The sequence below is a fragment of the Acinetobacter junii genome, from assembly GCF_018336855.1.
GTDB classification, from domain to species: Bacteria; Pseudomonadota; Gammaproteobacteria; order Pseudomonadales; family Moraxellaceae; genus Acinetobacter; species Acinetobacter junii.
In genome coordinates this window covers 1960827-2191512 of the sequence record NZ_CP059558.1, presented here as the reverse complement: position 1 = coordinate 2191512, position 230686 = coordinate 1960827, and the positions used below count along the sequence as shown (strand labels likewise).

The following is a 230686-nucleotide window of genomic DNA, read 5'->3' as shown; positions in this document are numbered from 1 at the left end:
TTGATGTTTTAACTTATCGAAGTTTAGCTAACCAGTCACCAAAAGATTGAACGAATTGAACTAAAAGCAATAGCACGATCACGGTTAAGATGACCACGCTAGTATCAAAGCGTTGATAACCGTATGAAATCGCTAAATCACCAATACCGCCCGCACCAACTGCACCTGCCATCGCCGTTGCGCCAATTAAAGAAATTGTGCCAGTGGTTAAGTTAAGAATAAGGGAGCTACGTGCTTCAGGAATGATAAACTTGAAAATAATTTGCCAAGGTGAAGCTCCCATTGCTTGTGCAGATTCAACAATCCCTTCGTTCACTTCAAGCAAAGATGTTTCGATGAGACGACCTAAATATGGTCCTACATAAATCGTTAGAGGTACGATCGCAGCCCATGTCCCAATTGATGTGCCGACTAACAGTTTAGTCAATGGGATAACAGCAATCAGTAAAATAATAAAGGGCAAAGAGCGGAGTGCGTTTACGATGGGGTTTATGGCATAGTAAATTGCTTTATTCTGCAAAATACCACCTGTACGCGTAACAACAAAAGTTATGCCTTGAATGAATCCCCAAATGCAGCCAAACAATAGGGCGAAGAAAACCATTTGAAATGTTTCTTGCAAAGCTGTAACAAACTGGTCGATTGTTAAAGCACTTTTCCAAAAAGGAGCTGTCACTTCAGTGAGCCACTGAACAATTAAATCTCTCATTGACTGACTCCTGATTGCTCAACTTTTACACCTTGACCCTCAAGAAATTTGATTGCTTCCTGAATGATGAGTTGATCGCCCAAAAGTTGAATAAACATTTGTCCGATTACAGTGCCATTAATTTCAGTCATGTTTGCAAAAAGAATATTTAAGCTGATATCGAATTTTTTAATGACGGCTTGAATAACAGTTTCTTGGGCTGATGTGCCGAGAAATTGCAAGCTATAGATACTATTGTGATTTTGATGTTCTAAATTATCTAAAATATTAATCGGCAATTGCTGTTGTAAAACAGTCTGAATAAAGGTTTTGGTTGTGGGATGTTGAGGCTGACTGAAAATATCTAAAGTTGGACCAGTTTCAATCACTTTGCCCGCTTCCATGACCGCAACATAATCGCAAACAGATTCAATTACATCCATTTCATGGGTCACCATAACAATCGTAATATTCTGCTCTTTATTAATCTTCTTTAATAATGCTAGTACTGATTTTGTGGTTTGAGGATCTAGAGCGGAAGTTGCCTCATCGCAAAGCAGGATTTTAGGATGATTGGCAAGTGCACGTGCAATACCCACGCGTTGCTTTTGACCGCCAGACAACTCATCTGGATATGCATCTTTCTTATGTTTTAGATCAATAAAGTCTAACAGCTCATTCAAACGCTTTTCACGTTCAACTTTGCTATGACCCAGTAATTTTAGTGGCATCTCAATATTTTCAGATACTGTCTTGGTCTGTAACAAATTGAAATGCTGGAAGATCATGCCAATATTTGCACGTTCTTGACGAAGGCTACGGGCATCTAAAGCCGTAAAATCAGTCTGATTGATAATGACTTGACCTTGAGTAGGGCGTTCAAGCAGATTAATCAAACGTATTAGCGTACTTTTCCCCGCACCACTATACCCAATAATGCCAAATATACTGCCTTCTGGAATCTCTAAATTAATTTGATCCAGAGCGTTGATCGTTTGACCTTTTAGCTGGTAATGCTTTGAAATATTTTTAAATTGGATCATATCGTCAATACTAAGCAAAAATGAAAAAAACAGGCAAAGTGATTTGCCTGTTTCCTATACAGATTATATTACGAATTTGTTTCTGTGAGATAACTAATAGGTTTATTCACGTCAACTTTCGTACCAGCAAAATGTTCTTGAACATATTTTTTCACCGCTTCAGTGTGATAAAGAGTTCCAAGCTTTTGTAATACAGGATCATTTTTTCTTGAATCAGCTACAGCTAAAATGTTGACATTCAGCTTCGTGCTTTGGTCAATTGGTTCATAAAAGATAGAATCTTTTAGAACATTTAAACCACCTTCCATTGCAAGGGTATTCCCCAATACAATCGCATCAACTTCATCTTTAACGCGTACAGCAGTTGCCATTTGAATTGGTTTAATATCGAGTTTTTTCGTATTTTCGATAATATCGCTTGGTGTGCCTTTTGCTGGATCAAAGTCAGCTTTTAATTTGATCAAACCAGCACTTTGTAATAACAATAACGCACGAGCTTCGTTTGCAGCATCGTTTGGAATTGCGATTGAAGCACCTTCAGCAAACTCTTCAACTTTTTTGACTTTGCTTGAATAGATGCCCATAGGTTCTAAGTACGTCGTTGATACTGGTGCAATCTTATCTTGATTTGAAGCATTAAAAGCAACAAGGTAAGCATATGATTGGAATGCATTCACATCGACTTCTTTATTTGCTACAGCTGTATTCATAGCTACATAGTCTGTAAAGTTTTTCACTTCAAGCTTGATACCAGCAGCTTTAGTTTCTGGCAAGGTCGCAATAAAACGCCAAATATCAGCATCTGAACCTGTTGATGCCATTACAACGGTTTGTAATCCACCCGCTTCATTTTTTTGTTCTGCTTTGGTGTCAGGTTGTTTACTGCACGCTGCAAGTAATAACACAGACACACTTAAAAAAAGACTAATTAGCTTTTTCATGTGTAAATCCTAATCGGAATAATGCTTAGTAAATAATCCGCTAATGCATTACTTAAGAGCTATAGGGTTCTTGTTACAAAGAGGTGAGTCGGTTCAAAATTTAGTGTTATGAACAGGCGACTGATCGGATTATTTGCAACAACAGAAAATCAAGAACGTTGATCTTAAGGATTTGACTTAAGCATACTGGTTCAATAATTTTCATATCAAATCGAGATTAGCTGATACTTTTCGAGTTAAATTTCATATTCTTATTCATATATAAAAGAATATGTATAAAACTAAAAGTACTCGCCGAAAATTTTGGCAATCATAACAATAATTTGGGTTCTGTTATAGTGTTCTATTTTGTACTTGTGGGTATAAATATATGATTATTAGAAAAATAGTTTAATTTTGGTAAAAGTAAATAAATGATACTTTTGTAGTTTTTTCTAATGGTGGAAATGTCAGATTTTATTGAATTAGTGATATATATTTTTCTGAATTTAATATTTAAATAATGAATAAGGAAATGATTTTTATGCTCATTAAAGAATAAAAAAGCCTTCCGAAGAAGGCTTTTGTTAATTAACCAAAGCTTATTCTGCTTTTTCACGTGCAATTGCGCGATAACCAATATCACTACGATACTGCATACCTGTAAATGTCACTTGACCACATACTTCTAGTGCATTGATTTGAGCTTCTAGAACGGTGTCTCCAAGCGCAGTTACGCAAAGCACACGACCACCTGCAGTAATCACATGACCATCTTCAGTTGTTGCAGTACCTGCATGGAAAATTTTTGTATCTTCTGGAGATTGACCAATACCTGATATCACATCACCTTTGCGTACAGTTTCAGGATATCCTTCAGCTGCAAGTACAATGCCGATTGATTTACGATCATCCCATTCGGCTTCACTTGGCAAGTTACCAGCAATACCAGCTTCTACTAAATCAACTAAAGATGATTTTAAACGCATCATGATTGGTTGAGTTTCAGGATCACCAAAACGACAGTTAAACTCGATCACACGTGGTTGACCTTGTTCATCAATCATCAAACCAGCATACAAGAAACCAGTATAAACATGACCATCTGCTGCCATACCATCAACAGTAGGACGCATAACTTCGTTCATTACGCGTTCAAATACTTCCGGTGTAACAACTGGAGCAGGAGAATACGCACCCATACCACCCGTATTTGGACCTTGGTCACCTTCAAAAATACGCTTATGGTCTTGTGAAGTTGCCATCGGTAAAATGTTTTTACCGTCGATCATGCAAATGAAGCTTGCTTCTTCACCTTCGAGGAATTGCTCAATCACAACACGCGATCCAGCATCACCGAATTTGTTGCCCGCTAACATATCATCAATGGCATCAAAAGCTTCTTGGTTAGTCATCGCAACGATAACGCCTTTACCTGCAGCTAAACCATCAGCTTTAATTACAATAGGGGCGCCATTCTGCTCGACATAAGCCTTAGCAGCATCCACTTCAGTAAATACATCATAAAAAGCAGTTGGAATGTTATGACGTTTTAAGAAATGTTTAGCGAATGCTTTTGAACCTTCAAGCTGAGCTGCGTATTGAGTTGGACCCCAAATTTTTAGACCAGCTTCGCGTGCTGCATCCACAACACCGTTTACTAATGGAGCTTCAGGTCCTACGATCACTAAAGCAACATCATTTGCTTTGGCAAAAGCAATAATTGCTGGATTATCTAAAATATCAAGTTCAACGTTTTCACATTTGTCTTCAGTTGCAGTACCGGCATTGCCTGGCGCAACAAAAACTTTAGTCACTTGTGCATCTTGTGCGATTTTCCATGCAAGTGCATGTTCACGGCCACCGCTACCCAAAACTAAAATATTCATTATTAATTTATTTCCTTTTTAAGTATCTCAAGTACATCCACTAAAAATAGAAAATTCCCCCTTGAGATGCAACTAAAACATCGCAAGAGGGATTTTTTAAATCTATTAGTGACGGAAGTGGCGCATACCAGTGAAGACCATTGCAATACCAGCTTCATCTGCTGCAGCAATCGTTTCTTCGTCGCGCATAGAACCACCTGGTTGGATGATACATTTGATACCAGCTTTTGCAGCGTTATCAATACCATCACGGAATGGGAAGAATGCATCAGATGCCATAACTGCACCTTCAACCACTAAACCAGCATGTTCAGCTTTGATCGCAGCAATACGAGCAGAGTTCACGCGGCTCATTTGACCTGCACCTACACCAATGGTTTGACGGTTTTTGGCATAAACAATTGCGTTTGATTTCACATATTTTGCAACTTTCCAAGCAAAAATCATGTCATCAATTTCTTGTTCAGTTGGCGCTCGTTTAGTCACAACTTTAAGATCATCTTTAGTGATCATGCCTAAGTCTTGATCTTGAACTAACAAACCACCATTGACACGTTTATAATCAAGTTGCGGCGCACGTGCATCAATCGCTGGAAGCTCACCGCAAACCATGACACGGACATTTTTCTTCGCACCAGTGACTTCAAGTACACCTTCTGCGATGCTTGGAGCAATAATCACTTCAACAAACTGACGATCAACAATCGCTTGAGCAGTCTCTACATCTAATTCACGGTTAAATGCGATGATGCCACCGAATGCTGATTCTGGATCTGTAGCATATGCAAGGTCATAAGCTGCTTTAATGCCATCTAAAGAAACAGCAACACCACATGGGTTTGCATGTTTAACGATGACACAAGCTGGTTTAGCGAATGATTTTACGCATTCAAGTGCAGCATCAGTATCAGCGATGTTGTTATAAGAAAGTTCTTTACCTTGTAATTGCTTTGCAGTTGAAACTGATGCTTCTTGAGCATTTGCTTCAACATAGAACGCTGCATTTTGGTGTGGATTTTCACCATAACGTAAATCTTGTGCTTTATTTAACTGCGTATTGAATGTGCGAGGGAATAAATCTGCTTCACCCTCAGCTTTACCAACACGTGCTCCTAAATAAGATGCGATCATGCCATCATATTGAGCAGTATGTTCAAATGCTTTAACTGCTAAATCAAAACGAGTCTCGTAAGAAAGAGCTCCATTTGTCTTTAACTCTTCAATTACAGCATCATAGTCAGATGCATTCACAATGATACCAACTGAAGCATGGTTTTTCGCAGCGGCGCGAACCATAGTTGGACCGCCGATATCGATATTTTCAATCGCATCTGCAAGAGAGCAGTTTGGTTTTGCAACTGTAGCTGCAAATGGATAAAGGTTTACAATCACCAAATCAATCGGATCGATGTTGTGTTCTTGCATTACAGCTTCGTCCAGACCACGACGAGCTAAAATACCACCATGAATTTTAGGATGTAGTGTTTTTACACGACCATCCATCATTTCAGGGAAACCTGTATGCTCAGAAACTTCTACGACAGCGATGTTGTTGTCTTTAAGCAACTTATAAGTACCGCCAGTAGATAAGATCTCTACCCCTAGAGCAGCAAGGTTTTGAGCGAATTCAACGATTCCAGTTTTGTCGGAAACAGAGATTAAAGCACGTTTGATAGTCATGATTTTGGTCAACAGTTTGAAGTCTACAGATTAAAACAATTAAGCATAAAAAAATGCCCACGAGAACGTGAGCATTTTATCAATTATTCACTCATTAAACCGTGAGCTTTTAACTTTTTACGCAAAGTACCACGGTTAAGGCCTAAAATCTCGGCAGCACGAGTTTGATTGCCACGAGTATATTCTAAGACCACAGATAAAAGAGGTTTCTCCATTTCTGCTAAAACCATGTCATATACTTGAGATGGTTGCTCACCTTGCAACTGTGCAAAATAATGACGAACTGCGCGATCTACATGGATGCGAAGAGCGACATCAGATTGAGCCGTAAAAATAGGAGATTTGCTATTCATGCGTGTTAATCCGAAAAATCAAATATCACTTGGGTAAAGTGATATATAAATGTGGTCTAAATTACTGAGCCCTGTTTTAGATCCTAAAACAGTGACTCTAAAACAAAAGGACTATTAGCTTGCCACAAATCCTCGAATTGTGTAAAAAATAAGCGTAACAATAGTTAAATATTTGTTACAGCCTACTTTCAAAAACAAAAAAACCAACAATGCGCTTATAGAATTAAAGCACAGTTCGTTTAACGATTTTATTGTTTATAAATAACGAGGAGTAAGTAGGTCAAAGCATTCGTGGCGCGTATCATACCACTGTCTGCGAAAAAGTGAGCAAATTAACTGCACTTTTTTTTATTTTTTTGTCACTTTTTTATGCTTTTAGGGCTGTACAATTTCTAAACTATAGTTGTCGAAGCTATTTTTACTTTGTTCAACGGTAAATTCGAATTTAAATGGGCTGTTTGAAGGGATGCGTTGAATCGGTTTTAGACTGTCTACTAAATAGTCTTGGGGTTTGAGTGTGATATCCGTAACTGTCTCACCTTTGTCTTTAAGGATGAGTCTAATCGAAGGAATCAAGACACTATCTTTATGATGATTGATCAGCACACCCGAAAACATTGTTTCGTTTTTACTGTAGCGTTTAACTTTAACTTTCTCAAAACTTAGATATTTATATTGTTCATCAAGTGTTTTGCAAGTCAAAACACCACATGCATAGTTAAAGATACGGTTTAAAGCAGGGCTTTCATGCATAAGCTTTGGGTTAAACCATAAGATTTGGAAAGCGAATACCAAAATGAGGACAATATTACCGATTCCCCAAAGACTGTAATATAGCCAACCGTGTTGTTTTGATGTTGGTTCATGATCAACCAATAAAGCATCTTCGGATAAATTTAAATTTGGTAATGCTGTGACTGGCTCAGTATTAAAATAATTTAAATTGTTTAGATAGGTCAAAAGATCGATATTTGAGTTTTCAATTTTTTGATCGAAAATACTTAAAATCTGCATTTGCTTTTCAGCAAAGCTGCTATCAGGTTGGATAGAGGAGAATAGTGAACGATTGGTTTGTGTAGGAATCGTTTCGTTTGTCTCTGTATTTAAAAGATTGGTCAGTGCATTAAAGTTAATAACGCACTTAGGACAACAAACCATGCCCTGAGCAACACTGAGTTGTGAAGGGGTCACTTTATACACGGTTGAGCATTTAGGGCAGCGGGTTTGTTTTTCACTCATGAGGAACAATATTCTCAAATTGTTGTTTTGCGTTTTCCTGAAATGCGACACCAGTTCTCTTCGCGCTTTTCGATCTCTAATATATCAAAAAACTCAGAGTAAACACTAGAAACATCAGCAACTTGCTCTTCGATTACACCGGCAAGTGCGAACTCTCCCTCATTTTTAATTAAAGTTGAGAATTCAGGCGCTAAAGCCATTAGAGGTGCAGCTAGAATATTTGCAACTAGTATGTCCGATTGTTGACCTTTAAACTCGTTATTGAATTCTTCTGGTAAGCCAACGTACAGACGCTCAAGTACACCATTCAACTCTGCATTTTGTTTTGTTGCTAGAACAGCCTGTGGATCAATGTCTGTGGCATATACTTTTTTAGCACCTAATAGAAGAGCAGCAACACCCAAGATGCCTGACCCACAGCCGTAATCAATCACGATTTTATCTTTTACATCAGTCTTACCTAGCCATTGTAAGCATAGGAATGTACTGGCATGGTTACCTGTACCGAATGCTAAGCCTGGATCCAGTTTAATGTTGGTTGCATCTGCTTCAGGTGGCTCTAACCATTCTGGTACGATCCAATATTTTTCACTAATTTGAATTGGTTCGTAATAATCCATCCATGCGCGTTCCCAAACTTGGTTTTCTAAATACTCATGGCGCATTGGAACATCAGGGAGTTGTGCTTTTAAAAATGCTTCTAAAGTATCAACATCAATTGGGTCATCTTCTTCTTGTTGATAAATGCCCGTTACAATGACTTTATTCCAAAGAGGGGTTTCACCTGGTAATGGCTCAAGCAGTGCTTGATCTTCGGCATCATCTAGCGTAACGCTTACAGCACCCAAAGAAAGGAGCAAAGTTTCAGTTAGTTCAACTTGTTCTTGATCGACAGTAATATGAATTTGTAGCCAGTTCACAGGAAAACCTAAGTTAATGTATTTTGGTTATTGTAATAGATTCAGACCATGCAGAGGGATTATAAAATAGACTGATTACAATTTTAAGATGTTTTTCCAAACATAATTCTTTTGATATAGCCTGAACAAAAAATAAGGATGCTGAACAGCATCCTTATATAACTATATATAGGTGTCCAATTTCTTATGGAGCTGTTTGTTCAATTTGTGGAGCTGATTGTTCCATTGGAGGAGGTGTCATTTCCATAGGCTGAACAGGCGCACTCACTGGTCGAGGTTCTGATTGTGTTTCTGAAATCTTAGTTTGAGTTTCAGGCATTGCATTATTCGCAGGCATTGGAGGTTGGAATGCTAATTTACCAGCTTCATTTGGCTCACATGTACCATTAAAGACAACACCTTTGTAGGCAAATGAAATCATATCACCTTGTTTTTTGCCCTTACATACTTGTTGATACTTTTGAGTTTGTGCATCAACTGTGGTTTTTGCATTGGTTTGTGCTGTTACAGCAAAACACAGGCTACAAATAAGCGTCGAAAATAAAAGCTTAGTGTTCATATCATTTTCCTAAAGTATTTGTTATGCACTAATAATGATAAGAATTTTTTGAATCGGAACAGTGGATATCAGGTTAATAGTTATAAGTCCATGTGTTAACAATGCATGAAAAGTGCAACATTAAGTTTTATTTTGTATATATTTAAATCAAGCTAAGCAGATGGGGATTACAAGAATATTGACGGATTTTGTCAACTTAATAGAAAACTTCTGTATAATACTCTGTCATTTTTTAAATACACATTACCACTATGCACTATCCTAAAGTTTACGACGTTATCGTAATTGGTGGCGGTCACGCTGGTACGGAAGCTGCGCTTGCGGCGGCTCGTATGGGAAGACAAACATTATTGTTGACGCATAATATTGAGACTTTGGGGCAGATGAGCTGTAACCCAGCGATTGGTGGTATTGGTAAATCGCACTTAGTTCGTGAGATAGATGCGCTTGGCGGTGCAATGGCGCTTGCTGCTGATAAGGGCGGTATTCAATTCCGTATTTTAAACTCGCGCAAAGGTGCTGCTGTGCGTGCGACGCGTGCTCAAGCAGATCGTGTTCGTTATAAAGCTGCCATTCGTCATACTTTAGAAAACCAAGCGAACTTGGATATTTTCCAACAAGCTGCTGATGATTTAATTGTTGAAGGCGATACCGTTAAAGGTGTTGTGACCCAAATGGGTATTCGTTTTGATACCAAAACCGTTGTACTCACTACGGGTACTTTCTTAGGTGGTGTCATTCATATCGGGTTGCAAAATTCTAGTGGTGGTCGTGCAGGTGATCCTCCTTCGATTGCTTTGGCGCATCGTTTACGTGAGTTAAAACTTCCAGTAGGTCGTTTAAAAACGGGTACACCACCGCGTATTGACGCACGTACTGTTGATTTCTCTGTGATGACACCACAACCGGGTGATTTTCCATCTCCAGTGATGTCATTTATGGGTGATGTATCGATGCACCCTGAACAAGTGAACTGCTACATCACTCATACCAGTGAAAAAACCCATGAGATTATTCGTGGTGGTTTAGATCGTTCACCTATGTATACAGGTGTGATTGAAGGGGTAGGTCCTCGTTACTGTCCTTCGATTGAAGATAAAATTCATCGTTTTGCTGATAAAGATTCGCATCAGGTATTTCTAGAGCCTGAAGGTTTAGATACGCATGAGCTTTATCCAAATGGTATCTCAACCTCATTGCCATTTGACGTTCAGTTCAATCTTGTACGTTCGATTCGCGGTATGGAAAATGCTCATATCTTGCGTCCAGGTTATGCAATTGAATATGACTATTTCAACCCGCAAGCATTGAAATTTACTCTTGAAACTAAAGCAATTCAAAACTTGTATTTTGCTGGTCAGATTAATGGTACCACTGGTTATGAAGAAGCAGGTGCTCAAGGTTTACTTGCTGGTTTGAATGCAGCACGTCGTGCTTGGGAACAAGAAGAGTGGACACCAAAACGTGATCAAGCATATATGGGCGTACTGGTAGATGACCTGATTACATTAGGGACTAAAGAACCATATCGTATGTTTACCTCACGTGCAGAATATCGTTTGATGCTTCGTGAAGATAATGCAGATCAACGTTTAACTCCAATTGGTCGTGAACTCGGTTTAGTTGATGACGAACGTTGGGCTGCATATAGCGAAAAAATGGAAGCTGTTGAGCGCGAGACATCACGTTTACAACACTTATGGGCAGCACCGAATAACCCAATGGGTAAAAAGTTTGTTGAAATGACTGGTGCGGACCTAAGTAAAGAGTGCAGCGCGATTGATTTATTGAAACGTCCAAATATTAATTTTGGTCAAATTGCTGAACTTACAGGCTCAGAGGTTTCTGAACAGGTCGGTGAGCAAATTGAAATTGCTGTGAAATATGAAGGTTATATCAACCGTCAACATGATGATGTTGCTCAGATGAAACGCCTTGAAGAAACGAAGATTCCAGCTGACTTTGAATATGATGGTGTTTCAGGTTTATCTCGCGAGATCACTCAAAAGCTTAAAACAGTTCGCCCTGAAACTTTAGCGCAAGCAAGCCGTATCCCAGGTGTGACTCCTGCAGCAGTTCAGTTGGTGATGATTACGATTCGTAAAAATAATATGGCGAAGAAATCTGCTTAAATATTATTAATAGATTCTTGATCTTAGAACTAGAAAACACCCTTTTTATTAAAGGGTGTTTTTTTATGATTGAATTAATAGATGTGAAATGTTTGTTTGGATAGAGCAGGTGTGGTAAATGAAAAGTTGGATATTTTTATTTGTAGCGATCACAGCAGAAGTGATTGCGACATCTGCACTGAAAAGTAGCGAAGGGTTTACAAAGCCATTTGCTTCGATCATTGTGATTTTAGGTTACATCATTGCATTTTATTGCTTATCTTTGACCCTGAAAACAATTCCAGTTGGTATTGCTTATGCGATATGGTCTGGGGTAGGAATTGTATTCATCACGACCTTTGCTTGGTTTTTCTATGATCAAAAATTGGATCTATGGGGAATTATCGGCATAGCATTAATTATGTGTGGTGTGTTGATTCTAAACCTTTTATCAAAATCTAGTCCGCATTGATTTATTTCCGAATAATAATTAAAACCGAACGAAGCGTTCGATTTTAATTTAATGTTTAATCATTTTTATAAAGTAACTTCGATACCTAGACGCAGATTTTTCTGATCAGATTGAGTATTTGCATCAATTTCCGCATAAGCTTTTGGCAATAAACGACGAGCTAATTTATTGACCCTGTTTTCCATCCATTTAGGCATGCTGATTGCCAAAAGATTGGTCTCTGTTTTAGAAGCATCAGTCATCACTCGTGTACCCATAATGTAATCAAACCAAGGTTTAGTCACACACCAATTCGCGTTTTGATTGCTGGTCATGTGATGATCATAATGCCAAGGGATACGTTTCTTTGCATACTCAGGATCGAGATGGGATTTGGCGTGGACTTTCCAATAATTCCAAATTCCATAATACAAACCTGCCGTAAAAAATGGAGCAACAGGTAGAAAAACCGTTGCTGCGGCTGTTAAACCAAACAATGCCGTTTTCTCATTATAGATTTCAGCATTTTTAAACATCGATTCAGCGTAACCCTCATCGTGAAAAGCATTTAAACGTGCACGTTTATGGTGAGCAATATGTGTGAAAAAAGGGCTATTTCTGTTTTTACTTGGAAATTCATGTAGCCAAACTTTGTGAAAATACCATTCCATCCCATTTGCTACAAAAACACCGACAGGAAAACCGATCATGTTAGATTACCTCTAAAAGCAATGATCGAAGTGTATAAATATAAATATTAAATATTTTGACTGCACTGACAGTATTTTTATGCCTGATCAATCAAATCCATTTCTCTTACGTTGTCGATATGCAGTCGGGGTTTCCTTAGTCCAGCGTTTAAATGCTCTCGAAAAAGCAGAAGGTTCTGAAAAACCTGTTAGGTAGACAATTTGATCAATCGACTCATCGGTTTGGGAAAGTAGGCGTCGTGCTAATCTTTCGCGATATTGAGCAATCACTTTTTCATAGGTGGTATTCAGTAATTGTAAATCTGCTCTTAAACTACGTGCGCTTTTGTTGAGATGCTCAGCCACAACATTCTGATCAAATTTTCCTGATTCTAATAAACCATTAGCAAGAATTTTCTCAATTTCTCCAATCAGTTGATGCTTATTCAATAGATCAAGTTGAGATTCTGCATGATGTTCATGCATTTTTAATAGTTCGGGTTCATGTGCAGGCGAAGGATAATTAAGAATTTTAGATTCAAATAAAATAGCACCATGTCTTTGACCAACTAAAACATCGCAATTCCAAACTTTTTTATATTCTTCTTGATCAGCAGCATTTTCATATGGAAGTAAAACTTGAAATGGAATGAATGCATCATTCGTAATGTATTTGAAAAAATTAAGTAAAATACCAATCGCACATTCTAGATAATGTCGTACAGGATGCTCTAATCCATATAATCCAACAGTATTCTGATCAACTACTTCTAACTGAAAAGACATCGCATTGGTGAGAAGAGCTTGGTATCGTAGCGTTCGTTTTAATCCCTCGCCAAAGGTAGGACTACTAAGAAAAAGATATTCTATGACTTGACCGCGAAATGGAGGTACATTACCTCCGACATGAAGTCCGATATCTGAATCTTCACTAATTTTCTCAGCAGCATCCCAGAAACGTCTTTGTGTAGAATTATCACGTCGTACTGACTTGTCAGGAGGTTGATCAGGTAAATGAACACTTGCAAAAATGTTTGCGGCATCTAAATCCATTTTTTGCATGGTTTGATACACCATCCATAAAAAAATGCCAGCATCGCTTGCTTTATTTGTGATCATGTTTGAAGGTTAAATAAACTTTTAAAACAATATACTATGTTCTTTTATCATAGAAATGAAATGTTTGTTAGAAGCTTCTTACAGGCTTCTATTAAATAAACTTTATATCTCATTAAAAATTTTTCTCTGTCATACAATCAAAGAAATAGCCATCAACTGGAATAAAAAAGCCAGTTGTGATAACTGGCTTTCTTGAATATTAAAACTTCTTTTCAAGACTAAATTGAAGAGAGGGGATAGATTCATTAATTCGTGCTTGAAATAAGCGCCCATCAGATTGATTAGTTAATCTTTCTTTATAATTTGTTCCTAAAATATTGTTAGCATTTACACTAGCAGACCAACCATTTTTGAATCGTTTAGTTGCACTGAGGTCTAAACTGATACGAGCATTTGTTGTTCGATCATAAGGTTGATTATTTAAAGCACGAGTATATTCAGGGGTGTAACTGATATTTGCACTTGTAGAAAGTTGCCAAGGTTTAAAACTATATGAAACACCAGTGCTTGCATTGTATGGTGCAACGTCACTGACCAGTCGCTCAGATTTTTGCTCATCCTGAATTTTTGCACGGACAGTTGAGATCTGACCATTTAGCATGAATGAATGTCCAGCATTAGTTTGTTTTAATGCATAGCGACCACTTAGTTCAACTCCATACGTTGTCGCCTTATTTTGGTTTTGAGGGCGTTCAACATAGCGTTCGCCTTCGAGCATAATGACTTTTTCGATATAATCTTTAATTTCTCTATGGTACGCGGTTAGGCTCATACCACCGCTCGCAGAATCATAAGCAAGCGTGGACTCAGCGGCACGAATCTTTTCAGGTTTTAAATTTGGATTCCCACCACCGTCAGGATTATTTAAGCTACCTGCATCACTGTCAGTGGAGATAGTCACATTAGAAATTAGGCGGTCTGCATTCGGATTCCGAAATGCTTGGCTGATATTGGTTTGTAGTGACCATTGATCAGTTAAATCATACCGATATGCAAAAACAGGACTCAGGTGCTGGTCTTGATAATCGACTAAACCCGAACGTTTTAACCATTCTTGGCGAGCGCCTAAAGTAAACGTGTGTCGATCAATAAAGCGCCAACTTCCTTCGCCATAAACGGCATATCGCTGTTCATCTAGACTTTTACTAATATTGCTATCTAATTGATTATTTCGTGCATCAAACCCAAATTTAATTTGACGATCTTGATCTAACTTTCTTGTTCCATCGTATGCAAGACCATACTCATCAATGGTTTCATCTGTGTATGTCTTCGTTTCAGGTGTAAGGGTAAGTTGGCTTTCCGTTTGATATTCTACCGACAGTCGTAACTTATCACTTAGATCTTGATCTTTACGTTCGTAACGAGTGTTGAGTTTGATACTGTCATTTTTATCATCTTGAATTTGATTTCCTGAAGTGCCTTCCATCTTGATATTGCGATAAAATAATTCAGCGATTAATTTTTGTTGATCATCAAGTTCGTATTGTAAGCGTGGAGCAAACATTTGCATGTTGCGATTTACGGTACGTGACTGTTGTCGCGTTCCGATTAAATTTTCAGTTTTAGTCACAGACGTATTGTCAAACCACATTTGGTTAGCTGAAAGGCTGTATGACCATTGGTTTTCACGACCATCTGCTTGAACATTAATTTGTTTACGTTCAGCTTCTTGTTGCTCACTTTCTCTCAAGCCATAGCCGATTTTTACTGATCCATTTATACGTGTATCCAATGGTTCTTTTAGAATGATATTAATGACAGCTGAGGATGCAACAGAACTCTGAGCGACACTCGGTTGTTTAGTTACTTCGATTCTTTCAATCATTTCAGGGCTAATGGTATCTATGACAGACATCCCACCACGTGGGCCACTTTGAATAGGTTCACCATTTACGAGAAAAGTTGGTGCACCTCCACCACGAAAACGCATGCCTGAAGCACCACCTCCACCACGAGGTCCTTGTCCAAATACTGGAATTTGAAATCCTGCGGCACGGCGTAAAGCATCCATGACTGTTTGATCACCGTATTGAAGCATTTCTTCTCGTGTAATAATTGTTTTTGCAACTGCGCTGATATCTTGGTCTTTTTGTTTTTGAGTCTCAGATGTGGCTTTGAAAGAAAGCGTTGGCAGGACTTGAGTAGGTAACTCTGCGACTGCTGACGAATTTGTATTAGTTAGTGTATCAGTCGCAAATAGTGAGCTACTTATACTCAGTAGAGTAGAGCTGAGTACACTTAATTTTCCATAATTATGCGAGATTTGCATTGAAAATGCCCCAAAAGAAAGATCAAATTTTTATGGGCTTAGATTAATGTAAAATCATGAAGAAAAATCGAATTTACGCATGAACAGAATTAGAAATGGAAAAAATAATCTTTAATTTTGAGAATCATATTGTTATGAATAAGTAGTGTGTTTAATAAATAGACGTTAGTGTCGTATTGTTGCGAAATATGATGAAAATGAGAATTGTTTTTATTAAAATTGTATCGTTTTAATATTTTATGTTTCTCCTATTTTTGTCTTTCGGAACGTTATGATTTATCCATCTTTGAAATCAAATTCTAAGCCTGTATTTAGGTTTAGTATGCTTAGTTTAATGCTTATACAAGTTCAGTATGCAGTTGCAAATCAAGATAGTCTGCAAACAGCAGTTATGCCGACTATTAAAATTGAAGCAATGAGCGAGTTAGATCCAATCAAAAGTTATATTGATTATGATCAAGCAAATGTGACACGTAATGGTCTCAAGAAAAAAGATATCCCTCAGACTATCGACACAATCGATGTACAAAAATATAAGATTTATGGGGCAAATGATTTAAGCGTTATGCTTCAAGGAACCCCAGGTGTATCAACAAATTACGATACTCGTGGTGATGGAATTTCGCTTCGTGGGTTCAAAGCAGACGAGGGTGATATCTATCGTGATGGCGTCCGAGAAAGTGGTCAACTACGCCGTAGCACTGCAAATGTTGAGCGAATTGAAATATTAAAAGGTCCTGCTTCAGTACTTTATGGACGTGGTGCGGGTGGTGGTGTCATCAACATGGTGACTAAGTTTGCCAACTTTGATTCTAAAAGCTCAATAGGTATGTATGCTGGTTCATATGAAAATATTGGTGCAACTTTAGATCTTAATCAAATCATCAACGATAACTGGGCTATACGCTTAACTGGTGAAAAAGCAGATTCCAATAGTTTTCGTAAGGGGATTGGTTCGCAGATCGAAATGCTTTCTCCAAGCATAAGCTATCGCAGTGACGATGAAAAAATACTTTGGACTACCCAATACACCTACGATAAATTGGAACGTACTCCAGATCGTGGTCCATCGTATCAAAATCTTCCAAACAATGTTTCTATCAAAAATGCATTTGCTCGTAGTAGCGATTTTATTGATGATGAATTGCAAACTGTGCGAACTGATTTGAAATATGAGTTTGCATCAAATTGGAATTTTCATTGGGCTGCAAGTTATCGTCAAGCTTATCAAAATTTTGATAATTTCTTTGGCGGAACATATTGTGAAAATGATTTAACTTTAGAGGCTAAGCCAAAAAGTTGTGATTGGAATGGTTATTTGCGCCAAAGTTACGCATGGCAAGAAACCATGAATAAAACCGTTATGAATACATTTGATATCACTGGGAAATTTGATACAGGGATATTTGAACACAATTTTATGATTGGAGCTGATTGGTCACACGAAAATCGTGATCCTAAGTTAGGTAACTATTCAAGTGGTCAATTTGCTGGAAAATATTATGGTTATATGAACCCATACCATCCAAATGATCATTATGAATCTTTTGATTTAGCAGATGGTCGTCCGCCAATGACATCTTATAGTCAACATAAATCTGAAAATAAAGCTATTTTTATTCAAGATTTAATTAGTTTGCTGCCTAGTTTAAAGATGATGTTGGGTGCTCGATATGATCACTTCGAATTCAAAACGCAAAATATGCTAACTGACAAAAAGCAATCTTATGATGGCGAAAGTTTTAGTCCAAATATAGGATTTGTATGGCAACCAAATGAGAGTCACAGTTTCTATACATCATATAGTAAGAGTTTTGCTCCATATGGTGGGCGAGGGATGATTAGTATTGATCCGACTTTGAACCCAAGTGTTTATGATGCTGAACCTCAATACAACGAACAATATGAAATAGGTGTTAAGAGTGATTGGTTGGATAACCGTTTAAACACTCAGATTTCTGTTTATGATATTCGAAAAAATAACATTCGTTATCAACCTGATGCACAAAATAATCCTGATGAATGGGTAGTCGGTGGTCAACATCGATCGAAAGGACTTGAATTTAGCTTTATCGGTAAAGCTTTAGAAAATGTTTTTGTTCGTGGTGGATATGGTTATACAGATGCAACGGTTACCCGTGATGATGTAACGCCTCAAAATATTGGCAAACCGCTCAACAATACACCTATGCATACAGGAAATTTGTTTATTCGATATCTGCCGACAGATCAAATCTATACTGAGCTAGGTGCTACATATGTGGGTGATGCAAAAGTTTATCCAAATGGTAATCTCAATAGCACATCCACTGATTTAAAAGGTTTTACACGACTTGATGCTGCGATTGGTTATAGTGCAAATCCTTGGAATATTACGCTTGCCGTGAATAATTTAACCAACAAAGAATATTGGCGTTCGGACTCTATGCTTGGAACACCACGTAACTTCTTAGTAAGAGTTAACTATCAGTTCTAAAAGCGATTTTTAGCAATATCAAATAGTACCTTTAAGCGATAAAGGTACTATTTAAGCTTAATTTATTACTGATTTAATAAATATTAATTAATCAATTGGTAAAATATTAAAATTATCTAATTGAATTTATGCAAAAGTTGTTGATTAAAATACTTTATTATTCTAGTATTTAAGTGTGTAAAAAATGTTCAAATTCAGCTTTTATCGGAAAAAATTATTGTGACATTACATTTGTTTTTGATTTAAAAGTGTTAATTGATATACATTTTTGTACACATTTGTTAGTATTTAAGAAAAGCATACATTAGAGATAATAATAATGAAGATAGTACTTTCAATACTTATTCTCTGTTCTGTTTTTATTTTGGGTTATGCGGTTTATGTTGATTCGCAGAACAAAAAAAGACAAGAGCTGATGAAGATTGTGAACGATGCAGAACATAGCCTAAATTCGATTCAACACAATCCAAATTATGTGAAGCATTCTCGATTAGCGACCTACCGAAGCGAATAATTAAGTTCTCAGGTGAAATGTCACAGGATTTAGCTTTTTTTATCGGGTTGTGTCCAAGTTTTTATTAGAATCTGTTAAAATATTTACCATTAAATAAAAAAGCTGCATCTTGTTATGCGGCTTTTTACATTTTGAAATCGGAACCAAATTTATACATCTCCTCTGTATAGCAAGCGTGAAACTGGCATGTAGATTGCTTTTAGCCTTGTATACCATTTTGTGTACATTCAAAAAATTATTTGAAACACAAGCGTATAGATTTCATATTCTACGATCTTAGATTTTAACAGGTGCTATATGACAACGCCTAATGCTTCAGTTGGACTGTTAGAACGCTTATTTAAATTAAGTGATAACAAAACCAACTTTAGAACAGAAGTTCTAGCAGGTGTAACCACATTTTTGACCATGTGTTACATCATCATTGTAAATCCACTCATTCTTTCTGAAACCGGAATGGATCATGGTGCTGTGTTTGTTGCAACCTGTTTGGCTGCTGCAATCGGGTGTTTGGTCATGGGGATTGTGGCGAATTATCCGATCGCACTCGCACCAGGTATGGGTTTAAATGCATATTTTACCTATTCTGTGTGTTTGGGTATGGGGGTGCCTTGGCAAACTGCTCTAGCAGCGGTATTTGTCTCAGGTCTTGTTTTCCTTGCTATCAGTTTCTTTAAAATTCGTGAGGCAATCGTCAATGCGATTCCGATGTCTTTAAAGTTTGCGATTGGTGGGGGAATTGGTCTTTTCCTTGCATTGATTGCGCTTAAAAATGCAGGAATTATTGTAGATAATCCAGCGACATTGGTTGGATTGGGTGATATTAAACAGCCAACAGTATTGTTAGCATTATTCGGATTTTTAATGATTGTTGTTTTGCATCAATTAAAAGTTCGTGGTGCAATCATCATCAGTATTTTAGTGGTCACTGCAATAGCGACTGTTCTGGGGTTGAATGAATTCAAAGGTGTTGTAGGACATATCCCATCAATCGCACCTACTTTTATGCAAATGGATTTTGAAGGTCTATTTACTGCAAGTATGGTCGGGGTTATTTTTGTATTCTTTATCGTTGACTTGTTTGATAGTACCGGGACTTTGGTTGGTGTTTCACATCGCGCTGGATTGCTTCAAGATGGTAAATTACCACGATTAAAGAAAGCCCTATTTGCTGACTCAACTGCAATTGTAGCGGGAGCTGCATTGGGTACATCATCTACCACCCCGTATATTGAATCAGCTTCTGGTGTAGCAGCTGGTGGTCGCACAGGTTTAACTGCGGTTGTGGTTGCTTTACTTTTCATCGGCTGCTTATTCTTGGCTCCTTTGGCACAATCCGTACCAGGTTTTGCAACTGCACCAGCACTATTATTTATCGGTGTGTTAATGATTCAAGGAATTACGCACATTGATTGGGATGATATTACTGAAGCTGTACCTGCATTTTTAACGATCGTATTTATGCCATTTACCTATTCAATTGCCGATGGTATTGCAATGGGTTTCATTAGTTATGCATTGGTTAAGCTGTTTACGGGTAAGGCAAAAACAGTACCTTATATGGTGTGGATTATTGCTGCACTTTGGGTATTTAAATTTGTTGCATTTGGTGGCTAAGCCACTTAAAACTAAGTGATAAAACCTTTAAAGGGTGTACCGTGTTAGGCAGCACCCTTTTTTATTTAGACGTGGAGTTTATATGGATCAAATCGAGCTGATTCGTGCTTTGCCCAAAGCCGAATTACATGTGCATATTGAAGGGACATTTGAGCCAGAGTTGATGTTCGCTATTGCACAGCGTAATCAGATTCAAATTCCTTATCAATCTGTTGAAGAAGTGAAACAGGCTTATAACTTTCATAACCTTCAATCTTTTTTAGATATTTATTATGCTGGCGCCAATGTGTTAGTGCATGAGCAGGACTTCTACGATTTAGCTTGGGCATACTTTGAAAAATGCGCAGAAGATCGAGTGGTACATACAGAAATGTTCTTTGATCCACAAACACATACTGAGCGTGGTGTTGAGTTTGTTACCGTTTTAAATGGTTTAAAGCGTGCATGCACCGATGCAAAAGAAAAGTTGAGTATTAGCTCTCAATTGATTATGTGTTTCTTGCGCCATTTAAGTGAAGAAAAAGCGTTTGAAACGTTAGAACAAGCCTTGCCATTCAAAGATGACATTATTGCGATAGGTTTGGATTCGAGTGAAGTTGGGCACCCACCATCAAAATTTGAACGTGTTTTTGCCAAAGCACGAGAAGCTGGTTTCTTGATCGTCGCACATGCTGGAGAAGAAGGTCCTCCTGAGTATATATGGGAAGCTTTAGATTTACTTAAGGTGAATCGTATTGATCACGGTGTTCGTTCAGAAGAAGACGAGCAACTGATGACGCGCCTAATTGCAGAGAAAATGCCATTAACAGTGTGCCCGTTAAGTAACTTAAAGCTCTGTGTCGTGAAAGATATGACTGAGCATAACATTCGTCGTTTGCTACAAAAAGGTGTGCATGTCACTGTAAACTCGGATGATCCTTCATATTTCGGTGGATATATGAATGATAATTTTATTGCGATTCAACAAGCTTTGAATTTATCAAATGAAGAATTAAAGCAGCTTGCGATTAACTCTTTTGAAGCTTCGTTTATTTCTGATGATGATAAGCAGAAATGGATTACCGAAGTTAGAAAAATCTAATGCATAAAAAAACCGCGATAAGCGGTTTTTTTATATCAATTTTTATTTGGGTTGTCTTAGCATGCTGAGCAATACATTATCTTTGTCGATGAGATGATGTTTAATCGCTGCGAGAATATGACCTGCAATGAGTAAGCCCGCAAACCACGATATATAAATATGTAGGGGTTTAACGATTGCTAATAGATCTGGATTGTCTTGAACTAGACGGGGGATTTCAAATAAGTATAAAACAGGGGCAGGGTGACCAGCGCTCCAACTGAATAAACAGCCTGTAATTGGTAGAGCTAATAACATTAAATATAATAGAAAATGACCAATATGTGCCAAGGTTTTCATCATTGGTGACATGGTATTTGGTAGTTGTGGAGCTGGATGGGTATAACGCCAAAAAATTCTTATAACGACTAAAAAGATAATGGTTGTCGCAATATTCTTATGAAGTGTAATAACAGTGCCTTTAAACGTTCCATCAACTTCATAACTTAAAAAATTTCCACTGTAAAATCCAATAAGCCATGCAACGATAAAAATAACGGCCATGAGCCAATGTAAAACTTGTGCTGTGCGAGTGTAGTACTGTGCTGAGGTTGACATCGCAACATCCTAGCTGTGATATGATTTTGTAGATTTTAAATAGCGTTATTTATTCCTCATACGGTGTATATGTAACAGAGCGTCTTGTCCTTGCAACGATTATTAATCGAAATCGATATGTTTAAATATGTAATAAGTCTGCACGGTCAATTGCTTAATAAAAAGCTTTGTGCAAAATACGCCTGCAATTAAGTCGCTATAAGGTTAAAAGTTGTGAAAAAATTATTGTTGGCTCTGCCAGTATTATTTGTTTTAAATGGATGTGTTGCACCAAATACAAATACTTCTACAACACCATCTACATCTCAGCAGTTAGGTGTAACGGCATTAAAGGTTGCGGTTAATGCTAAATGTATGAGTGAAATCAATACATTACCTGCATGGAAAACAGCAACACGTTTGATGACCACTGAACAGCGTGAAAATATTCAGATGGATGTTTGTGGGTGTGTAAGTGAAAAAGCGCCCAATAGTGTAACGACTTTGGAGTTGGCTACAGCTGCAATTGATCCAACTGCAAGAGCAACAATTGTGAATCAAGTGGTTGCTGAAACTGTTAATGCCTGCGTGTCTGAAGCATTAAAGAAATAAAAGTAAGATACATAAGCAAAGCTGAATGATTTTCGGCTTTGTTTCTTAGCAAAATAATTTTATATATTCTTGTAATTTTAGATCGTTTTCAGATGCTTAAAACGTTAAATTAATCATGATATTATTCAACTAAAATGGTAATTACATGTATAAGAATAAATTTGTTTTGGCAATTTCAACGGTGTTTGCTTTGGTGGCTTGTGGTACTGTGCAAAGTGGCGAGCAAAGTAATTTAAAATTAGGAACATCTGCAATTCAGTTTGCTGCACAGACCAAGTGTAATCATGATATTGATGACTTTGCAGCTTGGAAAATTGCAAGTAAATTAATGACAAAGACCCAGAAGCAAGAGAAGAAAACCCAAATTTGTAAATGCGTTGGCAAAAATGCACCTACTGTTTTATCACCTTCAGAATTGGCACTTGCTGCAGTGGATTCTAAAGCGCGAACAGCTTTAACAGGAGTAGCAGTAGCTAAAACTATGAATGCTTGTGTATCGGAAGTGGTAAAATAGTTCTGTATTCAATTGACTTTGATTGGCTGCTAAAATGCAGCCAATTTTTTGCGAGTAAATTATGTTTGTTGCTGGTGTAGATGAAGCAGGGCGCGGTCCTCTAGTGGGTTCAGTTGTTGCAGCTGCGGTGATCCTAGATCCTAATAATCCAATCGAAGGATTAAATGATTCTAAGAAATTAACTGAAAAGAAACGCGAAAAGTTGTTTATAGAGATTAAAGAAAAGGCATTAGCTTGGTCGATAGCTGAAGCAACACACACTGAAATTGATGAAATGAATATTCTGCAAGCCACATTTCTTGCAATGCGCCGTGCGGTCGAAAATTTAAAAACCACGCCACACAAAGTAATTGTAGATGGTAATCAAATTCCAAAAGGGATTGATATTGTATGTGAAGCAATTGTGGGAGGTGATGCGACTCATGCTGAGATAAGTGCAGCAAGTATTCTAGCTAAAGTTACACGTGATCATCAAATGAAGACCTTAGATGAATTATATCCTGATTATGGGTTCGCAAAGCACAAAGGTTATCCTACAAAAGCGCATTTTGAAGCTATTGCAGCACACGGCGTAATTGATCAACATCGTCGTAGTTACGCACCTGTAAAAAAAGCTTTAGGTTTATAATTTCTTATAAATTGAGGTTTTAAATACAATTAAAGCGACCATCTTGTGTCGCTTTAATTATGTGGGGAGAATTCTGAAAATTAACGATTAAAGTTATTATGTCGCGGAAAATCGCTATTATCTTCTTCATACGAAAGTTGATAATCCTGATCAAGATGTTGTAAATGCTCATGCATGGCACGTTCATGTTGGATACGTTGGTAAATTTCCTCACGATGCACAGAAACTTCTTTTGGAGCATTAACACCAATACGCACCTGATTGCCTTTTACGCCAAGCACAGTAACACTGACTTGATCCCCAATCATTAATGTTTCTCCGACACGACGGGTCAGAATCAGCATGTTTATCTCCTTGCTAAACGCTTAAACTTGCGACAGGGAATTCATTGTTCGAAAGCACAGCCTTAATATACAGAAAATTCCAACAGAAATATGTAAAAAACATTATTTTTCGTACGTTCTGTTGAGAATCACTGAAAAACCTCAAAGGTTAATATAACAGAGCCACTGTAGTAAAAACTATAGTGGCTCTGTTTTTTTTGCTATTTACTTGAAAGTAAATATGTTTAACAAGCTATTAATTAAGCACGTGCACTGCTTTCGCCGTGTTCACGATCTAGACCAAAAGCTGTGTGTAAACAACGTACGGCAAGTTCTAAATAGTTTTCTTCGATAAGTACAGAAATTTTGATTTCTGATGTTGAAATCATCAAAATATTAATGCTTTCATCAGCTAATGCAGTAAACATTTTGCTTGCAACACCTGCATGTGAACGCATACCCACACCTACGATTGATACTTTAACGATATCATCACGAGTAACAACTTCACATCCTTCAATGCTGCTTGCTGTTTGCTCTAAAATCGCCTTAGCTTTTGCTAAATCATTGCGATTTACAGTGAATGTGAAATCAGTTGTACCATCTTCTTCAACGTTTTGGATAATCATATCCACTTCGATGTTGGCATTGCTGATAGGTGACAAGATTTTAGATGCAATACCTGGTTCATCAGGAACACCTAAGATCGTTAATTTTGCTTCGTCACGGTTAAATGCAATACCTGCGATGATTGGTTGTTCCATATCGTCTTCAGCCTCAGTCGTAATTAGTGTGCCTACATTTTGTTTGAATTCTTCATCGAATGCGCCGTCATCGTCATTATCAAAACTTGATAATACGCGCAATGGAACTTGATATTTACCTGCGAATTCAACAGAGCGAATTTGTAAAACTTTTGAACCCAAAGATGCCATTTCTAGCATTTCTTCAAAAGAAATACGATCAACCTTTTTCGCTTTAGGTGCGACACGTGGATCAGTTGTATAAACGCCATCAACATCAGTGTAAATCTGACATTCATCAGCTTTTAATGCAGCTGCAATTGCAACACCAGAGGTATCAGAACCACCACGACCTAAAGTTGTGGTATTTCCTTCGGCATCAAAGCCTTGGAAACCTGCAACAACGAGAACACGACCTGCATCTAAATCTTTGGTCATGACATCAGTATCAATAGATTCAATACGCGCTTTGGTAAAAGCACTGTCCGTTTTGATACCAACTTGACGACCAGTATATGACTTAGCTTCTACACCAATTGAATTCAGTGCCATAGCTAACATGGAAATCGTTACTTGTTCACCCGTTGACACCATTTGATCTAATTCACGTGGGTCAGGGGTGCTGGTAATGGCTTTTGCAAGCGCAAGTAAGCGGTTCGTTTCACCACTCATTGCAGACACAACAACGACCACTTTGTGACCGTGATCATGCCAGCGCTTGACACGACGAGCAACATTTAAAATGCGCTCAGGAGTACCCATAGAAGTACCGCCATATTTTTGAACGATTAATGCCATATTACCTAAACCCTTGTAATAAAACAGGTAAAGTTTATTCTTGCTTCCTGAAATTTACTTTATGTACACTCTTATGTACACAACTGAAATGACTGAGTTCTTAGCAAGCTGCGTTTGAGCGCACAAGTATATAGTAACGTAAATATGCTAACAATCATTGATTCTCATTAAGAACCATTGAGTTTCTTGATTTTCATCATTCATACTATTTATACAGCTTTTTGCGCAACATCTAAATTAGTGCACTGTTGTTCCCATTTCATTACATCTTCTGCAAGATATCGCTTCATTGTTCCTCCATCAGATTTTAAAACTGGGGCAGGGAATGGAATACCCCAAGGGCTTTTCACTTCCCAACGATTAAGTGTGCGTTTGGTAATATGAAACAACTCACACACATAATTAGAAGTTACATATTTATCCATTCACACCACCTTTATAGTTAGCCTCTTTAAATTTTGCATTCACGATTAGATCTTCGATTTCACCAGCGCTGACATTTTCATAAATGTGAGTCATCTTGCTCCCGAACACTTCAAGTGTTCGGGTGAGAGTTGAGTATTTGAATTTCATGGCAGATCCTCGTCATTTATTGCAACTGACAAAGCTTTTTCTAGTTCTAATCGACGTGTTCTTACATGACGCATCATTTCAGGTTGAATAACTGGATCTAAACTTGAGACATCTATTTCAAGTGCATCAAGAACAGTTAGGTCAGGTGCATTCTGAATACGAACCATTAGTGATGGTTGCTCAGCAGCTTTATTCTGTTGAAGTACTTCTAAGCGTTTATGCATATATTTTAAAAGTGGTGAAAGTTGTTCAGTGGTCCAGCCAGTCGTATATTTAACAACGGCATTTACCTCTGTAACTGTTTTTGACTCATCAACACGTTGTTTTAAAGTGGCAAGTTTCTCCTGGTATTCAGATTCATCATTAGCTAACTTCTTAGAGTTATTTTCTAAAGTAACTTCATCAATTTCTTTAGCTTTATTAACGACTGCTGTAGCAACAGCATCAAATGAAGTTGGACTATTCTGAATGTCTGATTGTGTTGGTATCTCATCCAATGTTTTTTTTTCAACATCATTTGAGGTAGGTTTTTGATTACCAACTGGACTGATGATGTCATCCAATGAAACTTCATCGTTAGCAGCATGAGTAGATTGCTGAACAACACTACTAGAATCATTCTGTTTTTTTGATGCTCGCTTTTTTTTCGATTGCTCCACTATTTCTAAATTAACCTGAATGGGCGTGCCACCAACAGCCTCACAAAATGCTTTGTATTGTAGTTGAGCATTTTCAAAATCACGTTGAGCAAATCCAGCATGAATCCCATCAACTAATTCATCAATGTTTTCATTGAATTTATATTGCTGAATTACAGCATGTGGTTGAATTAAAAACACGTCTTGACCTTGTTCGATTTCTTCAATCGTTAAAGGCTTAGTAAAAGTAATACCTGCTAACTCAAGCATTTCAACTTGAATGCAAAATTCATAATTAGGCAAAGCAAAAACTGTTGCTGGCATCTGATCCAGTGTGCTGAAATCTTTATCAGCATGAAGAGAGCCGTTACCTGCATAGCGACATAGAACGGTTTTGCCTTTTTGTAGTGCTGCAAATGCTTCTTGAGCGTTTAAAATATTAGTCATCTTCTTATCCTTTTAATGCATTGCGTAAATATGGATCTAAGTCATCTTGTTTAAGTAACCAGGTAACATAATCGGCAGGAATGTCTTTAATAGCCGTGCCTTTGTATTTGCCAAAGGTCAGATGCGTAGGGATGCGAGCTTGTTCAGAAAACAAGAAAAGGGATTGCATGTCTTTTACACCAAGCACTTTGCAAATATTCTTTAATAGAGCTGCTGTAAGCAAAACATCCTGTTTAGCGTTATGTGCATTTCGAATGCTTTGACGTGCTTTTTCAGATCCATTAGTAAATTTGTAGATCAATGCTGATAAGTTATGTGCATCATCTGGCCAAACCATACGCGCCAAAGCTAAAGTACAAATCGCCTTAACATTAATAGTCTTATCAGCCAGTTTAATTGCCTCAATATCGTAATCAACATTGTGGCCAATAATGTATTGCACAACTTCAGGCAATCTGAATGTTTCATAACTTGGCTTTCCAGCTATGTCAGATTCAAGAATGTGATGCACAGCCATAGCGCCGTAACTAATCGGTTCAGGACATGAAAAATACTCATCAAAACAAGCATCTTTATTAACGACCAATTCACCGTTTTCAAAGTAGACAGGAACATGGGCTATCTCGATTGGATAGCCGTTCATGTCATGAGTTTCAGTGTCTAAAATTATTGCGCTCATGCATGTAATTCCTGTTTAGCTAGGTTGTCGATTTCCTGTTTTACAGCTGCAAGTTTTGAAGCTTCAATTTGAGTTAATGCATCAATTCCTAAATGCTCACATACTGTTTTTACATCCAAACCGCGCTCATCAATGAATGCTTGTAATGAGTCGCGTTGAACTACATCAATAAAAGAAGGGGAACTATCTGGCTCCAACCAACGCTTTGTATCAGTGTTAAAAGCTAACCCGTGATTTGAGGCAATTTCTTTCATGTATTCCCACATTGATTTGTGGTAAGGGTGTTCTCTATTAAGGCTTTCAAATAAAGCATTGAACTCGCTTGCATATTGAGACTCATCACAAGATTTAATCCACTGATCCCAATCTTGTTGAAGCTGCATAGCTTGTTTTTGTTCTGGTGTTAGTGTGTTTAGATGGTTCTTGGTTTGTTGAATTAGCGAAGCTAAAAAGTTTCTGTTTTCTGATTTTGTTAAATCAGGAACAATGACATTTCCTAAATTTCCAGAATCTTTTGTATGAAAACCCTCGCCAGCTCTAAATTTCAGTACTTTATTAGAATTTCCTCGGGAGTCAGTTTCTTCAGCCAAATAAGCCATGGCATCTGCAAGACGGTAGATCTCTTGTCGATTTTTACCACCAAGATCGGGACGTACTAAAGTTAAAGTATCGTTTTTATCCTCAGTAGCATGGGCAATAAAAACAACATCTTTGCCATAACTAATTAACTTATTAACAAACAAGCTAAACATATTATTGGCTACACCTTGGACGTTTAATTTCAAAGAACCATCGCTTTTAATGTTTTTACTATTATTTGCCAAATGAGTTTTGATGAGATCCAAAACACGCCCAATAGTGTCAAATACAACTGTGTTATAAGGTGCTAGATCTTCTTCAGTAATATTTGAAATATCCAACCAAGTTTTTGCAACAACAACATCACCACGACGATTACCACCAGTACGATACGCACCTTGATCAGCGTCAATTACTAAAGGTTTATCTGCTGTCATACCTAAAGTTGTTTTGTACATACCTGGATCGCCGTAGTAGTAAACTTTAATAGCATTTACAGGAATGACCTGAGATGGAGAAATTATATTTAGAGCCATGATTACAACCCCTTATTAGATTTAGCGTTGTTATAAGACATGCGTTGATTTGCGCTGTAAGGCGTACGTTGAAAGCATTCTTTAGAAAACATTTCCGCACGTTCTTTTTTGCGTCGAAACTCTACTTCTTGTTGTAAGTTGCGAAGTATCCAAGGCTTAGCTTTCAACAAATCAGGATCTACAGGTGTACCGCCGTTTTCAGTCTCAAGACGAATATCTGTAAGGCGATAATTTGTAGAAAATGTTTGTGGTCCGAGGCGGACGTGATAGCGACCATTATCATCACGAGTAATGAACTCGCGGAATGGGGTGGTAAAGCGTTGCTTGTTCATGACTTCACCTCTACTTTTGGAGCTTCATAAATCCAAAGTTTTGGGCGGTTATCACATTTCATCGAGTAAACACCCGTACCTTTTGTACGAATAATCACACCAAGATCATAAGAACATTGCTTCTCAGTTATTTCATATCCTTTAGCTGACATTCGTTTAACGATGTGCCAGGTATAAGGGTGAATACCATCAAGGCTTGCGTCCATTACACACTGCAAAACCTGTTGCTGACGGGTAGTTAAATTTAGTTTAGAGAGCTTTCCGCTATTAACTAACTCACGCAACTCAATTATGGTTATGTTAGCTTGATCTTCACCTGTAATAGGAAAGTCTGTATAAACCGCACCATCTTTAGAAGTAGCAATTAAACAAGGTGGTGTGAATGTCATCTCTACACCTAAGTACAAACCAGCTTGTTGAAGCAATTCACAAATAGCGGCTTTTTCAATTTCATTACCAGCCAAAACCTGCAATAACTTAAAATTGTTAGTGGTAGTCATCAGATCGCCTCCACCAATTTATTCTTTTCAATGTATGCAGCTAGTTGAGCATTGATGTTTCTGTGATCGTCGTAGATCGTGAAGTCTTTATAGTTGTTGCCGTTAGCGTCAGTGATTTGACCAATTTCAAGATTGATAATGTCTACAGCGGTGAATTCAGAACCAGGAACACCATAGCTATCGGGATGTGTATCAAATACGAATTTCACTGGTACACGGAAGCCGTCAAGATTGATAACAGCTTCACCAGTAATGTCAGAAGTAAGTTTGAGCGTGATAACACCGTAGTAGCTAGGAGTTACGTTCGCAATTGAAGGTTGGCTTGAATGTGCTGTTTGATAGTCACAAGATGAAACAGCCCATGCTATTCCAAATATCAATAAGCTTGAAGCTGCCCATGTACCAATTACAACCCTACCGAATGGCAATGCTGAATTGCTTTGAATTGTGTTTTGTTCCATAATCTACCTCATGTGTAGTGAGAAGCCCTGTTTGATGTGAGAGTCGGCAGGGCTTTTTGCTGTTCATGAGAAAATAGTAAGCTAACTTACTTTTATGGTCAATAGTTTTGGTAATAAAAATTACTATTTATTAATTTAACTTACCTTGTTTGTGATTGATAAAAGAAAACCCATCATTAAGATGGGTTAATTTATTTTAGGAATTTATGTTAAAGGTTTTAGTCCTTTTCTTTTTTGAAGATAGGTTTACCTAATTTGCCTTCATCACATAACTTTATTAATTGTTCATTGGTTAAAATAGGTACAAAGTATTGATCACCGAAATCTTCCGAAACTATTTTCACCTCATCTGCAGTAAGGTAGAGTGCCTCATTCTTTTTTGCTGGTTCATTGATTTTTCTTATTATTTTATTAATTGGGATATTATCATTGTTTAAATTCATGTCATTAACCTAGTTGTGATAAAAAAAATTATGGCTTTACTAGAGCCGATTCAAGTCGACCTACAAAGCTCAATTCATTGAGCTGTTCTTTAGTGATAACTTCATCAGGGAATTTGTTTTTGTCAGGATTATCGCTCTGAAGACGAACAGTCTTTTCATTTCCATAACTGATAAAGATCCGTTTCATTCTAAGGAATCCATTGTGCAGGAAAACATATACATCACCATTTATAATACTAGACGTATCAACAGGTGAAATATCTACAAATAACGGGCTGTCTGGTGCAACTGTTGGCCACATACTATATTCAGCTGAATAAATAATTCTCAAATTACTTGGGTTTGCTTTTATACCAAGTAATTTCAATATATTTGGATCAATATCTAAATAGTCTGTAATATCTTCTAGGAAATTTGTTACACCGTTGCCACACGAGGCTTTTACATCTTTATGCACTGGGATCCTTACAGTATTTTTATTTTCATAAGCTTGTTTAAATTTTAGAGGTGAGAAGTAAACCTCATCTTTTGAAGTTGTCGTATTCGTACTGTTTTTTGAATCACCGTTTAATATCCAATTTGGAGATGTATCCAAAACATCAGCGAGTAACATTAAACTCTCATGTTTCGGAATATTTTCATCTTTTTCCCAGTAGATAACAGAAGTTTTGGAAACGCCAACCCGATCAGCTAAATGTTGCTGAGTCATATTTTTGTCTTTTCTTAATTTCTTGAGACGTATTCCTAGAGTTTCCATTAAAAAAACACCATTAAGATATGTAAGTTATCTTACCAATTGACAAGGTAAGTTTTATGTTATTTAATTTGGTAAGTTAAATTACCTATTGGAAAGTTAAATGACTAAATCAGAGGCTTTAAAACTACTTCAATGCAACGTAACGCAGTTAGCTGAAAAATTAGGTATTTCGCATAATGCGATAAGTCAATGGGATGAATGCAAAATTCCATTAGCCCGTGAATATCAAATCAGGGATCTTGCAGCAGGAAAGGTTCCATTAAAACACCCTCAATTAACCAGCACTTTGCAAATATCCAATTAATTAAGAATTTTGTAAACGTGAATAAAAACAAGGATTCACATATGAGTGAACTAACACTAAGCAGAGAAGCCAAGATTGCGCTTAATGCGATGATCAATCAATCGCGTGGAATTGAGCCTAAAGAAATTGCCCTGGTACTAGGCGTTTCACATAAAACAGTTTTGAACTACGCAAATCCAAATATGGACCAGCACTTACCGAGCCTAAAAGCAGTTGAAGCAATTATGGCTTATACGGGTAATACCGCTTTAATCAAAGCTTGGGCGCACAAGTTCGGTTTGATTTGCATACCAGCAAAGTCTGATGAGAACGAGCATCAAATGTCAGTACTCGAGTCATTGCTAAGTATGAACATCAGCAACGGCCAGATGAACCAGTCGATTCATAACATCATGTCAGACGGTGTGGTTTCGCCAGATGAGCTAAACGTTTCGGATCTGATCTTAGAAGAACTTGAAAGCAATATTAAATCTATTCGCTCAGCCCTGAAAAATGAATGTGCGAAATATTTATCAGCTCTACAAACTGAAAAAGCCTGATGGATTAGATCAGGCTTAGGCATTCGAATCTATAGCGAGATTGAACATGACGAATATATCAAAACACCCATGTGCTAACAAGTGCAGTGAATTTAAAGAAGAGCAATGCAAAACATGCCTAATCATTGGTGATGATCAATACATTGAGAATCACATATCACCCAATTGTAGAAACATCTCAAATGATGAGCATATCCATTTGAGCAATGCATTGGCAGCTCAAAAGGAGGTTTCATGAACTCGAATTATTCGTCAGTTGGAGAAGCGTGGTCTGGTGAAACTAAAGGCGGTGAAGTAGATGTATAAATACCTACACCATATAAGTGATTTTATGGTCGATACAGCACACCTTTCACCTCTGGAAGAGTGTTTCTATCGCCGTGCAATCGACTTTTACTATTTAAATGAAAAGCCATTACCCAAAGAAACCCAGTCGGTTTTTCGTCGGTTACGCGCAATAACCCAAGAAGAAAGAGATGCGGTTTTAAATGTGCTTCAAGATTTCTTTTTTGAATTAGAAGATGGTTTCCACAATAAACGCTGTGATGCAGAAATTGCTGAATACCATCTGAACGCTAATAAAAATCGTGAAAATGGTAAAAAAGGTGGTCGTCCACCTAAAAATAAACCTAAAGTAAATCCAATTGAAAGCGAATTGGTTAATCAAGAAAACCCAAAAGAAACCCAGTCGGTTATTTTAGGTTCTGAAAGTGAAACCCAAAAAAACCTTAACCGTAAACCGTTAACCGATAACCATAAACCAAATATTAATACACACACACTAAGCGAAAACGAAAATTTTGATCAGAGCGATTCTTGGAAACCTGAATCTGAAATTTTGTTGAACGTAATTCGACAAAGTGTAGGTGTTCAAGCTGAACAGGTTATCGCTATGGCTGAATACGAATTTCACTTAGGTAATTTCAATGCCCATTGGGAAAACAAAATTGATCTCACTGAAAACCAAAAAACGAGAAAGTTTGCTCAATGGTTAATTCTTGAGTTCAAAAAACAGGCTGTATCAAACAACAAATCCGAACCAGAGAAAGCAATTCAAACAAGTCTTAACGTCAACGAAGCTTGGAGCAAGCCACAAGAGCTAGTTGTGTACAACGAAGCACAGTTACCTGAATTGACTGAGCAAGATGTGGAGGAATGGATGTGATGAATAAGCAAGAATTTACTCAAACACAGATTGCTCAAGCACAGCAGTTTTGTCAAAAGCACAATCGCAAGATGGTTATTTCATTGGGTACTGGTCATCCAATGTGTCCTGATTGTTGTTATGAAAAAACAAACGCTGAACACAGCAAAGAGCTGAGAAAGTCTATACATGACAAGCACTTTTCAGGTGCAAGAATTCCACAACGACATGTACTGAGTGGATTTAAAAATTACTCAACAAACATTGGGGCCCAAAAAACAGCGAAGCAAAAGACTCATGGTTTTGCAAAGACCATACTTGCTGGCCAAATAACAAATTTAGTTATGGTGGGCAATACAGGCACGGGTAAAACTCATTTGGGCTGTGCTGTAGCAAACAACTTACTCAGCAAGGGTATGTACGCACGATATGTCACCAGTGAATACATGGCGAATGATATTGCTGAAGCATATGCACGTACTGATGACAATGAGCGTAATTCAATCTTTCGTTATGTCGATACTGATTTATTAATTTTAGATGAATACGGTTTGCATGATCGACATGAAAAACGACCACGCTTACTTGAAATGGTGCACAAAGTTCTATACGCACGTTATGACGCTATGAAGCCAACGATGTTGATTTCAAATATGTCCTTAGCTGAGTTGAAAAATGACCTAGGTGATCGACTATGGTCTCGATTTCAAGATGGTGGTTTGACCGTAGTTGAGTGTAACTGGACTGATGCTCGGGTGAACTCATGACATCAATGAGCATCGACCAGTATCGCCGTGAAATTTTAAAGCAGTCAGATAAGCCTAAGACAGCTAAACGCAATAAGTTTAATGCCCAGAAAATTGAACTAGATGGAATGACATTCGACAGCAAGAAAGAACACAAGCGGTACATCGAGCTTAAAGCAATGCAGCAAAGGGGAGAGATCTTCGGTTTGGAACATCACACTAAATTTGAACTCGCACCCAAAACCAAACTTGAGGGAGAGAAAAGGGCAAAACCTGCATTACGTTATTTTGCAGATTTCACTTTTTACACCAGCACAGGTGAATACATTGTCGAAGATGTGAAGTCAGCAGCGACGAGAAAGTTAGCGAGCTATCGCACCAAGAAACATCTCATGAGCACAGTTCATGGGATCAGCATCACAGAAGTATAGGAAGATAGATATGTTAATTGAAAAGTTTGATTTTTTAGAATTGTTGCGACTCGCTATAGCTCAGAGTAACGGTAAAGGGAAAATAACAAAAGATGTGGTGTTGGGTGAAATAGCTTTGATGCCAGTTCAAGCTAAGAAATGGGCTGAGTTGCTTTTAGAGCGTGTTGATTTCGAAAGGATCGCAGTTGTCACTGATGCAAAGAAAATCTATGAAACAAATATTATTAACGGGAAGGAAGTAAAAAAACGAATTGAAGATATACCAGGGAAAGTTGAATTTAAAAAAGGTGAAATTAATTCTGCAGATTTTTTCCGAGTTCGAAATGTTTTAGCAGGTAAGATCCATAAAGAAATGATCAAAAAAAATTTCAAGCCTAACAATTCTCAAGGTGATTTAATCAATATTGCTAAAGGAATTGCAGAGGTGGTTTTACGTGGACGTTTATTCACTAAAGCGATGTGTAGTCATTGCCAAGGTATAGGTAAGCTTGAGCTTTATAACGAAAAGGGTCATCCAAATAATTCTAAATTTTGTGAAAAGTGTAAAGGAACTGGAAAACGCCCTTATACATTGCATGAAAAGATCACTATCGCAAATTTAAAGGTTTCTAAGTCTGGTTACTCTGAACGGTATGAATCATATGAGTTAGTGGCAGAAGGCTGTATTGAGAATTGGGAAAATAGCATTAGAAATTGTTTAGCACGATCTTTTCATTTTGAACCTGAAGCAATTTTACTAGCTTGACATAAACAGAACGGTTCAGTATAAGTATTTCTAAAATGGGCGTTTTATGAATTGGTCGCCCTGAAAGAATTTGAAAGCTCGCATTTGCGGGCTTTTTGTTTGCCAAAATTATTTTTTTATAGATTGGGTTGAATTTTATTCGATCGCATCCATAGATAATTTTTTATACAGAAGAATTTTTTATGGAAAATCAAAACCCAATCAATCAAACGCATCTTATAATCGCTGCTATATCTGCAAGTTTTGCTAAAGCATTAGATAAACATAATCCAGGAGTTAAAGAAGAATTCTTGAAAGAACTTGGTGAGCGATATCATGAAATCCGTGAATACTCTCATCCACATATTGAAGCTTTGGAGACATTAACCTGGACTAGGGATTTTTTGAATAAAGATTAATAAATACCCATTATATTTGGTTGTAATAAATAATAGGAACAATCCCAAATGGACAAAATTTCAAAATTCTACCAAGTTGGTAAATCTCACTACAATTTGGATCAAATTGTAAAAATAACCTCAAGTTTTGACTGGACATCCGTTCTTGTCAATTTCTCAGATGGCTCAGAGGTGGAGTTCACGTTTAATACTGAAACTGAACATAATGATTTTATTAGAACTATTAGAAGCGTTAATTTTTAACCTCTTTCACAATAACCTGTAGCGAGTCAACTTGCCGAACGGATTACGGCACACGAAGCCCTGCCAACACACTAATTATTGGCGGGGCTTTTTATTTACTAAATCAATATGCAAATGCATATAATCAGAAAAGCTTAATTATTAGCCATAAATGTTAAATAAAACTAATTAGAGCTAATGATTATTTATATCTGTTAATTACAATTCATTTGCTGGATGTGCATAAGCATCCAGTATTTCAGACTTTAGTGTAAATCACTAGACCTACATTATTTTGATGTAGGTTTTTTTTATTGAGATTTATGGGATTAGCTTTTCACTAACTTTAAATTAATTTGTTAAACAGGTGATTCAGACTTAAGGATATTTTTTTCCGACAAAAATCTATATACGAAAGCAACGTGTTTGATAGTATTCGTTTCTGTTTAATTTTCCCTATAGTAACTTGTTGATTAATCATGGTTAGCTTTATTTCAAATTTTGCAAATAAATTCAATAAACAACCATCAGCTCATGTAAATGACGTATGGATTGCGTATAAAAGTCTAAAAAAAGTCTCGATGGAATTAATGGTTTCAAAATTAGTTAGCAATTTTGCTCCGTATTTTTTGTCATTAAATCCAAAAGTTGAAAGGTTAGATGAAGACATTTGTATTGCTTCTATCTCTAAAAGTAAGGTAGGAGAACACAATGGAACAATTCAAGCGATTGCTATCTGTCATGGATTAGAGTTTGTTACGAGAGAGCTAGCAGAGGCTTCAATTCCTAAAAATCTGAGTTGGAAAACAAAGGGAATGCAAGTTAATTATTTAGCAATTGCAGACTCAGATATAAAACTGATTGCGATTAGTGAAGATGAGTGGAGGGTAGGTGATGTGAGAGTAAAAATTCAGGCTCAAAAAATGAATGGAGCCGCTGTGGTGAATGGAACAATCACATTAGAAGTATCAGAAATTTAATTAGGATTAAATTAATTTTAATTTCTATGATTTTTATATTATTCAATAATCTATAGAATATTAAAAATACAATAAATAAAATTTCTACAAAACTTGGTGTTGACTTTATTGTGTTCCAGAAGATGAATTCGGTCGAGAGGCTTGAGGTTGAAAAAACAAGCTACCGTAAGGTGGCTTTTTAAATGGGTGAAACTTATGAATGAAGTCGGATTTGTTATTCAGCAACGCCCATATCCTCCAGAATGGATTTTTGCATTAGGCACACCAAACTTTGCACCTGCACCAGAATTGTGGAGATGGATAAAGTCTATCTTTCTTAATCCCGAACATAAGCTTTTTAATCCTGATCACTCACATCTTGGCTCGTTCTACTATCCGCAGATCGCCGTGATGTGGGCTAAAGGTGGATATCAGAAACAAGGTCGGTTTGTAGTTGGTCAAGCTGAAAAAGTAATGATAAATGCAGGTGGTTGGAAGAAAGAACGTCAGGAAGAGCAGTTTTATCAATGGTTCAATGATTTGCCTGATTACTTAATTACGATCGATGCAACCTATGCTCAACATGCTAATGATGTTGATTTTTGTGCTTTGATCGAACATGAGCTATACCACATTGCACATAAGAAAGATGAATGGGGAATCCCATCGTATAACCGTGAAACGGGTAAACCTAAGTTGACAATACAAGGGCATGATGTTGAAGAGTTCACGGGCGTTGTTCGCCGTTATGGAGCAAACAAGGAAGTACAAGATATGGTGAATGCGGCAAATCAGCGTCCAACTGTAGCAAAGGCTGATATCTATCATGCCTGTGGAACTTGCTTTCTAAGAGTGGTTTAAATTTTTTTGCCATTCTTCTTAGATGTACTTAGATGGAATGGTGGAAATGGCACGTATTACCAAAAAGGTGAAACTATTCATCGTTAGGATGCTTGCTGAGTTTGAAACACCAACCCAAACATCCCGTTCAGTTAAAGAAGTTTTTAATATTGATGTTACCCCACAACAATGTGAGGCCTACGATCCAACTAAAAGAATTGGTCAAGATTTAAGTCAGGAATTACGAGATAAATTCTTTGAGTATCGTCGTATAGCAAACCAAGAACTTGAAGCTATTCCTATTGCGAACATGCGCTATCGACTTCAGCTACTTCAAGGTTTAGTTGATAAATATCCTGACAATCCAGTTTTGATTCCGAAGTGGGCTGAACAGGCAGCCAAAGAAATGGGCGGGCTTTATACCAATACAAGTAAAACGCAATTAACTGGCGCAGATGGTCAGCCTCTTAACCCTGAGCATGTTACTCATGTTGTAGCTACGCCTGAACAGGTAAGGCAGGCATTGGATGAACTCGAAAGTAAATACTAGTCTGCTTGAAATGCAATTAGAGCGAGAACGCTGTGAGAGAGAACACTTATTCTTTACACGCCGTTTTTTCTTACCTCGAATGGGCTTTAAGTTCTCGGTCAATTGGCATCATGAATACATAGCTTGGGCAATTGATGAGGTAATCGCAGGACGAATAAAGAACCTTGTTATTAATGTTCCACCTGGATCAGGTAAAACAGAACTATTAACAAATCTCATTGCGCGAGGAATGGCACGAGTAGCGCGGTCTCGATTTTTATATCTATCGTTTTCCCAGTCATTGGTTGAAGATGTTGCAGCCACAGCACGGAATATTGTGAAGTCTGAAGATTTCCAAAGCCTATGGCCAGTCAAGATTTCAAAAAGCACCGACTCAAAATCTAACTGGAAGACTACTGTTGATGGATTTGATGCTGGGCAGGTTTATGCTGCTTCAATGGGTGGGCAGGTTACTGGTCGCCGTGCAGGTACATTAGCAAATGTGGGCTTTACTGGTGCAATCATTCTTGATGACCCATTAAAGCCTGAGGACGCATTTAGTAAGTCAGCACGAAAGAAAGCCAATCGTAAGATCCTGAATACGGTCAACTCTCGTAAGGCGAAGTCAGACACACCAATTATTTTGATCATGCAGCGATTACACGTTGAGGATCCAACTAATTTTGTGATGACAGGCAACGTACCAGGGGAATGGGAACAGATCAGCATTCCTGCTTTGATCGATGATGATTATATTGATCAATTGCCTGAGCATATCCGTTGTAAAGTTCCACGAGATGTAGAGCGTGATCAATATGGTCGTCAAAGTTATTGGCCACTTAAAGAATCACTAGAATCTTTACTGCAGCTTGAGAAAGGCGGTGAAGATAAAGATGGTGCAACAGTATCTCGATATACATTTGCAAGCCAGTACATGCAGAACCCTAAAAAGCTTGGCGGTGATCTTGTTAAGGCTGAATGGTTCCCACGCTATGTGGAATTACCAATTCTTAAATGGCGTGCGATCTGGGCTGATACAGCACAAAAGATCAAAAAACATAATGACTTCTCGGTGTTCTTATGTGCTGGACTTGGGTATGACAATAACCTTTACATCATTGACGTGAAGCGTGGCAAATGGGAAGCACCACAATTATTAAAAGAGGCTAAGTCCTTTATTAATAAACATAAGGAAAGCAATACCAAAATAGGCAAGCTTCGATATATGGCGGTAGAGGATAAAGCCAGTGGTACTGGATTAATCCAGACAATCGTGAAAGAAACGACGTTACCTATCAGAGCAATCCAGCGTGATGAGGATAAGCTTTCGCGGACAATGGATGTGATTCTCTATGTTGAAGATCGCCGTGTCTTTCTACCAGCCAAAGCGCCTTGGCTTTTGAATTATATAGAAGAAATTGAAGGGCTCACGGCCGATTGGACACATGACCATGATGACCAGTGGGATCCGACCATTGATGCAATTAATGATTCATTAGCAAGCAAGCCAACTGTATTTGATTAGGAAAAATTATGGCTGAAACTAAAAAGCCCGATGCTATTGGTGATGCAGGGGCGTATACAAATTTTGTCTCAAATATTGGTACGGAACGCGATAAAGCATCACATGGACATTTTGTAAAGAAAATTATTCCAGATGATCAGCTTGAAGCGGTTTATCAACATTGGCTGGCAAAGCGTATCGTCAATCGCCCAGCAAGTGACATGCTCCGAGCTGGTTGGTTCTATGAAGGGATTCAGGATAAGGAGCTCGTTAAGCTAGATGAGGCATGTGAACGGTTTAACTTTTCTAATGTGCTTATGTCTAGTTTGATCTTATCAAGACTTTATGGTGTTGCTTATGTACTAATTGGCACGGTAGATGGTGGTGATTTAGATCAGCCATTTGATCTTAATAAATTAGGTATAGGGCGTTTAGAGTTCTTTACAGTATTGAAGAAAAAATACATTGAAGCAGACACCACAAAGTATTTGCCACCAAGTAAGTGTGGAGGACTTATCAAACAACCTGAGTTTTATAAGCTAAAACTTGATGGTAAATCTAATCAACGCATCCACCATACTCGATTAATAAAGTTTAGCCATGCAGATGTCGTCAATGAAGAGCCTCAAAGTGTATTACAGGAAGTATATGAGGATCTGCTTGATCACGCTGCAGTTAAAAAGGGTTCAGCCAGTTTGGTCCATGAATCGAAAATCGATGTGATTAGTACGCCTGGACTAGTGGATAAAATCAAAGAAGATATGAAGGCTGTAGCAGAACGATTTCTTAGTGTTGGTCTGCTAAAGAGTCTGAACGGCATGATCGTTTTAGATAAGGAAGAGGAATACGACTCTAAGACGTATAACTTTGCAGGTCTGCCAGACATGTTGCGTGAGTTTTCTATTCAAGCAGCAGGTGCAGCTGATATCCCTTACACGATTTTATTTGGACAATCACCTGCAGGTATGAACGCCACAGGTGAGCATGACACCCGCAACTATTACGATAGCATTGCCACAAAGCAGATATGGATGCTTAAGCCTTTCATGATGAAACTTTTAGCCGTGATTTGTCAGGCGACTTTTGGTCGATTATTACCAGGGCTTGGGATCGTGTTCAATCCATTATGGCAACTTGACGCTAAGGTAAGGTCAGAGGTGGAAAAAGCTAATGCCGAACGGGATTCTAAATATCTTGAAATGGGTATCATCACTGAACCACAGATCGCTAGGCAACTCGTAATAGATGAGGTTTATTCAGTGATTGATGAGAAGCACATCAAGCTGCTTGAATTAATGGTGACTTTAGATGACGACAATAATTCAGATACTGAAACCCCACCTGCAGGAAGCGAAGAAACGTAAAAAAGGGCGTAAGGCAACCAAGATTAGACCAGTAAAAGTGAATCGCCGTATTGAGTTTTATTACATGCGGCAATTACTGGTTATTTCTAAATATTGTCAGGATCAAACCAAGGATATTGTTATTCCTACTGTTGGTCGCAACATCGGTGATGCTTGGTTTTCTGACATGATGACTTCGTTTCGGGAAAAGCTCACAAAGTATGTCGTTGAGATTTCCCGACCATTGGCCACAAAGGTAGTGATTGATACTCAAAAGGAAGTGGACAAGCAAATTGCAGAGCACACTAAAACAATTATTGGTGTTGACCTAACGCCGTTCTATCGAGCTGCTGATATTCAAGATGTAGTTGATACCAATATTGAGGCGAACGTTGCTTTAATCAAATCGATACCAAGTCAATATGCTGATAAGGTTGAGGCGCTTGTACTTAACGCACTGCAGACAGGCCAGACTAATCAAGAGTTAGCAAAGGAAATTTCAAAGCTTGGTCAAAGTACCGATTACCGTGCGCGTTTAATTGCCGCAGATCAGATGGGTAAGATAAATGGCCAAATTAACCAAGCTAGACAGCTTTCAATGGGTGTTGAAACTTACATATGGCAAACAGCTAAAGATGAAGACGTGCGGACAGATCATCGACTGAAGCAGGGTAAGACGTTTCGTTGGGATTCACCTCCAACGGGTGGCCATCCTGGCGAACCTATTCGGTGTCGTTGCACGGCATTGCCTAACTATGAGGATATTTTGATTGATTAAATGAAGTAATTTATGAGATTTTAATCCATAGAAATATAGACTTAATCGATTTGATTTACTCAGGGGGTGAATGTGGATGTTAAAAACGAAATTCCAAAAGACTATGAGGACTATTGTCATCAAAAGTTAATTAGTGAATTTGGAAATTATAGGGCAGTTAATAATAATCCAATGCATTTATATCATCGATATAAATACAGAATAATTGATGCACAACCTAGAGAGGTAATTGAACCACCAAATTTTGTTATTCCTTCAGAGCATTTATCTGCATATAGAAAAATAATTTCAGATATAAAAGTTGGTAATCCGCTAAACAAATATCAAAGTCGAAATCTTAAAAGGCTAGATTATGATGATGACATGTTATCTCATTGGCAAATTCAGCACTTTCATTTAGGAGAAGTTTTGGAGAGTGATGGGTTTGTATCCAGAACTTCGGATTTATTATTTATACATTTTTCTAAATCTGAAGCGCATATTGTTGGATTTTTTTCACATGGTGATTGGTGTGATTTAGATATCATTGAAACTATTCATAATAATTGGCCCAATATTCTTATGAAATTTAAATGTGACTCGAATGGTGAGCCACTAACGGAAGAACAATATCGAATTTTGAGAAGTAAAGGTTACAACGTCACAGTCAGAGTTCAAGATGGTACTGAATACTATCCTCCTGGTTTAGGTGTTGTTTCTAGTGGTTCTCCAGTTCAGGCAATTATTAATGTTCAACATGTATTAATTAATTTCGAAAATGATTTTAATAGAATTGTTTCAAATATAGACCAAATAGTAGAAGCTGATCCTCAGAAAAGAACTACTGAAATAGCAACTATCGGCTTACAAATGGATGCTGCTAATCAAAGATTTGTGTATTTAATTAAGGAAACAGGTCATAGATTTACAATAAATTTTGAATGAAAGAATTTATTGGACCTACTGAAACTTAAAAATGAATTTATAACCCACCATATGGTGGGTTTTTTATGGGCTCACTTTATGAAACTCATTTACCAACTCAAAATTGGTGATTTTGCACCAACTGAAAGTACACGCTCATTTACTCAAGAAGGGTATCTGAAATGCGTGAATGTTCGCTTAGCCAAAGCACCTCAGGTACGCCAGTACTATGCATACGAGTTCCCATCGTTAGAGGGATACACAGCTGATCAGACTATTAATGTCTACACACCAGCTGAGGAACTATTTAGGCCTGAATCATTAGCAAGTTTTAACAAAGTAGATGCTACTGACTATCACCCACCTAAGAATGAAATTAATGCATCCAACTGGAAGGATTATCACATTGGCTATTGTGAGAATGTGCGTCAAGAGAGTGATTACCTGATAGGCGATCTACTCATCAAGGACAAGATCAGTATCGATCTTATTCAAAGTAATGAACGCATTGAAATGTCTCTTGGCTATGCAGCTGTGCTTGTACTTGAATCTGGTACTGCACCTGATGGTACGCCGTACCAAGCTAAGTTTATAAATTTTGTAGGCAATCATGTGGCACTGGTCAAGTATGGCCGCTGTGGCGGTGATTGTCGTATCGGTGATCAAAACCAACATCCAAAAGAGGATAAAACAATGGAAGTAACTGTAAACGGCATTCGCTTTGATATCGGGGATAACAAACCCTTAGCAGATGCCTTAAAAATTCAAGACGAGCAACTGAAGAATCTCAAAGCCGCAAAATTGAAAGTAGGTGATCAACAATTTTCGATTGGGGATGAATTAACAGCTGTTCAAGCTGTTGTAGATAAGCTTCATACAGACAAAGCCACACTTGAGCAGAAAGTTGGTGATTTGGAAAAGAATCAGATTACGCCTGAAAAACTTGAACAAGCTGCTTCTGAGCGTGCGGCAATTATTGCTGATGCCAAAGCATTGGTGCCAACAATTAAAACAGATGGTTGCAGTTGTGAGCAAATCAAGCGCGATGTAATTGCGGCTAAAGCTGGTGATGCATTGGTTACAGCATTATTAGGTAGCGTATCGGTAGGAGATGCAAAGCCTGATCAGATCGACACAACATTTCGCGCTTTGTCTGCTGTGAAAGGTACACAACCATCTAATCCAGTAGGTGATGCACTTCACCAGCAGCAGCATGTAAAAACTGGTGATGGTAAACCAACTGGTGGTGGGGATGAAAAGACCTACAGCAAAGAAAATGCATATAAAGAAATCTAAGAGGGTTTAAATCATGGTTAAGCAATACGATGCCGCACCAGGTATGAAGTTTCACCTCATTGGTCCAGAGGATATTTTATCCCTGCCTTTGGCTGGTACCAGCTTGGTGAATGATGGTGATGTAGTGGTTCGCAGTTCAGACGGTAAAACAGTTTCAGCTGTAACTGATGCGACCAATACAAAGTTTGGAATTATCTTACGACATGGTGTCGGTAAGTCAGGAAAAAATAGCGCAGGAAAGGAAGCCTATCAAGCAACGGATATTGCACCAGTTATGACGATTGGTTCGATTTACGTGAAGGTCACAGCACCAGTCACAGACATTAACGCTAAGGTATATGTCAAAACAGCCAATGGCACAACTTTAGCTCCATTAGGTTCTTTATCACCTACGGCATTGGATGGTACTGAATTACCAAATGCTTCATGGGAAACAATTTCAAATGAACAGGGTTTAGCTGCTGTTCGCTTACGTGGGGCATAATATTTATGAGTAAATTAGCTGCAATGAAGCTACGTTTAACACCTGTAGCGCAAATGGTTCAGGCAAACATTGGTGATGCCTTTAATATTGATGCATTAGCTCAGTTATTCGTTAAGTTGGAAGAATTTAACGATATGGATCCACAACTTCAACAAGTGATGGATTACGCTAAGTACATTCCTGTTAAGCCTGTTAGTGGGGTGTTCGGTGGTGGTGAAGTTTTAACCCGTAAAAAGGGTGTTGGTATTGGTAAAGAATATTCAGGCACGGGTAATGATATTCCTGTGGCTGAAGTTGATTACGATACTGTTTCGTTACCAATCAAGGTTGGTACGATCGGTTACTGGTACTCAGTGCTTGAGCTAGAAACGGCTCAGAAGCTGAATGTTACGCTAGAGGCTGATAAAGTTCAGGCAGCACGTTTAGCGGCTGAGAAGCATTTAAGTAATATTGCTTGGTATGGTAACGAGCAAACGAATATTAAAGGATTTCTTAATCAAACAGGTGTTACCGTGGTAACTGCTCAACATAGTTGGGCCACGGCTACAATTGAAGAAGTACTCTCTGATTTCAACTCAAGCTTAGCTGATGCCGAAGATCAGATTGATGGTGATGTTTCGGTTCAGCCTGATACTTATTTGATGGCATCAAATCAATATAAGCATCTTTCAACTCGAATAGTCCCTGATTCGGGTGGTAAAACATTCTTAAAGTTCATTGAAGAAAATAACATTTTCGCCACTCAAAATAAGCCACTAACAATCCGTGGTTTAGGCCGTTCAAATGGTAAAGGTACCGCAGGTGCAGACCGTTCTATCATTTACCGCCGTGATCCATCATGTATTCAAATGAAATGCAATGATGTAACGTTTTTGGCAGCTCAACCAGTTGGATTAGATATCAAAGTACCAGGTCACTATAAATATCAGGGCGTATGGTTGAAACGTGTTGATTCACTTCGTTATCTGGACCATGCATAAGGATTAAAACAACATGAAATATTCATACACCTATAGCGGCTCTCAGGCCGCTTTTGTTTTTTCTGGTCTAGCTGTTTTGCCTGCAGGTATTCCAACACTAGTTGAAGAAGATAAACATAAACAGCTTTCAAAGAATAAGTTTGCTAAGCATCTTATGGATACTGGTGAGCTTGATGTTCAAGAAATTGATGAACCAGTTGAGCCTAAATCAACTGTTAAAACTGGTGGGCGGGGTAATGGTGGTAAAGGCAAGCCAAATGATGCAGCAGGTGACCAGACAAAGGGAACTGATGAAGCAGCTTTGGCCGCAGTGAAAGCTGAATTAACAGCGCTTGAAGTAATGTTTAGTTCTGATGAAACACTTGAGCAGCTACAGGCGAAGATAGATCAGGCTAAGGAATAAGGTGGATCTATGGACGTACAAACGTTCCGCCAGAAATTCTCAACAGATACAGCCTTAGTCAACTTATCAGATCCTGTCATTCAGGATGCTTTGGATGAGGCTGAATTGGTTGTATCTCAGCTAGAGTTTGGAACATTAAAGGAACGTGCTGTAGGTCTATATGCAGCACATATTCTTAAAGTTGAATCTAATAGTAAAGCTGGAAGCGCATTTTCAAATGCATCAAGCATGACCATTGCTGGACAAAGTGTAAGTTATTCTCGATCACAAAAAGAAACGTTCTTTGATCAGAGTATTTATGGCCAACGATATCTTGCTTTAAAAAATTCAATTCCAATTGATGACAGTGGCACTAATCCCAATCGTTTGGGAGTTGGTGCTTTTGTTGTATAGGAGAATCTCATGTCTTTTAAATATCAGGCACCAATTGGCTTTAAGTCAAAGTCTGTGGTTATAGCTGGTCAAAATCTAGAAGTTAAAAATGGTGTTTTGGAATTCAAGGATGACATTATTCATATGTTAAAACCTTTAGGTTTTGATCGTTATATTGATGTGGTGGAACCAAAGAAATCATCAGCCACTGCCAAAGAGTAAATAAGTTATGAGCGATTATCGTGTTGATGCTCAAGTCAATTTTGATGAGATGAATGATCGAATTAAGTTTGAGATAAGACGCACGATGAATGCGCTTACTTTAAGACTTCAGCGTACAGTTCAGGAAGATATGTTGACTGGTCAACGATTAAAAGTTCAGTCTGGTCGATTACGAGGATCTGTTTCATCTAAAGTGGTAGAGGATCAAAACTTTATAGAGGGAACTGTAGGTGCTGGTGGAGCATTAGTGCCTTATGCATTTACGCATGAGTTTGGTTTAAATGGTTCTATGGGAGTTAAAGCTCACTTAAGAACAATTAAACAAGCATTTGGTCGACCTATATCTCCAAGGCAAATAAATGTTAAGGCACATTCTCGTAATGTCAGATTCAAGGAATTGCGATTTATGCGTGATTCACTGGATATGATTGCTAAGATTGTTCCAAAAAATATCGATGCAGCTATTCAAAGAGGTATAACAAGTGGATAGTGAAGCAATTTACCAAGCTTTATATAATCGATTGAGTGCTAAAGTCGATGGGATGGTGACTAAAAGCCGCCGTTTAAGACATTTTAATCATGTTCAACCAAGTGAGCGTCCAGCATTGTTTATTACTCAAGGTAATCAACAAGAGGGACCAGTTAAAGGATTAAATGCAAAAATAGAACTTGCTGCTGAAGTTTATCTTTACATTCATGAACCAGATAAGGAAAAACCACCATCTTCACAGTTGAATCTATTCATCGATCGAATCCGTGAAGCGATAAAGCCTGAATTTCCTGCAATATGTGAGTATCAAACTCTCGGTGGATTAGTAGAGCATTGCTGGATAGATGGCACGATTGAGGTATATGAAGCTGTTGAGAACATGCTTGATGATCAGGCGATTGCAATTATTCCTGTTAGGATCCTCACAACCAATTAAACAATTATTCAATTTAAGACCGCCTTCATGGCGGTTTTGTCATTTTAGAGAGGTCTAAATAATGGCTCAGTATTTATTCGGTGCAGGTAAGATCTTTGCAACACCTGTGCGAGATGTTTATGGCCAATCGATTACTACTCCTACTCCTGTTGAAGTAGGTGTAATGCAATCGGTTTCTGTTGATATTAGCTACGACTTAAAAGAGCTTTTTGGCCGTGGTCAGTTTGCAGTTGATGCAGCGCGTGGTAAAGGCACTATTAAATGTAAGGCTTCATTTGGTCGTATAAATGGTGCATTGCTTAATTCAATATTTTTCGGAGGTATTGTTGCTGAAGGCGGTATTGAAACTGTTGCTCAGACGATTAACGGTGAAACCATTCCAGTTGGTGGAAGTCTTACACCTATTGTTCCCAATAGTGGTATGTATGTGAAAGATCTTGGTGTGACTGATTCGAAAGCTATTCCTCTAAAACGAGTGGCCACTGCTCCAACTGCTGGACAGTACAGTGTTGATCAATCAACTGGTGCATATACTTTTGCTGCAGCTGATGCAGGTAAAGTTGTGTTTATCAGTTTTAAATATTCCGCAACAGTTGCTGGGTCTAAATCTATAGTGGTTTCAAACCTAGATATGGGTTACACACCAGAGTTTACGGTTGATCTTCAACGAGATTACAAGGGTAAATTCATGGGTATGGAATTCTACCGTTGTACCAGCAATAAACTAGGGTTCAGTTCAAAGCAGGATGACTATGATATTCCTGAATTTGAGTTTCAGCCGATGGCAGATGATCTGGGGCGTGTATTCAAATTTGATTTATCGGAGTAATAACAGATGCAATTCTCACAAGTTGAAAACCCTCGTGGAACTGTAGTTATTGTTGATGGTCAGCCATTTGTTTTTGCACCATTATCTCTTGGTGCAGTTGAAAAACTTTTGCCTGCACTTCAGACATTCCAGCCTAATGATGTTGGTACAGTAATTGATGTAGCCCATAAATCTTTGAAGCGTAATTACCCTGATATAACCCGAGATGATGTAGCTGATTTACTCTATATGGATCAACTTACAGAAGTGATGGAAGCTGTAATGTCAGTGTCAGGTTTAAAAGGTAACAATGATAGTAAAGAAGGTGGTTCGGGGGAATAAGTTGGGAGGAGTTGTACACGCATTTGGTGCTATCAATTGGTAAAGATTACGACTATGTGCGTAATGAAATGGATATACCTAGATTAAGAGCATTAAATGCGTATCAACGTGATTATCCTCCCACAAATATTGCTGTTCAGCGTCTCTGTCGAATTTTAGAAGCATTTATGGGTATTGAAGAAAATACGAAAGATATTGTTTCTGAAGATGATGATATTGATCTAGTAGATGTGTTGAATAATTTCCCACAGAGTAGTTAATATACTACTCTGTTTGATTTTTTATAGATAAATGTATAAAGTTTTTAACACTTGATAATATTAGGTAAATAAAATGGCATTAGTTAATTGTAAAGAATGTGGTGTTCAAGTTAGTACGCAAGCTAAATCTTGTCCGAGTTGTGGGGCTAAAATAAAAAAACCAACTTCAGTATTTACATGGATTATTCTCGTTATATTTATATTTGGTGTTTTTGCGGCTATCGGTAGTGGAGATAATACTGGAAATAGTTCTTCTGCATCAGGCACTCCACAACTATCTCCTAAAGAAGAAGCACTTAATAATTTAGAATTTAACTTTGAGTGGAGTAAGGATGGATTTGGCAATGTCATGATGATAGATATGACAATTAAAAATAATGGCAAGTCAGATATAAAAGATTTCACAGTAGTTTGTGAACATACGTCAAATAGTGGCACAAAAATTGACAGTAATAAGCGTGAAGTATTTGAGATTATTAAAGCTGGTGAAACAAGAACATTTAAAGAATTTAATATGGGATTTATTCACACTCAGGCTACATCCTCAAGTTGTGGAGTTACTGATTTAGTTGTAATTTGATAAATAGTTTAATGTTTAAAAACCCGCTCTAGCGGGTTTTTTTATGTCTAGAGGTTTGTATGACAGATAATCGAATTGAGGTTCATGTAGCCGCTAGAACCACTGAATTACAAAGTGGTATGAATGACGCGGAACAAATCGTAAGTAATACCTCCCGCAATATTGAAGCAACTGGTAGCCGAATCGATTTCAAGCCTGATTTTTCAGGGTTTAGAAATAGTATAGATTCAATATCTCAGTTGGTGACCAATAGATTTGAAGAGATTGGAAATACAATTTCTGGTGGGCTTACAAAAGGTCTTGCGACTGTAGGTTTGGGTGTCACTGCTGCAGTAGGAACAGCCTTAGTAGGATTATCTAGCCTAACCAACCAAGTTGGACAAGCATCAAAAGAACTAGAAATACAAGCTAAATTAGCCAATGCAACAACTACAGAATTTCAAGAGTGGGCATTTGCAGCAGGTAAGGTAAATGTAGAGCAAGATAAACTATCAGATGTAATGAAAGATGTTAACGATAAATTCGGTGATTTCATGCAGACTGGTGGCGGTGAAATGGCAGACTTCTTTGAAAAGATCGCGCCTAAAGTTAATGTCACTGCTAAAGAATTCCAAGGTTTATCAGGCCCTCAGATTCTTGAAAAATATTATCAAACCCTACAAAAGGCAAATGTATCTCAAGCTGAAATGACTTTCTACATGGAGTCAATTGCAGATGATGCAACACTCTTAGCACCACTGTTAGAGAATAATAGCCAGAAATTAAAGGATTACGCTAAGCAAGCTCATGATCTTGGTGTAATTATGGATCAGGAAACTATAGCTAAAACTAAAGATTTTAATTCAGCATTAGGCACCATACAGTCCACAATTCAAGGTGTTTTCACCAGAATGGCTGGACAAGCCGCACCAGTACTAACGAATTTGGCAAATAATTTTCTTGATTTTGCTGCTCGATCTAAAGAGGGTATTGATGGTTCAGTCACAGCAATAATTACAACATTTGAGAGCTTACTTGATATTGTTCAATCTGTATTTGGTCTGATCTCTGGAGTATGGACTGACTTAACCGCCGATATAGGTGATGGAGCAATTCAACAAATTGGGTTCATGGATCTTGTTTCTGGTGCTTTAAATGGTTTTGCAGCAGTTGCAGTAGGTTTAAAAGTTAGTATTGAGATTGCTTTTGCTGGTATTCGAGCTGTGATAGCAACAGTGTGCCAAGCTATTAACATCGCTATTAACACCGTTGTTAATGTATTTGCAGGTTTTAGAGAGTCAATTCAATTTGGATTAGATGTTCTGTCAATTAAATTTCAAACTTTTGGAAATGTTGTTAGTAATGTACTGAGCTTTAATTTTTCAGCTGCAAAGGCATCATGGGAAAGTGGATTATCACAATTAGGATCTGTTACGGATCGATATACCACTCAGATGCAATCACGACTCACCAACCTAAAAGCAAGTTGGAATGCAGGTGTTAGTAACTCAGCTAATGCTTGGGGAACGGCTGGAACTTCAATTGTAAATTCAGCAACATCAGGAGGTCAGCAGTTTAAGAACTTATTCTTGAAGAATCCTACTCCAACGACTTCAGCACCACCACCAGCAACACCCACGTTTAATCCTAAATTAGGTACCGGAACTGGAGTTAAAGATGCTGGTGGATCTTCAGCTAAATCTAAGGCAGATGCAGATGCTAAAGCAAGACAACGAGCAGCAGAACAAGAAGCTAAGGCTCTTGCTGATATTCGGTACAAGTATGCATCTGAAGAAGAAAAAATAGCTTTAGATCTCAAAAAAGCATTAGGTGAAATTGAGAAATCAAAAGTTACTGATGCAGAAAAGGCAAAGTTTCGTGTTGTAGCAGAAAAAGATGCCAGTGATAAAACCAAAGCATTACGGGTTAAGGAGTTTGAGGAGCTTAAAAAACTTCAAGAAGAGCGAATTGATAATGAGCTTCAATCTGCACAAAGATTGTTTGAAATTAATCAAGCAGAAATTCAAGCAGCATTTGATGCTAAGAAAATATCCAATGTGCAAAAGCTTCAATTAGAAAAGGATCTTGAAAAGCAATTAAGTGAATTGAAACGCCGTGCTTTACTTGAAAGGTTAGAGCTTGAAAATCAGATGAGTGAGAAGTCTGGTAAGCAAGGTAATCAAAATCAGATTCTAAATAGCATTTCTGAGATTGATACTGATCAAAAGGTTTTGGATACAAAATCAATTGGTCTTATTAAAGAAGCTGAATTGAAAGATTTTGAAGACAAATTTAGTGGTTTAACTTCTCGAATGTCTAATCTTTGGGATCAGGGCATTCAAGCCATGATGAATGGTACTCTAAGCTGGCGTAACGCAACTAATGCTGTATTAACCGATATGGCAGGCTTCTTTATCCAAAAGATGGTTACAGAACCCCTAAAGCTTTATATGGCTGGAATGGCTCAAAGATTGGCTATAAAGCTTGGTTTTATCAAAACTGAGACTGTAGCAGAGTCAATGGGTCAAGCAGCTCAGACAGGAGCCACGATTGCTGGTGAAGCTGCTAGGACTAGTGCAACTGGATCAGGAGTGTTAGCACGGCTAGCCATTCGTTCTTTTGAGGCTATCAAATCCATCATGATCAGTGCATGGCAAGCAATGGCTCAAGCTTTAGCATCAGTACCACCACCTTGGAATATTGCTTTAGGCGGTATCGCATTTGCTGGTGTTGCTGCATTAGCTGGAAAAGTTGCTTCTGCTCGCGGAGGCTATGACATTCCTGCGGGTGTGAATCCTATGACCCAGTTGCATGAGGAAGAAATGGTCTTACCTAAACAGCATGCAAACACCATTCGTGCCTTGGGCAAAGCTGTTATGAGTGATGGATCCATGGCTCAACAGCCAGCATATGCAGGTGATATAGGTGCTATGCAATCTATCAATATTCAGGCATGGGATTCTAAAGATGTTAAGCGCTTTATGAAAAAGCACGGTAGAGATCTAGCCAGCGGTTTAAAAGGGTATAACAGAAACTTTGGAAAGTAAGGAGGTAAAAGTGTCAAACGTATTATTTCCTGAATTGCCAGGATTGGAATGGGAGTCTACAAAGACTCCTATTTTTAATACAAAGATCATGACTTCAATCAATGGCCGTGAATTAAGAGCAAGTTTTCAGGCCGTTCCAAAATATGAGATTTCATTATCTTATGCATTTTTGCGTGAGGACAAAGGGAGACAAGAGTTGCAACAGCTTGAGGGATTCTTTTTAGAGAGACGAGGTGCCTTTGATTCGTTCTTGTATAAGATGCCTGATGATAATGCTTTTGATTGTTCTTATGTTGGGGATGGAGTTACAACATCATTCCAACTTTATAAAAAAATGTATAACAGCCAAATGCCATTAGGTAATACACAAGAACAAGTTCTAAGCTCAATAAATCCCACTATGTGGAATCAAACAACCACAAAGACGATGTGGGCTACAAATACCGCCAAGCCAATGTGGAATAATGCAAGTGCTCAGGTAACAACTGATGGCAAGCTAGTTCTTTCTGAACCTGTTGAGGATGGTATTGAGCTGAATGTTCAAGGCACATTCTATTATCGATGTCGTTTTAAAGACGATGAACAACAGTATGTCAACTTTATGCATAAGCTTTGGAAAGCGGGCAAAGTTGAATTGGTTGGATCTTTAGGAAATAAGATATGAGACAAGCTTCACCGCAATTGATTGCACTACTTGATGCAGATCAGTTTTTAATGGCAGATCTCTATACCATCACTACGGTTCAAGGAGAAATTATTAGAGCCACTAGCTATGATTTTGACTTGAATGTTGCTGGCCAAGTTTATTATTCGAGTGGTGAAATTATTCAACGTGATGGTATCAGCCTTTCTATTGGCATCGAGGTAGATAATTTATCTATCACAATTAATGCAACTGATTTTCACACAGTTGGTGGAATCCCAATTGTTCAGGCTTTTCATAATGGTCAAATGGATGGTGCACGATTCAAGCTAGAGCGCGTGTTTATGGATGTGAATACACCAACTGATACGAGTGCAGGAACATTGGTTTTATTCGAAGGTCGAATCGTAGAACCAGAAATTAATCGTTATGAAATTAATGCAAGTGTTGTTTCAGATGTCGATGATTTAGATGTTCAGATGCCCAGAAACTTATATCAACCAGGATGTTTAAATACATTATTTGATGGTGCATGTGGTCTACTTCACGCCGACTTCGCTGTAGATACAGCCGTAGATCCCAACAGTACAAATAATCGTATCTTAAGTTCGCTAAGTCAGCCACAAGGTTGGTTTACTCAAGGTGTAGTGGAGTTTCTTAGTGGGGCAAATTTAAGTATTAAACGAACTGTACGTTTACATGAATCAGGAGCTTTACTTCTAACCTTGCCACTACCAGATGTTCCTGTGTCGGGTGACTTGATTCGAGTATATCCAGGTTGTGACAAACGTTTAGATACGTGTACCAATCGATTTAACAATCGGAATAGATTCAGAGGGGCACCATTTGTACCTGTGCCTGAAACTTCAATTTAAAAAAATTTATCTTTAACTATGACCCTGCCTTTGCGGGGCTTTTTTTCGAGGTTATTTTAATGGCAAATTTACCTTTACCTGAGGAAATGGTAGGTCCAAATGTTACTGAAGCGCAATTTAGATCAAAGTTAATCCAATTCATTACAAATGTGGATCGATCATACAGTAGTTTAGCAGCGGCTAATGCAGATATTTCCAACATAGCTTTGGGTGTAAAGGTTGAAATTTTAGATCCAGAAATTGGAGGTTATTATCAAAAAACGTCTAATGAATCGAATTCATTAACTAAAATAGTAAACGACCCATTTGAAAATCTTAAAAAAAAAATTGATCTTGAAATAATCAATAGACTTTCGAATTTAAGTTCAATAAGTGATTTAGATAATTTACTGAATCTGTTTGATTTGAACGGAAACTCATCATTTCGAGTGGATCAAAAGGGCGATGTTTATATCTATGGTCGAACTGATTCAGTTCAGAAAGTATTAAAGGATTTGGAGAAAAAAATTGCGCCAGTATTCCCAGTAGATACTTTATCGGACTTGCATCTATTATCAGATAAAAATGACCTACCTGTTTTTAGGATTAATCAAAAGGGTGAGATCTTCATCTTCGGATACTCAGATTCATTGCAATCAATTTTAGAAAAGGTGCAGGATGCTGAAAGTCTTGACGAAGCTAAATCTGTAACTGTTTTCAATAAAAATGTACTTTATGTCCGTGAGTATCTCGACCGAATTACTCAGTTGGTAAGCTCGCAGCTCTCTACAGCAGCAATACCTCACTTTTCGAACAAACAACAATTTTCACTTGGTCAAACATGGGTTGATTCAATCCGTATGAATCTAAGTGCAGAACGCTTAATTGTTGCTGGTTATGATCCAACTTTACGGGATGATATTGGTGTAGTCCACCCACAAGTCTGGTCGTTTGATAAAGAGGCTGGCGGGTATAAATTCTGGCTTGGTTTAAACCCATATACAAACACAAATGAGGACATTGAACTTCCTTTTATTTATGGATCGAATGACCCAAATTTAAAGGAATGGGAGCTAATTCCAACTTTTCCCACCCCATTTGATGTTGACCCACCTAATATTGGAGGGGTAACTAGTGGGCATTGTTCTGACTCAGGCTTTGTGTATGACATTAAATCAGGAGACCTTCTATTTTTCTGGCGTGTAACGCGTTATCGAGGAAATCGCGATATCACAACAGCCACTAATGAATTTAGAGCATCTCGTTTTGATGGGAAAAAGTGGAGTGAAAAATTTACGATTGTTGATGAAAGCCTCATCATTGGTGAAGTGACAGATTATCTTTTAAGTCCAAATATTGTCTACAACCCAGTAGATAACTTGTATCACATGTTTACGATCAATAATGATGGGAAGATGTATCGCAGAACTACGAATGACTTGAATTCAAGACAGTGGAGTACGCGAACTGAGTGTATTTTTGATAACACTAACTTCACGCCATGGCACTTAGATATGAAGTTTGTAGGAGGAAAGCTTGTAGCACTCATACATGTTGATACAGCAGGAGCGAATGAGTACAGATTTGCAGTTTCAGATGACTTTTTAAACTTCAACGTAAGTGCAACATCAATTGTAAATGATTCAAATCCAGCACTTTATAAAGCAACTTTCTTGCCGCTACTCAACCAGAATGATTTCAAGATGAGAATCATCTATACCAGCGACCAGACAACAACACCAAACTGGCAACTTCATGTTGCTGATACTACATCAGTGTCTTATTAATTAAGGAAACAAAGATGGGATTAGTACTTAAATCCAATACCGCCATGACATTAAAAAAGCTTACTGACTTGGGTCTGTCTGGTGTAACCGCGCATTTAGACTTTCGTGATGCAACATATAAACAGGGCAGTACAGCAGTTGATTTAACTTCTTTATTAACTTGTGTACGAAGCACGATTGGCGGGTCAGTAAATGCTTATACAGAATACACAGAAGTAGCGGCTAATATGCTGCGTAATTCTTATAGTGCATCCGCAGCAAAAAAGGGGTTATTAATCGAAGGGCAGTTTACAAACTATTTCCTAAATAGTCAGGCACCAGTAAGCCAATCTATTTCTATTTCCCAAGCAACTAACATTGCTAACGTTTTAGATGTTATAGGTACTGGCAGTGCAAAGCTATATGACGCCTCAAACAATTTGCTCGGGACTGCAATTCAAGGAAAGCCTTTTGTTTATGTTCCATCAGCGGCAGGCACAGTTACTCTTAACATTGTTATTGAAGGTTCGTTACAGTTCTGTTCTTACTACACGTCAATTGATTGTATTCGCCAAGTAACGCGGGTCAAAACAACAACCGCATCAGTACAAGCGAATACAGATATTGTTAAGTTGATTACAGCAAAAATTACAGAGTTTCTTGGTTCAGACCTAACCGGATGTATCGTTGTTAAACAATTCGTGCCTGGAAAGATTTTTGACCGTAACAAGACACAAGCTCGAACAAGCCCAATCCTGCAATTCACAACTACAGATAATAACGTCGGTATTTTCGTGAACCGTGCTGAAAATTCTTCATTGGGTAATTTCTTGCGAGTGCGTACAGCAACACCCGTAGAAACTGTTAAACCTACATCTCTAAACTTACAACAAAGTAATATCTTTGCGGTAAATGTTAGCCCAACAGCAGCTCAGTTAGCAGTGAATGGTGAGATTGGCGAAGAAATTACCTTCGGCGCGATGGCTTTAAATAAACTTTGTATTGGATCAGGCGAGGCTTACTCAGTAAATAATACAAATTATATTGAAGAAATTCTTTTTTTTGATCGCGTATTAACAATAGAAGAGCTAAAAATGATATCAACTTTGTAATTTGTAAAAAAATGGGCATTGTCGATTTAAACGGGTCTATTTTGTTATAGAATTTGGCTCAATAAATAACAATGCCTATTTTTTATGAAATACAGAACAGAAATAGATGGATTGCGAGCAATTGCGGTTTTATTGGTAATATTCAATCACTTAGGTTTATCTTTTTTTAGTGGTGGATATGTTGGAGTGGATGTTTTCTTTGTAATCTCTGGATTTTTAATTACTTCAATTATAAGCAAAGAGATTACAGATAAAACTTTTACTTTTAAAAACTTTTATAAAAAACGTATTTTGCGCTTAGCACCAGCATATTTTCTTGTAATCTTTAGCTGTTTTATTTTCTCATACTTTTTATTAGCTCCGATGGAGTTGGTATCTTTTTATAAAAGTGTGATGTACTCGTTAGTTTTTGCATCTAACTTTTTTATGTGGAAAGAGGTTGGTGGTTATTTCTCTGCAAACGCAGAATATATTCCGCTACTACATTTATGGTCCCTTGGTGTTGAGGAACAATTTTATATTATCTGGCCAACGATATTGATGATCATGCTTGCATGGTTTAAACGCTGGACTGGACTATTGATTGCTTTGGGTGTGATTTTAGGTTGTGTCTTTGCACATATACTCTCAATCAAAGCGCCAGCAATGTCTTACTTCTTATTGCCAGCCCGTGCTTTTGAGTTGATGATTGGCGCGGCAATCGTCTTTATAAAGCCAAATAATTTTAAAGCTGTGACTGCGAATATCATTGCTGCAGTCGGCTTGATCATGATTGTTTTTTCAAGCTTCTACTTGACTTCGGAAAGCATCTTTCCTGGCTTTTATGCATTACTTCCGTGTGTGGGTACGGCATTAATTATCTACAGCTTAAAAGGGCATGACGGGATTATTAAGAAATTCCTTTCGATGAATATTATGTCATTCTTTGGCAAAATTTCTTACCCACTTTATTTGTGGCATTGGCCGTTGATCGTATTTTATAAAATTCGTTTCGGTGAGCTTTCATACTTAAGCATGGCTGGCTTAATGATTGCCATGACGTTATTGTCATACTTAACTTATGAGTATGTCGAAAGAAAGATCCAGAATAAGTATAAAGGCTCAAATCCGGCGCGTATTGTTTTAAAAGGCTACTTAATTCCAGTTTTAGCATTTGCTGCATTCAGTGGGTTCGTGGTGTATGAAGACGGCTTAAAACAGCGCTTCAGCAATAAGGTTCCACAGATAGAAAACAGTATCAATTCTGCTTCATACAAGATTCGTGGTGAATGTTTATATACGCCTGCCAATAAATTACCACCAGAAGATAAATGTATCTTGGGGGTTAAAGAAGGCGCTACAGAAGTATTGCTTGTCGGTGACTCTCATGCGAATCATTACTCAAATATGATTAATGTGATGCTCAAAGATGCTAATACAAAAGGCTACGAGATAGACCAGAATTCAAGCTTTTTTCTACCTGATGTTGAACGATATGTTTTGAAAGATGGCACAAAGAAGCTTGCGCCAGAATTTAAAACACGAAATGACTTAATCAAAAAGCACTTGGCTGATCATAAATATAAGTATGTTGTTTTAGCTGGTTCTTATGCTGATAACTTTATCGTCAGTCATTTTAAAGATGGTACAGAAAAATCCAGTAGTGAAGTAATGGAATCAGGTCTGGATAGGGCAATCGATCTTGTTGAAAGCACTGGTGCCAAAGCTTTAATCATTAAAGGAATGCCAAAGGTTCAAGAGCTTGATCAAAACTGTCCATTACGAAAAGAGATGTTTGGCGACTTAGATTGTGGCTTTGATAGAAAGATTCACGATGAACATTTCAAAAAGTGGAATGAAATGTTAAGTCGTCTGGAAGCTAAGCATAAGGATCTTGTGGTGATCGACATCGAGCCATATTTCTGTGATGCAGAAAAATGTTATTTAGATCGGAATGGTACACCATTGTACATTGATCAAAAACACATCAATTATGTAGCATCAGGTGAGGTTGGGAAGTGGTATATCAAGACAAATAAAAATCACTTTAAGGATTAGTTTATGTTTAAAAAATTTTTAGTTGCTATTGTGCTTTTACTTGCTCTTACAGGCGTCATATTTGTAGGGGTGGGTGCATTCAATTTAGACTATTTATTCATTGTTATTGGCATGGCGCTAATACTAGTCAGCTATTTACTTAAACGAGAATTCAACCTATATCTGCTTTTTTGGAAAGACTAGATAAGAAACACAACAAGCCTCACATCGGGGCTTTTTTATTGCCTTAAGTTAAGTAAATTTACATAAAGTTTGAAATATATGAAAAATATAAAAGCAGTTAAAGAGGCGCTTTCTTGGCTGGGTACACCATATCACCACCAAGGTCGTGTTAAAGGTGTAGGTGTAGATTGTGGAACCTTGATTTGTGAAGTCTATGAAAAAGTGGGCTTGATGGATCACTTAGATCCGCGTCCATATCCACCTGACTGGCATCTGCACCAGCTTGGTCAACGATATTTAGAACATGTTTTATCAGTATGTTATGAAGTCGATGAACCACAGCCTGGTGATATTGTTCTCTATCATTTTGGCAAGTGCATCAGTCATGGTGCCATTGTCGTTGAATGGCCTACGATTATTCACTCCTATATCCATCAGGGAGTGATTCTCCAAGATGGTACCAAAGGAAGTTTAGCCCGCCGTGTTGCGGGCTTTTTTCGTATGAAGAGGCTTAAAGAGTAATATGGGCGGAATATTTGGAAGTACAACGATTAGTACATCTGATACACGCATTAATTCAATGCGTATTCAACAATCAGCATATGGTCTATGTCAGCCGCTAATTTATGGAAAGACGCGTGTGGCTGCGAATATGATTTGGTTTGGTGATTTCAAGGCTACACCTCACACGACTGTACAAAAGTCAGGTGGTAAAGGTGGTGGCGCTAAAACTAGAAACACTACTTTTAGTTACAGTGCTTCTTTAATGTTAGGGCTATGTGAGAACCAAATCCAAAAAATTGGATTGATATGGGTGGATAAAGAGCAATATGCACCAAAACAAGGTGGCTTATTAACACTTGATCCAATCGATCAATTGCAGTTTGAATTGTTTAACGGCAACAACAATCCTGTTTGGGGTTATTTAGTCTCAAAACATCCAGATGATGCTATTAACTATCCATACCTTGCATATGTTGCATGTGCTAATTATGAATTAGGAAACAGTGCGAGTCTTTCTAATCACAATTTTGAAGTCATTAGCACTATTAAGTTGTCAGAGACAATAGATGATGCAAATCCTGCTGATGTCATTGAAGACTTTATAACAAATCCAAGATATGGAGCAGCACCCAATCTTAATATCGCAGATTTGAATGAGTTCAGAACCTATTGTAGAGCTGCAAACTTGTTAATCAGTCCTGCATTCACTGAGCAAAAAGCAGCTTATGAAACAATCAATGAGATTGTTGAAGCTGTAAATTGTGCTGTAGTTCCAAGTCCTGACGGCTTAAAGATTCGTTCTTTTGGTGATTCTGCAATAACTGGTAATGGAGTTACCTTTTACCCCGATTTAACGCCACAATATCATTTAACTGATGATGATTTTATTGGTGACGATGAACCAGTTCGTGTACGCCGTAGTCGTGACACAGATGCATACAATCATATTCAAGTCGAATACATCAATCGTTATAACCAGTACAATACTGAAACGGCTGAAGCGAAAGATCAAGCCAATATTGAGATGTTCGGTTTACGTTCAGAAGATCCAGTTGAGCATCATTATTTTTGTGAACCCAAAATGGCGAGACATGCTGCTCAATTAAGACTGCAACGTTTGCTTTATGTTCGTAATGAATATGAATTTAATCTTGGTTGGAAGTACTGCAGACTTGAGCCAATGGATATTGTCACATTGACTGATTCAGGATTAGGTCTTGTTCAATTTCCAGTTCGAATCACACGAATAGAAGAGGATGAAGATGGTCAGCTAACTGTTACTGCAGAAGAACTAGCATTAGGCTCGAGATCTGCAATTGAATACGATTTACAGTCTTCGAATGGGTATCAGGGTGGGAATGAAGAACCAGGTAATGTGAATGCACCAATTATTTTCGAACCGCCTTTGGATCTGACTGATGGAAAAAATCAAGTTTGGGTTGCAGTATCGGGAGGTATTAATTGGGGTGGTTGTAACGTTTGGGCTAGTCTTGATAATACAACATATGAAATGATCGGGACTATTTACGGGTCTGCACGTTATGGCCAGCTCATATCAGCAATTGATGTTGATGATTCCGCTTTCCAAATTGATCTAAATACCGTTAGTCAAATGTTTAGCGGCACTCTTGAAGACGCTCAAGCTGATCAGACACTTTGTAAATTAGGCGATGAGTACTTAAATTATCAAGTTGCCACTTTAAATGGTACATCACTATATACATTAAGTGACGTTTTACGTGGGCGCTATGATGATGCGCAAACTCATAATGCAGGTGAGCCATTTGTTCGTTTAGACAAAGCCATTTTTGAACATGCATATAATCAGAACCTAATTGGAAATCAGATTTTTTTGAAATTCACTAGTTTCAATGGTTTAGAGCAGAAGGAGCAAACATTAGATGAAGTTTCAGCGTATAGCTACACATTAACAGGTAGTCGTCCTTCAGGTGTTAAAGGATTATCGCTGCAATCCCCATTTGTTGGAACTTCATTTAAAGTTCAGTGGCAAAGTGTTTCAGGTGCTACCGGTTACGTTGTTCAGATACTTTCAAGTGGAATTTTACTTCGTGAAGTAGAAACGACTAACTCAGATTATAGCTACTCAATAGACGAGGCATTAACAGATGGAGTAAAACGTGCTTATACAGTAAGAGTTGCAAGTAAAAATGCTAATCAATTGAGTACTTTTGCTGAGCTGAATATTAGTAACCCAGTACCTACGGCATTATCGAACCTCTATTCATCTGCAACATCTAATTCAATCACTGTTAGTTGGACCCCAAGTGATGCACCAGACCTAAAAGACTATGCAGTTTGGTTAAGTGCTACTTCAAACTTTGATCCATCAACAGTTCAGCCAACATGGACTGGATCAGGTTTAACAACGACGATAGGTGGTTTACAAAGTACTACGCCGTACTACATTCGTGTTGCAGCTCGTGATGTTTGGCAAGATACAGCGTGGAGCTATTCAAATCAGATTACACAAAGTACTTCTGAGTAAAGATCAAAGACTGATATTAAAAATTTATACCGCCTTTTGGCGGTTTTTCATTTTCTGGAGTAGTAAAAATGCATGAACAACTTTCAATTAAAGCTTTGCCGTGGTTCATCAAGATTTTAGCAGCAGTTGTGGGGGCTATATTCGCACTAACCTTAAGTGGAGATATAGACAAAGAAGGGCGAATTAAAATCAACGTTAGTGTGATTATGAAGTTTGTCTTTAGTGTTGCTATTAGCTTGTACGGTGGCTCAGCTTTTATTGAATACTATGAATTATCAAAACATTACTCACACATGGCTCAAGGCTTTGTCATGCTGATGTTTGCTGTGTTTGGAATGCTGTGTATTGGTATCTTGTACCAAGCTGTGCAGCTGATGAAAGGCAAGTCACTTGCTGAAATCATTCTAGAAGTCAAAGAAACATTTGGCTCAATTTTTAAATAGATCTGATTTGATCCCTATACCGCAGAAAGGCGGTTTTTTATTGCCTAAAGGAAAGCAAAATGAACATCGAACAATATCTTGAAGAGTTAATTAAGCGTGAAGGTGGATATGTAAACAATCCTGATGATCGAGGAGGAGCGACTAAGTTTGGGATCACTGAAGCGGTCGCACGTGTAAGTGGATTTAAAGGTTACATGCGAGATCTGCCATTAAGTGTGGCCAAAGACATATATCGAAAACAGTATTGGATCTCGCCACGATTTGATCAAGTCAATCTGATTAGTAACGCCGTGGCTGAAGAACTACTCGATACAGGTGTGAACTGTGGAACTGGTTTTGCTAAACCGTTGCTACAACGTGCTTTGAATCTTTTGAACAATCAAGGTAAAGGTGGATGGTCAGATTTAGTAGTCGATGGTGTGTATGGATCTGCAACATTAAATGCTCTCAAAACCTATATGGCCAAACGTGGGAAAGAAGGTGAAAAGGTCTTAATCCGAGTGCTCAACATCATGCAAGGGCAGCGCTACATCGAAATCTGTGAACGCAATCCAACTCAAGAACAGTTTTTTTACGGTTGGATCTCAAGTCGAGTGGTGATCTAAATGACTGAAACCGTAACAGAATTAACTCCATATCTGGAATATTGGAGCAGTGGTATCTATGTGTTTAAATGCCCTGGTTGTAAATATTTACATCCATTTCATGTTAATGGTCATCCTCATGGTAGTAAGTGGGGTTTTAATGGTGATGTCAATAAACCAACATTTACACCATCACTGCTCGTAAATGACCACTATCCTGAAAGTCGATGCCATCTATTTTTAACTGAGGGGAAAATCCAATTTCTTTCAGACTGCCATCATGAGTTAGCAGGACAAACAGTAGATATGGTACCGATTGAGGATCTGTAATTATGCATTTAGATATTCTCAGGATTAATTGCAAACGCTCATTATCTTCATTGATTTTGAGCGTTTTTATTATGTGTATATTGCCAAGCTGTACCGCTAAAACAATCAACACTCACTTCAATGTTGGGATTCAAGTTAGAGCACTTTAATAAGTGCTGTAACTTTTACTTACTTTGTTATACTTTGAATGTTTTCAATCATTTTTTTTAAATCCTCTGTATATTTGCTAATTTCAGTAATTTTACTTTCATTAGAAATTTCTTGAGTTGTACATTGATTACCGTTGAAATAAGTATGTGTAAGTTCTTTTATCAAATTTCGCCTATCTTCAGGAGTTAATTCGCTTATAAATTCAGGTAAGGCATTTAGTTCGAGATATCGTCTCTGATAAAAATCGTATAACTTTACGTTTCTTGTTCTTTCTTTTATTACATATGTTAAAAGACCTGACATGGATAATACGATGGTTATGAAAATAAATATATTGTATAAGTCGCGAAATGCATAATCAAAAAATATTGCTAAAATACCTTTTATAATTAATGTGATAATTATTATAAAAAATATAGAGAATACTAGGTAGTTAAGGTTGTCAATGTTTTTCTTTAAATCTGTAGCCTCGGATTTAAAAGCCTGAAGTATTTTTTCATTGCTTTTTTCGCTAATATTTATGTTGATGTTTTGAGCGGTTTCTTCGAGATTTTCAACTAGTTTTTTTCCTTCAATAATATTTTCATTTAGACTTATTAAGTAGTTTATTGAATCAATTAATAAGTCTTTATTAATGTGGTCGAATACATTTTTTACAATTAAGTTTCTTAATAAAATTAATTTTTTATAAATATTTATTTTGGTTTTGTCTGGTAATGAATGGAATTCATTGAAACTCAATAATATTTGATCATTTTTATCTAGATTTGAATTTATACTTTTGAGTAAAATTTCATAATATTCATGATTGTCGAAATTTTTAAGAATTGGTACATCATTTCTATAAATATACTCTAGCGCTTTAATATTCATTTCTAGAACACGTATTGTTTCTAATATTTTTTCATCAAATGCATTGTGATCTAAATTTTGTTTTAATATTTCAAGATTACTTAATATGATATTAAGCTTTTCCTTAATGGTTTCTTCATAAAAATTATTTGTTAAAGTGGAAAAATCATTAAAATTATTGTGGATTGATGAAATTACTTTTTGTAAATTCTTAACTTTATTAATTACATTAATTTTAGAGGGACTAAGAATCTCCATCGCATAGTTATGTGTATTTAATGCTAACTCTTGTATTTCAGCTAAAAGTTCTGAAGATGATTTATTCATGATTAATATATATTTCGTTGGTTTATGTGATGTGATTTAAATTTGATAAATCAAATTCATGTAATCATAAATCTAATTACAATTATTGCAAATATAGCTAACAAAACCAATTAAAATTTAATCTCTAAATTTGGATTAAAGTTAATATTTTCAATATGTTATATTTTATGATTGCTTCAATATAATCACTGATTTATCCATTCGATATGGATTTTTGCTCAACTTATCTCTAAGAATTGAACCAATACGAATAGGCACAATATGAGGTCAATATCTATTTTTCATAAAAATTGAGAAAATATATGCACATTAAATAGATTGTTATCTATTAATGCGCAAATATTTTCACATTTTACTAATTGACAGTTCCTAGGACTGGAACCATCCTTGGGCCAGCTTGTCTTGCTTTTCTTATAATTTCTACAAGTTCATCGTAAGTTAATTCAAACTTATCCTCACTATCAAATACATAAACCATATTCTTACCTTCATACTCTGGTGGAGTAGGTGGAACGAATCGCCCCGGGATAAGCATTTGAGTAAGTTGTTCATCAGTTAATTTAAATAAATGCATAGTCATTATCCTATTCTAAAAAGTTCATTCCAGTTTGTTAAATAAGAGGGTGATCGGCGGTTTTGGTTCATCTGCCAAATTGCTTTCGTGTCATTGCAAAGTCCTAATGAAACATGATCTTTGCCGTATTTTTGTTTGATAGCTTCCATTGCATTTGAAAGCTTTTCGCGCTGATTGCGGTGCGTGTAGTCAGTGAATAAATCAGGTACAAACTTAGACTTGGGAATTAACTCTAGTAAAACAATTCCTGCCTTTTTATATTTGAATCCCTTCTTGTAGATCCGATCGATTCCTTTCATTGCCGCTCTGGTAATTTCTAATAAATCATCTGTATGTTCAGGCATCTGTACAATGATGTAGGGGGAGTATTTTTCACTCTGGTTAAAACGGCCAGTCTGAATAAATACACCAATCATTTTGCATATAGATCCATCATGACGCATACGTTCTACAGCTCTCGTTACGAATAATCGCACTGATGATTTAATATCATCTTTCTCTAAGACGGGTTGTCCATAAGAACGGCTACTTATGATTTGCTGCTTAGATGGGTTTTCATTTTCGATGTCTATGCATGAGACACCTTGCAGCTCTCGCACGGTCTTTTCCATCACAATAGAGAAACACTTTTTAATCTCTTTCGGATTTGATTCAATCAAATCCAATACAGACTTAATGTTCATTAAGTTTAGTTTCTTACAGATTTGGCGGCCAACGCCCCAAACTTCTCCAACTTCCACTTGCGCGAGCAATTGCTCAGCTGAGCAAGGATCCATCTCTGCTAAATTACACACTCCATTGAAATACTTATTTTTCTTCGCTATATGGTTCGAAATTTTAGCCTCAGTCTTACTGCGGCCAATTCCAATACAGCAGGGCAATCCTAACCATTGTTGGGCCTTCAATCTCATTTCTTGTGCGTATTCAGTTAGATCATAGTTTTTCTCGAATGCTGTTAATTCAAGAAAGCACTCATCAATGCTATAAATCTCTTGCTCTCCTGGTGCAACATATTGACTAAGCAGATTCATGAATCTGCGTGACATTTCAGCATATAGAGCGTAGTTACTTGAGAGAACTTGCACATTGTACTTCTTAACAATGTCTTCAATCTGGAATAGTGGAACACCCATTTTTATTCCGAGATCTTTAGCCTCCTGACTTCTAGCCACGGCACAGCCATCATTATTGCTAAGCACAATTACTGGGCGATCATTAAGGGACGGATTAAAAACACGTTCACATGAGACGTAGCAGTTATTCACATCCACGAGCGCGAATATGCGAGTATTACTTTTCATGAATATTCTTCTTATTATGAGCGGTAACACATACGCTTTAAGTTGAACGTCACTACACCCCATATAACAACAGTTTGGCTGTCATCAGGAATGATGTGTTGAAAAGCAGGATTCTCAGCTTTTAGCCAAACTTTAGGTAAAGGGTAGTCCTCATCACCAAAGATCTCTTTGATTTCCGACTTAGACATTTTGGCTGTAATCATGAGTCGCTTGATCGTAGAGTCTTTATTATCGATCAGTGCAACTACAATATCTTGATGAGCAGCTTCAATGCTTCGATCGATGATGATGGGATCATTAATCTCAAGACCAGCGCCCAACATCGACTCACTGTCTACACGTGCTATAAACGATGATATAGGGTTGTGAATGAGATATTCATTCAGATCCACCGTAGTTTCTAGATCATCTTTGGTCGCAAAAGCTGGACCTGCAGGGATACGCTCTAAAGCCATGGGTATAGAGGATTTAGACTTTGGAAGGATAGGTGTGAGACCAAGCTTATCGATCAGATCTGTTTGCATCGAGATCTGTTCAAGCAAGGAATTGATTGTAGTACTAGGTTTCCCTTCAGGTCCCATGAGAGTTTGTAAACTCGACCATGCACCATCCGAGAAGTAGATAGGCAACTTCTTAGACATTTTGATACTCCTACGCTACGAGGCGTGTTTGAAGTGAATCTGTCTATATATGTTAAAGATTTTTAGTTTTAAAATTCAAATTTATTTATCTGTGGATAAACAACAAGAAGTCACAGCTTGTCGTGGACTAATGAGTGTTTGGTCGGAATTTACGCATTGCTGTACAGTGAGTCAACCATAGCATGGGAATCAAAATATTAGCTTTGAGATTGTAAATCTTTGTGGAACTTAATGTTCCACACTATTGCTTATTTATAGCAAATGCTATAATTTGAATTGTATAAAAGGTAAGTATAGTCTTGCCTTTTGTCATATCTATATCAAGGAATATAAAATGTACACCGTCACTGATTTTCGACAATGTTAAATCTTAGTTTGTTGTTTCTAAGTTCTGTTGATGTAAGTGTTATATGTGAGGTGGATAATGAATAATTATAAGGCGATGGATATTGCTAACTATATTATTTGGTATGTTAACAAAGATGAAGACGTTCCATTAGGAGGATTAACGCCTCTAAAGCTTCAAAAGATTTTATACTATGTTGCTGCTAATTATCTGAAAAATAATGATGAATTACTTTTTGATGAGCCATTCCAAAAATGGCAATATGGTCCAGTAGTTAAAGAAGTATATAGAGAGTTTAAGTCGGCCAATATATATCACATAAGTAAACCAAAATCTCTCATCGAAGAATCATCAGATGCACCATTTGGTATACATAAAAGAGATTTTAAAGAGGAATTATTTTTAGCAGATAAAAAATTTGTTGAGACTGCAGATCCTATAATTGAAAGATTAATTCGCAGAAAGGCTTTTGATCTGGTAGAAATGACTCATGGAGAAGAGGCCTGGAGTAGGTATGAGCCTGAAATTAATTCAGGAATTCAGAATTTAATATATTCATTGTCTGAGCTAAAAAAGGCAAAGGACATCTGAATAAATGAACTTTGAACAAGCTAAAACTATATTAATAGATTTGCACTTAGACTCTTCCTCATTTAATAAGAGTGAGATTGTTGATAAAGCTGCATATCTATTTAGTTTGTTTGAGGCAGACTTTGTTCAAAAAACTAATCATGAAACATTTTATAATTTACCTTATAAAGAAATTTCAGTCAGAATATTTAAAAGTAATATTAATGAAATTCAATCTAATACTTTAGATAGTTTTGCAAATACGGTAAAAGAAGTATTAGTTGATAAATATAAAAAAAGTAGTAATGATTTTGAGCATCTTCTTAAATGCTATGAAAAGTTTACCCATCATATCGAACTAGCATTCATACAGAAGCAATTTATCCAAGAGGCTTCAAATGATGCTTTAATAATCGCTAAAAAGGCTGAAGGCTTAGCAAATGAAGCCGATGCACAAGCCAAATCAACAATTGCTAACTATATTTCAATTTTAGGTATTTTTGCCTCAATTATTTTTACTCTATTTGGTGGGGTGAACTTAATTGGTTCTACAGTAAAACTCCTAGAAACAAGCTCTAGATTGCCATATCTAGTATTTATTGTTTCCCTATTAATGATTTGCCTTCTCACATTATTAAACATGATGGTTAAGTGGGTTAATTCTATGAGTAACTTAAAAAATGCTCTAGAAAAACATAGTAATGCTGCTAATCAGCATCTCGCCCATAATTGCTGGAAAGTGTGTCAATGGGATTTTTACACCAAATCAGTTTCATTTTTTCTTGTGATTTTGCTTATTAGTTTAGGTGGTATGTACAATGTTAATAAAGAAAATTTATTTAGTATAACAACAGAAACTACTACTAAAAGTGTGCCGAATGTTGAAGAGAATACCAACAAGCCAGCTACGAAATTAGAGTCCGAGGATAAAAATAAAGAAATTACAGTTGTCGAAAAAATTACTTTATCAAATCATCCGAATGAAAAAAGCTCCGATAAAGAAGAGTAAAAGTGATGATTAATGAGGATATCTATTAAAAAGCTCACTGATGCTAAGTAGGAATTTGATGTGGATTTAGAGCTAATTTTTCATTTATTAATTTATATTTTTAGTAATAGTCTTTAATTTTTCAATCCACTTAGCATAAGCTTCAGTTTGTTGAGGCAGGTATTCATAATAATCATAAGTACCTTGTTCGCCAGACATTACATGACCAATCATAAGTTGAGCAACGTCACGTGATGTGAATGCACTGAAGTTAGTACGAGCTGTCCTTCTCAGGTCATGAAGAGACCAATGTTTCATATGATAGTCATGGTGCCTTCTGAGGCGTTCCATAATATAACCAGGTAATGAGTTGGATGATCCATGACTCATAGGTGAGTCTTCATTATCATTCGTTAAGAAATATGCAGATTTGTTGTAATCCAAAGCTTCTACAATTAATGCTTCCATTTCAGGCAAAATTGGGCGAATAATTTCACGACCAGTTTTCTTACCTGTCTTATTATTCACAACTGGTACAATCCAAACTTTCCTCTTTAGATCGAAATCTGTCTTTTTAGCCTTTCTGAGCTCACCGTTTCTGCAGCCGAACATTAAGCACAACCTAAGGAAGATTTTGTTTTTAGGCAAAATGTTAGATTCTTCAATTGCCATCCAAACCATTTTGATTTCTTCATCAGATAGAAATCTGGTACCTCTATTACGCTCAATGCCTAGATCTTCTTTCGCATAGATATCTGACAAGACATTTACTTCAAGCAACTGTCTCTTTTTAGCCCACTTAAGAACCTGTTTTGCATTTGTTAGGACACGATCGGCTATAGAGGGAACATCATCAGCTAACTCTTCAAGTAAAGCTAACCATTGCTGCAGAGTTATGCGTTCAACTGGTAAATCACCAATTTCAGGAATGACATGCTGTTCAAACGTATTCTTGATTTGCTGAGCTGAAGTTTTCTTTTTTGCACAATAGCTTTCGTACCAATCATTAAACACTTCTTCAAACGTGCTCGCATCTATATATTTCTGCTGTTGTACACGTTGTTCAAGTTTTGGATTAAGTCCCTTATCTAAGAGCGCACGCATCTCACCAGCTTTAATCCGAGCATCTTTTAATGAGATATGAGGGTAGGTGCCTAAATCTAATCTATCTGCCTTACCGGCAAATCTATATCGAAGTTGAAAAACAATTTTTCCCTTTGGCGAGATTCGAACGCTCATAGAATCGCGGTCAGCTACTTCTTCAACTTTCTCTCGTGCTTTGCCGTTATTAGCTTTCAGCCACAATTCCGTTAAAGACATAGATCACCTGTGTACATAATTATAAGAGAGGATGAAATCGCATGAATATGTACACAGTTGTGTACATAATTGAGAAGACTAATTCTGTCTTAATGTGTCCTAGTATGTCTATATTAAAATGAGGGGAAATATTGGGAAATAAGGCTTTTATTGTAGTTTTTGTCTTGGTCTGTCTTAGAGTGGCTTAATGGCATTAATTCTTTTGAACGATTAATGCCATAGTTGTTTCATATAAGCCATGACCCTGAGAGGCATCAGGGTCAGTTACACAAAAGTGAGGTTATTATTGCTCAAGCCAAGCAGGCAATGCTGCAAAAACTTGATCAAACTTCTCGTTTAGTGGCGCGCCACCTTGTGCTAAGTCAGGTTTACCACCACCTTTGCCACCTAGCTCTTGAGCCAAGTGTTTGATGATGTCACCCGCTTTTAGATTTGCAGCATATTGTTTAGCGACGGACGCGATTAAACTCACTTTATCGCCTTCAACGCCAGCTAAAATAATGACGGCATCTTCCAATTTTGATTTTACGCTGTCATGCAAATTGCGTAATGACTTTGCATCTAAACCTTTTACGGTTGTGATTAACGTTTGACGACCAGCGATTTCTTTAACTTGGTCTAATAAATCAGCAGCTTGGAAACTTGCTAATTTTTGATTTAGCTGTTCAATTTGTTTTTGCAAACTTGATGCAGTCTCAACAATTGCTTCAACTTTTTCTACAGTTTGGTCTTTCTGAGCTTTCAATAAACCATTAATTGTTTGGATATCGTTGTCAGCTTTTTGAACGGCTTCTAAAGCTTTAGTTCCTGTTACAGCTTCAATACGACGAACGCCAGCTGCTACACCACCTTCAGAAGCGATCTTGAATAAGCCGATATCACCTGTACGTTTAACGTGGATACCACCGCAAAGTTCGATTGAGAAGTTTTTCTCTTCGATAATTGAACCCATCGACAGAACGCGAACTTCTTCGCCATACTTCTCACCAAACAGCATCATCGCACCTTTGGCTTTAGCAGACTCGATGTCAAGCAATTCAGTTGTCACAGGAGTGTTTGCAATAACTTCAGCATTCACTAGACGTTCGATTTGTTGAAGCTGTTCAAATGTCACTGGCTGGTCGTTAGCAAAGTCGAAACGTAAAATATCGCTAGCAACCAATGAGCCTTTTTGCTGAACGTGATCACCTAAGATTTGACGTAAAGCTGCATGTAGAAGGTGAGTGGCAGAGTGATTACGCGCTGTTGCAGCACGAATATCTGCTTTAACTGTTGCTTCAACATTTTGAGTTGCTTTTAAGCTACCCATCGTCACGATACCTTGATGCACAAAAGCACCACCAGATTTCTTAGTATCTTGTACTTCGAAAATACCTGTATCGTTTTTGAATATACCTGTATCGCCGATTTGACCACCGCTTTCTGCATAGAAAGGTGTTTGGTTTAAAACGATAAGCGCTTCATCGCCCTCATTGATTTCATCAACTTGAGTACCGTCTTTGTAGATTGCAACGATTTGACCTTGACCTTGAGTTGCATCGTAGCCATCAAATTGAGTTTCACCTTCGACTTTGACAATACTATTGTAGTCAACTGCGAATTTACCTGCGTCACGTGCACGTTGACGTTGTGCAGCCATTTCAACTTCAAAGCCAGCTTCGTCGATGGTAAAACCACGTTCACGTGCAATATCAGCAGTTAAGTCAGTTGGGAAGCCATAAGTGTCGTAAAGTTTAAATACAGTTGCACCTGGAATCACAGTATCTTTCAACTGTGCAAGCTCAGCTTCTAAAAGCTTCAAACCTTGCTCAAGTGTTTTTGCAAATTGTTCTTCTTCACGTAGTAAAGTCGCTTCAATCACATCTTTACGTGATGCAAGCTCTGGATAAGCTTCACCCATAACTTCGACTAATGGTTGTAGCATCTTGTAGAAGAAAGTACCTGTAGCGCCTAGCTTATTACCATGACGTACTGCACGACGGATAATACGACGTAGAACATAACCACGACCTTCATTTGATGGGTTTACGCCATCAGCAATCAAGAAGCAGCAAGAACGAGCATGGTCAGCCAGTACACGTAATGATGGTTGTCCCTCATCTTGAATGCCGATGATATTAGCAGCAGCTTTTAATAAGTGTTGGAACAAGTCGATTTCATAGTTGGAATTAACATGTTGTAGAACAGCAGAAATACGTTCCAAGCCCATACCTGTATCTACAGATGGAGCTGGGAGAGGGTGCATCACACCATCAGCAGTACGATTGAACTGCATAAATACGTTGTTCCAGATCTCGATAAAGCGATCGCCATCTTCTTCTGGAGAACCTGGTAAACCACCCCAAATGTGATCACCATGATCATAGAAAATTTCAGAACAAGGACCACACGGACCAGTATCACCCATAGCCCAGAAATTATCTGATGCGTACTGACCACCTTTGTTGTCACCGATACGAATGATACGGCTTGCGTCTAAACCAATCTCTTTGTTCCAAATATCAAATGCTTCATCATCAGTATGGTAAACAGTGACATATAAACGATCTTTAGGTAATGCTAGCCATTGCTCGTTCGTTAAAAAATCCCAAGCAAATTTTAATGCATCACGTTTGAAGTAATCACCAAATGAGAAGTTACCTAACATTTCAAAGAAAGTATGGTGACGTGCTGTGTAACCTACATTGTCTAGGTCATTATGTTTACCACCTGCACGCACACATTTTTGAGAAGAAACAGCACGTACATAGTCACGCTTTTCTAACCCAAGAAAACAATCTTTAAACTGGTTCATACCAGCATTCGTGAATAATAAAGTAGGGTCGTTGGCGGGAACGAGTGAACTCGAAGCGACACGTGTATGCCCTTGCGATTCAAAGTAACGCAAAAATGCTTCACGAATTTCAGCTGATGTCATAAAACGAGTACTCACAACCAAGACACTCCATAATTTTGAATTTGGCTATATGTAAAATAGGCGAGTTGTTTTTGAATTTTTGCAAACAAAGCGCATTTACATGGCGTAGATTTTAAAAGTGCTAAATTATAACGGAAAATGTGTGCCCGACCAACGATTTTGCAAGCAATATCATATAAAACTGTGTTTCAGCTAAAAATCTATATTCAACAAGGCTGATCATGTTTTACCATATAGCAAGAAAATATGATGTTTTGATGAATATAAGGGCTTTGCATGCAACGTGTCGCTATCAATGGATTTGGTCGAATTGGTCGAAATGTATTACGTGCATGGTTTGAAAGCCCTAAGCAATTTCAATTTGATATTGTTGCGATTAATGATATTGCTGATGTTCAAACTTTAGTTCATCTCTTTAAATATGACACTACGCATGGTCGTTTTGCTGGTCAAGTCGATATTGAGATTGAGAACGAACAAATTTTTTTAAATATTCATTCAAATCAAAGACAACTAAAGCTGCAAGTATTTAAACAGGCGCAGCCAGAACTATTACCTTGGGCTGGTTTGGTTGTAGATGTTGTGCTCGAATGCACAGGTTTATTTCGATCGAGAGCTGATGCAACACGTCATATAGATGCAGGAGCAAAGCGAGTAATTATTGGTGCAGCACCATTTGATTCTGTTGATGCAGCTATCGTCTATGGTGTTAACCATGCGGATGTCAAACCTACTGATCAAATTATTTCTAGCGTTTCTTGTACGACACAGGCCTTAGTGCCTTTAGTCAAGATTATTGATGACGCTTTTGGGATTGATACTGCTCTCATGACCGAGATCCATGCAGTGACTGCAGATCAATCAGTTTTGGATCATGCTCATCGTGATTTACGAAGAGCCAGAGCGTCTGGACAAAATATTATTCCTACCACTTCAAGTGCTTTGGGCGCATTAAAACGCGTGATGCCAAAAATGGATGGTCGTATAGATGGGTACTCTATTCGTGTACCGACTATCAATGTTGCAGCGATAGATCTTTCATTTGTTTCACATTCACCAATCACAGTTCATAAAATTAATGAAGTTCTAAGTAAAGCTGCTAAGTTTGACTATGCTCAAATTATGCAAGTGACTGATGAAGATTTGGTATCAAGCGATTTTAATCATTCGCCATATTCATTAATTGTCGACCTGACGCAAACGATGGTCGTGGGGCATCAAGCAAAAGTTTTTGCATGGTATGATAATGAGTGGGGTTATGCGAATCGATTATTGGATTTGTGTGAATCTTTTTAATATCTAAATAATAAAAAACAATTTATTGGGGAATGTAATGGGCTTAATGATGGTTTGGGGATTTATTGGATTATTGCTATTGGCAGTTTTATTTTTGTTTTGGTTCTTGTTTAAAAATAATCAACCTACTGATACTGCAAAAGATATCGTTCGGCTAGAGGAAAAAGTCTTGCATTTAGAGTTGCACCTCAAAAAAGGTCTTGAGATTATGCAAGATATGGCAAAAAAAATGCATGTCCAACAAGAAGTATTAGACAAGACGATTGCGAATGTTGCTGCTTTAGAAAAGCAGAATGCTGAATTGGTGGGAGTTCTAGAAATCGTGGTAAAGGGCACAAAAGGCAAAAGCTGAGTTCTTTGATTTGAGCAGTTTTATAAATCTACTACTTAGTCCAGCAGTTTCATATTTAGGAAAATACTATAAGCATATTTTACTTTAATTGTTTAAGTAACATTCACCATCAAAAAGTAATATCTCACCAATCGAGAACAGTCCAATAGTACAGATGTTGGGCACTTCTTTTCTTGAAAAATAAGTGTTGTTTGTATTGATGAGTGATCTTAATGTATTGAATCTATTTGTTAAATTTAAAATAACAAGTTGCTGGCTTTCTAGTTAAATGGTAAAGAATTATTCAAATTCGAAGGTGCATCACATAAATCTTCATGCTACACTACGCTGAATCGGGCATTCACCCGATTTTTTTATGTGGTTGCTTTTTATGTGGATGCCTCCACGTTAAACAGATTTTAGGTTTGGAACATGACCATTTCAGAGACATGGTTGCTCCCTGACGGGGTGGCAGATGTATTACCCGAACAAGCGCAAGTTGTTGAAACATTGCGCCGAGAAGCTCTAGATTTCCTCGCAGTTCGAGGTTATCAATTGGTGTATACGCCATTTATTGAATACATCGAATCGTTGTCTTCACTTTCAGAATCAAATCAAGATTTAGATTTAGTTACTTTCAAAGTTATAGATCAACTTTCTGGTCGCTTGTTGGGTGTTCGTGCTGATATGACACCTCAAGTAGCGCGTATTGATGCACATGTACGACCAATTGAAGGCGTAGCTCGTTATTGCTACGCAGGCACTGTGCTTCATACTAAACCACAGAATTTCAATGCAACGCGTGCGCCTTTACAATTAGGTGCTGAGCTATATGGTCATGATAGCATCGAAGCTGATGTTGAAATGATTGATGTGATGTTGGGTCTAATTGAACAAGCGCATACTTTAGAAGGCGCTCATTTAGACTTAGGTCATGTAGGTTTATTCCGTAGCTTAGTTAAGCGTGCTGGTTTAAATAAAAATACAGAGAATCAACTTTCTGATCTTTATCAGCGTAAAGCTTTACCAGAATTAGCTGAGTTTACCCAAGACTTATCAATGGGCTCTGATTTTTATGCATTAGGTCGTTACGCAAGTGATTTGGGTGCATTAAAAGCGAATCTTAGCCAAGATATTTTAAATGATGTTGATTTCAAAGCTGCATTTGAGGCTTTAGAAAGCACATTTACACAAATTCAGTCTAAATGGTCGAATTTAAACATCGGTATTGATGTGATTGAGCTTCGTAGTTATCACTATCACACTGGTTTAATGTATGCCATTTACGCGCCAAATCGCGCAGCACCACTAGCTCAAGGTGGTCGTTATGATGGAATTGGTGAACACTTTGGTCGTTCACGTCCTGCGACTGGTTTTAGCTGTGATTTATATGCATTAGGGTCTACTCAGTTTACTAAAATTGAAACGATAGTAGCTCCTCGTGGAAATGATCAAAATTTATTGAAAGCAATTGCAGATGCACGTCATCAAGGTATGCGTGTAGTGCAACTGTTAGGTAAAGATGATTTAAACTCTGTTCCTTATGCGACGCATCAAATGGTGTCACAGAATGGGCAATGGGTAATTGAAAAAATTTAATTGCTAAGTTTTGACTTAGTTTCCAATTTTAACAGCATGATGTAATGAGGCTATTATGGGCAAAAATGTTGTGGTACTTGGTACCCAATGGGGCGACGAAGGTAAAGGTAAAATCGTCGACCTGCTCACAGACCAAGCGGCTGCAGTAGTTCGCTATCAAGGTGGACATAACGCGGGTCATACTCTGGTGGTCGGTGGTAAAAAGACTGTATTACACCTCATTCCATCTGGTATTTTACGTGAAAACGTATTGTGCTTAATTGGTAATGGTGTTGTGCTTTCACCTGAAGCATTAATCAAAGAAATGGCGATTTTGGAAGCTGAAGGCGTACCTGTTAAAGAGCGTCTTCGTATTTCTCCAAACTGCCCATTGATTTTGCCAAATCATATTGCACTTGACCAAGCACGTGAGAAAAAGCGTGGCAATGCTAAGATTGGTACGACTGGTCGTGGTATTGGTCCTGCTTATGAAGATAAAGTTGCTCGTCGTGCTGTACGCGTAGCTGATCTTGTTCGTGGTGGTGCAGTACTTGAAGAAAAACTCAAAGAAATGCTTGAGCTTCACAACTTCCAACTTTCCCAATTCTATGGCGTTGAAGAAGTTAAGTTTGAAGATGTGATTGCACTTTGCAATGAATGGCGTGAGGTTCTTGCACCATTAGTGATCGATGTAACTAAGGTGTTGCATGATTATCGTAAAGAAGGCAAAGCAATCATGTTCGAAGGTGCACAAGGTTCATTACTTGATATCGATCATGGTACTTATCCTTATGTAACTAGTTCGAACACAACTGCTGGTGGTGTGAGTTCCGGTTCAGGTATGGGTCCATTACATTTAGATTATGTACTCGGGATCACTAAAGCATACACAACACGTGTAGGTGCAGGTCCATTCCCTACAGAGTTGCACTATGATGCAGCAACAGATACGGGTGATGCAATTGGTCGCCATTTAGGTACAGTGGGGCATGAGTTTGGTGCTTCTACTGGACGTCAACGTCGTTGCGGTTGGTTTGATGCTGAGATTCTTCGCCGTTCTGTTGAAGTGAACTCTTTATCTGGTATTTGCTTAACTAAATTAGATGTACTTGATGGCTTAGAAGAAATTAAAATCTGTGTAGGCTATGAAGATGTTGATTCAGGCTGTGCAGGTTCTTCTGACGCGATTTCATTTGAAAGCTTGAAGCCTATCTATGAAACTATGCCAGGTTGGAGCGAATCTACAGTAGGTTTAACTCAGGTTGATCAACTTCCTGCAAACGCTTTGGCATATGTTAAACGCCTTGAGCAGTTGATCGAATGTCCAATTGATATTATTTCAACTGGTCCTGATCGTGCGGAAACAATTATTTTACGTCATCCATTTTCAGCTTAAGCTGCGTGAATGATTAAAAGCTCCCTTATAGGGAGCTTTTTTATTTTAAAAGCTTTATATATTTAAAATCCCTAGCAGATAATTAGATTTTCATTGCGATCTTTCTTATTTCACAGCTTGAGAAATCTTGATTATATTGATTGTACGTTCAAACAAAGAGGGCTTTAACTATGACGAAAAAGACGATTCGCTATAATGGATATGAACTTGCATGCCGATGTTAATTCATTATCAGCTTTTCATCGTTGGTGGGACTTATTTTGATCTGGCGGGCGAAAAAATAAGTCCTAGACAATATGTATAAAAATAAAAACCTTATCTTTAAATATAAAAATTTTAATAAGTCTAAGAGAACCAAATGGTTCTCTTTTTTATTCATTATTTTCAATCTCTCTCACTGCATTATAAACAGCCGCAGGTTCGATATTGAGTAATTTTTTACCAAAACTTCTCAGCCACCAAACGAGTTGTGATGTAAATGGAACTGTTGCCACAACTTCTACAATATTTTCTTCTAGAGATGTAATAGTTTGATCTTTGCTAAGTTGGCTTTCATAAAAGCTTTGAGCAGTGCTTTCGCTCATTGTGAGTTTTAGCTGAATTTGTTCGGTCGGTTTGCTGTAGTCCACTCTAAAACCAAGAGCACCCGAATCAATGTAGTGATCAATATCAAAGTTAACGGGATGTAGAGCACGACTTTCAAGAACAGTCGCTGCTTTAAAACGGTGCAAGGCAAATGTTTGAACTTCTGTTTTATCATTACGTGTACAAATAAGATAAATCACAGCACCTTTTTGAACCAATGCTAGGGGATTTAAGATATAGGTTTTATCTTCGCCTTGATTAATTCTGGCACGATAAACACATTCGATTTGTTTATCTTGCAACAAGCCTTCATAAATGGCTTGTTGTGCATTTTTATCGACCATTGGCGGTATTAAAGGTTGGTTCGCTGGCACGATACGAACTCGATTAATCCATTGGCGCACGTTATTTTGTGTTGAAAGACTACGTTTCGCTAAATCAAACCAAGGCGTCATCTCTTCGAGTAGACTCGGCGGTAGTAAATGGCGTAGGTGTTCTTCTACCATCATAAAAGTTACCGCTTGGGAACTAGTCATATGCGGTAAGCTTTGGATCGGTGCATCAGAACGCCAGCGCCAACCTTGTGGTACGGTTTTGTTGCTCTCAATCGGGAAGCGTTGTGCAATTTGATTTAGATCTCTTTGAATGGTGCGCAAACTTATATCAATGCCTTCGCGTTCCAATATTTCTTGTAGTTCACGTGTACCCATCCATTTACCAGTAGATAGGCGAGACAATATTTGCCATTGGCGATAAAGGCTATTTGAAGTTTCTTTTTCTTGTATGGATGACATAAGTTCTGAATTTAACTCAATGCTCTAAAGTGTACACAATAAAAAAACTCACTTGATTTAGCAAGTTCATAACATAGAGATTACGCATTTACGACTGAAACATGGCTAAGTTTAATAGAGTATATAAGTCTTGGTTAAAAAATATACATATATTATAAGTGGCATTGAAATTGCTTATTAGAGATATAAATAAATGATGAGACGAGGTTTCTATGTCAGAACAAGAACACGATCTATTTATCACGACTGATTACTATGCGACGGAGCAAACAACAGCAGTAAATTTACAATCGTCTACATTTATTTCACAGCTCAAAGTTAATACAAATTTGTTTGAGCAGCTTAAATCAAAATTCTTTAATGAGATGCTAGATGATAAAAGTTTTAACGGTGAAGCTTCTAAGAAGATCGAGGAATGGTTAAGTCAGCGTAGTCTTGATGAATTAAAAAATCTAGGTGCAGCCGCTAAACAGCATTTTCTATATGAAGGGATTACGTTTAATGTTTATGGAGATCAAGAGGGCACTGAACGTACCATTCCTTTTGATTTGATTCCACGTGTTATTGAAAAAAAACAATGGGAAAAAATTTCTTCAGGCTGTGAGCAGCGTGTTAAAGCTTTGAATTACTTCTTGGATGATATTTATCACGGTCAAAATATCCTAAAAGAAGGTATTATTCCTGCGCAACAAATTATGACTCATGAAGCTTTTCAGCCTCATATGCTGAAGCACCACCTCAAAGGAAAGATATATTCACAAATTAGTGGTATCGATATTATCAGAGATGATCAGGGTGATTTTTTTGTACTAGAGGATAATTTGAGAACACCTTCAGGTGTGTCATATATGCTTGAGAGTAGAAAAATTAGTCAAAAAATGATGCCTGATTTATGTGTGAGTAATAATTTACAAGGTATCGAACACTATCCGAGTCTGTTGAAGCAAGTGCTGACGGAGAATGCTTATGTGGATCAACCTTTAATCGTGGTGTTAACACCAGGGCGTTTTAATAGTGCTTATTATGAACATGCATTTTTGGCACGGGAAATGGATGTACCCTTGGTTACGAGTCGAGACCTATTTGTTGAGAATGATAAAGTATTCGTAAAAACAATTCGTGGACGTCAACAAGTGGATGTAATTTATCGTCGTGTTGATGATGATTTCTTAGATCCTTTAGTCTTTAGACCAGATAGTACTTTGGGTGTTGCAGGATTAATGTCAGCATATTTGCAACATAATGTTGTGATTGCAAATGCACCAGGTACAGGTGTTGCTGATGATAAATCGGTTTATCCCTATGTTGCTCAAATGATTGAATATTATCTGGGTGAAAAACCAATTCTAAATAACGTACCAACATATCAATGTCGCGAAGATGATCAATTAGATTATGTATTAAATCATTTAGAAAAATTAGTGGTAAAAGAGGCCCAAGGCTCTGGTGGATATGGAATGCTGATCGGACCACAAGCAGATCAGGCACAGATAGAAGCATTTAAATTAAAGATTATGGCGACGCCACATTTATATATTGCTCAGCCGACTTTAGCGTTGTCTGTGGCGCCAACACTAACTGTCGATGGGCTAGCTGAACGACATATTGATTTACGACCATTTGTATTGAGTTCTCCTTATCGTACTGAAATAGTACCGGGAGGATTAACGCGAGTTGCGATGCAAGCAGGTTCGCTTGTTGTAAATTCTTCACAGGGTGGGGGTATTAAAGATACTTGGGTGGTAGAAACGTTACGTTCCTAATTTTCCTTCTCATTGTTCAATCGACTCACTCATTTAATTGACTTGGATGAGTGATTTGGAAATTTTAAAAATAAAGGAGGATATCTATGACGTTACTCAGTTCAAGTGCTCAACATGTATATTGGTTAGGTCGTTATTTATTTAGAATCGGTTATGTTGCGGAGCAACTCCCTTTTGTGGATGATCAAAAAGCAGAAGTGTTTGCTCAAGGTTTATGTTTGCATATTGTAGATGCAGAAAATTTGAATCAATTTATGCTAGATGAGAAACAACCTTACTCATTAATTAATCAACTCGAAATTGCTCGTAATAATATCCAAGAACTTAGAGCTTTTTTTTCAGCAACTGCATATGCTGAATTAAACACGTTGATAAAAAATGCGACCAATACACCTGACATGATTTTAGAGCTAGTTCAAGATTGTCGAGAGATTTTAAAAAATGAGAAAGAGGAGATTTTTCTATTTTTTCATCTAGGTCAGTCTGTTGAACAAATCGACACACATTTTAGATTCCATAAAAATATACATTCTGTTCTTGATTCAATAGATCCGATGATAGTTCAGCTTTCTAATTTGGGTTGGAGTGATCTTCAACACAGCTGGAATGGATTGAAAGATCAACCATATCTGAATCAGTTTTATGAATTTACTTATAAATTGGAAAATCAATTTGAGGTGTATGCATGAAACTTATGGTAAATCATCAAACTCACTATCGATATACACAAAATGCACGTAATAGCGTGCAGTCAATTAAGATGATGCCGCAAAGTTCTAAGCATCAGATTATTGAGAATTGGCATATCAGTGTACCAGGCGAATATCGTTGCCAACGCGATGCCTTTAATAATCTCTGGTTAACTGCAACACAGCGTCATGATTACCGATATTTGACGATCATGGCTCAAGGAATTGTAGATCTATTTGAAACTGAAATCGGGCATTTCGAAAATGAAATTTCGCCTTATATTTTTCTGCAAAGAACCAGTCTGACTCATTGTGATCAGGAGATGTTATATTTCGCACAAGATATCGTTCGCGCCAAAGATCGACAGCATTTAATTCTTTTATCTGAGAAGATATTAGAAAAAATGCCATACCAACCTGAGAGCACATCCGTCACAACATTAGCTACAGATGCATTTTATGCTGCTAAAGGTGTTTGCCAAGACCATGCACATGTCATGATTGCAATGTGTAAAGCATTACATTTACCTGCACGTTATGTTTCTGGTTATTTGTATGATCAGAATCAACCGCACCTTGCCAGTCATGCATGGGCAGAAGTATTTGTTGACAATCAATGGTATTGTTTCGATGTTAGTAACCAGATATTTAGCCCTCAAAATCACATCTATGTAGCAGTTGGTCGAGATTATCTTGATGTTGCCCCTGTTCGTGGGGTTCGTGAACAGGGTGGTGTGGAGAGTATGATGTCGGTTGTTCAGGTTTTAGCGTGTTGAAGAAAAGAGAGCAAGATGACCTATTGTTGTGCATTAAGATTGGAGCAAGGTTTAGTACTCATAAGTGATACTAGAACAAATGCAGGGGTCGATCATATTTCAGTATTTCGTAAATTACATACTTTTGGTATCGAGGGTGAGCGTTTCATCGCACTTCAGACCGCAGGTAATTTAGCGACAACACAAGCGGTTTTAGGGCATCTACAAAATTCTTTAACACTGCATCAAGAGCCAAATCTATACACTGTAAATACAATGTTTGAAGTAGCTGAACTTGTTGGTAAAACTTTGCGCAGAGTTTTAGAAGACATCACAAGTAATACGCAAGAACAGATGAATTATTCATGTAGTATCTTGGTGGGTGGACAGATTAAAGGTGAGGAAATGCAGCTTTATAATGTTTACCCTCAAGGAAACTTTATTTGCGCGACTACGGATACACCTTATTTTCAGATTGGTGAAAGCAAGTATGGTAAGCCTATACTAGATCGAGCTTTGCACTATACGATGCCACTTGATGATGCTTTACGCTGTTCTTTGATTTCATTTGACTCAACGCTACGCTCAAATGTATCTGTAGGTTTACCTTTGGACGCTTTGGTATATCACAAAGATAGTTTCGTTATTCCTGAAGGCAAACGAATCAGTGAGGAAGATCCATATTTTACTCAAATTAGTAAACAGTGGTCAGAGACGTTACGTCGAGGTTTACAAGAGTTGCCAAAACCTACAGCGGATTACGGCTTATAAGAAAAAATCCAAGCTTTTGCTTGGATTTTTATTGATTAGATACGTTGTCTTTGTGGTCTATTACTTAGTCGGCATAAAAGTTCATAACCGATCGTACCATTTGCATTTGCGACATCATCAACCAATCGTGTTTTACCCCAAAGTTCAACTTTGGTGCCGACTTTAACTTTAAGATTAGTTGTGTCGATCGCAATCATGTCCATACTTACTCGACCAATAACAGGAGTTAGTTGCTTATCAATCGCTACGTAATTAGGTTTTACATATGCACGTGGATAGCCATCACCATAGCCAATAGAAACAATTGCAATTTGCATACTATACGTTGCTGTAAAAGTAGAACCATAACCAACGCTTTCGCCTGCTTGTATTTGATTTAATGCAATAATTTCTGCTTCAAAACTCATTACAGGTTTCAAATCAAGTTCATTAACATCTTCATCTGCAAAAGGTGTTGCACCATAAAGCATAATCCCAGGACGTACATAGTCAAAATGTAAGTTTGGATATTTATAGATAGCAGCAGAATTACAACAAGAGGCTAATATTGGTGCACATGTATTTTTTACTTCTAAAAATTGTTGAATCTGTTGCTCATTTAATGGGTGATCTACATCCGCATTTGCAAAATGCATAGTGAGTACACAGTTAAAATCCAATGATTTTAGTTGATGAATAACGGCTATAATTTCATTACTCTTAAAACCTAAGCGATTCATCCCGCTATTTAGTTTTACCCAAACCTTAAGTCCTAAGGCATTATAGGCTTCTTTATTTTGGATTAACCATTCTACTTGCTCATGTCGATGTACAACGCATTCAAGTTTCTGTTGAATAACATCTTCCATCTCATCTTCAGTAAATACACCTTCAATTAAGGTGATCGGTTGCGTATACCCTAGTCGCCTAATCTCTAAAGCTTCTTCCAAACAAGCTACACCAAAAGCATCCGTTGCATTTAAGGCGGCTAAACAATCCTGTACTCCATGCCCATATGCATTGGCTTTCACCATACTTACAATTTGGGAATGTGGTGCAAGTTGTTTAACACGGTTTAAATTATATTGTAGTGCTTCACTATCAATATAAATTGTTGCTTGGCGCACCCTGAGTACTCCTTTGGGACGGCTAGAAAATAAGTCAGATTACAAAATATTATGCGTTATTCTTCATCATCAAATTGTGCATAGAATTCAGGTGAAAGATTACTAAAGCGAGTATATTGTCCTTCAAAGGCGAGACGGACAGTACCAATAGGTCCATTACGCTGTTTACCAATGATGATTTCTGCTGTGCCAGCTTCTTTAGATTCTTTGTTATAAACCTCATCACGGTAAATAAACATAATCAAATCGGCATCTTGCTCGATCGCTCCAGATTCACGCAAGTCAGACATTACTGGTCGTTTATTTGGGCGATTTTCCAGGCTTCGGTTGAGCTGAGATAATGCAATTACAGGACAGTTCATTTCTTTTGCTAATGCTTTTAAGCTTCGCGAAATTTCAGAAATCTCACCAACACGGTTATCTCCCATACCTGGAACTTTCATCAACTGTAAATAGTCGACCATGATGCAACCGATTTTTCCATCATGCATTTTGGCAATACGTCTTGCACGTGCACGAACTTCAGTTGGGGGTAATGCAGAAGAATCATCAATATAAAGATGTTTTTCTTGTAATTGTAGAATTGTGCCAGTTACTTTTGACCATTCGTCGCCGTCCAATTTACCTGAACGCAGATGCCCTTGATGCACCTTGCCATAAGATGAAATCAAACGCATTGCGATTGAATCTGCTGGCATTTCCATAGAGTAAACAAGAGCAGGGAGATTGCAATTAAACAGTACACTCTCGACTAAATTCATGGCAAACGTGGTTTTACCCATCGAAGGACGAGCAGCAACAATAATTAAATCGCCCGCCTGCATACCATAGGTTTTATTGTCTAATTCAAGAAAACCTGTAGAAAGTCCTGTGATGTTGCCATCCATTTTGGAAAGTTCATCTAATTTGCTAATTACGTCAGCAGTTACTGAGCTGATCGACTTTGGACCTGAATCTTTTTTATTGTTGTTGTGCTGTTCCGCTAAAGAGAAAATATTAGTTTCGGCTAAGTCTAGAATTTCACTAACAGGGCGACCTTTGGTGTCGTAAGCATTTTGTAAAATATCAGTACTGACTTTGATCATACTGCGTAAGGTTGAAAATTCCTTAATTTTGTTGGCATAAATCTCAAGGTTATAGAAGCTCGATGGTGAATCCGCCATCAATTGCATTAAGTATTCTTCACCGCCAATCGCATCGAGTAGATTCTGCTTAAGTAACCAGTCATTGACTAACACTGCATCATAAGGTGAGTTTTCTTGCGCTAATTTTTCAATAGCTCGATAAATATACTTATGTCGAGTTGCGTAAAAATCATTTTCCTTGAGTAAGTCACCCACTTGTTCAAATGATTCTGCTACCGTCATTAATGCAGCTAAAACAGCTTGCTCAATCGCAAGATTATGAGGAGGCGTTCTAAACTCTTTTAGTTGACTTGAGTCATTCACTTTACTCTCAGCGTTGGGAGTATTTTTTGCAAAATTGGCATTTGCCTGTGACATAACAAGACCTAATAAAAAGATGAAACCGTAAATGAATGACTATCTTAATCCAAATGGATACCAACAGGAGAAGTTTATTAAAGAAAATTGTTTAAGTGATGAAAAATTAGAATCAAAGCTTAAATCTAAATTATGGACATAAAAAAAGAGCATGTAAAAACATGCTCTTTTTTTTGCAGAAATTACTCAGATACGATAGTAACGAGAACTTCAGCAACAACATCATGATGCAATTGGATTGCGATGTTGAATTCACCAGTGTGACGAAGCGCACCGTTTGGTAAACGAACTTCTGCACGATCTACTGCTAGACCAGCGTTCGTTAAAGCGTCAGCGATGTCACGAGTACCGATAGAACCGAAAAGTTTACCTTCATCACCAGCTTTAGCAGTGATAACGATATTTACTTCGTTCAATTGTTCAGCACGTGCATTCGCAGCAGCTAAAATAGCAGCTTCTTGTTTCTCAAGTTCAGCACGACGAGCTTCAAATGCAGCAGTGTTTGCTTCAGTTGCAGCTACAGCTTTACCTTGAGGGATCAAGAAGTTACGACCGTAACCAGCTTTTACTGATACTTTGTCGCCTAATTTACCAAGGTTCTTAATGCGTTGTAATAAGATAACGTCCACAGCTCACCTCACTTACTTATGGTTGTCAGTGTACGGAATCAAAGACAAATAGCGAGCTTGTTTAATAGCTAACGCTAATTGACGTTGATAACGAGCTTTAGTACCTGTAATACGGCTAGGAACAATCTTGCCGTTTTCAGTGATGTACTGTTTTAAAGTGTCGATATCTTTGTAGTCGATGTACGCAACATTCTCAGCTGTAAAGCGGCAGAACTTGCGACGACGGTAAAAACGTGCCATTGATGTTCTCCTTATTCAGCTTCTTGAATTGCTTGTTGTGCTTCTTCACGTTGAGCTTTACGCGCACGTTTTTCTTCAGCACTCTTAGCAAGTAAAGATTCTTCAGTAATTGCGTGTTCACGACGGATGATGATGTTACGAATGATTGCATCGTTATAACGGAACAATTCTTCTAATTCATCAAGAGTCGTTTGACCACATTCAACATTCATAAGAATGTAGTGTGCTTTGTGAATCTTGTTAATCGGGTAAGCCAATTGGCGGCGGCCCCAATCTTCTAAACGGTGAATTTGACCATCAGCTTCTTTGATCTGAGAGATATAGCGTTCAACCATACCTACAACTTGATCGCTTTGGTCTGGGTGTACCAATAGTACGATTTCGTAGTGACGCATTGTCAGCTCCTTACGGTTTAAGCAGCCCCTAACTTAAAATGAGTCAGAAGCAAGGAGTCATAACTTAAAAAGTTATGTCGCAAATTGCGAAGCTGCGATTTTAGACACCTTTCACCCAAATCGCAAGTAAATTCACGGTTTTTCACGCAGTAAAAAGATCACATAGCCTTTAAAATGCGGATCATGAACTGTCTTTAAGTCACTATATAATTTTCCATATTGCACAAAACCAATTTTATAAGGCAGTTTAAGACTTGCTATACGTTTTAAATATTCAGGGTAATTGGGAATAGAGGTGGTGCCTTGATAGGTTTGGATCACTAGTTCATCAATATTTTGTCTAAGAAGTTTTAGGGTGCCTTGCTCTTTAAAATTTGTCCAATCAAGTAATCCTGTAATACTTAGTTTATATTGAGCGGGAAGTTGACTTCTGAATTGACTTAAAAAATATGCGTATTCATTTAGATTTCGGGTTTTACTGTCAAAATCAATTTGAATCCCTTCAATCTGATTGCCTAGATTTTTCCAATGGTTTAAGCGAGTTAAGATGGTTTTGTAATTTTGTGAACTCCAATCTAAGTGGTGGGTTCGAAAAACGAGCCAAATTTTTTGATTGGGTAGTTTTAAAGTACCAATACCTTGCGGTATCAAAATTGAAGTCTGTTTTTGTTTTGAATAACGAATTTCACCTTGCAGAATATAAAGCTCTTTAGCCTTTGAAAGATAGGGGGCAGATTTTATCTCACCCCAAATCCAAAAGGATTGAAATTGATTGGCATCGATAGTTGGAGTTGCTGGTCGACTCGGTTGGTTTAGCCCCAATATCAACAGCAACATACTAAAAAGAATACACCTTAACCACATTAAAGGATAAACCTACCAATAATATTTCAGTGATTTAGCCCATGTACTTGTTGGATAATCTCTTTTGATTTGATCGTACCATTGTTTACGTGTTTTTTTAGTCACTTCGATACCCCCGCAATCATTTATTCCACTCGGTGCATAACATTGAATTGCCCTATACAGTGCATAAGCATATAAATCATCTTTTCGAGAAGATTTGATAATGTCTTTATAAATTTCACCGCGTGCAAAAATTTTCCCACCTATAGTTGGTTTTTGTTGCTCGTCATAGCTGAGTTGTTGCAAGCTGTAACCTTGTTCACTGCGCATAAACTCTCCCAAACAAATGTTGAGTAGGGGATCATTTGACAATTTACTGAGTTGTTGGGTCAATGTTAAGAGATTATCGCATTTGAGTTGAGCTGTGATGTTTGATCCATTCCAAATAAAATTAGCAAACACAGGTTTGTTTTTTAAGTGTTCTTTTTCACTCGAATATCCTTTGTATTCATTCGCATTTTTAGGCAAATATGAATATTTTCGTTGAAATAAATCGAATCTTTGGTGAACTAAACTTTTGCTTAATAAGGTATGAATAGCAGCTTGTTTTTGATCGACTGTGCTTTGATTAGATTGAATAATCTTGTCTAAAATATCTATATTAGCTTGTTGAGTTATAAATTGTCTTTGTAGATTTGGTTGGCTTATTTTCGCTTGTTTTCCTATAAAAGCTGAATAATCTTGTTTGATATTCAAATGTTTAGATAATGCGGTTTCAAATAAACCTTTCTGATAAAGTGTACGTGCTTGAGCAAGCTGATTAGTCCAGTATTCTTCAGCAGTTTGATTTTGACCGAGTTTTTCAAATATTTGACCTTTTAAAAAAGTTTGGCTCAGTTGTAAATAATTACTATTTTTAGTATTTGACTTTGGTAGATAATTTAAAGCATCTTTGGGTTTATTCTGAATAAAAAATAAATGAATCGCTCTTAAATAGTTAAATAATTCAGGTTGAGTTTTAAAGAAATCTTTTTGTGCATTAAGTTGAGACCACGTAATAGGTTGGTAATGTTCAGTTTTGTAGTCACGCATATTCATTAAATTATATATCGTCAAGAAAAAAGGGTCCTTGAGATTTTTGAGTTCAAATGAATTGCTACTAAAAATGCGTCTATCAATTTCAGCAGGAAGTTGTCCCATATCTAAATTGTAAAATTTAGATTTAGGATTTTGAATTTGCCATACGATCTCATTGACTAAAAGATCTTGGCGTTTAGATAACCAAAAACCACGACGTAAAAATCCACGTGCACTTGCTACATAACGACCATTAGGGTATGTATTTAGATAGTTCGTGATATGACCTAAGAACTGTTTTAGTAAATTTTGATTAATATTATCAAGGTATACATCACCGTATTGATCAACACCTGTTGCATAAGCTGAATTGAGTGTCGTCCGAATCAACATATATTGAGCTGTTTCTTTCAACCATGCATCTTCAACCGAAGTTAATACCGTAAAAATTTTCGTAGAAGATGAATAGTTAGCATTATAAAACAAAATACTCGCATTTAAATAAGATGCGTATTGACGCGTGGTTGTTGACCAATTTGGATCGATAGAGATCAATGCAATTTTATTGTTACATTGATTCATCTTCTTGCGTTCGTTGATCAGAACAAGCTTTTCATTTGCTGGAATTAGTTTATGGGTTTTAACTTGATTAATAAAAGCATAGTTGCCTGAATTAAAACTATAACAACGTTCATCAAATATGATTTCATCTTTTACTGTTAATTCATTTCTCTGATTCTGAATTTTATTCTTCGTTGCCAACGATACATTTGCAGCATCAAAAGGCACATAACCAAAAGTCGCATCCCATAAGTTTTGATCTATCAGCATTGGTTCGATTTCAGCTAGACCCAAATCACTTAGTAATAAGGCGGTATTAGTTTGACTATCATTTGAAGGATATAGAACAGGTAAATTACTGCAACCATTTAGATCGCGATCATCTAAGTGTAGATTTGGTTCACAGATATTTTCAGCTCCAGCATAAATACTTTGAGCTTGAATAGAAATTGCTGTGATAAATGTATAAAGAATGGGTTTTAAAATCGATATATTTTGAAGTTTCATTTAGGCAATAAAGTATGAATGTTTTTATTGCACGAAATGATAACAATTGAAGCGGAGAATAAAAAGATAGAGGTTCCTCTATCTTTTTAGAAAATAGGGAAGGTGGGCGCAGGACTATTAAAAGTAAAACTGAAACTTAAACTAATTACAGTAATCAAAATCACTGAAAATAAGAAAAAGCGTTTTGCCCAAAGTTGGTCATTTTCAGCTTTAAAACCTAAAATACCAATGTAGAACCAGTAAGCACACAGTAAATTACAGATCACCAAGAATACAATATTGGTATATCCATAGATATATAAACCATTCATCGCAATAGTAAATAAAATCACATAAATTAAGGATTCTATTTTCGTGCGTAGAATAGAGCGTGCTACAGGTAAAATTGGTACTCCTGCGTTTTTATAATCATCAAAACGATAGATAGCAATCGCCCAAGAATGTGGCATTTGCCATAAAGCATATGCAACAAAAATTAATAGGGCAGCCATATCGAATTGTTGAGTTACAGCCGTATAACCAATAACAGGAGGACTCGCTCCAGAAATACTACCAATTACAGTTTGATGGATTGTAGTACGTTTAGTCCACAAACTATAAAAACCGACATAGACAACAAAACCAATGATAGCAAACAAGAATGCATATGCATTTACAAAGAACCATAAAATGCCAAATCCAATAACTCCTAAGACCAATGCATAGAGCATTGCAATTGTTGGAGAGATTGTCTTTTTAACAAGAGCACGATTCATCGTACGCTGCATTTTTTGATCGATATCTTGGTCAATCACATTATTTACGACACAACCAGAAGCAACTACAAAAGTTGTACCCAGTAAGGTCAATAATAATAAGAGGATATCTATAGCGCCTTGGGCGGCTAAAAAGAAGCCGCCCAAGGTGGTAATAAAATTACCGAAGAGAATTCCTGGTTTAGTCAGGAATAAATACTTTTTCCACATGACAATCAGTTTAGATCATCATGTTGTAGTGTAGGTAATTCATAATCCACACTGAACCAACAAGAAGAACAGCGATACATAGGATTGTGTAGATGAATGCAATCAAGTTCCAGCGTTGTTCTGATGATGTATTCATGTGTAGGAAATACACAAGCTGTACAAGCACCTGAGCAACCGCTGTAATTGCGATTACAGTCATTAAAATACCACGACTAAAACCACCCGCCATCACCATTCCAAAAGGAATGATGGTGAGGACAACAGACAGGATGAAACCAACCGTGTACTGTTTGAAGTTACCGTGTGATGCACCTGCAGCATTATGGTCATGACCACTCATTAGAGAACTCCCATTAAGTAAACGACGCTGAATACACAGATCCAAACGATGTCAAGGAAGTGCCAGAACAAGCTTAAGCAAGCAAGACGACGTGTATTCGGTAGTGTCAAACCATTCTTCTTGATTTGATACATAAGCACAAGCATCCAGACTAAACCAGAAGTTACGTGGATACCGTGTGTACCAACTAATGTAAAGAATGCTGATAAGAACGCACTATGAGTTGGACCATGGCCAGCATGTACAAGGTGATGGAATTCATAGATTTCCATCCCAATGAACGATGCACCAAATAAGAAAGTAACAAATAACCAAGTAATTACTTGATTAACGTTCTTTTTATAAGATGCAAGAACAGCAAATCCGAATGTTACCGAAGAGATCAAAAGGGCAAAAGTTTCGGTTAAAACAAAACCTAAAGAATCACCAAAAAGATCTTTCGCACTTGGAGTACCAGGCGGAATATGACTGCTTAATACAGCGAACGCAATGAAGAGTGATCCGAAAAGAATCAAGTCACTCATCAAATATGTCCAGAAACCAAAGACCGTTAAGTCTGTGTCATCGTGTTCGTGATGACCGTCATGACCGTGGTTGTCGTGATGAAGTACTTCAGCCATTTCCTTAGTCCTTCTTCAAGTGTTTTTCAAGTAACGCATAGCGTTCATTTTCAATACGCTCAACTTCTGCAGCAGGTACGTAGTAATCAACATTCTTAGTGAATGAGCTTACGATCAAGCTAACAACTGAAGCAACGAATGAAACAACTACAAGCCACCAAATATGCCAGATCAATGCAAAACCAAGAACAGTAATGAACATTGCAATGATGAAACCAGCTGCACGACTAGTCGGCATATGGATATCTTCATATTTAGTGTCGCGAGCGTATGCTACACCATTTTCTTTGTCAGTCCAGAAGCGGTCGATACCGTCAGCTGCTGGTACATGTGCAAAGTTATAGAACGGAGCAGGAGAAGAGGTAGCCCATTCAAGTGTACGACCATCCCATGGATCGCCTGTGTAGTCCATATTTTGATGACGTTGTAAGAAACCAACGATGATCTGCATAAGGAAACAAGCAATACCGATAGCAATCAATACAGCACCAAACAATGCAATTGCTAAGTATGGATCCCATTCAGGGTTGTCATATGTATTCAAACGACGTGTCATACCCATGAAACCAAGGATATAAAGTGGCATGAATGCAAAGTAGAAACCGATGAACCAGAACCAGAACGCAGCTTTACCCCAAGCTTCATTGAGTTTCCAACCAAACATTTTCGGCCAGTAGAAAATGATGCCGGCAAACATACCAAACACCACACCACCGATAATTACGTTATGGAAGTGAGCAATCAAGAAGAGTGAGTTGTGTACAAGGAAGTCCGCTGGTGGAACAGCCATAAGTACGCCAGTCAAACCACCAATACCAAAGGTTACAAGGAAACCAAGTGTCCAAAGCATCGGTGTAGTATAGGTAATACGACCTTTATACATTGTGAATAACCAAGAGAAGATTTTCACACCTGTAGGGATCGCAATAACCATCGTCATAATACCGAAGAATGCGTTAACGTTTGCACCCGCACCCATGGTAAAGAAGTGGTGAAGCCAAACAACGAACGCAAGAACAGTAATTGCGATAGTTGCATATACCATTGATTTGTAACCGAACAACGTCTTACGAGAGAAAGTTGAAACGATTTCAGAGTATAGACCAAATGCTGGTAACACCAAGATGTATACTTCTGGGTGACCCCAAGTCCAAATCAAGTTCACATATAGCATTGGACTACCGCCAAGCTCATTAGTGAAGAAGTGGAAGCCGAAGTAACGGTCTAATGTCAACATTGCAAGCGTACCTGTTAACACAGGGAAAGATGCAATAATTAACACCGCTGTACAAAGTGATGTCCAAGTGAAAATAGGCATGTCCATTAATTTCATGCCAGGTGCGCGCATTTTGATGATGGTAACAAAGAAGTTAACACCAGATAAAAGCGTACCTAAACCTGAAACTTGCAGTGCCCAAATATAGTAGTCAACACCTACACCTGGTGAATATTGGATACCTGAAAGAGGAGGGTATGCCATCCAACCAGTCGCAGCGAATTCACCTAAAACAAGTGAAGCCATCATCAAACCAGCAGCACCAGCAAATAACCAGAAGCTTAAAGAGTTCAATAATGGGAATGCTACGTCACGAGCACCGATTTGCAATGGAACAGAAATGTTCATCATACCTACAACGAGACCCATAGCCACGAAGAAGATCATGATTACACCGTGTGCTGTAAAGATCTGATCGTAATGGTCTGGATGTAAGTAACCTTCACCACCGCCTTTAGCGAGGAAAAGTTGTAAACGCATCATAATCGCATCGGCGAAACCACGCAGAAGCATGACTACTGATACGATGATATACATGATACCAATTTTCTTATGGTCTACTGATGTGAACCATTCGTTCCATAAGTATCCCCATTTTTTGAAATAGGTAATACCGCCTAGAACTGCAATGCCACCAAGAGCCATCATGACCATGGTAACGAGTACAATCGGCTCTGTTGGAATAGAATCCCAGCCTAATTTGCCAAAAATCATATCCATGTCTTATTCCCCTTGAGCAGCATGTTCAGCTGCAGCATGAGTTTCTGCTGTTGCATGTCCAGCAGCAGAGTGGTCAGCACCGTGATAATTACTCATGTAGTGGTTGATAATTGTTTCAAACAATTTTGGCTCAACTGAAGAGTAATAAGTCACAGGGTGTGGCTTGTTCGGGAACGGTTTCATAGCTTCAGCTTTAGCAAGTGCTTCTTCATCACCAGCAGCCTTAGCACGGTTTACAAGAATTTCGATCTGATGTTTAGAACGATCGCCATCTTTAAGTGTCGCTAATTCAGCTTGGTCAAGTGTACCTTTTTGAATAGCTTCAGCATTGATACTTGTACCATTACCCGCTTTAACAGCTTCTACCCATTGTGCAAACTCTGGTTCAGTTACACTATGTGCCTTGAAGCGCATTTGTGAGAAACCATAACCTGAATAGTTAGCTGAGAAACCACGGAATACACCTGGTTCATCTGCTAAAAGGTGAAGATGAGTCTGCATACCCGCCATAGCGTAGATCTGACCACCTAACTGAGGAATGAAGAACGAGTTCATTGTGAAGTTAGATGTAATCTTGAAGCTAATAGGTGTTTTTTCTGGGAAGCGTACTTCGTTTACCGTTGCAATGTTTTGCTCAGGATAGATAAAAATCCATTTGAATTGCTCAGCGATGGCTTGAACAGTTAAAGGCGCTTTATCTGACTCTAACGGACGGTAAGGGTCGTACTTGTGGGAACCCCACCAAGTTAACCAAGCTAAAATACCAATAATAATGACAGGAACACCCCAAACAACGATCTCAATTGTCGTAGAGTGTGCCCAAGTAGGTTTATAGTCTGCATCTTTATTCGATGCGCGATATTGCCAACCAAACCATAATGCCATGATAATTGATGGAATTACCACCAAAAGCATTAGATAGATCGCAGTCATCATGAGGTCACTTTGACCTTGACCAACTGGACCTTTATTGTTTAGTAGTACCATATCACCGCCACACCCAGTCAAGAGTGCAGCCATCGTTGATAAAGACAATACAGCTAAAATCGTTTGTCTCATTTTACAACCTCGGTGAAGAGTCCCATTCCCTAATTAAATTATGGGATAGCGATTAAAGTGTCGCATGATTGATAAGAATTTTTTGTGAAATGCTTGTCAATTATCCGACACCGCTACGTTGTAGGGCATTATGCCTCATATTGAAAAACTAAGCTACTGATAAAGTACGCTGAAATGCTTGTTTTCAAACCCGATTTATCTTGTAGGGATTCGGGTTCAGTTGTTATTTTTCTCTATAGATATCAATTTAATATACAAAAAAAGAGGAGTAAATCCTCTTTTTTATATCTTCACTTATTTATTGCTTTACGACTTTCGTTTTGGCTAATTTATCGTGCAAAGTTTGACGTTTTTTGTTCAACATGAAGAATCCATAATCAATAATTGTGATAAAAGGCATAAATAGTAGATTCAGAATGATGAAAAGTATGCTTCTCACCCAAAAAGCACGAATTGTACTTACATTTGTGGTTGTCTCAGCATCAACGATTTTGATTTTGGCAATTTTCTTTCCAAGACTTTGACCTGATTTTGCAATCATGAATGCTTGTAACATCAACATGATAATAAGATATGCAAAAATACTGATCCATGCTTCATTTGGAATTAATTGAATAAGTTGTTGTTGCAGTTCAACAGCTTTACTAGATGCTACTTCTGTAGCCTGTAATTGTTTTTGAATTTCAAACAATTGAGTGTATTGGCTTTGATCAAAAAAGAAAGAGGGAATTGCTGCCATCGGTAGCCATAGCATTAGATCAAATATTTTTGCCAACGCACGCGACGCAAATGATGCCAGTTCAAATTCATCAGACTTCGTTTCAACTTTAATTTTGAAGCTTGAATTTTCAGCTTCATTTTTAATTGGTGTATTAAAAGGTGAATAACCTACAGGTTCGTATACAAGTTTGCCTTGAGTTAATTCTCCAAGAGTTTTCCATTCAGTCATACCTTCGTGCCATGCTAAATCAGTAAGTAAAACTTGTTGACTTGCGAGCATTTGGTTTACTTGTTCTAAACTGTAAGGTCCAGCTTGTTGATTGTTACGAGCCAAGTAAATTTGCATAATTTTAAAATCTCGAGAACTAAAGATGAAAAAAGACCCTACGAAAGAGGGTCTTTTTCTAATAAAGATTAAGCCTTTTTGATCTGCTCTTCTGCAAGGAAGAACCATGTATCAAGTACTGAGTCTGGGTTCAATGACACCGATTCAATACCTTGTTCCATTAGCCATTTAGCAAGATCAGGATGGTCAGATGGGCCTTGACCACAAATACCAACGTATTTGCCTGCTTTGCGACAAGCATGAATTGCCATTGAAAGAAGCGCTTTAACTGCTGCATCACGTTCATCGAACAAGTGAGAAACAATACCTGAATCACGATCTAAACCTAGTGTTAGCTGAGTTAAATCGTTTGAACCGATAGAGAAACCATCGAAATGTTCAAGGAATTGTTCAGCCAATAAAGCATTGGTTGGTAATTCACACATCATGATGATTTTTAAACCATTCTCACCACGTTTTAAGCCGTTTTGAGCAAGTAGTTCGATAACACGTTTTGCTTCAGAAACTGTACGAACAAATGGAATCATGATTTGTACGTTAGTTAAGCCCATTTCATCACGCACTTTTTTCAATGCGCGGCATTCAAGCTCAAAACAGTCACGGAAGTTATCTGATACATAACGACTTGCACCACGGAAACCCAACATCGGGTTTTCTTCCTCTGGTTCGTATAATTTACCACCAATTAAGTTTGCGTATTCATTTGATTTGAAATCAGACATACGAACAATGACTGGTTTTTCCGCAAATGCAGCTGCAAGAGTTGAAATACCTTCAACTAATTTTTCAACATAGAACTCAATCGGAGAGGTGTAGCCAGCAGTTCGTGTCATCACTGCTGCACGTGTTTCACGTGGCAAACTTTCAATATTTAATAAAGCTTTAGGGTGGACGCCAATCATTCGGTTAATAATGAACTCAAGACGTGCAAGACCGATACCTTCATTAGGAATTTGTGCAAAGTCAAATGCACGGTCTGGATTACCAACGTTCATCATAATTTTGAACGGTAGTTTTGGCATAGAATGAATTGAGTTACGTTGAACTTCAAAGTCTAACGCACCTTCGTAAATAAAGCCTGTATCACCTTCAGCACAAGAAACAGTGACTTCTTGACCATCAGTTAATACTTCTGTTGCATTTCCACAGCCAACAATTGCAGGTACACCAAGTTCACGAGCAATAATAGCTGCGTGACATGTACGACCACCACGGTTAGTTACAATCGCAGCAGCACGTTTCATTACTGGTTCCCAGTCTGGGTCAGTCATGTCAGATACAAGTACATCACCGTCTTGTACTTTATCCATTTCTTTAATCGAAGTTACGACGCGAACTTTACCTGAACCGATGCGTTGACCAATAGAACGTCCTTCACAGATAACTGTACCGCGTTGCTTTAACAGGTAACGTTCCATTGTGCCGACATTTTGGCGACTTTTTACGGTTTCTGGACGTGCTTGAACGATGTAGATTTGACCATCATCACCATCTTTTGCCCACTCGATATCCATCGGTGAACCGTAGTGTTGTTCAATGATTAATGCTTGTTTTGCAAGTTCATGAAGCTCATGATCATTTAATGCGAATTGTTGGCGTTCAGGTTTTTCTACATCAACCACAACAACAGATTTACCCGCAGAACCTTCTTCACCATAAATCATTTTTTGGTGTTTAGAACCAAGATTACGACGTAATACTGCATGTTTGCCATTGTTTAAAAGTGGCTTAGATAAGTAGAACTCGTCAGGGTTAACTGCACCCTGTACAACCATTTCACCCAAACCATAAGAGGCTGTAATGAATACAACATCACGGAAACCAGATTCTGTATCAAGTGTAAACATAACACCTGCAGCACCAGTTTCAGAACGAACCATACGTTGAACACCAGCTGAAAGCGCAACAACACTGTGTTCAAAGCCTTGGTGTACACGATATGCAATCGCACGATCGTTATATAAAGATGCAAAAACTTCTTTAATCGCGATCAGGATATTATCGATACCACGAATATTTAAGAAAGTTTCTTGTTGACCTGCAAATGATGCGTCAGGTAAATCTTCTGCAGTTGCAGAAGAGCGTACAGCTACAGCGATGTCTGGATTACCGTTTGAAAGTACTGCAAATGCCTCGCGGATTTCTTTTTCTAATGCGGCGGTCAGTGGAGTATCAACAATCCATTTACGGATTTTTGCACCAGTCTCAGCAAGTGCGATTACATCATCTACATTAAGTTGTGCAAGTTCAGCCTGAATACGAGCGTTTAAACCGCTTTGATCCAAGAACTCACGATAGGCAGCAGCAGTTGTTGCGAAGCCACCAGGTACCGATACACCAGCATTGGATAAATGGCTGATCATTTCACCCAAAGATGAGTTTTTCCCACCTACGAGTTCGACATCGTGTTTCCCTAATTTTTCCAGACCGATTACGCGCGCTTCCAAAGTATTTACTCCACTTTTTTTGCAGTATGAATGACCATCATTGGTATGAAATTATACGAAAGTGCCTAGATTAACCGTTTTACTAAGCGACAGTCATGTTAGATGAGTTTACTATAAAGATTATAGAGCACTAAGACAAATGTTTAAGGAGAATTTTGATGCCCGTAAGTAAAGAAATTAAACGGAGCGTATATTTTATTTCAGACGGTACAGCGATTACGGCTGAAACCCTTGGGCATTCACTACTTGCTCAATTTCCGAACGTTGATTTTGACATTCATATTATGCCTTATATCACCACTGAAGAAGCTGCGATGAACGTTGTTGCTGAGATCAATGCTTGTCAAAATAGAGACGGTTCTTTGCCCCTTGTTTTTGACACTTTGGTTGATCCACATGTTCGTGAAATCATCAACACAGCAAAAGCTGTAAATTTGGATGTTTTTGAAGGCTTAATCAGTAAATTATCTGATGAGCTTGGGACACCACCAACAACTTTAGTTGGTCAAACACATGCAGTAACGGATTCTGAGTATTATAAGGCTCGTATTGATGCAGTTCACTTTGCGCTAGACAATGATGATGGTGCAAGAACTCGACATTATGATAAAGCTGATATTATTTTGATCGGAGTATCGCGTTCAGGAAAAACACCGACTTCTATTTACCTTTCTCTGCAATTTGGTATTCGTGTTGCGAATTATCCTCTCACAGAAGAAGATTTGGATGACAATCGTTTGCCTAAAATTCTCAAAGAACATAAGAATAAATTGTTTGGCTTAATGATCGATGCTGAGCGTTTGGTTGCGATTCGCAATGAACGTAAAGCGAATAGTCGTTATTCGAGTTTTAGTCAATGCCAAATGGAGTTGCGTGCGATCGAAGGTATTTATATTTCTGAAGGGATTAAATACTTAAATGTGACTGAAATGTCGATTGAGGAAATTTCAACGCGTGTTTTACAGATGACGGGTTTAAAACGTCGTATTGGATAAGATGAATGTTTATTGAGTATAGATAAAAAATCTATACTCAAATTTCTAATAAGAAAAACGGACAAATAAAATGAAAAACATCTTCATTTTTATTGTATTAATATTTAGCTCAATCATTCATGCCGAGACCTTAGCCCAGTTTGAAAGTAGGGTAGTTAAAAATTATAAAGACAAATCTTTTTATGATGTGAATCAGTCAATAGAGACTGAGATAGTGGCTAAAATTCAAAACGATATAACAAGCTTTAGTTACTCTTTTCCTGCATTTCAAGATCACTATAATTTGAGAACACACTATTCTCCTGACAAAAAAATAAAATTTTATACCTTCGATATCGGTGGAGGAGGAACAATGGGGGAGTTTTCTTCTTATTCACAAACACTTATTTACGGAAAGAATGTAGTTACTCCCCTTGAGACTGGTTTCATTTTGGATGTTAAACAAAGTTTGTTGAACAAACAGCCAATTTATTTGATTGAGAGTTATTATAAAGGAAGCAGTTGTTTTGGAACCTATGCTATTCAAGGCTTTAAATTATTAGCATCAGGGAAGTTGGAGGTTACAAAGATTTTTCAAACCAATAAATCGTTTTCGGATCAAATTACAGTTGATTATGATTGTAATCATCATATGGGCAGCAGTGACACACCTGAATATATTCGTATCAGTAAAGATTTGAGTACCATAGATATTCTTTTATTAAACCAAAATTTCAAACCACTAAATAAGTATTTAAGATATGTCAAAAAAGATGCAGCTTATCAATATTTGGGTACAGTGAAGTAAGTATTTTCTAAGTCATACTTACTTCATAATTTAGAGTACTTAACTGTGTTTAATTTCCATCAGTAGGCTAAAGTTGTCTAAACGTTTTTGGGTATCGTATATATCACACGTGAAAATAAACTCATCAACATCATATTGTTGGATAATTTTACTTAGGCCCGCTAGAACAGTATCTTTCGAACCAATTTGAGCCATCGCATAAAAGTTTTGTATAGCTAGTTGTTCAGCGCTACTTGCAAGACCTTCAGTCGATTTAACAGGAGGTTTAAGTTTTAAACTATTACCACGAATCAAGTTTAAAATACGTTGATAAGAACTAGTTGCTAAATATTGAGCCTCCTCATCCGTAGATGCAACAACAGTTGGAATACCCATTGATACATACGGTTGATCAAGATATTCAGAAGCTTGGAAATTGTCGCGATAAAGTTGAATAGCTTGTCCTAGCATGCGTGGAGCAAAATGTGATGCAAAAGAATAAGGAAGCCCAAGTTTCGCTGCTAACTGAGCACTAAACAGACTAGAACCCAATAGCCAAACGGGTACATGAGTATTTTGTCCAGGCGTGGCAATAATTTTTTGATTGGGTTGAGGCGCTTTGAAATATTGCAGTATTTCTAATACATCCTGAGGGAATTGGTCTTCAGTCTCTTGGCGACCACGTCGAAGTGCTCGCATAGTCAAAGGATCTGTGCCAGGCGCACGACCTAAGCCTAAATCAAATCGATTGGGGTAAAGTGTTGCTAGGGTACCAAACTGTTCAGCCACAACGAGTGGTGCATGATTAGGCAGCATAATGCCACCAGAGCCTAAACGAATATGTTGCGTGTGTGCGGCGATAAAACCTAAAAGAACAGCGGTAGCGGAACTTGCGATACCATCCATATTATGGTGCTCAGCTAGCCAAAAACGTTCATAATTTAGTTGCTCTACATGTTGTGCGAGTTCAAGTGCATGGTGAAGTGAAAACTCAATACTTTTATCTTCGCGAACAGGTGCCAGCTCCAAAACTGAAAACTTTATCTCTTGTAATGATTTCATCGAAATAACCTAAAACAATATATCGAAATAATACGATATATTGTTTTTGATGTATATCGGAATTGTTCGATATATTACCTCAATAATAAAAAAAGCACCCGAAGGTGCTTATATTAACTATTTAAAATCAACGATTTTTGTACCAACCACGGTGTAAACCATTGTCGTGACGGTATTTGTAACGAGAGTTATAATAACGTCTATCATCGTATGAGCGACGATTTTCATAGCGGTCATCATATCTTCGATTGTCTAGATCACGATCTTGACCTACTTTTTGACCTAAAACAGCACCACCAGCAGCACCTAGAGCAGCACCTACATAACCGCCATTTGTTCCTGCAACATTACGTCCTACAGTATAACCACCGACACCACCTAATCCTCCACCAATAGCAGCTTCAGTTCGATCGCGTTTATTACTTGATGCGGCTGCACCACCTGCACCACCAATCGCTGAACCAATCATAGCTCCAGTATTGCCACCGAGTTGTTGACCGATTGCAGTTCCAACAACACTACCCAGTGCTGAAGTCGCGGCAACACGAGTTGAATTATCCGCATGAGCAACAGACAGCATAGATGAGGTTGCAATAATAGTACTGTATAACCAAATTTTAGATTTCATATCGAAACTCCTTGTCCATTTTTTGGGACAATATTTTTTGCTTGAAACAAATGTAACAAGAATTTTGAGCCAAAATATGGAGTGCAAGCCTCAGAGTTTGATTCTTTTAGAAGGGTTTTGTATTGCTTGTATTACAAATGGAGAAATTGTGAAGATTGCCTATATTGGATATACATACATTTCAACATACAGCAGTATGGTCAAGGAATAGAGTACAATAAACGGAGTTTTTGATTGGATTTAAAAGATGTTGTTGGAAAAAATTTTGCAATCGCAAGGGTTTGGTTCTCGAAAATACTGTCAACAAATTATCAAAAATGGTTCAGTGACAATTAAAAACCAAATTTGTGATAATCCGAAGCAAAATTTCCCAACAGAACATTTAAGTTTTGAAGTTTTTGGCGAAGAGTATTTATTTCGCGAGAATGTTTATATCGTGTTAAATAAACCTAAAGGTTATGAGTGTTCTCACCAAGCAACGCATCATAAAAGCGTATTCAGTTTATTTCCCGAAATTCTTCTACATCGTGGTATTCAATGTGTTGGGCGGTTAGATCAGGATACAACAGGATTATTACTATTAACTGATGATGGTCAATATTTACAAGCTTTGACCAATCCGCGTAAACATGTTCCAAAAGTTTATCATGTCACAACAGCAGACCCTATTACACAAGAGCAAAAACAGGCTTTGGAACAAGGTGTTGAGCTGAGAAATGAAAAAGGAATTTACGCTGCTACGGATGTTCATTTATTTTCTGAACATCAGCTTTCTATGACGATTCACCAAGGCGTCTATCATCAAGTTAAGCGAATGTTAGCTGCAGTTGGGAATAAGGTGGAAGATTTACATCGTCATCAAGTTGGTTTATTTGAATTGCCAAAAATTCCAGAGGGTGAGTGGCTGTATTTATCTTCTACACAAAAACAGCTTAGTCATAATATTGCACTGGAAAAGTAATTATTTGAGGAAGCAATGAAAGGTGTTGAACTCATCATCACGCATAAAACCCATTTGCTCATAAAGTCGATGAGATTCAATATTATTTTTTTGAGTTTCTAAACTAATGCGTAAAGCATTTTCGTGTCTTGCAAATAAAATAGCGGTGTCGATGAGTTGTTTTGCCGAACCTTGTTTACGGTAGGATGGGGTTACATAGACATCATCCAAAATATAGTAGGTTTCACAAGCAACTGATGAGAACGCAAGATAAAGTAAGACAAATCCTGTAAAGACATTATCTTTTACGTGAATAAAGATAACACTTTCCTTATTGTCAAATCGGTGCTTCAAAAATTGGTAGGATTGCTTAATGTTTGCAGAGGCACCATAAAATTGACGATATTCATCAAATAAAACAGCAAGTTGTTCTAGGTCTTCGCGTGTTGCTCTCTTGACAATCATTCCTAAATCCTTGAGTTATAATTTTATTTGGATTGTCAGAATATCTAAAAAGATTCAGCTTAAAAATTAAAAACTTGTTTAAAAATGCAACATTGTTAACTTTTGTCACTTTCACCAAGCAAAGCATTTAGTTCTTCAAACAAATCTTCATGGTCATCTTCTAAGTCTGTAGATGTTGAATGATCAGCGGTCGTAGCATTTTTTGATTTTCTTAATTTCAGTAACTGCTCCATGTTGATGTTTTGGTTTTCAATCGCAAACGGGATAGATTTTGTCAAAACTACTTGTTTGAAGAAAAGTCGAACTGCTTGAGCAGGGGAGATACCTAACTGCTTAAAAACAGCAAAAGCTTGTTTCTTTTCCTGTGAATCAAGACGAACCTGATAAACTTCTGTTTTTCTCATGAAAAATATGACCAAATATTTTTTAATTATCGCTAGGTATTTTAAACGATCAAAAGCTAATTTCAATCGTTTTGAGTTGAAATAATGCTTTTTTTGTCATTACGTCATACTTACAATGTCAATTCATTGTTGGATCTAAACATTCTTTGTAAATTACTGATCGGATCAATAAAACTAATTTCTTTTGCTAACAGTTGAAGTGGATGATTAAAGTCATCGTCTGCTTTATGTAGTACGGTTGGATAAAAAGGATCATTTAGAATAGGAATATTTAGATGGTTGAGATGCACCCGAAGTTGGTGTTGTTTTCCAGTTTTGGGTGAAAGTTGATATTTAGCATGTTGGAAATTGTGTTCAAGTAATTCTATAAATGTTTCAGTATTTGCTGTTTTGTCATAGTTCACTCGCATGGTATAGAAGGGATGACCTTTTTCCATGTGTAATTCCAAAGACATTGGAAATTTGATTTCTGGTCGATATGCAGCGATAGCATGGTAAGTTTTTTGTACTTTTCGTTCGGCAAAAAGTTGCTGATAGATTCCACGTGATTCTGCTTTCTTACAGAAAAGCACTATGCCTGCAGTTTCACGATCAAGTCGATGTATTGGTGTTAGTTCAGCATATCCCGTTTGTTTTTTTAGTCTTACCAATAATGTTTCTTGAACGTATTGACCTGTTGGAGACATCGTCAGGAAATGTGGTTTATCTACGACAAGCAAATGTTCATCTTCAAATAGAATTTGATGCTCAAATGGCACATGTATTTCATGCGCCAGAAAACGATAATAGAAAATAAAAGTATTGGGCGTATATCTATCCTGGATACTTAATTTCATACCGTCTGAGGCATAAATTAATCCATCCTCAAAGCGTTGTTGCCACTCTATTGCTTGTATATGAGGGAATTGAACACATAAGTATTCAAAAATAGTCAATTCAGATACATCATTGGGTAGAAAGACTTTACTGGCACTAACACCATTTATTAACGGAGGAGTAAATAGTGATTTTGCTGCTTTCATCATAAGATATTAAAGTAGGTAATTTAAACTGAAGGATGTGGGTAGATATTGTGTTTATTTTTAATGCTGTCATAGCATTCAATACACACTACTGCCATTTGGTTGAAATTACGAAATACATCAGTCATTTCTTGTTCTTGTGTAAAAACATATTCACATGCTAAGCACCAACCTTGAGGATTGGTTCGATCTGAAACGTTTTCAATAAATCCTAATGGATGTTCATGATTTTGAACTAAATGCCCGCATATGACAGCAGCATAGTTTTGACCGTGGCATGCACAGTCAATTAATAAAGCTTCAGAAGACATATTGATCCTTTAATTTTTGAGATCATAATTGCATTAAAATGTAGCAGCTTTTCTTTACGGATTAGGCTTTAAAGCAGGGCAATGTTATCATAGCTACCATCCCAATTTTGTTTTATTTGCCATGTCGTATTCAGTGAAATTTACCCTAAATCATGAACAAGACACTCAACGTTTTGCACAAGTCTTATCTCAGCAGATTCGTTCAGGCATTATTTATTTGATTGGTGATCTAGGTGCTGGTAAAACGACTTTCACACGCTATTTTCTTCAGAGTTTGGGGCATCAAGGTTCTGTAAAAAGTCCGACATATACATTGGTTGAGCCTTATACCATCAATGGTCAAGAAGTTTTCCATTTTGATTTATACCGATTAGATGATCCATATGAATTAGAGTTAATGGGTATTAGAGATTATCTTGAAACACCAAATGGGTTATTTTTATTTGAATGGCCATCAAAAGGTGGCGATGAAATTCCACAGGCTGATGTTGTTATTGATATACAAAAATCAGATGATGAGTTAACTCGTTTTGTGACATTGAATGTAAATTCACAGCAGCTAGCCGATACTTTGCAGGAACAATTGCATGGTGCATGATTCAATACGTCGTATTCATACTCTTGATGCCGCACTAGCGAACCAAATTGCGGCAGGTGAGGTAATTGAGCGTCCTTCATCTGTAGTAAAAGAATTATTAGAAAACTCAATTGATGCTGGTGCGACTGAGTTGATTATTCGCGTAGCTCAAGGTGGCTCAACACTGATAGAAATCATAGATAATGGTCATGGTATTCATTCAGATGATTTACCTTTGGCTGTAATGCGCCATGCTACGAGTAAAATTAAAACTTCTGAAGATCTTCATGCAATTGTCAGTTTAGGTTTTCGTGGGGAAGCGCTTGCATCGATTGCTGCGGTGTCACGTTTAACATTAACCAGTAGTCAAGATGATCAAGGAATTGGCTATCAGGTTGAAGTGAATGGTACTGCGTTTGATCATCAACAAGTTCAAGCTGTCGCTGCACAGAAAGGAACACATATTCGTGTGCAAGATTTATTTTTTAATGTACCTGCGCGCCGTAAGTTTTTAAAGAAACCAAGTACGGAATTTGGTCATATTGAAGAAATAGTTCGCCGTTTGGCTCTGACTCATTTTGATATTCGTTTTGTTTTAGAACACAACGACAATATTCGCCTGAATTTACCCGTCGCAGATAGTGGAGAGTTACGCTATCAACGTGTTCAACAACTATTAGGTCAACAATTCATTCAAAATGCGTATTGGATAGATGCTGAAAGTATCAATATGCGTTTGTCAGGTTGGTTGGGTCATCCATCTGATGCACGTGCTCAAGCAGACTTGCAATATGTGTATGTAAATGGTCGTATTGTAAAAGATAAAACAATTTCACATGCTTTAAGAATGGCTTATGATGGAATTCTGCATGGTCATCAGCATTCTTCGTACTTACTTTTTTTGGAAGTTGATCCAGAAAATATTGATGTAAATGTACATCCAACGAAGCATGAAATACGTTTTTTGAATCAGCGTGAAGTTCATGAGTTTGTGCGACACTATGCAAAAGAAACTTTGTCACAATTTCAAACTGCAAGTGCTGATTTAGCCCAAGCGATGAAAGTGGAGGAATCCACAACAAATTTTAATTATCAATCGCAACCTAAGTACCAAGAACAATTTAATTTACATCGTAATCATGTTGAAACTGAATCCTCAATAAATGAGCAAAATCAGATTTCAACCGATTTACTCACAGAGTTTAATCAAAGTCGTCCACAGGCTGTGCAATATAATTCAGCATCGCAAGAGCCGCGATACAATGGTTCATTTCAACTCAATAACGCACTAAAAACTTATCTCGCTCCTTTACGAGATGAGAAAACATCATTTGAGCAAGAAGAAACTTCATCTGTGAAAAATGGTGATCTAGAGGGATTTAAAAGTCGAGTAGACGAATTTCCACTCGGTATCGCAATTGCACAGCTTCATGGAATCTATATATTAGCTCAGAATACTGAGGGCTTAATTATTGTTGATATGCATGCCGCGCATGAACGTATTTTGCTGCAACAAATGAAATCAGCATGGGATAAACCTGAATTTTGGACATCACAGCAACTCTTAATTCCAAAAGTTGTTTCTATCACCCGTATGCAAGCCGTGCGAATTGAAGAATTACAACCTCAATTACAGCGTTTGGGTTTGGAAATTAATCAATATGGTGATGAGCAAGTGATTGTACGTGGTGTACCTGCCATTTTACAAAAAGCTGATTTTGATCGTCTGATTCCAGAGCTGTTAAATGATCTTGATCCAAATGATGAAGCTAGAGGCTTATTGCAAAAACGTGATGAACTTTTAGCAGGAATGGCATGTCATGGTGCTGTTCGTGCACATCGCCAATTGAGTTTATCTGAGATGAATGCCTTATTACGTCAAATGGAACAAACTGAATTTGCCAGTCAATGCAACCATGGCCGTCCAACGTGGCGTGCATTTCCACTTCACCAACTAGATAAATTATTTGCTCGAGGAGAGTAGTTCTACATGTCAAATCAATTGCCCGTCATCAATTTAATGGGGCCTACCGCAAGTGGTAAAACAGCATTGGCATGTGAACTTTATGAGCGTGGAAATTTTGAACTAATTTCAGTCGATTCAGCTTTAGTTTATAAAGACATGGATATTGGTACTGCAAAACCAACTAAAGAAGAGCAGGAACAATATCCTCATCATTTGATTGATATTATTACACCATTAGAAGTTTATTCTGCAGCGCAATTCGTCGAGGATGTATGTCCGCTGATTGATGATATGCACACGAGAGGCAAGACCCCGATTTTAGTGGGGGGTACGATGCTTTATTTCAAAGCATTGCTAGAAGGGCTTGCAGATAACTTACCTAATGCAGATGCTAAAACGCGGGAAGAAATCGTAGCAAAAGCGGAACAAGAAGGCTGGCAAGCAGTTTATGATGAATTAGTAGAGGTTGATCCAATTGCAGGGCAGAAATTTAAAGTCTCGGATAAACAACGCATTATTCGTGCGCTCGAGGTGTATAGATTAACTGGCGAGCCGATAACAAAACTACAAGCAGAACAACCTAAAAATCAACCATACCGTTACACTTTTCATAACTACGCTTTGATGCCTGATCGGTTAGAATTACATAAACGCATTGAGCAAAGATTGAGCAAAATGTGGGATATTGGTTTTTTGAATGAAGTGGAGGAGCTAATTGTTAAATACGATTTAAATGACAATTTACCATCCATGCGGTCTGTTGGTTATCGTCAAGCTTTAGATTTTTTATTAAAAAGTGACTTAAGTCTCAAAAATAAAGTAGAAATGGAGAACAAAGCGCTATTTGCGACACGGCAACTTGCCAAACGTCAATACACTTGGTTACGTTCTTTGCAAGAAATACACGATTTTAAAACTTACGTGACGATAAAGCAGGCGAAAGAAGACTTGCGAAACTTCTTTGGATAAAGCAAAATTCGCAGGCTGTCTTTTTATAATTTTTAGTTGAAAAATAAAGATAGTTTTTTTGCGCTGATTTAAAATTTTTTTGGAGTTAAAAATGTCTAAAGGTCAAACTTTACAAGATCCGTTCTTAAATTCTCTCCGTAAAGAACGTATTCCAGTTTCTATTTTCCTTGTGAACGGTATTAAATTGCAGGGGCATATTGAGTCTTTTGACCAATATGTTGTTTTGTTAAAGAACACTGTAAGCCAAATGGTTTACAAACACGCTATTTCTACAGTTGTTCCTGCGCGTAACCCTCGTCCAGCTGGTGCTCAAGGTACTGGTGGCTTCCCAGCTCAAGGTGCTACAGGTGGCTTCGGTGGTCAAGGTGCTGCTGGTGGCTTCGGTGGTCAAGGTGGCGGCTTCGGCGGTCAAGGTGGCTTCGGTGGTCAAGGTGGCGGCTTCGGCGGTCAAGGTGGCTTCGGTGGTCAAGGTGGCTTCGGTGGTCAAGGTGGCTTTGGTGGTCAAGGCGGCTTTGGTAGCCAAGGTGGCTTCGGTGGTCATCAAGGTGGCTTCGACAGCGAAACTAAATTCGAAGATGGTCAAGAAGACGAAAATAATCGTTAATTGATAATGATCGTTAAGAAAATGCCAGTCTAATTTCAGACTGGCATTTTTTTGTGTTTAAAAAGTCAGAATAAATATTATGGAAATGATTATTGCTGCTGCGTGTTGCAGTGTACTAGTATCGATTTTATTAAAGTTTTTAAAGACAAAAGGGTTTGATGTCTTTCAAATGATCGCATGGAATTATTTGAGTGCAAGCATCTTGTGTTTTTATTGGTTTAAAACTGACATCACGCATATCTCAATTCAGAATACTCCTTGGTGGCTTATTTTTCTTTTAGCTATTTTACTCCCTAGCATTTTTTTATGCTTAGCTAAATCATTGCAATTTGCTGGAATTCTTAAAACTGAAATAGCCCAAAGATTATCAGTTGTACTTTCTTTACTTGCGGCCTACTTTATATTTTCAGAACAATTTAGCCAGTTAAAATTAATTGGTGTCGGTGTTGGAATAATCGCAGTCTTCGCTATTGTTCTTGGACAGGCGACTGAGAAATCGCTTAAAGGCACCAGTGTTAGATCAGCGCTTTTCCTGTTAAGTGTTTGGGCTGGATATGCTGCAATTGATGTATTGCTTAAATATAGCAGTACTTTAGGACTGCAGTTTGCAGTGACATTAAATTTAACATTTATAGCTGCATTTATTTTATCAATAGGCTATCTCGCATTTGCGCAACCAAATTGGCAACCTAAAAATATATTTATGGGTCTACTTCTTGGTGGGGTAAATTTCGCGAATATTGCCTTGTATGTAAAAGCACATATGATTTTTAAAGAGTCACCTGCAATCGTATTTGCTGGAATGAATATTCTTGTCGTCATGTTAGGTGTAGTTAGTGGCGTAGTGTTGTTTAAAGAAAAACTAACTACTTACACATGGATTGGTTTATTTGCTGGAATACTTGCGATGCTGTGTTTAGCTAAATCAATGATGAATTAAGGGAGCTTTGACTCCCTTAAATAAAAATTACAAGCGAGTGAATACTACTTGATCTGGCAGTCGAGATTTAGGCAATTTTGCATTAAAGTCATTTTCACTACGATAACCTAGAGAAACAACAACGGATGCCTTTAAACCTTTTTCAGCTAATCCAAATTCTTGATTGATAGTATCTCGATCAAAGCCTTCCATTGGGGTTGCATCAATTCCTTCTAATCCTGCAGCGAATAGTAGTTGCCCAAGGGCAAGATAAGTTTGATTCTCCATCCAAGCAGATAGATTTTTGAGTTCATTGCGATAAAACTCAACATAGCCTTTACGAGTATCTCGTTGACCTTGTTTTGCGGTTTCATCTTTGAAGCGACCATTTAGTTCATCTTGTTGTAGTAATTGTTCTAAGTATTCAGCGCTGATATCTGTACGAGTACAAAATACAAGAGTATGCGAAGAATTTAAAACTTTTGCTGAATTATAAATATAATTACCAGTCAGGGCTTTCGCAATTCTTTGTTTCGCCTCATCGGTTTCAGCAATTAAAAAGTGCCAAGGTTGAATGTTTACTGAAGAAGGGCTGAAACGCAGAACTTCGAGTAGTTTTTCAAATTGTTGTTGTGGAATTTTTTTCTCTGCATCATATGCCTTTGTTGCATAGCGTGTTTTGGCAGTAACTAGAACATCCATCCGTCTTTCACTCAATTAGAAATTTTAATGATTTTACTTGATATTAATTACATCGAAAGTAGCTAAATGTGATTTTTTATAGAGATTTAAGTTTTACGAACGGTGAATAAGTTAGTCAAAAAAATTCTACGTATTTACTCGATTAATATGACCATTTTTTGAAATCGAGCTTAAAGTTTTCTTGCTCATTTATCTCAAGTATCCAAGCCGTATCTTCACGCCAATCACCAAGGACAATACGCTTTTTATTAATAACTTCGTGAATTTCAGGGCGATGGGTATGACCGTGGATTAAGAAATCTACTTGATGAATTGCATTTTCAACGGCATGCAGATTCACATCCATAATGTCATAACTTTTTAGTTGTTTAGTTTCACTACTTTTTTTACGAAAACCATTGGCAAGTTTTTGTCTAAAATTTAAAGGTGTGCTCTTTAGAATGCCCAATAAGATTGGATTACGTATCACTTTGCGAAAACGTTGATAAGCAACATCATCGGTACATAAAGCATCGCCATGTTCGAGGCGAAACTTCCTATGATTAATTTCTAGAATATAAATATCAGGTAAAAGCGTAGCATTAAATAGTGCTAAAAACTTCTTACCCAAAACAAAATCTCGATTTCCAACTTGGAAATAAACATGATTATTCGCAGCTGTGAATTCTTGTAAGGCTGTAATAATTTCATCTAGCCATGGGGCACTATAATCATCACCAATCCAAGCATTAAACCAATCACCTAAAATATAGAGTTGAGTGTTTTTATTTTTATATTCTTTTAATAAAGCCAAAAACCCTCGAACGAGTCGAGGGTGATCAGGTGACAAGTGTAAATCTGAAATAAACAGATAAGTCACAAAGAATCCTGTTGGATAAAATTATTCAGAGATAATTTTAGCAGATTCGATAACTACATTCTCTAAAGGAACATCAGCATGGTAACCACGGTTACCAGTACGGACACCTTTAATTGCAGCTACAACATCCATACCTTCAACAACTTTACCAAATACTGCATAACCCCAACCTTGTGCTGTTTTACCAGTGTGGTTTAAGAAAGAGTTATTTTTTACGTTGATAAAGAATTGAGCTGACGCAGAATGAGGAGCTTGCGTACGCGCCATAGCAATTGTGCCTTCATCGTTGCTTAAGCCGTTGTCAGCTTCATTTTCGATAGAATCACGAGTAGCTTTTTCTTTGAAGTTTTCGTCCATGCCACCGCCTTGGATCATGAAACCATCAATCACACGGTGGAAAATTACGCCGTCATAGAAACCGTCACGTACATATTCTAAGAAATTTGCAACCGTTTTTGGTGCTTTTTCAGCGTTAAGCTCAAGAACAATACGACCTTTGTTGGTGTTTAATTCGACTTGAGGAAAACTCATTACATTAATCTCCTAAACATGGGCAAATTGACCATGGGTTTTTGGTTGAGAGAAGCATAAGCAAACTGTAAACTACAAGGCAAGTAAAAAACGTTAAAATCTTTGATAAAAACCAAAGTTTGCGTTTTAATTTTCTATTTTTTAACAAGCAAGAAGTGATTTACACCTTATGAAGCCAAATGATGTTGTTTCAGAACTGCCAAAGACCCCGACGAATACTCATGCCTCTGTCGATGCTGCGCAGCAAGAACAACAGGCAGGCTTAGATTTCGTTCGCCAAGTAATCACTGATGATTTAAAAGAAGGTCGTACTCAGAAAGTTGTGACACGTTTTCCACCTGAACCAAATGGTTATTTACACATTGGTCACGTGAAAGCGATTTGTCTAAATTTCGGTATTGCCGAGGAATTTGACGGCTTATGTAATCTGCGTTTTGACGATACAAATCCTGATGCCGAAGATCAAGAGTATGTAGATGGTATCGCCAATGATGTGAAATGGCTAGGTTTCGACTGGAATGGTGAACCTCGCTATGCTTCTGGCTATTTTGATCAACTTTATACATGGGCGGTTCAGCTCATTAAACAGGGTGATGCTTATGTCGATCTGCAAACGCCTGAAGAAATTAGACTTAATCGCGGTAACTTTGTAGAGCCAGGCAAGAACTCACCTTATCGTGATGCGACCATAGAAGAAAACTTAGCGCGTTTTGAACAAATGCGTAACGGTGAAATTCAGGAGGGTGGTGCTGTTTTACGTGCCAAAATTGATATGGCTAGCCCAAATGTTCACATGCGTGATCCGATCCTTTACCGTGTATTACATTCAGAACATCATCAAACAGGGGGTAAATGGAAAATTTATCCAATGTATGACTATGCTCATCCATTATCTGATGCTATCGAAGGGATTACACATTCTTTATGTACATTAGAGTTCCAGGATCATCGTCCATTCTATGACTGGATTGTTGAAAAAGTTCACTCTGATGCAGTTCCTCGTCAGTATGAGTCTTCACGTCTAAATGTGGATTATACGATCACCTCTAAACGTAAACTACGTAAATTGGTTGAGGGTGGTTATGTGAATGGGTGGGACGACCCACGTATGCCTACTGTTGTTGGTATGCGTCGTCGTGGTTTTACTCCAGAAGGTTTACGTGATTTCTGTAAACGTGTAGGTGTGTCTAAAACGGATGGTATTGTTGATGTAGCAATGCTTGAATTCTGTATTCGTCAGTCATTAGAAAATACCGCAGCACGTGGAATGGCCGTACTAAATCCACTTAAAGTGACTCTGACGAATTTAGCTGAAGAGTTAGATCTAACGCATGCCCGTCATCCAAACGTAGATATGGGTGAGCGAATTATCCCTTTAACTCGTGAAATCTATATTGATCGTAAGGATTTTGAAGAAGTCCCACCTAAAGGTTTTAAACGTTTAATTCCTGATGGTGAAGTACGCTTACGTCATGCTTATGTGATCAAATGTGATGAAGTGATTAAGGATGCGAATGGTGAAGTTGTTGAACTTAAATGTTCAATTGATCCTGAGACTTTAGGTAAAAACCCTGAGGGGCGTAAAGTTAAGGGGGTTATTCATTGGGTATCAGCAACTAAAGGCGTACCTGCTGAAGTTCGAATCTATGATCGTTTGTTTACTGAAGCGGCACCTGATGCAGATGATGACTTCTTGGCAAATCTTAATCCTGAATCATTAAAAGTTGTGCAAGCTGTGATTGAACCTGCTTTAGCTCAAGCAAAGCCTGAAGATCGTTTCCAATTTGAACGAGAAGGGTATTTTGTTGCAGATCAGCATGATCATAGTGCTGATAAACCTGTATTCAACCGCATTCTTGATTTGAAAGATAGTTTTAAAGTCGATAAGAAATAAGACAGCAAAAAGGGGGAATATCCCCCTTTTTTTATATCCTAGATAGTTGTCTATCTTAAAATATCAATCAATCTTAATTTCCTGGATTTATGTGGTAAAAGTAAACTATTAAAGTTACTAATAAAAACACAGCAAGTGCTAGGTAGGTGTTAACTGTATGAAAGCTTTTAATAAATTTTAGGATGTTCATTTCTATACCACAACAAAAATAAGACAAAAATGTAATTTTTAATATACATTTCAATTATCATTGTAACTCTAACCAATTATTTTTCAATAATCGTTGTCATGAGAATTAAATAATTACGTGTATTAAATTGTTAATATTAATAATAGTTCTTATTTGTTAGATAAAATTAATATCTAATCAATACACAACGTAATCATGATTTAGCAAATTTGAGATAAATATTGCTGAATAACCATAGAGCAACTTTGTTCTAACTTATCAGCATATAATTGATTATCTGTTCTTAGTTGTGAAATCGAAACGCCGGTTTGTCTTATTTCACAAGTATGACCGATTAACCATCGTTCGAAATTATCTTTATTAATTTCGATATGAAATTGTAATCCCAAAATATTCTTGCCAATTTGGAATGCTTGATTTGGGTAAAGTTCAGAGCTTGCGAGTAGCGTAGCTTCGTCTGGCAAATCAAAAGTATCTCCATGCCAATGTAAAACATGAATATTTTCAAGAGGACTTAAAAGATTATTCTCTTTCTGATTTATTTTTAATTTATCCCAACCGATCTCTTTAGTATGACCAGCATAAACTTTTGCACCTAGAGCATAAGCAATCAATTGCGCGCCTAAACAAATCCCTATAGTAGGTTTGTTGTCTTTTAAGCGTTGTTTTAGTCCTTCGATTTCATGAATTAAAAATGGGTAATCTTCTGATTCATATACGCCAATTGGACCACCAAGGATAATCGTTAATCCTTCATAGTTTAGTGCTTGAGTTAGATCATCTACACCAGCCTCAAAATACCTTACTCTAAAACCTAATTGATAGAATACATCTTCAAGAGAGCCGAGGTCTTCAAACGCAAGATGTTGAATTGCATAAATTGTCTTTGGAAATGAAGTTTGAAGATTCATAAATTTGATTAAACTCTTTTATTAATTTTGATTGAATTTTTTATTCAACAAGCTGAGCTTGTAATATTAACTGGTACACCAATCGGAACGCAGTAAGCTGTATTGTAGCAAATCATGAAACTGATGTGACCAATAACCACCTTCTCTAAGACAACCTTCATATTGAAAGTTTAATTTTTCGACTAAACGTAGAGATGCAATATTTTTTGGATGAATAAAAGCTTCAATTCGATTTAATTGCATATTTGAAAATCCCCAAGGAATAATGAGTGTTAACGCTTCAGTCATATAGCCTTTAGCCCAAACCTCAGGAAGTAGTTCGTAACCGATCCTACATTTTTTTTCAGTTGGGCTCACATTTAAATAAACCACATGTTCCGATCAACTGATTATTATCTTTTCTTTGAATACCCCAGCGCGTAGCAGGATTTGGTTGAGTTCTCCAATCTCTGAAGATCTCAATATATTTTTGCGCTTCAGATAGGGTTTGAATTGGATCTGTACCGAACCAACGCATTGCTTCCTTATTTTTATAAATATCAAGCAGCTGAGGTGCATCATCCATTACAATTTCACGTAATAGAAGTCTTTCACTCGACAGTATTGGAAATGGCATTGATGGGATAATCTCGATTTAGCAAATGAATTAGAAAATTAATTTTGTTTGGCTGGATTGTTGAATTTCAGCTATTTGATGATCATCTTTTAGATTGACACCAGAAAACCCAAGTTGCTTTGATTTTTTCATCAGATTTACAAGACGTTGTGTTGCAATTTGAATACTTAATCCATCAGGACGTATATTTGAAATACAATTGCGGTTCGCATCAACAGAGCCTTTTGAAGCATTTAAGGTATAGTAAATTCCCATGCTATCTGGTGAACTTAATCCTGGACGTTCTCCAATTAATATCACCAACATTTGTGCTTGAAAAATTTCTGCTACTTGATCTCCTAAAGCGACCCGACTGCCTGTAGCAATGATAATAGGTGCAAGCTGCCAAGATTGATCAGTAATTTCTTGAGTAAGACTCAGAATAAATGGGATCGCATTAGTTTCTATAGCTCGAGCTGATAGCCCATCACCAACAAAGATACACAGATCATAATTCAATTGGTTTTGATTGTACTGCTGTTGTAGATATTGCTGTGAGCTGTTGGAAAGTTGTCGACCTAGATCTGGTCTTTTCAAATAGGTTTCTTTGTCATGTGCATTACTTTGTACATGAACTGCTTCCAAATTGTGTTTATTCAATTGCTCAGTTAAGTGAGTTACATCTAGTGATTGATAGACAGCATCCCGAGCTTGAGCATGAGCAAGTTGGAATTCTAAGAAAGCTTTGGTCGGAATACTACAACCAACACGACCTAAGGCAATGCGAGCATCGGTAAATTGTTTTAGCTTTTCCCACTGATCTTGGTGTGTAGGAGAGGGAAATTGATGATCAACTTGAAGTTTCATAATTATGCTCCTAGTTCATCAATAATCGTGAGAATTGATCGGGCATATGATCAGACCAACAGATTTGTGCATTTTGTTGCTTGAAAATCCCTTGTTGTTCTAACCACACTGCAAACTCCGGTGCTGGTTTTAAGCCCAGCAGTTGTCTTAGATACAGTGCGTCATGAAAAGATGTTGTTTGATAGTTGAGCATGACGTCATCTGAACCAGGAATCCCCATAATGAAATTAAGACCAGCTGTACCGAATAGGGTGAGTAAGACATCCATATCATTTTGATCTGCATCGGCATGATTGGTATAGCAAATATCACAACCCATCGGTAAACCTAGAAGTTTTCCACAAAAGTGATCTTCTAAACCAGCACGAATGATTTGTTTTCCATTAAACAGATATTCTGGACCTATAAAACCCACTACGGTATTGACCAATAGGGGATTGAATTTACGTGCGATAGCATAGGCACGAGTTTCTAAAGTTTGTTGATCAACTCCATGATGAGCATTACTGGACAAAGCACTACCTTGTCCAGTTTCAAAATACATGACATTGTTACCCAATGTGCCACGCTTTAACGCCAGCGTTGCTTCGTATCCTTCTTGCAGTAAATCAAGTGATATTCCAAAACCCTCATTTGCTTTTTGTGTTCCTGCAATTGATTGAAACATTAGATCAATTGGTACATTTTTCTCGGCAAGTTGGATGCCAGAGCTAATATGTGTAAGTACACAGGATTGAGTCGGGATTTTATATTCTTGAATGATGTGATCTAAAAGTTTTAAAAGTTCAGCAAGATTGTGCAAGTTGTCGGTAGCAGGATTAATTCCAATTACTGCATCACCGTTACCATACATCAATCCATCCAAAATACTTGCAGATATTCCTAAAAGATCATCAGTGGGATGATTAGGTTGCAAACGTGTTGATAGATGTCCTTTCAGACCAATTGTATTTCTAAATTGAGTAATCACCTCACATTTACTTGCAACATAAATAAGATCTTGATTACGCATGATCTTGCTCACCGCTGCAACCATTTCAGGGGTCAAACCTGAAGATAATTTTCTTAATGTTTCTGTTGTCGCTTGTTCACTTAAGAGCCAGTTGCGAAAATCACCTACGGTGTAATGAGAAATAGGCGAAAATGCTTCCAGATTGTGTTCATCAATAATCAAACGGGTGACTTCATCTGCTTCATAATCAACTACAACCTCATTTAGAAATACTTTTAAGGGCAACTCGGCTAGAGCCATTTGTGCCGCAACACGTTCAGTAGCATCTTCTGCAGCAATGCCTGCCAATTCATCTCCTGAACGTTGTGGTGTCGCTTTAGCCATCAATGTCTTGAGATCATGAAAATGATATTGATGATTATTGATCATCATTCGGTAGCTCATATTTTTATCCTTCTTCTTTGAGTCTTTGTTCGGCTGATTTTATATTTGCAAATTCTTCTTCTGGTGTGCCTTTAATAAGATGATAACGGCTATAAAGTAAAAAGTATGCGATAAAAACGGCATAAATTGTTGCTGCAATAAACCAAACCTCTGGATTTACGACAAAGCCAGCAATGACTGCAGCAATTGCTAAAATGAGTGCTACAGAAGAGGTGAGAATGCCACCCGGTGTTTTGTATGGGCGAGGCATATCAGGTTTTGAAAATCGCAATTTGATATGTGAAAGTAGAATCAGTACATAAGAAATGGTTGCACCAAACACAGCGATTAAAATCAGTGCATCACCTTGTTTGGTCAATGACAGGAAAAAACCGATGATACCTGGGATAATAATTGCCAAATAAGGTGATTTGTTTTTATTGGTCAATGATAAGGATGTAGGAAGATAACCAGCGCGTGATAATGCAAAAATTTGGCGAGAATAAGCATAAATAATGGAAAAGAAGCTTGCAATCAGTCCAGCTAAACCAACGAAATTAACAAAAGTTGCTAACCAAGAATCTTTGCCATACACAGTAATGAGTGCATCAACTAAAGGGGCTCCAGAATTTTTTAATGTATCTGCACCTGCGGCACCAACACCTAAGATCAAAATCAGTAATGCGAAAGTCGTCAGGATCAACATTGCACCAATTAATCCACGAGGGAGAGATTTCTGAGGTTTTTTTGCTTCCTCAGCTGCTAGAGGGACACCTTCAACGGCGAGAAAAAACCAGATGGCAAAAGGTACTGCTGCCCATATGCCTATATACCCATGCGGTAAAAAGGCGTTTGCGCCTGCTGCTGAAGTTGTAGATATTTTAAAAAGATTAGAAAATTGGAAATGTGGCAGCATTGCTGCAATAAAAACAATCAATGCTAGAACTGCAATCGAAGTGATTGCAAAAATAATGCTTAGCGCTTCACCAGCACCTTTTAAATGAATCCCCATAAAAATGAGATAACAGGCTAGATAAATCATCCACCCATTGATACCAAATAATGATTCACAATAAGCGCCAATAAACACAGCAATTGCAGCAGGAGCGATTGCATATTCAATCAATATCGCTGTGCCTGTCAGGTATCCGCCGAAAGGTCCAAATGCTAAACGTGCAAAACTATATCCGCCACCTGCAGTTGGCATCATAGTCGACATTTCTGACATTGATAGGCATAAGCACAAATACATAATCGCAACTAAAATGGTGGCAATAAACATTCCGCCCCAACCACCTTGAGCGAGTCCAAAATTCCAACCAGCGAAATCCCCTGAAATGACATAAGCTACACCGAGTCCAATCAATAATATCCAACCAACAGATCCTTGTTTAAGTTGGCGTTGTGAAAAGTATTCATCTGAGCTAATAGACGTATCATTTGCAGTAAATGAGGGAGATTTTGAGTGATTCATAAAACACTCCAATAAGATTTATTCATCTTATGAGGTGCAAAACTGATGCCTAAAATGTCGTTAGATGGGTTAGAAGAGTGTTTTTTATTCCATTTGGTAAAATATTTGGGGTTTTTATAAATTTATGACTATTTTTTATGCACTGAATTTATTTGTTTTTAGCGCTGATGGCTTGGCTTTTTTTAGAAAATGCCAAAATTTGGTGCATTTTTAAATTGAAGCTGACCAAATCAGAACTAGTTCATAACTGCTCTGATTCAATCAGCCAAATATAAATATGATTATTGAATTTTTTGTTCTAACCATTGGAACAATTGTTGGTAAACGTATTCACGAACAGGTGGTGCCGACAGAACAAGATCATGTAAACCATTATGAATTGCTAAAGTTTGTACATCACCTTTCATTTTTTTAGCATTGTGAATCATATCTTTCACATCAAGAATCACATCGCTTTGCTGCGCATCTATACCCCATTTTTTAGGATATTTAGATTGATGGGAATGCATGATCAGCGTTGGAATTTTCAAACTTACACCACGATGAATTTCTTTTTGCGCTTCATGAATCGCGTGAACGAAACACAAATGTACAAATGGCATAGATTTAGGTTTCCAATCTAAATTGAAATCCCACTCACCATAAAAGTCTTTATGCAAACTTGGGGTATACCAAGGGTTTAGTCCACTTGGAAATTTGGCATTAGGTAAATGTTTACCTGCTTCGCTTAATAGAGGAATACCGACTTTTTTCTCAATCACACTTTTATAAAAGTCATAAAATGGGCTATTTGCCCATAATGCTTTAATTAAACGATGATCAGGATAATGCGCAGCATATAAGGTTGAGATGAGTCCACCCGTTGAATGTCCTGCCAATAGAACTTGATTATGATTTTCTTTAGCTATGATCTCGAGTGCTTTACTGATTTCAGCATCATATTCTCTTAAATCTAGTACATAATACAATTTCTGATGCGGAAGCTTTGAACGACCATATTTTCTTAGGTCGAGCGCATAAAAGTCATAACCATGTTGATTAAATTTTTCAGCCATTTCAGTTTGAAAAAAATAATCAGCAAAACCATGAATATACAAAACAGCTTTTTTTGTTGGGTTGTGGGCTTTTTTTCGAATTAATGTTGCCACGACTTTGCCATCGTAATCATCAGCAAAATTTAAAGTCAGTTGCTGATAATCCTCACCTAATATATCTGTTTGATATGTATGAAGGTTTGAAGTATTCATTGTTATAGATCGAGTCAAAATTCATTAGCAAACACATTAAATGAAAACCATATGTTGTCAATCCAAATCTTCGACATTGGCAGTTCTCTAAACAGCTAGATTTTTATTTTTATTAAAAAATCGTTAAGCTATGTGCTGTTGTTTTTGACTGACGAAATTATGAAACAAGAAACTGCACTGAATATACTCAAAGCTGGGGAAAATGTTTTCCTAACAGGTTCAGCTGGTGCAGGTAAAACCTATACGCTCAATCAATACATTATGTATCTCAAGGCGCGTAAAGTTCCAGTAGCGATCACTGCATCCACTGGAATTGCCGCGACGCATATGAATGGTATGACTATTCATACTTGGGCAGGGATTGGAATTAAAGATAGCTTGAGTGATGATGATCTTAAGCGTATGAAAGAGCGTAAGTATTTAAAAGAACATTTAGAAAATGCTCAGGTTCTTATTATAGATGAAATTTCAATGCTGCACGCTAAGCAGCTAAATCTTGTTAATCAAGTCTTAAAATATTTTAAAGAAAGCGATGAGGCTTTTGGTGGCATACAAGTGATTGTTGCGGGAGATTTTTTCCAGTTACCACCCGTAGGTCGAAACGGTGAAGCCAACCGTGATAAATTTTGCTTTATGTCTGATGCATGGGTTGAGGCTAAATTTCGAGTTTGCTATTTAACCGAACAACATCGTCAAGACGATGAAATTCTTAACCAAATTTTAAACGCTATTCGTGCCCAAAGTATTCAAAATCACCATATCTCAGCATTGCAACAGTCTAAACATCACGATATAGGTGAGACGTTTACACGTCTTTATACACATAATATGGATGTTGATAACATCAATTATCAGCATTTGAATGAAATTGATAACGAGAGTCATCAATTCAATGCGGTTGTTGATGGGAATGAAAAACTGATTGAAACCTTGAAATCATCTGTTCGCGCTCCAGAAGAACTTACCTTAAAAAAGCATGCCAAAGTTATGTTTGTAAAGAACAATTTTGATATGGGATATATCAATGGAAGCTTGGGAGAGGTGATTGGCTTCGAGGAAGATGATACACAAGGGATCTTGCCAAAAGTTAAATTGACGGATGGAACAACATTATTGGTTGAGCCAGAAACATGGTCAATTGAAAATGAAGCAGGCAAAGTGATTGCAAGTTTTCAACAAATTCCATTGCGTCTAGCATGGGCGATTACGATTCATAAAAGCCAAGGAATGACTTTAGAAGCTGCTGAAATCAATCTTACCCATACTTTTGAAAAAGGTCAGGGGTATGTCGCTCTTTCGCGTTTAAAATCACTAACAGGTCTAAAACTTCTTGGATTTAATGAGCAAGCTTTAGAGTTGGATAGTTTAGCAATAAAAGCTGATCGCCGTTTTCAAGAGCTCTCGAGTGAGGCAGAAATCAACTTTGAACAGATGGATTTGACAACTCAACATAATGCCTTTATTCGACACTGTGGGGGAACTTTGAACCCGACTGAAATTAGTCGAAATGAGAAAAAATTAAGCAAAGGAGCTAAGCAAAATTATGCGGCTGCTACTTTGGATGAAACGAAGGCATTGTTTGAGGGTGGTTATGAAATTGAAGATATTGCTCACGAGAGAGGTTTGACTCCAGCTACCATCATCAATCATTTATCGCGCCTTCACAAAGAGCAAGGTTTGGATATTTCAGTTGCACATCCTGGTGATGAAGTTGTTGAGGAAGTTCGAAAAATCTATAAACGATTGAGCAAGCGTAAAAATCCAGAACATTTTACGGATGATGGCTCTATTAAATTACGCCCGATTGTTGAAGCAACTAGTCCGAGAATGGCTTATGATCAAGTGCGTTTGGCATTGTTATTTATAGAATAGGACGACCATATGCCTCATATCATAGTGAACTATTCAGCTAACTTGATTGATTTAGATGAACTTCAATTATTAGAGCAAATTAATTCAACATTGCTTGACTCGAAGCAATTTGTCGAACAGGACATTAAGTCACGAATTTTCAAAGATCAGAGTTTTTTAATTGGAATAAATCTGCCTTTAGAAGCATATATTCATCTCAAGTTATATCTGTTAAGTGGTCGAACTGCAGAACAGAAAAAGCAACTTGGTGAAGCACTTTTACAGGCACTTAAAATAAAAAAATATTTACAATCTGATTCAGATTTTAAAACACAAATTTGTGTTGAAGTTATTGATATAGAAAAAGATAACTATTTTAAAGATGTCATTTGAAGCTGGTTTTTAAATGACATCATTGATAACATTTTCTAATTAAAAAGCTTAATATCGACATATTGCCGAATCAAATTATCATCCAACATATGTACATAATCTAAAAATGCGACATTGAAACTACCCACAGTTTGAGCATGTTCATACGCCAATTTTCCAGCTATAGCAAAATGTATATGTGAAGCAAGTGCAGCAATTGTAGGCGTGCTAACAGCGTGATACGCAGCAGTCAATGCACCTAATGCGCATCCTGTTGCCGTTATTTTAGGTTGAAGATAGCAGCCACCATTCACTTGAATCACTGTATTTAGTTGTTTGGAAATGATGAAATCGGATTCACCAGAAATCGCAATACACTCTGAATATTGCAATAAACTCTTTGATTGTTCATAAACATCTTGGCTGTTTAATGTGCTGTCTACACCTTTCGATACTGTTTGATTACCAGCTAGCGTGCTAATTTCAGAAGCATTTGCCCGAATAATATTTGGTTTAAAGTTTAATAACTGGTCTACCGTCTCGCTCCGCCATTGCAAAACTGCACCATAACCTACTGGATCAAGTACCCAAGGCGTTTGCTGCTGTTGTGCTGTCTGTGCAGAAATGAGCATCGCTTGAGTTTGTTCTGTCGTAGGGGTCCCAGTATTTATACTAAGCGCGGAACTAATTTTAGTGAATGCTTCAGCTTCGAAAGGATTGTCGATCATGGCTGGAGAAGCACCAGCAGCAAGCAAGATATTTGCCGTGTAATTCGTTGCAACACTATTGGTGATACATTGAACAAGAGGGGCTTTGTCTTGTAAGGAATGCCAAGCCTCAATCACTTGATCAATAAGCTGTTGTTTTAAAGACATATCGAATCCTTACTTTATGAAACTAGTTGCTAAATTTTAGCGTGTAAAATAGTGGTCTTGATGTTTACATTGGCGACAAATCAACGAAACATAATCTTTTGCATCATAATCAACCGCAAGATCATTCGAACCACAATACATACAACGCTTTACTGAATAAAAATTTAAACGTGGTTCAATCTTGCGCCATGACTTCCAAATTGGTTGGAAAAAAATACTTTCATCATAACCAAGAAATTTAAATAACAAGACTTCACTCATTTTACTCAACGGAATGTTATGAGGTCTTGGTAAAGTGCTTGTTTCCCAACGCTCAGTTGTTGCTCGTTCTCGATACTGCTCTAAGGTTTTTTTCAAGAGATTGGTGTTAATAAACTTTTCATTTTTAACTTGTAGCGCTTTTTGCTTATACAAATATTCCAATGCAGTTTGAATCAAATAAAAGAGTTGACCAACAGCTAGATTTTCCATTAATCGATAGCAAAAGCCTTGAAAAGAGCGATTACCTGCAATTTGGATACCCCACGTACGACAGTAAAATTGCATAAACTGGACAATTTCTTGATATAAAACAAGATAAAGTGCATCTTTTACTTCATCTACTGTTTTAAATGGAATACCTAAACTTAAATTTTCGTAAAACCAATATCGAAGCTGCTGAGTAACACTGAATAAACTTGGATCAGAATAGCCATCAAGTCTTATATTTAAGTAAAAACTTTCTGTCTCGATACTTGAATCTGGAGATTTTAAGATTCCACTATTTAATAGCTCTTTAACAATTTGATTTTGAAATAAATAGTTTGGAGTAATCTCATGGTACTTAATATTTTTCCAATGAATGAGTTCATCATGTTGAACATCTTCACGGGCATATCCATCAAGTAGACTTAATAAGAACAACTTATGAATAAAGCTGAGCTGATTCAAGCTGTAGATGACTTCGTCTTTGACTTTGTATTTACGTTGTTCTTGAATTTTTGTTTGTTGTGTTTGTTTCTTACGCTGAGCTGTACATTGATCACAATGGCAATTTAACTTACTGCTAGTTGTAAAGACTCGATGTTGGCAATGGCTACATTCGTGAAATTGAATTTCTTGTGAATATTGTTCAGCCTCAACCCAATACATTGAAGCTTGGCATAAAGGGCAATGGCTACTTTCATCTAACTGTTTTTGTAGAATCTGTAATTCCATTGAATTATTACCTCTGAACCTCAAAACGGCAATTATACATGTTGAGCATAATCTATGATGTAAAGATTAAAATAGATTTACAACGATGAGATGAGTTGGATATTTGGCAATTATATTGAGGTGAAATTGAAGATATTCAGATTGGATAAAACCTCAAATGGTGTTGTTGAACAACATTAAAGTGTGAATCGGTTCTTATTAGTTTATTAATATGTGATTTTATTGAAAAGTCTTCTAATTTTAGGCAATTAAATATGCTTAAGTCTGATTGACTGTTACTCAGCATTATAATAAATATGTATCTCAGATGGATCTATTTTGCATTACGGAGCGATTTATGCAAAAAAACTCATTCATGAAAGGACTCATGGGCATGTCATTAGCTTTATGCAGTTTGATGACTTTTGCAGCTACACCTGAAGGTTTTTGGAAAAGTATTGATGATCGAACAGGTGAACAACTTTCAATTATCGAGGTAAAAAAGAAACCTGATAATACGTATACTGGAACGATTGTGTATCGCTATCCAGTGCCAGGTGGAGCAGTACTGACGAACTGTGTTAAATGTCCTGAACCTTTTAAAAATAAACCAATCTTAGGACTGCAAATCGCTTGGGGTTTGAAAGAAGATCCTAAGAAACCGAATCAGTATATTGATGGTCGGGTCTTAGAGCCTAAAACTGGTAATATTTACAAAGGTAAAGCTCAGTTAAGTGCAGATGGTAAGCGTATGCGTATGCGAGGTTATATGGGCATTTCTGCATTAGGTCGTACGCAGGTATGGATTCGTACAGATAGCGCAAATCCATAATTTATATTTATTAGGAAAGCCTGAACAAGAATGTCAGGCTTTTTTTATTTGAATAAAACATTGAAATTATGTGAACAATAACGATTAATCATGTTGCTTTTATAGTCAAAAGAACTCATGCGTACAGTGTAAATTGTTTAAAACTATGTTAGTTTTCGCGCATTAAATCTATAAAGATGAATAATTTAGTTTTTAAAATGACGGGGTTAATATGTTGAATCAAATGCTCATGAAAGGAATCATGGGGCTTAGTTTATCTTTTGTGAGTGCGTTAGGTTTTTCTGCGTCTATCGAAGGTTACTGGAAAAGTATAGAAGAGCGTACAGGTGAGCAGCTTTCAATTGTTGAGATCCGTAAAGGAAATGATGGGCGTTATCACGGGAAAATTGTCTATCGATATCCAAATTCACATGGTATTGCTTTAACAAACTGTTCAAAATGTCCTGCACCTTTTACCAATAAACCGATATTGGGACTGCAAATTCTTTCAGGATTTAGAGAGGATCCAAATAAACCTGACTCATATATTGATGGTCGTGTTTTGGAACCGACGTCGGGTCGCATCTATAAAGGCAAGGGGGTTGTGACTGGCGAAGGAAAGCGTCTTCGTATGCGTGGTTATATGGGTGTTTCTGCACTTGGGCGAACGGTTGTTTGGATAAGAACGGATAGTGCTAATCCATAACTTCTAAATGAATAAAAAAACCTCGATTAATTCGAGGTTTTTTGTTGGGTTGAATTTAATTAAACAGGGCATGGTAAATTTTCGTCCTCCTGACAGATTTTTTTAGCAGCGAGTAAGGCTTGTACCTTTTTGGTTGGGACTTTTTCTTTACCTAAGGCATCGTAAGTATTCACGATATTTGTTACTTCAATTGGTGTAATACAAATGCCTTCTGCTGATAAAAAGACTGAAATAACTTGATGGTCAATTCCAGCCGTTGCGAGATCGTGAATTGCTTTAATGTTTTCTAAACGATATAGATGCGCTTTTAATTCCATAATAAAACCCTCACTTGTTATTTTTACATACCTACTTTGGCATATATGATTAAGCAATAACCGTGCACAAAATGTTAAACACAGCAAAAAAATGTAAGTTAGTCGATGAGTGACATTTGCTTTTGTATTTTTGATTTAAGAATGGAAAACAGTGTTGTAATTTTGTCTAAACGATAAGTTGATTCAACGTTTAAATTTGAAATTCGTTTATACAAACCCAATAAAACTAATCAAAGTGATACTGTGGTTCTAAAGACAGGATTTATAAGTTGGCGTATGATTTGCTAATCAAGAAGTCTTGCCAACAAGACCATCTAACGACATGATGAAAGATTAAGGATTACTGATGAATATTGCGGCGCAACCTCCTGTACAAGCAGATCAAACCATTTATTTGAAAGACTATCAAAAACCATCTTTTTTAGTTGAATCAATCAACTTAAATATACAAGTCTATGATGATCATACGATTGTTGATTCAACATTAGTGATGAAGAGACAAGCGGCAGGTGCTTTAATCTTATTAGGACGTGATTTAGAACTTAAATCTATTCAACTCAACGGTGAATTATTAACTGCCGATCAATATGAGTTAGATACAGAGCAATTAAAGATCACCAATGCACCAGATGAGGTCATTATTCAAAATCAGGTGATCATTCACCCTGAGTCTAATACCCAACTGGAAGGTTTATATAAGGCAGGTGATTTATTTGTTACCCAAAATGAACCTGAAGGTTTCCGCAAAATTACCTTTTATCCAGATCGTCCTGATGTATTGTCTGTCTTCACAACGCGTGTAGAAGCAGACAAAAAATATCCTGTGCTATTGGCAAACGGTAACTTACTGGAAACGGGTGAGGCAGGTGAAGATCGTCATTTTGCAATTTGGCAAGATCCAACCAAGAAACCAAGTTACTTATTCGCCTGTGTGATTGGTGATTTAGCGGTATTGAGAGATCGTTATACAACTTCTGAAGGTCGTGATGTTGCCTTAGAAATTTACGCGATCGAGAAAGATATTCCAAAATGTCATATTGCGATGGAAGCATTAAAGCATTCGATGCGTTGGGATGAGGAACATTATGGTCGTCCTTATGATCTAGACAACTATATGATTGTGGCAGTCAGCCAATTCAATATGGGTGCGATGGAGAATAAAGGCTTAAATATCTTTAATACCTCTTGTGTACTCGCTGATGAAGAATTTACGACTGATGCTGCAATCATGCGTGTTCAATCGGTGATTGCACATGAATATTTCCATAACTGGACTGGTAACCGTATTACTTGTCGTGATTGGTTTCAGCTTTGTTTAAAAGAAGGCTTAACTGTATTCCGAGATCAGTCTTTTTCTGAGGATTTACAGTCGGCAGCAGTACAGCGTATCGATGATGTTGCCGTATTAAAAGCACATCAATTCCCTGAAGATGCAGGTCCTTTATCTCATCCTCCTCGTCCAGATCATTTTGTGGAAATCAATAATTTCTACACAGCGACAGTTTATGAAAAAGGTGCGGAAATTAACCGCATGATGGCAACACTTTTAGGTAAAGAAAAATACCCTAAAGGCACAGATGAATATTTCCTTCGTCATGATGGTCAAGCGGTTACTGTTGAAGATTGGGTTGCTGCACTCAGTGCAGGCTCAGGTGTGGATTTATCAAATTTCCTTACGTGGTATAACCAACCAGGTACACCTAAGTTAGAAGCGAAAGGTGAATACGATGCGGCTGCAAAGACCTATCGTTTGAACTTGAAACAAAGTCTAAAAGCACATCCTAAATATCCAAACTTGAAAGCTGTGCCAATCCCAGTTGCTTTAGCATTGTTCAATGCAAAAACAGGTGAACAGTACACTTTGCACAGTGCTGATCTATTTGTAAATGATGTGAAAGATGGCGTTTACTTATTTGATCAAGATGAAGCCACTATTGAATTTACAGATGTGACCGAACAACCAGTCGCTTCATTACTACGCAATTTCTCTGCACCAGTGAATTTAAGCTTTGATTATTCAAATGATGATCTGGCTTTCTTGATTCAACATGAAACCAATGGTTTTAACCAATGGCAAGCGACACAAACGTTGCTAGAACGTATTTTATTAGAAGATCATCAAGCAGATACCTACATCCAAGCAATTAAAAATACTTTGCCTGATTTGGTTAATAAAGATCCTTTACTTGCATCACGTTTGTTTGATGTTCCAAGTGAAAGTTACTTAGGTAGCCGTATCGATCAAGATTATGAACCAGGATTAGTACGTGAAAAACGTGAAGCAGTTATAAATCGTTTGGCACGTGAACTTGGTTCATTCTGGAAAGAAACCTATTTAGCGCTTGATCCTGACTTGCAGAAAGAGTTTTCTTTGGCTATGGGTGTACGTGCACTGAAAAACATCATGTTAAATATGTTGGCACGTCAAGGTGATGAATCTGCTTTCGATTTGGCTTATCAGCAGTATCAGCAAACAGGAAATATGACTGAGCGTTTAGGTGCTTTGCGGGTTCTTGTTTGGAATGATGCACCTCAAGCCCAGTCGGTATTGGATGATTTCTATAATCGTTTTAAAGATGAAGCTTTATCTTTAGATCAATGGTTTACGATTCAATCATCTAACCCTAATGCGACTGCAGAAACCATAGAATACCTCACTAAGCATCCTGATTATGATCTAGGTACACCGAATCGTATTCGCTCTGTGAGTGGTGGATTATCTAATAGTCCCGTGAATACATGGAGTTTTGGCGTTGAACATTTCATTAATCTTGCGACTTATCTTGATGAGAAAAATCCAATTTTAGGTTCTCGTTTATTACAAGTGTTGTCACGTTGGTACACCTTAGCCGAACCTCAGCGTTCTCAGGTACAGCAAGCACTTAAAGCGATGCAGCCGAAAGTTAAATCTAAGAATGTTTCTGAAACACTAAATTCTTTACTCAGTATTTAATCTAAAGTAAGTTTTAGCTTTAACCACAATCGTTTACGGTTGTGGTTATTGTTTTTTATCATTTATAGAATTTCCCTCAATTAAAAAATTATAAAAAATAGAAATGGGAGCATTATAGGAATAATGACACATGGCTTTGAGTGTATTTGATCTTTTTAAAATCGGTGTAGGTCCTTCAAGTTCACATACTGTCGCACCGATGCGAGCAGCATATCGTTTTGTCGAGGTATTGCAACAACGCCGTGATTTAGAAAAGGTCAAACAGATTAAAATTTACTTATACGGTTCATTATCTTCAACAGGAATTGGTCATGCTACAGACAAAGCAACTTTACTGGGGCTAATGGGTAATGATCCAGAGACAATCAATATTTCAGAAAGTCATTTAACTCTAGAAAACGATTTAAACTCTAAAATTTTAAAAATTGCAGGGACTCACTCCATTCCATTTGATGCGAATCAAGATATCCTCTTTATAGATGAAGCTTTGCCTTATCACCCGAATGCAATGAAAATTATTGCATTTGATCAGCAAAACAATGAAGTCTATGCCAATACTTATTATTCGATAGGGGGCGGTTTTATCTTAGATGAGAGTCATATAGACCAAGGAAGTTTTATTGAAGATAAAACTCGGATTCCTTATCCATTTCAAAGCGCAAAGGAACTTTTAGCACTTTGCAAAAAGTATCAGTGCAGCATTAGTTATTTGATGCTAGAAAATGAAAAAAGCTGGCGAACTGAAACTGAGATACGTGAAAAAATCATGGCAATTTGGCATGTGATGCAATCTTGTATTCAAAGTGGTTTACAGCATGATGGCATTTTGGCAGGCGGATTAAATGTAAAACGTCGCGCGAAAAGTATTCACCAACGGTTATTAAGAAAAGAACATAGCAATCTGATCGCGACCACTTTTAATGCAATGGAGTGGGTGAATTTATTTGCACTTGCAGTAAATGAGGAAAATGCAGCAGGTGGTCGAGTCGTGACTGCACCGACCAATGGTGCTGCTGGCATTATCCCCGCAGTTTTATCTTATTACGTGAATTTTTCCGAAGATGAATCTGAGGATACGATTGTAAAATTCTTTTTAAGTGCCGCAGCAGTTGGGATTTTATGTAAATTGAATGCTTCTATTTCTGGTGCTGAGGTTGGCTGTCAGGGTGAGGTCGGTTCAGCATGTGCAATGGCCTCTGCGGGTTTAGCTGAAATTCTAAATGGAACACCTGAACAAGTTGAACATGCTGCCGAAATTGGATTAGAACATAATCTAGGACTGACTTGTGATCCTGTGGGAGGCTTAGTACAAATTCCATGTATTGAGCGTAATGCTATTGCTGCTGTAAAAGCCATTAACGCAGCACAGATGGCGCTCAATGGTGATGGTGAGCATTATGTTTCTTTGGATAAAGTCATTCAAACCATGAAAGAGACAGGCAAAGACATGTCCGATAAATATAAAGAAACCTCGAAAGGTGGTTTAGCTGTAAATTCGATAGAGTGTTAAGCATCATTTAAATGATTGAAAAACAGAAATTGGAAATCTCATAGAAAGGATGTTTATAGCATCCTTTTTTATTTGACAATTAATATTGTCATAAATAGTATGTGATTAATTTTAATACAAGATGGATCATTAAGATGGAAATAAAAACAATCACATTACCCACACGTGACATAGAAGTAGAAGTTTATGCACCTGCTGAAAAATCAGAAAAAGTACCTGCTATTTTATTGCTACATGAGTTGTTTGGCGTACTTGATGTCTATCGTGAAGATGCTCAAGATTTAGCAGACCGTGGTTATTTGGTTTATGTACCCAATTTATTTAGTGGAGGTGCAGTTAAATACTGTATTCGTGCAATGGTCAGTAAGGCTGGGCGGATCAATGCCGCTGATAGTGATGTTAATCAAGAGATTCATGTATTACTTGATGCATTAAAGGCTGACCCACGCTCAAATGGTCGACTTGGTATGCTTGGTCAATGCTTAACAGGTGGTTACGTTATCCAAATGGCAAAACGTGAGGATATGCTTGCACCTGTAGTTTATCATCATTCTTTGGGCATTCAGGGTGCAGGTGTACCGAAAAAAGAATCCTTGGATGATATCCGAATTCTACAAGGTCATTGGTCAACTGTAGACCCATTTTGCCCAGCAACGAAACGTAATAAACTCATCAATCAGTTAGGTGATCGTGTAGAGGCTTATACTTATAATATGCCACATGGTTTCCGCAGTGTGAGTCGAGGTTTACCCGAGGCGAAAGTCGTTTGGCAGCGAACCTTAGATTTCTTTGAAAGAGAACTAAAACAAAATTCAATATAAATAAAATTAAGAGAAGTTTATTATTCTTCAATGTTTATGAATATTTACAAAGAAAAAGGAGAGGGGTAAATGTCTTATAAATACGAATATGCTGGTTTTTGGATTCGTTTAGTTGCTTCCATTATTGACTCAATCATTGTCGTTGTTGCGTTGTTACCTATTACGCTTTTATTTGGTAGAGAAGCAACGAGCTATTCATTTCAAATGACTACAGCATCAGATTGGTTTTGGCAAATTTTGATGGCAGTGTTCTATATTTTTTGTTGGGTTAAATTTGCAGGTACACCGGGTAAACGTCTATTACGCTTAAAGGTTTTAGATGAAAAAACTGGAAATCATGTCACTGTTGGTCAAGGGATTATCCGTTATATCGGCTACATACCTGCGACGCTTGTTTTGTTTATTGGACTTATTTGGGTTGCATTTGATTCAAAAAAGCAAGGTTGGCATGACAAAATGGCAAAAACAGTTGTTGTGAGAGAGTTGTAAAAATAAGGTTGACTGTTGCCAATATTATCTTCGTAAAAATCGCCGTATATGGCGATTTTTTATATTTAAGTATCAAATTTCAAAACATTAGGAAAGATCATCCCACCAATGTTGTATAAGTCTCGAATAGATTCAAATAGAATAATCAAGAATTGATAAAAATGAGAACGATATGAGTTCAGAGGCACATTCGATGAGTTTAATTGCACCAGTAGTTTTACTGGCGGCAGCCGTAATCGCGGTACCAATCTTTAAACGTATAGGATTAGGTTCGGTCTTAGGATATTTGATTGCTGGCTTGGTAATTGGTCCATTTGGGTTTGCCTTTTTTCATGATTCTGCCGCAATTCTGCATGTAGCCGAACTTGGAATCGTCATGTATTTATTCGTGATCGGTTTAGAAATGCAACCATCACATCTATGGAGTTTAAGACGGGAAATCTTTGGATTAGGCACCTTACAAATAATCGTCTGTGCTTTGGCGTTAACAGGTGTTGGGCTATTATTTGGATTCACATGGCAAGTTGCTTTTATTGGTGCGGCTGGTTTTGTATTGACTTCAACAGCCATCGTAATGCAACTGCTTGGTGATCGAGGAGACCTTACTCAACCCCATGGGCAAAAAATTGTCTCAATTTTATTGTTTGAAGATTTGCTGATCGTACCTTTACTTGCCATTGTAGCCTTCATGGCACCGAACCACGTCGTGGAAAGTACTTCAACTCGTTTAGAAAGTATTGGTCTTGGATTAATTGCAATTGCAGGTTTGATTGCAGCGGGATATTGGTTACTGAATCCGTTGTTTAGGTTATTAGCTGCAGCTAGGGCTAGAGAAGTGATGACGGCTGCAGCATTACTTGTTGTATTAGGTGCAGCACTGTTAATGCAAGTCAGTGGTTTATCGATGGCAATGGGAGCTTTTCTCGCAGGGGTCTTATTATCTGAATCCACATTTAGACATCAAATTGAAGCAGATATCGAACCATTTAGAGGGATTTTACTTGGGCTGTTTTTCTTGGGTGTAGGGATGTCTCTAGACCTATCCGTAGTGAAACAGAATTGGCAATTGATCGTCAGTGGTGTGATTGCAATGATGTTTGCAAAGGCATTGATGATTTATATTGTTGCTCTCGTAACTAAAAGTTCGCACACCGAAGCTTTAGATCGGGCTTTACTCATGGCTCAAGGTGGCGAGTTTGCATTTGTGTTATTCGCAGCCGCAGTGAGTGCGCAAGTCATCGATAATACTGTTAAATCAAATCTTACAGCTATCGTCGTTTTATCTATGGTGCTAACGCCAATTCTTGGGATTATTTTTAAACGCTACACCGTATCGAAACAAAAGCTATCTCTTGAAAATGTAAGTATTGCTGATGGGTTAACAGGAAGTGTTTTGATGATTGGATTCGGTCGATTCGGTCAGGTTACCAGTCAATTGTTATTAGCCAGAGGTGTTGATGTCACGATTATCGATACTGATATTGACATGATTCAAAATGCAGAAAAGTTTGGCTTCAAAATCTATTATGGTGATGGATCACGACTCGATATTTTACATGCATCTGGTGCTGCAACAGCGCAAGCGGTTGTGGTCTGTGTAGATAGTAAAGAAACCACCAACAAAATTGTAGAACTGGTGAAGCACCAGTTTCCTCTTGCTAAGCTTTTAGTCCGTTCTTATGACCGAGAGCATTCATTACATTTGGTGAAACATAATGTTGATTATATGATTCGTGAAACTTTCGAATCTGCAATCAAATTTGGTGGCGTTATTTTGCAGCAGTTGGGCGTTGAGCAGGAAGAAGTAAAACGCATTACGCATGAAATACGTGAACGTGATGAAGAGCGTTTTGAAACTGAAATCGCGGCAGATGATGTGTATGCAGGCGTAGGATTACAATATTCACATCGCCATCCAAGACCAACAGCTCCATTGATTCAACCTAAAAAAGCTGCTCGAATTTTAAATGACGAAGAGACTTTAAAGGATTTAGATGAAAAGTAAGTTTTCATTATTTTATTAGCTAGAAATAAAGCCTTAGTCATTCTAAGGCTTATTTTTTAACTTAAATTTGAACAAAATTAAAATGAATATACCTAAAATTAATCCCCAAAATGCTGAACCTATACCCCAAAATTGAATACCTGAAGCACTGCACAAAAAAGTTAATAAAGCAGCTTCACGTTCTTCTACATTTGAGAATGCAACTGCAATATTATGGCTAATTGTTGCAAACAGTGCGATACCTGCGAGTGCGACAATAAAGATCTGCGGAAATGACATCAGCAAACTGACGAGAGTTGCGGCAAAAAGTCCCATTAAAATATAAAAAATACCGCAACTAATTCCTGCAATATAACGTTTACTCGGATCAGGATGAACTTGGTCATCTAAACTTACAGCAGCGCTGATCGCAGCAAGATTTACTGAAAAGCAGCCAAATGGTGCAAAAATCGTATGGGCAACACCTGTCCAACCTACCAGTTGATTGACATGAGGGTGATAACCATAACTTTTAATCATCGCAATCCCAGGCAAGTTTTGTGAAGTCATATTAATTACAAACAAGGGTAATGCTAAACCAAGAATTGCGGACCAAGAAAATGACGGCTGCATCCAAATCGGTTGAGTGAGTGACCAAGAAATTGCTTGAAGTTTAAAATCAATAAACAGTGGGCAAATTGCTGCACCTAAGATTACGGTAAGTACGATGCTATATCGAGGAAATAAGCGTTTTGAAACCAGATAAATAATGAGCATGCTAAGAATGAAACCAAGGTGAGTTTCTAAGCTACTAAATATCTGAATTCCAAATTTTAATAAAATTCCTGCCAACATGGCACAAGTTAGACTTTGAGGAATATGTGCTAATAACTTTTGGAAAATACCTGAAAACCCAACAAGTGCGATTGCAATCCCACAGACAAGGAAAGCACCAATTGCCTCATATAAATCATAATGTCCTGTAGAAGCAATAATCAATGCAATGCCGGGTGTAGACCATGCAGTAGCAACGGGATATTTATACTTCCAAGAGAGGATTAATCCAGATAAGCCAATTGCTAGCCCAAGTGCCCAGAACCAAGAGCTAATTTGTACTGTATTTGCACCTAGAGATTGAGCGCCTTGAATAACTAATATTGCAGATACACTGATACCAATCAAAAAGGTAATAAAACCCGCAAAAACGGCTGGGATAGAAAAATCTTGGAGTACACGTTGCATCTATGCATCTTTAATTGGTTAAAATTTATTGAAAAGTATAGCGTTAATGTTCTCTAAATCGTAGTTAAAAGATGATTGAATAAATTGATTAGTTGTTCAAATATGTATTAAGAAATAGTAGAAGTAGCCAAACGCAAACCGAAACCAAAGAATAAAATGCCGACAATAAAAATCCCGCTTGCCGCTAGTTTATAGTTATCTTTAAAAAAGCCTGCCAATTTTACACCTGAAAAAATGAGTGCTGTTAAATAACTAAAACTAATGATTTGCAAAATGATCGCTAAGATCAAAAAACTTAATGCAGGATATGCATAATTGGGTTCTACAAATTGCACGAAAAAAGATAAGAAAAAAAGGATGGCTTTAGGATTGAGGAGGCTAATGCTCAATGCAGTACGATAGGGATGTACTTTATCAAGTTGAGGTAAATCAGCTAGTTCAGCATTGATTGGTGGTTTTTTCCAAGTTTGATAAGCACCTTGCAGTAATTTAAAACCTAAGTATGCGAGATAACATGCACCTGTTAATTTTAAAATAATAAATAGGATTGGAAATGCTTTAAGTAAAGATGCTGCGCCAAGTACCGTACAAAGAATTAATACGAAATCACCTGTAAAAACGCCACATGCAGCTAAATAACCAGTTCGAATACCATAGCGAGAAGCAACAGACATTACATATAAAGAGTTCGGACCAGGTAATAACACAATTAAGATTGTACCAATAATATAAGTGGTTAAATCTGTTATACCAAACACAATGAACTCATAAAAAAACTGATTTTCGTTAATATAACAAAAATCAGTTTTTATAGGTGAAAAATCGACTAATTAGGCTTTGATTTCAGCATCAATACCAAAAGACTGACGTAGTAGTAAACTTAACTGATCACGTGCTTTGATAAAGCCATCAATACCGCCTTGTAGTAATTGAAATGCCATCAAATCTTGCTCTAATTCTGTCTTAAAGCTTTCTTTGGTTTGTGTATTACGCTCGATTTTCTCAGCTAGTTTTGCTGTTGCTTCGCTTAATTGTGGTTCAACAATTTGCTGGTCTTGCTCTAGTTGAGCCAAAAGATTTGGAGCAATCGTTAGTAAATCACAACCTGCTAAACCAAGTACTTGTGCTGTACTGCGGAAACTTGCACCCATCACTTGAGTTGGAATGCCTTGTTGCTTGTAGTAGTTATAAATCTTTTTCACTGATAATACCCCTGGATCTTTTTCAATCGGGTATTGGTCTACACCTTCAGCTTTTTTATACCAGTCTAGGATACGACCAACAAACGGAGAGATCAGCGTAATTTTCGCATCTGCGCATGCCTGAGCTTGATGCAAACCAAACAGTAAGGTGAGATTACATGGAATACCTTCAGCTTCTAAAACTTTTGCAGCTTGAATACCTTCCCATGTCGATGCAATCTTGATCAAGATACGTGATTGATCAATACCATATCCTTTATACAGTTGTGAAAGTTCACGCGCCTTAGCAATCGTTGCTTCAGTATCATAAGAAAGAGATGCATCCACTTCAGTTGAAACACGACCATCAATCAATTTTAAAATTTCAACACCAAATTTGACGGTCAAAATATCAATCGTACGCTCAATTAATGCATCACTTTGATAGCCTTCTTCTTTTGCTTGATAATAAGCATCTTCAATTAGTTCTTTGCTTTCAGGCTGTTCTGCTGCAGCAGTAATCAATGATGGATTTGTTGTTGCATCAAGAGGACGGAATTTTTCAATTGCTTCTAAATCACTACTATCAGCTACAACGGTTGTTAAATTCTTTAATTGGACTAATGCATTTTGAGTCATTGATATAACGTTCTTAATAAACAAAATTATAGGTAACTTCTTTATAGCACAAACTAAAAGAAAGCAAAGCACCGTTCACTGGATTTAAATACCGAATTATTATTTTTATATTTGATCTTTACGTTGTTTACGTATGTGCTCAATTAAAAATTGGGCAGCAGCTCCTAAATTACTTTCTCTGCTCCATACCAAATCAACATAATATTCGAATTTAGGTGTGAAGTCGTAGATCTCTAAAACCTTTAATTTTTTCTTCAGTTCTGGGTTCTCATTGAACATTTCTAATGGCAATACACCCCAACCCAGATTTCTCACAATCATCATGCATGCTGAATGATGGTTATCAGTACGCCAGTACTCTTTAGAAAATAGGAGTTCTGGCTTGATGGTATTGTCCCGACTTGCGACAACAATTTGGCGTGTTTGCACCATTTGCTCAAATGAAACTTTATTCAACTGTGCGATGGGATGATTTATTGAGATGACAGGTATTAAAGCTTCTCTTTTTAACTCAACAAATTGTTCGCGGCTATCCAATTGTTCACGTTCAAACATTAAAGCCAGCTGAGCAGATTGATCGAGCAACATTTGTAAAGCATCTTCTTGTGGAGCAGAGACGATATTGATTGCTAAACTCGGAAAGTTTTGTTCGAGCAATGTGATGTAATCTGTCCAATTGGTGTGCAATAGTTCTGATACCACGACAATATTTAATGTGGATTCCAGACCGTTACTCAACGCGTGAGCATGCTGTTTCCATTGATTCATTTCAATCAAAAGCAATTGAGTTTTTTCATACAGCACTTTTGCCGCATCAGTAGGAATAGGTTCACGTCCGATACGGTCAAATAAATTGAGGTTTAAATCAATTTCTAAGTTTGCAATCGACATGCTTACCGCAGAAGGGACTTTACCTAACTTTCGTGCTGCTGCTGAAAATGAACCTGTTTCCATGACGGTTTGGAACATGAGTAGTTGTTCTTGATTTATATTCATCTGTCAATAAAACTGAAAGAATCTGATTGGATTGATCAAAATTATAAAAATAAAATGAGCCATATCCAAACAAAAGAGTGTTTTAAAAATGTTGATTTCCAAAAGAAGGCTCATTCATGCGATCAGTTATGAAGTGATTTTATTGGTCATCATCGCTATCGCGTTAAGTTTTATTTTTAGTATGCCACTTGAAGTCACAGGTGTTTTAGGTGTGATCATGGCTGTTATTTCAGTGATCTGGAATATGATATTTAATCACTATTTCGAGAAAATTGAGTTTAAATATCAGTGGGAAAGAACGATACCTGTTCGTATTATGCATGCTATTGGGTTTGAGGGCGGTTTGATGCTCGCAACTATTCCAATCATTGCTTATATGATGAATATGTCATTTATCGAAGCATTGATTCTAGATTTTGGTTTGACTATGTGTATTCTGGTTTATACATTTATTTTCCAATGGTGCTATGACACGATTGAAAACCGTTTCTTTCCAAATGCAAAATTTGCATCATAATAATGAGATCATTAGGTAGCACTCTTTATCACTTGATGAAGGGTGCTTTTTTAATACTTAGATTAGTACAACATGATTAAAGTTTGATAATTTTAATAAATTCGGTTTAATCAACATTAATTTGTTGCTAATAAATCTATAGAAAATATAAATCTTCATTAATAGTGCTTGTTTGAGAGAGTAAAATGCCGAGTGTTCTTATTGAGATAAGACAAAAATATACGTTAGAAGTGGAGCTTGGAATTATTGAAGCGGTGCATTCTGCTTTGATAGAGTCGTTTAAAATTATGCCAAATGATCGGCATCTACGTTTAGTCACGTATGAACCACATCATTTTCAGTGTCCACCAGAAAAGGAAAAACCAGAGTTTTTTACACACATTACCATTGATTGTTTTGTAGGTCGCTCATTAGAAACCAAACGTTTACTGTATAAAACGATTGTAGATAACCTAGAACCATTTGGTGTACCAAGAGATCATGTCATGATAATAATTCGAGAAATTTCAACGGATAATTTTGGAATACGAGGTGGTCAAGCTGCATCTGATATTGATTTAGGGTTTAAAATTGATGTTTAGAAGGAGTTGGATTTAATTACAATATCAAAATTGAAGATGGATTGATGACATTAAAAGCACTTTTCGTAGAAATTTACTATACTGATTACTCTCAAGATCTTACTTTAAGTAAAATCGCAGAATATATAAAAGCACATAAGGTTGTAGAGATAGAGTACTTTGAACTTTTTGATCACGATGCTGATCACAAATCTCTTTTGTTAGGGTTGATACAAAAAGTAGATGTAAATTTTTCAGTGAATTCAATTGAGGCCGAAATTTTAGCTGCTCATTACTTCCTAAATGTTCTAAAGAAATATAAAGTGGGTGAAATACGACCCTTTGAATTATGTAAAATTTTTAACAAAATAGAAGCCGATTTTATGGGGGCTCCACGTAATTTTGATCCGAAAATTGTATATTATCCCTCATGGCTGGGTGATTTATATGATGCTTGTGACTGGTGTGATGAAACATGGACTCATGATAATAGTCCTCATCTTCTTATTGAAGTAGAAAAGCAAATCCATAACATTAAAAATTGGTTAAAGAATCCTGTTTTAAATAATAGTGACTTTCGATAGCAATTCTATTTGATTTACTCAATACATAACTTTGCATTAAGGATAAGCCAAAAAATTCCTATTAGTAAAAAAACATCATGCTAAACTAAGCCACTTGTCCTTTAAATTGCACGATTTTCTCTATGTTTCAACAAGAAATCTCTCAATTAAACTTACAACAATTCAAAGCTGGCGAAAAACGCTGGATTGGTTCGCTACTTGGATCATCTGCTGCACTACTATTCAAAGAAATTGCCACTCAGAATTCTAATTTATATGTAATTGTTGCACGAAATAATCAACATCTTGCACAGCTTGAAAGTGAGCTTGAATTTTATGGCATAAAACCAACAATCTTTCCTGACTGGGAGATTTTGCCATATGATCGATTATCTCCGCACCAAGATATTGTCTCCGAGCGTCTGGCTATTTTATCTAATATGCCACAAAAGGGGATTTTATTAATTTCTGCTAGTACTTTGGCTCAACGTGTTGCACCTTACTCATGGGTTGTTGGTGAGCATTTTGATATTAAAGTTGGTCAAAAACTTGATTTAGAAGCACAGAAAAAACAATTAGTCCAAGCAGGCTATCGCTTAGCTGATACTGTTTATGATCATGGTGAGTTTGCAGTTCGTGGCAGCATTATGGACATATATGCATCAGGACAAGATCAACCTATTCGTATCGACTTATTTGATGATGAAATTGAAAGCCTGAAGTTTTTCGATCCTGAAACTCAAAGAACAACGGAATCATTAAAGAATTTTACTGTATTACCTGCTAAAGAGTTTCCTCTCAAAGAAGGTAGATCAACATTCCGAGATCGCTATGCGGAAAGTTTCCCTACCGCAAATCCCAAGAAAAATCCTATCTATCAAGATGTACTCGAAGGAATAGCAACACCAGGCTTAGAGTTTTATTTTCCTTTATTTTTTGATAAAAAGTTAATGGAAGCGCAAAGTATGTTAACGGCATACTTACCAAAGAATTGCGTTGTCATTACAAATAGTGAGGTTGAAGATGAATTAATTAGTTTTTGGAAGGAAGTTGTTCGTCGTTACGAAGATCGTCGTCACAATATTGATCAACCGATCCTTCCTCCTGAAGATCTATTTTTAATGCCTAATCATGTTTTACAGGCATTAAATCAATTTCCAAGAATTCTTGCTTCGGCAGATACTTTCGACGAGAAAGCTGGTGTTCTAAATTTATCAGCAGAGCAACCTCCAAAACTCGCTGTAGATCCTAAAAAAGAGCAGCCTTTTCAAGCTGTCAAAAACTATATCGATCAAATTAAATTTCCTGTTCTTTTAGTCGCTGAAAGTGCAGGACGACGCGAAACTTTAAAAGATGCGCTGCGCTCAGTTTTAGGAGAAATTCAAACAGTCGATAGCTTTGCTCAATTCCAAAAGGATAAGCTAAAAGTTGCGATTACAAGTGCTCCTTTAGACCGTGGTTTACTTCTCACAGATCAATTATCAGTTATATCTGAAAATCAACTTTACGAACACAGAGTTGTTCAACGTAGACGAAAACGCCAGCAAGAAGTCTCCGAAGAGTTTTTAATTCGGAGTCTAACCGAACTGAGTATAGGTGCACCTGTCGTACATATTGATCATGGTGTTGGACGTTATGCGGGATTAGTCACCTTAGAGATTGATCAGCAAGATCATGAGTTTTTACAACTTGATTATGCTGATGGGGCTAAGGTCTATGTTCCTGTCACTAATTTACATTTGATCAGTCGCTATAGTGGTGGAGATCCTGATCTTGCGCCTTTGCACAAATTAGGTACAGATACATGGAGTAAAGCTAAGCGCAAAGCTTTAGAGCAAATTCACGATGTAGCGGCTGAGTTATTGCATATACAAGCTCGTCGACAATCAAAACCAGGATTTGCGTTTGAGCTAGATCACACGGCATATATGCAATTTGCAAGTGGTTTCGCTTATGAGGAGACACTAGACCAAGCCAATGCGATTGAATCAACTCTTCATGATATGCAACTTGCGAAACCTATGGATCGTTTGGTTTGTGGTGATGTTGGTTTTGGAAAAACTGAAGTTGCGATGCGAGCAGCCTTTGTAGCAGTACAAAACAATAAACAAGTCGCAGTTTTGGTGCCGACGACTTTACTTGCACAACAGCATTATGAGTCGTTCAAAGATCGCTTTGCGGATACAGCAGTTCGTATCGAAGTTTTATCACGTTTCGGAAGCAACAAAACGCATCTAAAAATCATTGAAGATTTGGCTGATGGCAAAGTTGATATCGTGGTCGGAACCCATAAAATTCTGCAAGAAAATGTACAGTTTAAAAATTTAGGTTTAATGATCGTCGATGAAGAACATCGTTTTGGTGTGCGTGATAAAGAGCGTATCAAAGCACTTCGTGCCGATGTGGATATGCTTACGCTCACAGCAACCCCAATTCCTCGTACCTTGAATATGGCATTCTCTGGAATGCGTGATTTATCTATTATTGCGACGCCACCAGCACGCCGTTTAGCCGTAAAAACTTTTGTTCAAGAGCATACGGATGACTCTGTGAAAGAGGCAATTCTGCGTGAATTATTGCGTGGTGGACAAGTCTACTTCTTACATAATGAAGTCGATACAATAGAACGAGCTGCAGAAAGTATTCGAACCTTGGTTCCAGAAGCTCGTGTAGCGGTTGCTCATGGACAAATGCGTGAACGTGAATTGGAACAAGTCATGCAGCAGTTCTACCACAAAGAATATAACGTACTCGTTTGCTCTACGATCATAGAAACGGGTATTGATGTACCAAATGCCAATACAATCATTATAGAACGTGCCGATAAACTAGGTTTAGCTCAGTTGCATCAACTTCGCGGTCGTGTTGGGCGTTCACATCACCAAGCCTATGCTTATTTGCTCGTGCCATCACTCAAACATTTGAAAGGTGACGCTGAAAAACGTTTAGATGCAATTCAAAGAGCTTCAACACTTGGTGCTGGTTTTATGCTGGCGACAGAAGATTTAGAGATTCGCGGTGCTGGTGAGCTCTTAGGTGAGCAGCAAAGTGGTTCAATGCAAGCAATTGGCTACAGCTTGTATATGGAGATGCTTGAAAAGGCAACTAAGGCGATTCAAAAAGGTAAAACTCCTAATTTCGATGCTCCGCTTTCACTTACTGCTGAAATTAACTTACATATGCCAGCATTGATTCCAGATGATTATTTGGGTGATGTTCATCAACGCTTATTGTTCTACAAGCGTATTAGTAATACAGACACACAAGAGAAACTGGATAATATTCGAATGGAGTTGATTGACCGTTTTGGTATTCCACCTCAAGCAGTTAAACAGTTGTTCAGCGTTCATCAAGTGCGTCTTAAAGCGGAACAACTTGGAATTACAAAAGTCGATGTGAATACAAACGGTGGGTATATCGAGTTTTCTCCTGATACACCTGTACAAGCAATCAGTATCATTCAGTTGATGCAGAAGAATCCAACTCACTATCGTATGGAGGGTGGTCAGCGATTGAAATTGACAGTTCATTTGTCAGAATATGAAGAGCGTATCCAGTTTATTGTGACTTTGTTGAACAAGTTGTTAAGTGAGTTGAATGGCTAATTAGAAAATCAGATTTGAGGGGAGAAGTATCATTCGATACAGAATCATTTTTGGTCGGATGATGCGTCAATAACTGAGGAAAATCATTGTTATTTGTAATCAAACAGGTTACTAATAATATTCACATCACAACTGATGTGATAGTATTGACCATTATTATTTTGCATCATTTATAAAGATATGTTTAGTTTGCATCCACAACTTGCTCAAGATACATTTTTTGTAGGCGACTTTCCGCTTTCAACATGTCGTTTAATGAATGATATGCAATTTCCTTGGCTAATTCTTATACCACGTGTTCCTGGAATCACTGAGTTATATGAACTCAGTCAAGCCGATCAGGAACAATTTTTACGTGAATCGAGTTGGTTGTCTAGTCAGCTTTCTCGCGTATTCCGTGCTGACAAGATGAATGTAGCGGCACTTGGTAATGTTGTACCACAGCTTCATTTTCATCATGTTGTACGTTATCAAAATGATGTTGCGTGGCCTAAACCAGTTTGGGGTACTCCAGCTGTACCATACAGCAGCGATGTTCTTGCTCATATGCGTCAAACCCTTATGCTTGCATTACGTGGTCAGGGTGATATGCCATTTGATTGGCGCATGGACTGATTTAGTCAAGAGGATTGTAGGTCTTCTTAGATAAGGAAGGAGTAGAGGGTGCCACTAGATAGGTTAATCGATAAAGAACCTAGACAGTTCGCTTATTTCCATCGTTTGATGGGATATTCGATTTTGTCATTAATTTTGGTTATTTATACTTTTACTTCTTCTAGCGCTAATCACCAACTCTATATTCTTCCAATTTTATTAGTTTTCTTTTTACTGTCTCCTAAGCTTGAAAAATGGCTTCAATACAAATTTGATCGTGATACAGAGAAGAATGTTCTATTTGGCATAGAAGCTGTTATCGTTGCCATTGTTTTAGCTGGATTACATTTAAGCTTAGTACCTACATTTACAATCCTATTTGCACTACTTTATGTAGGTTTAAACAATAAAATTACTTTACCAGTAGCATCATTAATTATTTTGATTGGTGTGCTGACCTTTTATTTTTCAACATTTTTTATATTTGGTGCGGAAGAATATTTTGAACCGACTAATCCTGAACTTACAGTGGTAAGTTTACTAGGATTGATGATGTTCATTGTGATTGGTAACTACTATCAACATCGTCGTTTGAATATTCTAGGTCAGCAACGTCAGCATTATCATAATCAGATGACTCGTTATATTGCCTTTGCAAATCAACTAAGTCGTTATGCTCCATTACAGTTGTGGCAGTCGATTATGCGTGGCGAGGCTGAAGCTAAAATTGAATATAAACGTAAAAAATTAACGATCTTCTTCTCCGATATTCAAGGTTTTACAGAGCTTTCTGAAAGCTTAATTCCAGATGATTTAGCCTTCTTATTAAATGATTATTTAAGTCATATGACGGAAATTGCAAAACAGTATGAAGCAACCGTCGATAAGTTTATGGGTGATGCGATCCTGATTTTCTTTGGTGATCCAAACTCTCAAGGCGTAGAACAAGATGCGAAGTCTTGTGTTGAAATGGCTATCGCAATGCGCCAACAGATGAAATTGCTACGCGAACGCTGGAAAAAAATGGGTTATCCAGCATTACATATTCGCATGGGAATAAGTACGGGATATTGTCACGTTGGAAATTATGGTGCTTCACATCGTATGGCATATACGATTGTAGGTCGTGATGTAAATCTGGCAGCCCGTTTGCAATCAGCTGCTGAAGTTGATGAAATTTTGATTGCTGATGATACACATCAGTTAATTAAAAATGAATTTCTATGTGTTCCTAAAGTGCCGATCTATTTGAAAGGGATTCAAGGACCTGTAAAAACATGGCAAGTCATGGAGAAATTCACAGGCAAAAAATCAGATACACAAAAATGGTTTGATTTTGAATATAAGGGTTTTCATTTGGTGCTGAATTTTGAAGAAGTACAAAATTATGAATACCCTGAGCTGGTAGAAATTCTAGAGAAAATGATTCAGAGAATCAAAACACAGCAAAAAATTACCAATGCACAAGGCATTCCACGTTTAAATCTCGATGATGAGGTTAAGCAATAGATTATTTTTTTCTTCTGTATTGCAAAACTCTAGCACATAAAAAACTCCTCATTTAGAGGAGTTTTTTATGTCACTAATTTTTGAAAATTTAGTGATTTTCTGAAGCATGGTTGATTGTGTATTTAGGAATTTCAATTTCTAAATCTTCATCAACAATTTCAACTTGACACGAAAGGCGAGAGTCTGGCTCCAAACCCCATGCACGGTCAAGTAAATCGGCTTCCACGTCATTCATTTCTTCGAGGCTATCAAAACCTTTACGGACAATGACGTGACATGTGGTACATGCGCATGACATATCGCATGCATGTTCAATTTTGATGCCTTGCTTAAGTAAGCTTTGGCATAAATTTGCATTTTTTTCCACTTCGAATTCTGCACCTTCAGGACAGAATTGAGCATGAGGGAGAACTTTAATACGTGGCATATTGATCACCTATACCTTTAGTTTGAGTTTGACCAATCTTCGAGTTTTGTACCCTTTAAGGCATGGTCAATATGTCGATTCATACGAAGTGCTGCAAACGCATCGCTGTGAGTTTTAAGTTGTTGAACAGCATTTTCAATTGCTTCTAACTCATTAGTTTTTAAGCGAGCTTTAAGTGCTTCAGCAGCAAGAATTAAATCACGAGCTTGTTGCTGAGAAAGTAAATCTTTATCAGCTTTTAAAGCTTGTTCTAGAGCTTCTAATTCACGTTCTGCTTCAACTTTTGTTTCTTGCAAATGGCGAAGTTGTTTATCTTCTTCAGCATGCTGGAAACCTTCAATTAATAGACGTTCCGTATCTGCAGCTGATAAACCATAAGAAGGTTTGATATCAATTTGTGCTTGAACACCAGAAGTTGTTTCTTTTGCAGATACTGTTAGTAAACCATCAGCATCAACTTGGAATGTAACTTCAATACGCGCTTGACCAGCTGTCATCGGTGGAATGCCATGCAAAACAAAGCGACCTAGTGAACGACAATGTTCAACTAAATCTCGTTCACCTTGTACGACATGAATCAGCATGGCAGTTTGTCCATCTTGATAAGTCGTGAATTCTTGACGGCGAGCTACAGGAATTGCTGTATTGCGCGAAATCAAACGCTCTACCAGACCGCCCATAGTTTCTAAACCTAATGAGAGTGGAGTAACATCAAGCAATAAAGAGCCATCTTGGCTGTTACCGATGAGCTGATTTGCTGTGATTGATGCACCAATTGCAACTACTTCATCTGGATTAATTGTACATAAAGGTTCACGTTTAAATATATCGCGAACTGCTTTTTGTACTGCATAAGAACGAGTAGAACCACCAACTAAAACAACATGTTCAATTTCATCTAATTCAAGTTTTGCATCGCGTAATACGCGTTTACATACACTGATTGTTTTATCGAGTGCGACCTGAATGATTGATTCAAATGTTGGACGATCCAAAACTAGACGATCATCGAATAATTTTAATTCAGCAGATTCATGATCAGTGAGTTGTTCTTTAGCTTGGCGTGCAGCAACGACAAAAACTGCGTATTCTTCATCACTTAGAGTTTCAATACTAAGCTGTTTTTTTGCCCATTTCACGATTAAGCGGTCGAGGTCATCACCACCTAATGCAGTATGACCACCTGTGGCTAACACTTCAAACACACCTTGTGAGAAGCGCAAGATAGATACGTCAAACGTACCACCACCTAGATCATAAATTACATAATTACGATCTGTACTGAGATTGGTATCCTGATCTAAACCATAAGCTACAGCAGCAGCTGTTGGTTCATTAAGTAAGCGCAGTACATTTAAACCAGCTAATTGAGCAGCATCACGAGTCGCTTGACGTTGTGCTTCATCAAAATATGCAGGAACGGTAATAACTGCACCATTAACTGGATTTTTTAAGCTTGCTTCTGCACGTTCTTTTAATTCTTTTAAAATTTCAGCAGAAATCTCAACAGGTGTTTTTCGACCTGTAGCAGTTTCAAATGCTGGCATTTCATTTTCAGCACCAACAAGCACATAAGGATGTTGGAATTTAATATCTGCTTGAGAACGTCCCATGAAACGCTTAACAGAAACAATTGTATTTTTAGGATCAGTCAACATGTACGGCTTAGCTTCATAGCCGAATGTAGTTGTATCCTTTGCATAATGAACGATAGAAGGGAGTAAAACTCGGTCTTTATCGTCTTGTAGAACTTTCGGTTTTCCCGATAGCACTGTCGCCACTAAAGAGTGGGTTGTTCCTAAGTCTATACCGATCGCAATTCGATGTTCGTGCGGCGCAGTAGATTGACCAGGTTCAGCAATTTGCAAAAGTGCCATGCGTGAGGTATCCCTTGAAAATAATTGGTAACGGCAGACTAAAAATCATCATCTAAGTCGAAGCTATCTTCTTCGTCTAACATGCGATCTTCGGCTTTATCAATATCGTTCATTACGCGTTGGAAAAAGCGTAATTTACGTACCGTATCACGAGCTTCAGCCCAATCTTCGTCAGCATAATCAATTTTGAATTCGCGGACTAATCCATCAATCCATTGTTGAACGTCTACTTTTAATGTACGTAATTGATCTGTTGATCTAGCCTCATCAAGTTGCTCGCGCATCTCAAGTGCTGATTGTAGAAATTCAAAATCACTGATGGATTGATCAAGATGGTGATCTTGCTTTTTTAAGGCAAGTAAATATGCAGCACGACTATCAACTTGTGAAAGTACTTTAAACGCTTGATTGATTTCACTTGACTTAATTAACGCCTGATCTTTGTCAGCAGCCTTATCTGGATGATATTGCTGTTGCAAATTCAAAAACTGTTTTTTTAAAGCTGCCAAATCTATATCGAGTGCTTCGGGTAATTGGAACAACTCAAAATGATTCATGGGAGATGAATTCCGCTATTGATAAATACATTAAAACAGTGCGGAACACACTGTTTTAATGAATAAAAAAGAGGGTGATGTAGTTTTAGACTGTAAATGATTCACCACAGCCACATTCACCTTTTTGATTTGGGTTGTTGAACTCAAAGCCTTCATTGAGACCATTTTTAACATAGTCCATCTCTAAACCTTCGAGATAAACTAAGCTTTTAGGATCCACAAAAACTTTAACACCGAACTGCTCAAATACTTGATCATGTGTGTCAACATCATCAACAAACTCAAGTACATAAGCTAATCCAGAGCAACCCGAAGTTTTCACACCAACACGAATGCCTTCACCCTTACCACGATTCTGTAGGTAATTGCTGATGTGAGTCGCAGCATTTTCAGTTAAATGGATCATGAAAACTCCAATGTGTTACGTCGTTAAACTATTAAGCTTTCGCTTTTTTGCCACGATAATCTTCAATCGCAGCTTTAATCGCATCTTCAGCCAATACAGAGCAGTGTACTTTTACTGGTGGAAGAGCAAGCTCTGTTGCAATATCAATGTTTTTGATTGCTTGAGCTTCATCAAGAGTTTTACCTTTTAACCATTCAGTTACAAGGGAACTTGATGCGATTGCAGAGCCGCAACCATAAGTTTTGAAGCGAGCTTCTTCAATTACGCCATTTTCATCGACTTGGATTTGTAAACGCATTACATCACCACAAGCTGGTGCACCGACCATACCTGTACCAACGTTTTCAGCATTTTTATCCAAAACGCCCACATTACGAGGATTTTCGTAATGATCAATTACCTTTTCACTATAAGCCATTTCGCTTCTCCAAACCTCGGGGTCAGCCTAATATTAATATGAGGGTTAAAACACGTTTTTCAATTCAAGTTCAATGAATTAGTGTTCAGCCCATTCAACTGTTGAAAGGTCGATACCTTCTTTGTACATATCCCAAAGCGGAGAAAGTTCACGAAGTTTCTCAACAGCAGCTTTGGTAATTGTCAATACGTGATCGATATCAGCTTCAGTGGTGTACTTACCAAAGCTAAAGCGAATTGAACTATGTGCCAATTCATCAGATAAACCTAGAGCACGTAATACATATGATGGTTCTAGTGTTGCAGAAGTACATGCAGAACCACTTGAAACGGCTGCATCTTTCAATGCCATCATTAAAGATTCACCTTCAACAAAGTTGAAGCTGACATTTAAATAATTTGCAACGTTTTGAGTAGGGTGGCCATTTAAGAAAACTTGTTCTAAGTCTTGTAAGCCATTCCAAAGTTTGTCGCGTAATTGGCGTAGACGTTCTTGTTCAGCATGCATGGTTTTACCAGCAATTTCGAACGCTTCACCTAAACCAACGATTTGATGTGTTGGTAAAGTACCAGAGCGCATACCACGTTCATGACCACCACCATGCATTTGCGCTTTTAAGCGAACGCGCGGATTACGACGAACATATAATGCACCGATACCTTTAGGACCATAAATTTTATGACCAGAGAAACTCATTAAATCGATTTTCATAGTTGAAAGATCGATATCTACTTTTCCAGCAGCTTGAGCAGCATCTACGTGGAAGAATGTTTTATTCGCACGTGTTAATTCACCGATTGCAGCAACGTCTGTAATTGTACCAATCTCATTATTCACCATCATAAGTGAAACAAGGATCGTATCTGGACGTAAAGCAGCTTTTACCATTTCAGGTGTAATTAGACCTGTACGTGGTTCTGGCTCGAGATAGGTGATTTCAAAGCCTTCTTCTTCAAGCTCACGACATGGGTCTAAAACGGCTTTATGTTCAATTTTACTTGTAATAATGTGCTTGCCTTTTGAACCATAAAACTGAGCGATACCTTTGAGTGCTAAGTTATCAGATTCAGTCGCACCAGAAGTCCACACAATTTCACGTGGATCAGCTTTGATAAGATTAGCGACTTGTTCACGCGCGTATTCAACTTTTTCTTCGGCTTGCCAACCATAAGCATGCGAGCGAGATGCAGGATTACCAAAAGTCCCTTCGAAGGTTAAGCATTCCATCATACGTTCTGCAACTTCAGGAAGGACAGGAGTGGTTGCTGCGTAATCAAGATAAATTGGACGTTTCATGTCAAATACCTGTAACCGATAAAAGAGCTGAGTCAAAGCTTGTAGAGTTTTGGCGCAGAGCGACAGTTTGTACATTGTCGCGTGCAATTAAATCTGCAAGTGTGATTTTGGCGAGATAATCGGCAATATGGTGGGAGAGTTCTTGCCATAAGTCATGCGTTAAACACATTGCACCATTTTGGCAGTTTCCTTTATGGTCGCAACGAGTCGCATCAACAGTTTCATTTACAGCTTCGATGATTTCTAGCACTGTGATCTCACTTGCAATACGCGCAAGATGATATCCGCCATTTGCACCACGAACGCTTGAAACTAACCCATGGCGCTTAAGCTTTGCGAATAATTGTTCGAGATAAGCGACAGAGATGGATTGGCGTGCTGCTATTTCCGCAAGCGTGATCGTTTGTTCAGTTGGCTGCAAAGCTAAATCAAGTAGAGCAGTCACTGCGTAACGACCGCGAGTTGTAAGACGCATGATTCGGTACACATGGTTAGACTAGATGTCTAAATTTTATGAATTCCGACTAAAATAGTCAAGTTTTTTAATTGCCAATATGTGTGTGAAAAGTGAAATATAAAGTTTTTATTGTATCCACATATTATACACAAAAAAACCAATCAAAATAAAGCTAAATACAGCAAAGCTGATATTGATCAAGCGTTGGCGCTTTTGGAGTCTATGGATTCGATTTTGATATTGTTTAACTTCCACGAGTAATGAGTTTATTTCAGAGCGTTGTTGATCAATTTTATCTAGCAAGGGTGCAATTCTTTGCTGTGAAGCTAAGGTTTCAGCATCATCATCGAATGCACTAAACCACTGTTTCCAGTTAGCAAATATGCTTGGGAGTGTCAAATGCGGTGCTAAATCTAAAAACTCTTCGGCAAGTGAGGTTTCACCTAAAAGTCGCATGTTGTGAATGCTGCGCTGATTATTAAACACAAATATTTTAGTAAGATCGATCAGCGTACTATTGATTTCAAGGTCAATTTTTCGATCTAAAGACTGCATATCAAATAGCAATCCTTTGTCTGTGAACTGAATATAAAAATCAAAGAAAGGGATATAGCTATTGATGCGTAAAGTCACACGCTGGTCAATAAATCGTTTCGCCTGTAGACGAAGTGCTGAATCATGAGTCAGGATAAATGAGAAAAAAGTTTCTAAAACAATGATAACAAAGTTTAGCAACAAATGAGGATGTCTATGTCTTTGTTGCGTTTCACTCATGAGTCTCTTTTTCCTTACCAGTCAATAGATATAACCATAAAGCATATAAACTTGAGCATCCTTGCTCAATGATTAATATTAATTTACATGACTTTGTAGCTTTGTAGAACAGTTTTTTAAAACGATCAAGTCTTAACTTTGATATTATAAAAACATTTTTATGGTTAAATACGACATACTGTTTGTAAAGTGCTTAGGAGCATTGGTCTATGGATAACACTAACCTTGAAAATTCAGGTGAAGAAGCCGAGGTAAAAACCAAATTAAAATCAAAGAGTTCTAAAAAATCTGCTTTGGATTTCAAAAAATATACACAACAAATTTGGCTTGCAGGTTTAGGTGCATTTTCACGTGCTGAAGAAGAAGGGAATAAATTATTTGACTCGCTTGTAAAGGTTGGTGAGGAGCTTGAGTCAAAAACAGTTGATTTCGCAGATAACACCGTTGGGAAAGTCACTGAGAAGGCAAAAGAGTCTGTGACTGATACTAAAGACAAAGTAGAAAAAATTTTAGATACAGGTGTAAATCACTCTTTAAATCGAATCGGTTTGGTTACTCCTAAAGATCTACAGCATATTGAACAGCTTTTGGTACAGCTTCATATCAAAGTTGATGCTTTAATTGAAGAAAATAACCAATTAAAGGCCAAATTGAATAAAAAGTAAAAAAACTCCTGACGCTCGTCCGTTTATGTCGTATTTCAGTATTTATTTTGGTTAAAACGCCTTTCTAGTATTGCGTTCTCCCCTAAAGCATTGCTATAAAGGCGGCATGGCCTTTTAAACTATAGCCTTGGATCTTAACAAACGATATTAAGAGGATATTTTTTATCATGAATAAATCAGAATTAATTGATGCGATTGCTGAAAAAGGGGGAGTATCTAAGTCGGATGCTGGTAAGGCACTTGACGCAACAATTGCATCGATCACTGAAGCACTAAAAAAGGGTGATACGGTTACTTTAGTCGGTTTTGGTACTTTTAGTGTTAAAGAGCGTGCTGCTCGTACTGGTCGTAATCCTAAAACTGGTGAAGAGCTACAAATTAAAGCTAGCAAAGTACCAAGTTTTAAACCAGGTAAAGGTTTGAAAGATTCAGTTGCGTAATCTTTTTAAATCAATAAACGCACCATCTCGGGTGCGTTTTTTATTTATCGAATGAAAAAGTTGATTTGAGCTTTATTCTGCATTCATTCGCTTTTATTTTTCAGTTAAAATTGCCCCGAAATAAAATATTGGAATTCTCATGGAATCTTTTCGTACACTCATTAAGGGTTGGCTTGGCAAAGTCCTTCTAGTTTTGTTTTTGACCCCTTTAGCGCTTGTAGGTATTGAAGGATATTTTAGTGGAGGCAATAAAGCAGATGTTGCAAAATCTGTAAATGGCCAAGATATTTCTAATAAAGAATTAGAAACAGCAACTAAAAATTATAAAGATCAATATTTATCCTTAGTAAAGGGTGATGAGTCTCTTTTGAACCTCTCTCTTATTCAAGAAAAAGCATTAGATGCACTGATTGCTCGTAGCTTGTTACAACAACAGGCAGAAAAACTAGGGATTTCCCTAAGTAATACGCAACTTGAGCAAATGTTGGCTCAACAACCAAGCTTTCAAGAAAACGGACAATTTTCACAAAAGCTCTATGAAAATTATCTACGCTCTGTTGGTATGACCAATCAAGGCTTGATTGCTAGTCTACGTCAAGACCATGCTTTAAAAATGATTTCATCGACATTGATGGATTATGCTTTGGTAAGCAAATCTGATTTACAGCAACTTGCTAATTTACAAACAGAACAGCGTACTTTGCATTTAGCTAGCATTAAGTTAGATGATTACAAAAAGGGTATTACTGTTTCTAATCAAGAAATTGCAGATTATTACAACAAACATAAAAACCAATTTAAACAGGTTGCTAATGTTGATGTTGATTATGTGGTTTTAACACCAGCATTATTGCCACAAGCAAATGTAGCTCCTTCTGAAGCTGAGTTACAGCAGGCATATAAAGCATTCGTTGATAAACAACAGAAAGATGTGAAGCGAGAAGTTAAACATATTCTGATTACAACGGATTCAAGAGATGCAGCGACAGCTCAGAAATTGGCAAATGATGTATACGCTAAAATTCAGTCAGGCATGTCATTTGCTGATGCTGCAGCACAATTTTCAGAAGACCCTTCTTCTAAAACACAAGGTGGTTTAGTTGAAGCTTATGCTCCTGGTGTGTTTTCAGCAGACTTTGATAACGCTGTTAATTCTTTGAAGAATGGTCAGATTTCTAAACCAATTAAGACACAGTACGGTTATCATATTATCGCTGCAAACGCTCCTGCAATTGATATTCCATCGTATGAAGCAGAAAAACCGCGCTTAATTGCTGAAGTGCAGAAAACAAAACAAGCCAATTTATTTAGCGATACAGTGAATAGTCTAAATGAAATGGTTGTGGGGAATGATTCATTAGATGCCGTGGCTCAAGAAGTTAAAGGCGTTCGTGTTGAATCTGCTAAAGGTGTTACTTTAACAACGCAAAATCCTTATTTAAGCGATTTAAATGTAAAAGCAAAATTGTTTAATGATGATGTAAAAAATGGTGATCGCAATGCATCATCAAGTATTCAATTAGCAAATGGTGATACGATCTGGATCAAGGTGCGTGATTATCGTGCTGCTGGAGTCAAGACACTTGCTCAAGCAACTGCTGAAGTCAAAGCTAAGGTGATTGAGGAAAAAGCATATAAGGCTGCCCAAGCGAAAATCGCATCAACTTTAGCTGAATTTAAGACTCAACCTGCTGCACAAGTTGTTTCAAAGTCAAAAATTATTTTTGAGGATGCAGGTACTTTTGCTCGTTCACAAGGTTTAAAGCGTGCTATCGAGCGCGCAGCGTTTAGTATCCCTGCGCCAACTAAAGAAGGCATGTGGTCAGTTACAACGACTCAACTACCTAATGAGTTGGTAATTGTGGCGGTCTCTACGGTGAATACAAATGCCGCAAGTGCTTTACAACCAGAACAGTTGAATGAGTTAACGAAGTTATATCAGCAGTTCCGTGGTCAGCAGATTTTAGAGGACTATACTGAGTATCTAAAATCACAAGCAAAGATTAAATAAGACTTAAGCAAAAAACCAGTTCAAATGAACTGGTTTTTTTATAGGTAAAAGTTTTAAATTACTTCTTCTGAATAAATTTTGCTTCTTCTGTTTGTGGGTATTGGCTTATCAGCTTGTTTTTATACTGATTGGCTAGAGCTGTATTTTTGTCCACTTCTTTAGCAATGCTATACAGTTGGTAAATCGCTCTTGGTGCTTTAGCAGAGTTTGGATAACGTGTAGCCACGATATTGTAATTCTGTTTTGCGGCTTTATAGTCAACAGGCTCTACAGCTAGATAAAATTCAGCTAACCAAAAATATGCATTTCCAACATAAATACCATTCGGATGATTTTTAATAAAGTTTTGCATCGGTTGGATCGCTTTTTTTGCTCCACCTTGTTTGTATGCATCTAAAGCAACGGTATATGCGGCTTTTTCTAATTCGATTTGAGCGTTTGTCGTATTCGTGGTTGCAGTATTTTGTGTTGCCTGTACCACAGGTGTAGATGTTGAATTAGAGGTATTTTTAGGGGAATCTGGTTGTATTGTATTGGCTGGGGAAGGCGGTTCTGATTTTGGTGCTGCTGCAGCTTCTGCTGTTGACTCTGTTGTAGCTTCCGTTGTTTCTTCAGGTGGATCAATTTTTTGTGATAAAAGTTCTAAGCGTTGATCTAAGTCTGTATATCGATTAGCTAATTCTTTCTTTAATAGTTCAATAGAGTTTTCATGCTCTTCCAATTGACCACGTAATCTACGAACTTCTTCTTCGAGCTTCTGATTTTTCTGAATCAAATCCCAGTTTAGATTTGTGCTTACGGGTGCTGAAGTTGTGTTGTCATTAAATTGTTGGCTTAACGCACGAGATTCAATAGGAATATTTGCATACAAATGTGTACTGCTAAGTAGTGCAATAAAAATTGCAGAATGCTTTTTTAGCATGAAAATTCATCCATAAAGTTGAAAATAAAGCTGTGGGGTGAATAAGCTTTGTTTTTTACTTGAGACACACCAAACAAACATTTTTAGATTTAGCCATTAAAACAGCAACACATTTAAATGCAATACGTGTTTACAATCTTCAAGCACTTTTGGAGAAAATACGTTTTGTTTTGTATAAACATTAAACAAATTATAATGTTCTCAACGAGCCAAAAAACATAGTTGGTGTTGATTTAAGCAGTTGAATCAAAAACTGAATTAAAAATGGAGACAAGCCTTGCAACTCCAATAAAAATCTCTATACTTTGTCAGGCAATGGTAGCCCTGCTGGTAGCTTCGCAATTGTACTCTATGAACCCCGCCAGGACCGGAAGGTAGCAACGGTAGTAGATCTATGATGTGCCGGAGTCTTGCTGGTAGGGTTGCCACCAATTATTCTTCATCGCTCGTTCGAGCAATCGCTTTCATAATTACACTCATATCAAACCCTCTATACTGCAAAAATCGAATTTGTTTTGCCTTGATCTTTTGATCTTTTGAAACCTCAGTACCAAATTTTTTGACCTTTAGTTGATATGCTTGTTCTAACCAATCAACTTCTTTTAACTCTTCTGTAATAAGCTCTTCATCTAATTGTTTTGCTTTCAAAGCTTGTTTTATGCGTTGTAGACCTTTCCCTTTGCGTATTTGACTTGCTAAGGTTTGCTCAGCAACACGTTGATCGCTTTGATAGTTATTTACTGCTAGCTCTTCGACGAGTTTTGCAACTTCATCAGGATTAATCGCATATAGATTTAGTTTTGCTATAAGTTCAGCTTGCGAATAATCGCGACGAGTCAGGAGTGCAAATGCATAAGAACGAAGTCTTTGACCTGTGAGTGTTTTAGGTTTCTCTGTTTTCTCATAATTAAACAAGTTTTATATCCTCATGAAAGAAAAACGCCCCGAAGGGCGTTTCAGTTCAACTTTCTAAAAAATCTGGTTCTTCTACATCTTCTGTAGGTGCTGCTTCAGGATTGTTTTTGGTGAGTAATTGCTCGCGAACAACCTTCTCAATTTCAGCAGCTATTTTCGAATTCTCTTCAAAATAACGGATTACGTTGTTTTTACCTTGTCCGATTTTGTTGCCTTGGTATGAGTACCATGCACCCGCTTTTTGAACAATATCTTGTTGTACGGCGAGGTCTACTAACTCACCTAGTTGATTAGTTCCTTTACCGTACATGATTTGGAATACTGCTTCGCGGAAAGGAGGTGCCATTTTGTTTTTTACAACTTTGACTTTAGTTTCAGAACCAACGATTTCATCGCCTTCTTTAACTTGTCCAATACGACGGATATCTAAGCGCACTGACGCATAGAATTTAAGTGCATTACCACCTGTGGTTGTTTCTGGACTACCAAACATCACACCAATTTTCATACGAATTTGGTTGATGAAGATCACCATACAGTTAGAGCGTTTTGCGTTACCAGTGATTTTACGCAATGCTTGGCTCATCAAACGAGCTTGTAAGCCCATATGAGAGTCACCCATTTCGCCTTCAATTTCAGCTTTTGGTGTTAATGCTGCAACTGAGTCGACAACGATTAAATCAATTGCACCTGAACGAACGAGCATATCTGCGATTTCAAGCGCTTGTTCACCATTGTCAGGTTGAGAGACTAGTAGGTTGTCAATATCAACGCCTAATTTGCGTGCATATTGTGGGTCAAGCGCATGTTCAGCATCGATGAATGCACAAGTACCACCATTTTTTTGACATTGAGCAATTGCTTGCAATGTCATTGTTGTTTTACCAGATGATTCAGGACCATAAATCTCAATAATACGACCTTTCGGTAATCCACCAATACCTAAAGCGATATCTAGTGTTAATGACCCTGTAGATACAGCTTCAACTGCTTGTACAGTATTGTCACCTAAGCGCATCACAGTGTTTTTGCCAAATTGTTTTTCAATCTGGCTTAACGCAGCTTGTAACGCTTTACTTTTATTATCATCCATCTCAAAACCTCAAAACTTTATATTCTTAACGACTAACCCAAGTGGATGTATTGAATCTCAACTTGTTGGGACTTGAGTATAGTGGCAGATTCTAGTTGTTTATTCTACATCTGACCTGCGTCAATACGACACAAGATGACGCACCTTAAATTAGAAAAAATTACTCATCATGATAAGACCATGATTGAACATTTTCTTGTTTAAAACGATTGATATCACGACGATCTTTTTTGCTTGGTCGATGATCAGGTCGGGCTAGATTATGCAATTTTCGTTGCGATGCATGCAACTCTCTACGCTCAATACTTTCAGTTGTTTCTTCATAAAGTAACTGAGCCATAGGAGCACCGCCACGTATAGACGATAGGGCTCTGACGATGACAGTTTTCTTGTCAAATCCTTGTTGAATGGTCAGTTCCATTCCAACCCGAACATCTTTGGATACTTTGACGCGTTCATTATTGTGATGAACTTTACCACCTTCAATGGCTGCTTTTGCGATGGAGCGTGTTTTGAAGAAACGAGCAGCCCAAAGCCATTTATCAATTCGCATGGCTTCCATGCTTTCTGGTTCATGCTGTTTTGGCATCTGTTACCTGTAAATGGGTTTCTAGACAATCAAATAAATCAGTGAGTTCATCAAGTGCGGGGTAAGGAAGTTCATTGGAATTCATTGCAGCTTTGCTACTTGATGGTTGTACTATGCTAAAGAGTTTTGAAATTCCAAAACTTTCTGCGCCTTTCAATACGGCAACTGTATCATCAATAAAAATTGCTTTCGTTGGATCAAATGGATGCAGTTGTTGAAGTTCACGCCAAAAAGAAACATCTTCTTTTGCGTATCCTAATTCTTCACTACTAATCATAAGTTCAAAGTAAGGGCTCAGTGCAACATTTTCAAGTTTTAGCTGTAATCCTGCTTTATCCGCGTTAGTAAGTAACCAACAACGATAGCCTTTTTGTTTGAGTTGTTCTAATAATTCAAAGCAACCGGAACGCGCTTTGATTTTTTCTCGATGCTCGTATTGGAGTTGCAAAACATCTACTCCAACTTTTGTAGTCCAGTACGCAGAAGAATACCAAGATAGTGTATGCTTATGTTGTTGGTAAAATTGAAATAGTGTCTGTTTACTCTGTTCTAGAGTGCATTGATGTACTTGAGCATGGCGTTCAGGTAGACACTCATTCCAAATAAAATCATCAAAGGCTAAATCGAGTAATGTGCCATCCATGTCGAACATGGCAATAGGCTTTTGCTGTAAATCTGAATATGACATAAGGTTGGTCTATGTTTATAAAAACGCTCGCTCCACAAGATAACTTGATTATGCAACTTGTTCCAATTATGGCGCAGGCTAGTCAAATATTGTTGGAAGAATACCAAAGTTATTGTGCTGGTTGCGAGTTTAATATTCAGGAAAAAAGTGATGATTCTCCTGTGACTCAAGCTGATTTAAAGGTAAATCATTTTCTACTCAAGCATTTGGCAACGATAACACCGCAATTACCTGTCTTATCTGAAGAGAGTGATTATTCTGAGCGTAAGTCATGGAAAAAATGTTGGATGCTTGATCCACTAGATGGAACGAAAGAGTTTATACATGAGCGAGATGAATTTACGACTAATTTAAGTTTGATCGAAGACCATCAGACAACTTTTGCGATTATTGCAGTGCCTTGTGAACAGGTCATGTATATCGGTTATCGCAATCAACTTCCTTATAAATACAGTTTTAGCCGTAATGAATGGTTTCAATACAAAATAGAAGAACATGACTTAAGTACGCCTCTCCAAATTGGATTAAGTCACAACAGTAAAAATCCTAAATATCAAAATTTTATTCAACCATTACTCAAACATCGTGCTGTTGAGCGACGTGAAGCTGGTAGTGCCTATAAGTTTTGTATGATGCTTGAGGGTGATATTGATATTTATCCACGGTTTCATCCAACATCAGAATGGGATACGAGTTCAGGTCAATCGTTATTAGAAAGTATTGGCGGTGGTCTACTGACTCTAGAAGCTAAGCCATTTTTGTATAATCAGCGAGATACTGTTCTTAATGGTGGCTTTATCGCATTTAAAGATCAGTACTGCAAAAAAATTGCATATGAAGCATTACAGCATTCTGGGATTTTAGATTGAGAGTTATATTACCCATGTTATAGTGGGTTAAATTTTTATATTACATAAATATTATGGCGCTACATTTATTGCCTAAAAGTATGTTTGAAGCTGTGGATTTATTGCCAGACACTTCAACGCCAGTCACCTTATTTACACGTCATTCATTGCGAGAACTTGTCAATGGACAGGGTTTTGCTGGTTATGATTTGCAGTTGACTGAGCAAGGGCGAGAGCTTGCATATGCTTGGGGGCAATATCTCATACAAAATACTGATCGAGCTATACATCACTGTATTTCTAGTCCTATCCAACGATGTGTTGATACGGCAGCCTTAATGATTGAAGGTGCTGATCAGTTACGTAAGGGTGAAAACACTCATACGATAGAGATTGTTGAACAGCGATTATTGGTTGAGCCAGGTAGTTTTGTATTAGACATTCAACAAGCTGCACCATATTTTCGTAAACAGGGTGCATTGGGGTTTATCAATAGTTTTGTGAATAATGCTTTGCCAGGTATGAAACACCCTATTACAGGTGTATTTGATGTACTTGAGTTGCTTTATCATACACATCCAACACATCAAAATGGTTTAAGTATTGCTGTTAGTCATGACACTATTTTGGCTGCAATTGTAGCTGTCATTTCAGGTCAAACAGAAATTCAACAATCAGACTGGCCAGATATGATGGAGGGATTATTTGTTTGGTTTGAGGGTGAGGATTTTGCAAATAGCAAGTTAAAGTGGATTTGGCGTGGTCAAAAACAAGAATTATTAATTAAAGATTTTAAAGAAAAATAACTAACCCTTAGAGCTGACTAGATCACGATAACTAAATCTTTTAGATATTTTACGATATTCTAAATTCATATTTTTTATCTTTTAGTAAAGATGATATTATTTTTAAATGCATGATTTTATTAATATTAACTAATAACCATAAACTTATCTTTATTGATAATTTATTACGGTTTATTGGGGGGAATGTGATGTATTTAAAACTTAAATATTTGTCATTATCTGTTCTTGCAGCAATGTTAAGTGCTTGTGGCGGCGGAAGTGGTGGTACTTCATCAACAGAAAGTAATATGGGGTCAGGAAGTTCGGGTGATTCTCATCCATCTTTTTCTGAAAAATACCCTGAGCCAACAAAAGATGTTATCGATGATACGGTTCTTGGTTTTTATGATTACGATAAATTAGGTATAGCTCGTACTTTGAGGAATGATTTGAATGGAAGCTTTTCAGCTATGATTCAATTTGCTCAAAGTCATGTGGTTAATCCAAAAAATAATGAAAAAGATTACATGCCTCGTTTAACCTCTGAGAAAGAGGCACTTTTATTAGTGACACCATTAATCGAGATGGGGAATATTCAATCTTTAAAAGCTGAAATTTATCAGGGCAATCAATTACTGAGAACGGTAGATTTAGATGAGCCATCTCGTTTGGCTGCATCTGATCAATCAAATAATGATGGACGACCACAAGTGAACTATTCAAAACGTGCTTGGAGCACTGCTTTGAATTGGAATGAAGTTAAAGCTGGTTTGCATATTCGAATTATTGATCCCTTAACTAATCGTAGTGGTGACTTAGCAGAGATAGATATTGATTTTGCCGCTCCAGGTGAGTTAGTTGTGCAAAATATTCGTTTGGGATTACTTACCGATCCACCTCAGTCTAACGGTCACTATATGCTGTTAGAACCAGCAAAAGCAGGAACAGATTATTTTCAGACTATTCCAGCTGCTCGAATGATTGTCACTAAATATGACGATTTAAAACTCGATAAAGTCATGGTTGCTAGTGGTGTAATTTATGATGCTGCCAGTGTAACGATTGGTGATGTCTATAGTGGTGATATGCGTGAAAATACGGCAAAGTCAACATTTGGGGTAGGTATTAATCTAGCAAATTGGGGAATTACCAGTGCCTCTATGGCGAGTCAAGAACAGCCTCAACTGACACAAAGTGTAGTTACGCATCATGCTCGCGGTAAATACAGTAATGGTGACGTCACGCATGGTTTGAGTGGTGGTAATGGAATGCTAACACTGATTGACTCTGTAGGTAACGAGTTTAGTCATGAGATTGGACATCACTATGGTCTGGGGCATTATCCTGGTTCAGTGGGTAATAATATGTTTTGGGCTGCACATCATGCAGATAGTGGCTGGGGATATATCGCCTTTAGAAATAAAATGCGTGGTAATCTCAATTGGACATCGACAAATCTTGGAGATGGTAGTAATGGCGTTCCAAACTTTTTAAATAAGTATGCTTATGGTTGGGATGCGATGTCTGGCGGTTCGACTGCGAGTTCGATTTCGAAATATACACATTACACAGGCTATAGCACGTATCTCAAGATTCAACCTGCCTTTGATCGTTATGTGTGGGATAAAAACTCACCAACTGGTTATAAAAAGTGGAATGCTACAACGCGAGCTATGGAAGTTGCACAGCCCAAAGTGCCGAACTCAGGAAATGTTTGGTACAACACAGCTGATGGGAATTACTTAAAGCCAAGATTATTCGGTGTTCCTGTTTATACGATTTTGGGTGGATATGATCCTGTGAATCAAGTGGGTTTAATTTATCCAGCCGCAAGAGGGAATTGGGGTAATGTTTTTAACTTGCCTCAAATCAATCCAAATGATTCTACGGCAAGTTGTTGGTTAAATATTCGATTCGCATCAAATGAGCAAAATATTGCTCTAGCACCTCAACGTATGAATACGAATAGTAATGCCAATAAGTTCCATATCAATGTGGCTCAAAGTGAATCACCACAGCAAGTAAATTTGTATTGTAGAAAAGCCAATCAAAAAGCAGTTTTACTTTCAACAATAATGATTCCAGCAAACAATATACAAATTTCGCCTTATGCAGAAATTGGGAAAAATGTTGGGTATTCAGCATTAAAACAAATTGAACTTCCAGTACTTGAGCAAGCTCTTTTGGAAAATGCTACAAGACCCGTGGTGAATTTGTCAGCTGATAATAAATTGTTGTTCGATTCATATCAAAAATTCAAAGATCAGCTTTCGATTGCAGCGCAGAACGAAATGAATCGTTATACCCAACAGCAAAACACGCTGTATCGTTTGAATCGCTGGATGAATGTATATCGCTCTGATTTAGTGAATCTAAATGCTGATGCAGTTTACGCTTTTCATGTTTTCCTAGATAAGCTCGAACTGAAAAGTGATTTTAATTTGGGTTCTGCGATGAGTTTAATGAATCGAACAAATTGTTTGAAAGCTGAAAAACTTGAAAATGGTCAATTCAATGCATTTATTAGTGGTGCTTCGGGTTGTATAGGCGATGACTCAGAAAAATGGGTTTACGATGCATTAGGAAAAATTCACAGCAAAAAATATATAGATCAATGCTTGGCAACTACTTCGGGTAATGTAATTAATTTACAGCCTTGTAATAACAATCAAACTAATCAAGTTTGGACTACCGACATGAGTGCTCAAGCGATTAAGCAGGCTCATCAATGCTTTGATTTGGAGGGTGGTTATCTGACGAATAATCGTGCACGCTTAATTCGCTATCGTTGTACAGGAGGAGCTAACCAGAAATGGACGATTCCAACTGCTAATAATAGTTTGATTCTTTCAGGTCTAACGGCTAAGAACTTAGCATTAACGACAAAAGTATTTGGATTAAACTAATAGTTTATACAAAAGAAAGGGGTGGTAGATCTGCCTCTTTCTGTTTTGATAAAATTTGAAAATCAAGAGACAATAAAAAAGCCCGAAAATCGGGCTTTTTTATGTGCAACAAATTAGTTAGCTAATGCTTTAATTTGAGCGTTTAAGCGGCTCTTGTGACGAGCAGCTTTATTTTTGTGGATGATGCCTTTGTCAGCCATACGGTCGATTACAGGTACAGCTGTTTTGTAAGCTTCAGAAGCTACAGCATAATCACCAGCAGCGATCGCATTTACAGTACGTTTGATGTAAGTACGAACCATAGAACGCAAGCTTGCGTTGTGTTTACGTGCTTTAACGTTTTGACGAGCACGTTTTTTAGCTTGAGCAGAGTTTGCCACTCGTGCACTCCTTGAAAATAAGTTGGTCTGGGCGGGCTGAAGTTAAAACCAATAAAATATTAGCAACATTCACCAGCCCGTAAACAAGTGCCATATTTTGAGGAAACTACGCCCCGAAGTCAAGCCTTGTGATACTTTTAAGTACATTTAACAGGTGATTATCTTGCAAGAAAACGTTACATTAGTCCAAGTGATAACTTGAGCGAAATAAAAATGAAAATAGGTGCGAAGAAGGCAATTATTATTGGTGCGACAGGTTTAGTCGGTTTGGCTTTGATTGAACAATTACAATCGTCTGATGACTTTGAATCAATCACGGTGGTTGTTCGTAAAAAAACTGATAAATTAGATGCTTATACTAAAGTGACGCAGTTCGTTCTTGAAGATTTTTTATTACTTAATGACGAAGATGTAAATGGTTTTACCCATGCTTTTAGCTGTTTGGGAAGTACGATCAAACAGGCTGGTTCTAAAGATAAATTTTATGCAATTGATTATGAAATTAATGCGCATTTTGCAGATTTAATTCAAGATAAAAACATTCATCTCTTAATTGTTAGTGCGCTTGGAGCGAATGCTAATTCGCCGATTTTTTACAATAAGGTAAAAGGTCAGTTAGAAGATTATTTGAAAAAATTGTCAATTTATAAGTTATCGATCTTTCAGCCTTCTTTGTTGATTGGAAAACGCAGCGAAGTTCGTTTATTGGAAGATACAGCGCAAACACTGTTTAAGCTTGTAGAAAAAACTTGGACTAAACCGTTTAAATATAAGCCTATCAGTGCAGAACAATTGGCGCATACTATGGTGATTGCAGCTCAAACACAATCAGCAGCATTTAAATTATATGATAATTTAGCGATTCAGCAGACCCAATAAAGGAGAACTTTTGTGACAACAGTACCTTTCGTTACCTGTGACTTATTAGATGATAATCCAGATAAAGAGTTGCAAGTTGTAACACCTTGCATGGATGGTAAATTTTTTAAGAGCTACGGCGCACGTAAGACGTTTGGCGGTCAGATCGTTACCGTTAAATGTTATGAAGATAACTCTCGTGTTAAAGAACTTTTAGCGACCGATGGTACGGGTAAAGTCTTGGTTGTTGATGGGGGTGCATCAATGCGTTGTGCTTTGATGGGGGACTTAATTGCTGATTCAGCTGTAAAAAACCATTGGAATGGGGTGGTAATTTACGGTTGTGTACGTGATGTCGATGCAATTGCGGAATTAGACCTGGGTGTGCATGCATTGGCTGCAATACCGCAAAAAAGTAATCGTAAGGGCATAGGTGAAGTAGACATCACATTGTATTTTGGTGGTGTGACCATTAATTCTGGAGATTATATCTATGCAGATAATAACGGAATTGTGATTGCCAAAGAAAAACTAGTCGACTGCTAAAAGGATAACAGTATGCTTAAAATGGTGAGCCATCAGTTTAAAGTTTTACAATCAGTAGCTGCAACACTTATCGAAGGTGGGCGTGGTGTGTCAGGAACACCATTTCCAAATCAGCCTGAAAAACCAATCAAGCTATATGAATTTGAAGGTTCACCATTTTGCCGACGTGTTCGTGAAGTTATTACGCTTCTGAATTTGGATGTTGAAATCTATCCATGTCCGAAAGGTGGTGAAAAATACCGTCAAATCGTAAAGCAAAAAGGTGGGAAAAAGCAGTTTCCATTTTTAATTGATGAAAATACAGGTGATCAGTTATACGAATCACAAGACATTATTCATCATTTATTTAAGCATTATGGAAAAACGGGACAAACTCCAAAAAAATATAGTCATTATCCTAAATTGCCGTATGTATCGACTTTGGCTACTGTTGCAAATGCAGCTCGTGGTGTTTGGATTAATAAGAAAATTATTAATCGCCCAGCGCCAACGGAGCTTTTAGAGTTATGGAGTTTTGAAGCTAGTCCGTATACGCGTTTAGTACGTGAAGTATTATGTGAATTAGAATTGCCTTATGTGTTGCACAATGTGCCGAAAGAGCGTTGGCAAGATATGGGTCCTGCGATTTTGCGTTTAAAACCAGGGAAATATATTCCACTACCAAATGGTAAGCGTGAAAAGATTGTTGAAATCATGGGGCGTGATATTCAGGTTCCATATTTGGTTGATCCGAACACGGGGGTGAAAATGTTTGAATCAGCTAAAATTGTTGAGTATCTAAAGAAACAGTACGGACAATAAATATTGAAAAAGCACCTTTAAAAGGTGCTTTTTTTATCATTTGGTTGTTGCACTCATGATTGTTTTGCAGGTTAAATACTTTAGTTAATATTGTGATGTGATCAACTAATGTTCAGTCAGTTATCTAGTTTATTCAAAAGCTCAAAAGAGACACCAGAACAATTGTTTTTGAAAGAGCATGCTTTAGCCTTTGATAAGGAGCATGGTGCTATATTGAAGGGTATAAAACTGAATGAATTGGGTTTTCGTCTGGAGTATTTTTCAAATCGAAAATTAGATCACTTTGATGATTTGGCAAAGTTGTTTGAAATCAGTCCACAGATAAATGAAAAAATTGATTTAGAAATTCATTCGCAACGTTTTGTAGAACGCTTGGGGAATACAGAAGAAAATCTCAAAGAGTTCAAAGAAATGATCAAAGTTTTGAATGATTATTATGTGAAATTTCAAAGATCAAGATAAGCCAATATGTCCTTATGAATAGTAGTATAAAAAAAGCTGAATCAGATGATTCAGCTTTTTTGTGGGTAATCTAGCAATTATTTTTCAATAATAGCAGTTACACCTTGACCACCAGCAGCACAGATCGAAACTAAGATACGACCTGAACCTTTTTGGTTTAAGATTTTCGCAGCAGTCGCGATGATACGACCACCAGTAGCAGCGAATGGGTGACCAGCAGCTAAAGAAGAACCTTTAACGTTTAACTTGCTACGATCAATTGAACCTAAAGGTGCATCTAAACCTAAACGCTCTTTACAGAATTTCTCATCTTCCCAAGCTTTCAAAGTAGAAAGAACTTGTGATGCAAATGCTTCATGGATTTCATAGTAGTCGAAATCTTGAAGTTTAAGACCAGCACGCTCAAGCATACGTGGAACTGCATAAGCAGGCGCCATCAATAAGCCTTCTTTCTTACCAACGAAATCAACTGCAGCTGTTTCAGAGAAAGTTAAGTAAGCTAGAACTTCGTGACCATTTGCTTTAGCCCATTCTTCAGAAGCTAAAAGTACACATGAAGCACCATCAGTAAGTGGAGTAGAGTTACCAGCTGTCATCGTTGCAGCTTCGCCTTTACCAAATACTGGTTTTAATTTTGCTAATTTCTCAGCAGTAGAGTCAGCACGTAAGTTGTTGTCACGGCTTAAACCTAAGAATGGAGTAATTAAGTCATCGAAGAAACCTTCTTCGTATGCTTTTGCCATTTTTTGGTGAGAAGCTGCAGCTAAAGCATCTTGATCTTCACGAGCAATACCCCACTCAAGAGCAGTAATTGCTTGGTGATCACCCATAGATAAACCAGTACGTGGTTCACCATTTTTAGGCGCATCCATAAGATCTTTAACGTTGATTTTAGATAAAGCTTTTAAACGATCTTTACCAGTTTTAGCAATGTTAAGTTCAAGCAATGCTTTACGTAAACCATCACCGAAAGCGATTGGAGCGTCAGATGTTGTATCAACACCACCAGCGATACCTACTTCGATTTGACCTAAAGCAATTTTGTTTGCTACTTGGAATGCTGCTTGCAAACCAGTACCACAAGCTTGTTGAAGATCACAAGCTGGAGTTTCAGGAGCAAGTTGAGTATTTAACACACACTCACGTGTCATGTTGAAGTCACGGCTGTGCTTTAATACTGCACCTGCAACAACTTCACCTAGGCGTTGACCTTGTAGGTTGAAACGCTCAACCAAACCGTTTAACGCAGCTGTAAACATATCGATGTTTGAAGCTGTGAAATATGCGCCGTTAGAGCGAGCGAAAGGAATACGGTTACCGCCGATAATGGCTACACGACGAACGGTGTTTTGGCTCATGGTTTTATCCTGTTGAACAGAAGGTTTGGTTGTTTTAGCTGAAGCTGCTTTAGTAGATGTAGATGAAGCAGTGCTTTTAGAACTACGACTGGTAGAACGAGTACGAGTCGTTTTAGTTGTCGTATTAGCTGCTTTAGGAGTTGTGTTAGCAGCTTTACGTGTAGTAGAAGTTGCTTTTGATGTATTTGACACATTCTCTTGAGCAGAATTTTCGACTGCTGGATTTTCTTGAGTTGTTTTGCTCATAAGGCTTTTCCAAGCATAATTGCGATATTCTCACTATAACATTAGCATATTTCAAATACTGCTGTATTGACTAGAATGACGCTTTAGACCACATTCAGGTCAAGACATCATGACATGAACTCAAGTATGATTTGCTACGAGTCAATCAGACATTGATTTTGTGTTCTAAGGTCAACACGTCATAAATGTTTGAAAAAAATTCATTTGTATGAGAGATAATAATCATGACTGATCAATACCAAGCATTTACACAATCTCCTTTGGGTAAATTTGTTGTAAAAAATTTAGGTTTGCCATCGCCAGCTGCTCTAGACCGTTTTGAAAGTGCGCAACCAGTTGTAAATGGTGCAGTATTGCTTGGCGCAGCACCTTCAAGCACGATTTCTGCTTCTATTGCTCAAATTCTTAGCAATATTCATGCAGACAGCTATGTAGGTAATAATGTTGAATTACAACAAACTGCTGCAAAAGTTGGTTTAAATCTTCGCCCTTTAAATGCAGATGATAAAGAGTCTAAATTTAAAGCAGTTGTATTTGACGCTTCTGGTATCCAAAATTCAGAACAATTAAAAGAGTTGTATAACTTCTTTAATCCAATCGCTCGTCAAATCTCAAATTCTGGCCGTGTGATTGTAATTGGTACAACGCCTGAAACAGCTAAGACTGTAAAACAAGCGATTGCACAACGTGCACTTGAAGGTTTTATCAAGTCTGTTGGTAAAGAATTCAAAAAAGGTATCACTGCTCAAGTGGTTTATGTTGATCAAGGCGCTGAAGCAAATCTTGAATCAACTTTACGTTTCTTAATTTCTCCACGTTCTGCATACGTTTCTGGTCAAGTGATTCGCGTATCTAAAGCAGATAATGTTGACCTAGATTGGGCAAAACCTTTAGCAGGTAAAACTGCTTTAGTGACTGGTGCAAGCCGTGGTATCGGTGAGGCGATTGCAAATGTATTGGCACGTGACGGCGCGCATGTAATTTGTTTAGATGTTCCACAACAACAAGCTGACTTAGAGCGTGTTGCTGGTTCTATTGGTGGCTCAGTATTAGCAATCGATATTACTGCTGCTGATGCAGGTGAGAAAATCAAAACTGCTGCTGCGAAGCAGGGCGGTTTGGATGTGATTGTTCACAATGCTGGTATTACACGTGACAAAACTTTGGCGAATATGAAGCCAGAGCTTTGGGATTTAGTGATTAACATTAACTTATCTGCTATCGAGCGTGTTAATGATTACTTACTATCTAATGATGGTTTAAATGCAAATGGTCGTATCGTTTGTGTATCATCTATCAGTGGTATCGCTGGTAACCTAGGTCAAACGAACTATGCTGTTTCTAAAGCAGGTGTAATTGGCTTGGTTAAATTTACTGCACCAACTTTGAAGAACGGTATTACGATTAATGCTGTAGCACCAGGCTTCATTGAAACTCAAATGACAGCTGCGATTCCTTTTGCGATTCGTGAAGCGGGTCGTCGTATGAACTCAATGAACCAAGGTGGTCAACCAGTCGATGTAGCTGAAGCGATTGCATGGTTTGCTTCAACGGGTTCAACAGGCGTAACGGGTAATGTTGTGCGTGTATGTGGTCAAAGCTTACTAGGTGCTTAAGCATTAGGGTTTTGAAGAGGGGTGCGATAGCATCCCTTTTTTATAGAAAAATATCAAAAGGTTAACTATGAATACTCGTCATTTTAGTGAATTACCAAACCCTTACTTAGCTTATCCAAAAGTTATTCAAGGTCTTATCTTTAAAAAGCCAAAAGGCGAAAAAGTATTACCACAAGTTGAATACGTGGTTGATACTCTTAAAATTGATACGAAACATTTAGAAAGCTATAACGAAATTTGTGGTTTCAAAAATGATGGTTTCGTGCCAGCAATTTACTTAGCTGTGTTATCTCAAAGCTTACAAATGCATATGATGACCAGTGAAGCATTTCCATTTGCAATTTTGGGTTTGGTTCATATCCGTAACCAAATTAAACAAACTCGTAAAATTGGTGTGAATGAGCAAATTACGCTTTCTTGCAAATTTGGTGAGCTTAAACCACATGATAAAGGTTTGCAGTTTGATTTTATCACGACTGCAAAAGTAGGTGGTGAAGTAGTGATGGAAAGCTTAACGACTTATTTATCTCGTCAAAAGGTTGAGAAAAAAGCTGCTGAAAAATCTAAAGAAGCTCAAGAACCTACATATCAACCTCAAGCTGAATGGAATATCTCTGAGAATACTGGTCGTCGTTATGCGATGATTTCTGGAGATTTTAATTTGATTCATATCCATGCTGTTACAGCAAAAGCATTTGGTTTTAAACAAGCCATTGCGCACGGGATGTGGAGTAAAGCAAAAGCTTTGGCGAACGTTCAACTTCCAGATGCTTATGAAGCTGATGTATGGTTTAAATTGCCTATGTTCTTACCATCTACAGTTGAATTTTTAACTGCTACAGATGCTAAGCAAACTGATTTCCTGATCCGTAACGTGAAATCGAAAAAACCTCATGTCGCTGGGACTGTAAAAGCAATTTAAGATGTAATTTTCATTGAGATCTATCTCTTCTGTTCGCAGGAGAGATTTTCTTAAAATAATATTATAAGGATGTGTGCTTTGATTAAAGAATTTCTTTTTGCCAATACTGAAAACTACCATGGCACTGTTGATGAACGATTCAAAGATCTAGCGACTCAATTTAGCCGATTCCAAGATGCTCGAAGCCATGAAGGCGGAGCTGCTTTGGTTGTGTATTTCCAAGGTCAAAAAGTTGTTGATATTTTTACTGGTAAGAAATCACAAAATGAAGCTTGGCAAGCTGATACTTTAGCAATGTGTTATTCAACGGGCAAAGGAATTCTAGCGACTCTTGCACATATCTTGGTCAGTGAAGGTCTATTAGACTATGATAAGTCAATTGCAAAATATTGGCCTGAGTTTGCTCAAAACGGTAAAGAAAATATTACCTTACGTCATGTCCTTTCGCATCAAACTGGTTTATTTGATATTCGTAATCTCATCGAGACCGCAACAGAAATGCTCGATTGGCAACATATGTTAGATGTTGTAGCTGCTGCAACACCGAGATTTGGAGCAGGACAAAGTTATGCTTATCAACCATTAACCTATGGGTGGATTCTTGGTGGTGTAATAGAGAAAGCAGCCAAGCAACCTTTAAGTTGGTTGATGCAACGTTATCTAGTCCAACCTCTTGAATTAGATGGTGCTTATTTTGGAACTCCGACTAGTGAATTAAGTCGAGTGGCTCGCTTATTGGAAAGACCGAAACCTGCAACATCAGCTAAACCTCATTCCAAAAAAGACAACCAACCACGTAAAGCCTCATTGTCTGAAAAATTACTAGAATTATCGGGTCAAAGCCCACAAGATTTTCAGGATGCCATGATTCCAAAAGGTATGCGGAATTTTAGTTTTTATAGTGATGAAGGATTGCAAGCTGTTATTCCAGCAGCAAATGGCGTTTTCACCGCGAATAGCCTTGCTAGAGTCTATGCAATGCTTGCAAATAAAGGACAATGGAAAAATCAGCAACTGATTCGCCCAGGTGTATTTGAGCAGTTAAGTTCAGTTCAAACCACTTCACGAGATCGTGTTATGCCAATTCCGATGCACTGGCGTTTAGGTTATCATCGTATTTTGACGATGGGTAAACGCGCACCACATGGCTTTGGACATGTCGGCTTTAATGGTTCTGGTGCTTGGTGTGATTCAGATCGAGAGCTTAGTTTTGCTTATACGCATAATTTTAATATTACCTCCGCAACTGGAGATTATCGTTTGTGGGGGCTAAGCCAAGAAGCTTTACGCTGTGCAGATGCAGTGATTAAAGGAAGAAAAGGGTGGTTTTAACCACCCTTTTTTTATTATTAGAACATTAAGCTGCTTCTAGTTTCTCTTAGAAAACAACTCATTTTCAATCATAAAGTATGGCTGCTTATAATTAACAATTGTTAAATAAAACTTAATAAATAACTGCATCGTGTGCGCTATTAGACATTGTTTTTATCATTTTAGATTTAGTCCTAATTAATCAAGTTAAGCTTGCATTAATTGTAGGTTTTTGAAGTAAATTTGAACGTATATGCAAAAAAAAATAAAAATATATTCAAAATAAGTTTATGATATATATATTTATATAGTGAAAAATAAACTTGATTGGTATGGTTGGTTTTTGATATTGTTGATCGTGCAAAAAAAACACAAAAAGGATTATTATATGAAATTTGGATTAAAAGCCATCTGTTTTGCTGGGGTGATAGCTGCTTCTGCCGTGTATGCATCAACAATTTTATCTCCAAATCAGATTAACAATACAGGTAATATCCCAAGCGGATACAGTGACTTAACTTTTGTATTGTCGAATGGAAATTGGGTAAAAAATGTTTATTTGCCGACGACTGCTAACCATCTTGATAAAGTGACGATTCAATCAAGTGCAGCTTATAAAAGTTATTTAGATACATCGAATACCAATTTGCCGATTGAAGTATTAGAAATCCAAAGTGGTGATAGTTTTCAATTTGTATACGATGCAAACTTAAAGAAGTGGTTAGTCCAGCTCACCACAGTTAGCCCAGTGAGTGGTTCACAATATGAGCAAGTTGCACTCTCAACAGCAAAAATTCAGCATGTGCTTATTGCTGATGGTAAGTGGGCAGGCACAATTGCTTTACCTTCGAACTTAAATAATGGCACTTTGGTTCAAATTACTTCAACTGCTGGCTATCCATCACAGTTAGCAAAAGATAATTTACTTTTCCCGAGCAGTTTTAACTTAAATAAAGGCACTGAATATTGGTTTAAGTACAATTCAGCATTACAAAAATGGGTGCCTGAATATATTAAGCCATTGAAATTAAATGTGAAGAATATTGGTAGTTCGCTTAGTAGTGTAACCTCACCATTAACTGAAGTAAGTTTTGGTGATGCAAATTGGGTTCCAAACTTCACGCTACCATCAACTGCAAATGATCGAGATCGTGTAGTCATTAAGTCCTCAGCGACTTGGTCAGCAAAAATCGCAAATACTCATGTAAATACTGCAGCTACCTTAACTTTGAAAAAAGGGGATCAGTATGAATTTATGTACGTGAGTGATCGAGCACACTGGGTATTAATGTCATCTCCGATCAAAACAATCGATGCAAATACAACTATTCCTTCAATTTTACCTAGTATGAGTGAGCCAACTTTAAAGGTAAAAATCTCTAATACAAATTGGAAGCAAACATTAAATCTGCCGAGCTATGCACAAGTGGGTGATAAAGTGATTGTGAGTTCTACGGCTGATTCGAATAGTTTTATAGTTGCAGCGAATGGTCTTTCAGCGACGATTAAAAATGGTGAAAACCGACGTTTTGCTTATACTAGTCAAGGTTGGGTTGCTGACAGTTATGTCGTAGATATGTTGTTGGTTAATAGTCCTGAAGTCACAACAATTTTAGGAGAAAGTGCAGCCAAATTACGTTTGATCGAGGGTTTAAATTTAACCAATCTAACAGCTGAAAACTCATCTGCTAAGTTCTACCTACGTGAGGTTGGCTACATCACTTATAAGATTCCTGCTGCATCTCTACTAGATGCGATCAGTGTAGGGCGTTCTGATACAACAGTTCAGTCAGAGCGTAAACGTGTATTAGCTGATGGGGTTTATTATCAAGGTAATGAACCAGGTGCTGGTGGGTGTGGTTGGGCTTGGATCAATGCTAGTTCTTACAACATGATTGGTGCAAATGATATTGCAGGTTGTTCAGTTGCTGCGATGCGTCACGAGGTTGGACATAACTTGGGTATCTATCATGGTGACTCAACTAATATTGGTTCAGGATTTACACATCCATTGGGAAGTACGGCATTAGGTGGAAATAACCTAAACTTCTACTCTAGTCCATATTTATATAATCCGAAATATGGTGTTCGTCTAGGCGAAGAGGGTGTGAAAGATGCGGTAAGTGTCATCAATACAAATGTTATCCGTATTTCCCAATACAACTAAGTGATTATTTTGAATGAAAAATAAAAATATTCTACTTTTGCTTGCAGTCACGCTAGTCGTGGCTGTGGGTTTGGTATTTTTCTTAAAGCCAGACCAAGCAACAGCATCTGCCCAAAATATAAATCCTGATAAAAGTTATTCAAAAACCTCTGTGGCGAATGGTGAATATGCCCGCAAAGATTTGAAGCTGTCATCTGCTGATCTAGCAAAAGCGAAAACTGAAACGGTTTTATTTCATGAGATTCAAGATGAAGATTTAAAAAATAGTGAAGCATTACCTCTAGCGAAAAGCGGTAAAGGGATGATGATCTCCTATAATCAGAATATTATCGAAACTAAAAATGTTGGTGATACTGTTAAATTTCAAATGCTTGAATATGGTGTTAACCGAGAAGGCAAGATTGTTGAAATTGAGAAAGTAGATGATGATATTTTGCGTTGGCGCGGTCAATTTAATCAAGGAAGCCCTGAGAGAAATTATTTTACGATTACGCAGAGTCAAAAAGATCAATATACGATTATTCAAATATATAGTGATAAAGGCAATTACACTGCGGAAATAAAAAATGGCCAAGGTATTGTTCAAAGTATGGATCAAGGGGTAGAAGATGAGGAGTTACATGCGCATGATCATTAACTTAACCATATTACCTTGCTTACTCATTACTCTTAAGTGTACTTCTTTGAAAACCTTCTAAGGACAGGTAGTGGTTAGTTTTAACTTAATTGGCTTGAATGGGGAGGAATATGATAAATCACGGCTTGATATTTTTTCTCATTCTTTTTACCCGTTACTACTCCACCCAAAAATTCCGCAAGTTTTCGACTCGCATGATTATCAATAGCAACAGGATATAAGAAATATTCAGGTTGTATTTTTTGAGAAGCCCATCGAAAAACTTCAAAAAGAGCCTCTTTTGCATATCCTTGACCATGATGGTCTTCTCGTATCCAAAGACCCAGTTCTGGTGTAGTTGTATGTACGCGATGTACGCCAATCAGTCCAATAAAAGTATGAGTCTCTTTGCAACGCAAAACAAAGTGATGATCTGTATTTTTAGATTCTGCTAGTATCCATTGCTGTCCAATTTGTTCAAAAGCTTGAAAATTCTCAGCAGGTTCCCATGACATATAACGAGTCAATGTTTTAGTTATACAAGGGTAAATATCTACTAAGTCTTTTATTTGAAATACAAATAGGCTAACTCTTGGACTATGTAATATTGGTAATTCGAAATTCATTTATTGAATAGCTCAGCTTGCAAAATAGCTTCAGTATGTCGTTTAAAGTCTAAATCATTTAGACCATTCAGACCTAATTTATATATACCTTCCAAACCACACACAAAAGCAATTAATCGCCAAGCTATGTCTTGGCTTTCTGATGTGGAGGAAAACTCATTAGCTGCTTTACCTTCTTCAATCATGTTGACGATAGAGGTATGCCAATCTTGCATCGCAATATTGTAAGCATTTTTAATTTCAACATCTTGATCAATTAAAACTTCGGCTTCGTTCCATAATCTTAAATAGGGTTGAACTTGTTCTATATTTTCACAACCGAGTAGTAAGGAGACGCGTTGTAGATAGCTAGTAGTAATTACTTGGGTCTCGATTTCATCTAATTGTTTCATTAGCTTAACAAATGCTTCGGCTTTCAAATGTGAGTTCGAAGCAAAGTGGTGGTGTACTTGACCTGTTGATGTTTGAGCTTCAGTAGCTATGCGACGCACAGTCATCGCAGAAAAGCCTTCATTCAGAGCAACGTTCATTGCAGCTTGCAAAATCATTTCACGACGTTGATCTTTATTTAAATAAGCCATATTTCCCAAACCTTAGAGTTGATTTCACAAGCTGATACAAATTAGCGTACATTTATAATTTGGACAAGCGTTCAAGATAATCTACAATTATTCTAATTTGAACATGTGTCCAATTTAGAGGCGGTTATGTCCAGCAAGTGGTTAATTCTTGCAATCGTTGTTTTGATCTATCTTCCTGTGTCGATTGATGCAACTGTTTTACTTGTAGCGACTCCAACTTTAAGCGAGTCTCTATCTTTATCTTCCAACGAGTTATTGTGGATTATTGATATCTATTCGTTGGTCATGGCAGGTCTAATTTTGCCAATGGGGGCGTTAGGTGATCGAATAGGTTATAAACGTCTAATGATGATTGGTGGAACTTTATTTGGTCTTGCTTCACTAGCGGCAGCTTATTCTTCGACGGCTTTTGCCTTAATTGCTTCACGTGGGTTACTTGCAGTTGGGGCTGCAATGATTTTACCTGCAACTTTATCTGCAGTACGCAATACTTTCCTTGATGAAAAACAACGTAATATTGCCTTGGGTATTTGGGCAACTGTTGGTGGTGGAGGAGCAGCTTTTGGACCGCTATTAGGTGGGTTTTTATTAGAACATTTTCATTGGGGTTCGGTTTTTCTGATCAATCTACCAATTATGCTTACCGTCCTCATTTTCACTGTATTTATCATACCGAAGCAGATAGGGCAGCCGAAACAAAGCTTAAATTTACTCCAAGCGATTATTTTGGTGGTTGCAATTCTGAGTATGATCTATGCAGTTAAATCGGTCATGCATGGATTTACAATTTGGACTGTATTGATTTTTGCGATTGGATTGAGTCTTTTGGTTTGGTTTGTTCGAAAACAGTTGCGATCAGAATCCCCAATGATTGATATTGAGTTGTTTAAACACCCTGTCATTGCAACTGGCGTAGTTATGGCAATTGTATCCATGATGGCATTGGTTGGTTTTGAGTTGCTCATCTCTCAAGAACTTCAATTTGTTTATCAACTTTCGCCGTTGACATCAGGGGCATTTATTTTACCCTTCATGATTGCGATTAGTTTAGGTGGTCCAATCGCAAGTATGTTGGTCAATCGTTTCGGTCTACGTTCAGTTGCATCTATTGGTATGTTGATGAGTGCAATAAGTTTGTGGGGTTTAGCCAATACTGATTTTATGCAAACAAAAATACAGGTATGGGCTTGGATGGTCGTTTTAGGTCTGAGTGTAGAAATTGCATTACTTGCTTCAACGTCTGCGATTATGTCTTCAGTTCCACCAAGTAAAGCGACAGCTGCAGGAGCGATTGAGGGTATGGCTTATGAATTGGGCGCAGGTTTAGGAATTGCCTTTTTCGGTTTGATGCTTTCATGGTTCTACGCCAACTCGATTATGCTACCAACTAATGTACCGCATAGCATGATTGAACAGTTGAGCAGTTCGATTGGTGAGGCAGTTCAAGCTGCTAAGCAATTAGATCCTACGATTGCTCATCATGTAATTACAGCTGCGAAGCAGGCATTCAGTCAATCGCATCGTTCAGTATTGAATGTCGCTGCTTTATTGTTTTTGATTTTATCGATTTTTATTTTGTTTACATTGCCAAAGAAAGTAATCGCAATTGATGAGTAGCAATCACCCTTATCCAAAGCAAGCTTGGATAAGGGAACTCTTAAGGAACATTGATTCTAAGCTCTCGTAATATCTTACAAAGTTGAATCATTGGTAGTCCCATTAAAGTGGTTTGATCATCACCAATCATTTTTTCAAATAGGCTGATACCCAAGCTTTCACATTTAAAACTACCAGCGCAATTTAAAGGCTGATCAATTTCAATATACCGTTTTATTTCGTTTAATGTGAGCTCTCGAAATTTAACTTGATAATGTTCAACCAGTGTCGTCTCAAAACCTGAATCTAGGTGTTGAACACTAAGCGCCGTACTGAAAAAAACAGTTTTTCCTGAGTTTAATTGGAGCTGTTGAATTGCTTTTTCAATAGATAGCGGCTTGCCAATAAACTCAGATGGGGTATGTTCACGCCATGCGACTTGATCAGAACCAATCACAATCGCATTGGGATGTTGCTGTGAAATAACTTTTGCTTTTCCATAAGCTAAACGTTTTGCTAAATCATCAGCATGAATTTCATCTTTAGCCGATTCATCAATATCTGGTGAAATGCAACGATAATCCAAGCGTAAACGATCCATTAAATCTTTACGTGTTTGGCTGCTTGATGCCAATATTAATTCAATATTGCTCATCAAACTGCGTATTCCACTAAAACATTCAGTGGTACGTAATGTAGAACGGCATTGTGGCAGGCATTTAACTTAATAGGTGGAGCATGCCCAGCTTGATACGCTTCAACCCAACGAGTCACACATATACACCAAAAATCACCAGGTTTTAGTCCAGGAAAGCCTACTTCAGGTAATGGTGTAATTAAATCATTACCAACTTTTTGAGAGAAGTTCAAAAAATCTGAGGTCATTTGAGCACACATGGTATGTTGACCTAGATCGGTGATCGCCGTGTGGCAGAAACCATTGCGAAAATATCCAGTTATCGGATCGTAACAGCAACTCGCTAAAGGCTCACCAAGTACATTTAAACGATTAATTTTAGGATCTGGATGTATAGACATAATATGTATATAGATTTAATGACGATGTTTATCATAATCAAAAGTGACGCTTTCGCCAGCTTTTCTGCAAAAAAACTCACCTTTATTTTTGAGAATCATTTAAAATTGTGCCGTTTTTAAAATCAACTAGAGAGCCATCCATGAATTTTCAGCGCATGACTGACCTTGATTTAGCAGGTAAACGTGTTCTTATTCGTGAAGACTTAAACGTACCTGTAAAAAATGGGGAAATTACCAGCGATGCACGTTTACGTGCTGCATTGCCAACCATCAAAGCGGCTGTAGAAAAAGGCGCAGCAGTTATGGTGTTTTCTCATCTTGGTCGTCCTGTAGAGGGTGAGCCAAAACCAGAACAATCTCTTGCACCTGTAGCAGCGTATTTAACGAAAGCTTTAGGTCAAGAAGTAAAACTATTTACTGATTACTTAGATGGTGTGGAAGTTGCTGCGGGTCAAGTTGTTTTGCTTGAAAACGTGCGTTTCAACCATGGCGAAAAGAAAAATAACGAAGAGCTTGCAAAAAAATATGCAGCGCTTTGTGATGTATTTGTTATGGATGCATTTGGTACGGCACACCGTGCTGAAGCATCAACTGAGGGTGCAGCACGTTTTGCTCCAATCGCAGCAGCAGGACCTTTATTAGCGGCTGAATTGGACGCTTTAGGTCGTGCAATGCAAACACCAGAAAAACCAATGGTTGCAATTGTTGCTGGTTCTAAAGTTTCAACTAAATTAGATGTATTGAACTCACTTTCTACAATCTGCGATCAATTAATCGTAGGTGGTGGTATTGCGAATACATTCCTTGCAGCAGCGGGCTTCAATGTAGGTAAATCACTTTACGAAGCTGATTTGGTAGAAACTGCAAAACAAATCGCTGCTAAAGTAAGCGTTCCATTACCAACAGATGTTGTTGTTGCTGATGCAAGTCAAATTGATTTTGGTGACTTCCTAGGTTCTTTAGCAAACGCACAAGCAATTGTTAAAAAAGTAGAAGATGTTGCTGATACTGACATGATTTTAGATGTCGGTCCTGAAACAGCGAAAGCATTTGCTGAGATCTTAAAAACATCAAAAACAATCCTTTGGAATGGTCCAGTAGGTGTGTTTGAGGTAGATCAGTTTGGTGAAGGAACTAAAGCGCTTTCATTAGCAATTGCTGAATCTGCAGGTTTCTCAATTGCGGGTGGTGGTGACACACTTGCTGCGATTGATAAATACGAAGTTGCAGATCAAATAGGTTATATCTCGACAGGTGGTGGTGCTTTCTTAGAGTTTGTTGAAGGTAAAACTTTACCGGCTGTTGCTGTTTTACTTGAGCGTGCATAGTTGTTACTAATCTTTTGATTTATATACAAAGACAGAAAAGAAGAGCCGATGTAAATCGGCTCTTTTACTTTTATATTACAAATCGGTCATAAAACTGTCACATATTTGAAATATGCTTGTCATCAACTTAACCAAGTAACTGTGGAAAGCCGTGATGAAATTTAAATTAACTCTTGCCGCTTTAATTATTGCTCCAATCATGTTAACTGCATGTGCAAAAAAAGAAGAAGCGAACAACGCTGAACAGCAAGAACAAGCAGCTTCAACTGTATCTACACAGACTACTCCAGAACAACAAGCTGCGATTGATGCAATCGACAAACCGAATTTAGATGAGAAAAATACTGATGTTGTCGAAAGTGCAGCATCAGAAGTTGCAGCGAGCGAAGTTCAATAAGCTCCTCGCTAATAAAAAAGCCGATGTGATGACATCGGCTTTTTTATTTAAGTATTTGCTTTGCAGTAGAAGGTCAATGTTGTTTGATAATCATCATCTTTGGCTAAAGAGGCATTCTTACCTGTTAACGTACCAATTACGCCAGCAGCAGCTTCAACTAATCTTCCAGTTTCTTCATCCACAACATCTTTTAATACTCCTTGATATGCAGTTTTTTCGTCCACAACAACAGGGCTAGTATTTCGCGAACAGGTCTTTTGAGCTGCGCTAATTGCATTATTTTTAGAAATTAGGTTAGTTTTACCAATCCCAGTGACTTCATATTGATTATTTTCTTTTTGTATTGCCAAAGTGTTGGTTGGGGTAGATGCACAAGCTGTTAAACCGATTGCCAAGCCACCAATTAAACTCATTACTAATGCTTTATTCATTGCTTATTCTCAGGTCGTTAGATAGTTGTATTATTTGAACATATAATTTTTGAACGCTTTTGCAGGTTATGTACAGTTTGTAGTGAGGCTCTGTTAAATTTCTCAAATTGATGATTAAGCAGGGATTAGACGTGGTGGAAAATAGTGAGATTATGCTAATCTAGCAAAATCCATGTGTTAGTTAGATTCATTTAAATGACGGACTCAAATATAGAGACAATTCATCAAAATATTCATCAACGTCAATCTATTGGGCAATTAATTGAGCCAGCACCAAATACACAACAACTTGAAAAAGCAGTGCAAGCTGCACTTACTGCTCCTGACCATCATCGCTTGAAGCCTACTAGATTTGTTGTAGTGACACCTGAATTACGTGCCGCTTTTGGTGAGCATTTAGCTAAAGCTTTAGCTGATTTAGGTGAAACTGATTCAGCTCAGTTAGAGCGTGTAAAGCAGCATCCTTTTCGTGCACCGTTATTAGTATTAGCATTAACAACTATCCAAGATCATCCAAAAGTTCCGCATTTTGAACAGATTCTTAGTACTGGAGCTGCTGTTCAAAACTTCTTACTCTCTTTGCAAGCGCAAGGTTTTGCTACGATGTGGCGATCTGGTGCTGTCGTGGAGTCTAAATGGCTCAAGCATCAATTGGGTTTAAACGACCAAGATCTTATTTCGGGTATTATTTATATTGGAACTGCTGCTAAAGCGATTGCTCCACGCGCAGAGATTGCTACTCAAGATTTCTTAAAAAATTGGCAAGCAAGCTAACTTTTAGATTGAATGATGAACTAAACGAATAAATGAATTTCAGGATAAAAAATGGCAGAGTTAAAATTTAGTGATTTAGTTGAACCAGTTGCAGTAGATCAAAAAACAGCATTAAGAATTACCGTGTTAGGTGGTGGCAGCTTTGGTACAGCAATGGCGAATTTGGCTGTACGTAATGGTTGTGACACGATGATTTGGATTCGTGATGCAGCTGCAGCTGAAGAGATCAACCAAACACATATTAATAAACGTTATTTACCTGATTACACCTTAGAAACGGGTTTGCGTGCGGTTTCTGATTTGGAAGTGGCTGTGCGAGATCGCGATATTATTTTAGTCGCGATTCCAAGTCATTCATTCCGAGATGTGCTCAAGCAAATCGCACCATTTATCACAGCTCAAGCGGTTGTTTCGCTTACTAAAGGAATTGAAGCAAAAACTTTTAGTTTCATGAGTGACATTATTCGCGCAGAGTTGCCTGAAGTACCTTATGGGGTTTTATCAGGGCCAAATTTGGCAAAAGAGATTATGGCGGGTATGCCATCTGGTACGGTGATTGCGAGCGAATCAGAACTAGTGCGATATGCGGTTCAGCATGCATTGCACAGTGCGCTATTTCGTGTATTTGGTAGCGATGATGTACATGGTGTTGAGTTGGGTGGTGCATTGAAAAATATTTACGCAGTCGCAATGGGGATGGGGGCTGCTTATAATATTGGTGAAAATACTAAGAGTATGATTTTAACTCGTGCTTTAGCAGAAATGAGTCGTTTTGCTGTCAAGCAAGGTGCTAATCCATTGACGTTCTTAGGACTGTCAGGTGTTGGAGATTTGTTTGCCACCTGTAATAGCCCATTGAGTCGTAATTATCAAATTGGTTATGCACTTGGTTCTGGAAAAACACTTGATGAAGCAACTAAAGCATTAGGTCAGACTGCTGAAGGGATTAACACGATTGTACAAGTGCGTGCTAAAGCTCAAGAATTAGACGTATACATGCCAATTACCAATGCATTGTATGAAGTTATTTTTGAGAATGCACCACCGATGACGATTGCGCTTTCTCTAATGAAAAATGGTCATCGCAGTGATGTTGAATTTGTTTTGCCTCACCATGAAGTCTAATCAAAAAAATGTCATCATATTTGGTTAAACTCAAGGACTAACAATAAGGTATTTATATGCAATTAACATTAGTAAGACATGGTGAAGCGTCTCCTGCGATTAATGGTGATGATACGCAACGTCCTCTGACAGAGCGTGGACATCAGCAAGCTGAAGAAACAGGAAACTTCTTAAAAGATATTATTCAACCAGAAATTTTTGTAGTTAGTCCATTGCTACGTGCACAAGAAACTTTGGCACATATCAAAGCGCATTTTGAGGGTGTTCCTGTTTTAATTTGCGATAAAATTAAACCAGATGATGATGCGAAAGATGCGATAGAATGGCTATCAAAATTATCATATGAATCAATTGCAGTTGTATGCCATATGAATGTAGTAGGGCATATTGCGGAGCAATTAACGCATGAGAATTTTAATCCATTTGCATTAGCTGAAGCTCGAATTTATGATCAGACTGTGATTGCAAATGGCTTATCAACACAGAAAAAAAGTTTTACGCCAACAATATAAAATCTTATATCCTATATTTGGATAAAAAAGGGTAATAAACACCGATGCTGTATTTATGGATGCCTGAAACCAATGGAACATGGTATTGGTCGACTGGAGAAAATTGGTTACAGGCCAACAGCCTAGAACAATTAATTCAAGACTTACATGAGCACAACGGAAAAGAAGCCGTCGTTTATTTTCCAAGTCGAAATGCTCAATTAATGCAGCAAACTATGACGAAGTTGCATTTCAAGCAATTAGGTCAAGAAGGCGTTAAGTATTTGCTTGAAGAGTTTGTTACGCTTCCGATTGATCAAATGAAAATAGTACATCATTTTCAAAATGATCAACTCAGTGTGCTCGGTGTTGCTCAATCTACTATTGAAACTTGGCAACATGCTTTAAGCCTATTACCAATACAAATTATCGCTTTTTTACCTGATTTTTTAATATTGCCAGAACCTGAGCCGAATCAAATCATCATTGCAAATTTGTACGGTAATCTACTTGCAAGAGAAAATGAATGGTCAGGTAATTCAATAGATGATTTGGCACTATTCTTAGAATTTCAAAATCCTGCTACTGAATACAAATTTGCAAATTTAAGTCCTACACAATTGGACTGTCTAGCTGCAGCATCAACACAAGATCAAGTAACAGAATTTAGTTATCAATTTCATACCCTAAATCGTCCTAAGCAACATCCATTGAATGTCTTGCCAAAAGCAAAAAATAAAGAAGTTGAATGGTCAGGTTACTGGAAAGCTGCTGGATGTGTATTGGTTGCAGTCATTTCTGTTCAGTTGGTTTATGATGGTCTACGTTGGTCTAAATTAAAACGTGTTGCTGATCAAACTGCGGTTCAGGCGATTGATCAATATAAATATTGGTTTGGTGAAAATAGTCGAGTAACTGAGCAAAATATTAAAAGCCAGTTTGAAAGCCAGTTAAGAATGAGTCAGCTTGGAGATACACAGGCTTTATCTTTATTGAGTCGAGTTGGTCCTATTCTTATGCAAAAGCAAATTGTGGCTCAGCAAGTGAGTTATGATGCATCTGTGTTAGCGATGTCGCTCAAGGCAAAATCAGCGGATGATCTTCAGGGCTTAACGCAACAATTAAATCAACAAGGATTTCAGGCTGAACTTGGTAATGTTCAAGCTGATACAGTCGGCGCAATTGGCTTGGTTAAGATTAAATAATGAAAGCATTGAATAATATACAAAACCGTATTGATCAAAATATTGAAAGATTAAATCACTATCTTCAAGGACTATCGGTTCGTGAACGAGTCATGGTTGTTTTTACAGCAGTGTTTTTAACTGTTGTCATTATAGGTTTTGCATTGTGGAAAATGCATTCTCTTGCCGATCAGCAGCAAAATCGTTTAAATGAGCTGAAAGATTTAACGGTTTGGATGCAAAGTAACGCAGCAACAATGAAACCAGCAAATGATCTGGATCTTTCTCCTGCTGATAAGATACAGCGTACTGCTCAGCAACAGGGTTTAGCAGTATCATCACAACAAAATGGCGATCAAATACAATTGATTGCAGAACATCAAAATTATGCGGTACTTGCGAATTTCTTGATGCAACTCTCTCAAATGGGTTTAAGTATTCAAAAAATGGATATGATTTCTACCAATAATCAGATCAAATTAACGGCAACGGTGCAATAAATCATTTCTAATTTCTAGATATTTATTATTACTAAAAATTGAGATATGCCAGCATTTAGCTTTTTTAAAGGCTTTTACATTAAGTTCAGCCATATTTTTAAATCTAGATTTTTCCAATTACTGTTTTAAGTATTGATTCAAGGCGCATTAAAGCAACGACTCTACAAAATAAGCGCCTGTCAAGCATGGTGTTTTGTTTAGCCTAAGCCTATAATACGCATACTTGAAAAATCAGTAGACTGTGATTGGTATGTTATATTCATTGGCCCGCCCTCTGTTGTTTACTTTAGCACCAGAGCGTGCACATGAACTCACACTTTCTATGCTCGACAAAGCTTATAAGCTAGGTTTTATGCATCAAAAAGTTGCAAATAAACCTGTAACTTGTATGGGAATTGAATTTCCAAATCCAGTAGGTTTAGCTGCTGGTTTAGATAAGAACGGTGCACACATTGATGCATTGGCAGCACTAGGTTTTGGTTTTATTGAGATTGGTACAATCACACCACGACCTCAAGCAGGAAATCCTCAACCACGTTTATTCCGTATTCCAGAAGCCAAAGCAATTATTAACCGTATGGGATTTAACAATGATGGGGTGGACAAGCTTGTTGAGAATGTCAAAGCTTCAAAATTCAAAGGTATTCTAGGCATTAATATCGGTAAAAATGCGGATACTCCTGTCGAAGATGCAGTATCAGATTATCTAATTTGTTTAGAAAAAGTTTATAACTACGCATCATACATCACTGTGAATATTTCATCTCCAAATACAAAAAACTTACGCAGTTTGCAAAGTGGCGATGCATTAACAGAGTTGTTACAAACATTGAAAGATAGACAACTAGAACTTGCTGAACAATATAATCATTATGTTCCTTTGGTTCTTAAAGTTGCACCAGATTTAACGATTGAAGATATTAATTTTATTTCTACACAATTACTGAAATTTAAAATTGATGGGTTAATTGTAACCAACACTACGCTTGGAAGAGAAGGTGTTGAAAATCTCCCGAATGGAAATGAAGCTGGTGGATTATCAGGTGCACCAGTGTTTGAAAAAAGTACTGAATGTTTACGCCAATTTTCTAAGATCCTAGATGGGCGTATGCCTTTAATAGGTGTTGGTGGAATCGTTTCTGGTGATCAAGCCGTTATTAAACAGCAAGCTGGCGCAAGCTTAATACAAGTCTACAGTGGATTGATTTATACAGGTCCAACACTTGTTAAAGATTGTGTTGATGCGATGACAGTGTGAAATGAACACGCTTGATATCATTATTCTGATCATTTTGCTCATTGGAGGGCTAAACGGTTTGCGTCAAGGATTTATCAAAGCCTTTGCGAACTTGATCGGATGGATATTTGCATTGATCATTGGGGCAAAATACGCAGTCATACTGGCACCTGCCATGAGCAGTTTAAGCCAAGACCCTGTAGTGCAAAAAATTGCAGCATTTGCATTTATTGTGCTCATCATTGTTGTTTGTACATGGGTTATTACCGCACTTTTAAATGGTCTCTTGAAAAGTTTGAAATTGGGCCCATTAAATCGTTTAGCAGGTGGTGCTTTTGGTTCTTTAAAAGGTCTACTTATTGTTTTGATTGCTATGCAAGGTGTGGGACCATGGGTTGACAGCTCTCCGCATTGGAAACAATCAAAATTTGTACAAATCTTATTGCCATATGCTCCTTTAGCGACAGAGTTGTCTAAAGATGCTGCAAATCAAGCGATACACGAAATGACATCTGAAGGTGCTTTGTTACATCGCCCTCCTTCAGAAATGGACGAATCGGAGCGTGCTTCCACAGAGCAAGCTGCTGATCATTCGACAAAAAACCCTTTTTATTAAGTGGGGTTGAACCCCATTCCAAGCTTGTCGCGAGGTTATTATGTGTGGAGTTGTTGGGATAGCCGGTAAATCACCAGTGAACCAAATGTTATTTGATGCCTTGACGATGTTACAACATCGCGGACAAGATGCAGCAGGTATAGTAACTTGTCATCAAGGGCGTTTATTCCTCCGCAAAGATAATGGTATGGTACGTGATGTATTCCATACTCGTCATATGCGAGCTTTACTTGGCAACTATGGTATTGGGCATGTGCGTTACCCTACAGCAGGCTCTTCAAGTAGTGCAGAAGCTCAACCATTTTATGTGAATTCACCATACGGTATTACCCTTGCTCACAATGGTAACTTAACCAATGCAGCAGAAATTCATGATGACTTGTTCAAAACAGATCTACGTCATATGAATACTGATTCTGACTCAGAGGTCTTACTTAACGTATTTGCTCATGAATTACAGAAAATTGGTACTTTAAATCCAACGCCTGATGATATTTTCCATACAGTTACTCGTGTACATGAGCGTTGTAAAGGTGCTTATGGCGTTGTAGCGATGATTACTGGACATGGCTTAGTTGGTTTCCGTGATCCAAATGGTATTCGTCCTTTAGTTTATGGTTCTCGTGAAACTGATCAAGGCGTTGAATATATTATTGCCTCTGAGTCAGTTGCAATCACTGCGCTTGGCTTTAAAGTAGAGCGTGATATTGCACCTGGTGAGGCAGTCTTCATCAACTCAGATGGTCAATTGTTTACTAAACAATGTGCAGCAAATCCAGAATACCGTCCATGTATTTTTGAATATGTTTATTTTGCACGACCAGATGCAACGATTGATGGGATTTCAGTCTATAAGTCTCGTTTAAAAATGGGCGAGAAGTTAGCCTATAAAATCTTGAAAGAATGGGGCGAGCAACACGATATTGATGTTGTTATTCCAATTCCAGACACAAGCCGTACATCTGCTTTAGAACTTGCTAATATTTTAGGTGTGAAGTTCCGTGAAGGTTTTATGAAAAACCGTTATATCGGGCGTACCTTCATTATGCCAGGACAACAGCAACGTAAGAAATCAGTTCGTCAAAAGTTGAACCCTGTTGAACTAGAATTTAAAGATAAGAATGTATTACTTGTTGATGACTCGATTGTTCGTGGTACAACCTGTAATGAAATTATCCAAATGGCTCGTGATTCTGGTGCGAAAAAAGTGTTTTTTGCATCGGCTGCACCTATGGTGAAATATCCAAATGTGTACGGAATTGATATGCCAGCAAAATCTGAATTGATTGCTTCAGATCGTACTGTAGAAGAGATTCGTGGGATTATTGGTGCTGATCGTCTAATTTTCCAAGATTTGGAAGATCTGAAAAATGCAGTTCGCACAAGTAAAGTTCCACATCTCACAGAGTTTGATTGTTCTGTATTTGATGGGGTATACGTTGCTGGCGGGATTGATAGTGATTATTTGATCAATCTTGAACAAAAACGTAATGATAGTGCGAAGAAAAAAGCTGATGGCTATATCGATGTAAATATTGATGCTGCTTCAGTGGATTTAACTGGTATTCGAGAAGAGTAAAATCACTTTAATATCGAGAAAAGCGGGAATTTCCCGCTTTTTTATTTTATGATACTCAAGGCATAAAGCCTCTTACCCAAACAATGTAATAAGGAAAATTTACATTGAAAGAAATGAGCCATTATTTAATTGAAAATAAGAATATTGCTTGGTCAGTAAGCTTTTGTATTCTTGCAATGTTACTTACATTATTTATTCTCAATTGGATTTTGGGTTTAGTTGTACATTTCTTTGATTATACTCAGCCGATTTGGTGGCATTTTCTAAGCCCTTATTTTATTTGTTTATTATTTTTAGTATTAGTATGGTCAGTTGGTGCTGAGCTGTATGTCCTGCGTGAGGGTGGACACTCTCTAGCAAAGCAATTAAAAGCACGTCGATTGGTTTTTGATGAAAGTACTCCTGAAGAAAATACTGCTCTGAGAGTCGTTGAACAAGTTGCGAAAAGTTTTTCGATAGATACACCTGCTGTGTATGTGCTGCCAGATGAGATTGGCGTAAATGCGCTAACTGCTGGTTTCAAGTCGCAAGATATCGCAATTATTTTGACGTGGGGTGCATTACAGAACTTGGATGAACTTGAGCTATATGGATTGCTAAGTTATGAGTTTAATCAAATTCTATCAGGCGAAGCTGTTGAAAACACGAAGTTGAAAATCTTATACAGTGGTCTAACAACATTTAGTCAGTGGGGCAGTAAATTAGCTCAAGCTGGATACAGCCCATATGCCACATCATATAGAAATAAATTTGAAACTATTTTTGTCGCGATTGGTGGTGTGATTTGGTTGATTGGGAGTTTAGGTATTTTAATTACCCGTCTAATCAAATATTTAACTCTAAGTGGACGTACATTTAGAAATGACCTGAAAACCATGAAACTAATGAACAATAATGCCAATGTTCAAACATTGTTGCGTATTTATGTTCATCACTCAGGTTCACAAATCCATAGTGCATATTCTGAATCAATTTCTCATATGTGTTTTGCAAACTCATTAAGTCCACAAAGCTGGATGAATATTCATCCAAGTATTAAAGATCGAATCTTTGAATTAAATCCAACATTATTGCAAGACCTACAATTAGAAAACCTGAGAAAATTGCGTAATCGTCCTTTATTTAGTCTGTTTCGTTCTTTAGAAGAAGAGCTGACAGATATGACAGTTCCTTGGAGTTCACCTCAGCCTTTACCTTTACTTAGATTGTCACCCATTAGTTTTGCCTTAAATGATGCAATTAAACCACTCAATCCAGAGCTTCGAAAAAATAAAAAACGTCCTGAGCTGATTCAGCGTGCGATGCAAACAGCTACGGGTTCTAGAGAAGTCATGGTTGCGATTTTAATGATTCGTCAATATCGTGAATTTATTCCACAAGAAGCGGCAGTGAGTCATGCAATCGTAGATGCGTTACTCAATTTAGATGGTCGTATCCATGTTCAGATTTTTCATGATGCTTGTAAAAACATTGGGCACATGCCGACAAGTATTGCACGTCAGTTTCTCACTAAGCTTGCTTGTATTATTCAAGAAGATGGAGAGGTTGGTTTATTAGATGCGTTGCTTTTAGAGAAAGTGAAGCATGAATTGAATTTGATGCCAGCCCATCTGCCTACAGCATTTGAAGATGTAAAATCACAAATTGTTCATTTAATTGATGCGCTGTTGCACGTCCAGCAAATCAATAGTCCAAACCAATTAGAAGTTCGTGAACGAATTTTACAGCAAATTTTGACAGTTGAAGAAATGCAAGTTTATGCGGATATTTCTGATGAACCTTTAGATCTAGCGGAAATTCTAAATGATGTTTCAGGTTTGCTATTACGAGATCGACTCAATATCTTGGCAATTGCAGAAAGATGCTTATGGAGTGATCGCATCATCACTCAAGATGAATTAGATGTTTTGGAACTTTTATATTGGCGCTTGGGTTTTGATACTCAGGATGTTGTTGAACAAATGCTGAAGAAAAATAGTTTGATGATTATTTGATGCTGCTATCAAAAATTGACTATTTATTTGATCAAAGGTTACGTGACAAACACATAATTTGGTCTGATTTCAGAGTAAGCTTGCCATTTATTTTTATTTTGTATTGTGTGTTTTTGAGTAAGTTATGGAACATATTGAAATTTTAAAAGCTTTGTTTCTAGGTTTTATTGAGGGTCTCACCGAATTTCTACCGATTTCAAGTACAGGACATTTAATCCTGTTCGGTCATTTAATTGATTTCCATTCAGATGATGGTCGAGTATTTGAAGTCGTTATTCAGCTAGGTGCAATTTTGGCGGTATGTTGGTTATATCGCCAAAAAATCTTTAATTTACTCAAAGGTTTTTTTAGTGGTGATGCAGAGGCTCGACACTTTGCATTTAGTGTTTTGATTGCATTTTTCCCTGCTGTGATTATTGGGGTTTTCGCTGTTGATTTCATTAAGAGTGTGCTTTTTAGTCCTTTAGTGGTCGCGATTGCCCTAATCGTTGGTGGCCTTATCATTTTCTGGGTTGAAGCCAAGAATTTTGATCATAAAACAACTGAAGCGACAAAAATCACCTATAAACAGGCGTTATTAGTGGGTTGTGCGCAATGTGTGGCGATGATTCCAGGAACATCTCGTTCAGGTGCAACTATTGTTGGTGGTATGTTTGCAGGCCTATCGCGTAAAGCAGCAACAGAGTTTTCTTTCTTCTTGGCGATGCCAACGATGTTAGGTGCTGCGACATTTGATTTAATTCGTAATGCTGATGTTCTCACACAAGACAATATGCTGAATATTGGTGTTGGTTTTGTTGCTGCGTTTATTTCTGCATTGTTAGTGGTTAGTGCTTTAGTTAAATTTGTTGAACGTCATACTTTGCGTGTGTTTGCTTGGTACCGCATTGTTTTGGGTGTAATTTTACTTTTCGTATTCTTATAAATATAAATCAGCCTCTTTTTTTTGATTAGAAAAGGGGCTTTTTTACTAATTTTTGGATCGTATTTTCTATATTCACCAGTGATGTATCGGTAAAAACATACTATGACAATAGCAAAACTGAATGCCCGTGATTTGATTGTTGATCTCCTGTTGGGGTTACAAGGACGAGAAATTTCAATCAAACAGATCATCATTGCAGCTCGACTTTTTGAGATTAGTGAAAATAGCATCAGGGTTGCTGTGACTCGATTATCGAGTGAAGGAGTCATTGAGGCGATTGAGCGCGGCGTCTATCAGTTTACCAATCAGTCACGTGAGTGGGCTGATGTGATGTTAAATCGAAAAAATGGTATTAAACAAACCAAACCATGGAATCAGCAATTTATCGGTGTATTTACAGGGGCTTTGGGAAGAGTCGATCGAACGGCTTTGCATAGAAGAGAACGCGCTTTGAAACATTTGGGATTCAAAGAGTTAGAGCAAGGCATTTATATTCGCCCAGACAATTTAGCAATTTCTTTTGAGCAGCTTGTTACTGAACTACATGCTACGGGTCTGGAACAAAGTGCAAAAGTGTGTGCGATCCAGTTTTTCGATGCAGGAACTATAAAGATAATAACTGAACTATGGTCCACCAAGACATTAAATCAAAATTATCAAAAATACGCTCAAATGATTGAACAATGGCTAGAAACAGCGAATGATTTGGATTTAGATATCGCAACGAAAGAATCTTTATTACTTGGTCGGCAAACAATTTCACAATTAATGAATGATCCATTGTTACCAGAAGATTTTGTTGACGTAAAATTACGCGATCAATTTGCTCAAAGTGTTCAGAGGCTGGATCAAATAGGTTTAGAACTATGGCGAAGATTTTATGAACAGCAAGATGAATAGTTAATTTAAAATATTACTAATAATTTAATTATATTTTGTTGACAGAAATATTACATGTTTTAAAATAAAAATATAAGTTGTGTAGTTTTAAAATTAAAAAAATATGGGATAAGGATATGAATAAGCGTGTTGCTATTAGTGATCTATTCACAAGAGACGAAATCAGTGAGCTAACAAGTAAATCAGATTTACATGGGGGCTGGGCTGTTTTCTCAACTTGGGCTGTGATTGGCGGTACCTTTGCTGCAGTAGCCAGCTTCTGGGACTATGTGCCAGCTTGGGGTAAATTATTATTATGTATTGCAGCTCTAATCATTCTTGCTGGTAGGCAATTAGCGCTGGCTATTCTTATGCATGATGCTTCGCATCAAAGTTTATTTAAAACTAAGTGGTTGAATGACACATTAACTGATTGGTTATGTGCTCGTCCGATTTGGAATGATTTACATAAATATCGAGCTCATCATATACGTCATCACAGTAAAACCTCTACTGTTGATGATCCTGATCTAACATTGGTTTCGGGCTTTCCAACTTCCAAAAAATCATTAATGCGCAAATTTATTCGGGATTTATCTGGTTTAACGGGAATTAAATTTGCGATTGGACGAGTGTTGATGGATATTGAGAAGATGGAATGGACAGTTTCAAATGATCGCCGTTGGATTCCTCAAGATGGACGACATTGGAGCGATTATGCAAAAACATTTATAAAAAATAGTGGTGGAGCGATAGCCATTAACGCAGCTATTTTCGGAGCATTGTGGGCTTCAGGTCATCCTAAATTGTATGCATTGTGGGTCTTGGCATATCTCACCCCATTTCCTTTGTTTCTCCGTGTCCGTTCAATGGCTGAACATGCAGGAATGCCAACAAGTAATAGTGCTTTAACAAATACTCGTACAACTAAAGCTGGATATTTAGCACGTGCATTAGTCGCGCCAATACATGTGAATTATCATAAAGAACATCATCTTATGGCTGCTGTTCCGTATTTTAAATTACCGAAAATGCATCAGATGTTACGTGAGCGCGGACATGTAGAAGAACCGCCAACGTATTGGCAAGTTTTACATGAACTATCTAACCAAGCTGATTAATTCAAGAATAGAAGAATAGATATGCTATTAGCAAAAGAACAGATCATTAGTTTTTTAGCCCAAGAGTTTCCACAAGCACTAGAAAAAACATCAATTGTTGAGATTACCCCAAAAGGTGCAGAGCTATTATATCGTGTCGATCAAAGTGACTTACGTCCCGGACAAACTGTGTCTGGGCCAACATTGATGCTTGTAGCTGATTTTGCATTGTATGTTGCGATTTTAGGTGACTTGGGATTGGTGGCCATGGCAGTCACAACCAATATGACGATTAACTTTTTCCGCAAACCAAACGGAATGCAAAATATTAAAGCTGTTTGTAAATTGATTAAAGTCGGCAAAACCTTGGTGACTGGTGAGGTATGGTTGTATTCAGTTGGAGACGATGAGCCTGTTGCTCATGTTATCGGTACATATGCAATTCCAAAGCAATAAAAAATTTTAGAAATAACAACGAATAGAGCAGCAAAACATAACAACAATTCAGTATGAGAATTGGTAAGAACATGCTAAAACTAAGTTTGTTCAAATTTATTTGTTCTTACCATTTTTACTTATATGCCCATAGAACTCGACTTGATACCTCTATCTCAGATTTCGCTTGATCACGAGCAGCTTTTAGCGATTAAGCGAAATGATCTATTGCCTTTGATGGATGATCCTCATAGTTTGAATGCCTATGCCGATCATTTAGTTCAAGCTCAAAGTGTTTTATTGAATGGTGTTGATCCTAAATTAAATCAACAGTTAAGTGCGGTTATCTCACAGATTATTCAACAGCTGTCACTCTCAAAAAAGTATCTACGTGGTCGTCGATTCAATGCATTGCAAAAATGGCTCGGCATTGATGTGGAGTATGATGCAGGTCAGGTCAAATATTTAAAAGACCTTGATCGCTTAATTGATGAAGCAAATCATTTAAGTCAAAAACTGCAAATAGAAATACAGAAGTCACAATCACGAATACAGAAGGTATTGGGCTTACGAGAACAAATGGCAGTCTATATTAGCGCAGCTCAAGAGTTTTTGAATGAATATCCTGAGTTTAGTCGCCAAAAAACTTTAGATCATTTTCTTGAGCGATTGTCTAAAAAAGTGAATACCTTACAAACTTTACAAACGAGTAATGATATTGCGATCAAACAAATGCAGTTATCTCAGCATTTATCTTTTAGTTTATTAGATCGATTTAAAGAAGCTCAGCAAGTTTTGATTCCAGCATGGCAATATCATTTACAGCAAAGTCGTCACTCAAATTCAAGCATCACTGTTGAAAAATTGGATAAAAGTCGAGAAGATTTGATTCAAAATCTTAAAAAATCATTAGAGAAATAAGAGGGGAAAAGTATGTCAGGTTCAGAATTGACTCAAGCGTCAACTCAAGTCGAATTAAAACAAGAGGAACGCTTTGAACAATTGAATTTAAAAGAGCTAGGATTGCAACCGCATGATTTTGCGGAGGTGATGGATGCACATAAGGAACTCGCTGAGATAAGCACAACTGTTGTAGCTGAATATGGAAAAAATATTGCCAATAAAACATCGACTTATACAGATGAGTTGCTTGATCTCGTTCAAAATAAAGATTTAGATGCAACAGGGCAAAAATTAAATCAGGTCGTTCAGGTTGCTCAGCAATTAAATACTTCGAGTATTTTGAATAAGTCTAAAAGTTCAGGATTTTTTGGTGGTTTACTTAGTAAATTTAAAAGCGCAAAGCAAAGTTTTGATCAGCATTTTAATACGACCAAAGAACAGATTGATGTTTTAGTCAAAGAAATTGAGAGTTCACAATCTGGTTTGAAAGCACGTGTTGGAACTCTAGACAAAATGTTTGATGCTGTGCAGGAAGAGTATAAACAATTGGGTGTCTATATCGCAGCAGGACAACTGAAGCAACAAGATATTCAACAGCAAATTGCGACATTGACTAATCAAGAGCAAGATCAGCAGACCACGCAACAAATTTATGATCTTAATCATTTAGCGAATAATCTTGAAAAAAGAGTGAGTGATCTACAAGTACTGCAACAATCTGCAATGCAAACTCTACCCATGATTCGTATTATTCAATCTAATAATTTGATGTTGGTTGATAAATTCTATGCAATAAAAAATATTACATTGCCAGCTTGGAAGAATCAGATTAGTTTAGCGATTTCATTGCAAGAACAGAAAAATAGTGTGCAATTAGCGAAAGCGATTGATGACACGACCAATGATTTACTTCGTCGAAATGCGGAATTATTGCATCAAAACTCAGTTGATACTGCAAAGGCGAATCAACGTTCAGTGATTGATGTTGAAACACTTGAACATGTTCAAAACACCCTCATTAAAACAGTAAATGATGTAATTCAAATCCAGAAAGAAGGAATGCAAAAAAGAGCTGAAGCAACAACGCGTTTGCGTGCATTGCAAGAAAGTCTTAATCATCTTGTTCTGGAAAATAGTGGGCAAACGCCTAAATCTTAAAATTTATTATGAAAGGAAAGATCATTGTCACCCATAAATGATTTAAGTGTGGAACCTATTGATCAGCGTTTACAAGTGTTGAAAAAACGCCAACGCAATATAGTCATTGGGCTTGCTGTAAGTATAGTCTTGATGGTTTTAACTATTGCGGCATTCTTTCTACAAAAAGAATTTATTTATCGGTTTTTTGATCTTTCATTGCATGTTCAGAGTTTAGATTTACCATATCAAGTACAAGATTTGGTACCTTTTAAACAACCTGTGGATTATTTTTTTAATCTTCTTTCTTGGTTTGGTTGGCTGTTTCTGAAAGTCCTTGTTTCCTTTGTTGGTGCATTTCTAATTGTGCGTTGGGTGAAGAAATTTAAGTTCTTCCAACAGAGATTTCAAGCTTGGACGCAGCGATTTTTGGCATGGATCATTTCGTTTATATTGCTATGGTCAGGATTAAGCTATATTCAATACGACTGGAAGAACGAAACAGATGAAGCTTATCAGCGTTGGATGAGCTATCAAACAAATATTGTCGAAAGCCAAATTGCTCAAGATTTACAAGATATAAATATTTCTCAAACAGAAAAAGCTTATGTCTTAGCTCAGGTTGCTTTGTTACATGATCCGATTGATCGCAAAACTGCAAATATTTATGTCAATCAATTGATCGAAGCTGAGAAAAAGGCTCCCACTGCATTTAGTAAATATGATTTTAAGCCTGAACAATTGTGGGTAATGCAACAACAGCTGTATGGAAAAAGTATTACTTTGATTACTCAACCGCTAGATATCCAAGCGCAGCAAGCAGAAAAAATTTCAAAGTACGTGAATTTCTTTTTGTTGGTCTTTCTAATTATCAATCTCGCAATGAGTGTGGTTTTGTACATGCTAGCTAAGCATTTTAAAAACCGTCGATATCGAATTACGCAGAAACTTGATCTATAAGTTTGTTATGTTCGGTTTGTTCGATTGATATTATGAAAACAACCTGTTTTACCTATTTAAATAATTTGCGTACTATAGCCCCATTGAAAGAATTTAGCTGATTGAATTGCTGAGAATTTGGAGAAATACATGTTAGATCAAAATATTAAAACTCAATTAAAAGCTTACTTAGAACGTTTAGAAAGTCCAATCGAGTTAGTGGCTGCTTTAGATGAATCCGATAAAGCTGCAAAAATTAAAGAACTCGTGACCGAAATTGCTGAACTTTCTGATCAAGTTACGGCGCGTTTTGACGGTTCAAACGCTCGCCGTCCTAGCTTCGGTGTGGCTAAAGCAGGTGAACAACCGCGTGTGTTCTTCGCTGGTTTACCAATGGGACATGAGTTCACCTCTTTGATCTTGGCATTGTTACAAGTTTCAGGTTATGCACCTAAAGTGTCTGATGAGGTGTTAAATCAGATTAAAGGTTTGAACTTAACATCAAACTTTGATGTGTTTGTATCGTTGAGTTGTCACAACTGTCCAGATGTAGTTCAAGCGTTGAACTTGATTGCGATCTATAACCCTGATGCAACTGCGACCATGATTGATGGTGGTTTCTTCCAAGAAGAAGTTGAAGAACGCAAAATCTTGGCAGTCCCAATGTTGTTCCAAGACAATGAACATATTGGTCAGGGCCGTATGACTTTGGAAGAAATCATCGCGAAGTTAGATAGCAACTCAGCAGAGAAAGATGCAGCTCTTCTCAATGCGAAAGATGCTTTTGATGTATTGGTGATTGGTGGTGGTCCTGCAGGCGGTACAGCAGCAATCTATGCAGCGCGTAAAGGGATCAAAACAGGGATTGTGGCTGAACGTTTTGGCGGTCAAGTCATGGATACCATGGATATTGAAAACTTTACCACGATCCAAAAAACAGTTGGTCCTAAGTTTGCTCAAGATATGGAAGCGCATGTTCGTGAATATGGCGTGGACATCATGAACTTACAAAGAGTCAGCAAAATCACAGGTGCAGACCAAACGGCGAATGGCTTGGTTGAAGTTGAACTAGAAAATGGTGCTAAGCTTGAGTCTAAGACCATCATTCTTTCAACAGGTGCTCGTTGGAGAGAAATGAATGTTCCTGGTGAAGCTGAATACCGTACACGTGGTGTTGCGTACTGCCCACACTGTGATGGTCCATTATTTAAAGGTAAACGAGTTGCAGTGATTGGTGGAGGTAACTCGGGTGTAGAAGCTGCGATTGATTTAGCAGGGATTGTTGAGCATGTGACTTTGGTTGAGTTTGATACCAAACTTCGTGCTGACCAAGTCTTACAGGATAAGTTAAATAGCTTGCCGAATACCACCGTTATCACCAATGCCTTGAGTACTGAAGTGGTTGGTGATGGTTCACAAGTGACAGCATTGAAGTATAAAGATCGTGCGACCGATGTAGAACACACAGTAGAACTTGCGGGAATCTTTGTACAAATTGGTTTATTGCCAAATACGGATTTCCTAAAGAACAGTGCAGTTGAACTCAGCAATCGTGGTGAGATTGTGATTAACGATCGTAATGAAACCAATGTACAGGGTGTATTTGCTGCAGGTGACTGTACGACAGTACCATACAAGCAAATCATCATCGCAACAGGCGAAGGTGCGAAAGCAGCATTATCTGCCTTTGATTACATGATTCGTTCTACGAACTAATTAGAACTTGTAACAAAAAAGCCCAAAGTTAACTTTGGGCTTTTTATTTAGTTTTGCGGTTTATACAAACCGTGTTCAACCAGATGTTGTCGTAAAATTCGTCTTAATTCCAAGACTGCTTCGGGAGTTTCTTGAATTGAATGACCACCTGTAATAATTTTTTCAGAAACAGCTCCATCTAGGTGAGCACTTTTATACGGAACTATTCCATCTGTCATGATGTTAGGATCTTGGCTCTTTGTGATATTTCCCATGATGGAATGAAACAGTAGACCTTTTTGTGGAGGAATATCAGCTGTTAACTCCATAAATTTGGATTTTTTACTTAGATCACTTGGACCATTCTGAATAACATCATTAGTAAGTGTTTTTACAAAGTCTTTAAGCTCAACATCATTACTTGTTAAAGTATCTGCCAGTGTTGTGAGAAATGTGGTCGGTAGTTTAATGATTTTTCGTGCTGCGAGAGTAAACCAACGATCAGCGTAATCTGTACCTTTATGCGGTGCTGCAAGAAAAATCGCACGATCAAAATTAGATATAGGTTGCATTTTTAGTCGCTCACCAATTACGGGGTGCTTGCGTAAACGAGTTTGCTGACGACTACTCATCATCACTAATGCTTCTTTTGATATATCAGCATTGCTCACTAAAAGACGACTGATAATACCACCCATACTATGTCCAATGAGAACAGCATCTTTTGCTGCAGCATCTTGCAAATTCACCGAGCCAAATGCTTGTTTAAGTAGAGCATATATTTGAAAACGACTTTCTAAGATTGGCATATTGGTTGAATAAAAAACTTGCCAGACTTGATAATGTTCACGAAGTACAGGATCACCCATAATATCGTTTGTTACCGCAATCCATGCTTCAGGACTACTAGCTAAACCATGAACCAATACGATTACTTTTTTATTAGGATTGTAAGGTTCCAGCATATATAAATGCGGCATGGTTAGGTGTTGATCACGATCAATTAAAGTTAAGTAAGCTGCTGCACCTAAATTATTTTCAGACAACCATAAACCATATGGAGCAGAGAAATTTGCAGCCAATGAATAAGGTTTTCCAGCGATATTAACTTTTTCAACGCTATATGGATCGTAAACTTTAATCTCAAATTCTGGGCTATTTAACACTTCATCTGCTGTTGCAGCGGCGCGTTTAGGTTGAGCAATAATAGTCGCAGCTAAATAACGAGCTTTGTGAATATTCGGATTTGTACCTTTAGGGTAGTTGTAGTTGAGAGGATCTAAAATATATTTATTTTCAAACTTATTAGCTGTGTCAGCAGGGAATACTGCTACAAAATCAGAACCAAAACCATCGCGTCGGTTAATTGCTCTTAATCCAGAGAAGTTCATGTTATAGCTAGAGACAAATTTTTCTAGCTTCATATTCTGTAAACGTTGATAAGCTTGGATATCAATCGTATACGTACTTTTCCCAATTTTAATAGTCGGTGCGAGGTCTTTGGATGGATTTCTTAGACTATGAATATTGACCAGTTGAGTTAATGCTTGGTTGTAAAAGTCACGAATTTGTACTTGGCGGTTATCAAAAAGTCGTTCTTGTGGTGCGCGACTGGTTTTAAATAGATAAGCATAGCTATAGCGAATACTTTTATCTAAAGCTTCTAATTGTTGATCTAAGCACTGCTCATAATTTTTCTGAATATTCTTTTGTTCTTCCTCAGATTTGTGTTTGCTTAGTTTACTTATTTTGCATTCTGATGAGTCCGCTAGAGCTTTGGATTTCGCTAGAAATAATTCACTGCTAGTCGATAAGAGCTGTTCATCTAAGATTTGAGGAATCTTATGTAAATCCGCAATGCACTCATCAGCAGATTGCATGCAATACTTTGCTTCTTTACCTGACATCGATAAAACATTGAGACTTGCTTCGCTGAGTCTTTTTTGAGTCAGGATACTATTTCTCTCATTAGCAATTGTGACATCAATGGCTTGCTGTTTTAAGCTTACAACTTGGCAACCACTCATGACGACTGTACTGAGTAGCGTTATTGCAAATAGGCGATGTGAAGAATTAAATGCACGCATTAGGGTTTCAGTAAATTGAGAGCAGGATTACCGCTATAATACGAAAAAAGGATGCATTTTCAATCAACATAAAAAAATAGACCGTATAAAACGGCCTATTTTTACAAAAAAGAGAGTAATTTAGTTAAGAACTTGCCACATGTTCCAACGTTTTCCTGATTCAACTTCTTGAATCAAACGGTCAACTACTTCTGCTTCGTCAGGATAATTAATTTTGTAATTTTTGAGCGTTTGAAGCGCATTTTTCTTCTGTTCAAGCCATAAGAAATTGTTTGCAGCAGAAAGATATGCCTCTTGCACTCCACCTTTAATCGCTTTATCTAGGTATGGAATCGCTTCACGTTGTCCACCACCTTCTGATAATCCAAAACCGAACCAAAAATTGGTTTCAGGATCGTTAGGGTTAATCGCTAAAATTCGTTGAGCATAAGTTAAAGACTTAGATGTGTAAGCTGTACCCAAGTCAAGGTTGCGAGCCATTACACTGGCTTTAAATGCACGGGTCAAAATATCCATAGATGCATTTGGTTTCTCAGCGAGAGCATCTAGTTTGTGTGTGATTTCTTTTAACTTTACTTCATATCCTTTGCGTTCTTGGCGTTCAGTAAATCGAGGAGGGTAATGACGTGCTTTTCCTTCAACTAGTTGTAAGAAGTCATCAATTTCCGTTACATCAATTTCATTTTCGCCTGCAAGAACCGCATATTTCATCCGTCTTTCAGAACTATCAATTGTTGGGACAATCAATTTATTAATATCTAAAGTTGCAGATTTTGTTGGGTCATTTTGCAAAGAAACAACCATCTTTGTCACTGGTTGTGTAGAGGCATCTTTGATGGCAACTTCAAAGCTTGGTGGTGCATCATATTTGATTGGATTTAAAGCATAGAATGGTGGTGTCGGATCTGGTTCTTTGAACACAAATGGTTCAACAATCTTCTCTTTTTTGGTCGGCGCAATACCACATGCGGTTAAAAATGTGGTTGAAATTACAAGTAATGCCAAAGGCTTAAAATTCATGCTTTACATCCATTAATTTTAGTAAAATGAGAAGTAGTTCGTTGGTTTTACCAGTCTAGGAAAAGCAAAACCAACTTGCAATGAAAAGCTTGTTACATTTCTTATAAATTATATTATGTTGTTGATGTTTTGCTTTGTGCTTCACACTCTCTTCTAACTTCTTCAATAATCTTAAGTTCTTCTTTACTCAATGGTTGATTTTTACCACCTTGAGGTTTGAATGTTGGGTCAAGCTCAGATAGACGCTGACATAGAATATTCATACGCTTTTCATTTTTCTGCATACGATCTAATAATACGCGTATGCCTTCTAAAATAGGATCTGATTGATCTTGAGTTGTTGCATAAGGTTGGAAACCGATGCTTTCTGCATAGTCGCGACGGTTTGCTTCATCTTGCTCAACTTGATTTTTATCTTTAAAGATATAACGTGCTGGGTTACCTACAGCGGTAACTCCTTCAGGAACTTCTTTGGTCACTACAGCATTTGAACCAACTTTCGCCCCTTTATGGACAGTAAATGGTCCTAATATCTTAGCTCCAGCGCCAACAACAACACCATCTTCTAAAGTTGGGTGGCGTTTACCTTTATTCCAAGTAGTACCACCAAGCGTAACGCCATGGTACAGGGTGACATCATCACCAATTTCAGCTGTTTCCCCAATCACAACGCCCATGCCGTGATCAATAAAAAAACGTTTTCCAATTTTTGCACCTGGATGGATTTCTATCCCAGTTGCAAATCGACTAAATGACGAGAGCAGGCGAGCTGTACCTTTGTGATCTTTTTTCCAGAGTTCATGTGCTACACGATGCATAATTAATGCATGAATACCAGGATAAGTGGTTAAAACCTCAAGTGTATTTCGAGCCGCAGGGTCACGTGCAAATACAGCTTCAATGTCTTCTTTTAGCTGTTTAATCATGAGAGTGATCCTCCGTCTGTGTTTTTTTCCATGAACCATTGGCTAAAGCTTGTACTCGACTGAAAATACCGCGCAATAAATGATATTCCATACGATCTAATTGTATTCTTCCAAATAAACGACGCAAACGCAAAGGCAATAAACGTGGATTATTTGGATCTAAGAATTCAATTTCAGTTAGCATTTTTTCTAAATGAGGATAGAACTCTTCCATTTGTTTCTGTGTCACCAATGGCTCATCCCATTGCATACTTTGATTTTGCTTTAGCTGCATATGTTCTTGCGGGTCAGTCTGATCAGTGTTTTGCTGATTGAGCTCAAGTGCTGCCATCCTTAATTCATAGCATACCACTTGAATTGCCTGAGCTACATTTAAAACGCCATAACTTGGATTGACTGGAATAGTTAAATGGTAGTTTGCTAATGCTAACTCTTCATTGGTCAGACCACGATCTTCGCGACCAAAGACGATTGCAATATTTTGATCTAAATTGGCTGCTTTTAAACTTTCTTGTGCTGCAGGGCGAACATCAAGCAGAGGCCAAGGAATAGTGCGGCTGCGAGCACTGGTTCCAAACACCAGATGGCAGTCTTCAATTGCTTGTTCCAAAGTATCAACGATTTGTATTTTTTCGATTAAATCTTGGGCGCCAGCGGCTAAAGCATCAATATCAGGATGAGGATAGGTTTTAGGTGCTACCAATACTAATTTAGACAATCCCATCGTTTTCATGGCACGAAGTGCACTACCGATATTGGCAGGGAGAGTCGTATTTACCATAACAATACGAACATGATCCAATTGTTTGGACACGTCATTTTGGTCAAACAGGTTCATAAATGATCCAATTTTTAAGAATATTGAGAAACTTCGGCTTGATACAGATCTAAAGCATCATCTATAGACATATTTGCAGGTGGAGGAGGAACCACACTTACTTTGGGTGTTTCAATGACTTTTGCTGCTTTGGATTTTACTTGATATTCAATATATATCGCATCTTTGCCAAAGTAGTCACGTAATTTACCAAGCAGTTCATCTAAAGGCGCAACTTTCCACTGAGCACCTAAATGCAACTCAGCTGTCGCAAAACTTTGATCGATAAGAAGCTGTATACCGATATGCTGACACATATCTACATTGCAATATGGTAAGAGAATGTTTTGCATATCTTTTGCTAAAGATTTAGTCATGAGATCGTGTGGCATACGTATTTGAATGGATTGAGCACGTTTTTGACGAATTTCATTCAAACTAAATGCTTTACTTAAACGTGCCATTGGGCGGTCAAAGCCTTCACGCTCATAAATCTCGCCTTCGATCACGACGACTTGTTCTAAGCGCACAATATCTTTATATCTTTGAAAACGTTCATGATTGCAACTAACTTCAATCCGTGCAGTACCATCGTCTAAAGTGATCATGATACGGTTTGGAAAGTTTGCTACATCGAGTACCAAACCAGCAAATACCGTGGTTACACCACGACGTGTCGGGGTAACTTCATTCAGTTTTGCAGGAATGAATGCTTTTAATTCTGAACGATATACATCGATTGGATGTCCTGTTAAGTAAAGTCCAAGTGTATCTTTTTCACCTTTTAAACGGACTTCATCTGACCATGGTTTAACAGGTTTAGTTGGTTTACGCTGAACTTCTTCAACTTCACCAAATAAATCCATAATTCCTGTTTCACGATTGCTTCGTGCTTGTTCCGCAGCTTGAACGGCTTCAGGAAGCTGAGCCATAAGACTAGAACGTTCTATTCCTAAACAGTCGAGTGCACCAGCACGAATAAGCGCTTCGAGTGTACGTTTGTTAATTTTTTTCAGATCAATACGATGGCAAAAATCAAACAAATCTTTATATGGTCCATCTTTAATACGTGAATCGATCACAGACTGCATTGCCTGCTCACCAACACCTTTGATTGCACCTAAACCATAGACGATTGTACGCTCATCAATGGCATGGAAATGATACAAGGACATATTTACAGAAGGGGGAAGAACTTCGAGTTTGTTATTACGACAGTCATCAATTAAGAATACGACACTATCCGTATTCTGCATTTCCGATGACATTACCGCTGCCATAAATTCAGCTGGATAATGTGCTTTCAACCATGCAGTATGGTAAGCAACTAAAGCATAAGCGGCCGCATGTGATTTGTTAAAACCGTAACCCGCGAATTTTTCCATATAATCGAAGATATGGTTCGCTGTTGCTTCATCAATATCTTTTTCTGCCGCACCTTTAATAAAGATTTGGCGTTGTTTTACCATTTCTTCAGGTTTTTTCTTACCCATTGCACGGCGTAATAAGTCGGCTCCGCCAAGCGTATAGCCAGCGCAGAACTGTGCTGCCTGCATTACTTGTTCTTGATAAACCATAATCCCATAGGTTGGTTCTAAGACACTTTCAAGCAAAGGATGCAAATATTCGAATTCTCCACCGTGCATACGATGGATAAAGTCTGGAATGAGGTCCATCGGACCAGGACGATACAAGGAAACGAAAGCAATAATCTCTTCGAATTTGCTTGGTCTAGCTTCCTTTAACATCTTTTTCATGCCGACGGATTCAAACTGGAAAACCGCAGTCGTATTTGCCTCAGCAAATACGAGATAAGCATCTTTATCATCTAATGGTACATTAGCGATATTTAGTGGGACATCTGATTGAATTCTTTTATTAATATTTTGAACAGCATCTTCAATTACTGTTAAATTTCGCAGTCCTAAGAAGTCGAATTTAACCAAACCTGCTGCTTCAACATCATCTTTATCATATTGAGCTACACGGTTTGTGCCATCAGGATCACAGATAACGGCCGAGTAATCTGTAATTTTTCCAGGTGCGATGACAACACCACCCGCATGTTTACCTGTGTTACGTGTAATGCCTTCTAATTTGAGCGCCATTTCCCAAATTTCAGCAGCATCATCATGATCAGGGTTTGCAGGGTTGGTGACGATATCTTTTAGTTGTGGTTCAAGCTCTATGGCTTGTTTTAAGTCTACACCCAATGGTTTTGTTGGAACCATTTTGGAGATACGGTCAGCTAAACCATAAGATTTACCTAAGACACGTGCCACGTCACGAATTGCACCTTTTGCAGCCATTGTTCCAAAGGTTGCAATCTGTGAAACTGCTTCACGTCCGTAATTTTGTGCAACATATTCAATAACACGGTCACGACCTGCGATACAGAAATCGACATCAAAGTCAGGCATTGAGACACGTTCAGGATTTAGAAAGCGCTCAAATAATAGGTCGTACCGTAAAGGATCAAGGTCAGTAATTTTTAAACTATATGCAACTAATGAACCTGCACCCGAACCACGCCCTGGTCCCACAGGTACACCATTGTTTTTTGCCCATTGGATAAAGTCCATGACGATAAGGAAGTAACCTGGGAATCCCATCTTGAGGATGATATCGACTTCATATTTGATTCGTTCATCATATGGCTTTCGAATATCAGGCCAATCTTCATCGCGTTCATCAATTGGATATAGATGATTTAAACGTTCTTCTAAACCTTCTCGTGATAAATGTTCGAAATAGGTATCAATGGTATAACCATCAGGAATAGGGAAATCAGGCAAGAAATAGGTACCAAGCTGCAAGGCAACGTTGCAACGTTTAGCAATTTGGTAAGTATTTTCAATCGCACTAGGAATGTCAGAGAATAACTCAGACATTTGTTCTGCTGTTTTAAAGTATTGTTCAGGACTATACGGTTTAGGACGCTTATCATCACCTAATACGTATCCATCTGCGATACAAACACGTGCTTCATGAGCATAAAAATCGTCTTGTTCGATAAAGTGGATATCGTTATGAGCCACTACACCGATTTGGTACTTAGCAGCAAGTTTTACCGCCTCAACAATAAAATCTTCTTCCCCAACACGATCTGTGCGCGTCAAACTAAGATAGACACGATTTCCAAATTTACTAATCCAGTCTTCAAGAAGAGGTTCTGCTTTCTGAGGGTTGGAAGAGCAGAGCATTTTGCCTACATCACTGTGTTGCCCCAATAGAATGATTAAATCTTCTGCTTGTTCTAATACCCATTCTTTTTGAACACAAGGAACACTAAGTTGCTGACCTTCGATGAATCCTCTAGATACTATTTCCGTTAAATTTCGCCAACCTGTATTGCTCATCGCAAGTAAAGTTGCACGATGTTCAGCATCATTCAATCGAATAACACTGCCCATAATAGGCTTAATCCCTTTACCTAAGCATGCACCATAGAATTTAACAGCGGCATGTAGGTTAGAAAGATCAGTAATTGCTAAAGCTGGCATTTCTTCAGCAACAGCAGCTTTGACCAAATCAGGTATGCGAACTATCGATTCTGTAATCGAAAACTCTGTGTGAATACCAAGATGAACAAACTGCATAAATCTATCCTAAACGCGATTGAAGAATATTCTAACACGCTCTGTTTAGGACAGTTGTCTAATATTTTTGCAATAGAATGCTGTTCGGAATGATCTAACCAAGAATAAATAAAAAACGATGCTAATCAGATCAACTGATTAACATCGATTTGGATTTCAGCTTAGCAATTAGTATTGCCAAAAGATTCGCTGAATTTCTTTTGCATCATTAGTTTTTGTCAGTGCTAAAGCAGTCAAAATACGAGCTTTTTGTGGGTTTAGATCATGTCCAGCCACCCAACCGTATTGATCATCAGGTTGTTCTGCATTTCGTAATACAAAACCTTGACCTACGCGAGATGAACGGACAATTTGAATGCCTTGTTCATCATGTAGTTGCTTCAATGTCGGAACAAGATATTTTGCTACCGAACCATTTCCTGTTCCTGCATGAATAATCGCTTTCGTTCCAGCTTTTGCATAAGCAAGATAAGCTTCTGGTGTCATTGAACCTGAACCATATGTGATTTGAACCAACGGAAGTTGATCACCTTTGATGTTTTCAATATTAAATTCGGAGTTGTTAGTATGACGTTTGATACTATTTCTGAACCAATAAGGTTTCCCCTCAACGATTGTACCTAATGCACCCCATTGGCTTATAAATGCATTGGTATGAATGTTAATCCCTTTGGTTGCATCACGCGCAGCAAAAATTGAATCATTCATCACGATGAAAACACCTTTATTTTTGGCTTCTTCAGATGCAGCGATTGCAACGGCACTATAAAGATTGAGTGGACCATCTGCTGAAAGAGCAGTTGATGGACGCATAGAACCAACAAGAACGATAGGTTTTTCAGTGTGAATAACTAGATTTAGAAAAAATGCAGTTTCTTCTAGCGTATCGGAACCGTGAGTAATTACAACGCCATTTACAGATGGTTTTTTAACTAAATCATTGACTTGGCGAGCAAGGGAGAGTAACTCTTTGTCAGTGATATTTTCAGAAGCGATTTGAAGGGCTTGAATACCACTTACATTTGCCAGATCTTTGATTTGAGGAACAGCATTAATTAAACCATCGACTGGAACTTTGGCTGCGGTATATGTCGCACTGTTCGTTGAACTTGCACCCGCACCAGCAATTGTTCCACCTGTTGCTACAACTACGACATTGTTTTTCGCATGTAACGCAACTGATGAAGCAATCAGTGTTAAAGCTAATCCAAATGATTTAACCGTTTTAGTAATCATTAATCACAATCCTGTATTTTAATTTTCCATAGATGTGCTATGTCTACACACGACATGACACTGGAATATTATTCAAATTTTTATAGATCAAAATCATTGGCATTATATTTTTTTCGAGTACATCTAATTTATGTCGAAGCAATGAGAAGTTGGGTTTTAAATTTATAATATTTAATTGCTATTTTAAGGTGTGAAAATCATGAATTTCATATGGTATTTATGACCAAATGGTCAATTTTTAATTTTTCATATGAAGACTTTATGCTTTAGTCGTATTGTCAGAACCATAATTTTCAATACTTGTACTATGGCAAAAAGCAAACATTGATATTTTTTAACACATTTATCCATTTCCCATTATTTTATTTTTCATGTGATATTGGGTGGTGAAAAAACTTGTTCTGAATCATTCACCTCAAAGTGCTACGGTTATAGTGAGCTTTTAAAAGATGGGTTTATTTCATCTAATTGGTAAATTTAAATTTAAGTTTACTTGGATGTTTTTGACGTTAAAATAGAGACCAATAAAAAATTTATCCATGAGAAATTTATAATGAAATTAAAGAATATTGTTCTTTCAATACTATTGAGTAGCAGTGTCACTATTTCGAGTACTGTTTATGCCGAAGATGTTCCGTTTAGCCAAGAACTCGTAGAGCAGGCAAAATCAGGTAATGCTGAAGCACAAAATAATTTAGGTGATGCTTATTACTACGGAAATGATGTTGATCAAGATTTTGGTAAGGCTTTAGAGTGGTTCAAAAAGTCAGCTGCGAAAGGAAATGCAGATGCACTTTTTTCGGTCGGTTACATGTACGACTATGGTGAGGGAACAGAAGAAGATAATCCAACTGCATTAAAATGGTACACACAAGCTGCACAAAAGGGGCAACTGTATGCTCAATACTACCTTGGTTTTCTCTATTTGTATGGAGATGAAGGAGTTGGGGTGAATAGTAAAAAAGGCTTGGAGTGGATGACTAAATCTGCTGATGGAGGATTAGATTTAGCTCAGGCTGAATTAGGTCACTTATATAATGATGGAAGTGATGGAGTCACTCAGGATTTCAAAAAGGCTCTCCATTATTATCAGCTAGCGGTAAAACAAGATGAGCCAACTGCGATCAATAATCTTGGAATTTTCTATCTGGAAGGTAAGGGTAGTATTAAGCAGGATTATAAAGAAGCACTAAGATTATTTACCCTTGCTTCTGAGGCAGATAATGGTTTGGGTTCATCAAATATTGCTTATATATATGAAGAAGGCAAAGGCGTCGCAAAAAACTATAAAAAAGCGGCTGAATATTACGAGCTTGCAGTTGATCAGGGTGAGAATGAGTGTTTGTTGGATTTAGCTCGTATCTATGAAAAAGGTGGTTTTGGTCTGAAACAAGATCTAAAAAAATCTAAAGAATACGAAGCTCAGTGGGATGAAACTCAAAGTTCAGAATACTGATAAAAAATCCCCCTTTACAGAGGGGGATTTTTTTAGATGCTTAGCGCATTTTTGCCAAGAAACGGCTTAAACGATTGATTGCTTCACGTAATTCATTTTCTGCTGGTAAAAATACAACACGGAAGTGGTCTGGAGTTGGCCAGTTAAATCCTGTGCCTTGTACTAAAAGTACCTTTTCAGCTTTCAGTAAATCAAGCATGAGCTTTTCATCATCTTCAACTGGATAAATCTCAGGATCAAGTTTAGGGAAACAATACATCGCCCCATCAGGTTTCACACAACTTACACCTGGAATTTCATTTAACATTTCCCATGCAATATTGCGTTGTTCATATAAACGACCACCAGGGCGAATCAAGTCATTAATTGATTGATAGCCGCCTAATGCTGTTTGAATCGCATACTGAGCTTGATGGTTTGAACACAAGCGCATTGACGCTAGCATATCTAAACCTTCGATATAATCAGCAGCTCGTGCTTTGTCACCTGTAATCGCCATCCACCCAGCACGATAACCTGCAATTCGATATGCTTTAGACAAACCATTAAATGAAATACATAATTGATCACCAGCTAATGCTGCTAGAGCAACGTGTTCAATTCCGTCATAAACGATTTTGTCGTAGATTTCATCGGCAAATAAAATGAGATCGTATTTCTTCGCTAAAGCAACGATCTGTTCTAAAACGTGTCTAGGGTAAACAGAACCAGTTGGGTTGTTTGGGTTAATTACAACAATACCACGAGTATTTGGTGTAATTTTACTTTCCATATCTGCGAGATCTGGATACCAATAGTTTTCTTCATCACACTTATAGTGGATTGCTGTGCCGCCTGACAGATTTACCGCAGCTGTCCATAAAGGATAGTCTGGCATTGGAACAAGCATTTCATCGCCATCATCTAGCAAACCTTGCATTGCCATTACGATTAATTCTGAAACACCATTACCTACATAGACATCATTGACATGCATGTCAAAGACGCCTTTTTGCTGATAGTACTGACAAATGGCTTTACGAGCAGGGAAAATCCCCTTTGAGTCTGTATATCCAATTGCATTCGGTAGGTTTAATGCTACGTCATTAATAATTTCTTGTGGTGCTTCAAAACCAAAAGGTGCAGGGTTGCCAATATTTAGCTTAATAATTTTATGCCCTTGCTCCTCCATTTCATTGGCGGCGCGTAATACTGGTCCACGAATGTCATAACATACATGCTCAAGCTTTGAAGACTTTTTGATTTGTCGAGGCATTTGAGCTGAGTGGGATGTAGCAGTATTTTTAGGCATAGCGGGATTCACTTTTGCATATCGATATAGATAACTTTTAAATGTTTCAACTGTAACCAGATCAAGATCATGTTGATCTCTCAGTAATTCAACAATTTTTTCATGCGTAAAACCAGATTGTTGATACTGTCTGATGGTTGGTAATAGATTTTTAAAAACCACACTTTTTTTCTGTGACATTTTTTGTCCAATACAACCGCGCTGAACAAGAATACCACTATGACTGCTTACTTGAAAGGTGTTTTAAATGAAAATTGCTTACTTGTGTAAAAATATTTTGCTTACTATTTGCTATTTTAATATAAGTGCTTAAATTACGATAAATTACACATTGAAAGACTAGAGTTTTTTTTTTGAATGGCGTAAATATAAAGCATGATCATCAAGATATTTTTTACAACAAAATAATAGGTGCTGGCTATGGGAAAAGTGAATAAAACAGATCGAGAATGGCAAAGAGAGTTGTCACCAGAAGAATATCGTATCACTCGTAAAAAAGGCACAGAACCCGCATTTACAGGTCAATATTGGAATAGCAAACAACATGGCATTTACGTATGCCGTTGCTGTGGTGCTGAGTTGTTTTCTTCAGAAACGAAATACGACAGTGGTTCGGGATGGCCAAGTTTCTATCGACCGATTGATAATACTGCAATAGAAGAGCACGAAGACATATCACATGGTATGGTCAGAACAGAAATTGTCTGCCATGATTGCGATGCACATTTGGGCCATGTGTTTGAGGATGGTCCACAGCCGACAGGACTGCGTTATTGCGTGAATTCGGCATCATTACAACTTAAAACAGAAGAAAAGAATGACGAGGAAACGTATCCATGAGTAACATTTATCAGTTTGAAGCTGAATTGTTAGAGGGAGAAACAAAGGCGCTCGCTGATTATAAAGGCAAGGTCATGCTGATTGTGAACACCGCAAGTAAATGCGGTTTCACTCCGCAATTTGCAGGACTTGAGAAGCTTTACGAAAAATATAAATCTCAAGGATTAGAAATTTTAGGGTTTCCTTGCAATCAATTTGGAGGGCAAGATCCAGGGACAAATAAGGAAATTGGGAATTTTTGTCAAAGGAACTATGGTGTAACTTTTCCAATGTTTGCAAAGGTTGATGTGAAAGGGCCGGAAGCACACGTTATTTTTAGATTTTTGACACGTGAGGCAAAAGGTATTTTGGGTAGTCAAAATATCAAATGGAACTTCACAAAATTCTTGGTTGGTCGTAATGGAGAAGTTTTGGGGCGTTATGCACCGACTACTAAACCTGAAGCTTTAGAAGCTGATATTGAGAAAGCTTTGGCGAAAAAGTAACAATAATATAAGTGTTAAAAAAAGACGGTCATAAGACCGTCTTTTTCACATACAGATCAAAGCTGTTCAACCGCTTGATCTTTGGTTTTTCTAAAGCTATGCAGCTTGCGATTAATATCATCAATAAAGGTATACACCACTGGAATAACCAATAAAGATAAGAAAGTGCTAGTGATTAAACCACCAATTACTGAAATTGCCATTGGTGCACGGAAGCTTGGATCTGTTCCGATACCCAAAGCGATAGGTAGCATACCTGCACCCATAGCAAGGGTTGTCATAATAATCGGGCGCGCACGTTTATGACAGGCATCAAGCAAAGCATTAAATCGTGAATAATCTTTCTCTTTTCTTGCGATGATCGCGTAATCGACTAAAAGAATAGAGTTCTTACTTGCAATCCCCATCAGCATAATTAGTCCAATCAAACTTGGCATTGAAAAGCTGCTTTTTGCCAAAAGCAACAATACAAATGCACCGCCCAAAGACAATGGTAATGCGACCAAAATGGTAATAGGTTGTAAGAAGTCTTTGAATAAGAGCACTAAAACGACATAGATACATAGCACCCCTGTGAGCATTGCCAATCCAAAGCTTGAGAAAAGCTCCTGCATCACCTCAGCATCACCAATATTGGTACGTTTCACAGTAGGTGGTAAGTTTTTCATCGTTGGTAATTGATCAACTTTTGCTGCTACATCACCAAGCGGTTGGTTATTCAACTCAATATTAAAATTAATATTGCGCAGGCGATTGAAACGATCGATTTGTGATGGACCGCTTTCAATATTGACATCAGCAATTGTACCTAACATCACTGGACCATGACTTCCTTTAATCATTAAGCGTTTAATCAATTCCTGATCTTGACGTGCAGAAAGCGGAAGTTTGATCACGACAGGAACTTGTCGTTGCGATAAATTTAATTTTGCTAGGTTTTGGTCGAAATCACCTGCAGTGGCAATCCTCAGTGTTTCTGCGATATCAAAAGTTGTAACCCCAAGATCAGCTGCTTTAGCAAAATCTGGGCGAATAACCAACTCTGGACGAATGAGTGCTGCACTGGAAGTAATACTGCCGATGTTTGGAATTGTGCGTAATTCGCGTTCCAGCTTACGCGCTGTTGAGATAAGAGCTTCAGGATCGTCACCTGATAAGGCGAGTTGATATTGGCTATTGTTCCCTGCGATACCGACTTGAATACGAGCACCAGGTAAAGGAGCGAGTCGCTGACGTATTTCACTTTCGATTTCTTGCAAACTTAAGCTACGATCTGAGCGCTCTGAGGTTTGGATTGTTAGAGTTGCTTTTCGAGGTTCACTGGATGCACCACCAGAAAAAGGATCTGAACCAGCTGCACCACCACCGATGGTTGTATAGATGCTTTTGATTTCTGGATGATCTTTAATAAGATTTCGTGCGTATTCAGCAGTTTTTAAGGTGTCTGCGAATTGTGAGCCTGGAGTGAGTTCTAATCTTACTTGAGTTTGTCCTGTGTCAGGTGGTGGAACAAAACCTGTAGGTAGAAGCGGAATCAGCATAATTGAGCCGATGAAAAACAGAATAGCACCACCAAGCGTAACCCAACGGTGATTTAGACACCACGTGACTAGACGCATATAACCACGCATAACACGACCATCTTTTTCTCGGTCACGTGCAAGCTTGGATGTCCCTTGATCATTTAATCTATCTGCATCTGAGTTTTCTGCTGTGTTCTCAACTTTGCCAATCCAAGGCTTCAGAATATAAGCTGACATCATTGGTGTTAATAATCGAGCGACTAAAAGCGAGGCAAATATCGCTAGCGCTGCTGTCCAGCCAAATTGAACAAAGAATTTTCCTGCGATTCCGCTCATGAATGCCGTGGGAAGGAATACAGCAATCAATGTAAATGTGGTTGCAATAACAGCCAGTCCAATCTCATCGGCTGCTTCCATAGCAGCTTCATATGGTGTTTTACCCATCCGTAGATGCCGAATGATATTTTCAATTTCAACAATTGCATCATCCACCAAGATACCCACGACGAGTGACATAGCGAGTAGTGTTACTGTGTTTAAGGTAAATCCAAAATAGTACATGCCGATTAAGGCAGGCAAAATAGAAAGAGGTAAAGCAGTTGCTGCAATAATCGTAGCTCGCCAATCGCGTAGAAACAGCCAAACCACTAAAATTGCAAGAATTGCACCTTCATAAAGTAGTGACATTGAACCTTTATAGTTGTCAGCAACAGGCTTAACGAAGTTAAAGGCTTCTGTGATTTTGATATCTGGGTGAGATGCCTTAAGCTTATCTAATGCTTCAATAACGCCTTTTTCAACATCAACTTCACTTGCACCTTTACTTCGTGTGATCTCAAAACCGATTACTGGTTGTCCATTCAGTAATGCTGCTGAACGTCGTTCCGCTATTCCATCTCGAATTGTAGCCACTTGATCAAGTCTGATATGTCGACCATCACTTAAAGCGATATCCATGGCGCCAATTTCAGCAGCTGTTTTTACAGTTGCAATCGTACGAATGGATTGTTCACTGCCACCAATCTTGGTTTGTCCACCTGAAGCATCTTGTTGAACCAAACGAAGCTGGCGAGTGATATCAGTTGCAGTCGCATTGAGTGCCAGTAATTTTTCAGGATCGAGTTCGACTTCAACTTGGCGGGTGACACCACCAACACGAGCAACAGCACCCACACCTTTAACCTGTAACATAGCACGAGCAATATCGTAATCCACGAACCATGAAAGAGCTTCTTCATCCATTTTAGGGGATTGGATGGTATAGGTGAGGATAGGTGAACCAGATAGATTAATTTTACTAACAATCGGGTCTCTTAAATCAGCAGGTAGATCTGAACGTACTTGTGAAACAGCATTACGCACGTCGTCAACAGCTTCTTGCAATGGCTTTTCCAGCTGAAATTCTGCGGTGACTGTCACAACACCATCTTGAATGTTGGTGTACTGATTTCTTAGACCTTGTAGCGTTGCAATTGAGTTTTCAATTTTTCGAGCAACTTCTGTTTCTAACTGTGGTGGAGCTGCGCCTGGTAATGCGGCGGAAACAGTCACCATCGGTAATTCAATATCAGGGAATTGTTGTATTTTCATCCAGTGAAAACACAACAGACCTGCCAATCCAAGCATGATGAATAAAAGAATTCCTGGAATTGGATTTCGGATTGACCACGCTGAGAAATTCATTTTATTTCTCCTGCGATTTTACAAGCTTTTGAGTAAGTGGCGTTTCAGGAATTGCTTGCGCAACATTCACTAAATCACCATCAGTCAAGAAACCTGTACCAGAAGAAACCACTTTTACATTTAACGGAAGATCTAAGATTTCAACTCGATCATTCTGTCGACGTCCTGTTGTTACTTTTTTCTGTGTTACACGGTTGTTTTGATCAAGTACAAAAACATAGGAAAATCCATCACGGAGCAGTAGAGCGGTCTGAGGAATGGTGATCGCTGTTTTTTCACCTAGATCAAACTCTCCCTTTACAAACATTCCCATACGAATTGCTTGAGTTGTTGGCAAATCAACATATACCAAACCATAACGTGTTTGAGGATCAATTACTGGTGCAATCATTCTAACTTGCCCCGTCACTTTAGGTTGTGAAGGATCAGGTGAAATAACGTGAGCAGTCATGCCTTGTTTAAGTTTGTATAAATCTGTTGTTGTAACTTCAGCTCTCCATTCCAAGCGATGATCTCTAATCAAGCGGAATAATTCTTGACCTGTTTGTGCTAAAGAGCCAACGGTTGCAGTTCTAGCAGAAATGACACCGTTGTCAGGAGAAACGACTTGTGTTTGGGCTAAGCGCAGTTGATTGCTTTCAATTTGTGCTTTTGCTGCATCTAAACGTGCTTGAGCTGTTGCTTGTGATGTTTGATATTGTGTTGATTCTTGTGCTGAAATAGCACCAGTATTTTTTAGCTGTTGAATGCGCTTATTATTGGTAATTGCATCAGCCAAGACAGCTTGAGCTTCTGCATAGCTTGCTTTTGCTGCCGCTAAATCAGCACGAATAGTTTCACTATTAATTTCAGCTAAAATTTGACCACGTTTTACTTCATCACCGACATTTACATTCACGCGTGTCAATCTCTGTCCAGATAGCTCACTGCTAATTACAACTTCTTGCCAAGCTGCAATATTTCCATTCGCAGTAAAAACTTGTTTCCAGTTTTGTTGTTCTGGTGAAACTACTGTTACGGTCAGTGCAGCTTTTTGAGTGTTTGTTTGAGCATTTTTTTGCTTATCATCTGTATCTGAGTTTTTACTTGAACTCGTTTTCCACATTAAAAATGTAACGGTGATAAGTACAATAATGATTGCAGCAATCAACCAAACCTTTTTCTTTGTATTTTGTGAAGTTTGAGGAGCCATCTTTCCATAGTCACCAAATTTTGATGCCTAAGTATAGACGAACATTTCAACAGATGGTCAATAGTTAATAGACAGATGAATAGCTTTTAAATGCACTATATGTCGGGAGACAAATGAATGGAAAGCGGCTACATATTATGAATATTTAAAGAGGTAATAAGCGGTTGATCACCACATTTTTCATCACAATCGTTGAGGTGAGTCGTTGCACATTTGGTAATGCCGATAAACTATCATCATAGAGTTTTTGAAAACTAGCTAGATCTTTGGCAACCACATGGAGAAGATAATCAGGATTACCAAACAGACGTTGTGCTTGAATAACGTTGGCTATTTCACTGACTTTTTCTTCAAATTGAGATAGTGCGCTTTTATCTCCATCTTTAAGTGTCACAAAAATGATGGCTGAGAAGTTAAATCCAATTTGAGATGCTTCCAAATCCGCATGATAGCCTTTAATCACACCAGATTCTTCCAAAGCTTTCACTCTACGGTGGCAGGGAGACAAGCTTAGACCTACTTTTTCAGCGAGTTCTGTGATAGATAGTCGCCCATTTTTTTGTAATTCAGCAAGAATTTTCTTATCTGTGCGATCCATTTAGAAGAATCTCCTGAATAAATAGAAATAAAAGAAATTAATTAGGAAAACATTTTAACCATTTAAGCATATTCTCTCCAATAGATTTTTCAACACATGGTTGAAATAAAAATTCATTTCAATCGTAGTATATTGAAATAAATAGAGTTATGGATATGGATTTAAATGTAATTATTGCCTTTTGGTGTGTTTCAATCTTGTTTGTTTTAACACCTGGTGCTGACTGGGCGTATGCAATATTGGCGGGAATAAAAGGGAAGTTTATTGTTACAGCAGTTTCAGGGCTTGTACTGGGGCATTTTTTAGCGATTTTGTGTGTTGCAGCTGGTGTTGGCACTTTAGTTAGTCATTATCCAATTTTATTGACATCTTTAACGATTGTTGGTGCATGTTATTTACTGTGGATGGGTATAAGCTTGTTGATTCGACCAGCCACCATCTCAAGTACTGAACAACAGACATCTGCGTTTGATTCAGCAAAGTCTTGGTTCGTTAAAGGTGTGGGAATTAGTGGTTTAAATCCGAAAGTTTTATTGCTCTTTTTTGCACTATTGCCGCCATTTATTCACCCAAACTTGCAGTTTTCAGCTACAGCTCAGATCCTTTCTTTAGGCATTATTCATTTAATTAGCTGCGCAATTGTTTATGTATTGGTTGGATTGGCAGCAAAGAAACTATTAAGTACCAGACCCCATGCTGTTAGGGTGGTCAGTCGAATTTCAGGTACGTTGATGGTTTTGATAGCTACAATTCTAATTATTGGTCAGGTTTAAGTTTTATTTCGGAATCTGTAATAAAAATCACTTACAGATTCCGAACTCATTGTATTTAAAGAATTGCTTTTAGGCGTTTAACAACTTCTTCACATTGAGCGAGATCAGCAACTAAAGCCATGCGCACGTGACCTTCGCCTGGATTACCTTGTTCAGTATCACGAGATAAATAGCGACCTGGAAGAACTTTGATATGTGCTTTTTCCATTAATATTTGAGCAAAAGTTTCATCATTGTCAACTTTTAACCAATAGTAGAATCCAGCATCTGGCTTTTGTAGTGGTAATAAATGACCAAGTTCGCTTTGGAATAATTCAAATTTCGCACGGTATTGTTGGCGGTTTTCTTCCACGTGTGCTTCATCATTCCATGCTGAAATAGATGCAAGCTGATGTTGAACAGGCATTGCTGCGCCATGGTAGGTGCGATACTGTAAATAAGGTTTTAATAATGCTGCGTCGCCCGCAACGAAACCCGAACGCATACCCGGAAGGTTTGAACGTTTTGAAAGTGAATGAAATACGATGCAATTCTTATAGTCATCACGTCCAATTTCAGCACAGACTTCTAAAAGGCCAATTGGTGCTTGGTCAAACCAAAGTTCTGAATAACATTCATCAGAAGCAATAACAAAACCATATTGATCAGACAGTGCGATTAGCTTCTTAAATTGTTCTTTTGAGAGTACGGTTCCCGTTGGATTTCCTGGTGTACATACAAACAATAAAGCTGTTTTTTCCCAAACTTCTGCAGGTACAGCATCAAAATCGCCTAAATAACCATTTTCTTCTGTACAGTTAATGAAATATGGTTTTGCACCAGCAAGTAACGCAGCACCTTCATAAATCTGATAAAAAGGGTTTGGCATTACAATATAAGGCGCATCTTCTCTTTTAATCAAAGCTTGTACAAAAGAAAAGATTCCTTCACGTGTGCCAGAAACAGGCAAAATATGTTCTTCTGCACTGATTTGATTCAGTGAAAAGCGATTTGTAAGCCATTTTGCAATACTTTGGCGCAGCTCAGGTAAGCCCTTACTGTTTGGGTAGGTTGATAAATGTGCAAAGTTATCAATAATTGCTTGTTTAACGAACTCAGGTGCAGGATGTTTCGGTTCACCAATAGACAATGGAATCAAAGGTAAATTGGCTGGTTGCACATTTTTAAAAAGTTGATTTAACTTTTCAAAAGGATACGGATGCAATAAAGACAAGCTAGAGTTCATTTAAACAGTTACCGAACAATAAAAATTAAGAGGGTGGATTACAAATTTGGTTTGATGCTTCATCGAGAGCCGCTTTTAGTGTCTCAGCAAAGAGTTTGACCTCTTCATCAGTTAACAACACACCATTTTTTTTGGTCACAAAGAAAATATCTTCAGCACGTTCGCCTAGGGTAGCAATCCTCGCTGAGTGGATATCTAAACCTTGTAACATGAAGAGAGCACCAATACGTGCAAGTAAACCGGGTTGGTCAAGTGTTGATATTTCAACCATATGCTGTTGTAAAGCAGGGTTTAGTGCGATATCGACAGTGTTCTGAACATCGAAATGACGCAAATGTCTTGGGATACGGCGTTGCATGATACCAGGGTATTGGTCAGGATGGCTGAGTGCTTCAACCAATGCCAATTTCACTTTTCGTTCCCGTTCTGGGTCAGTCAGTAAGGTGCCAAAACGATCTAAGACTAAATATGTGTCTAAACTAAAAGCAGTACTTGCCGTAATAATTCGGGCGTCTTGAACATCAAGGTTCATACGATCTAGTACGGCTACTGTTGTGGCAAATAAGTTTGGTTGATCACGGGTATAAATAAAAATTTGTACTGCATCTTGCGCAGCATTACGGTGAGCACGTAACAATACCAACGGAGCAGGGTTATCCCCGTGCTGTAATATTGCTTGAGTATGCCAAGCGATTTCATTTGCAGATTCTTTTACAAAGTATTCATCGCCAAGTTCTTGCCAAACCTTTTCTACTTCAGCGAGTGAAAAATCATTCACTAATAATTCACTTGCAGCGAACTTGGTATCTTCAATCAACATTTGATAATCAACTGGTCGACCTAGACCTGAACGAATCACATCACGTGCATAGGTATACAACTGGCGCATTAATGAAGCACGCCATGTATTCCACAGTTTTGGATTTGTCGCATTGATATCTGCAACCGTAAGGGTGTATAGATAATCAAGATGCTCCATATCACCAACTTTTTCAGCGAATTCCTTCACTTCATCAGGGTCAGAAATATCTTTTTTCTGAGCAGTGAGTGACATCAGTAAGTGATTGTTGATTAACCATGCCACAAGTTTACATTCACGTTCAGTAAATCCGTGTGTGCGACAGAATTCAATGGCATCCAAAGCACCGAGTTCACTGTGATCACCGCCACGACCCTTGGCAATATCATGGAAGATTGCAGCAAGATAAACGATGTCATGACGTGAAATACGTTGAAACACTGAACTCACTACAGGAAACTCTTTCGCAAATTCAGGCTCTTTAAAACGACTTAAGTTACGTAGCAGTAATAAAGTATGAGCATCGACTGTATAAATATGGAAAAGATCATATTGCATCAGCCCAGTAATTTGACCGAAAGCAGGGATGTAATTACCTAATACACCATAACGTTTCATCGCGACCATAGTGTCATATAAATCGGGTGAACGAATAATCGACATAAAGAGTGCTTGATGCTCTGGATTATCGCGGAAGCGTTGATCGATTCGTTTAGCTGCGAGCACAAGTAGTCGTAATGTACGCGCACGAATCCCTTTTATTTCAGGACGATTGGCGAGTAAATAGAATAACTCTAATATTGCACTTGGCTCTTCAGAGAAAACTTTGTGGTGCTGTACTGCGAGTTTACCATCTACGATTTTGAAACGTTCATTGATGTCTTCGATTTGACGTTCATAGTCTGGTAAACGAGGGGTAATCACTGACTCGTTAAAATATGCTAAAAGCATTTCGTTCAGTGTTGAAACTTGCTGTGCTGTTCGATAGTAACGTTTCATGAATTGTTCAACGCCATAGTTGGCAGGTTGACCTTCTTCACGAACATAGCCAAATTTAGCAGCTATCTCTCTTTGATGATCGAATAAAAGTCTATTTTCATCACGTTTAGCTAAACGATGTAAATGGCTACGAATTTCCCATAAGAAGCTCTCTGCTTCTTCTAAAACTGCAAGTTCAAATTCTGTAATAAAGCCTAAATGCACAAGATCATAAATACGATTTACACGAAAATGGCGTTTAGCAATCCAACCAATTTGATTGATGTCACGGATACCGCCAGGCGCATTTTTAATATCTGGTTCGAGATTGCTTTCAGTATTATTGTGTTGAGCATAACGCTTAGCTTGCTCTTCCATTTTCGCATCATAGAAGGTTTTATCCGTCCATGTCTGTGCAACAATTCGACGTGGCCATTTTGCTAAATTTTCATTACCTGTGATCAAGCGTGCTTCAATCAAGGTAGTAGCGACTGTTAAATCATTTGATGCTTGATCAACACAGTTTTGAATCGTGCGTACACTGGTACCTGGTTTAAAATTACCAACATCCCATAAAGAGGAAATGAAAGAAGAAATAAGCTTTTCATGTTCTTCACTGATCTCATCCTCAGACAAGATCATAATATCTGTATCTGAATATGGCAGCATTTCGCGGCGACCATATCCACCTACAGCGAACAAACCTAAATTCGTTTGATCTAAACCTGCATGATTCCATAAAAAAATCAATGCTTCATCAATAGAGTTTGATCGAGCTTTAATAACTTCACGAATAGATTGCCCATTTTCATAACTCTCTTGTAATTGCTTTTCTACATCGGTTCGCCATTGGTTAATAGCTTTAATATCATGATGACTGGTGACATAGTTCAACAATGGAGATGTATTGATCATGAAAATGGGTCTACTCAATTTAGGTTAAACGTTGGTTTGAACATTCACTTGATCTGCGGCTTGTTTTGCCAGTTCACGAGCCAAGTCTGTATTTTCAGCACGTGCCGTAGCAACACCCATACGGCGGCGTTTAAAACCTTCAGGCTTACCAAACAAACGCAAGTCAGTGTTCGGGTTTGCTAAAGCAAAATTCAAGCCAGTAAAACTAAGATTTTTTGCATCAACACCCGCATAAATCACTGCACTTGCAGCAACACTATGGCGTTCAGTATTGACTGGTAATCCTAGAATCGCACGTGCATGAAGTTCAAATTCACTTTGGAACTGAGAAGCGAGGGTAACTAATCCAGTATCATGAGGACGAGGTGATACCTCACTGAACCAAACTTTATCGCCTTTAATAAATAACTCTACACCGAAAATACCACAACCACCCAAAGCAGTCGTAACTTTATTAGCAATTCGTTTTGCTTCTTGTAAAGCTGCAGCAGTCATTGCTTGAGGTTGCCAGCTTTCTACGTAATCACCAGCATCTTGGCGATGCCCAATTGGATCACAGTAATGTGTTTCAATCTCACCAGTTTGAGGGTTTTTCGCACGAACTGTAAGTAGGGTGATTTCGAAATCAAAATCTATTTGTGATTCAATGATCACCGTGCCTTGATTAACTCGACCACCTTGCATTGCATAATCCCAAGCTGCATCAACTTCCTCAAAGTTTTTTACTCGAGATTGGCCTTTGCCAGAAGATGACATAACAGGTTTTACAAAGTTTGGATAACCAATATCATCGCATGCAGCACGGAAGCTTTCCAAAGTACTCGCGAAACGATATGCAGAAGTTGGTAAACCAAGTTCTTCAGCAGCCAAACGGCGAATACCTTCACGATTCATCGTAAGGTTTACAGCTTTTGCTGATGGGATCACCGTTGCCGTTTGAGACTGTTCGATTTCGACGAGAACTTCAGTCGCAATTGCTTCAATTTCTGGAACGATTAGATTAGGTTTGATTGTTTCAATCAGTTGTTTTAATTCGGTAGGATCAGCCATATTCAAAGTATATGAATAATGAGCAACTTGCATAGCAGGTGCATCGTCGTAACGATCAGCAGCATGAACTTCGACACCTAAACGTTGTAAAGATATAACAACTTCTTTACCTAGCTCTCCAGAACCTAACAGTAAAACCTTAAATGCAGAAGATTGAAGTGGAGTTCCAAGAGTGACGCTCATGCGCATAATCCTATCCTGAGTAATTTGTGTTTAAGCATAGCAGAACTTTTTGTTGAATTAAGCTCGCTAGGAACAAAAATACTAGGTTTTTGTTAGACAAATAATGGCTTTAAGTTTCTTTATCCAAGATGGAAAGACAACTATTTATATAAATTAAATGATTTTATTGAGTCTAAAACGATTAATGTCATAGCTGCATGATAATGTGTCAACAGCCGTTGAGAATTATGACTAAATTGACTAGCATAAAGACAAAATTTTTCATCGGCGAATTGATATGTTAAATGCAAGAGTTCATCTTTTAGCAGCACTGATGATTTGTCCTTTTTTAGCTGCATGTGGTAACTCAAACAGTGAAAGCGAGAAAAAGGTTGAAATCAAACCAGCTCCAAAATTAACGAATGACGCTACAACATATGCAAATGCTGCTTGGAAGTTAATTAATGAGATAGATGTACTTGTATACAACAAGCAAGTTACTGATATCGAAGAGAAGGTGAGAAAGCCTATCCGTCAGTTGAGTACAGATTGGCGTATTAATGTCAAAATGACTGATTCTGTGACGGAAGGGAAATATGCTTTATGTCGTAAAGCGCTCACAAGCCTAGATAGTTGGGCTAGAGATGTTAAAGACAATGCAAATAACTCAGGTCAGAAGCAATCAGATTATGAGCGCGATAAAGCCCAGTGTAAGGATGCAATTGATAATCCAGCATTAGGTAATACTTCACCGAAGTAAATTTAAATTTGCGCCTAAAGCGAGAATACGATTTTCGCTTTAGGTTTTATGTAGCTTCTATTTTTCAAATTTTTTATTTTCAGGTTTTTAGATTGCTCATTATTAGAAAAATAAATCTGGGATATCAAACAAAGAATTTATTTTTAATGATTCAGATTATTCACAGCAGCTAAATGTCTCAACCCATCTAAATTTATAACGATGATTTTTTTAAAGCCTAATTGAATGATTCCTTGTTTTTCGAAAGCATTCAATTCTTGATTTACAGTTTGCCTAGAGACTGTCAGCATATTGGCAAGTTGATCTTGTGAGATTTGAATATTTAGATCTTGAATGGATGAACGGTTACCGTAACCTTCTAATATAAATAATAAGCGTTGAGCAAGACGCTGACTGATCGTTTGAGTCTGAATTGCAATTTGCTCTAAAAAAACATAGCGAAGTTTTTGACTGGTCAGTAGGGCAAAGAAATACCAATAATAGGGATTTTTAGATAAAAACTCGTTCAGAGGTTGAGCTGGGATTTGAAGCACAACACTTTTTTTCAACGCAATAGCATCATGAGAGCGTGGTTGTTTGTCTATGAGAGAAATCTCGCCAAACCACATGATTGGTTCAGCGATAGCAGCAATTGCTTCATTACCGTTAACGTCTATATAACCCAAACTAATTGATCCATCGAGAACACCATACACACCATCAAATTGATCTTGAGCATTAAACACAGCGGCATTTTTTTCAATTATAAGTTTCTTACCATAATCCAAAATGAACTGCTTGAAAGGCTCTGCAAGATGACTAAACCATGAATTTTGCTGTAAATGGTGTATATTAATGGGATCTAACACTCTATTTCCTTTTAAAAATATAAATCCATTTGTCAGCTACATGACAATTTTATTTGCTGATTTGTAATAGATTAATAACATATAGAAATAATATGAGGAATTAAAAATGACAAATTTGGCGCGTCTACTCAGTCAGTATGCTGCATATCATTTGGATCAGAAAAATATTGTGACCCATTTTGTGGGCATTCCACTGATTGTTTTTTCAATTTTATGCTTAACTGCGCGTGCGGGTGTGGAAATATCAGGAGTTTCAGTGACTTTGGCATCGATACTGATTGTATTGAGTGCGATTTACTATATATCACTGGATAAGTTATTTGGCATTCTAATGTTGATTATATTCATCGCAGCATATCCACTTGCAGTAAAAATAGCCGTATTACCGATGTGGAGCTGGTTAGGAGCGAGTATCGGTATTTTTGTAGTAGGTTGGGTATTTCAATTTGTAGGGCATTATTTCGAGAAGAAAAAACCTGCATTTGTTGATGATTTGATTGGTTTAGCAATAGGACCTCTATTTGTATTAGCAGAGTTCGTTTTTCTACTTGGATTCCGTAAGCAATTACATCAACGTATTTTAAAAGAAGCACAAATGAAACGTGCAGAAATGGATATGAAACCGCAAACAGCGTCTTAATTGATCTATTGCAAGTTAAAAAGCCAAGCTCATAACGACTTGGCTTTTTCATTTACTGATTCTAAAAGCTTGATCTAATTGCTAAGCTTATTTTCGGTTTAGGTTGATGATTTATTATTAAAGAGCAAATGACAGGAATTTATGAATATTGGTCCTTACCTGAAAAATTAGAAATTAAATGTCCATGTTGTTGTGTCGGTAAAGCTAATTTCGAATTTGCCAGAATAGCCAAGATAACAATCAAGAAAGATGTCGAGTATTTCCAACAACATGCTGATTTTGAATATGAGCGCTTTCAGGATAGTTGCGGAGCTTATTGGCATGCTGCATTTTATTATCCAAATTTATCAATTCCGATTGAACAAATTCAAGACTTACCTAAAGGCTATGATGCAACAGTTTGGCATGCACGTTATTCCAGACTAAGTCATGGAGGAGTCGTTTGCGAATCATGTAATTGTCAACAAAAGCATCATTTAAACTGGCCGAATGATGCTTATTACACTGTGATGTATAAACAGCAAGTTTTATGGGCGTTTCATCGTGAGGCTGCTTTGGATCTGTATCATTATCTAAATGAAAACCTAAGAGACCACAAAAATTATCGACATTCTTTCTTTTTATTACATATCCCAACTATCTTTAAGCAGAAAAAAGCGAGATTGCATGTCACGCAACAATTGAAAAAGTTATTGTTATAAGTTGTTTTTAAATTTAAGTGGTAATAAAAAAATAAAAAAACCGCCAATCAGGTCAAATTGGCGGTTTGGAAATCAAAACTTTGATTTATACGTTGAAACGGAAGTGAAGGACATCACCGTCTTGAACGACATAAGTTTTACCTTCTAGACGCCATTTTCCTGCTTCTTTCGCGCCGTTTTCACCGTTGTATTGAATAAAGTCATCGTAAGAAATACATTCTGCACGAATAAAACCTTTTTCAAAATCAGTGTGAATCACACCAGCCGCTTGTGGCGCAGTCGCACCCACTTTAACTGTCCAAGCACGAACTTCTTGTACGCCTGCAGTAAAGTATGTTTGTAAGCCAAGTAAGCTATAGCCTGCACGAATCACTACGTTTAGACCTGGCTCTTCCATACCCATTGCTTCTAAGAATTCAGCACGGTCTTCATCTTCAAGTAATGAAATTTCGGCTTCGATCTGATTGCAAAGTGGTACAACGATTGCATTTTCTTCAGCAGCAAGTTTTTTAACTGCGTCAAGATGTGGGTTGTTTTCAAAACCATCTTCTGCAACGTTGGCAATATACATGGTTGGTTTAAGTGTCATTAAACCAAAACCACGAACAGCTTTACGCTCATCATCTGATAGGTCAGCGGCACGAGCTGGTTTGCCTTCATCGAGTAAAGGTTGGATTTTTTCTAATGCTGCTTTAGTGGCAATTGCATCTTTGTCACCGCCTTTAGCTGCTTTAGTTAAGCGTAGTAATGCTTTTGCAACAGTATCAAGGTCAGCAAGTGCAAGTTCAGTATTGATGGTTGCGATGTCATCTAATGGGTCAATTTTACCATTTACGTGAATCACGTTTTCATCTTCAAAACAACGTACTACGTGTGCGATTGCATCAGTTTCACGGATGTTTGCAAGGAATTGGTTACCCAGACCTTCACCTTTTGAAGCACCAGCAACCAAACCTGCGATATCAACGAATTCCATCGTAGTTGGAATAACACGTTGTGGTTTAACAATTGCTGTAAGTTTGTCTAAACGTGGATCTGGAACAGGAACAATGCCTGTGTTTGGTTCAATGGTACAGAACGGAAAGTTTTCAGCAGCAATCGCTGCCTTTGTTAATGCATTAAATAATGTAGATTTACCTACGTTTGGCAGACCAACAATACCGCAATTAAAACCCATGAAACCACTCACAAATGTGTTATTTAAAAATTGTTGCTGATTTTACATGAAAGCCATGACAAAGTCAGGTCATGGCTAGTGAGGATTCATAATTCAGGATCAAACTTTTCGTTTATCGAGTTGTTTGGCAATATTATCACCTGTCGTTTGTACCAACATGACCAAAACAATTAGGACCAAAATTACCGCCAGCATGACTTGCATATCAAAACGCTGATAGCCATAACGATAGGCAATATCACCGAGCCCACCTGCACCAATCGCACCTGCAATGGCAGAGGAACTGATCATGGTGACAATAGTCACGGTAAAACCTGCAATAATTCCGGGTAATGCTTCCGGAAGCAGCACGTGCCAAAGAATCTGCTTACGGTTACAGCCCATTGCTTGTGCTGCTTCAATCAACCCTTGATCTACTTCACGTAGACTGACCTCCGCAATACGGGCGAAGAACGGAATCGCAGCAATGGTTAAGGGCACAATTGCAGCCAAGACGCCGTAACTGGTGCCGACGATCCATCGGGTAAATGGAATCAAAGCCACCATCAAAATAAGGAAGGGTACAGAACGGGTAATATTAATCACCCAGCCTAATGACTGATTAATTTTCTTGGAAGGATAAATCCCAAAATCTGCAGTACTCACCAAAATTAAGGCAATCGGCAGACCAATTAAAAAGGCGAGAATCGCAGAAACACCGACCATGATTAAAGTATCGGTCGTACCTGTCAGTAGCAGATCAATGAGTTGATTGTACATAACCGATCACCTCAAGTTGTGTAATTGCAGGATGTTTTTCAGATTGTGAGTGGTTGAGACCAAATTCGAGATTGCGAATCCCGATGATCAATGAGCCGATGGTACGCTGCTGAATGCTATCAATTTGACTGTGATAAACTTGAACTGGACTATTAAAGCCATCCAATAGCTCATATAAATCAGGCACCGATTTCGATTCACTAACATATTTCAATTTTAAAATCTGATGCGTACTCTGAGGCAGAAGGGTTTGGCTCAACTCAAAGGGTAAATTCACCTGTTCAAAGTTGAGTAATTCCTGTGTGATCTGTTGTTGTGGATTGGAAAATACCGACCAGACTTGTCCAGCTTCAACAATTTCACCCTGATCAATTACAATCACCTGATCGCAAATTTCTTGGATAACCTGCATTTCATGCGTAATCAAGACAATGGTTAAACCGAGGTCTCGGTTGATCTGTTTTAATAAGGACAGAATATTGGCAGTACTTTCAGGATCAAGTGCTGAGGTGGCTTCATCACAGAGCAGGATTTCAGGCTGAGAAACTAAGGCACGCGCGATCCCAACACGTTGTTTCTGTCCACCAGACAGTTGAGCAGGGTAATCATTTCGCTTTGCCTCTAATCCCACCAGCGTCAGTACCTCACTGACCCGCTGTTCGATCTCAGCCTTGTCATAACCCGCAATACGTAGCGGTAAAGCCACGTTTTCCCACACAGTTTTGGCAGACATTAAATTAAAATGCTGAAAAATCATGCCAATTTTCTGCCGGGTCTTGATCAACTCGGCATGGTTGAGTTCAGCAATATTTTGTTGATGAATCAGGATGCTGCCAGTATCAATCGACTCCAGTCCATTGAGGGTGCGGAGTAGGGATGATTTACCAGCGCCACTTTTCCCGATAATCCCAACAATCTGTGCTTTGGGAATATCAATATTAATGTCTTTTAAAGCATGTAAGCGTTGGCCCTGTACATCATAAAACTTATTTAAACCGCGTATTTTCAGATGCGGGACTGAAAAATCGACCTGTGAACCAAAACTCACCATGATTGTTCTCCTTATTTCCAACCTGGGAACCACAACGTTGGACCGAAATCGCTATCCAAGGCTGCTTTAACTTTTGCTGAGTTTTGATAAATCTCGACAAATTTCTGTAGCTTGTTGTCTTTGTCCTGATAATCATCACGAACCACAAATAAAATCGCATAACGTTTATTGGTGTTGTCATCAAACAATAAGGCACTTTCAGGATCAGCCGTTTTGGCTAAACGTAAGTAATGTGGATAGCCAAAAGCGAGATCAACATCATCAATGGCACGCGCAGTTTGCGGGCCTTCAACTTCGGTAAATTTCAGGTTCTTCGGATTCGCGGTAATGTCCTTCAGTGCAGAAAGGTGATTATTGCTGTCTTTCAGCTCAATCAACTTAGCTTGTTGCAATAGCAATAAAGCACGCCCTTGATTGACAGGATCATTCGGAATCGCAACAGTTGCACCATTCGGAAGTTCATCAAAACTTTTATATTTTTTTGAATACAGTCCAACATGTGAAGCCGCACCCGCAGCAAATGACTTTAATTTAAAGCCAGTTTCTTTAATGGCATTATCCAAAAAAGGTTGATGCTGGAAAAAGTTCGCATCAATATC

At 37.7% G+C, this 230686-nt stretch carries 229 protein-coding genes and 1 other RNA gene (1 of these 230 running past the window's edge); 123 read left to right on the top strand and 107 right to left on the bottom strand.

The features are described 5' to 3' along the window. Positions 1-13: 13 nt before the first annotated feature. The 9 genes from H2677_RS10345 to H2677_RS10305 form a co-directional block, all read right to left on the bottom strand. Positions 14-709, bottom strand: a complete 696-nt coding sequence (locus tag H2677_RS10345) for a methionine ABC transporter permease (RefSeq protein WP_212638486.1) — start codon at positions 707-709, stop codon at positions 14-16. Beyond that, on the bottom strand, positions 706-1731 hold the full coding sequence (locus H2677_RS10340; RefSeq protein ID WP_004912274.1) for a methionine ABC transporter ATP-binding protein: 1026 nt from the start codon (positions 1729-1731) through the stop codon (positions 706-708). The genes H2677_RS10345 and H2677_RS10340 overlap by 4 nt, the downstream gene beginning before the upstream one ends. A gap of 68 nt (positions 1732-1799) precedes the next feature. Continuing rightward, positions 1800-2672 carry a MetQ/NlpA family ABC transporter substrate-binding protein gene (locus H2677_RS10335; RefSeq protein ID WP_087536070.1) on the bottom strand — a complete coding sequence of 291 codons (873 nt, stop codon included), beginning with the start codon at positions 2670-2672 and terminating at the stop codon, positions 1800-1802. A 581-nt stretch (positions 2673-3253) separates the two neighbouring features. Beyond that, a complete protein-coding gene (purD, locus tag H2677_RS10330) occupies positions 3254-4540 on the bottom strand; it encodes a phosphoribosylamine--glycine ligase (RefSeq protein WP_004955161.1) in 1287 nt (428 codons plus the stop codon). A gap of 105 nt (positions 4541-4645) precedes the next feature. Further along, on the bottom strand, positions 4646-6220 hold the full coding sequence (purH, locus tag H2677_RS10325) for a bifunctional phosphoribosylaminoimidazolecarboxamide formyltransferase/IMP cyclohydrolase (protein ID WP_212638485.1): 1575 nt from the start codon (positions 6218-6220) through the stop codon (positions 4646-4648). 83 nt (positions 6221-6303) lie between these two features. Next, the gene (gene fis / locus H2677_RS10320; RefSeq protein ID WP_001086304.1) at positions 6304-6573 is read right to left on the bottom strand and encodes a DNA-binding transcriptional regulator Fis; all 270 of its coding nucleotides are present in this window, start codon (positions 6571-6573) and stop codon (positions 6304-6306) included. Between the two features lie 375 nt (positions 6574-6948). Further along, complete coding sequence (locus H2677_RS10315) at positions 6949-7812, bottom strand: DUF3426 domain-containing protein (protein WP_005402340.1); 864 nt, start codon at positions 7810-7812, stop codon at positions 6949-6951. Positions 7813-7826: 14 nt separating this feature from the next. Next, on the bottom strand, positions 7827-8732 hold the full coding sequence (gene prmA, locus H2677_RS10310) for a 50S ribosomal protein L11 methyltransferase (protein WP_168154393.1): 906 nt from the start codon (positions 8730-8732) through the stop codon (positions 7827-7829). A 184-nt stretch (positions 8733-8916) separates the two neighbouring features. After that, positions 8917-9291: a hypothetical protein gene (locus H2677_RS10305; RefSeq protein WP_004912249.1), complete on the bottom strand. Its 375-nt coding sequence runs from the start codon at positions 9289-9291 to the stop codon at positions 8917-8919. A 251-nt stretch (positions 9292-9542) separates the two neighbouring features. Here H2677_RS10305 and mnmG point away from each other — a divergent pair, with 251 nt between their 5' ends. Beyond that, the gene (gene mnmG, locus H2677_RS10300; protein ID WP_099948890.1) at positions 9543-11423 is read left to right on the top strand and encodes a tRNA uridine-5-carboxymethylaminomethyl(34) synthesis enzyme MnmG; all 1881 of its coding nucleotides are present in this window, start codon (positions 9543-9545) and stop codon (positions 11421-11423) included. A gap of 118 nt (positions 11424-11541) precedes the next feature. Next, positions 11542-11874 (top strand): DMT family transporter, encoded by a 333-nt coding sequence (locus H2677_RS10295; protein ID WP_212638484.1) that lies wholly within the window; start codon positions 11542-11544, stop codon positions 11872-11874. 65 nt (positions 11875-11939) lie between these two features. Here H2677_RS10295 and H2677_RS10290 read toward each other — a convergent pair whose 3' ends face one another. From H2677_RS10290 to H2677_RS10280, 3 genes are all read right to left on the bottom strand, one after another. Beyond that, positions 11940-12563: a sterol desaturase family protein gene (locus H2677_RS10290; RefSeq protein WP_212638483.1), complete on the bottom strand. Its 624-nt coding sequence runs from the start codon at positions 12561-12563 to the stop codon at positions 11940-11942. Between the two features lie 87 nt (positions 12564-12650). Beyond that, positions 12651-13661: an AraC family transcriptional regulator gene (locus H2677_RS10285; protein WP_099948888.1), complete on the bottom strand. Its 1011-nt coding sequence runs from the start codon at positions 13659-13661 to the stop codon at positions 12651-12653. A 199-nt stretch (positions 13662-13860) separates the two neighbouring features. After that, on the bottom strand, positions 13861-15933 hold the full coding sequence (locus H2677_RS10280) for a TonB-dependent receptor plug domain-containing protein (RefSeq protein ID WP_212638482.1): 2073 nt from the start codon (positions 15931-15933) through the stop codon (positions 13861-13863). Between the two features lie 271 nt (positions 15934-16204). Here H2677_RS10280 and H2677_RS10275 point away from each other — a divergent pair, with 271 nt between their 5' ends. From H2677_RS10275 to H2677_RS10260, 4 genes are all read left to right on the top strand, one after another. Next, positions 16205-18409, top strand: a complete 2205-nt coding sequence (locus tag H2677_RS10275) for a TonB-dependent receptor (RefSeq protein WP_212638481.1) — start codon at positions 16205-16207, stop codon at positions 18407-18409. Between the two features lie 319 nt (positions 18410-18728). Beyond that, on the top strand, positions 18729-18923 hold the full coding sequence (locus tag H2677_RS10270; RefSeq protein WP_004912232.1) for a hypothetical protein: 195 nt from the start codon (positions 18729-18731) through the stop codon (positions 18921-18923). A gap of 297 nt (positions 18924-19220) precedes the next feature. Continuing rightward, positions 19221-20540: an NCS2 family permease gene (locus H2677_RS10265; protein ID WP_004912229.1), complete on the top strand. Its 1320-nt coding sequence runs from the start codon at positions 19221-19223 to the stop codon at positions 20538-20540. Between the two features lie 82 nt (positions 20541-20622). Next, positions 20623-21621, top strand: coding sequence for an adenosine deaminase (locus tag H2677_RS10260; protein ID WP_212638480.1), 999 nt, complete (start codon positions 20623-20625; stop codon positions 21619-21621). Positions 21622-21663: 42 nt separating this feature from the next. Here H2677_RS10260 and H2677_RS10255 read toward each other — a convergent pair whose 3' ends face one another. Further along, positions 21664-22218: a cytochrome b gene (locus H2677_RS10255; protein ID WP_004912224.1), complete on the bottom strand. Its 555-nt coding sequence runs from the start codon at positions 22216-22218 to the stop codon at positions 21664-21666. A gap of 213 nt (positions 22219-22431) precedes the next feature. On the opposite strand from H2677_RS10255, the gene H2677_RS10250 reads away from it, so the two are divergent. From H2677_RS10250 to rnhB, 3 genes are all read left to right on the top strand, one after another. Next, a complete protein-coding gene (locus H2677_RS10250; RefSeq protein ID WP_004955128.1) occupies positions 22432-22809 on the top strand; it encodes a hypothetical protein in 378 nt (125 codons plus the stop codon). A gap of 145 nt (positions 22810-22954) precedes the next feature. Further along, positions 22955-23323 (top strand): hypothetical protein, encoded by a 369-nt coding sequence (locus tag H2677_RS10245; RefSeq protein ID WP_129263287.1) that lies wholly within the window; start codon positions 22955-22957, stop codon positions 23321-23323. Positions 23324-23384: 61 nt separating this feature from the next. After that, entirely contained in the window at positions 23385-23951 is a 567-nt protein-coding gene (gene rnhB, locus H2677_RS10240; protein WP_129263285.1) for a ribonuclease HII, read from the top strand. An 80-nt stretch (positions 23952-24031) separates the two neighbouring features. Here rnhB and csrA read toward each other — a convergent pair whose 3' ends face one another. The 12 genes from csrA to H2677_RS10180 form a co-directional block, all read right to left on the bottom strand. Beyond that, a complete protein-coding gene (gene csrA, locus H2677_RS10235; protein ID WP_004912217.1) occupies positions 24032-24295 on the bottom strand; it encodes a carbon storage regulator CsrA in 264 nt (87 codons plus the stop codon). A 239-nt stretch (positions 24296-24534) separates the two neighbouring features. Then, positions 24535-25815, bottom strand: a complete 1281-nt coding sequence (locus H2677_RS10230) for an aspartate kinase (RefSeq protein WP_130575080.1) — start codon at positions 25813-25815, stop codon at positions 24535-24537. Positions 25816-26024: 209 nt separating this feature from the next. Beyond that, positions 26025-26240: a hypothetical protein gene (locus tag H2677_RS10225; RefSeq protein ID WP_125299518.1), complete on the bottom strand. Its 216-nt coding sequence runs from the start codon at positions 26238-26240 to the stop codon at positions 26025-26027. After that, a complete protein-coding gene (locus H2677_RS10220) occupies positions 26233-26388 on the bottom strand; it encodes a hypothetical protein (RefSeq protein WP_165395591.1) in 156 nt (51 codons plus the stop codon). Before H2677_RS10220 ends, H2677_RS10225 begins: the two co-directional genes overlap by 8 nt. After that, positions 26385-27473, bottom strand: coding sequence for a hypothetical protein (locus H2677_RS10215; RefSeq protein WP_212638479.1), 1089 nt, complete (start codon positions 27471-27473; stop codon positions 26385-26387). The genes H2677_RS10220 and H2677_RS10215 overlap by 4 nt, the downstream gene beginning before the upstream one ends. Positions 27474-27477: 4 nt before the next feature. Then, positions 27478-28152 carry a putative quorum-sensing-regulated virulence factor gene (locus tag H2677_RS10210; protein ID WP_212638478.1) on the bottom strand — a complete coding sequence of 225 codons (675 nt, stop codon included), beginning with the start codon at positions 28150-28152 and terminating at the stop codon, positions 27478-27480. Beyond that, a complete protein-coding gene (locus H2677_RS10205) occupies positions 28149-29267 on the bottom strand; it encodes an ATP-binding protein (protein ID WP_212638477.1) in 1119 nt (372 codons plus the stop codon). The genes H2677_RS10210 and H2677_RS10205 overlap by 4 nt, the downstream gene beginning before the upstream one ends. A 2-nt stretch (positions 29268-29269) precedes the next feature. Further along, positions 29270-29599, bottom strand: coding sequence for a hypothetical protein (locus tag H2677_RS10200; RefSeq protein ID WP_212638476.1), 330 nt, complete (start codon positions 29597-29599; stop codon positions 29270-29272). Then, positions 29596-30099, bottom strand: coding sequence for a hypothetical protein (locus H2677_RS16080; protein ID WP_228301650.1), 504 nt, complete (start codon positions 30097-30099; stop codon positions 29596-29598). The genes H2677_RS10200 and H2677_RS16080 overlap by 4 nt, the downstream gene beginning before the upstream one ends. After that, positions 30099-30560: a hypothetical protein gene (locus H2677_RS10190; protein WP_212638475.1), complete on the bottom strand. Its 462-nt coding sequence runs from the start codon at positions 30558-30560 to the stop codon at positions 30099-30101. The genes H2677_RS16080 and H2677_RS10190 overlap by 1 nt, the downstream gene beginning before the upstream one ends. A 218-nt stretch (positions 30561-30778) precedes the next feature. Next, positions 30779-31003 carry a hypothetical protein gene (locus H2677_RS10185; protein WP_212638474.1) on the bottom strand — a complete coding sequence of 75 codons (225 nt, stop codon included), beginning with the start codon at positions 31001-31003 and terminating at the stop codon, positions 30779-30781. A 28-nt stretch (positions 31004-31031) separates the two neighbouring features. Beyond that, entirely contained in the window at positions 31032-31760 is a 729-nt protein-coding gene (locus tag H2677_RS10180; protein ID WP_212638473.1) for an XRE family transcriptional regulator, read from the bottom strand. 100 nt (positions 31761-31860) lie between these two features. Here H2677_RS10180 and H2677_RS10175 point away from each other — a divergent pair, with 100 nt between their 5' ends. The 37 genes from H2677_RS10175 to H2677_RS09995 all read left to right on the top strand — a co-directional run bounded on the left by H2677_RS10175 (position 31861) and on the right by H2677_RS09995 (position 63785). After that, a complete protein-coding gene (locus H2677_RS10175) occupies positions 31861-32064 on the top strand; it encodes a Cro/CI family transcriptional regulator (protein ID WP_212638472.1) in 204 nt (67 codons plus the stop codon). Positions 32065-32105: 41 nt separating this feature from the next. Continuing rightward, entirely contained in the window at positions 32106-32603 is a 498-nt protein-coding gene (locus tag H2677_RS10170) for a phage regulatory CII family protein (protein WP_212638471.1), read from the top strand. 298 nt (positions 32604-32901) lie between these two features. Then, positions 32902-33768, top strand: coding sequence for a YdaU family protein (locus tag H2677_RS10165; protein ID WP_212638470.1), 867 nt, complete (start codon positions 32902-32904; stop codon positions 33766-33768). Further along, positions 33759-34514 carry an ATP-binding protein gene (locus H2677_RS10160; RefSeq protein WP_212638469.1) on the top strand — a complete coding sequence of 252 codons (756 nt, stop codon included), beginning with the start codon at positions 33759-33761 and terminating at the stop codon, positions 34512-34514. Before H2677_RS10165 ends, H2677_RS10160 begins: the two co-directional genes overlap by 10 nt. Beyond that, positions 34511-34924 carry a DUF1064 domain-containing protein gene (locus H2677_RS10155; RefSeq protein ID WP_212638468.1) on the top strand — a complete coding sequence of 138 codons (414 nt, stop codon included), beginning with the start codon at positions 34511-34513 and terminating at the stop codon, positions 34922-34924. The genes H2677_RS10160 and H2677_RS10155 overlap by 4 nt, the downstream gene beginning before the upstream one ends. A gap of 10 nt (positions 34925-34934) precedes the next feature. Continuing rightward, positions 34935-35669: a hypothetical protein gene (locus H2677_RS10150; protein WP_212638467.1), complete on the top strand. Its 735-nt coding sequence runs from the start codon at positions 34935-34937 to the stop codon at positions 35667-35669. Positions 35670-35851: 182 nt separating this feature from the next. Beyond that, positions 35852-36067: a hypothetical protein gene (locus H2677_RS10145; protein WP_130575094.1), complete on the top strand. Its 216-nt coding sequence runs from the start codon at positions 35852-35854 to the stop codon at positions 36065-36067. 701 nt (positions 36068-36768) lie between these two features. Next, positions 36769-37269: a DUF4442 domain-containing protein gene (locus tag H2677_RS10140; RefSeq protein ID WP_212638466.1), complete on the top strand. Its 501-nt coding sequence runs from the start codon at positions 36769-36771 to the stop codon at positions 37267-37269. Between the two features lie 195 nt (positions 37270-37464). Then, positions 37465-38109, top strand: a complete 645-nt coding sequence (locus tag H2677_RS10135; RefSeq protein WP_212638465.1) for a putative metallopeptidase — start codon at positions 37465-37467, stop codon at positions 38107-38109. Between the two features lie 46 nt (positions 38110-38155). After that, positions 38156-38638 (top strand): DUF2280 domain-containing protein, encoded by a 483-nt coding sequence (locus H2677_RS10130; protein WP_130575099.1) that lies wholly within the window; start codon positions 38156-38158, stop codon positions 38636-38638. Beyond that, entirely contained in the window at positions 38616-40142 is a 1527-nt protein-coding gene (gene terL / locus H2677_RS10125) for a phage terminase large subunit (RefSeq protein WP_212638464.1), read from the top strand. The genes H2677_RS10130 and terL overlap by 23 nt, the downstream gene beginning before the upstream one ends. Before the next feature lie 8 nt (positions 40143-40150). Then, entirely contained in the window at positions 40151-41485 is a 1335-nt protein-coding gene (locus tag H2677_RS10120) for a DUF1073 domain-containing protein (protein ID WP_212638463.1), read from the top strand. After that, a complete protein-coding gene (locus tag H2677_RS10115) occupies positions 41430-42242 on the top strand; it encodes a phage head morphogenesis protein (RefSeq protein WP_212638462.1) in 813 nt (270 codons plus the stop codon). The genes H2677_RS10120 and H2677_RS10115 overlap by 56 nt, the downstream gene beginning before the upstream one ends. Before the next feature lie 72 nt (positions 42243-42314). After that, on the top strand, positions 42315-43166 hold the full coding sequence (locus H2677_RS10110) for a hypothetical protein (protein WP_212638461.1): 852 nt from the start codon (positions 42315-42317) through the stop codon (positions 43164-43166). A 78-nt stretch (positions 43167-43244) separates the two neighbouring features. Beyond that, on the top strand, positions 43245-44441 hold the full coding sequence (locus H2677_RS10105) for a DUF2213 domain-containing protein (protein ID WP_212638460.1): 1197 nt from the start codon (positions 43245-43247) through the stop codon (positions 44439-44441). A 13-nt stretch (positions 44442-44454) separates the two neighbouring features. Further along, entirely contained in the window at positions 44455-44925 is a 471-nt protein-coding gene (locus tag H2677_RS10100) for a structural cement protein Gp24 (RefSeq protein WP_212638459.1), read from the top strand. Between the two features lie 5 nt (positions 44926-44930). Further along, on the top strand, positions 44931-45905 hold the full coding sequence (locus H2677_RS10095) for a DUF2184 domain-containing protein (RefSeq protein ID WP_212638458.1): 975 nt from the start codon (positions 44931-44933) through the stop codon (positions 45903-45905). A gap of 13 nt (positions 45906-45918) precedes the next feature. Further along, positions 45919-46308 (top strand): hypothetical protein, encoded by a 390-nt coding sequence (locus tag H2677_RS10090; RefSeq protein WP_212638457.1) that lies wholly within the window; start codon positions 45919-45921, stop codon positions 46306-46308. 9 nt (positions 46309-46317) lie between these two features. Beyond that, positions 46318-46701 carry a DUF4054 domain-containing protein gene (locus tag H2677_RS10085; RefSeq protein WP_212638456.1) on the top strand — a complete coding sequence of 128 codons (384 nt, stop codon included), beginning with the start codon at positions 46318-46320 and terminating at the stop codon, positions 46699-46701. Positions 46702-46710: 9 nt separating this feature from the next. After that, positions 46711-46902: a hypothetical protein gene (locus tag H2677_RS10080; protein ID WP_212638455.1), complete on the top strand. Its 192-nt coding sequence runs from the start codon at positions 46711-46713 to the stop codon at positions 46900-46902. Between the two features lie 7 nt (positions 46903-46909). Continuing rightward, the gene (locus H2677_RS10075; protein WP_212638454.1) at positions 46910-47392 is read left to right on the top strand and encodes a hypothetical protein; all 483 of its coding nucleotides are present in this window, start codon (positions 46910-46912) and stop codon (positions 47390-47392) included. After that, entirely contained in the window at positions 47385-47828 is a 444-nt protein-coding gene (locus H2677_RS10070; protein ID WP_212638453.1) for a hypothetical protein, read from the top strand. Before H2677_RS10075 ends, H2677_RS10070 begins: the two co-directional genes overlap by 8 nt. Positions 47829-47889: 61 nt before the next feature. Further along, complete coding sequence (locus H2677_RS10065; RefSeq protein WP_212638452.1) at positions 47890-48657, top strand: hypothetical protein; 768 nt, start codon at positions 47890-47892, stop codon at positions 48655-48657. 6 nt (positions 48658-48663) lie between these two features. Beyond that, positions 48664-48978 (top strand): hypothetical protein, encoded by a 315-nt coding sequence (locus H2677_RS10060; RefSeq protein ID WP_212638451.1) that lies wholly within the window; start codon positions 48664-48666, stop codon positions 48976-48978. A 35-nt stretch (positions 48979-49013) separates the two neighbouring features. Next, entirely contained in the window at positions 49014-49238 is a 225-nt protein-coding gene (locus H2677_RS10055; protein ID WP_212639604.1) for a hypothetical protein, read from the top strand. A 73-nt stretch (positions 49239-49311) separates the two neighbouring features. Continuing rightward, a complete protein-coding gene (locus tag H2677_RS10050) occupies positions 49312-49818 on the top strand; it encodes a zinc ribbon domain-containing protein (protein WP_212638450.1) in 507 nt (168 codons plus the stop codon). A gap of 59 nt (positions 49819-49877) precedes the next feature. Next, the gene (locus tag H2677_RS10045) at positions 49878-52844 is read left to right on the top strand and encodes a phage tail protein (protein WP_212638449.1); all 2967 of its coding nucleotides are present in this window, start codon (positions 49878-49880) and stop codon (positions 52842-52844) included. Positions 52845-52854: 10 nt separating this feature from the next. Continuing rightward, a complete protein-coding gene (locus H2677_RS10040; RefSeq protein WP_212638448.1) occupies positions 52855-53508 on the top strand; it encodes a DUF2460 domain-containing protein in 654 nt (217 codons plus the stop codon). Continuing rightward, positions 53505-54362: a DUF2163 domain-containing protein gene (locus H2677_RS10035; RefSeq protein WP_212638447.1), complete on the top strand. Its 858-nt coding sequence runs from the start codon at positions 53505-53507 to the stop codon at positions 54360-54362. Before H2677_RS10040 ends, H2677_RS10035 begins: the two co-directional genes overlap by 4 nt. Positions 54363-54421: 59 nt before the next feature. Further along, a complete protein-coding gene (locus H2677_RS10030) occupies positions 54422-56128 on the top strand; it encodes a sialidase family protein (RefSeq protein ID WP_212638446.1) in 1707 nt (568 codons plus the stop codon). A gap of 14 nt (positions 56129-56142) precedes the next feature. After that, positions 56143-57219, top strand: coding sequence for a hypothetical protein (locus H2677_RS10025; RefSeq protein WP_212638445.1), 1077 nt, complete (start codon positions 56143-56145; stop codon positions 57217-57219). An 84-nt stretch (positions 57220-57303) separates the two neighbouring features. Beyond that, positions 57304-59256: an acyltransferase family protein gene (locus tag H2677_RS10020; protein ID WP_212638444.1), complete on the top strand. Its 1953-nt coding sequence runs from the start codon at positions 57304-57306 to the stop codon at positions 59254-59256. A gap of 261 nt (positions 59257-59517) precedes the next feature. Next, entirely contained in the window at positions 59518-59940 is a 423-nt protein-coding gene (locus tag H2677_RS10015) for an NlpC/P60 family protein (protein ID WP_125299210.1), read from the top strand. Between the two features lies 1 nt (position 59941). Beyond that, complete coding sequence (locus H2677_RS10010) at positions 59942-62428, top strand: phage tail protein (protein ID WP_212638443.1); 2487 nt, start codon at positions 59942-59944, stop codon at positions 62426-62428. Between the two features lie 68 nt (positions 62429-62496). Continuing rightward, a complete protein-coding gene (locus tag H2677_RS10005; protein ID WP_125299816.1) occupies positions 62497-62871 on the top strand; it encodes a hypothetical protein in 375 nt (124 codons plus the stop codon). A 59-nt stretch (positions 62872-62930) separates the two neighbouring features. After that, positions 62931-63476, top strand: coding sequence for a glycoside hydrolase family 108 protein (locus tag H2677_RS10000; RefSeq protein ID WP_212638442.1), 546 nt, complete (start codon positions 62931-62933; stop codon positions 63474-63476). Next, positions 63477-63785, top strand: a complete 309-nt coding sequence (locus H2677_RS09995; protein ID WP_212638441.1) for a DUF6527 family protein — start codon at positions 63477-63479, stop codon at positions 63783-63785. Positions 63786-63953: 168 nt separating this feature from the next. Here the strand turns inward: H2677_RS09995 and H2677_RS09990 are convergent, their stop codons facing one another. The 4 genes from H2677_RS09990 to H2677_RS09975 form a co-directional block, all read right to left on the bottom strand. Continuing rightward, complete coding sequence (locus H2677_RS09990) at positions 63954-65114, bottom strand: hypothetical protein (protein ID WP_212638440.1); 1161 nt, start codon at positions 65112-65114, stop codon at positions 63954-63956. Positions 65115-65469: 355 nt separating this feature from the next. After that, positions 65470-65688 carry a hypothetical protein gene (locus tag H2677_RS09985; RefSeq protein WP_212639603.1) on the bottom strand — a complete coding sequence of 73 codons (219 nt, stop codon included), beginning with the start codon at positions 65686-65688 and terminating at the stop codon, positions 65470-65472. A gap of 5 nt (positions 65689-65693) precedes the next feature. After that, positions 65694-66989, bottom strand: coding sequence for a Y-family DNA polymerase (locus H2677_RS09980; protein ID WP_212638439.1), 1296 nt, complete (start codon positions 66987-66989; stop codon positions 65694-65696). A 14-nt stretch (positions 66990-67003) separates the two neighbouring features. Beyond that, the gene (locus H2677_RS09975; RefSeq protein ID WP_039047553.1) at positions 67004-67630 is read right to left on the bottom strand and encodes a LexA family protein; all 627 of its coding nucleotides are present in this window, start codon (positions 67628-67630) and stop codon (positions 67004-67006) included. A gap of 424 nt (positions 67631-68054) precedes the next feature. Here H2677_RS09975 and H2677_RS09970 point away from each other — a divergent pair, with 424 nt between their 5' ends. Both H2677_RS09970 and H2677_RS09965 read left to right on the top strand, forming a co-directional pair. Continuing rightward, positions 68055-68567, top strand: coding sequence for a Panacea domain-containing protein (locus H2677_RS09970; protein WP_212638438.1), 513 nt, complete (start codon positions 68055-68057; stop codon positions 68565-68567). Between the two features lie 4 nt (positions 68568-68571). Continuing rightward, complete coding sequence (locus H2677_RS09965) at positions 68572-69555, top strand: hypothetical protein (protein ID WP_212638437.1); 984 nt, start codon at positions 68572-68574, stop codon at positions 69553-69555. An 87-nt stretch (positions 69556-69642) separates the two neighbouring features. Here the strand turns inward: H2677_RS09965 and H2677_RS09960 are convergent, their stop codons facing one another. Then, on the bottom strand, positions 69643-70854 hold the full coding sequence (locus H2677_RS09960) for a tyrosine-type recombinase/integrase (RefSeq protein WP_212638436.1): 1212 nt from the start codon (positions 70852-70854) through the stop codon (positions 69643-69645). 283 nt (positions 70855-71137) lie between these two features. Next, complete coding sequence (gene alaS / locus H2677_RS09955; protein WP_212638435.1) at positions 71138-73786, bottom strand: alanine--tRNA ligase; 2649 nt, start codon at positions 73784-73786, stop codon at positions 71138-71140. A gap of 261 nt (positions 73787-74047) precedes the next feature. On the opposite strand from alaS, the gene H2677_RS09950 reads away from it, so the two are divergent. From H2677_RS09950 to H2677_RS09935, 4 genes are all read left to right on the top strand, one after another. After that, positions 74048-75067, top strand: a complete 1020-nt coding sequence (locus H2677_RS09950) for a type I glyceraldehyde-3-phosphate dehydrogenase (protein WP_129263282.1) — start codon at positions 74048-74050, stop codon at positions 75065-75067. Positions 75068-75104: 37 nt separating this feature from the next. Next, complete coding sequence (locus tag H2677_RS09945; protein WP_004955112.1) at positions 75105-75419, top strand: hypothetical protein; 315 nt, start codon at positions 75105-75107, stop codon at positions 75417-75419. Positions 75420-75830: 411 nt separating this feature from the next. Then, positions 75831-76997, top strand: a complete 1167-nt coding sequence (locus H2677_RS09940; protein ID WP_212638434.1) for an ATP phosphoribosyltransferase regulatory subunit — start codon at positions 75831-75833, stop codon at positions 76995-76997. A 55-nt stretch (positions 76998-77052) separates the two neighbouring features. Then, positions 77053-78372: an adenylosuccinate synthase gene (locus H2677_RS09935; protein ID WP_004912203.1), complete on the top strand. Its 1320-nt coding sequence runs from the start codon at positions 77053-77055 to the stop codon at positions 78370-78372. A 371-nt stretch (positions 78373-78743) separates the two neighbouring features. Here the strand turns inward: H2677_RS09935 and H2677_RS09930 are convergent, their stop codons facing one another. Next, a complete protein-coding gene (locus H2677_RS09930; protein ID WP_004955109.1) occupies positions 78744-79751 on the bottom strand; it encodes a helix-turn-helix transcriptional regulator in 1008 nt (335 codons plus the stop codon). Positions 79752-79963: 212 nt separating this feature from the next. Between H2677_RS09930 and H2677_RS09925 the strand changes: the two genes are divergently transcribed. The 4 genes from H2677_RS09925 to H2677_RS09910 all read left to right on the top strand — a co-directional run bounded on the left by H2677_RS09925 (position 79964) and on the right by H2677_RS09910 (position 83729). Beyond that, positions 79964-81514: a circularly permuted type 2 ATP-grasp protein gene (locus tag H2677_RS09925; protein WP_212638433.1), complete on the top strand. Its 1551-nt coding sequence runs from the start codon at positions 79964-79966 to the stop codon at positions 81512-81514. 86 nt (positions 81515-81600) lie between these two features. Next, positions 81601-82203 (top strand): alpha-E domain-containing protein, encoded by a 603-nt coding sequence (locus H2677_RS09920; protein ID WP_212638432.1) that lies wholly within the window; start codon positions 81601-81603, stop codon positions 82201-82203. Continuing rightward, positions 82200-82979 (top strand): transglutaminase family protein, encoded by a 780-nt coding sequence (locus tag H2677_RS09915; RefSeq protein ID WP_212638431.1) that lies wholly within the window; start codon positions 82200-82202, stop codon positions 82977-82979. Before H2677_RS09920 ends, H2677_RS09915 begins: the two co-directional genes overlap by 4 nt. 15 nt (positions 82980-82994) lie before the next feature. Continuing rightward, on the top strand, positions 82995-83729 hold the full coding sequence (locus H2677_RS09910; RefSeq protein ID WP_004955098.1) for a proteasome-type protease: 735 nt from the start codon (positions 82995-82997) through the stop codon (positions 83727-83729). Positions 83730-83764: 35 nt separating this feature from the next. Here the strand turns inward: H2677_RS09910 and alr are convergent, their stop codons facing one another. The 14 genes from alr to ppsA all read right to left on the bottom strand — a co-directional run bounded on the left by alr (position 83765) and on the right by ppsA (position 99085). Next, the gene (alr, locus tag H2677_RS09905) at positions 83765-84835 is read right to left on the bottom strand and encodes an alanine racemase (protein ID WP_212638430.1); all 1071 of its coding nucleotides are present in this window, start codon (positions 84833-84835) and stop codon (positions 83765-83767) included. 56 nt (positions 84836-84891) lie between these two features. Continuing rightward, on the bottom strand, positions 84892-86337 hold the full coding sequence (dnaB, locus tag H2677_RS09900; RefSeq protein WP_212638429.1) for a replicative DNA helicase: 1446 nt from the start codon (positions 86335-86337) through the stop codon (positions 84892-84894). 182 nt (positions 86338-86519) lie between these two features. After that, entirely contained in the window at positions 86520-86966 is a 447-nt protein-coding gene (gene rplI, locus H2677_RS09895) for a 50S ribosomal protein L9 (RefSeq protein WP_004912185.1), read from the bottom strand. Between the two features lie 12 nt (positions 86967-86978). After that, positions 86979-87206 carry a 30S ribosomal protein S18 gene (gene rpsR, locus H2677_RS09890; RefSeq protein WP_000090661.1) on the bottom strand — a complete coding sequence of 76 codons (228 nt, stop codon included), beginning with the start codon at positions 87204-87206 and terminating at the stop codon, positions 86979-86981. An 11-nt stretch (positions 87207-87217) separates the two neighbouring features. Then, a complete protein-coding gene (gene rpsF, locus H2677_RS09885; RefSeq protein ID WP_004912183.1) occupies positions 87218-87601 on the bottom strand; it encodes a 30S ribosomal protein S6 in 384 nt (127 codons plus the stop codon). Positions 87602-87733: 132 nt separating this feature from the next. After that, positions 87734-88465 carry a DUF3142 domain-containing protein gene (locus H2677_RS09880; RefSeq protein WP_212638428.1) on the bottom strand — a complete coding sequence of 244 codons (732 nt, stop codon included), beginning with the start codon at positions 88463-88465 and terminating at the stop codon, positions 87734-87736. Positions 88466-88477: 12 nt separating this feature from the next. Continuing rightward, entirely contained in the window at positions 88478-90592 is a 2115-nt protein-coding gene (locus H2677_RS09875) for a hypothetical protein (protein ID WP_212638427.1), read from the bottom strand. A gap of 86 nt (positions 90593-90678) precedes the next feature. After that, positions 90679-91557, bottom strand: coding sequence for a heme o synthase (cyoE, locus tag H2677_RS09870; RefSeq protein ID WP_212638426.1), 879 nt, complete (start codon positions 91555-91557; stop codon positions 90679-90681). Between the two features lie 10 nt (positions 91558-91567). Next, the gene (locus H2677_RS09865; RefSeq protein ID WP_004912170.1) at positions 91568-91897 is read right to left on the bottom strand and encodes a cytochrome o ubiquinol oxidase subunit IV; all 330 of its coding nucleotides are present in this window, start codon (positions 91895-91897) and stop codon (positions 91568-91570) included. Continuing rightward, the gene (cyoC, locus tag H2677_RS09860; RefSeq protein WP_004955084.1) at positions 91897-92517 is read right to left on the bottom strand and encodes a cytochrome o ubiquinol oxidase subunit III; all 621 of its coding nucleotides are present in this window, start codon (positions 92515-92517) and stop codon (positions 91897-91899) included. Before cyoC ends, H2677_RS09865 begins: the two co-directional genes overlap by 1 nt. 4 nt (positions 92518-92521) lie before the next feature. Beyond that, positions 92522-94513 (bottom strand): cytochrome o ubiquinol oxidase subunit I, encoded by a 1992-nt coding sequence (cyoB, locus tag H2677_RS09855; protein WP_125299188.1) that lies wholly within the window; start codon positions 94511-94513, stop codon positions 92522-92524. A 3-nt stretch (positions 94514-94516) separates the two neighbouring features. Beyond that, positions 94517-95572, bottom strand: coding sequence for a ubiquinol oxidase subunit II (gene cyoA / locus H2677_RS09850; RefSeq protein WP_004955080.1), 1056 nt, complete (start codon positions 95570-95572; stop codon positions 94517-94519). Positions 95573-95870: 298 nt separating this feature from the next. Next, positions 95871-96638, bottom strand: a complete 768-nt coding sequence (locus tag H2677_RS09845) for an RDD family protein (RefSeq protein ID WP_212638425.1) — start codon at positions 96636-96638, stop codon at positions 95871-95873. Between the two features lie 68 nt (positions 96639-96706). Next, a complete protein-coding gene (gene ppsA, locus H2677_RS09840) occupies positions 96707-99085 on the bottom strand; it encodes a phosphoenolpyruvate synthase (protein ID WP_004912155.1) in 2379 nt (792 codons plus the stop codon). Between the two features lie 158 nt (positions 99086-99243). Between ppsA and ppsR the strand changes: the two genes are divergently transcribed. Both ppsR and H2677_RS09830 read left to right on the top strand, forming a co-directional pair. Then, positions 99244-100080 carry a posphoenolpyruvate synthetase regulatory kinase/phosphorylase PpsR gene (gene ppsR / locus H2677_RS09835; RefSeq protein ID WP_004912152.1) on the top strand — a complete coding sequence of 279 codons (837 nt, stop codon included), beginning with the start codon at positions 99244-99246 and terminating at the stop codon, positions 100078-100080. A gap of 70 nt (positions 100081-100150) precedes the next feature. Beyond that, on the top strand, positions 100151-100867 hold the full coding sequence (locus H2677_RS09830; protein WP_212638424.1) for a hypothetical protein: 717 nt from the start codon (positions 100151-100153) through the stop codon (positions 100865-100867). A gap of 39 nt (positions 100868-100906) precedes the next feature. On the opposite strand, the gene H2677_RS09825 is transcribed toward H2677_RS09830, so the two are convergent. Beyond that, positions 100907-101908 carry an LLM class flavin-dependent oxidoreductase gene (locus H2677_RS09825; RefSeq protein WP_212638423.1) on the bottom strand — a complete coding sequence of 334 codons (1002 nt, stop codon included), beginning with the start codon at positions 101906-101908 and terminating at the stop codon, positions 100907-100909. Positions 101909-102035: 127 nt separating this feature from the next. Continuing rightward, positions 102036-102536 (bottom strand): hypothetical protein, encoded by a 501-nt coding sequence (locus H2677_RS09820; protein WP_004955072.1) that lies wholly within the window; start codon positions 102534-102536, stop codon positions 102036-102038. 247 nt (positions 102537-102783) lie between these two features. On the opposite strand from H2677_RS09820, the gene H2677_RS09815 reads away from it, so the two are divergent. After that, positions 102784-103497, top strand: coding sequence for a pseudouridine synthase (locus tag H2677_RS09815; protein WP_129263249.1), 714 nt, complete (start codon positions 102784-102786; stop codon positions 103495-103497). On the opposite strand, the gene H2677_RS09810 is transcribed toward H2677_RS09815, so the two are convergent. The 4 genes from H2677_RS09810 to H2677_RS09795 all read right to left on the bottom strand — a co-directional run bounded on the left by H2677_RS09810 (position 103498) and on the right by H2677_RS09795 (position 105678). Then, the gene (locus H2677_RS09810) at positions 103498-103941 is read right to left on the bottom strand and encodes a GNAT family N-acetyltransferase (RefSeq protein WP_004912141.1); all 444 of its coding nucleotides are present in this window, start codon (positions 103939-103941) and stop codon (positions 103498-103500) included. A gap of 95 nt (positions 103942-104036) precedes the next feature. Next, a complete protein-coding gene (locus tag H2677_RS09805) occupies positions 104037-104345 on the bottom strand; it encodes a type II toxin-antitoxin system RelB/DinJ family antitoxin (protein ID WP_004955067.1) in 309 nt (102 codons plus the stop codon). Positions 104346-104455: 110 nt separating this feature from the next. Then, positions 104456-105370 (bottom strand): pseudouridine synthase, encoded by a 915-nt coding sequence (locus H2677_RS09800; protein WP_212638422.1) that lies wholly within the window; start codon positions 105368-105370, stop codon positions 104456-104458. A gap of 20 nt (positions 105371-105390) precedes the next feature. Continuing rightward, complete coding sequence (locus tag H2677_RS09795) at positions 105391-105678, bottom strand: hypothetical protein (RefSeq protein ID WP_125318191.1); 288 nt, start codon at positions 105676-105678, stop codon at positions 105391-105393. A gap of 121 nt (positions 105679-105799) precedes the next feature. On the opposite strand from H2677_RS09795, the gene tsaE reads away from it, so the two are divergent. The 5 genes from tsaE (at position 105800) to H2677_RS09770 (ending at position 110734) form a co-directional block, all read left to right on the top strand. Then, complete coding sequence (gene tsaE, locus H2677_RS09790; protein ID WP_212638421.1) at positions 105800-106276, top strand: tRNA (adenosine(37)-N6)-threonylcarbamoyltransferase complex ATPase subunit type 1 TsaE; 477 nt, start codon at positions 105800-105802, stop codon at positions 106274-106276. Further along, positions 106266-108239 carry a DNA mismatch repair endonuclease MutL gene (gene mutL / locus H2677_RS09785; RefSeq protein ID WP_212638420.1) on the top strand — a complete coding sequence of 658 codons (1974 nt, stop codon included), beginning with the start codon at positions 106266-106268 and terminating at the stop codon, positions 108237-108239. The genes tsaE and mutL overlap by 11 nt, the downstream gene beginning before the upstream one ends. A 6-nt stretch (positions 108240-108245) precedes the next feature. Continuing rightward, positions 108246-109190: a tRNA (adenosine(37)-N6)-dimethylallyltransferase MiaA gene (gene miaA / locus H2677_RS09780; RefSeq protein WP_005402373.1), complete on the top strand. Its 945-nt coding sequence runs from the start codon at positions 108246-108248 to the stop codon at positions 109188-109190. A 91-nt stretch (positions 109191-109281) separates the two neighbouring features. Then, positions 109282-109794: an RNA chaperone Hfq gene (gene hfq / locus H2677_RS09775; RefSeq protein ID WP_087544291.1), complete on the top strand. Its 513-nt coding sequence runs from the start codon at positions 109282-109284 to the stop codon at positions 109792-109794. Between the two features lie 79 nt (positions 109795-109873). Further along, a complete protein-coding gene (locus H2677_RS09770) occupies positions 109874-110734 on the top strand; it encodes a DMT family transporter (RefSeq protein WP_212638419.1) in 861 nt (286 codons plus the stop codon). Positions 110735-110761: 27 nt separating this feature from the next. Here H2677_RS09770 and H2677_RS09765 read toward each other — a convergent pair whose 3' ends face one another. The 3 genes from H2677_RS09765 to H2677_RS09755 all read right to left on the bottom strand — a co-directional run bounded on the left by H2677_RS09765 (position 110762) and on the right by H2677_RS09755 (position 112805). After that, on the bottom strand, positions 110762-111415 hold the full coding sequence (locus tag H2677_RS09765) for an oxygen-insensitive NAD(P)H-dependent nitroreductase NfsB (protein ID WP_004955032.1): 654 nt from the start codon (positions 111413-111415) through the stop codon (positions 110762-110764). A gap of 142 nt (positions 111416-111557) precedes the next feature. Then, complete coding sequence (locus H2677_RS09760) at positions 111558-112274, bottom strand: UDP-2,3-diacylglucosamine diphosphatase (RefSeq protein WP_212638418.1); 717 nt, start codon at positions 112272-112274, stop codon at positions 111558-111560. 21 nt (positions 112275-112295) lie between these two features. After that, positions 112296-112805 carry a peptidylprolyl isomerase gene (locus tag H2677_RS09755; RefSeq protein ID WP_004638567.1) on the bottom strand — a complete coding sequence of 170 codons (510 nt, stop codon included), beginning with the start codon at positions 112803-112805 and terminating at the stop codon, positions 112296-112298. Positions 112806-112974: 169 nt separating this feature from the next. Here H2677_RS09755 and H2677_RS09750 point away from each other — a divergent pair, with 169 nt between their 5' ends. Continuing rightward, the gene (locus tag H2677_RS09750; RefSeq protein WP_212638417.1) at positions 112975-114699 is read left to right on the top strand and encodes a glutamine--tRNA ligase/YqeY domain fusion protein; all 1725 of its coding nucleotides are present in this window, start codon (positions 112975-112977) and stop codon (positions 114697-114699) included. Between the two features lie 390 nt (positions 114700-115089). Here H2677_RS09750 and H2677_RS09745 read toward each other — a convergent pair whose 3' ends face one another. From H2677_RS09745 to H2677_RS09720, 7 genes are all read right to left on the bottom strand, one after another. Then, positions 115090-115800 (bottom strand): glutamine amidotransferase, encoded by a 711-nt coding sequence (locus tag H2677_RS09745; RefSeq protein WP_212638416.1) that lies wholly within the window; start codon positions 115798-115800, stop codon positions 115090-115092. Between the two features lie 66 nt (positions 115801-115866). After that, complete coding sequence (locus H2677_RS16140) at positions 115867-116157, bottom strand: GNAT family N-acetyltransferase (protein ID WP_268919028.1); 291 nt, start codon at positions 116155-116157, stop codon at positions 115867-115869. Next, entirely contained in the window at positions 116144-116416 is a 273-nt protein-coding gene (locus H2677_RS16135; protein ID WP_268919027.1) for a GNAT family N-acetyltransferase, read from the bottom strand. Before H2677_RS16135 ends, H2677_RS16140 begins: the two co-directional genes overlap by 14 nt. A 30-nt stretch (positions 116417-116446) precedes the next feature. Continuing rightward, positions 116447-117262 (bottom strand): ethanolamine ammonia-lyase subunit EutC, encoded by an 816-nt coding sequence (gene eutC, locus H2677_RS09735; RefSeq protein WP_212638415.1) that lies wholly within the window; start codon positions 117260-117262, stop codon positions 116447-116449. Between the two features lie 10 nt (positions 117263-117272). Continuing rightward, a complete protein-coding gene (locus H2677_RS09730; RefSeq protein WP_212638414.1) occupies positions 117273-118658 on the bottom strand; it encodes an ethanolamine ammonia-lyase subunit EutB in 1386 nt (461 codons plus the stop codon). A gap of 4 nt (positions 118659-118662) precedes the next feature. Then, positions 118663-120111, bottom strand: a complete 1449-nt coding sequence (eat, locus tag H2677_RS09725; protein ID WP_212638413.1) for an ethanolamine permease — start codon at positions 120109-120111, stop codon at positions 118663-118665. A gap of 281 nt (positions 120112-120392) precedes the next feature. Next, positions 120393-121358, bottom strand: a complete 966-nt coding sequence (locus H2677_RS09720) for an alpha/beta hydrolase (protein WP_212638412.1) — start codon at positions 121356-121358, stop codon at positions 120393-120395. A 159-nt stretch (positions 121359-121517) separates the two neighbouring features. Here H2677_RS09720 and H2677_RS09715 point away from each other — a divergent pair, with 159 nt between their 5' ends. Continuing rightward, complete coding sequence (locus tag H2677_RS09715) at positions 121518-123230, top strand: AAA family ATPase (RefSeq protein WP_075696645.1); 1713 nt, start codon at positions 121518-121520, stop codon at positions 123228-123230. 9 nt (positions 123231-123239) lie between these two features. After that, positions 123240-123602 carry a 5-carboxymethyl-2-hydroxymuconate Delta-isomerase gene (locus H2677_RS09710; RefSeq protein ID WP_212638411.1) on the top strand — a complete coding sequence of 121 codons (363 nt, stop codon included), beginning with the start codon at positions 123240-123242 and terminating at the stop codon, positions 123600-123602. Between the two features lie 35 nt (positions 123603-123637). Here the strand turns inward: H2677_RS09710 and thiM are convergent, their stop codons facing one another. After that, entirely contained in the window at positions 123638-124456 is an 819-nt protein-coding gene (gene thiM / locus H2677_RS09705) for a hydroxyethylthiazole kinase (RefSeq protein ID WP_212638410.1), read from the bottom strand. A 36-nt stretch (positions 124457-124492) separates the two neighbouring features. Further along, positions 124493-125653 (bottom strand): hypothetical protein, encoded by a 1161-nt coding sequence (locus H2677_RS09700; protein ID WP_212638409.1) that lies wholly within the window; start codon positions 125651-125653, stop codon positions 124493-124495. A 337-nt stretch (positions 125654-125990) separates the two neighbouring features. Here H2677_RS09700 and H2677_RS09695 point away from each other — a divergent pair, with 337 nt between their 5' ends. Together H2677_RS09695 and H2677_RS09690 are read left to right on the top strand one after the other, a co-directional pair. Beyond that, on the top strand, positions 125991-126464 hold the full coding sequence (locus H2677_RS09695) for a DUF2147 domain-containing protein (RefSeq protein ID WP_212638408.1): 474 nt from the start codon (positions 125991-125993) through the stop codon (positions 126462-126464). A 211-nt stretch (positions 126465-126675) separates the two neighbouring features. Beyond that, positions 126676-127149, top strand: a complete 474-nt coding sequence (locus tag H2677_RS09690; RefSeq protein WP_212638407.1) for a DUF2147 domain-containing protein — start codon at positions 126676-126678, stop codon at positions 127147-127149. Positions 127150-127208: 59 nt separating this feature from the next. On the opposite strand, the gene H2677_RS09685 is transcribed toward H2677_RS09690, so the two are convergent. Continuing rightward, a complete protein-coding gene (locus H2677_RS09685; protein WP_004955000.1) occupies positions 127209-127466 on the bottom strand; it encodes a hypothetical protein in 258 nt (85 codons plus the stop codon). 346 nt (positions 127467-127812) lie between these two features. Here H2677_RS09685 and pepN point away from each other — a divergent pair, with 346 nt between their 5' ends. The 5 genes from pepN (at position 127813) to H2677_RS09660 (ending at position 135244) form a co-directional block, all read left to right on the top strand. After that, complete coding sequence (gene pepN, locus H2677_RS09680) at positions 127813-130419, top strand: aminopeptidase N (RefSeq protein WP_212638406.1); 2607 nt, start codon at positions 127813-127815, stop codon at positions 130417-130419. Positions 130420-130549: 130 nt separating this feature from the next. Beyond that, positions 130550-131929: an L-serine ammonia-lyase gene (locus H2677_RS09675; RefSeq protein ID WP_212638405.1), complete on the top strand. Its 1380-nt coding sequence runs from the start codon at positions 130550-130552 to the stop codon at positions 131927-131929. Positions 131930-132063: 134 nt separating this feature from the next. Then, positions 132064-132750: a dienelactone hydrolase family protein gene (locus tag H2677_RS09670; protein WP_004912073.1), complete on the top strand. Its 687-nt coding sequence runs from the start codon at positions 132064-132066 to the stop codon at positions 132748-132750. A gap of 69 nt (positions 132751-132819) precedes the next feature. After that, complete coding sequence (locus tag H2677_RS09665; protein WP_004954991.1) at positions 132820-133239, top strand: RDD family protein; 420 nt, start codon at positions 132820-132822, stop codon at positions 133237-133239. Between the two features lie 172 nt (positions 133240-133411). After that, entirely contained in the window at positions 133412-135244 is a 1833-nt protein-coding gene (locus H2677_RS09660; protein ID WP_212638404.1) for a monovalent cation:proton antiporter-2 (CPA2) family protein, read from the top strand. A 42-nt stretch (positions 135245-135286) separates the two neighbouring features. On the opposite strand, the gene H2677_RS09655 is transcribed toward H2677_RS09660, so the two are convergent. From H2677_RS09655 to aceR, 4 genes are all read right to left on the bottom strand, one after another. Continuing rightward, the gene (locus tag H2677_RS09655; RefSeq protein WP_212638403.1) at positions 135287-136465 is read right to left on the bottom strand and encodes a benzoate/H(+) symporter BenE family transporter; all 1179 of its coding nucleotides are present in this window, start codon (positions 136463-136465) and stop codon (positions 135287-135289) included. 107 nt (positions 136466-136572) lie between these two features. Next, positions 136573-137223, bottom strand: a complete 651-nt coding sequence (leuE, locus tag H2677_RS09650; RefSeq protein ID WP_005402397.1) for a leucine efflux protein LeuE — start codon at positions 137221-137223, stop codon at positions 136573-136575. A gap of 72 nt (positions 137224-137295) precedes the next feature. After that, positions 137296-138285 carry a transaldolase gene (tal, locus tag H2677_RS09645; RefSeq protein ID WP_112987091.1) on the bottom strand — a complete coding sequence of 330 codons (990 nt, stop codon included), beginning with the start codon at positions 138283-138285 and terminating at the stop codon, positions 137296-137298. A 105-nt stretch (positions 138286-138390) separates the two neighbouring features. Next, on the bottom strand, positions 138391-139281 hold the full coding sequence (gene aceR / locus H2677_RS09640; RefSeq protein WP_099948839.1) for an HTH-type transcriptional regulator AceR: 891 nt from the start codon (positions 139279-139281) through the stop codon (positions 138391-138393). Between the two features lie 88 nt (positions 139282-139369). On the opposite strand from aceR, the gene aceI reads away from it, so the two are divergent. From aceI to H2677_RS09610, 6 genes are all read left to right on the top strand, one after another. Further along, positions 139370-139798, top strand: a complete 429-nt coding sequence (gene aceI / locus H2677_RS09635) for a chlorhexidine efflux PACE transporter AceI (RefSeq protein WP_075696639.1) — start codon at positions 139370-139372, stop codon at positions 139796-139798. Positions 139799-139983: 185 nt separating this feature from the next. Continuing rightward, a complete protein-coding gene (locus H2677_RS09630) occupies positions 139984-140379 on the top strand; it encodes a tautomerase family protein (RefSeq protein ID WP_004954974.1) in 396 nt (131 codons plus the stop codon). Between the two features lie 44 nt (positions 140380-140423). Next, on the top strand, positions 140424-140942 hold the full coding sequence (locus tag H2677_RS09625) for a hypothetical protein (protein WP_168154472.1): 519 nt from the start codon (positions 140424-140426) through the stop codon (positions 140940-140942). 122 nt (positions 140943-141064) lie between these two features. Then, positions 141065-144526 carry a transcription-repair coupling factor gene (mfd, locus tag H2677_RS09620; RefSeq protein WP_212638402.1) on the top strand — a complete coding sequence of 1154 codons (3462 nt, stop codon included), beginning with the start codon at positions 141065-141067 and terminating at the stop codon, positions 144524-144526. Between the two features lie 180 nt (positions 144527-144706). Continuing rightward, positions 144707-145141 (top strand): HIT domain-containing protein, encoded by a 435-nt coding sequence (locus H2677_RS09615; protein ID WP_004912054.1) that lies wholly within the window; start codon positions 144707-144709, stop codon positions 145139-145141. A 48-nt stretch (positions 145142-145189) separates the two neighbouring features. Next, the gene (locus tag H2677_RS09610; protein WP_004954970.1) at positions 145190-146629 is read left to right on the top strand and encodes an adenylate/guanylate cyclase domain-containing protein; all 1440 of its coding nucleotides are present in this window, start codon (positions 145190-145192) and stop codon (positions 146627-146629) included. 88 nt (positions 146630-146717) lie between these two features. Here H2677_RS09610 and fdx read toward each other — a convergent pair whose 3' ends face one another. The 8 genes from fdx to H2677_RS09570 all read right to left on the bottom strand — a co-directional run bounded on the left by fdx (position 146718) and on the right by H2677_RS09570 (position 152841). Further along, positions 146718-147056: an ISC system 2Fe-2S type ferredoxin gene (gene fdx / locus H2677_RS09605; RefSeq protein ID WP_004912046.1), complete on the bottom strand. Its 339-nt coding sequence runs from the start codon at positions 147054-147056 to the stop codon at positions 146718-146720. A 17-nt stretch (positions 147057-147073) separates the two neighbouring features. Further along, positions 147074-148933, bottom strand: coding sequence for a Fe-S protein assembly chaperone HscA (gene hscA, locus H2677_RS09600; protein ID WP_212638401.1), 1860 nt, complete (start codon positions 148931-148933; stop codon positions 147074-147076). Positions 148934-148971: 38 nt separating this feature from the next. Further along, a complete protein-coding gene (hscB, locus tag H2677_RS09595) occupies positions 148972-149490 on the bottom strand; it encodes a Fe-S protein assembly co-chaperone HscB (RefSeq protein ID WP_004954963.1) in 519 nt (172 codons plus the stop codon). A gap of 85 nt (positions 149491-149575) precedes the next feature. Further along, positions 149576-149896: an iron-sulfur cluster assembly protein IscA gene (gene iscA / locus H2677_RS09590; protein WP_004912036.1), complete on the bottom strand. Its 321-nt coding sequence runs from the start codon at positions 149894-149896 to the stop codon at positions 149576-149578. A 31-nt stretch (positions 149897-149927) separates the two neighbouring features. After that, complete coding sequence (gene iscU / locus H2677_RS09585; RefSeq protein WP_125297772.1) at positions 149928-150314, bottom strand: Fe-S cluster assembly scaffold IscU; 387 nt, start codon at positions 150312-150314, stop codon at positions 149928-149930. 78 nt (positions 150315-150392) lie between these two features. Next, positions 150393-151610 (bottom strand): IscS subfamily cysteine desulfurase, encoded by a 1218-nt coding sequence (locus H2677_RS09580; protein WP_004954960.1) that lies wholly within the window; start codon positions 151608-151610, stop codon positions 150393-150395. A 1-nt stretch (position 151611) separates the two neighbouring features. Continuing rightward, complete coding sequence (locus H2677_RS09575) at positions 151612-152085, bottom strand: Rrf2 family transcriptional regulator (RefSeq protein WP_004912027.1); 474 nt, start codon at positions 152083-152085, stop codon at positions 151612-151614. A 108-nt stretch (positions 152086-152193) separates the two neighbouring features. After that, positions 152194-152841: a hypothetical protein gene (locus tag H2677_RS09570; protein ID WP_004954957.1), complete on the bottom strand. Its 648-nt coding sequence runs from the start codon at positions 152839-152841 to the stop codon at positions 152194-152196. Between the two features lie 209 nt (positions 152842-153050). Between H2677_RS09570 and H2677_RS09565 the strand changes: the two genes are divergently transcribed. From H2677_RS09565 to H2677_RS09555, 3 genes are all read left to right on the top strand, one after another. Beyond that, positions 153051-153506, top strand: coding sequence for a phasin family protein (locus tag H2677_RS09565; RefSeq protein ID WP_004912022.1), 456 nt, complete (start codon positions 153051-153053; stop codon positions 153504-153506). 167 nt (positions 153507-153673) lie between these two features. Continuing rightward, entirely contained in the window at positions 153674-153946 is a 273-nt protein-coding gene (locus H2677_RS09560; RefSeq protein WP_004878739.1) for an HU family DNA-binding protein, read from the top strand. A gap of 139 nt (positions 153947-154085) precedes the next feature. Further along, entirely contained in the window at positions 154086-155957 is a 1872-nt protein-coding gene (locus tag H2677_RS09555; RefSeq protein ID WP_212638400.1) for a SurA N-terminal domain-containing protein, read from the top strand. Between the two features lie 58 nt (positions 155958-156015). On the opposite strand, the gene H2677_RS09550 is transcribed toward H2677_RS09555, so the two are convergent. After that, positions 156016-156879, bottom strand: coding sequence for a YbgF trimerization domain-containing protein (locus tag H2677_RS09550; protein ID WP_004962751.1), 864 nt, complete (start codon positions 156877-156879; stop codon positions 156016-156018). Between the two features lie 325 nt (positions 156880-157204). Between H2677_RS09550 and ffs the strand changes: the two genes are divergently transcribed. After that, an RNA gene (gene ffs, locus H2677_RS09545) (signal recognition particle sRNA small type) lies at positions 157205-157301 on the top strand. A 10-nt stretch (positions 157302-157311) separates the two neighbouring features. Here the strand turns inward: ffs and H2677_RS09540 are convergent. The 4 genes from H2677_RS09540 to H2677_RS09525 all read right to left on the bottom strand — a co-directional run bounded on the left by H2677_RS09540 (position 157312) and on the right by H2677_RS09525 (position 160164). Continuing rightward, a complete protein-coding gene (locus H2677_RS09540) occupies positions 157312-157794 on the bottom strand; it encodes a regulatory protein RecX (protein WP_005402405.1) in 483 nt (160 codons plus the stop codon). A 46-nt stretch (positions 157795-157840) separates the two neighbouring features. Next, positions 157841-158887 carry a recombinase RecA gene (gene recA, locus H2677_RS09535; RefSeq protein WP_004912011.1) on the bottom strand — a complete coding sequence of 349 codons (1047 nt, stop codon included), beginning with the start codon at positions 158885-158887 and terminating at the stop codon, positions 157841-157843. Between the two features lie 160 nt (positions 158888-159047). Continuing rightward, positions 159048-159476: an RNA-binding S4 domain-containing protein gene (locus H2677_RS09530; RefSeq protein ID WP_212638399.1), complete on the bottom strand. Its 429-nt coding sequence runs from the start codon at positions 159474-159476 to the stop codon at positions 159048-159050. Continuing rightward, entirely contained in the window at positions 159460-160164 is a 705-nt protein-coding gene (locus H2677_RS09525; protein WP_212638398.1) for an HAD-IA family hydrolase, read from the bottom strand. The genes H2677_RS09530 and H2677_RS09525 overlap by 17 nt, the downstream gene beginning before the upstream one ends. Before the next feature lie 11 nt (positions 160165-160175). Between H2677_RS09525 and H2677_RS09520 the strand changes: the two genes are divergently transcribed. The 3 genes from H2677_RS09520 (at position 160176) to H2677_RS09510 (ending at position 164703) form a co-directional block, all read left to right on the top strand. Beyond that, positions 160176-161033 carry a 3'(2'),5'-bisphosphate nucleotidase CysQ family protein gene (locus H2677_RS09520; protein WP_212638397.1) on the top strand — a complete coding sequence of 286 codons (858 nt, stop codon included), beginning with the start codon at positions 160176-160178 and terminating at the stop codon, positions 161031-161033. A 53-nt stretch (positions 161034-161086) separates the two neighbouring features. After that, positions 161087-161818, top strand: coding sequence for a histidine phosphatase family protein (locus H2677_RS09515; protein WP_004912000.1), 732 nt, complete (start codon positions 161087-161089; stop codon positions 161816-161818). A 188-nt stretch (positions 161819-162006) separates the two neighbouring features. Next, the gene (locus H2677_RS09510; RefSeq protein WP_212638396.1) at positions 162007-164703 is read left to right on the top strand and encodes a M66 family metalloprotease; all 2697 of its coding nucleotides are present in this window, start codon (positions 162007-162009) and stop codon (positions 164701-164703) included. A gap of 113 nt (positions 164704-164816) precedes the next feature. Here H2677_RS09510 and rpsT read toward each other — a convergent pair whose 3' ends face one another. Further along, entirely contained in the window at positions 164817-165083 is a 267-nt protein-coding gene (gene rpsT, locus H2677_RS09505) for a 30S ribosomal protein S20 (protein ID WP_004639414.1), read from the bottom strand. Between the two features lie 213 nt (positions 165084-165296). Here rpsT and H2677_RS09500 point away from each other — a divergent pair, with 213 nt between their 5' ends. The 4 genes from H2677_RS09500 to H2677_RS09485 all read left to right on the top strand — a co-directional run bounded on the left by H2677_RS09500 (position 165297) and on the right by H2677_RS09485 (position 167750). Continuing rightward, positions 165297-165962: a Rossmann-fold NAD(P)-binding domain-containing protein gene (locus H2677_RS09500; protein ID WP_004962725.1), complete on the top strand. Its 666-nt coding sequence runs from the start codon at positions 165297-165299 to the stop codon at positions 165960-165962. Between the two features lie 12 nt (positions 165963-165974). After that, entirely contained in the window at positions 165975-166487 is a 513-nt protein-coding gene (rraA, locus tag H2677_RS09495) for a ribonuclease E activity regulator RraA (protein ID WP_004911989.1), read from the top strand. Between the two features lie 12 nt (positions 166488-166499). Further along, positions 166500-167288 (top strand): glutathione S-transferase N-terminal domain-containing protein, encoded by a 789-nt coding sequence (locus tag H2677_RS09490; RefSeq protein WP_212638395.1) that lies wholly within the window; start codon positions 166500-166502, stop codon positions 167286-167288. Positions 167289-167396: 108 nt separating this feature from the next. Beyond that, a complete protein-coding gene (locus H2677_RS09485; RefSeq protein ID WP_130575181.1) occupies positions 167397-167750 on the top strand; it encodes a hypothetical protein in 354 nt (117 codons plus the stop codon). A 77-nt stretch (positions 167751-167827) separates the two neighbouring features. On the opposite strand, the gene H2677_RS09480 is transcribed toward H2677_RS09485, so the two are convergent. Next, on the bottom strand, positions 167828-169354 hold the full coding sequence (locus tag H2677_RS09480; RefSeq protein WP_004954925.1) for an acetyl-CoA C-acetyltransferase: 1527 nt from the start codon (positions 169352-169354) through the stop codon (positions 167828-167830). 224 nt (positions 169355-169578) lie between these two features. On the opposite strand from H2677_RS09480, the gene H2677_RS09475 reads away from it, so the two are divergent. The 5 genes from H2677_RS09475 to cpaB all read left to right on the top strand — a co-directional run bounded on the left by H2677_RS09475 (position 169579) and on the right by cpaB (position 176007). Beyond that, complete coding sequence (locus tag H2677_RS09475; RefSeq protein ID WP_004911977.1) at positions 169579-170970, top strand: 3-oxoacyl-ACP reductase; 1392 nt, start codon at positions 169579-169581, stop codon at positions 170968-170970. 67 nt (positions 170971-171037) lie between these two features. Next, positions 171038-171892, top strand: coding sequence for a MaoC family dehydratase (locus tag H2677_RS09470; RefSeq protein ID WP_212638394.1), 855 nt, complete (start codon positions 171038-171040; stop codon positions 171890-171892). 78 nt (positions 171893-171970) lie between these two features. Then, the gene (locus tag H2677_RS09465; protein ID WP_212638393.1) at positions 171971-173224 is read left to right on the top strand and encodes a serine hydrolase domain-containing protein; all 1254 of its coding nucleotides are present in this window, start codon (positions 171971-171973) and stop codon (positions 173222-173224) included. A gap of 367 nt (positions 173225-173591) precedes the next feature. Then, positions 173592-175370, top strand: a complete 1779-nt coding sequence (gene cpaA / locus H2677_RS09460; RefSeq protein WP_212638392.1) for a metalloendopeptidase CpaA — start codon at positions 173592-173594, stop codon at positions 175368-175370. A 13-nt stretch (positions 175371-175383) separates the two neighbouring features. Further along, positions 175384-176007 (top strand): metalloprotease secretion chaperone CpaB, encoded by a 624-nt coding sequence (cpaB, locus tag H2677_RS09455; protein ID WP_212638391.1) that lies wholly within the window; start codon positions 175384-175386, stop codon positions 176005-176007. Between the two features lie 80 nt (positions 176008-176087). On the opposite strand, the gene H2677_RS09450 is transcribed toward cpaB, so the two are convergent. Both H2677_RS09450 and H2677_RS09445 read right to left on the bottom strand, forming a co-directional pair. Beyond that, on the bottom strand, positions 176088-176612 hold the full coding sequence (locus tag H2677_RS09450; RefSeq protein WP_212638390.1) for a GNAT family N-acetyltransferase: 525 nt from the start codon (positions 176610-176612) through the stop codon (positions 176088-176090). Next, positions 176609-177193 (bottom strand): TetR family transcriptional regulator, encoded by a 585-nt coding sequence (locus H2677_RS09445; RefSeq protein WP_212638389.1) that lies wholly within the window; start codon positions 177191-177193, stop codon positions 176609-176611. The genes H2677_RS09450 and H2677_RS09445 overlap by 4 nt, the downstream gene beginning before the upstream one ends. 126 nt (positions 177194-177319) lie before the next feature. Between H2677_RS09445 and H2677_RS09440 the strand changes: the two genes are divergently transcribed. After that, positions 177320-178810, top strand: a complete 1491-nt coding sequence (locus H2677_RS09440; protein WP_212638388.1) for a SmvA family efflux MFS transporter — start codon at positions 177320-177322, stop codon at positions 178808-178810. Positions 178811-178850: 40 nt separating this feature from the next. Here H2677_RS09440 and H2677_RS09435 read toward each other — a convergent pair whose 3' ends face one another. Both H2677_RS09435 and H2677_RS09430 read right to left on the bottom strand, forming a co-directional pair. Continuing rightward, positions 178851-179444 carry a Maf family protein gene (locus H2677_RS09435; protein WP_212638387.1) on the bottom strand — a complete coding sequence of 198 codons (594 nt, stop codon included), beginning with the start codon at positions 179442-179444 and terminating at the stop codon, positions 178851-178853. Then, a complete protein-coding gene (locus tag H2677_RS09430; protein WP_004911941.1) occupies positions 179444-179827 on the bottom strand; it encodes a DUF2237 family protein in 384 nt (127 codons plus the stop codon). Before H2677_RS09430 ends, H2677_RS09435 begins: the two co-directional genes overlap by 1 nt. 140 nt (positions 179828-179967) lie before the next feature. Here H2677_RS09430 and H2677_RS09425 point away from each other — a divergent pair, with 140 nt between their 5' ends. Both H2677_RS09425 and H2677_RS09420 read left to right on the top strand, forming a co-directional pair. Then, positions 179968-181155 (top strand): phosphoglycerate kinase, encoded by a 1188-nt coding sequence (locus tag H2677_RS09425; protein WP_004911938.1) that lies wholly within the window; start codon positions 179968-179970, stop codon positions 181153-181155. 154 nt (positions 181156-181309) lie between these two features. Beyond that, a complete protein-coding gene (locus H2677_RS09420) occupies positions 181310-181552 on the top strand; it encodes a hypothetical protein (RefSeq protein ID WP_004911935.1) in 243 nt (80 codons plus the stop codon). A 47-nt stretch (positions 181553-181599) separates the two neighbouring features. Here H2677_RS09420 and H2677_RS09415 read toward each other — a convergent pair whose 3' ends face one another. Then, positions 181600-181983 carry a hypothetical protein gene (locus tag H2677_RS09415; protein ID WP_099948822.1) on the bottom strand — a complete coding sequence of 128 codons (384 nt, stop codon included), beginning with the start codon at positions 181981-181983 and terminating at the stop codon, positions 181600-181602. A 195-nt stretch (positions 181984-182178) separates the two neighbouring features. On the opposite strand from H2677_RS09415, the gene H2677_RS09410 reads away from it, so the two are divergent. The 17 genes from H2677_RS09410 (at position 182179) to ahpF (ending at position 199517) form a co-directional block, all read left to right on the top strand. Further along, positions 182179-182757, top strand: coding sequence for a nitroreductase family protein (locus H2677_RS09410; protein WP_004954902.1), 579 nt, complete (start codon positions 182179-182181; stop codon positions 182755-182757). A gap of 51 nt (positions 182758-182808) precedes the next feature. Beyond that, the gene (locus H2677_RS09405; protein ID WP_004954899.1) at positions 182809-183882 is read left to right on the top strand and encodes an NAD(P)H-dependent glycerol-3-phosphate dehydrogenase; all 1074 of its coding nucleotides are present in this window, start codon (positions 182809-182811) and stop codon (positions 183880-183882) included. Between the two features lie 56 nt (positions 183883-183938). Beyond that, positions 183939-184394 carry a phosphohistidine phosphatase SixA gene (sixA, locus tag H2677_RS09400; protein WP_005402423.1) on the top strand — a complete coding sequence of 152 codons (456 nt, stop codon included), beginning with the start codon at positions 183939-183941 and terminating at the stop codon, positions 184392-184394. A gap of 44 nt (positions 184395-184438) precedes the next feature. Then, positions 184439-185578: a type II secretion system protein GspL gene (gspL, locus tag H2677_RS09395; RefSeq protein ID WP_212638386.1), complete on the top strand. Its 1140-nt coding sequence runs from the start codon at positions 184439-184441 to the stop codon at positions 185576-185578. Further along, positions 185578-186057 (top strand): type II secretion system protein GspM, encoded by a 480-nt coding sequence (gene gspM, locus H2677_RS09390; protein ID WP_004911921.1) that lies wholly within the window; start codon positions 185578-185580, stop codon positions 186055-186057. The genes gspL and gspM overlap by 1 nt, the downstream gene beginning before the upstream one ends. Before the next feature lie 250 nt (positions 186058-186307). Continuing rightward, positions 186308-187315 (top strand): quinone-dependent dihydroorotate dehydrogenase, encoded by a 1008-nt coding sequence (locus H2677_RS09385; protein ID WP_039047123.1) that lies wholly within the window; start codon positions 186308-186310, stop codon positions 187313-187315. A gap of 1 nt (position 187316) precedes the next feature. Next, the gene (locus H2677_RS09380) at positions 187317-187910 is read left to right on the top strand and encodes a CvpA family protein (RefSeq protein ID WP_212638385.1); all 594 of its coding nucleotides are present in this window, start codon (positions 187317-187319) and stop codon (positions 187908-187910) included. Between the two features lie 40 nt (positions 187911-187950). After that, complete coding sequence (purF, locus tag H2677_RS09375; protein ID WP_212638384.1) at positions 187951-189489, top strand: amidophosphoribosyltransferase; 1539 nt, start codon at positions 187951-187953, stop codon at positions 189487-189489. 104 nt (positions 189490-189593) lie between these two features. Continuing rightward, the gene (locus tag H2677_RS09370; protein ID WP_171265905.1) at positions 189594-191483 is read left to right on the top strand and encodes a M48 family metalloprotease; all 1890 of its coding nucleotides are present in this window, start codon (positions 189594-189596) and stop codon (positions 191481-191483) included. Between the two features lie 124 nt (positions 191484-191607). Further along, positions 191608-192408 (top strand): undecaprenyl-diphosphate phosphatase, encoded by an 801-nt coding sequence (locus tag H2677_RS09365; protein WP_004911912.1) that lies wholly within the window; start codon positions 191608-191610, stop codon positions 192406-192408. A gap of 102 nt (positions 192409-192510) precedes the next feature. Beyond that, the gene (locus H2677_RS09360) at positions 192511-193308 is read left to right on the top strand and encodes a PaaX family transcriptional regulator C-terminal domain-containing protein (RefSeq protein WP_199955842.1); all 798 of its coding nucleotides are present in this window, start codon (positions 192511-192513) and stop codon (positions 193306-193308) included. 116 nt (positions 193309-193424) lie between these two features. Continuing rightward, complete coding sequence (locus H2677_RS09355; protein WP_212638383.1) at positions 193425-194408, top strand: fatty acid desaturase family protein; 984 nt, start codon at positions 193425-193427, stop codon at positions 194406-194408. Between the two features lie 21 nt (positions 194409-194429). After that, a complete protein-coding gene (locus H2677_RS09350; RefSeq protein ID WP_004911902.1) occupies positions 194430-194843 on the top strand; it encodes a PaaI family thioesterase in 414 nt (137 codons plus the stop codon). 123 nt (positions 194844-194966) lie between these two features. After that, positions 194967-195743, top strand: coding sequence for a tellurium resistance protein (locus H2677_RS09345; protein ID WP_212638382.1), 777 nt, complete (start codon positions 194967-194969; stop codon positions 195741-195743). Positions 195744-195755: 12 nt separating this feature from the next. Further along, positions 195756-196883, top strand: a complete 1128-nt coding sequence (locus H2677_RS09340) for a toxic anion resistance protein (protein ID WP_212638381.1) — start codon at positions 195756-195758, stop codon at positions 196881-196883. 24 nt (positions 196884-196907) lie between these two features. Next, positions 196908-197822 (top strand): hypothetical protein, encoded by a 915-nt coding sequence (locus H2677_RS09335; protein ID WP_212638380.1) that lies wholly within the window; start codon positions 196908-196910, stop codon positions 197820-197822. Between the two features lie 129 nt (positions 197823-197951). Continuing rightward, a complete protein-coding gene (ahpF, locus tag H2677_RS09330; protein WP_212638379.1) occupies positions 197952-199517 on the top strand; it encodes an alkyl hydroperoxide reductase subunit F in 1566 nt (521 codons plus the stop codon). A 47-nt stretch (positions 199518-199564) separates the two neighbouring features. On the opposite strand, the gene H2677_RS09325 is transcribed toward ahpF, so the two are convergent. The 6 genes from H2677_RS09325 to H2677_RS09300 form a co-directional block, all read right to left on the bottom strand. Next, complete coding sequence (locus H2677_RS09325; protein WP_212638378.1) at positions 199565-201583, bottom strand: lipase family alpha/beta hydrolase; 2019 nt, start codon at positions 201581-201583, stop codon at positions 199565-199567. A gap of 120 nt (positions 201584-201703) precedes the next feature. Beyond that, positions 201704-202603, bottom strand: coding sequence for an ABUW_2363 family tetratricopeptide repeat lipoprotein (locus H2677_RS09320; RefSeq protein WP_004911875.1), 900 nt, complete (start codon positions 202601-202603; stop codon positions 201704-201706). A 113-nt stretch (positions 202604-202716) separates the two neighbouring features. After that, complete coding sequence (cysE, locus tag H2677_RS09315) at positions 202717-203529, bottom strand: serine O-acetyltransferase (RefSeq protein ID WP_004954858.1); 813 nt, start codon at positions 203527-203529, stop codon at positions 202717-202719. Beyond that, on the bottom strand, positions 203522-204367 hold the full coding sequence (locus tag H2677_RS09310; protein ID WP_125299560.1) for an RNA methyltransferase: 846 nt from the start codon (positions 204365-204367) through the stop codon (positions 203522-203524). The genes cysE and H2677_RS09310 overlap by 8 nt, the downstream gene beginning before the upstream one ends. 14 nt (positions 204368-204381) lie before the next feature. Then, the gene (dnaE, locus tag H2677_RS09305; RefSeq protein ID WP_212638377.1) at positions 204382-207945 is read right to left on the bottom strand and encodes a DNA polymerase III subunit alpha; all 3564 of its coding nucleotides are present in this window, start codon (positions 207943-207945) and stop codon (positions 204382-204384) included. Between the two features lie 168 nt (positions 207946-208113). Next, positions 208114-209181, bottom strand: a complete 1068-nt coding sequence (locus H2677_RS09300; protein WP_125299558.1) for an asparaginase — start codon at positions 209179-209181, stop codon at positions 208114-208116. Positions 209182-209734: 553 nt separating this feature from the next. Between H2677_RS09300 and H2677_RS09295 the strand changes: the two genes are divergently transcribed. Beyond that, on the top strand, positions 209735-210637 hold the full coding sequence (locus tag H2677_RS09295) for an SEL1-like repeat protein (protein ID WP_004954844.1): 903 nt from the start codon (positions 209735-209737) through the stop codon (positions 210635-210637). A gap of 40 nt (positions 210638-210677) precedes the next feature. Here the strand turns inward: H2677_RS09295 and H2677_RS09290 are convergent, their stop codons facing one another. Next, positions 210678-212108 (bottom strand): pyridoxal phosphate-dependent aminotransferase, encoded by a 1431-nt coding sequence (locus H2677_RS09290; RefSeq protein WP_151958978.1) that lies wholly within the window; start codon positions 212106-212108, stop codon positions 210678-210680. A 240-nt stretch (positions 212109-212348) separates the two neighbouring features. On the opposite strand from H2677_RS09290, the gene msrB reads away from it, so the two are divergent. After that, entirely contained in the window at positions 212349-212768 is a 420-nt protein-coding gene (gene msrB / locus H2677_RS09285; RefSeq protein ID WP_212638376.1) for a peptide-methionine (R)-S-oxide reductase MsrB, read from the top strand. Then, on the top strand, positions 212765-213253 hold the full coding sequence (locus H2677_RS09280; RefSeq protein ID WP_004954840.1) for a glutathione peroxidase: 489 nt from the start codon (positions 212765-212767) through the stop codon (positions 213251-213253). Before msrB ends, H2677_RS09280 begins: the two co-directional genes overlap by 4 nt. A 56-nt stretch (positions 213254-213309) precedes the next feature. Here H2677_RS09280 and H2677_RS09275 read toward each other — a convergent pair whose 3' ends face one another. From H2677_RS09275 to H2677_RS09265, 3 genes are all read right to left on the bottom strand, one after another. Next, positions 213310-216459, bottom strand: a complete 3150-nt coding sequence (locus H2677_RS09275) for an efflux RND transporter permease subunit (protein WP_212638375.1) — start codon at positions 216457-216459, stop codon at positions 213310-213312. 1 nt (position 216460) lies between these two features. Then, entirely contained in the window at positions 216461-217651 is a 1191-nt protein-coding gene (locus H2677_RS09270; RefSeq protein ID WP_212638374.1) for an efflux RND transporter periplasmic adaptor subunit, read from the bottom strand. A gap of 145 nt (positions 217652-217796) precedes the next feature. Further along, positions 217797-218249: an Lrp/AsnC family transcriptional regulator gene (locus H2677_RS09265; protein WP_004962624.1), complete on the bottom strand. Its 453-nt coding sequence runs from the start codon at positions 218247-218249 to the stop codon at positions 217797-217799. Between the two features lie 155 nt (positions 218250-218404). Here H2677_RS09265 and H2677_RS09260 point away from each other — a divergent pair, with 155 nt between their 5' ends. After that, positions 218405-219022 carry a LysE family translocator gene (locus tag H2677_RS09260; RefSeq protein WP_004954827.1) on the top strand — a complete coding sequence of 206 codons (618 nt, stop codon included), beginning with the start codon at positions 218405-218407 and terminating at the stop codon, positions 219020-219022. A 55-nt stretch (positions 219023-219077) separates the two neighbouring features. Here H2677_RS09260 and dapC read toward each other — a convergent pair whose 3' ends face one another. From dapC to purT, 3 genes are read right to left on the bottom strand one after another with little or no spacing between them, the layout of a single operon-like run. After that, positions 219078-220247, bottom strand: a complete 1170-nt coding sequence (gene dapC / locus H2677_RS09255; RefSeq protein WP_212638373.1) for a succinyldiaminopimelate transaminase — start codon at positions 220245-220247, stop codon at positions 219078-219080. Positions 220248-220272: 25 nt separating this feature from the next. Beyond that, on the bottom strand, positions 220273-222939 hold the full coding sequence (gene glnD / locus H2677_RS09250) for a [protein-PII] uridylyltransferase (protein WP_004911835.1): 2667 nt from the start codon (positions 222937-222939) through the stop codon (positions 220273-220275). Positions 222940-222963: 24 nt separating this feature from the next. After that, positions 222964-224181: a formate-dependent phosphoribosylglycinamide formyltransferase gene (gene purT / locus H2677_RS09245; RefSeq protein WP_212639602.1), complete on the bottom strand. Its 1218-nt coding sequence runs from the start codon at positions 224179-224181 to the stop codon at positions 222964-222966. A gap of 268 nt (positions 224182-224449) precedes the next feature. On the opposite strand from purT, the gene H2677_RS09240 reads away from it, so the two are divergent. After that, positions 224450-224911: a hypothetical protein gene (locus tag H2677_RS09240; protein WP_004911833.1), complete on the top strand. Its 462-nt coding sequence runs from the start codon at positions 224450-224452 to the stop codon at positions 224909-224911. 143 nt (positions 224912-225054) lie between these two features. Here the strand turns inward: H2677_RS09240 and H2677_RS09235 are convergent, their stop codons facing one another. Next, the gene (locus tag H2677_RS09235; protein WP_212638372.1) at positions 225055-225759 is read right to left on the bottom strand and encodes a Crp/Fnr family transcriptional regulator; all 705 of its coding nucleotides are present in this window, start codon (positions 225757-225759) and stop codon (positions 225055-225057) included. A gap of 106 nt (positions 225760-225865) precedes the next feature. Here H2677_RS09235 and H2677_RS09230 point away from each other — a divergent pair, with 106 nt between their 5' ends. Further along, a complete protein-coding gene (locus H2677_RS09230; protein ID WP_212638371.1) occupies positions 225866-226399 on the top strand; it encodes an Mpo1 family 2-hydroxy fatty acid dioxygenase in 534 nt (177 codons plus the stop codon). A 128-nt stretch (positions 226400-226527) separates the two neighbouring features. Then, the gene (locus H2677_RS09225) at positions 226528-227100 is read left to right on the top strand and encodes a hypothetical protein (protein ID WP_212638370.1); all 573 of its coding nucleotides are present in this window, start codon (positions 226528-226530) and stop codon (positions 227098-227100) included. 85 nt (positions 227101-227185) lie between these two features. On the opposite strand, the gene ychF is transcribed toward H2677_RS09225, so the two are convergent. The 4 genes from ychF to H2677_RS09205 all read right to left on the bottom strand — a co-directional run. Beyond that, positions 227186-228277: a redox-regulated ATPase YchF gene (ychF, locus tag H2677_RS09220; protein WP_004911821.1), complete on the bottom strand. Its 1092-nt coding sequence runs from the start codon at positions 228275-228277 to the stop codon at positions 227186-227188. Positions 228278-228376: 99 nt separating this feature from the next. After that, the gene (locus H2677_RS09215; protein ID WP_004911818.1) at positions 228377-229036 is read right to left on the bottom strand and encodes a methionine ABC transporter permease; all 660 of its coding nucleotides are present in this window, start codon (positions 229034-229036) and stop codon (positions 228377-228379) included. Further along, entirely contained in the window at positions 229017-230087 is a 1071-nt protein-coding gene (locus tag H2677_RS09210; RefSeq protein ID WP_212638369.1) for a methionine ABC transporter ATP-binding protein, read from the bottom strand. Before H2677_RS09210 ends, H2677_RS09215 begins: the two co-directional genes overlap by 20 nt. Positions 230088-230098: 11 nt before the next feature. Then, positions 230099-230686: the 3' portion of a MetQ/NlpA family ABC transporter substrate-binding protein gene (locus H2677_RS09205; protein WP_169111052.1), read on the bottom strand. The gene runs 243 nt beyond the window's last position; only the last 588 of its 831 coding nucleotides appear in the window; its start codon lies beyond the right edge, outside the window; it ends in the stop codon at positions 230099-230101.

What these genes read in the sequence shown, in the direction of transcription:
- H2677_RS09985 (WP_212639603.1), bottom strand. Translation starts at nt 65,688, where the DNA reads ATGCATTTATTTAAATTAACTGATGAACAACTTACTCAAATGCTTATC.
- H2677_RS09710 (WP_212638411.1), top strand. Translation starts at nt 123,240, where the DNA reads ATGCCTCATATCATAGTGAACTATTCAGCTAACTTGATTGATTTAGAT.
- thiM (WP_212638410.1), bottom strand. Translation starts at nt 124,456, where the DNA reads ATGTCTTTAAAACAACAGCTTATTGATCAAGTGATTGAGGCTTGGCAT.
- H2677_RS09555 (WP_212638400.1), top strand. Translation starts at nt 154,086, where the DNA reads ATGGAATCTTTTCGTACACTCATTAAGGGTTGGCTTGGCAAAGTCCTT.
- H2677_RS09945 (WP_004955112.1), top strand. Translation starts at nt 75,105, where the DNA reads ATGGGCTTAATGATGGTTTGGGGATTTATTGGATTATTGCTATTGGCA.
- H2677_RS10105 (WP_212638460.1), top strand. Translation starts at nt 43,245, where the DNA reads ATGAAACTCATTTACCAACTCAAAATTGGTGATTTTGCACCAACTGAA.
- H2677_RS09550 (WP_004962751.1), bottom strand. Translation starts at nt 156,879, where the DNA reads ATGCTAAAAAAGCATTCTGCAATTTTTATTGCACTACTTAGCAGTACA.
- H2677_RS09690 (WP_212638407.1), top strand. Translation starts at nt 126,676, where the DNA reads ATGTTGAATCAAATGCTCATGAAAGGAATCATGGGGCTTAGTTTATCT.
- H2677_RS09210 (WP_212638369.1), bottom strand. Translation starts at nt 230,087, where the DNA reads ATGGTGAGTTTTGGTTCACAGGTCGATTTTTCAGTCCCGCATCTGAAA.
- dapC (WP_212638373.1), bottom strand. Translation starts at nt 220,247, where the DNA reads ATGAACTCTAGCTTGTCTTTATTGCATCCGTATCCTTTTGAAAAGTTA.
- H2677_RS10215 (WP_212638479.1), bottom strand. Translation starts at nt 27,473, where the DNA reads ATGACTAATATTTTAAACGCTCAAGAAGCATTTGCAGCACTACAAAAA.
- H2677_RS09665 (WP_004954991.1), top strand. Translation starts at nt 132,820, where the DNA reads ATGTCTTATAAATACGAATATGCTGGTTTTTGGATTCGTTTAGTTGCT.
- H2677_RS10255 (WP_004912224.1), bottom strand. Translation starts at nt 22,218, where the DNA reads ATGTCAACCTCAGCACAGTACTACACTCGCACAGCACAAGTTTTACAT.
- H2677_RS10120 (WP_212638463.1), top strand. Translation starts at nt 40,151, where the DNA reads ATGGCTGAAACTAAAAAGCCCGATGCTATTGGTGATGCAGGGGCGTAT.
- H2677_RS10085 (WP_212638456.1), top strand. Translation starts at nt 46,318, where the DNA reads ATGGACGTACAAACGTTCCGCCAGAAATTCTCAACAGATACAGCCTTA.
- H2677_RS09815 (WP_129263249.1), top strand. Translation starts at nt 102,784, where the DNA reads ATGTTGTTGGAAAAAATTTTGCAATCGCAAGGGTTTGGTTCTCGAAAA.
- dnaB (WP_212638429.1), bottom strand. Translation starts at nt 86,337, where the DNA reads ATGTCACAGGCAAATGCCAATTTTGCAAAAAATACTCCCAACGCTGAG.
- H2677_RS09215 (WP_004911818.1), bottom strand. Translation starts at nt 229,036, where the DNA reads ATGTACAATCAACTCATTGATCTGCTACTGACAGGTACGACCGATACT.
- ppsR (WP_004912152.1), top strand. Translation starts at nt 99,244, where the DNA reads ATGCCCGTAAGTAAAGAAATTAAACGGAGCGTATATTTTATTTCAGAC.
- cyoA (WP_004955080.1), bottom strand. Translation starts at nt 95,572, where the DNA reads ATGAGACAAACGATTTTAGCTGTATTGTCTTTATCAACGATGGCTGCA.
- H2677_RS09925 (WP_212638433.1), top strand. Translation starts at nt 79,964, where the DNA reads ATGTCAGAACAAGAACACGATCTATTTATCACGACTGATTACTATGCG.
- H2677_RS10180 (WP_212638473.1), bottom strand. Translation starts at nt 31,760, where the DNA reads ATGGAAACTCTAGGAATACGTCTCAAGAAATTAAGAAAAGACAAAAAT.
- H2677_RS10260 (WP_212638480.1), top strand. Translation starts at nt 20,623, where the DNA reads ATGGATCAAATCGAGCTGATTCGTGCTTTGCCCAAAGCCGAATTACAT.
- eutC (WP_212638415.1), bottom strand. Translation starts at nt 117,262, where the DNA reads ATGAAACTTCAAGTTGATCATCAATTTCCCTCTCCTACACACCAAGAT.
- iscA (WP_004912036.1), bottom strand. Translation starts at nt 149,896, where the DNA reads ATGATCCATTTAACTGAAAATGCTGCGACTCACATCAGCAATTACCTA.
- H2677_RS09580 (WP_004954960.1), bottom strand. Translation starts at nt 151,610, where the DNA reads ATGAAACGTCCAATTTATCTTGATTACGCAGCAACCACTCCTGTCCTT.
- H2677_RS09655 (WP_212638403.1), bottom strand. Translation starts at nt 136,465, where the DNA reads ATGCAACGTGTACTCCAAGATTTTTCTATCCCAGCCGTTTTTGCGGGT.
- mutL (WP_212638420.1), top strand. Translation starts at nt 106,266, where the DNA reads ATGGTGCATGATTCAATACGTCGTATTCATACTCTTGATGCCGCACTA.
- H2677_RS09480 (WP_004954925.1), bottom strand. Translation starts at nt 169,354, where the DNA reads ATGAGCAAAACAACTCAAGAAAATCCAGCAGTCGAAAATTCTGCTCAA.
- H2677_RS10270 (WP_004912232.1), top strand. Translation starts at nt 18,729, where the DNA reads ATGAAGATAGTACTTTCAATACTTATTCTCTGTTCTGTTTTTATTTTG.
- H2677_RS09490 (WP_212638395.1), top strand. Translation starts at nt 166,500, where the DNA reads ATGCTTAAAATGGTGAGCCATCAGTTTAAAGTTTTACAATCAGTAGCT.
- H2677_RS09625 (WP_168154472.1), top strand. Translation starts at nt 140,424, where the DNA reads ATGACATTAAAAGCACTTTTCGTAGAAATTTACTATACTGATTACTCT.
- H2677_RS09695 (WP_212638408.1), top strand. Translation starts at nt 125,991, where the DNA reads ATGCAAAAAAACTCATTCATGAAAGGACTCATGGGCATGTCATTAGCT.
- H2677_RS09295 (WP_004954844.1), top strand. Translation starts at nt 209,735, where the DNA reads ATGAAATTAAAGAATATTGTTCTTTCAATACTATTGAGTAGCAGTGTC.
- H2677_RS10010 (WP_212638443.1), top strand. Translation starts at nt 59,942, where the DNA reads ATGGGCGGAATATTTGGAAGTACAACGATTAGTACATCTGATACACGC.
- H2677_RS09865 (WP_004912170.1), bottom strand. Translation starts at nt 91,897, where the DNA reads ATGAGTGGTCATGACCATAATGCTGCAGGTGCATCACACGGTAACTTC.
- H2677_RS10295 (WP_212638484.1), top strand. Translation starts at nt 11,542, where the DNA reads ATGAAAAGTTGGATATTTTTATTTGTAGCGATCACAGCAGAAGTGATT.
- fdx (WP_004912046.1), bottom strand. Translation starts at nt 147,056, where the DNA reads ATGCCACGTATTAAAGTTCTCCCTCATGCTCAATTCTGTCCTGAAGGT.
- H2677_RS09995 (WP_212638441.1), top strand. Translation starts at nt 63,477, where the DNA reads ATGACTGAAACCGTAACAGAATTAACTCCATATCTGGAATATTGGAGC.
- H2677_RS10005 (WP_125299816.1), top strand. Translation starts at nt 62,497, where the DNA reads ATGCATGAACAACTTTCAATTAAAGCTTTGCCGTGGTTCATCAAGATT.
- H2677_RS09765 (WP_004955032.1), bottom strand. Translation starts at nt 111,415, where the DNA reads ATGGATGTTCTAGTTACTGCCAAAACACGCTATGCAACAAAGGCATAT.
- H2677_RS10020 (WP_212638444.1), top strand. Translation starts at nt 57,304, where the DNA reads ATGAAATACAGAACAGAAATAGATGGATTGCGAGCAATTGCGGTTTTA.
- aceI (WP_075696639.1), top strand. Translation starts at nt 139,370, where the DNA reads ATGTTGATTTCCAAAAGAAGGCTCATTCATGCGATCAGTTATGAAGTG.
- tal (WP_112987091.1), bottom strand. Translation starts at nt 138,285, where the DNA reads ATGACTCAAAATGCATTAGTCCAATTAAAGAATTTAACAACCGTTGTA.
- csrA (WP_004912217.1), bottom strand. Translation starts at nt 24,295, where the DNA reads ATGCTGATTCTGACCCGTCGTGTCGGAGAAACATTAATGATTGGGGAT.
- fis (WP_001086304.1), bottom strand. Translation starts at nt 6,573, where the DNA reads ATGAATAGCAAATCTCCTATTTTTACGGCTCAATCTGATGTCGCTCTT.
- H2677_RS09745 (WP_212638416.1), bottom strand. Translation starts at nt 115,800, where the DNA reads ATGAATCTTCAAACTTCATTTCCAAAGACAATTTATGCAATTCAACAT.
- tsaE (WP_212638421.1), top strand. Translation starts at nt 105,800, where the DNA reads ATGTCGTATTCAGTGAAATTTACCCTAAATCATGAACAAGACACTCAA.
- H2677_RS10340 (WP_004912274.1), bottom strand. Translation starts at nt 1,731, where the DNA reads ATGATCCAATTTAAAAATATTTCAAAGCATTACCAGCTAAAAGGTCAA.
- eat (WP_212638413.1), bottom strand. Translation starts at nt 120,111, where the DNA reads ATGAATCACTCAAAATCTCCCTCATTTACTGCAAATGATACGTCTATT.
- H2677_RS10050 (WP_212638450.1), top strand. Translation starts at nt 49,312, where the DNA reads ATGGCATTAGTTAATTGTAAAGAATGTGGTGTTCAAGTTAGTACGCAA.
- H2677_RS09530 (WP_212638399.1), bottom strand. Translation starts at nt 159,476, where the DNA reads ATGCCAAAACAGCATGAACCAGAAAGCATGGAAGCCATGCGAATTGAT.
- H2677_RS09755 (WP_004638567.1), bottom strand. Translation starts at nt 112,805, where the DNA reads ATGAGTTTTCCTCAAGTCGAATTAAACACCAACAAAGGTCGTATTGTT.
- H2677_RS09405 (WP_004954899.1), top strand. Translation starts at nt 182,809, where the DNA reads ATGGCAGAGTTAAAATTTAGTGATTTAGTTGAACCAGTTGCAGTAGAT.
- H2677_RS10060 (WP_212638451.1), top strand. Translation starts at nt 48,664, where the DNA reads ATGCAATTCTCACAAGTTGAAAACCCTCGTGGAACTGTAGTTATTGTT.
- H2677_RS09385 (WP_039047123.1), top strand. Translation starts at nt 186,308, where the DNA reads ATGTTATATTCATTGGCCCGCCCTCTGTTGTTTACTTTAGCACCAGAG.
- H2677_RS16080 (WP_228301650.1), bottom strand. Translation starts at nt 30,099, where the DNA reads ATGACTACCACTAACAATTTTAAGTTATTGCAGGTTTTGGCTGGTAAT.
- H2677_RS09950 (WP_129263282.1), top strand. Translation starts at nt 74,048, where the DNA reads ATGCAACGTGTCGCTATCAATGGATTTGGTCGAATTGGTCGAAATGTA.
- H2677_RS09430 (WP_004911941.1), bottom strand. Translation starts at nt 179,827, where the DNA reads ATGTCTATACATCCAGATCCTAAAATTAATCGTTTAAATGTACTTGGT.
- dnaE (WP_212638377.1), bottom strand. Translation starts at nt 207,945, where the DNA reads ATGCAGTTTGTTCATCTTGGTATTCACACAGAGTTTTCGATTACAGAA.
- miaA (WP_005402373.1), top strand. Translation starts at nt 108,246, where the DNA reads ATGTCAAATCAATTGCCCGTCATCAATTTAATGGGGCCTACCGCAAGT.
- H2677_RS09280 (WP_004954840.1), top strand. Translation starts at nt 212,765, where the DNA reads ATGAGTAACATTTATCAGTTTGAAGCTGAATTGTTAGAGGGAGAAACA.
- H2677_RS10205 (WP_212638477.1), bottom strand. Translation starts at nt 29,267, where the DNA reads ATGGCTCTAAATATAATTTCTCCATCTCAGGTCATTCCTGTAAATGCT.
- H2677_RS09810 (WP_004912141.1), bottom strand. Translation starts at nt 103,941, where the DNA reads ATGATTGTCAAGAGAGCAACACGCGAAGACCTAGAACAACTTGCTGTT.
- H2677_RS10200 (WP_212638476.1), bottom strand. Translation starts at nt 29,599, where the DNA reads ATGAACAAGCAACGCTTTACCACCCCATTCCGCGAGTTCATTACTCGT.
- cpaB (WP_212638391.1), top strand. Translation starts at nt 175,384, where the DNA reads ATGAAAAATAAAAATATTCTACTTTTGCTTGCAGTCACGCTAGTCGTG.
- H2677_RS10220 (WP_165395591.1), bottom strand. Translation starts at nt 26,388, where the DNA reads ATGAAATTCAAATACTCAACTCTCACCCGAACACTTGAAGTGTTCGGG.
- H2677_RS09920 (WP_212638432.1), top strand. Translation starts at nt 81,601, where the DNA reads ATGACGTTACTCAGTTCAAGTGCTCAACATGTATATTGGTTAGGTCGT.
- H2677_RS10095 (WP_212638458.1), top strand. Translation starts at nt 44,931, where the DNA reads ATGAGTAAATTAGCTGCAATGAAGCTACGTTTAACACCTGTAGCGCAA.
- H2677_RS10290 (WP_212638483.1), bottom strand. Translation starts at nt 12,563, where the DNA reads ATGATCGGTTTTCCTGTCGGTGTTTTTGTAGCAAATGGGATGGAATGG.
- H2677_RS09350 (WP_004911902.1), top strand. Translation starts at nt 194,430, where the DNA reads ATGCTATTAGCAAAAGAACAGATCATTAGTTTTTTAGCCCAAGAGTTT.
- H2677_RS10335 (WP_087536070.1), bottom strand. Translation starts at nt 2,672, where the DNA reads ATGAAAAAGCTAATTAGTCTTTTTTTAAGTGTGTCTGTGTTATTACTT.
- H2677_RS10345 (WP_212638486.1), bottom strand. Translation starts at nt 709, where the DNA reads ATGAGAGATTTAATTGTTCAGTGGCTCACTGAAGTGACAGCTCCTTTT.
- H2677_RS09265 (WP_004962624.1), bottom strand. Translation starts at nt 218,249, where the DNA reads ATGGATCGCACAGATAAGAAAATTCTTGCTGAATTACAAAAAAATGGG.
- H2677_RS09615 (WP_004912054.1), top strand. Translation starts at nt 144,707, where the DNA reads ATGTTTAGTTTGCATCCACAACTTGCTCAAGATACATTTTTTGTAGGC.
- H2677_RS10280 (WP_212638482.1), bottom strand. Translation starts at nt 15,933, where the DNA reads ATGCAAATCTCGCATAATTATGGAAAATTAAGTGTACTCAGCTCTACT.
- H2677_RS09825 (WP_212638423.1), bottom strand. Translation starts at nt 101,908, where the DNA reads ATGAAATCATTACAAGAGATAAAGTTTTCAGTTTTGGAGCTGGCACCT.
- H2677_RS09435 (WP_212638387.1), bottom strand. Translation starts at nt 179,444, where the DNA reads ATGAGCAATATTGAATTAATATTGGCATCAAGCAGCCAAACACGTAAA.
- cyoE (WP_212638426.1), bottom strand. Translation starts at nt 91,557, where the DNA reads ATGTGGAAAAAGTATTTATTCCTGACTAAACCAGGAATTCTCTTCGGT.
- H2677_RS10115 (WP_212638462.1), top strand. Translation starts at nt 41,430, where the DNA reads ATGACGACAATAATTCAGATACTGAAACCCCACCTGCAGGAAGCGAAG.
- H2677_RS10165 (WP_212638470.1), top strand. Translation starts at nt 32,902, where the DNA reads ATGTATAAATACCTACACCATATAAGTGATTTTATGGTCGATACAGCA.
- H2677_RS10000 (WP_212638442.1), top strand. Translation starts at nt 62,931, where the DNA reads ATGAACATCGAACAATATCTTGAAGAGTTAATTAAGCGTGAAGGTGGA.
- H2677_RS10025 (WP_212638445.1), top strand. Translation starts at nt 56,143, where the DNA reads ATGGGATTAGTACTTAAATCCAATACCGCCATGACATTAAAAAAGCTT.
- H2677_RS09670 (WP_004912073.1), top strand. Translation starts at nt 132,064, where the DNA reads ATGGAAATAAAAACAATCACATTACCCACACGTGACATAGAAGTAGAA.
- H2677_RS09450 (WP_212638390.1), bottom strand. Translation starts at nt 176,612, where the DNA reads ATGAATTTCGAATTACCAATATTACATAGTCCAAGAGTTAGCCTATTT.
- H2677_RS09795 (WP_125318191.1), bottom strand. Translation starts at nt 105,678, where the DNA reads ATGTCTTCTGAAGCTTTATTAATTGACTGTGCATGCCACGGTCAAAAC.
- H2677_RS09875 (WP_212638427.1), bottom strand. Translation starts at nt 90,592, where the DNA reads ATGAAACTTCAAAATATATCGATTTTAAAACCCATTCTTTATACATTT.
- H2677_RS09320 (WP_004911875.1), bottom strand. Translation starts at nt 202,603, where the DNA reads ATGAATTTTAAGCCTTTGGCATTACTTGTAATTTCAACCACATTTTTA.
- H2677_RS09570 (WP_004954957.1), bottom strand. Translation starts at nt 152,841, where the DNA reads ATGAGTGAAACGCAACAAAGACATAGACATCCTCATTTGTTGCTAAAC.
- H2677_RS09720 (WP_212638412.1), bottom strand. Translation starts at nt 121,358, where the DNA reads ATGAATACTTCAAACCTTCATACATATCAAACAGATATATTAGGTGAG.
- H2677_RS10065 (WP_212638452.1), top strand. Translation starts at nt 47,890, where the DNA reads ATGGCTCAGTATTTATTCGGTGCAGGTAAGATCTTTGCAACACCTGTG.
- H2677_RS09325 (WP_212638378.1), bottom strand. Translation starts at nt 201,583, where the DNA reads ATGCGTGCATTTAATTCTTCACATCGCCTATTTGCAATAACGCTACTC.
- H2677_RS09575 (WP_004912027.1), bottom strand. Translation starts at nt 152,085, where the DNA reads ATGCGTCTTACAACTCGCGGTCGTTACGCAGTGACTGCTCTACTTGAT.
- H2677_RS10135 (WP_212638465.1), top strand. Translation starts at nt 37,465, where the DNA reads ATGAATGAAGTCGGATTTGTTATTCAGCAACGCCCATATCCTCCAGAA.
- recA (WP_004912011.1), bottom strand. Translation starts at nt 158,887, where the DNA reads ATGGATGATAATAAAAGTAAAGCGTTACAAGCTGCGTTAAGCCAGATT.
- H2677_RS09675 (WP_212638405.1), top strand. Translation starts at nt 130,550, where the DNA reads ATGGCTTTGAGTGTATTTGATCTTTTTAAAATCGGTGTAGGTCCTTCA.
- H2677_RS09525 (WP_212638398.1), bottom strand. Translation starts at nt 160,164, where the DNA reads ATGTCATATTCAGATTTACAGCAAAAGCCTATTGCCATGTTCGACATG.
- H2677_RS10160 (WP_212638469.1), top strand. Translation starts at nt 33,759, where the DNA reads ATGGATGTGATGAATAAGCAAGAATTTACTCAAACACAGATTGCTCAA.
- H2677_RS09930 (WP_004955109.1), bottom strand. Translation starts at nt 79,751, where the DNA reads ATGTCATCCATACAAGAAAAAGAAACTTCAAATAGCCTTTATCGCCAA.
- H2677_RS10035 (WP_212638447.1), top strand. Translation starts at nt 53,505, where the DNA reads ATGAGACAAGCTTCACCGCAATTGATTGCACTACTTGATGCAGATCAG.
- H2677_RS10015 (WP_125299210.1), top strand. Translation starts at nt 59,518, where the DNA reads ATGAAAAATATAAAAGCAGTTAAAGAGGCGCTTTCTTGGCTGGGTACA.
- pepN (WP_212638406.1), top strand. Translation starts at nt 127,813, where the DNA reads ATGAATATTGCGGCGCAACCTCCTGTACAAGCAGATCAAACCATTTAT.
- glnD (WP_004911835.1), bottom strand. Translation starts at nt 222,939, where the DNA reads ATGATCAATACATCTCCATTGTTGAACTATGTCACCAGTCATCATGAT.
- hscB (WP_004954963.1), bottom strand. Translation starts at nt 149,490, where the DNA reads ATGAATCATTTTGAGTTGTTCCAATTACCCGAAGCACTCGATATAGAT.
- aceR (WP_099948839.1), bottom strand. Translation starts at nt 139,281, where the DNA reads ATGAATATAAATCAAGAACAACTACTCATGTTCCAAACCGTCATGGAA.
- gspL (WP_212638386.1), top strand. Translation starts at nt 184,439, where the DNA reads ATGCTGTATTTATGGATGCCTGAAACCAATGGAACATGGTATTGGTCG.
- H2677_RS09520 (WP_212638397.1), top strand. Translation starts at nt 160,176, where the DNA reads ATGTTTATAAAAACGCTCGCTCCACAAGATAACTTGATTATGCAACTT.
- H2677_RS09515 (WP_004912000.1), top strand. Translation starts at nt 161,087, where the DNA reads ATGGCGCTACATTTATTGCCTAAAAGTATGTTTGAAGCTGTGGATTTA.
- H2677_RS09300 (WP_125299558.1), bottom strand. Translation starts at nt 209,181, where the DNA reads ATGATTACTAAAACGGTTAAATCATTTGGATTAGCTTTAACACTGATT.
- H2677_RS09225 (WP_212638370.1), top strand. Translation starts at nt 226,528, where the DNA reads ATGACAGGAATTTATGAATATTGGTCCTTACCTGAAAAATTAGAAATT.
- cpaA (WP_212638392.1), top strand. Translation starts at nt 173,592, where the DNA reads ATGAAATTTGGATTAAAAGCCATCTGTTTTGCTGGGGTGATAGCTGCT.
- H2677_RS09345 (WP_212638382.1), top strand. Translation starts at nt 194,967, where the DNA reads ATGCCCATAGAACTCGACTTGATACCTCTATCTCAGATTTCGCTTGAT.
- H2677_RS10090 (WP_212638457.1), top strand. Translation starts at nt 45,919, where the DNA reads ATGAAATATTCATACACCTATAGCGGCTCTCAGGCCGCTTTTGTTTTT.
- H2677_RS09770 (WP_212638419.1), top strand. Translation starts at nt 109,874, where the DNA reads ATGGAAATGATTATTGCTGCTGCGTGTTGCAGTGTACTAGTATCGATT.
- H2677_RS09980 (WP_212638439.1), bottom strand. Translation starts at nt 66,989, where the DNA reads ATGAAAAGTAATACTCGCATATTCGCGCTCGTGGATGTGAATAACTGC.
- H2677_RS09820 (WP_004955072.1), bottom strand. Translation starts at nt 102,536, where the DNA reads ATGAAATCTAAAATTTGGTTATACAGTACTATTATTGCAACCTCATCT.
- cyoC (WP_004955084.1), bottom strand. Translation starts at nt 92,517, where the DNA reads ATGGCTGAAGTACTTCATCACGACAACCACGGTCATGACGGTCATCAC.
- mnmG (WP_099948890.1), top strand. Translation starts at nt 9,543, where the DNA reads ATGCACTATCCTAAAGTTTACGACGTTATCGTAATTGGTGGCGGTCAC.
- H2677_RS10245 (WP_129263287.1), top strand. Translation starts at nt 22,955, where the DNA reads ATGTATAAGAATAAATTTGTTTTGGCAATTTCAACGGTGTTTGCTTTG.
- H2677_RS09910 (WP_004955098.1), top strand. Translation starts at nt 82,995, where the DNA reads ATGACCTATTGTTGTGCATTAAGATTGGAGCAAGGTTTAGTACTCATA.
- H2677_RS09260 (WP_004954827.1), top strand. Translation starts at nt 218,405, where the DNA reads ATGGATTTAAATGTAATTATTGCCTTTTGGTGTGTTTCAATCTTGTTT.
- H2677_RS10315 (WP_005402340.1), bottom strand. Translation starts at nt 7,812, where the DNA reads ATGAGTGAAAAACAAACCCGCTGCCCTAAATGCTCAACCGTGTATAAA.
- rpsR (WP_000090661.1), bottom strand. Translation starts at nt 87,206, where the DNA reads ATGGCACGTTTTTACCGTCGTCGCAAGTTCTGCCGCTTTACAGCTGAG.
- hfq (WP_087544291.1), top strand. Translation starts at nt 109,282, where the DNA reads ATGTCTAAAGGTCAAACTTTACAAGATCCGTTCTTAAATTCTCTCCGT.
- H2677_RS10275 (WP_212638481.1), top strand. Translation starts at nt 16,205, where the DNA reads ATGATTTATCCATCTTTGAAATCAAATTCTAAGCCTGTATTTAGGTTT.
- rnhB (WP_129263285.1), top strand. Translation starts at nt 23,385, where the DNA reads ATGTTTGTTGCTGGTGTAGATGAAGCAGGGCGCGGTCCTCTAGTGGGT.
- H2677_RS09290 (WP_151958978.1), bottom strand. Translation starts at nt 212,108, where the DNA reads ATGTCACAGAAAAAAAGTGTGGTTTTTAAAAATCTATTACCAACCATC.
- H2677_RS09230 (WP_212638371.1), top strand. Translation starts at nt 225,866, where the DNA reads ATGACAAATTTGGCGCGTCTACTCAGTCAGTATGCTGCATATCATTTG.
- H2677_RS09685 (WP_004955000.1), bottom strand. Translation starts at nt 127,466, where the DNA reads ATGGAATTAAAAGCGCATCTATATCGTTTAGAAAACATTAAAGCAATT.
- H2677_RS10305 (WP_004912249.1), bottom strand. Translation starts at nt 9,291, where the DNA reads ATGAACACTAAGCTTTTATTTTCGACGCTTATTTGTAGCCTGTGTTTT.
- H2677_RS10210 (WP_212638478.1), bottom strand. Translation starts at nt 28,152, where the DNA reads ATGAGCGCAATAATTTTAGACACTGAAACTCATGACATGAACGGCTAT.
- H2677_RS10225 (WP_125299518.1), bottom strand. Translation starts at nt 26,240, where the DNA reads ATGGATAAATATGTAACTTCTAATTATGTGTGTGAGTTGTTTCATATT.
- H2677_RS09425 (WP_004911938.1), top strand. Translation starts at nt 179,968, where the DNA reads ATGAATTTTCAGCGCATGACTGACCTTGATTTAGCAGGTAAACGTGTT.
- H2677_RS10140 (WP_212638466.1), top strand. Translation starts at nt 36,769, where the DNA reads ATGGTTAGCTTTATTTCAAATTTTGCAAATAAATTCAATAAACAACCA.
- H2677_RS09475 (WP_004911977.1), top strand. Translation starts at nt 169,579, where the DNA reads ATGACTGATCAATACCAAGCATTTACACAATCTCCTTTGGGTAAATTT.
- H2677_RS09240 (WP_004911833.1), top strand. Translation starts at nt 224,450, where the DNA reads ATGTTAAATGCAAGAGTTCATCTTTTAGCAGCACTGATGATTTGTCCT.
- H2677_RS09410 (WP_004954902.1), top strand. Translation starts at nt 182,179, where the DNA reads ATGACGGACTCAAATATAGAGACAATTCATCAAAATATTCATCAACGT.
- H2677_RS09750 (WP_212638417.1), top strand. Translation starts at nt 112,975, where the DNA reads ATGAAGCCAAATGATGTTGTTTCAGAACTGCCAAAGACCCCGACGAAT.
- H2677_RS09940 (WP_212638434.1), top strand. Translation starts at nt 75,831, where the DNA reads ATGACCATTTCAGAGACATGGTTGCTCCCTGACGGGGTGGCAGATGTA.
- H2677_RS10285 (WP_099948888.1), bottom strand. Translation starts at nt 13,661, where the DNA reads ATGATCACAAATAAAGCAAGCGATGCTGGCATTTTTTTATGGATGGTG.
- H2677_RS10100 (WP_212638459.1), top strand. Translation starts at nt 44,455, where the DNA reads ATGGTTAAGCAATACGATGCCGCACCAGGTATGAAGTTTCACCTCATT.
- H2677_RS10150 (WP_212638467.1), top strand. Translation starts at nt 34,935, where the DNA reads ATGTTAATTGAAAAGTTTGATTTTTTAGAATTGTTGCGACTCGCTATA.
- H2677_RS09935 (WP_004912203.1), top strand. Translation starts at nt 77,053, where the DNA reads ATGGGCAAAAATGTTGTGGTACTTGGTACCCAATGGGGCGACGAAGGT.
- cysE (WP_004954858.1), bottom strand. Translation starts at nt 203,529, where the DNA reads ATGATTAAACAGCTAAAAGAAGACATTGAAGCTGTATTTGCACGTGAC.
- ychF (WP_004911821.1), bottom strand. Translation starts at nt 228,277, where the DNA reads ATGGGTTTTAATTGCGGTATTGTTGGTCTGCCAAACGTAGGTAAATCT.
- H2677_RS09340 (WP_212638381.1), top strand. Translation starts at nt 195,756, where the DNA reads ATGTCAGGTTCAGAATTGACTCAAGCGTCAACTCAAGTCGAATTAAAA.
- H2677_RS09415 (WP_099948822.1), bottom strand. Translation starts at nt 181,983, where the DNA reads ATGAATAAAGCATTAGTAATGAGTTTAATTGGTGGCTTGGCAATCGGT.
- H2677_RS09960 (WP_212638436.1), bottom strand. Translation starts at nt 70,854, where the DNA reads ATGTCTTTAACGGAATTGTGGCTGAAAGCTAATAACGGCAAAGCACGA.
- H2677_RS09470 (WP_212638394.1), top strand. Translation starts at nt 171,038, where the DNA reads ATGAATACTCGTCATTTTAGTGAATTACCAAACCCTTACTTAGCTTAT.
- rpsF (WP_004912183.1), bottom strand. Translation starts at nt 87,601, where the DNA reads ATGCGTCACTACGAAATCGTACTATTGGTACACCCAGACCAAAGCGAT.
- H2677_RS09975 (WP_039047553.1), bottom strand. Translation starts at nt 67,630, where the DNA reads ATGTCTAAGAAGTTGCCTATCTACTTCTCGGATGGTGCATGGTCGAGT.
- H2677_RS09700 (WP_212638409.1), bottom strand. Translation starts at nt 125,653, where the DNA reads ATGGAATTACAGATTCTACAAAAACAGTTAGATGAAAGTAGCCATTGC.
- H2677_RS10170 (WP_212638471.1), top strand. Translation starts at nt 32,106, where the DNA reads ATGAGTGAACTAACACTAAGCAGAGAAGCCAAGATTGCGCTTAATGCG.
- H2677_RS09500 (WP_004962725.1), top strand. Translation starts at nt 165,297, where the DNA reads ATGAAAATAGGTGCGAAGAAGGCAATTATTATTGGTGCGACAGGTTTA.
- H2677_RS10190 (WP_212638475.1), bottom strand. Translation starts at nt 30,560, where the DNA reads ATGGAACAAAACACAATTCAAAGCAATTCAGCATTGCCATTCGGTAGG.
- H2677_RS10130 (WP_130575099.1), top strand. Translation starts at nt 38,156, where the DNA reads ATGGCACGTATTACCAAAAAGGTGAAACTATTCATCGTTAGGATGCTT.
- terL (WP_212638464.1), top strand. Translation starts at nt 38,616, where the DNA reads ATGAACTCGAAAGTAAATACTAGTCTGCTTGAAATGCAATTAGAGCGA.
- sixA (WP_005402423.1), top strand. Translation starts at nt 183,939, where the DNA reads ATGCAATTAACATTAGTAAGACATGGTGAAGCGTCTCCTGCGATTAAT.
- H2677_RS10075 (WP_212638454.1), top strand. Translation starts at nt 46,910, where the DNA reads ATGAGCGATTATCGTGTTGATGCTCAAGTCAATTTTGATGAGATGAAT.
- cyoB (WP_125299188.1), bottom strand. Translation starts at nt 94,513, where the DNA reads ATGGATATGATTTTTGGCAAATTAGGCTGGGATTCTATTCCAACAGAG.
- H2677_RS09970 (WP_212638438.1), top strand. Translation starts at nt 68,055, where the DNA reads ATGAATAATTATAAGGCGATGGATATTGCTAACTATATTATTTGGTAT.
- H2677_RS16135 (WP_268919027.1), bottom strand. Translation starts at nt 116,416, where the DNA reads ATGCCATTTCCAATACTGTCGAGTGAAAGACTTCTATTACGTGAAATT.
- H2677_RS09630 (WP_004954974.1), top strand. Translation starts at nt 139,984, where the DNA reads ATGCCGAGTGTTCTTATTGAGATAAGACAAAAATATACGTTAGAAGTG.
- purH (WP_212638485.1), bottom strand. Translation starts at nt 6,220, where the DNA reads ATGACTATCAAACGTGCTTTAATCTCTGTTTCCGACAAAACTGGAATC.
- H2677_RS09715 (WP_075696645.1), top strand. Translation starts at nt 121,518, where the DNA reads ATGAAACAAGAAACTGCACTGAATATACTCAAAGCTGGGGAAAATGTT.
- mfd (WP_212638402.1), top strand. Translation starts at nt 141,065, where the DNA reads ATGTTTCAACAAGAAATCTCTCAATTAAACTTACAACAATTCAAAGCT.
- msrB (WP_212638376.1), top strand. Translation starts at nt 212,349, where the DNA reads ATGGGAAAAGTGAATAAAACAGATCGAGAATGGCAAAGAGAGTTGTCA.
- H2677_RS09445 (WP_212638389.1), bottom strand. Translation starts at nt 177,193, where the DNA reads ATGGCTTATTTAAATAAAGATCAACGTCGTGAAATGATTTTGCAAGCT.
- H2677_RS09845 (WP_212638425.1), bottom strand. Translation starts at nt 96,638, where the DNA reads ATGCAAATTTACTTGGCTCGTAACAATCAACAAGCTGGACCTTACAGT.
- H2677_RS10145 (WP_130575094.1), top strand. Translation starts at nt 35,852, where the DNA reads ATGGAAAATCAAAACCCAATCAATCAAACGCATCTTATAATCGCTGCT.
- H2677_RS10030 (WP_212638446.1), top strand. Translation starts at nt 54,422, where the DNA reads ATGGCAAATTTACCTTTACCTGAGGAAATGGTAGGTCCAAATGTTACT.
- H2677_RS09275 (WP_212638375.1), bottom strand. Translation starts at nt 216,459, where the DNA reads ATGAATTTCTCAGCGTGGTCAATCCGAAATCCAATTCCAGGAATTCTT.
- H2677_RS09270 (WP_212638374.1), bottom strand. Translation starts at nt 217,651, where the DNA reads ATGGCTCCTCAAACTTCACAAAATACAAAGAAAAAGGTTTGGTTGATT.
- H2677_RS09355 (WP_212638383.1), top strand. Translation starts at nt 193,425, where the DNA reads ATGAATAAGCGTGTTGCTATTAGTGATCTATTCACAAGAGACGAAATC.
- H2677_RS09990 (WP_212638440.1), bottom strand. Translation starts at nt 65,114, where the DNA reads ATGAATAAATCATCTTCAGAACTTTTAGCTGAAATACAAGAGTTAGCA.
- H2677_RS09560 (WP_004878739.1), top strand. Translation starts at nt 153,674, where the DNA reads ATGAATAAATCAGAATTAATTGATGCGATTGCTGAAAAAGGGGGAGTA.
- H2677_RS10265 (WP_004912229.1), top strand. Translation starts at nt 19,221, where the DNA reads ATGACAACGCCTAATGCTTCAGTTGGACTGTTAGAACGCTTATTTAAA.
- H2677_RS09510 (WP_212638396.1), top strand. Translation starts at nt 162,007, where the DNA reads ATGTATTTAAAACTTAAATATTTGTCATTATCTGTTCTTGCAGCAATG.
- H2677_RS10080 (WP_212638455.1), top strand. Translation starts at nt 46,711, where the DNA reads ATGTCTTTTAAATATCAGGCACCAATTGGCTTTAAGTCAAAGTCTGTG.
- ahpF (WP_212638379.1), top strand. Translation starts at nt 197,952, where the DNA reads ATGTTAGATCAAAATATTAAAACTCAATTAAAAGCTTACTTAGAACGT.
- H2677_RS09565 (WP_004912022.1), top strand. Translation starts at nt 153,051, where the DNA reads ATGGATAACACTAACCTTGAAAATTCAGGTGAAGAAGCCGAGGTAAAA.
- H2677_RS09800 (WP_212638422.1), bottom strand. Translation starts at nt 105,370, where the DNA reads ATGATGAAAGCAGCAAAATCACTATTTACTCCTCCGTTAATAAATGGT.
- H2677_RS09365 (WP_004911912.1), top strand. Translation starts at nt 191,608, where the DNA reads ATGGAACATATTGAAATTTTAAAAGCTTTGTTTCTAGGTTTTATTGAG.
- H2677_RS09440 (WP_212638388.1), top strand. Translation starts at nt 177,320, where the DNA reads ATGTCCAGCAAGTGGTTAATTCTTGCAATCGTTGTTTTGATCTATCTT.
- H2677_RS09485 (WP_130575181.1), top strand. Translation starts at nt 167,397, where the DNA reads ATGTTCAGTCAGTTATCTAGTTTATTCAAAAGCTCAAAAGAGACACCA.
- H2677_RS09310 (WP_125299560.1), bottom strand. Translation starts at nt 204,367, where the DNA reads ATGAACCTGTTTGACCAAAATGACGTGTCCAAACAATTGGATCATGTT.
- hscA (WP_212638401.1), bottom strand. Translation starts at nt 148,933, where the DNA reads ATGGCACTTTTGCAAATTGCTGAACCTGGTCAATCTACTGCGCCGCAC.
- purF (WP_212638384.1), top strand. Translation starts at nt 187,951, where the DNA reads ATGTGTGGAGTTGTTGGGATAGCCGGTAAATCACCAGTGAACCAAATG.
- H2677_RS10175 (WP_212638472.1), top strand. Translation starts at nt 31,861, where the DNA reads ATGACTAAATCAGAGGCTTTAAAACTACTTCAATGCAACGTAACGCAG.
- H2677_RS09380 (WP_212638385.1), top strand. Translation starts at nt 187,317, where the DNA reads ATGAACACGCTTGATATCATTATTCTGATCATTTTGCTCATTGGAGGG.
- H2677_RS10045 (WP_212638449.1), top strand. Translation starts at nt 49,878, where the DNA reads ATGACAGATAATCGAATTGAGGTTCATGTAGCCGCTAGAACCACTGAA.
- H2677_RS09660 (WP_212638404.1), top strand. Translation starts at nt 133,412, where the DNA reads ATGAGTTCAGAGGCACATTCGATGAGTTTAATTGCACCAGTAGTTTTA.
- H2677_RS09880 (WP_212638428.1), bottom strand. Translation starts at nt 88,465, where the DNA reads ATGTGGTTAAGGTGTATTCTTTTTAGTATGTTGCTGTTGATATTGGGG.
- purD (WP_004955161.1), bottom strand. Translation starts at nt 4,540, where the DNA reads ATGAATATTTTAGTTTTGGGTAGCGGTGGCCGTGAACATGCACTTGCA.
- H2677_RS10185 (WP_212638474.1), bottom strand. Translation starts at nt 31,003, where the DNA reads ATGAATTTAAACAATGATAATATCCCAATTAATAAAATAATAAGAAAA.
- gspM (WP_004911921.1), top strand. Translation starts at nt 185,578, where the DNA reads ATGAAAGCATTGAATAATATACAAAACCGTATTGATCAAAATATTGAA.
- iscU (WP_125297772.1), bottom strand. Translation starts at nt 150,314, where the DNA reads ATGGCTTATAGTGAAAAGGTAATTGATCATTACGAAAATCCTCGTAAT.
- H2677_RS09915 (WP_212638431.1), top strand. Translation starts at nt 82,200, where the DNA reads ATGAAACTTATGGTAAATCATCAAACTCACTATCGATATACACAAAAT.
- H2677_RS09420 (WP_004911935.1), top strand. Translation starts at nt 181,310, where the DNA reads ATGAAATTTAAATTAACTCTTGCCGCTTTAATTATTGCTCCAATCATG.
- H2677_RS10230 (WP_130575080.1), bottom strand. Translation starts at nt 25,815, where the DNA reads ATGGCATTAATCGTTCAAAAATATGGCGGTACTTCTATGGGTACTCCT.
- H2677_RS09360 (WP_199955842.1), top strand. Translation starts at nt 192,511, where the DNA reads ATGACAATAGCAAAACTGAATGCCCGTGATTTGATTGTTGATCTCCTG.
- H2677_RS09805 (WP_004955067.1), bottom strand. Translation starts at nt 104,345, where the DNA reads ATGAGAAAAACAGAAGTTTATCAGGTTCGTCTTGATTCACAGGAAAAG.
- H2677_RS09965 (WP_212638437.1), top strand. Translation starts at nt 68,572, where the DNA reads ATGAACTTTGAACAAGCTAAAACTATATTAATAGATTTGCACTTAGAC.
- H2677_RS10155 (WP_212638468.1), top strand. Translation starts at nt 34,511, where the DNA reads ATGACATCAATGAGCATCGACCAGTATCGCCGTGAAATTTTAAAGCAG.
- H2677_RS09730 (WP_212638414.1), bottom strand. Translation starts at nt 118,658, where the DNA reads ATGAGCTACCGAATGATGATCAATAATCATCAATATCATTTTCATGAT.
- H2677_RS09830 (WP_212638424.1), top strand. Translation starts at nt 100,151, where the DNA reads ATGAAAAACATCTTCATTTTTATTGTATTAATATTTAGCTCAATCATT.